We start from the raw sequence: 230,686 nt of genomic DNA, 5'->3' as shown, positions 1-230,686 counted from the left end.
TATTTTTTTTCGAAACTCCAAATTCAGACAAATCCACCATAAAATCACTGTCCTGCGCGGCGCTGGCAAAAGTAATTTCGAATCCGTTTGCTGCGAAAATCGAAATCAATTGCATCATTCTACCGCCTGCTGCAGAAGACTTTGGCTCTGGCCAGACAAAGCCAATAATTAAAAGTTTTTTGGACTGTTCCATTTTAATTGGTTTCATTTTACAAAATAATACATTTTTGAACGTTTTTGCACCATTTTTCCTGACTTTCGGTTGTAAAAAAACACTAATTTTGCAAAACTAAATTCTTAGAAATTATGTTGGGATTAAAATTAGCTACAGACCCTCGCTGGGTAAATATCGTCGAGTCGAATATCGAGGAAATTTTAACTGATCACGCATGGTGCGAACAAAAAGCAGCTTCAAACGCCATTAGCATCGTGACGTATAATTCTGAAATAGAGGAATTAGTAACTGAAATGCTGGAAATTGCCAGAGAAGAACTGGAACATTTTCAGATGGTTCACAACATAATCAAACAGCGCGGACTTACTCTAGGACGCGAAAGAAAAGATCATTATGTAAATGAACTTTTTAAATTCATGAAAAAAGACGGAAGCCGCAGAGACGCGCTTTGCGATAGATTATTGTTTTCTGCCATGATCGAAGCTCGAAGCTGTGAGCGTTTTAAAGTGCTTTCTGAAAATATTAAAGATGAAGAATTAGCCAAATTCTATCGTGATTTAATGATTTCTGAAGCCGGTCATTATACCACTTTTTTAGGATTTGCCAGAAAATACCAAGACAACATTGACATCGACAAACGCTGGAAGGAATGGATCGAATATGAAGGTTCTATTATTACCAATTATGGTAAAAATGAAACTGTTCATGGATAATTTGAGCTCTTTTTTTGACTTTATTTTACATTTAAATACCACAATTCGCTATGCAGAAGAGTAAATCCAGATCAATCGTTTTTAAAATTGCGAAGTATTTCGGAATAACTTTCGCGGTTATTTTAGGATTATTATTTTTAACGCCTATCGTTTTTGAGGATCAGATTAAAGACCAAATAAAGAAAACAGCCAACGAAAGATTAAGCGCAGAATTGAACTACTCTGATGTTTCGGTTTCGTTTTTCCGCCATTTTCCTTCTCTGACTTTAACTTTAGATGACTTAAGTCTCAATGGATCGGCTCCATACACAAACGAAAAATTCATTACTGCAAAAGAGGTTTCTTTTGGGATAAATGTGGCGAGTCTTATTTTTAGCAAGTCGGTAAAAATCGATCAGATTTATTTATCAGATTCTTTTATAAATGTAAAAGTGAATCCGAATGGCGAAGCCAATTATAACATCTATAAATCTCAGGAACAAGCTTCTAAAGCTAAAGACAGTTCTGACACTGCTCTAAAACTGGAGCGAATTGAGATTTTGAATAGTAAAATTATTTACGATGACAAATCTACAAAAGTTCATTTTGACGCGTACGGATTTAATTATTTAGGAAAAGGAGATTTAAACAAAGCTGTTTTTGACTTGTATTCTAAAGCCAAAATAGAAAAATTAAATATCGTTTATGAAGACGAACCTTATTTAATGAACAAAAAGATTGATGCCGATTTAATTACAAAAGTCAACATCAACTCGCTTTCTTTCTTTTTCCAGCAAAACAACCTAAAAATCAATCAGCTTTTAGTAGATTTCAAAGGAAAATTTGACATTTTAAAAGATGGCTACAATATGGATTTTGTTATTAAATCTGACAACAGCAAACTTTACGATGTATTTACCGCTTTTCCTCCAAAATATATTACTTGGCTTTCTAAAACAGAATTGCAGGGAAATACTAGCCTTCTGCTGACTTTAAAAGGAAAATATATTACTTCAGAAAACATTGCTCCAGATTTGGATCTGGATGTTAAAATAAATGATGGGTTTGTCAATTATAACAAAAGCGCATTTCCTGTTTCTAACTTAAATTTAGACATAAAAACTACAGTTCCGTCTTTAAACCCGGATTTAGTTATTGTTAATGCTAAAAATCTGTCTTTAAACATTAATCAGGATTATTTAAAATCTAAGTTTTTGGTTAAAGGAATCAATACACCCGATATCAATGCGGATTTTAAAGCCAAAATCGATCTTGAAAAACTAACTAAAGCGCTCGGAATTCCTGATATTGAATTGAAAGGAAATCTAGTTGGTAATGTAAAAGCAAACGGAGTATTTGATCAAAAGAGCAAACGTTTTCCTGTGACAAATGGAACTATTAATTTGGATAACGGTTATTTAAAAACACCTTATTACCCAAATCCAATTACAAACATTACGATTAAATCGAAAATTGAGAACCAAAAAGGAACTTTCGAAGATTTGAAAGTAAACTTACATCCGACGCAATTTACTTTTGAAGGAAAACCGGTATTTGTTCAAGCCGATTTAAGCAATTTTGACGATTTGAATTATGATGTAAAAGCCAAAGGTGAATTGGATGTGAGCAGAATTTATAAAGTCTTCTCTCAAAAAGGTCTTGATTTGGACGGTTTTGTAAAAGCCGATTTATCTTTGAAAGGACAACAAAGCGATGCTGAAAAAGGAAATTACAGCAAATTAAACAATAAAGGAACGCTTGAACTAAGAAACATCGGAATTGCTTCTGAATATCTTCCAAAGAAATTCATTATCAAAGAAGGAATATTCAAAATCAACCAAGATAAAATGTCATTCAATAACTTCTTGGCAGCTTACGGTCAGTCAGATTTTAAAATGAATGGTTATTTACAGAATGTTTTTAATTATGTGAGCACCAATACAGGCGTTTTGAAAGGTTCTTTTAAAGTGACTTCGCGTTATATCAATGTTGACGAATTCATGTCAAAGGTTGACCCAAATGCATCTGTAAAAAAGACTTCTGCTACAGAAACAAAACAATCTGAAAATGCACAAACTGGAGTAATTATTATTCCAAGCAATCTAAATTTACAATTAATTGCAAATGCTCAAAAAGTAAATTTTGATAAATTAAACCTTCAAAATGCAACTGGGCATTTAACAATGAAAAATGGTAAATTAACGATGCAGAATACGGGTTTCAATTTAATTGGATGTCAAGTGTCTATGAATGCCAATTATCAAGCCGTAACGCCACAAAAAGCCAACTTTGATTACGCTATAAAAGCCACCGATTTTGATATCAAAAAAGCGTATAATGAAATCGAAGTTTTCAGAAAAATGGCTAGTGCAGCAGAAAAAGCCCAAGGAATCGTTTCTTTAGACTATCAATTAAAAGGCCGTTTAAATAAAAATATGGATCCTGTTTATCCTTCACTTGCGGGTGGCGGAACACTTTCTGTAAAAGATGTAAAAGTTCGTGGTTTAAAAATGTTTAATGCGGTAAGCAAACAGACGAATTCGGAGTCGATGAAAAATCCGGATCTTTCAAAAGTAGACATTAAAACCACCGTTAAAAACAATATCGTAACGGTAGAACGCTTTAAATTTAAGTTTGCAGGCTTCAGACCAAGAATCGAGGGAACATCAAGTCTAGATGGAAAATTAAACTTAAAAATGCGTCTCGGATTACCTCCTTTCGGTATTTTCGGAATTCCATTAACTGTTACAGGAACTCAGGATAATCCTAAAGTTAAAGTGGGAAGAAAAACGGAAGATTTGGAAGAAACAAAAGATACGGAGGAATAGAATTTGGAAAATTTCAAATTTCAAATTCCAAATTCCAAAATCTAAATTCTAAATAACAACAATATCTCACCTTTGTCAAAGTTTTAAACTTTGACAAAGGTTTTTTTTTAAGACCATTATATTCACACTCTTTGTCATTGCCAGGAACGAAGCAACCACACTAACAATAATCACTAATTAAATTTAGCACGTGAGATTGCTTCGTTCCTCGCAATGACCAAAAACAAAAAACCCGTTCATTTCTGAACGGGTTTTTTATAAAAAGTAATCTATGAATTATTATGCCTCGAATGGGATAATAGATACATAAGATTTGTTATCTCTTTTCTTTTGGAACTTAACAACTCCAGCTACTCTTGCGTGTAGTGTGTGATCTTTACTGATGTAAACGTTTTCACCTGGATTGTGTTTTGAACCTCTTTGTCTAACGATGATGTTCCCAGCAATAGCAGCTTGACCACCATAAATCTTAACGCCTAGACGTTTTGATTCTGATTCTCTACCATTCTTCGAACTACCGACACCTTTCTTGTGAGCCATGACGTATGAGTTTAAATATTGTTATTATTCTTTAGTAGTCTCTTTTTTTGCTTTTGGAGCTGCTGCTTTTTTAGCTTTTGGAGCTTCTTCAGTAGCTGGAGCTTCTTCTGCTACAACTGCTTTTTTAGCTGCTGCTTTTTTAGTTCCTCCTGCTGCAGTAATACCTTCAATTACAATTTGTGTAAGATATTGTCTGTGACCATTTCTCTTTTTGTATCCTTTTCTTCTTTTCTTTTTGAAAACGATAACTTTATCACCTTTTAAGTGTTGTAACACTTTAGCTTCTACTGAAGCACCTTCTATAGCTGGGGCGCCTAAAGTTACATTTCCGTTGTCATCTAATAAAAGAACTTTGTCAAAAGAAACTTTTGAACCTTCTTCGTTAGCCAAACGGTGAACATAAACCTTTAAGTCTTTGCTTACTTTAAATTGTTGCCCTGCTATCTCTACGATTGCATACATACCAAATTGATTTATTGATTTTTAAGGTTGCAAATATACAACTAAAAATTTACTGTGCAATCTATAAAAGCAAAAATATTTTGACATTTAAAAACCTTGTTTTTCAAGCAGTTTCGCACGATAAACGAAACTATTTTAAAGTAAAAGACTGTTAAAATTTCATTTATTTAAAAACAAATCTGCAATTCATAATTAAAAAAACTATTTTTGATGTAACCAAAATCAACTCTTGTCGACCTACTCTTGTTGATATTTTAAAATTATTAATCTTTATGAAAAAATCAATAATGATGTTAAGTGCTGCATTAATGCTTGGCGGAGTGGCTCATGCCCAAAAAGTAGCTTTTGAAGAATACGATTTAGACAATGGATTGCATGTCATTTTACACAATGATCCTTCTGCTCCAGTTGTGATTACTTCGGTAATGTATCATGTTGGATCAAAAGACGAACGTCCAGACCGAACTGGATTTGCACACTTCTTTGAACATTTATTATTTGAAGGAACTCAAAATATAAAGCGTGGTGAATGGATGAAAATCGTTACCGCAAACGGAGGGGTAAACAACGCCAATACTTCTGACGACCGGACTTATTATTATGAAGTTTTTCCTTCTAACAGTTTAGAACTGGGTTTATGGATGGAATCTGAAAGATTGATGCATCCTATTATTAATAAAATTGGAGTTGACACTCAGAACGAAGTCGTAAAAGAAGAAAAAAGAATGCGTTACGACAATCAGCCATACGGAAATATTCTTCCAGAGGTTAAAAAGAATATGTTCAAAAATCATCCTTACAGATGGACCACAATTGGTTCTATGAAAGATCTGGATGCTGCAACACTAGAAGAATTTCAAGCTTTTAATAAAAAATTCTATACTCCAAATAACGCTGTTTTAGTTGTTGCTGGAGATTTTGAAAAAACAAAAACGAAAGAATGGATTCAGAAATATTTTGGGCCAATTCCGAGAGGCGAAGAAGTTAAAAAACAGACTTATATAGAAGCCCCAATCACTCAGACGATTAAAGCGACTTACGAAGATCCGAACATTCAGATTCCGATGATTGTCGCTTCGTACAGAACACCTTCGATGAAAACTAGAGACGCAAGAGTTTTAGATTTAATTTCGTCTTATTTAAGTGACGGAAAAAGCTCTAAACTTTACAAAAAAATAGTTGACGACAAAAAAATGGCGTTACAAATTGGCGCGGTAGGATTTAGCCAAGAAGATTACGGAATGTATATTCTTTATGGACTTCCAATGGCCCCGAACACTACTGCCGATATTTTAAAAGAAATGGATGAGGAAATTGTAAAAATACAAACCGACCTTATTTCTGAAAAAGATTACCAGAAATTACAAAACAAATTCGATAACAATTATGTAAATGCCAATTCGAGCGTAGAAGGAATTGCAGAAAATCTTGCATCGTATTATTTATTGTACGGCGATATTAATTTGATTAATACCGAAATCGACATCTACCATTCTATAACAAGAGAAGAAATTAGAGAAGTTGCCAAGAAATATTTAAATCCAAATCAGCGATTGATTTTAGATTATATTCCTACTCCTAAATCTCAAAACTAAGAATATCGAATCATGAAAAAAATATATCCTTTTTTAATCCTTTTTTTCCTAACTGGAATTATGCAAGCACAAGATCGTCCACAACCCAAACCAGGAAATGCCCCAGTAGTCAACATCAAAAAACCGCAGACGTTTGTTTTATCAAACGGAATGAAGGTTTTAGTTGTTGAAAACCATAAATTGCCTAGAGTTAGTTTTACGCTTACACTAGACAATGCTCCATTTACTGAAGGCAATAAAAAAGGAGTTGACGAATTGACGAGCAGTTTAATTGGAAACGGAACTAAAAAAACAACAAAAGAAGCTTTTAATGAAGAAATTGACTTTTATGGAGCCAATATCAATTTTACTTCTCAAGGCGCTTATGCAAGTTCATTATCTAAATATTCAGGACGCGTTTTAGAACTTTTGGCAGAAGGTGCTTTACAGCCAAATTTTACTCAAACCGAATTTGACAAAGAAAAAGCAAAACTTTTAGAAGGTCTTAAAGCGGACGAAAAAAGCGTTCCAGCAATTTCTAACCGAGTGGTAGATGTTTTAGCTTTTGGGAAAAACCATCCGAATGGCGAATATCTTTCTGAAGAAACTGTAAAAAATGTTACTCTAGCAGACGTTCAAAACAATTATAATACTTATTTCGTTCCAGAAAATGCTTATTTAGTTGTTATTGGCGATATTAAATTTAAAGAAATAAAAACGGCTGTTGAGAAATTATTTGGCGGATGGAAAAAACAAGCGGCGCCTAAAAACACTTATCCAAGTCCAGTAAATGTTTCTAATTTGCAAATAGATTTTGTTGATGTTCCAAACGCAGTTCAATCTGAAATTTCATTGGTAAATACTGTAAATTTAAGAATGAGCGATCCTGATTTTTTCCCTGCAGTTATTGCAAATCAAATTTTGGGAGGCGATTTCAACAGTTATTTAAACATGAATTTACGCGAACAGCACGCTTGGACGTATGGCGCGAATTCTAGCATCGGAAGCGGAAAATATGTTACTAAATTCAAAGCTTCATCGGCAGTTAGAAATACCGTAACAGACAGTGCTGTTGTTCAATTTGTAAAAGAAATCAAAAGAATTAGAACTGAAAGAGTTGATCCAGAAGTTTTAAGAAACGTAAAAGCAGGCTACATTGGAAGATTTGTAATGCAGGTTGAAAAACCGCAAGCTGTTGCACGTTACGCCTTGAACATAGAAACAGAAAAACTTCCTGCTGACTTCTACGAAAAATATATTCAGACTATTAATAATGTTACAGCAGACGACATTTACCGTGTTGCCAACAAATATTTCTTATTAGACAACATGCGTATTGTAATCGTTGGAAAAGGTTCTGATGTAATTTCTGGTTTAGAAAAATTACAAATTCCGATCAATTATTTTGACAAATACGGAAATCCAGTTGAAAAACCGGCAGCTAAAAAAGAGGCTCCAAAAGATATTTCAGCAAAAACAGTTTTCGAAAACTACATTAATGCTATTGGTGGCGAAAAAGCCGTTACTGCAGTAAAAACATTATACATGAATGGTTCGACAACTGTTCCGCAAGCTCCTACTCCATTGACTTTTATATCAAAATTAGATTCAAAAGGAAAAATGATGGTATCGCTTTCTATGGGAACCATGAATATCATGAAACAGGTGGTAAATGAAAAAGGCGCATACGTTGAACAGCAAGGACAGCGTAAAAATCTTGAAGGTGAAGATTTAGCCGAAATGAAAGCAAATGCCGCTCCTTTTGAAGAATTACAGCTTGTAAAAAGAACTGATTTAAAAGTGGAAGGAATTGAACCTATTAACGGAAACGATGCTTACGTAATTAAAGACGGCAAGACAAAGTATTATTATGATGTGAAATCGGGTTTAAAAACTGCTGAATCTAAAGTTCGCGAACAAGGCGGAAAATCAGTAGAACAAATCACAAATTTCAACGATTATAAAGAAGTAAAAGGCGTAAAAGTTCCTTTTAATTTAGTTCAGAATGTTGGTTTCGAATTGGATATTAAAATGTCTGATATCAAGATTAACGAAGGAGTTTCTGAGAAGGATTTTTTATAATACAAGGTACATAGCCACAAAGGCTCAAAGGCACAAAGTTTTTTATCAGCTTTGTCAAGGTTTTAAACTTTGACAAAGCTTTTCTTTTACGCTAAGTTTTGTCAGGCTGAGCGTCCCGAAGCCTCGGGAGAAACCCCGTTCCAGTTGGAGTGCCCTTCGACTTCGCTCAGGGTGACACTGCAATAAACAATTAACCATACCTATTGTCAGGCTGAGCGGAGTCGAAGCCCAAGTCTTACTTCTTCGCCGATAAATAAACTCCGATTAAAATAACAAAAGCACCAACTGACTGAATTGGCGTAAGCACTTCATTATCAAACAATCCCCAGAAGAACGCCACAATCGGAATTAGATACGTTACTGAAGTTGCGAAAACTGGCGACGATATCTGAATCAGTTTAAAGAAAAGGATATTGGCTATTCCGGTTCCTAAAACCCCTAGAATCATTACAAAAAGTATAGAATGCTGCGTTTCTGCAAAATGTATTTTCTGGCCGATATCTGTTGTACTCAGAATAATTAAGGCTGGCAAAAACAAAACTGCAAAATTTCCTGTTGTAATGCTAACCGAATTTAAGTCGTGAAGATATTTCTTAATCAGATTTACGTTGATTGCATAACTAAGCGTCGCAATTACAACCAATACAACATAAAGATAATTTTGCGTTCCGCTTGAAGAATCTCCGCTTAAAACCAAAAGCAGACAGCCTACAAGCCCAACAAAAACGCCTAAAACTTGTCGCCTTTGAAACTGAATTCCAAATGCTATAATTCCTAAAACCAAAGTATTTAAAGGCGTTAATGAATTTAAAATCGCTACAATAGAACTGCTGACCTGAGTTTCTGCAATCGCAAAAAGATAAGCTGGCATAAAAGTTCCGAATAGAGAAGTTATAGCAACATACTTCCACTGGCGGCGAGAGATTTTTTTCAAACTATTAAAACCAAAAATCAACAAAAACAGCGCGGCAAAAATAATTCGGAACGAACCAACTTGAATGGCAGTCAGTCCGATTAGTCCCTTTTTTATTAAAATAAAAGAACTTCCCCAGATAAGAGAAAGAATCGCTAAGTAAATCCACTTTAACTGTTTTGTGTCCATAAATTGTTATTTACTGCAAATTTGTAATTATTTTACGAACTGAGCATTCTCTTTTTATTAATTTTGCAAACAACCTAATTCGCAATTTAAAATTTATATATAATGAAAATTTCAAAAATCTTAATCGCTGCAACAATCGCTGGTTTAGTATTTGTTGGCTGTAAAAAAGAAGAAGATAAAAGTCTTCAAGTTGTAAATGCAGAAAAAACTGCTCCAAAAGAACACAAACCAATTGCTGCAGAAAATTTACAGACTGCAAGCTTTACAATTGACGGAATGACTTGTGCGGTAGGATGCGCAAAAACAATTGAAGAAGAATTGGCAAATCTTGACGGAGTTGACAAAGCAACTGTTGATTTTGACAAAAAAACAGCGACGGTAAGTTTTGATAAAACTATTCAAAACCCAGAATCTTTAACGAAAGTGGTTCAAGATACTGGCGATGGAAAAACATATAAGGTTTCGAATTTTAAGTCTTAAATTCGAAAATTCAATTATAAAAAATGCGCTCAAATTTGAGCGCATTTTTTATATACAAGATCCAAAAAATTTATATTTGCTAAAAACGAAAAAGTTTAATTCATCTAAATCTAATTACAAATGCCCAACTATGTTTACATGCTTTTTTTCTTATCATTAAACATATACATCTACATGCATTTGAATAAACTGCTGAAATTAGAATCTCTAGCACGATTTTTTATCACATCACTATTTCTCCTTATAATTATATTGCATGAATTAAATTTTACTCCTTGCTTATTAGCAAGACCAATATTTAACCGCTTATTCTTCTTTAGCTATATCTTAATCTTTTTTTATTTTTTAAATAAGTTCATGATTCATGAGATAGCCAAGAAATCTTTCAATACTTTTAATGATGCTATTGTAAAGATGATTGATAAGAAAATTTTATTGACACTTATTTTTCTAATTAGTTTTATAATGCAATTAAAAATGATTTATGAATTGAAATAATTTTGCAAATTTTCATTTTGGCACGAGTGAAACACCAGCACCAGCAGAGTGATTTTTTTAAAATGATTAATCCAATTAAATTTTATTGATAATGTCCATAAACTTAATATTAACCATACTATACGGATTACTAAATTATTTTATCTTAAAAAGAATAATATTAAATGATTGCTTTAGCTACAAACAATTTTTCTATGTAAGTGTTTACTTTTTTCTGTTCTTATTTTTAATAAAGTTTTTTTACTTTGACCAGTATGTAAAACAGCCCAATGCAAAAAAAATGAAAATAATTGTTCTAACCTTAATTAGCTATGGAATCATATTTTTCAATGCTATAAAATTTTTATTTGATGAAGCATTTATAAATTATATACAAAACTTTAATATCGAAAAACTTAGCCAAACAAAAGAAAAAAATATAGAAGAGCACAGTCTATTATTGCTTTTTCTAGCATAAGCGCTTTACAGTTTTTGCTTATTTGGAGTTCAAAATTATAATACAATCCTTAAATAATATTGCTATTAAAAAAATGCACAAGAGATACACCCACGCCAGCATAGAGAAAAACTATTTTTCAATTAAAAATTAAAAAATGTATTATTTCGTTTTAAGCACATTAGTTTGTGTAACAAATTATTCTTTTTATAAAATTCTGAAAAAACAATCCAATTTAGTGAGATTACTTATCTATTGCGTAATATTTTTTTTTGCTATAGTTTTAATAGCTAAGATTTATGATTTTATTCGAAGCGAAAGTATGCCAGAAGGAGGTAGTGTGTTTATTTTTTTGAGTTTTAGCTGGATGATTTCAGTGCTATATTTTTTTAAAAAAATCAATAATATGAGAGTAAATGTCGCAGAAAACCTTAATTTAGAACAATACTTTGGAAATATTACATTCCTTGAAATTTCTACTTTTTTTGTAACTATTTTCCAACTTTACTTAATTTTTTCTCGTATAATTTACAAACTACATTAAGCTATATAAATATTATCTACATACCTCTTGCAATAACAGAAAAGGATTCAAATCGAATCCTTTTTTATTTTTATTTCCACTTCAACGTCTCCATCAACCTCTGCATATCATTTTTAACATAACTCGCGGCAGGCATAATCGAGTCAAAGTTTGGTTTTGCATAAAAATACATCGAACCTATTAAGAAATGTTTTGTACTGTCGGTAACGTAAAACTGAGAATTTGTCGCTGCGTTTCCGTCTACTTGATAAAACATTCCGTAAACCTTTTTCTGTGGATTTAAATACGGCTGTTCTAAAATATCATCGGCTTTAATAACGTGCTCGTAAGTCAGTTTTTGAGCGTCGCGTAGTAATTTATCAATATTGCCATTTACGGGCTTGTAGGTCAAATAAATGGTCGCTTTCATCTTCGGGTACGTAATTGCAAAACCGCATTCTTTCTCTCCTTTAATAATCGCATCTTCATTCATTTGAAAAGCAAACGGACAATTGTTTTCAAAGTTCACATATTTTGCTTCTGGATAATCCAATCGCAGGTAGCTCGCTGGTTTTGGCAAAACATCATTTTTACAGCTTATAACCGTTAGAGCAAGCAAAATTGCTGTTATTGAAAGTATTCTATTAAACATTTTGATTTATTGTTACTTTTATTTGTTTTACACGCTTTTTATCTACTGTTTCTACAGTGAAAATACAGTTTTCAAAAGGTACTTTTTGATCTTTTTTCGGAAAATTTCCTAAAATCTCGAGAATAAATCCCGCCAAAGTTTCTGCTTCTCCTTTGTGAGACTCAAAAACATCTTCGTCAACATCTACAATTCTGTAGAAATCTTTGAGGTTTATTTTTCCTTCAAAAAGAAAATTGTTTTCATCAATCTGTGAGAAGTTTAGATTTTCATCGTCAAACTCGTCGCTAATATCTCCCACTATTTCTTCGATAACATCTTCTAACGAAACTAATCCCGATGTTCCGCCATATTCATCGACTACAATCGCCAAATGGCTTTTCAAACTCTGAAAATCCTTTAAAAGATTATCCAATTTTTTATTCTCAGGAACAAAAAAGGCTTCTCTAATTAAAGAAGTCCAATCAAATTCCTCTTTATCAATATGCGGAAGCAAATCTTTCACGAAAAGCACGCCTTCAATTTGGTCGATATTATCACGATAAACGGGAATTCTTGAAAAACCTGTTTCTATTATTTTAGGATAAATCTCTGCAAATGTTTCGGATATTTCCAATGCAAAAATATCAATTCTCGGACTCATTACCTGCTTTGTATCCGTATTTCCAAAAGAAACAATTCCTTCCAGAATCTTTTGTTCTTCTGTTGAAGTTCCTTCAGAATCGGTTAATTCTAAAGCCTGAGAAAGCTGATTGATGGAAAAATTATTTTTTTGTTTGCCCAATTTATGCTGCAAATATAAGGTAACAGCGCGCATTGGCAAGCTTATAGGAGAAAGCACTTTATCTAGAAAAGCCAGCGGATAAGCAACTCGCTTAGCAAAACGAATACTGTTTCTGCTTGCATAAACTTTTGGAAGCACTTCGCTAAATAATAAAATTAGAAAAGTAACTACGATTACTTCTAGTGTGAATTTAAATGCAGGCGAACTTACATTGACAAAAATATTTTGTCCCATATAAGCAAATAGGATTACTACGCCAATATTAAAAAAATTGTTTGCAACCAGTAACGTTGCCAAAAGCTTTTTGGGCTTGTCCAGTAAATTTGAAATAATTTTACCTTTTGCAGGATTATCGTTTAAAGAATCATCAATATCTTGCTGTGATAAAGAAAAAAGGGCTACTTCAGCACCAGAAACAATGGCCGAAAGAAATAACAAAATAAAAATTCCGACGAAACCAATAATTAAATTAGCGTCAAAATTTGTAGAAAAAAGTAAACTGGGCTCTGGGTCCAAACTGTATAAAATTAGTTAAACGTCACTTAGAAGGGCAGATCATTTATCGGAAGTCCTTCAGGAGCATCAAAGTTAGCATTTTTTGCCGACTCTGTATCCTGGTTTTGTTTCGTATAAGCAGTTTCTTTTTTTGTTGTCAGGAAAGTAAACTCCGTAACCTGAATTTCTGTTGTATATTTTGTCGTTCCGTCTTCTGTCTGCCACTGACGAGATTTTATTCTACCTTCCACATAAATTTTATCTCCTTTAGAAAGATATTTTTCGCAAATCTCTGCCGCTTTATTACGCACAACCAAATTATGCCATTCTGTAGAAGTTATCTTTTCATTGGTCGTTTTATTGATATACACTTCATTTGTAGCCAGCTGAAAACGTCCGATGCAGTTTCCTCCATCAAAATAATGCATCTTTACATCATCGCCTAAATGGCCAATAAGCATCACTTTATTTAATGTTCCGTTCATAGTTTTGGTGGTATTTCTCCCAAAGATACATTTTTTTAGCAATTTATTTCTTGCTTTTCTATAAAATTATATATGACAATTGGAAAAGGAAAAGTTTTTAATTTTTGAGAATCCACTCCGTTTTCAATTTCTTCTTTTATCTTAATTTTCCAAAATTGTATATGCAAATGCTGATGCGAAAGTTTATGTATAAGAGTCGATTCGCTATAATCTTCTATACTTATAATAGTATACTCTGGAAAAATTTCATTCTTGATCGTTTTGGAAGCAATATCAAAATCAATTATTGACGGAGTTTCCAAAAGCGGAAACTCATATAGATTATGCCAGATTCCTTTTTGAGTTCTTTTTTGGATTAATGTGTTTCCTAAAGCATCTTCTAAAATGAGATAATTAAAGAAGCGATTGGTGACTTTTACTTTTTTCGACTTAACAGGAAGCGCATTAACTTTTCCTTTTTGCAATGCAGCACAGCTTTCGTTAAAAACACAAACCGAACAGTTTGGACTTTTAGGCACACACTGAAGCGCACCAAACTCCATTATGGCCTGATTAAAAATAGCCGGACTATCTGTAGGCATTAACTCGTTTGCCAAAGCCGCAAACTCTTTTTTGGTTGCTGGAAGTGCAATATCCGATTCAATATCAAAATAACGAGCCAGAACCCGAAACACGTTTCCGTCTACAACAGGAACCAATTCATTATAAGAAAAAGAAGCAATTGCAGCGGCTGTATATTCTCCTACTCCTTTTAGTTTTAAAAGTTCTTTATAAGAATCAGGAAAAATACCATTTAAGTCATTACTTATATATTGAGCTGTTTTATGAAGATTTCTAGCTCGAGAATAATATCCTAAACCTTGCCAAAGTTTCAAAACTTTCTCTTCTGAGGCATCTGCCAAATCTTTTACAGTAGGAAATTCCTTCGTAAATGAAAAAAAATAAGGCATTCCTTGAGCAACTCGCGTTTGCTGAAGCATAATTTCTGAGAGCCAAATTTGGTACGGATCGACCGTTTTTCGCCACGGTAAATCACGCTTGTTTTGTAAATACCATTTTATCAATATGTTAGAAAAATCCATTCGAAAATACTTAGATTGCAAAAGTAAATGTTTATGTAATTAAAATTTAACGATTTAGCTTGATTAATTATTTTTTTAATTCCTATATTTGCAAACTCAAAAAAATAGTACACCATTTATAAAATAAAATAGGAAAGAAAATGACGAAAGCAGATATCGTAGCGAAGATTTCAGAGAAGCTAGGTCTTGAAAAAGGAGACGTTCAAGCAACAGTAGAAACTTTTATGGAAGAAGTTAAAACTTCTTTAGAGACTGGAGACAATGTATACCTAAGAGGTTTCGGTAGTTTTATCGTTAAAACTAGAGCTGAAAAAACTGGAAGAAACATTTCTAAAAACACTACTATTAAAATTCCAGCACACAACATTCCTGCGTTTAAACCTGCAAAAGTTTTTGTAGAAGGAGTTAAAACTAACAACGAAGCAAAATAATATTAATTAACATAAAATCTGACACGATATGCCAAGTGGTAAAAAAAGAAAGAGACATAAGGTAGCGACTCACAAACGTAAAAAAAGAGCGAGAGCTAACCGCCACAAAAAGAAAAAGTAGTTTTAAACTACTTTTTTCTTTTTAAAAGTTCATTGAAATTGAAAATTAGTATTCAGTCATCAGTATTTAGTGTTCAGTCCACTGATTACTTACCACTGCAAACTGCCAGCTAGTTTTCGCCGGGTATAATACCTGTTTAAAATATTGTTTAATCCATCTGTAGATAAGATTTTAGATTTTAGATTTCAGATTTTAGATTTTTTCTAAGTCTATATTCTTTTCTCTTTAGTTCTATTTTCTGAAAAAACAGATAAAAATTTACAGTGTGAATAAAGAATTAATCATTAGATCTAGTTCTGAAGCCGTAGATTTTGCCTTATTAAAAGATGGAAAACTAATTGAATTACACAAAGAAGAAGAGAAAAGCAACTTTCAGGTTGGTGATATTTTTATTGCCAAAATCAGAAAACCAGTTGCCGGACTTAATGCTGCTTTTGTAAATGTGGGTTTCGAAAAAGATGCCTTTTTACATTATCACGATTTGGGTCCAAACTTAGCTTCCCAACTGAAATTCATAAAACTTGTAAGCGCAGGTAAATTAAAAGATTTCTCCCTAAAAACCTTTCAGTTTGAAAAAGAGATTGACAAAGATGGCATCATTACTGATATTTTAAGTGCCAATCAATCTGTTTTAGTTCAAGTAGTTAAAGAACCTATATCAACCAAAGGACCAAGAATAAGTGCTGAGCTTTCTCTTGCCGGAAGATTTATTGTTCTAGTTCCTTTTTCTGATCGCGTTTCTATTTCTCAAAAAATAGAAGACAAAAAAGAAAAGGATCGTCTAAAAAAACTTGTTCTATCGATCAAACCTAAAGGATTTGGTGTTATTGTTCGTACAGTAGCAGAAGGCAAAAACGTAGCCGAATTAGAAAAAGATTTGCAGAACCTGCTTAGCAGATGGTCTGCAATGTGTAAAAAATTACCAACTGCTCATCATCCGTCAAAAGTATTAGGAGAGCTTAACAGAGCTTCTTCAATATTAAGAGATGTATTCAATGATACCTTTAGCGGTATCCAAATAGATGATGAAGAGTTGTACCATCAAACGAAGGAATATCTGCAAGAAATTGCCCCTTCAAAACAATCGATTGTTAAGTTTTATCAATCAAATGACACTCCGATTTTTGAGAAATACAATATAGAGAGACAAATCAAAACTTCATTTGGCCGAACTGTTTCCATGAGTAAAGGTGCTTATCTTATTATAGAACACACCGAAGCTCTTCACGTTATAGACGTAAACAGCGGAAACCGTTCTAACAAAGCGACCAACCAAGAAGATACTGCCATGGAAGTAAATATGATTGCCGCTGCTGAAATCGCAAGACAACTACGTCTGCGTGATATGGGCGGAATAATCGTAGTTGATTTTATCGATATGTCTAATCCTGAAAATAGGAAAGTTTTGTTCGACTTCTTGCGAGAAGAAATGAGCGACGATAAAGCAAAACATAAAATATTACCGCCGAGTAAATTTGGACTTGTCCAGATTACCAGACAGCGAGTAAGACCAGAAGTTAACATTAAAACTAGAGAAGAAGATCCAAATAAAGTAAATGGTGAAATTGAAGCACCAATACTAATAATTGACAAGATCACCTCTGATTTAGAAAGACTTTTAAAAACCCACAATAAAGTTGTGCTTAACACACATCCGTTTGTGGCTGCATACCTCAGCAAAGGTTTTCCATCATTACGTTCAAAATGGTTTTTTGAACATAAGAAATGGGTGAAAATCATACCTCGTGACGCTTACACGTACTTAGAATATCATTTCTACGATAATAAAGGAAATGTTATTTCAGAATAAAATCAAAACCGCTTTTCGAAAGATTAGCGGTTTTTTTATGTGTCATTGCGAAGAATGAAGCTATCTCATTTGGATTTTCAATTTGATTTTAGAAATTTTTAGGAGCAATTTCCAGCTATCCGTTCCAATCTTTTGCTTTTTAAAGAAAAAAGCAAAAGGATTTCCACTTCTATCTGGGCTAGGGTTCCGTTTTCCCAGAAGAAATTTATCGATAAAAAGGATGCATTTGTCACCCTGAGCGAAGTCGAAGGGCGCTCCAATTGGCACGTGAGCTTCGACTCCGCTCAGCCAGACGAAGTCAACTACAAAAAAGTTTTTTTTTAAAATTTGGAATTTTAAAGCATTGGAATTTCTTTCAATTTTATTCTCTCACAATCTCAATTCTTCTTCTAATTTCATTTCCAGAAGCATCTACAACCGTAATATAATGCGTCCCCGTTGTTGGTGTAATTGGCAATTCATGAAACGTTTTAGTTGTTGCTTTATACACATTATCAACATACCAGAATAGTTCTTTATCTCTTTCAGAATAAGCGACTTTCAAAATTACAGGCTGCACGTTACTGCTGAAGTCTTTCGTTAAATAGATTTTGCTATTTGCTTTAGGATAAATAAAATCCATTGTTGTGGTTTGCGTTCCTTCACAGCCTTCTTTAAATGGCGGCAACGGCAAATATTCTATATGCTGGCTTTTGTAATACCAAGCCATAACTGGCGGTAGTACAAACCAGTTTTTAGTCACTATATTATCAATGTTTTCGCAGCTGCTATTGACCTGAAATTGTTCTGTTTTATCTAAATGAATCGTTTTATGATACGGACAAACCTTGGTAGATTTTCCTTTTTTAGTAACCCATTGTTTGATTTTCGGACAATTATCTTTCGCTAGATAACCGCTTAATCGGCAAACCTCAACTTCTGCCAAATCTTTGTACGGAGTATCAAACCATCTTTGTCTTGGCAATAAATTAAAAACATCAAACAAAATAGGCGCTGCGCTCGTAACTCCTGTTAATGTTGGACGACCTTCTCCGGTTGCATTTCCAACCCAAATTCCGACTACATATCTTGAATTTGTTCCAATTGCCCACGCATCTCTATTCCCGAAACTGGTTCCTGTTTTCCAGGCAATTTTAAGCGAACTGTCATAAAACTTCCAAGCTTCGTCTCCTTCTGGCCTGTTGACTTCTTCCATTGCGTTGTAAGTCAGCCAAATTGAACCTGCTCCCAAAATATTCTTCTGATTCGTTTGTGAACCAAAATCGGGTTTAAAATCATTTTTATAATTGAGTTCGGTAAATTCGTTAGTTCGGTATTGTCCTTTATTTTTATTGAAATAATTGACTGTAGAAGAAAGATTCGCATACGTACGGCATAAATCCCATAAATTACTTTCAGCACCTCCTAAAATGAGCGATAAACCATAATGATCTGGTGTTTTATTAATGTTCTTTAAGTTGAATTTCTGCAATTCTTCATAAAATTTATTCACGCCAAAATCCTGTAACATCAAAACTGCCGGAATGTTCAAGGAACGTGACAATGCACGATGCGCTGGAACGGCTCCGTCAAAAGTCAGATTGAAATTCTGAGGCGTATAACCCGAAATTTGTGTTGGAATATCGGCAATTAAAGTATTCGGCAATAACTCTCCATCATCAAGCATAGCACCGTACAGAAGTGGTTTTAAGATACTTCCCGTACTTCTTGGCGCATCAATAATATCCACGTCTTTTTGATGATCGGCGTCTGCTGGAGCATTTCCAACATAACTCATTACATTTCGGCTTTGAACATCGATAACTAAAATCGCCAGATTATGAACTTCATTCTGTTTGTATTGATTGTAATAATATCTCGCAATTTGATTGACTCTATTCTGTAAAGCATAATCAATTGTGGTTTTTACTCTTGTTCCTTCTTCGCTTTTTGCTACTCTTTGAAGCAAATGCGGTGCGATTTGAGGCAAATCATACGGTTTTTGAGGTAATGGCTCTTCTATCGAAAGTTCGTACGTCTGTTTATCGATAATTCCTTCCTGATGCAGTTTTAACAGAAGTCGGTTTCGTTTGTTTAATAGCTTTATTTGATTTTTTCCCGGATAAATCAAACTTGGAGCATTAGGTAAAACCGCTAAAACTGCATTTTCTGCCCAAGACAATTGATTCGATTGAACACCAAAATAACGCCAAGAAGCCATTTCGAGTCCGACAACGTTTCCTCCAAACGGAGCGTGTGCGGCGTACATTTCGAGGATTTCATTTTTAGAATAACCTAATTCTAATCTTGTCGCTAAAATAATTTCGATGAATTTTTCAAAATAGGTTCTGTTTTTTCCTTTTCGCGAAAGCCTAATAACCTGCTGCGTAAGTGTACTTCCTCCCCTAACGACCTTTCCTGCTTTTCTATTTTGTTTGAAAGCATTTATCATCGCTCCTGGATTAAAGCCGGGATGTTTATAGAAATATTCATCTTCGAAATAAACAATGCATTTTTTAAATTTATCGGGAACACTGTCCTGTGCAGGAAAACGCCATTGACCGTCACGGGCAATTTTAGCGCCTAACAATTCTCCTTCTTTGCTTTCTATAACGGTCGAATAAGGTTCTTTGAATAATGTTCGAGGTATCGAAAAATAGTAAATCAGCAAGAGCAGAAATGCAATTGCTGATTTTATTTTATTCTTTTTTATCCAATTGATAATGCGCTGAAAGAACGCTTTTATTTTATTTTTCAACACTTACTTTTTTTAACCGCAATCCCGATAGCTATCGGGACGCAAAGTTTTTTCTCTCGCAGATTTCACAGATTTTACAGATTTATTCTATCTGCTTAATCTGCAAAATCTGCGGGAGACTTTTTTCACATTTTTTTTGCCACGAATTCACGAATTTAAATTATAATAATTCGTGAATTCGTGGCGAAAAAAAAATTTTACTTCACAACCTCGACCCAGAATCCTTTTGTTCTGGCCAAGAATGTATTATCATACATCGCTTCGCATTGCAATCCTGGCAGATAATAATTTCCTAAATACGATGCGTTTAACAGGATTCTGAAAACTTTGGTTTCTCTGGCTTTCATTCCGAAATAGAAATTTGTTCTATCATCTCGAATATCAATATAATCAGCAATGTTATTTACAGCGTCTCCATAATCTGTGAAACGGGTATTTACAATTTCGAATCCTGAAGGAAGAATTTGCGATAATGCTACATTTTGAACACTTTCTCCCCTTTGGTTTTTAATAGTTACCTCAGCAATAAATTCAGTTCCCTGACTGATTTTCGAAACATTGATTACACTTCCTTTTCTGTTTTTGAAAACAATAGAAGCTGTAACATCACTTTGAACTGCATTTTCTTGTCCGATTGGTAAAATTCCGGTATTTAATACGCGAACATAAACCGTATTCGCTTTATTGTTTTTCAGCGTAATACTGTTTGTTCCAGAAGCAACAGATAGACTGCGATCTGCAACCGATTTTCCTGTGTTTATCGTTTCTCCTTTTCCGTTTTTACTAAACTGAATATTGATTCCTTTTGGACCGTTACTCACCGCAAATTTCGACATCGCATACAAACAGTAAGCCGTTGTCTGTGTACTCATCCATTGATTAGCCGACATTTCTTTGGCTAATTTTGTTGCTGTAACAAACGCTTTTTGTTTTTGATCTAAAAGTAGCATGGTTTCTAGAGCCATTGCTCTGTTTCTTTCGCTAGAACCATAATAGTAATAGCTGTAGCCGTCTGAACTTCCGTCGATACTCGTTTTCAAGAACAGACTTTGTCCAGCCGATTTTTGACCTGCTAAAACATAAGCCGCCGCCAAACGAAGCATACTTTCGTTCGAAATGCCTTTTGTTTCTCTCAATCTGTTCATTGCTGATAAATCGGCATTTCCGGCTAAAGCTAAAGTGTACAAACGATATGCTTGCGCTAAATCATTTCCATATTTCGGTTCAAAACGCCATTGTTTCGCTTCTTTCTGCTGATACGATAGCCATTTTGATTTGAAATTAATTGGCAATACATATCCTTTTTTCTCTGCTTCAATTAAGAAATGTCCAGCATAAGAAGTACCCCAATCGTCTGCAATTGCATTACCTTGCCAGTAAGGCATTCCGCCATTTGATAACTGGAAATTACCTAATCTTGCAATTCCTGCTGCGATATTTTTCTGAATCAAATCTTTGCGTTTTGCATCAATATCAGCTACATCGGCTAAATATAATTGCGGAAAAACAGATGAAGTCGTTTGTTCTACACAGCCGTGCGGATACTGAATCAAGAATTGTAATCTTCCATTCAAATTCATAGAAGGCATTGACGAAACTTCCAATCTAGCTTTGTTGCTTCCTGCGATTCCAAATGTTTTCCATGAAATGGTTTTGGTGCTATTTGGCGTTAATACAACATCGGTAAAAGTACTCGTAACCGGATTTGGATTTGTCATATCGATCTCCACATCGTAAACTGATTTCTCGCTTCCTGACGTTGCGATTACCTGAACTTTTGCAATTCCTGTAGCCGAACCGACAACTAAATTAAAATACGCCATTTTTTCGTCTGGCTGAGCAAAATTCAGTCTCTGAACTGCGCTTCCCATAACTTTCAATCCGTTGCTGGTTTTTACCTGAATCGAAACATTTTTGATTTTATTTTCTGTAGCAAAAACAGTTACTGGAAGTGTCACTTTTTCTGATGGTGAAATTTTTCTTGGCAACGAAGCCAAAACCATCAATGGACTCTTCACTTGTGTTGCTTTTTCAACACTTCCGTACGCGCTTGTATTTGCGTCTCCCGCCACAACCATTGTTCGAACAGAACCAATGTATTTTGGCAATTTTAACTGATGTGATTTTGTTTCTCCTTTTCCTAATTTGAATGGACCGTAATACAGTACCACAGGCTTAAAACGGTTTGCTTTTTTGGCTTTTCCTCCACCCAAATCCTGATCTCCACCAATACTGAAAATCTGATTTATTTTTCCGCCGTAAGCTCCTATTACATCATCGTAAACGTCCCAGGTTTTTACTCCTAAAGCTTCACGAACATAGAAACTGTCCCAAGCATTTGGCGTTTTAAAACGAGTTAAATCCAAAAGTCCTTCGTCTACAACTGCAATAGTATAAGTCATTTCTTTACCTGATTTCTCACCCACTTTTACGGTAAAGTTTTGTTCTGGTCGTAAAACATCAGGCATCGAAATTGTCGGTGCCAAAATCGTATTTTTATCTACCACTTCAATCGGCACAATTCCGTACATACGAATCGGAGAATCATTTTTGGTTGAGGCGTGAGGCTGTAATAATGTGATATTGAAATACACATTTGGCGCCATCGCTCCCGTGATCGGAACTTCTACTTTTGTTTCTCCTTTTTTGGTTTCTGCCCAAATAGTTTGCACTACTTTCGATCCGTTTTCTACTGAAATCAACGCACGTCCGCCTTCACTTGAAGGGAAAGAAATTTGTGCTTTTTCTCCAACAGCATAATTTTTCTTATCGGTAGAAAACACTAACATATTTGCTGTAGAAGCATCTCTATTACGTGTTTTTCCAGACCAGATTGGCCAGTCGATATTTACTGTTAAAGAGGTTGCGTGACCATCCTGCTGATCTTCAACACGAATTAAATAACGTCCCCATTCTTCATCTGTTAAGGCAAATTGGAAACTTCCTTTTCCGCTAGAATCTGTATTGATCACAAAGGTTTTATAAGAAGTCGTTGAGTTTGACGAGTTATAATTTGACAAATTATCGCTCGAAGAATCCCACCACCATCTCCAGTCTACTTTGTAAACTCGTACTTCAAGATTGCGGACTGATTTTGGCCTGCCGTTTTCATCAACTGTTACCACCTCAAAACGATTGTTTGTTCTCGTTTCAAGCATGCTGTACTTGTTGAGTTCTGGCGTTTTAAGTCCGACGTAGGTTTTGTATGGCGAATAAGTCGTCGACATTACATCTGTACTAAAATCACCGCCTTCTTCATAAACTTTTGTAATGAATGAAGCACGTAACATTCCTGGCGCCTGACCTTGCAATCTTGGCTGAATATTTACAGAAGCTTTTCCGCTTTCGTTTAATTTTCCTGAGAAAACATTGATTTCTTCTGTACTAAACTGTCGTACAATATCATCAAAAGTATATTTTTCAAAACCTTTAAAAGTCGTGGTTTGCTGAGAGAATTTAGCCTGCATTTCTACATTCAAATTCTTTGCAATTGCTCCATGAAGCCAAGTTACTTCCAGATTATCTGTGTTAGGATACGATGCTGAAAGTGTTTTTCTGCTAAAGGTATTTTTGATTTTTAAACGATTTGGTTTAATTGTTTCAATCTTGATGCTCTTATAGAATTTCGCACCTCCAACGCTTACCATTGCTTCCCAATTTCCTGTTGGCGCATCTTGATTTGTTGGAACTGTAAAAGCATAATGATTTAGCTCATTTGTTTTTTGAATGGTCTGATAAACCGTTTTTCCGTTCGGATCATTTAATCTGAACTTAATTGGATGTGATTTCGGAAGTTTATTCGCAGCGTCATTCAAAATAAAAGACAAATACAAATTATCTCCAGGACGCCAAACGCCTCTTTCTCCGTAAATAAATCCTTTTAAGCCTTTCTGTAAAGTCTCTCCCGCAACATCAAAATTACTTACCGATAAAGAAAGTCCGTCATCCAACTTCACATAAGTCGACTGATCGCCTAAAGTTACGATCGCGAAATAAGCGAATTTGTCTAATTGGAAAGATGCAATACCTTCGCTGCTTGTGGCTTCTGTCGCTATTTTCTGCTGTTGGAAATTATATAAATCTACTCTCGCATTTGAAACTGGCTCCGTTGTAACAATATTGTTTACAGCAAACAAATACGATTTATTTTCTCCTCTTTTGGCAATAACTCCCAAATCTGAAGCTAAAATATTGGTTGCGATTCGAGCATTGTAAAAATAAGAACCCGTACAAGGATCTTGACTTTCCCTCCAATCGTAATCGTCATAATAATAGTAATCATCGTAAGAGTTACCGCTGTAGTTTACGTCGTTTTCATCAACTTCTTCTTCCTCGGTTTCGTCATCATTTCCTTCAGAAGTTTCACATTTATACAGCGAATATTTCTTTTTATAAACAAATTCAACTCTGTAAATTGCTCCTGGTTCTGGTTTAATAATTTTAGATAAATCTAAAGCATAGGTATTCCATTTTGTGAGATTTACGAGCGTGCTTTCTCTTAAATTTAAAGTGGTTTTGGCAATTGGCTGCGCGACTTTTTTGAGATTTTGCCCGCCATTTAATTCATTATACTGAAGAAATTGCAAAATATTATTTTTATAAATCTTATACACTTTTACATCAACAGCGCTCAGATTTACAGCTTCAAAATTCAATTTTAAATTATTCGAACTTGGCAGAATCGTTCCGTTTTTAACAAAGCGAATGTTTGGTTTAATCTGATCAAAAGAGATTTTTTCGCTGTAATTATTTTCCAGTTTTTTACCGTATTGGCTTTCAATTCCCTGAAAAACTTCTAATAATAATTCGCCTGTCACCACTTGCTCTGGCTCTTCATCTGGCACATATTCAACCGCTTCTTCTACAACTGCAGCAGCCGAATCTTCTGCAACCGCGGCTGAGTCAACTACTACTGCAGCTGAATCTACTGCGACTGCAGCTGGTTCTTCTACAGCAACAGCTACCGGCTCTTCTTTTTTAGGCGCATTTTGGTTTGTAAAATATACTTTCAGTAAATTTCCTTGTGTTGAAAATTTCAGATTATTAGTATTTTGAATCGAAACCAATCCAGCAAAATCCTGTCCTTTTTCTAGAGGTTCAGAAAAATTAATTAAAACCTGCTGATTGTTTCCGTCTGGAACTTCAACTTTTATGACTTTAAATTCGTTGATGCTTGTAATTGGAAAATCAATTTGTCCTTTCTGATCGATATCAAAATCATTTCCGTCATAGATAATTTCTAAATTTGAAGCTTCTGACTGACGTTGAATACTGTCAATTATAAAATGAAATTCTTTTCCAGAAGACACATTTTTATCAAACTTAATATTAAGATCATTCCCATTATGTTTGGCCTTAACCAGCTTAATTGCCGTTTCCAAATCAATATTATCTGCTACTTTTAAGGTACAGTTTAAATACTGATATTCTTTAGTATACGATTGAATATCACCCGTATTTATGGTGAAATCTTGTTTAACCGTTTTTACTGTAAAATTGAATTTAGACAATTCTTTTTCCTTCTCTTTCGGAATCGCAGTCAGCTTATCTAAGTTTAAAGTAACTTGATATTCTGTACCCATTTTGAGTTTTTTCTCTGGAATAAAAGCTATAGTATTGGTAGAAAGCGCTACAACTTTCCCGCTTACACTTGGCGAAATATCAAACAAATCGTCATCTAATTCCTGATTCGGTTTCCAATCATTTTTATCGAATGCCAAAACCACACGGATATCAGAATCTGCCGAAACGATACCACCCGTAAAACTGGTAATGTAATCTTTAAATAACGAAAAATCGGAATTGAAATCTGCAGCTGATTTACGCCCGCAGGATTGAAAAATAAAAAACACAAAAAATGCGAGAAATAGTCCTTTTGCTTTCACTTCTATCTACAGTTAATCGGTTAATAAACTAGTAATTTAATGTGGCATGCTGTCAAAGATTAACAGCAGAACCCAAAATTAAATTATGATAAAAGTAAATTATTTTCTGAATTTCTTAAGAAGAAAATTCTCTAATAATGATTATTTAACTTTTGTTGAAGTTTCTCAAATACCTAAAACTCATTACAGTGTACCAGAAAGGTATTTATTGGAATTTATTTACGTCTTTCCAGAAAAAAACGTTTCATTAAATCGGCTGCTTCATTTGCCATTACACCTGAAACCACTGTGGTTTTAGGATGCAGTTTTGTTCCCATATTCAAGAATCCGCGCTGTTCGTCGCGAGCACCGAAAACAATTTTAGAAATCTGGCTCCAATACAAAGCTCCTGCGCACATTTGGCATGGTTCTAAAGTAACATAAAGCGTACAGTCTTTTAAATATTTTCCGCCAAGAAAATTAGCAGCAGCAGTAATAGACTGCATTTCAGCGTGAGCCGTAACATCATTTAGCAATTCGGTCAGATTATGGCTTCTTGCGATAACTTTATCGGCTACAACAATAACAGCTCCTACAGGAATTTCGCCTTTTAAGTAGGCTTCTTCAGCTTCCTGCAAAGCTTTCTTCATAAAATATTCGTCTGTAAAAGGATTTTCCATAATTGCAAAAATAGAATTTTGAAATAGTATTCTCTGATTTCAAAAGAGAAACTTAAAAACTTTTAAATTACTTCTCCATCTTGCAAATTCAAATCATAAGACCGGTTTCGACCTTCTCCTTTTGGTTTTAAAATCTTCTTTTCTGTTAAATCTTGTAAGTCCCTAGTTGCTGTTGCCCTTGAAGTTCTGGTTATTGAAACGTATTTTATTGCCGTCATACCCCCTTGAAAACTAGAACCATTGCTGCCAAACATTTTCAAAACCGCTTTTGTCTGCCTATCATTCATTTCATTTTTAAAACGATCCATAAATTTGCTTTTATGAAGTGTGAGTAGAACAATTTGTTTTGCATTTATTTGAGATTCGAGAATTACAGACGAAAAATAAAAGATCCAGTCTGTAATTTCATTTGTGCGCTGTGCTAATTTTAAGCTCTGATAATATTGTTTTTTATTTTCTTCAATAGTACTCGAAATACTCATTAGAATAGGACGATTCAAAGACTCAGAAAGACATTTTTCTGCAAGGGTTCTACCAATTCTGCCATTTCCATCTTCAAAAGGATGAATACTTTCAAAATACAAATGCGAAATCGAAGTTTTGATTAATGCTTTTTTAACATCATTTGCCTTTACTTCAAAATTATAATACCACTTAATAAATTTTTCCATTTCTATCGGAACGAAATTTGAAGGTGGCGCTTCAAAATGAATTACTTCTCTGCCATACGCCCCCGAAACAATCTGCATTGGCTCTTCACCTATTCGGTATTTGCCAGGATTAACACCTTTTGAATGCTCCATTAAAATATTATGCCATTCTTTTATTAGCGGTTCATCGAGTTTTTTAGAATAAGAATTACGAACTGTCACCATTAATTTTCCTATTCCTTGAGCATTTTTGTCTTTTACCTGATCAAAAGCATCTGCAATTCCTAAGTTCTTCTTAATAGAAGACATAATATCCTGTCTGCTAAAAAATTCCCCTTCAATTTCAGAAGTCTTAACTGCTTCCGAAATCATAAATTGCAGAATAGTTTCTTGTTGAATTTGGGTTGGAAGCGATTCTATAAGACCTTTTATCTCTCCCGCTTCAAACGCAAAATCAACACATAATGAGTCTATGACCGAGTCATCATATTTAAAATTTCCCCAGTCTGGTAACTGCCAATTGTATTTCATGAGGCAATAAATAAAATTAATCAACTCAAATATAATGATTTTTTGAGGCAATTAATTTTATTTATTGCCTCAAATAAAATTTCGCAAACCGCTACTTGCTTTTTTGCAACATATTTTTTTCTACATTTATTCTCTGAAATTCATTTATGGAAACAAATTATAAAATCACAATTCCGGAACCGTGCCAAGAAAACTGGGACAAAATGACGCCAAAAGATAATGGCCGCTTCTGCATGAGCTGTTCTAAAACGGTCATTGATTTTACATCTATGTTTCCTGAAGAAATTCAACATTATTTTATTCAAAATCAAAACGAAAAAATTTGTGGCAGATTTAAACAATCGCAGTTAGATAGCATTACTATTCAAATTCCTAATCGCGTTTTATATTCTCAAACTAATTATTCTAAAATGTTTCTATTGGCTTTATTTGTAGCAATGGGAACTACTTTGTTTAGTTGTGCAGATAAAAATGGAAATAAAAATAAAATTGATAAAATCGAAATTGTAGAGGATGAAAAACAGGATGGAAATAGTAAACAAATTCCGCCGCCGCCAGCTCCACCATTGAAACAAAATAGTGATCACAATAAAAAAACCATTAAGAGAACAACTGGAGAAATAGTTTTGGAGAATCAGACAAAATCTAATCATACTACTCAAAAAGATTGCACAGAAATCACTTATGAGGAAAATCAGTCTTTAGCTGAAAAAAAAATTGCAAACGACTCTATTCTAAAAAATAATGAAATCGTCTACATGGGAGCTGCAATTGTAAAAAATGCAGACTACCCAAATGGAATTAACGCTTTCTATGAGTTTTTTGCCGAAGAATTTAAAATACCCGAAGAAGTTGAAAACACAACAGATCGCATTATTGTTTCATTCGTGATAGGAAAAGACGGTTCATTAACAGCGTTTCAATTTCCAAAAGATATTGATCCTCAATTAGAGTCAGAAATAACACGCGTTTTAAATCTATGCCCTAAATGGATTCCTGGTGAACAAAATGGAAAAAGAACAAGAGAAAAATTTAGTTTCCCAATAGTCCTTGAAAAATGAAAATAAAACATAAAATAACTGCTAAAATTAATTGCAAATTGTTTTTGCCATCACTGTATGCAGTTATAAGTGTGGCTTTTTTCAGTTGTCAAAACAAAGAAGACAAGCAACAAGAAGTTAAAAATATTAAAGTTGTTAAAGATACTTCAACAACAAAATCAGTAGCTATTGATACAACTACAATAAGCAAGAAAAAGACAGAGCAAACTCCACGAGATTTAACGAAAGCAGAGCAAACTGAATTAAAACAAACAACATCAATCGCATCTAAAGAAATTGAGGCAAACAAAACTTCAAAAACTGATAAAGCAAAAAAAGAAGATTCTTCACCAACTATAAAACCTCTTTCGAATACCAATGCAGAATTCCCTGGCGGCATTGAACAGTTTCATACTTTTTTTATGAAAGAATATAAAAAGCCACAAGATGTTAATTACTGGAAACTCAATTTCACTCTAGCCTTTGCGGTAGAAAAAAATGGTTCTGTATCTTTTCTTGAATGTTCTCCAGCGGTTGAAGAACCCTTGCAAAAAGAAATTATCAGGGTTTTAAGTTTATGCCCGAAATGGCAGCCTGGCGAATCGAACGGAAAAAAAACCAGAATGCAATATTCTGTGCCTATTTTATTGAAATAAGACGCTGTAAAAGAAATTAAATTTAAAACCGTAAATTTGCTTTTTACCTTTACAATGAAAAGCGATTTACTTTCCAACATATATAATCCTGCTGATTTACGTCTTTTAAAAGAAGAACAGCTTACGCAAGTTGCTCAGGAACTTCGTCAGTTTATTATTGACATCGTTTCTGTAAAAGAAGGCCATTTAGGAGCGAGTCTCGGCGTTGTAGAACTTACAATTGCACTGCATTATGTTTTTAATACTCCAGATGATTTATTGGTTTGGGATGTGGGACATCAGGCTTACGGACACAAAATCCTGACAGAAAGAAAAGAAATTTTCCACACCAACAGGCAAATTGATGGAGTTTCTGGTTTCCCGAAAAGAAGTGAAAGCGTTTATGACACTTTTGGCGTTGGCCACTCTTCTACTTCAATTTCTGCAGCGCTCGGAATGGCGATTGCTTCTAAACTAAAAGGCGATTTTGAAAAAGAGCATATTGCGATTATTGGCGATGCGTCTATCGCAAGCGGAATGGCGTTTGAAGGCTTGAACCACGCAGGTGTTACCGATGCCAATATCCTGGTAATTTTAAACGATAATGCCATCGGAATTGACCCAAGTGTGGGTGCTTTAAAAAAATACCTTACTTCGGTTAAAAACGGAAAAAACCCGAGGCAGAATAACATTATAAAATCGCTGAATTTTGATTATTCTGGCCCTATTGACGGTCATGATCTTCCGAAATTGATTAAAGAATTAAATCGTTTAAAAAAGATAAAAGGTCCAAAATTCCTTCATATAGTAACAACAAAAGGAAAAGGATTGCAGCAGGCAGAAGAAAATCAGGTCAAATATCACGCGCCTGGAAAATTTGACGCTTCAACGGGAGAAATTCATTTAAAATCGGAAGAAAATCTTCCTCCAAAATATCAGGACGTCTTTGGCTTGACCATTTTAGATTTAGCCAAAAAGAATGAAAAAATAATCGGAATCACTCCGGCAATGCCATCAGGAAGTTCTTTAAAATTTATGATGGACGAATTGCCAGATCGCGCTTTTGATGTGGGAATTGCCGAACAGCATGCCGTTACTTTGGCAGCAGGAATGGCTACTCAGGGAATGGTTGTGTATTGCAATATTTATTCGACTTTTTTACAGCGTGCCTACGATCAGGTCATTCATGATGTGGCACTGCAAAATCTTCCTGTCATTTTTTGCCTCGACCGTGCAGGTTTGGTAGGCGAAGACGGCGCAACGCATCATGGTGTTTTTGACATTGCGTATCTGCGTTCGATTCCGAATATGGTTATCTATGCTCCGTTAAACGAAATTGAATTGCAAAACATTTTGTATACAGTTCAGTTGGGAATAGATCATCCTATTGCCATTCGATATCCAAGAGGCCGCGGAGTCATCCCAAATTGGGAAGTAGAAAATTTCGGACATTACGAAAAAATAAATTGGAACCAAGCAAAATGCCTTAAAGATGGTACGAAAGTTGCTGTGCTATCGACCGGAACAATTGGAAATAATGTTATAGAGGCTCTAAAAGAATCAACCAATTCGGAGGAGATTGCACACTATAACTTTAGCTTCATTAAACCACTAGACATCAATACATTAAACACCATTTTTAAAACTTTCCAAAGCATAATTACAATCGAAGATGGAGTTAAAAATGGTGGTTTTGGAAGTGCTATTTTAGAGTTTGCAGCATCAAATAATTTTAAAAATTCTATTGAAATTTTGGGTGTTCCAGACGAGTTTATAGAGCACGGAACAGTAAATCAACTGCAACAATTGTGTAAAATTGACGTTAAAAGTTTAATAAATCTTTTTTCTAACGGTTCAAAATAATTATTTTGCGACACCAAAAAAAAATTACCAAAATGAATTTATTGCGTTCTACCCTTTTGCTGTTATTGCTTTTGTGTACTTCTAATAACTTTGCCCAGATTATACAAACCACTTTAAGCCCAAATCAAGCACCTAAACCGCCTTCTAACTGGACACCTAAAAACCAACTTGGCTTTGACCTTTCACAAATTGCTTTTGTCAACTGGAGTGCTGGGGGAACGAGTTCTATCTCAGGTTTATTTAAAGGTGAATTTTCTAGAACATATCTGAAAGGAAATCATAAATGGTTTAACGAACTTATTATGAAATATGGTCTAAATAAGCAGGATGATATTGAAATGAGAAAAACGGATGATGCGGTTCAATTCAACTCTACTTATGGTTTTAGAAAAGATACCGCTTCCAATTGGTATTATTCAGCTAAGTTTAATTTCAACACGCAATTTACAAACGGTTATAATTATCCTAACCGAGATGTGCCAATCTCTAGACCTTTTGCGCCAGCGTATGTCTTTCTAGGAGCCGGAGCTGAGAATTCGAATAAAGAGAAAAATAGAACTTTTTATTTCTCACCTATTACGTTAAAAACCACTTTAGTATTAGATCAAAATTTGGCGAATCAAGGTTCTTTTGGTGTTAAAAAAGCTGTTTATGCACCAGATCCTTTAGACCCGACACAGCAAATTTTAATTGAAGAGGGTCAAAAGGTAAAAGCCGAATTCGGTATACTTTTAACTGGATACATGAAAAGCGAAATTTATAAAAATGTTTTTTATGAAAACAGGCTCACTTTATATACCGACTATTTAAACCGCTTTGGAAATGTGGATGTTGATTATGATACACGGTTGGACTTGGTTGTAAATGCCTATGTTAAAGCTAATATCGGCGTTCATATTATTTATGATGATGACATTAAAAATAAAAAAGACGTTATTGATCCAACTACAGGAACAAAAAGCCAGGTTACCGAAGGACCAAAAATGCAATTAAGACAAGTTTTGGGTGTTGGTCTGGTTTATGCTTTCAAATAAAAGAGAAAAATACAGCTATAAAAAAAGCTTCTTTTAGAATATTTCTGAAAGAAGCTTTTTCTTTTTAACGCTTTTTTTGTCCCTGAATCATTTCATACAGTTCAAGCGCATTTCCGTCTGTTAAGAGCGAAACGTAATGACAAATATGCAATAGACGTTCGTACAAATTGGTTTTGTCTAAATGATGCTTTTCTGGCAGCATTTTCAAAATCAATTTATCATAGTTTGAAGCAGTTCCGTCGTATTTATTATTGTATGCTGTTATAAATTTATCCAGCAGCGTTTGGATAATCTGGTAACCCACAATTTCTTTTTCGATTACTTCTCGGCTCTGATAGATTTTTTCAACACTTAGTTTGATAATATCATTCATCTGCGCTTTGTATTTGCTTTTATCTGTTAAAGCATACGGAAAGTTTCCTGCCAAAATTGCTTCTTCATTTTCAACAAAAACATTTACAGCATCATTAATTAAAGTTCCGATTGCCAAAGCTCTTAAATAAGAAATACGATCTTCTTTGGTAGTTAACGATTTGTATTTTGAAACTCCGATATTGTCTTTGACCAAATTAATCAAATATTCTAAAGCAAAATCTTCAGAAACTAAACCTAGATTTATTCCGTCTTCAAAATCAATAATCGTGTAGCAAATATCATCTGCAGCTTCAACCAAATATGCCAAAGGATGTCTTTCAAAACCAATATCATCTCCAGATTTATTGGCAATCATTCCCATATCTTTAGCGACTTCTTCAAAGAATAATTTATCTGTTTGAAAGAAACCGTATTTTTTATCTGCGATATTATTGGTTGGCTTTTTCGGAAGACTTTCTTTCGGATATTTCATAAAAGCGCCTAAAGTTGCATACGAAATACGAAGTCCGCCTTCAATTCCTGGACGGCTTGCCGTTAGAACTGAAAATCCGTTAGCATTTCCTTCAAAATCAATTAAATCCTGCCATTGCTTATCTGTCAGCTGATTTCTATATTTCTGGCCATTTCCGATAGAAAAATATTCTCCAATTGCTTTTTCACCAGAATGTCCAAAAGGCGGATTTCCGATGTCGTGCGCTAATGAAGCCGCCGCCACAATAGCTCCGAAATCATTCATGTGATAACCGTGAACTTCTTTCAAGTACGGATATTTCTCGATAATCTTTTTTCCTACCAAACGTCCAAGCGAACGTCCGACAACAGAAACTTCCAAACTATGCGTTAAACGCGTGTGCACGAAGTCTGTTTTAGAAAGCGGAATAACTTGTGTCTTATCTTGTAAACTTCTAAAAGCAGCAGAAAATATAATTCGGTCATAATCGACTTCAAATCCTAAACGAGTATCATCTTGTTCTATACGTAATCTTTTGCCTGTATCGCCTTGCTTCTTTAGAGATAAAAGTTGTTCCCAGTTCATTTTAAAATTTTAGATTTCTGATTTTAGATTTTAGATTGAGGATCTAAAGGTCAAAAATACGTTTTATTCGCCACGAATTCACGAATTTTTATAAATCATTGCGTATAAAATTATTCGTGAATTCGTGGCAAAAAATCTAAACGTGAGTTATGGAAAAATCATTATAAGATTGTGGTATCTGAGATAATTTTTGTTTTTCATGCCAACAAATGAGACTGAATTTAGTTATGATTCGTTTCGGTTTCACTTTAGTTGGCATTATTTTTAAAGTTTGCAAAGAATAAAAGAAACTATAAATCCTAAAACAAACCATATTACTCTGGTAATTAGAGCCTCTCTGTTTATTTCTTCTTTTTCAATATTTCTAACTTTCATGGCTTTTTGATTTAATATTTTTGATACGCAAAATTATAGCGAACAGAAAAAGAAAATAGACTTTAAAAAGTAATAAAATAACTCAATAAAATAATTTTCCTTATACATAAAAAAAGCGCTCCAATTGGAACGCTTTCTGATATATAAAAATCTGAAATTAGAAGTTTTTAGAAACTCCGATGTTTATCGTTTTTCCAAAGTTGAAGTAAAATTGACTAGAATCAACATCATTTCCATCGTTATCATAGCTCAAAGTTTCATATCCTAAACCACCAATACTAAAGTTTAAACCAAAACCTTTTTTCATATTAATAAAAAGAGCGGGAGTTAAACCGGTATAAAAACCATTGCCTTTATTTTCATATTGAAGTAATCCATCATCATAACCTTTGTCTTTTTGACTTTTGAATCCAGCGCCTAGATCGGCAAAAACTGAAAAAGTTTCACTTAACGGATATGTATATCGCACAAATGCACCAATTTTATATTCGTTAGATTTTCCTTCCCCCTCTCCAAGTGTACTTTTTGAAGATATCAAAGCAAACTCAACTCCAGAGGTCCAATTTTCATGAAATTGATAACCAACTTTTGGAGAAAAAGCGAAAGCATCTGTTTTTGCTGGCGCATCTTCACGATCGATTTTATTAGAGTTATAGCTAATGTTTCCGCCAACTAAAACTGTTCCCTTTTGGGCATTTGCAAAGCCAAAAACTGACAATGCAAGAATAAGTAGCATTTTTTTCATAATGGTTTATAATTTAAAATTTGTAAGATATTAACCAACAACGATGCCACCACACAGCCAATAATAATCAGAAATACAAATCTTTACAATTGATTAATGGCTTCAAAACAAACTCCTAACAAATAATCTTTTTATTACAAATCAGCAAACTTTAAATTTACATAAAGCACAAAAAAAGCGCTCCCTTTGGAGCGCTTTCTGAAATTGAATATAAAACTTAAGATTAGAAGTTTTTAGAAATTCCAATGTTAAATGTTTGTCCAAAGTTGAAGTTAAATCTGTTAACATCTGGACCATTGTTATCATAGCTTAATGTATCGTAAGACAATCCACCGATACTGAAGTTAAGACCAAAACCTTTTTGCATGTTGATGAAAAGAGCAGGAACAACACCAATGTACATTCCGTCAGCTTTAGCTTTAGAATAGTTGTTTCCAACGTAGTCTTTTTCAGTTCTGTTTTGGAAACCAGCTCCTAAATCTGCAAAAACAGAGAAAGTTTGGCTTAATGGCATTGTATAACGTACAAATGCACCAAATTTAGAAGTATTTGTTTTGTATTCATTTACTCCTTGATCATCTTTTGAAGACGCAACTGTAAATTCACCTCCAACAGTCCAGTTTTCGTGGAATTGGTAACCTACTTTTGGAGAAAAACTAAATTCGTTTGTTTTTCTTTCACCAACATTGAAGTCAGTAGTTTCAGAAGTGTATCCGATGTTTCCACCTACTAATACTGTTCCTTTTTGTGCGTTTGCAAAACTGCAGATAGCTAAAGCAGCTATCACTAACATTTTTTTCATTTGGGCTTTTATTTAAAATTTATGTTTCCTTTAACAACAACAGTGCCGTGAATTGGGAACTTTATATTTTTTTTAAGAAATACTTTAAAAGCCAAAATGTAGCAATCGAAAGGATTTCTCGTTACTTTTGTAGCAAATAAAAAGTCCATGTCGATAGAAGTAAACAACATATCAAAAAGTTACGGAACACAAAAAGCATTAAATTCAATTTCATTTTCGATTAAGAAAGGAGAAATTGTTGGATTTTTAGGTCCAAATGGAGCAGGAAAATCTACTTTAATGAAAATTTTGACTACCTATTTATTGGCAGACGAAGGCTCAGCCCTTGTAAATAGTCACGATGTCATGACAAATCAAAAAGAGGTTCAGCGCTCTATCGGTTACTTGCCAGAGCACAATCCGTTATATTTGGATTTGTATGTTCGTGAGTATTTGGCATTTAATGCTGATGTTTATAACGTGCCAAAATCAAGAATTGAAGAGGTAATTCAACTGACAGGACTGACACCAGAGAGCCATAAAAAAATTGGCCAACTCTCTAAAGGATACCGCCAGCGTGCGGGACTAGCGAATGCTTTGCTTCATGATCCAGAAGTTTTAATTTTGGACGAACCAACTACGGGACTGGATCCTAACCAGTTAATGGAAATTCGTAATGTGATTAAAAATGCTGGAAAAAATAAAACAGTTTTTTTATCGACACACATCATGCAAGAAGTCGAAGCGATTTGCGATCGTGTCATAATTATTGACAAAGGACAAATTGTTGCCGACAATAAATTAGACCATTTGGTTACTGCCGATAAAGAGCAAGTTATTGAAGTTGAGTTCGATTACAAAGTCGAAGAACAGCTTTTAGCTAAACTAGAAAACATTTCTTCGTACGTAAATACTCATGACATGACATGGGAGCTAACTTTTATTACCGAAAAAGATATGCGACCAGCTATTTTTGACTTTGCCAACGCAAATGGATTAAAAACACTACAATTGAATCAGAAAAATAAAAATCTGGAAGCTGTATTTAGAGAAATTACAAAATAAGGTTCTAAGTTGCTAAGCTTCTAAGCTACTTAGATTTAAGTTTTTTATGAAAAAGCGGTTTGTTTTGAGTTCAAAACAAACTGCTTTTTTATTTTCCTTCTCATTCTTTTATCTATAAATCAGTCAATTATCATTTTTCTTTAAAAAATATTATTATTTTTATTTAGACTTGTTATAAATAGTGTTATATTTGGCAAATCAAATTTTAAATGCCACGGTATGTTACGTACACTCCTTATCCTAAAAAAACTTATTTCAACTGTTTCAAATCAAGCGATAAATCTTCAAAAAAGGTTTTCAGACAAATTAGAACAAATTGTACTGCAATAAATTCTGATTTAAAAATTACAAGATTATGTTCTAGCCTCGGTTAGAATCGCCAAATTTAAAACAGCATGAAAAATATTATAACCTCCATTATGCTTGCTTTTTCGGTATATGGATATTCTCAAACAGAAAAAGAAACTGACAGTATTGTTGAAACAACTATAAATGCTTTAGATGAAATTGTGATTAGTAAGAAGAAAGTACTTTACACTCAAAAATCAGATCGTCTTGTTTTTAATGTAGAAAACAGCATCGTTTCTGAAGGCGGAACAGCTCTTGATGTTTTATCGCGTGCGCCTGGCGTTGTGGTATCTCAAGATGGCGATTTATCTATTCGCGGTCAGCAAGGTGTTGCGGTAATGATCAATGGTAAATTGACACAGCTTTCTCAGAAAGAATTAGCCAATTATTTAAAAGCTACAACCTCATCAAATATTAAACAAATAGAAGTCATTACTAATCCTTCTTCTAAATATGATGCGGCAGGAAAAGCTGGTATCATTAATATTATTCTAAAAAAACCAAATGCTGAAGGCTTAAAAGGAACCGCATTTGCCAGTTACGGAAGAGGCCGAAAAAACAGAACGAATTCTGGCTTTAATTTAAATTATAATAAAGATAAATGGGGCGTTTTCGGAAATTACAGTTATACTTTTCGTGGCGAAGAAGAGCGTAAAAAATTCAATCAGACCCAATATACAGATCTTACGCATCAGCAAATTTTGTCTACAAATCATCAGACCTCTATTACAGATGAGCCTCTTACTTCTAATAATTTCAAAATTGGAACGCAATATGAAGTTTCTCCTAAAACCAATTTAGAGTTTTATGTAGATGCTAAAATTGGACGCTATGAAAATATGGCCGATGGAACTAATACAGTTCTTAATACTTCAAATCAGCCTATTTTTGATGCTTTGACTTACAATGACAGCAAAGAAAAATGGAATGATTATACTTATGCTTTTTCTGGTACTCATAAATTTAATGACGAAGGAAAAAACATGAATTTTGATTTTGAATACGAAACGTCAAAGTTTAGATCTAACCAGTTTCAAAGTGCAGAAAATACCGCAAATGCAACTGTTGTAAACGATCGTCGCGGTTATATTCCATCTCAGTTAAAAGTTTTTACTGGAAAAATTGATTTTATAAATCCGTTTAAGGAAAAGCAATCTATTGAGTGGGGTTTTAAAGCCAGCGTTAAAAACAATGACAATCCATCAGTTTACGAATATTACGAAAACAACGAATGGCTAATCGATTTTAATTCGACCAATCATTTTGAATATAACGAACAGATTTATGCTGCTTACGCCAACTATAAATATCAGTTAGAAAAATTAAACATTCAGGCTGGTTTAAGAAGTGAGTATACTGCTATCAACATTGATCAGAAAACTTTAAACGAAGAGCATAAAGATGATTATTTAAAATGGTTTCCGAGTCTTTCTTTAAAATATGAATTCACCAGCAACCATTCTGCACACGCTTCTTACAGTAAAAGAATCAATAGACCAAGCCAGTTTGATTTGAATCCGTTCCGTTTTTACGATGATTCATTCAACTATTCGCAGGGAAATCCAAACTTGATTCCTGAGATTACACATGCCATGGAAATTGGCTACGCTTGGAAAAGTAATTTTATGGCTTCTGTTTATTTTAATAGCACTAAAGATGTTTTTACAGAAGTGTATAACTATAATCCAGACACCAATACGACTGTTACAACTCAAATAAACGTTAACAAATCATACAATTACGGAGTTAATATTACCAATACAGCCGAGTTAAACAAATGGTGGTCTGTAAACACTTTATTCAATGTTTTTGAGAATAAATTTATGGCAGACATTTTAAACAGCAATACGATTGATCCTATAACAACCTTAAACGTAAGCGTTCAAAATTCTTTTACTATAACTGAAACGCTGAAAGCAGAAGGAAATGCTCAATATCAGTCAAAATCGAATCTTGGAATTTACCAGAGAGACGCTTTCTTTGATTTCAGCATCGGAATTTCTAAACAGGTTTTAGCTAAAAAAGGAAGTATCAAACTCAATTTTACTGATGTTTTCAACACCAATAATTTCTACATTAAATCTGCAGTTGCGCAAACGACTATTGATAAAAGATATGATCTGGACAATCGTATAGCGACAATTGCATTTACATACCGCATATAAAGTTTCGTTCTTTAAATACCTTGTTTTTTGTTTTTTTTTGTGTTAGTTAAGAGCCTGTTCCTTCAAACAGGCTCTTCTACATTTAAATAGTTTATATTCTCGAAAGCACTTCTCGCATTTCCTGAATTACAAGTTTAATATCATTTTCTGTTGTACGCCAGTTTACAAATGAAGCTCTAATTCCTTTTTTGTTTAGATAAACTGTCGGCGTCATAAATACTTTTCCGGTATCGTTCAAATCAGACAAAAATCGGCTTACTTTTTCCTGATTGTGCTCTCCTTTTAGTGTGAAGCAAACATTATTTAAACGAATTGGTGCTAAAAGCTCAAAATCATTTTCTATTAAAGCATTTCCAAAATGCAATGCCAACGCTGTACTGCACTCAATTATATCTCTAAAACCTTCTTTTCCATACGCTTTAAGCGAAAACCACGCTGGCAGCGCACGCAGACGGCGAGAGTTTTCAGGAAGTACATTTAGATAATTAAAATTCTCCAAAGCATTTCCTAAATAAGGTGCATTTGAATTCTGAAATGTTTCAATCTGCAGGTTGATATGTTCTTTTTTATTTAAAAAGAAAGCGCTTTCATAAGGCACATTCAGCCATTTGTGACAGTCAATCGTAATACTGTCTGCTCCTTCCCAGCCTTTAACCAAATGTTTATATTTATCCGATACCGCTGCAAATCCGCCAAAAGCGCCATCAATATGCCACCAGAAATTGTATTTTTCTTTTAAAGCTGCAATCGCTTCAAAATCATCAAAATCGGCCGTATTTACTGTTCCTGCGCTTGAAATAAGTATAAAAGGTTTTCCGTTTAATTGCTTGATATTTTCTTCTAAATCGGCAATATCCAAAGCTTCACGATTGCCTTCAATTGTTTTTACAGTCGTATAATTTTGGCTTCCAATTCCTAAAAGTGACAAACATTTTACAGAAGAAGAATGTGGAGTTGCTGTGAGAATATTGATAGTTTCTGAAATTCCGTTTTTAGCAAAATCTTTTCCAAACTGTGCTCCAAACCATTGCCTTGCAACGCCTAGAGACGTAAAGTTTGACATCGTCGCGCCTGTAACAAATCCGCCTAAAAAGTCATCTGGAAGATTTAACAGCTGTAATAATAAATGAATCGTTTCAAATTCTATAAAAGCCGACGCCCCACCTTGTGCTTTTACTGCCTGCGTATTCTGATCGTAAACAGCCGCCAGCCAGTCACCTACGATCGATGCCGGAGTAGAACCGCCTGTAACAAATCCCCAATATCTTGGCCCCGAAGAAGAAACCATCAATGGCGCTAGTCTTTCATTAAACTCTTTTAAGGCTTCGATCGAGCCTAGACCCAATTCGTTTAAAACGCTTTTTGGATCAATTGTGTACGTATTAGAAGTGGGAATATTTTCGATAGCATTTAGAAAATCAATTCCCTGCTGTTTTGTTTTTTCTAAAATGGTATCAAAATCATTGAGATCTTGCTGTAGTATTGAATTCATATTATATAGTATTAAATCTCTTTGTCAGACTGAACAAAGTCGAAGCCTTAACATAAGAGGAAAATATTTTAAATTAATTATTTGAGGTATTTTTAAAGTGAAGCTACCACTTCGTTTTTTCTGAGAATCTGGACACCAGCATCGATGAAATTACATCGCCGTTTGCATTTAATAACGTTGCAATTGGATCAACCAAAGTTCCTAAAATCATCGCTACTGGCAGAGCTTGTTCCATCGGAAAACCATAAACCGTAATAGCCAAAACTTCTCCTATGTAACCGCCATTCGGAATTCCGCCTTCGACAATAGAAACAATTATGGTAATTCCTAATGCCAAGAGAATGGTTGAAGGCTCGGTGAAATCTTTTCCAAACATGGCAAAAAGAAAAGTAATTTTTAGGATAGATGACATACTCGAGCCATCTTTGTGCAAAGGTGCTCCCAACGGAATCACCAAATTTCGAACATGCGCTGGAATTCCCATTTTTTGTGCAGCATCCAAATTCGCCGGAATTGTCGCAATACTGCTGCAAGTTCCGATTGCGGTTAAAGACGGCGTAATATTATTGCTCCAAAAAACTTTGAAAGCTTTTTTTCCGCCTGCAACAAGGGCATATAAACTAAAGAATGTAAAGAAATAAAAGATACAAGCCGCATAATAAACCGCCATAGGTTTTGCATAAACACCAAACAGCTGCGGTCCGAAAATACCAACCTGATACGCAAAATAAGCTCCCAAACCGATTGGTGCAAATTTCATGATGATATTTAAAAGCTGTTTCATGACTTCGTTTCCTGAATCCAGAAAACTTTTAAATACGTTTCCTCTTTCTCCAGATTGTAAAGTCGCAAAACCAATTAAAAATGAAAATATAATGAGCGCCAGCATGCTTTTTCTCGACAATAATTCGAAGAAATCGTTTGTAGTAACCAGCTTTGCAATCTGATCGCCTACCGAACCTGTTTGAACATTTTCAAACGGAATTTTCGCTATAGCAATATCTTCATGAATTGGAAAAAGATAAACGGCAAAAATCATTACAATTGCCGAAATCAAAAGTGTCGAAAGGAAAACCAAAATCATTATTAAGAATAATTTTCCGAGCTTTTCTTTCTGTTCTAAATTGGCAATCGAAGAACCGATCGTAAAAAAAATCAATGGAATAATCGCTGTAAAAAGTAAGTTCAGAAAAATATCTCCAATTGGTTTTATTACCAATACTTTTTCTCCGAACACCAATCCGAAAATACTGCCGATAATGATACCGCCAAGAAGTAAAAGAATACTGCTGTAACTTTGTAGAAAATTGATTTTTTTTACTTCCATAATTTAAAAGTATTACAATTTAGAAACCAAAATGGAACAATGAAAGTACTTAAAAGCAACTAAATTTAATGCCGCAGATTAAAATGATTTAAAAGACTTTTCTAAGACAATAGTGGTAAAAGCCCTGTCAACCAGTTCGCCTGTTTTGTTTTTTATTTTTTCGGTCTGAGTTTCTTTGTAAACAATTTTAAAATCTGATTTTGCAATTAAATCCTGCGCTTTTTGAGTGCTATAAAGTTCGAACTCAAATTGTGTAAACGGAAGTTTTTTCATGAAATCTTCTTCAGCAAAAGTCAGACAGAAATTACCATTCGGTTTTAAAACTCTGTAAATTTCTGAAAGTAAATCTTCTGGTTTCTGCCAAAAATAAATCGTATTTACTGTGAATACTTTATCGAAAGTTTCATCTTCAAAAGGAATTTTATTTCCGTCATAAAGTGAAAAGAAAGCTTGTTTTTGAGAAACAAAATTTCTGTTGATTTTACGCGCTTCCTGAAACATCAAGTCCGACATTTCGAGTCCGTAATATTTTAAGTCTTTGGCTTGTTCGAAAAGAAATTCGACATGGCCAGCGTTTCCGTGACCTAATTCAAGAATTTTATTTTCCTTTAAAATATTTAAATTTTGGATGGAATGTTTGGTCATAGTGATGTTCGTTTCGTTCATCATATTGCCCATTTCAATTCCTTTTTCTCCAGAAGGATGTTTCAATTGAGAAGCTATGGCTTGTAATTCTTCGTCTTTCATGATATGAAAATTTTAAACTTCTAAATTAAACAATTCCACGTTATGTTTGTCATTGCGAGGAACGAAGCAACCACATTTACAAAATCAGCAAAGAAAATACCTAGTGAGATTGCTTCGTTCCTCGCAATGACGTTAAAAAACCTGACTAGCAATCTGTCTAATATTTTCCGATTTACCCATTGAATAATAGTGTAAAAACGGAACTCCAGCTGCTTTTAATTCTAATGACTGCTGAACCGCCCACTCGATTCCAACTTGTTTGATTTCAGCGTTATTTTTGCATTTGTCTACTGCATCGATTAAATCTTCTGGCAAATCGATTCTAAAAATTTGTGGCAAAACTTGTAAATGTCTTTGAACTGCAATTGGCTTAATTCCAGGAATAATCGGAATTGTGATACCCATTTCTCTTGCTTTTTCTACGAAAGCAAAATATTTAGCATTATCAAAAAACATCTGCGTTACCACATAATCAGCACCTGCATCAACCTTTTCTTTTAATCTTTTTAAATCCGATTGTAAAGAAGGAGACTCTAAATGTTTTTCTGGATAACCCGCAACTCCAATACAGAAATCGGCTCTATTATCGGTATCGATTACTTCGTGCAAATATTGTCCGCAGTTTAAATTTTTAATTTGTTTCACCAAATCAATTGCATAATGATTTCCTCCCGCTTTTGGCACAAAAGACTGTTCATCTTTCATAGCATCACCACGAAGCGCCATTACGTTATTGATTCCTAAATAATGACAATCAACCAGTACATATTCGGTTTCTTCTTTTGTAAAACCTCCGCAAAGCAAATGCGGAACTGTATCGACATTATATTTATGTTTTATAGAAGCGCAAATTCCAAGCGTTCCCGGACGCATACGAGTCAGTTTTTTGTCTAAAAGTCCGTTTCCTTTATCAATGTAAATGTATTCTTCGCGAGAAGTCGTTACATCAATAAACGGCGGATTAAACTCCATCAACGGATCGATATTATCGTATAATTCCTGAATGCTTTTCCCCTTTTGAGGCGGAATAATTTCAAATGAGAATAATGTTTTTCCTTTGGCGTTTTCTATATGTTCTGTTACTTTCATTATTTATTTTTGGTTTTAAAGTTTCAGGTTTCAGGTTTCAAGTTCTCTACAGTAACTTGAAACTTTAAACATGAAACTAAAATAACTTTGTTAGTCTGCTATATTAGGGTTTAACCATTTTTGAGCGTATTCTAGTGGCACATTTCGGCGTTTAGCGTAATCTGTAACCTGATCTTCTTTTATTTTTCCGAGACCGAAATATCGACTTTTTGGATTTCCGAAATAATATCCAGAAACTGAAGAAGCTGGCCACATCGCCATACTTTCTGTCAACTTCACTCCCGTTTGTTTTTCAACATCCAAAAGCTTCCAAATCGTTGGTTTCTCCAAGTGATCTGGACAAGCTGGATAACCTGGCGCAGGACGGATTCCTTTATACGATTCTTTAATTAATTCTTCGTTAGTTAAAGACTCTTCTGAGTCGTAACCCCAGAAATCTTTACGCACTCTCTCGTGAAGATATTCGGCGAAAGCCTCAGCGAAACGATCGGCAAGCGCTTTAACCATAATCGAATTATAATCGTCAAGATTTTTCTCGTATTCAGCCGCCCATTCGTCTACTCCAAAACCGGTTGTTACACAGAAAGCTCCCATATAATCATCGATACCGCTTTCTTTTGGCAGAATAAAATCGGCTAAAGCTGGATTTGGTGCGCCTTTTGTTTTTTGAGATTGTACTCTTAAAGTCAAAAACTTCTCTAAAACTTTTCCGTTTTCATCACGCAATTCGATATCGTCGTCATCAACTTGATTACAAGGAAAAATTCCATAAATACCTTTTGCCTGCAGTTTTTTCTCTTCCAAAATAACTTTCAGCATTGCTTGAGCATCGTTGAAAACAGAAGTTGCTTGTTCACCCACAACCTCATCGGTTAAAATCGCAGGATATTTTCCGTACAATTCCCAAGTCTGGAAAAATGGCGTCCAGTCGATATAGGGAACCAAAACATCTAATTCTACTTCAATAACTTGTGCACCAATTTTCTTCGGTTTCGTCGGAGTATATTCACTCCAGTCTAATTGCAATTTGTTTTTACGGGCATCTTCAATTGTCAAGAAATTTTTATCTCTCGAACGATTTAAAAATGTTTCTCTGAAATTGTCATATTCTGCACGAATATCAGCTGCATATATTTTTCGGTTATGATCTAACAGGTTTCCGGCAACGGTAACGGCTCTCGAAGCATCGTTTACGTGAATTACCGTTTCTCTGTATTGAGGCGCAATTTTCACGGCTGTATGTGCACGCGAAGTCGTCGCCCCACCAATCATAATCGGGATTTTAATTCCTTGTTTATCTAATTCTTTGGCCAAATAAACCATTTCGTCAAGCGAAGGTGTGATTAGTCCGCTTAGACCGATAATGTCTACTTCATGTTCAATCGCCGCTGCAATGATTTTCTCCGGAGGAACCATTACACCTAAGTCTACAATTTCGTAATTATTACAAGCCAAAACTACCGAAACGATGTTTTTTCCAATATCGTGAACGTCACCTTTTACAGTCGCCATCAGGATTTTTCCATTTCCTTGTTTATCTCCAGCTTGTTTGCTTTCTTCAATAAAAGGCAATAAATAAGCAACCGCTTTTTTCATTACACGAGCCGATTTTACAACCTGAGGTAAGAACATTTTTCCGCTTCCGAATAAATCTCCTACCACATTCATTCCAGCCATCAAATTGATTTCAATAACTTCGATTGGTTTTGTGGCTGCCAAACGTGCTTCTTCAACATCTTCTTCGATAAAAGCATCAATTCCTTTTACCAAAGAATGCGTAATACGATCCTGAACCGATCCTAAACGCCATTCCTGAACGGCTTTTTCGTCGCTTTTTACTTCTCCTTTTACATTCTCTGCAAAATCCAGAAGTCTTTCAGTCGCATCGTCGCGTCTATCTAAAATTACATCTTCAACGTGTTCTAATAAATCTTTTGGAATATCATCGTAAATCGTCAGCATTTCTGGGTTAACGATTCCCATCGTCATTCCATTTTTGATCGCGTGGTATAAGAAAACCGAGTGCATCGCTTCACGAACCACATCGTTTCCTCTAAATGAAAACGAAACGTTACTCACTCCACCACTAATATGCGCGTGTGGAAGGTTTTCACGAACCCATTTTGTCCCTCTAAAGAAGTCCAACGCATTCAAACGGTGTTCTTCCATTCCAGTTGCAACAGGGAAAATATTCAAATCGAAAATGATATCCTGAGGCGGAAAATCAACTTTGTTTACTAAAATATCATATGAACGCTGGCAAATCTCGACTCTACGGTCATAATTATCTGCCTGACCAACTTCGTCAAAAGCCATCACAATCGCTGCCGCACCGTAACGTTTGATCAATTTGGCATGATGAATAAAAGCTTCTTCTCCTTCTTTTAATGAGATTGAGTTTACGACACTTTTTCCCTGAACTACTTTTAATCCAGCCTCAATAATTTCCCATTTCGAACTGTCGATCATAATCGGCACTCTCGAAATATCTGGTTCTGCCGCAATTAAGTTTAGGAATTTAGTCATAGCTGTTACACCATCCAACATTCCTTCGTCCATGTTGATATCGATAATCTGCGCTCCTCCTTCTACCTGCTGTCTTGCGATATCAAGTGCCTCATCATACTTCTCTTCCTTGATTAATCGAAGGAATTTTCGCGAACCGGTAACGTTTGTACGCTCTCCAACGTTTACAAAAACACTTTCGGGCGTAATAATCAACGGTTCTAATCCTGATAATACAAGGTCTCTTCTTTTTTCAGTCATTTTCTTTAAGGTACTAAGTTCCTAAGGTTCTTAGGTTCTGAGTTTTTATTCTTATTCTTTATTTCTTTTCCTGCAAGGTTTTTGAAACCTTGTAGGTATTTACGTTTTCTATAATCTTATTTTGGGCGTGTCCCGCTTGAAAAAAGCGGGTCGGGCTATTCGTTACAAGTCCTCGCTCTTCCTTCGTCAGGCTGTGGGCTTTCCACTTCTATCCCTCACGCAAACTCGGTTTCATAATAAATTATATTTCTCCGAAACTTTAATATTTTTCTTTTGCTGGCGCGAGCGTCACGCTCGTGCACTTTCAATGCTATTTTTATTTTAAATCTTACTTTGTAGGCACGAGCTGGAAGCTCTCGCCAGCGGATGAATATTATATGCACCGTTCCGATGAAACTCATTTCTTCGATCGTCTCTTCAACGGAATAAATTCCGTTGCTACAAAATCGGTCGTTCCTACGGAACTTTTTTGCTTTTGGCTAACCTGCAAGGTTTTCAAAACCTTGTAGGTTTGTACTCTTTATACATCAACAAATCATACCTACAAGGTTTTGAAAACTTTGCAGAAAACGAAACGTTACTCTAAAACCGGCGCCACTCTAGGCTTATAATCCTTCGCAACTTCAGCCATTAATCGGATATGATCTGGCGTTGTTCCGCAACATCCTCCGATGATATTGATTAAATTATCATCTAAATATTCTTTGATGAAAGCCTGAGTTTGTTCTGGCGTTTCATCGTATTGTCCGAATGCGTTTGGTAATCCTGCATTTGGATGCGCTGAAACATTAAAACTTGTATGCTGTGCTAATGTTTTTAAATATGGTTTCAACAAATCGGCTCCTAAAGCGCAATTGAAACCAACGCTCAATAACGGAATATGCGAAACTGAAATCAAGAAAGCTTCAACTGTCTGTCCAGAAAGTGTTCTTCCTGAAGCGTCTGTAATCGTTCCTGAAACCATAATTGGCACATCGATATTACGTTCCTCTTTTACTTCTTCGATGGCAAAAAGTGCTGCTTTTGCATTTAATGTATCGAAAATCGTTTCTACTAAAAGCAAATCGCAACCTCCGTCTAATAGAGCTTCCACTTGTTGTTTGTAAGCAATTCTTAAATCGTCAAAAGTCACGGCTCTGTAACCTGGATCGTTTACGTCTGGTGACATACTTGCCGTACGGTTTGTCGGTCCAATAGAACCGGCTACGAAACGTGGTTTTGCTGGATTTTTGGCTGTGAATTCGTCGGCTACTTCATGGGCGATTCTTGCCGATTCGTAGTTTAATTCGTAAACCAAATCTTCCATGAAATAATCGGCCATACCGATTGTAGTTCCAGAGAAAGTGTTGGTTTCTACGATATCTGCTCCTGCTTCGTAATACGCGGCGTGTACAGCACGTATTGCATGTGGCTGTGTAAGTGATAATAAATCGTTATTTCCTTTTAATGGATGCGGAAAGTCTTTGAAACGTTCGCCACGGAAATCTTCTTCTGAGAAGTTGTAACGTTGTAACATGGTTCCCATTGCTCCGTCTAGAATCAGGATTCTTTCTTTTATTGCTTGTTGTATTGACATAATTTTAAGTCGCAAAGGCACAAAGTCACAAAGGTGCAAAGTGCTGAGCTTTTTTAATTCGAAACAAAACCTAAAGGTTTCGTTTCTAGTATTTTTATTATTTTAATTCCAAAAGTTCACAATTGATGGCTTTTTAGCCCCGATGGGAGCAAATATCCTTTTATTCTGGGGTTCAGAATAAAAGATATTGCGGACAGCGGGAACTCATGACGGCAAAAATGCGCCAATGATTCGCTCCTTTCACTAAAAATTATTTCAGTGAAATTATGTTGTAATGTTGTCAGGAAAAGTTTTGAGAAATACTGCTTGTATTTGTGTTATCTATCTTAGTTACTGTGTTTACAGTATAAAGTAGAATTTAGCACCTTCTTTATGGTAAAGGGTTGCTAAGGTTTCATTGGGTCTATCCCTCCGCCTTTCGTGATAACTTTCAATAAAATTATGAACGCTGCAAAGTAACGACATAAAGGCGGTAATTGCAAGTTTTTTTTAAGATTCTAAGCTGCTAAGGTTCGGAGGTTCTAAGTTTTTTTGTAAAGCGACTAAGTTGCTAAGCTACAAAGGTTAAAAGGTTAAAAACGAAAAGCTCAAACTTATAAATAAAGTTTGAGCTTTTGTCTATTTTTTTGCTGTCGACTCAATAAATTTGAGTGTGTTGTTCTTTTATCAGAAAGCTTTTTAAAAACTTCTGTCCCAATTAAGAAATGTGTCCATGACTTCTTGATGATCTGTAAATTCATTATCTGTCATTTTCATTTCGTTGTCATTTTTGGACTTTTCTTCGAGTAGTGTTTCTTCATCCCATTTGCTCATAGTAGATAATTTTTAATACATTCTTAAAGTTAGCACTTTATATTGATTCTTCAAAATATTATTTTACAATGCAAAGCTAGCATCTCATTATGTCGGGTCAAAGGAAATAAGATTAAGTTAATGTGATGTTTTTTTAAGCTTCTGAGGCGCTAAGGTTCTAAGGGACTAAGGTGAAAAATCTATATTTTGATTTATTTAGTTTTGCAAACACAAAGATTTTAGAACATTGCCCACGGTTTCAACCGTGGGAAACGTGTTTAATTTACGTAGCGTGATTTGCATTGCGTACCCACTATTGAAACCGTGGGCAATGTTTGAATTTGATTGTTTAATATATGCTCTTGAAGAGAATAATATTTATAGAAAATATTTTAACCATCCGATAAAAGCTCCAGCGGAGCGACACATTATTTAGATAATATCGCTCCGCTGGAGCTATCTAATGGGTATCCATTTCTGTTCTATAAATATGTCATCCCTCTGGGATTCTACAAAATGATAAATAAAAAAAGCCCCAACTTTTAAAAAGTTTGGGCTTAACTATATTTTCTTACTTTTAGTGTTTAGGTTTCTGCTTTGTTCCTCTAAAATTAATAATCTCTACGGTTTCACTTTCTTGAATCACTCTGTAAACCAAATAATTATTTTTATCTATAATTGCTTTGTGTAATGATTTTTTCTTGAGAGATTTTGGAAATTGTTCGGGATTAATTTTAATCTGATTAACAACTTGTTGAATATTATTTTCAAGATTCAAAATTTCTCTAGCTGTCCATTTTGCTTCTAAGTAATCAACAACTTTGTCAAAACCTTTTATGGCTTGAGCTGTCCATAAAATTTTTAATGCCATTTTGAGAATCTTTTCATCACGTCTTCGTGGCTAGTTAATTCTCCTTTATCAGCTTGTTCTATTCCTAATTGGATTTCGTCTTGTTCTGATTTGGATAAATCATCAAACCAATCGTTTTGATTTGCTTTCAATACCAATTCCAATTTTTCTAATACACTTTCATCTTCTACCTTAACCAACTCTTGGATAAATTGATATTTTCTTGCTTCTAAATTCATGATAATCAAAATTTATATAAACACAAAGATAAGCTTTTTTAAGCTACTAAGGTTCTAAGTTGCTAAGCTCCTTAGTTAAAATTTAGCTTAATAAAAAAGCCCAAACTTTTAAAAAGTTTGAGCTTTACTATATAAAAAAACCTTAGCGCCTTAGTATCTTAGAACCTCAGCACCTTAGAAGCTTAGACTATCGCCTTCACAACCGCTTTTGGTGCTTCTTTACGAGTTCCATCGAAACCGTCTACTCCAGAAACTGTTGTATATTTCAATACGTATTTTTTACCTGGATTGATGATTCCATACGCCGCTTGACACATTAATGTTGCTTCGTGGAATCCGCAAAGGATTAATTTTAATTTTCCTGGATACGTGTTGATATCTCCAATTGCGAAGATTCCTGGAATATTAGTTTGATAATCTAAAGCGTTGTTTACTTTGATTGCATTTTTCTCGATTTCTAATCCCCAGTCTCCAATTGGACCTAATTTTGGTGTTAATCCGAAAAGTGGGATAAAATAGTCGCATTCGATTTTGCGGTGTGCTCCGTTTTCTTCGATATCCAAAGATTCTACGTGCTCAGCACCGTTGATTCCGATTACTTCTGCTGGCGTAATTAATTTGATTTTTCCAGCTGATTTTAATTCCTGTACTTTTTCTACAGAGTCTAAAGCTCCTCTAAATTCATTTCTTCTGTGAATTAAAGTTACTTCTGAGGCTACATTTGCTAAGAAAATTGACCAATCTAATGCTGAATCTCCTCCTCCTGCAATAACAACTCTTTTATCTCTAAATTTCTCAGGATTTTTGATGAAGTATTTTACTCCTTTATCTTCATAAAACTCGATATCTTCAATAAGTGGCTTACGAGGCTCAAAACTTCCTAAACCTCCAGCGATTGCAATAACTGGCGCGTGGAATTTAGTTCCTTTATTAGACGTTACGATAAAAGTTCCGTCTTCTTGTTTTTCGATTGTTTCTGCACGCTCTCCTAAAGTAAAACCTGGCTCAAATTGTTTAATCTGCTCCATTAGTCCATCGATTAGGTCTCCAGCTAAAACTTCTGGGAATCCAGGAATATCATAAATTGGCTTCTTAGGATATAATTCTGAAAGCTGTCCTCCTGCTTGCGGTAAAGCATCAAGAATGTGACATTTTAATTTTAATAATCCTGCCTCGAATACGGCAAATAAACCTGTTGGTCCTGCTCCAATTATAAGTATATCTGTTTTAATCATTATGGTGTTGTTTATAATCATTCTTAATAACGCAAAGAAACGAATAAATCCTTGTACTTTCAATGATTTTTATCATTTATTTCTTTCCGAAACCTTTTTACTCTCTATTTTTTAATGAAGAAGTGATCTCATTCATTCGTTTAACCTTCTCTTCAAAATTGCCTTTGAGCGTTTTTCGGTATTCATTCAGATTCTCAACCATTTGATTGATGTCTTCCGGAATTACTTCTTCAAAAAACTCTCTAAGCCTTTTGGCTGTTGTCGGCGATTTTCCATTGGTCGAAATGGCAATTTTGACATTTCCTTTCGTAACGATTCCGCCCAAATAATAATCACATAAATCTGGCGTGTCGGCAATATTGCAAATCAAATAACGCTTTCTGGCCAAGTCGTACACTCTTTTATTGACTTCAAGATTGTCTGTACAAGCAATTACCATGTGGCGCTTTTTGAGCATTTTCTTTTTAAACTTCGATTTTGTCAATTTTATCGAAGGATGCTGCTCTGCGAGAACTTTTATTTCTAAATGAAATTCTTTTGCTACTACCTCAACATTTGCATTCGGACTTGACTTAAGCAAGAAAGAAAGCTTTTCCAGACCTACATTTCCTCCGCCTACAATTAATACATTTAAATTGTGAAGCTTTAGAAATATTGGATATAATTCGTTTTGTTCCATTTTAATTTATTTTCATCCAATCAAAATTAGATGATTTTATTCAATCAATCATTTTTTACCAACGAATTGGTTCTGACGGAACATTTTATCTAACTCTTTTTTTTGACAAAATTCTTCGTAAAATCCTTTTAATTTAGTGCTTTCGCGAACAACCTCGCCTAAAACGATAATTGCTGGAGAACTTAATTCTTTTTCTTTTACGATCTCCAAAATCGAATCGACTGTTCCTACGCCAACTTTTTCTTCTGCTGTTGTTCCGTTTTGGATAATGGCAACTGGCAGATTTCCTTTGTTTTCTTTTTGAAACAAATCGACGATCTGAGGCAGTTTATGCATTCCCATTAAGATTAAAACGGTTGCTGAAGATTGCGCGGCCAAAGCTACATCTGAAGATAATTTTCTGTCAGACGTTGTGCCTGTAATGGCCCAAAAACTTTCTGAAACGCCTCTTTTTGTAATGGATATTCCCTGACTCGCTGGAACTGCAACTACGGATGAAATTCCTGGAATAACAATCGTTTCAATTCCGAAACTTTCTGCAAATTCTATTTCTTCGCTTCCTCTTCCAAAAATAAACGGATCTCCGCCTTTTAATCGAACTACATTTCCATACGTCAATGCATTATCTACAATCAATTGATTGATTTGATCTTGCGTGTAAGCATGGTTTCCAATTCGTTTTCCAACAAAAATCTTGATAGCGTTTTTAGGCGCATAATCCAGAATTTCTTCGTTGGCCAGAGCGTCGTACAAAACCACATTAGCTTCAGCCAGTGCTTTTACAGCTTTTAGCGTCAATAATTCGGGATCGCCCGGACCTGCACCGACTAAAGTTATTTTTGGTTTTATATTATGCATTTGCTAATTCTTGTGCTCTGAAAGTTTCGATTTTGTCAAAGAAAACTACTGCCTGAGCAATGTAATCTTTAGCGAAAGCTTCAGATGGTTCGTTTTTATTGATTTGGTAAACCAAGTCTTTAAAAGTTGAATTCAACTCTATTTTATTAGTGTCAATAAAAACAGTGTCAAATAAATCTACGATTCCTGCGTGATGATTTGTTTTTTGGTTTTCTGCCAATAACAAAGCTTTTGCTCCGTTTACAAATCCTGCGTAAGCATGATAAATGGCATCTGACCATTTTTGGTTATCGAAAGCTTCTTGTGCAAAAGTGATTTTTTCTTTGGCTTCTAATAATAAAGTCGCCACTAAATCGATCACTACACCTGCACATTCTCCAACTCCAACTGCTTTTACATAATTATCTGCGTTACCCCAATCTACAAAATCAGCTTCTGTTAGGTTGGTTACATCAGATAAAGGCTTTAAGATTTCGTAGAAATATTTCTCTCCCTTTGCATCGTAATAGTTTAGGAATTTTTCTCCATTCGCGTTAGCGTCAAAATCATTTAAGATCGTACGCAAAGCTTCTGGTCCTCTACGGCTTGGAATTTTGATTACTTTATCAGCAAAACGTCCTTCTCCGTTTCCTAATCTTCCGCCACCCAATAAAACTTGCAATGCCGGAGCTACCAGTTTTCCTGAGTTGATAGACATTCCTTGGAATCCGATTGCAGACATATTGTGTTGTCCGCACGCATTCATACAGCCTGAAATTTTAATTTCAATTTCGCGGTTGTTTAAATATTGAGGATATTCTGCACTTAAAACTCGTTCTAATTCTTCGGCAATACCTGTACTGCTCGCAATCCCCAAGTTGCAAGTATCTGTACCAGGACATGCCGTAATATCTCCAACTGAATTATATCCTAAATGAACAAAGTCTAATTTGGCTAATTCTTGATAAAAGAATGGTAAATTCTCTTCTTTTACGTGACGTATTACAATATTTTGACGCAATGAAAAACGTAATTCGTTTGCTGCGTAATTTTTAATTAAATCTGCTAATAATCTCGCTTTATCAGTATAAAAATCCCCTAATAAAACTTTAATTCCGATAGCATAATAGCCTTCTTGTTTTTGTGCAATTACATTTGATTTTTTCCAAGCTTCATAAGCTGCTGTATCTTCGATTGTAACTTGTGGCACTTCTAAAACAGGTTCTGGAATTGGTCCGTCAAAAGCAGTTGTGTCGATTTCGTATGTTTCAAAAGCGATTGCTTTTTTCTCTTTTTCAACCAAATCAAGAAAAGCATCTTTCCCCATTTCTTTGATTAAGAATTTCATACGCGCTTTCATTCTTTTGGCGCGCTCACCATATCTATCAAAAATACGGATGATTCCTTCTGCTGTCGGGATGATTTCGTTAACCGGAATAAATTCCGAAAGTAATTCTGCATGTGCTGGCTGAGATCCTAAACCTCCACCAAAAACTACTTTAAATCCTTTTTGTCCGTCTTTAATTTTTGGAATAAATCCTAAATCGTGCAAATAGCTCAACGCTGTATCTTCGTCTGAAGAAGAGAACGAAATTTTAAATTTACGCCCCATTTCCTGACAAATTGGATTTCTTAAAAGGTATTGAAACAAACCGTGTGCATAAGGCGAAACATCAAATGGTTCGTTTACGTCTACACCAGCTAATTCGCTTCCTGTAATATTTCTAACGGTATTACCACAAGCTTCACGCAATGTAATATCATCTTTAGCCAATTCTGACCAAAGTTCAGGTGTTCTGTCCAAGCTCACATAGTGAATCTGGATATCCTGACGTGTTGTAATGTGCAGACGTCCTGTCGAATATTTATCTGAAACTTCAGTAATTCTTCTCAACTGCTCGCTGGTCACTTTACCATAAGGCAATTTGATACGAATCATCTGAACGCCTTCTTGACGCTGACCGTAGATACCACGCGCTAAACGAAGACTACGAAAACGCTCATCATCAATTTTTCCTCCGCGGAATAAGTGAATCTTTTTTTCTAATTCGATAATCTCCTTCTGAACTACCGGATTTTCTATTTCTGTTCTAAAACTTTCCATTTCTTTCTTGTTTTTGGTTTATTGTTGGTCGTTTATTAGTGGTTTCTAAAAAACCATAAACCATCAACTATTTAATAAATCCAACTCCTGCTGTGGTATTGGTAGCGGTATCAATTAAGATAAAAGCGCCGTTTGATTTATTTTCGTTATAAGAATCAAAATACAATGGTTTGCTCAATTTGATTGTTACTTCTCCAATCTCGTTTATCGCTAATTGTGAAGCTTCTGTTGTTCCAGAATAATCTGTTGCAATTGTATTTTTAATGCTTTCTACTTTTGCTAAAACTCTATTGGTGTTATGCTGAACTAAATATTTTGTTCCTGCAACCAGTTTTTTACTGTCCATCCAACAGATCGTTGTTGTAATATCTTTTTCAATTTTTGGAAGTTCAGATGATTTTACAATCATATCACCTCTCGTAACATTGATATCATTTTCTAATTCGATTGTAACTGAAGAACCTGCTGTAGCTTCGTCAAATGATTTATCGAAAAAGTGAATTTTAGAAACTTTAGATTCTGTTAATGAAGGAAGAACTGTTACAGCATCTCCAACTTTAATAGAATTTCCGTATAGTTTTCCTGCGTATCCTCTAAAATCGTGGTATTCATCAGTTTTTGGACGAATAACAGTCTGAACTGGGAAACGTGCTTTTCCTGCTTCGTAAACATCATGAGAATGTAATCCTTCTAAATGCTCTAAAACAGTTTGTCCATCGTACCAAGGCATGTTTTCAGATTTGTCAACTACATTTCCTCCGTTGATTGCACTTAACGGAATATAGCTTACGTTTTGTTCTTTGAAAGTACTTTTTGCATTTAATGCCTCAAAATCAGTTTTGATTTTATTGAAAACTTCTTCTGAATAATCAACTAAATCCATTTTATTGATGGCAACGATTACTTCTTTTACTCTCAATAAATTATTGATAAAAAAGTGACGGTAAGTTTGCTCAATAACGCCTTTTCTCGCATCGATCAAAATGATAGAAACCTGAGAAGTTGAAGCTCCTGTAACCATGTTTCTTGTATATTCTACGTGACCTGGAGTATCTGCAATAATGTAACTTTTCTTTGCTGTAGAAAAATAAATGTGTGCAACGTCAATCGTAATTCCTTGCTCTCTTTCTGCTACCAATCCGTCTGTTGCAAGCGAAAAGTCAAGGTAATCGTATCCTTTTTGTTTACTGCTTTTCTCGATTGCTTCGATTTTATCTGTTGTCAACGATTTTGTATCGTACAATAATCTTCCGATCAAAGTACTTTTTCCATCATCTACACTTCCTGCTGTTGCTATTTTTAAAACGTCCATTCTGTAATATTTTGTTTCAGGTTTAAAAATTTTGTTTCAAGTTTAATGTTTCAAGTTATTGGAACGCTTACACAAAATTTTAAATCTTAGTTTTTTTTGAAATTTTTAATTTTTAATTCTAATTTTTAATTGAATTAAAAGTACCCTTGTTGTTTTCTTTTCTCCATTGCAGCTTCAGAACGTTTGTCGTCGATTCTGGCTCCTCTTTCAGAAATGGTTGAACTTCTTATTTCACCCACAACTTCTTCGATTGTTGCTGCGTAAGATTCAACAGCTGCTGTACAGCTCATATCTCCAACGGTTCTGAAGCGAACAATTCTTTCTTCGATTTGTTCGTCTTCTTCTTGGTACACAAAAGGAGAATGCGACCAGATTAAACCGTCTCTCAAAAAAACTTTTCTTTTATGTGAAAAATAGATTGAAGGAATCTCGATTTTTTCTTTTTCGATATAACTCCAAACATCTAATTCTGTCCAGTTTGAAATTGGGAAAACACGAACGTTTTGTCCGTTTTCGATTTTTCCATTCAAAATATCAAACAACTCAGGTCTCTGATTTTTTTCGTCCCATTGTCCGAAATCGTCACGAACAGAGAAAATACGTTCTTTAGCTCTTGCTTTTTCTTCATCACGACGCGCTCCACCAATACAAGCATCAAACTTAAATTCTTCAATGGCATCTAAAAGTGTTGTAGTCTGCAAGCTGTTTCTACTAGAATATTTTCCAGTTTCTTCAACTACTTTTCCTTCATCAATAGCATCCTGAACATTACGAACGATCAACTCTAAACCTAATTCTTCTACCAATTTATCTCTGAAAGCAATTGTCTCAGGAAAATTGTGTCCTGTATCAACGTGCAATAGAGGAAACGGAATCTTAGCAGGGAAAAATGCTTTTTGCGCCAAACGCACCAATGTAATAGAATCTTTTCCTCCTGAGAAAAGTAAAACCGGTTTGTCAAACTGTGAAATTACTTCTCTGAAAATGTATATCGCTTCACTCTCTAAAGCGTTTGTTTTTAATACTGAACTCATTATTGTTGTTATTTTTTTTGTTTCAAGTTTAAGGTTTCAAGTTTCAAGTTGTTAAAATCTTAAACTTTTGCTATTCTATTCTTATTCATTATTCAACGGATTAAAATCCGTTTTTGCGATTTCTTTGACGTCTCCCCGGATTAAAATCCGGCGCTACAATATGGATCGTTCCTCCGGAACTTTAAATAGAGTAGGTTTTCTTAATACTTAATTCTATTTTCTATTCTCTCTGCAGTTACTCTTTTTTTGCACCATGTAAACCGCACTCTTTATGGCTTGACTCCCACCACCATCTTCCGGCTCTGATATCTTCTCCTGGAAAAATGGCTCTTGTACAAGGCGCACAGCCGATACTTACGAAACCTTGTTTGTGTAAAGCATTTTGCGGAACATTATTTTCTGAAAGATACGTTTCAACTTCTTCTAAAGTCCATTTTAGCAATGGATTGAATTTGATGATTTCGAAACCTCCGTCGTATTCAAATAAATGCAAATCGCTTCTGTTTTCTGATTGTTCGGCTCTTAAACCTGTAATCCAAACTGAATTCCCTGCCAAAGCTTTTCTTAACGGAACCACTTTTCGAATGAAACAGCATTCTTTTCTATTTTCAACCGAATCGTAAAAACTGTTCGGCCCTTTTGTCTGAAGCAGATTTTCTACTGAAGCTGCTTCTGGGAAAAAGACTTCGATTGGTCTTTTGTATTTTTTTAATGTTTTATGAAAAACATCATACGTTTCCTGAAATAATCTTCCGGTATCTAAAGTAAACACGGTAATATCAGTGTTACTTTTTGCAATGAAATCGGTAATTACCTGATCTTCCTGACCAAAAGAAGTCGAAAAAATTACTTTTCCCGGAAACTCATTTGCTAAAAAAACTAAGGTTTCGTCAAGCGAAAGAGCTGCAGTTTTTTCTAATAATTCTTGTACAATATTCGCACTCATAATCTCTCCTTTCTAAAATTATTCTTTAAAATAATTTAGATAATGTTTTTAAACTCAATAATATAATTAGAATCCCAACCGCAACCATCATTGGTTTTCTTTTAATTTTATTTACTAAAAATGCTGCAATCGGTGCTGCAATTACGCCTCCTAAAATCAGCCCGATAATTACCTGCCATCCGTGGATTCCTCCAAAAAGCATGAAAGTGATTCCACTTGCAAACGAAATCGCAAACTCAGCTGCATTAACCGAACCAATAGTATATTTCGGATTTCTTCCTCTCCCTAATAAAGTTGAAGTTACAATAGGTCCCCAGCCTCCGCCGCCAACTGAATCCATAAAACCTCCAAAAACAGCTAAAACGCCTAGCTTTTTGGTTTTCTTTTTTTCAACATTTTTCTTCAACGCTTTTTTGATAATAATTACAGCCAAAACAATCATATAAACTGCTATGAAAGGCTTGATAATATCGCCATCAATCACATCTGACAATAAATAAGCTCCAGTAATCGAACCTAAAACTCCTGGAATCAATAAATGTTTTACCAGTTTTTTGTTGATGTTTCCAAAACGGTGATGCGAAAGTGCCGACGCTCCAGTGGTAAACATTTCTGAAACGTGAACCGCCGTACTGCTCACAACTGGCGGAACTCCATAAGCCAAAAGAAATGATGTTGCAGTTGCTCCATATCCCATTCCTAAAGCTCCGTCTACCAATTGAGCAAAAACACCAATTAAAAAGAACGCTAAAAGACTTTCATCAAATCCCTGAACAAAACCATCCCATGAAAATTCAGCGTGATGATTATAAATTAATGTAGCTACCAAACCTAACAACAAAATTACGGGAATCGCAATCCATAATTTTTCTTTTGATAAAGCATATGACTTTACCGTTGTGTTGTCTAACTTAAGTTCATTTTCCATATTTTAAGAATTTGTTTTGTTCTTAAAAATCCATTACCCTATCGGCTTAGTAGATTACTTTGCAAATGTACTACATATTTCGAAATATCAAAATAATATATTTACTTTTTTGCATTAGCTATCACCTTATAAACCAAGATAACAGACATTTAAAAAGGAATTAGTAATTAATTTAACAAATATTGTACTGCTTCGTCTTATTTTAACAGCACACCCTATTTTTGTGATTTACAAAAATACACATTTAATCTCTACCAAATCTATAGGATAATTATAAAAATGTTATTATTTTAGCGGCAAATATTTTTTCATGGATTTTCAGATTGGTCTTGTCATTGCAGGTTTAGTGGTTGGTTTTATTGTAGGGTTAACAGGCGTTGGAGGTGGCTCTTTAATGACTCCTATTTTATTATACTTTAACATACCTCCCACAACAGCAGTAGGAACCGATTTACTTTACGCTGCTTTTACTAAAGCCGGAGGAATTTTTGTTCATAACAAAAAAGGCAATATCAACTGGAAAATTACAGGCTGGCTTACTTTAGGAAGCGTTCCCGCTGCTTTGCTCACATTATGGATATTGCATAGCATCAAAACAGATATTGAAACCATCAATCGTGTTATCAAACAAAGTTTAGGCTGGGCATTATTATTTACTTCTGTTGCGATTATTTTCAAGCAAAAATTAATGAAGTTTTCGCAGAAGCACGCTGGAGATAAATTTCATACAGAAAGCACAACTCAAAATATGCTAACTATTGGAATTGGAGTTTTATTAGGAGCAACCGTAACCCTGACTTCAATTGGCGCAGGAGCTTTAGGAACTGTAACTTTATTTTTTCTTTATCCTTTACTGCCAACTCCAAAACTGGTAGGGACAGAAATCGCACACGCCGTTCCGTTAACTTTAGTTGCAGGAATCGGCCATGCTTCTATGGGAAATCTTGATTTGGGATTATTAGGTCAATTATTAATGGGATCACTTCCAGGAATCTATATGGGAAGTATGCTTAGCGGAAAAGTGCCAGATCAGTTTCTTAGAAACGCTATTGCCGTAATGCTTTTCCTTGCAGGCTACAAACTGATATTTTAAGTTTTTTTAACCATATAAGTTATATAAGTTCAATTTAGCTTCGGCGCGCTCCTGCAAGGTTTCCAAAACCTTGTAGGTGTAATTTTTAGGAAAATATGATTGAATACCTACAAGGTTTTGGAAACCTTGCAGGACAAATCGAATAAGCTTATATAACTTATATGGTTAAAAAAAATTAAAAAGCGATATCTGCCAAAGAATTGCTTTCTAATATTTTAAGAGTATTGTCACGCACTTCCGTCATTAATCGACGCGCCGCGCAAGTTGTTTCGTCGTCGCAATCGTCGCATCTTTCGTAGAAATTATGGCTGGCACAAGGTAAAAGTGCAATTGGACCTTCCAAAATACGGTAGACTTTTGCCATGCTGATATCTTTCGGGTCTTTTATTAAGTAGTAACCGCCACCTTTTCCTTTTTTTGCTCCAAGAAATCCAGAATTTCTTAGAAGAAGCAAAATACTTTCTAAAAATTTAATCGAAATATGTTCGCTTTTTGCAATTTCTGCAATTTGTACCGGTTCGTTATTCTCACGTCTCGCTAAATAAGTTAAAGCTTTAATTCCGTATTTTGTTTTCTTTGAAAGCACGTACTAGATTTTAGATTTTAGAATGTAGATTTTAGATTTCACTATTATCATAACTCTAAATTTTATTAGAAAACAAAAGTATGATATTTAAATGACTTATACTCTACTTAATCTATCTTATTTAAAAAACGACTTTATTTGCAAAAGAAAAAACGATTTTCAATAGTAGCTATTGCTATCAAAAATCGTTTTTTTATATAAGTTAAGTCATTCCATCCCGATAGCTATCGGGACTGAACTCTAAAATCTAAAATTATTCCAACGCCTGCTTTAAATCTGCAATTACATCTTCTACAGTTTCTAAACCAACAGAAACACGAACTAAACCTTGTGTGATTCCAACTGCTAATTGATCTTCTTCAGATAATTTGCTGTGTGTTGTAGAAGCTGGATGTGTTACAATTGTTTTTACATCGCCAATATTTGCAGAAAGAGAACATAATTTAATTTTGTTCAAAAATTTTCTTCCTGCTTCTAATCCGCCTTTAATTTCAATCGCAATAATGTTACCGCCTGAACGCATTTGCTTTTTGGCAATTTCATATTTTGGATGCGATTTTAAAAAAGGATATTTTACACTGTTTACATTTGGATGACTCTCTAAAAACTCAGCTACTTTCAAAGCATTTTCGCAATGTCTGTCCACACGAACAGCCAAAGTTTCTAAACTTTTTGACAACACCCATGCATTAAATGGCGACATTGCCGGCCCTGTATTTCTTGAAAACAAATAGATTTGACGAATCAGCTCTGCGTCTCCAACTGCAACTCCTCCTAAAACACGACCTTGACCGTCCATTAATTTTGTTGCAGAATGCACTACGATATGCGCACCGTATTTAATAGGCTGCTGAATGTAAGGCGTTGCAAAACAGTTGTCAATTATTAAAATCAAATTGTGCTTTTTTGCAATTTGCCCCAAAAGTTCCAAATCAATTACATCTACACCTGGATTTGTAGGCGTTTCAGCATATAAGATTTTAGTATTTGGCTTAATAAAACTCTCAATTGTTTCTGGTTTATTGATATCAAAATACGAAGTTTCGATTTTCCATTTTGGAAAATAGGTCATAAACAAAGCGTGAGTCGAACCAAAAACACTTCCAGCAGAAACAATATGATCTCCTGATTCTAATAAAGCTGCAAAAGTCGAATAGATTGCAGCCATTCCGGTTGCAAAAGCGTAACCCGCTTCGGCACCTTCCATCGCACAAACTTTATCAACAAATTCTGTTGTGTTTGGATTGCTAAAACGAGAGTAAATATTGCGGACTTTTTCTTCTGTAAAAGAAGCTCTCATATCCTCTGCATCTTCAAATATAAAGCTTGATGATAAGTACAAAGGAGTTGAATGTTCCTGAAATTGTGTTTTTTCTAAATGTGTTCTGATGGCTTGTGTTTCAAAACCAAGATCTTCTATATTCATTGTGTTGTTATTTTATTTTTAACACGAATTGCACAGATTTGCACGAATTCGTTTTCTTGTAAATTTCACAAAGATTCACAAAGCGAAACACGAAGGTTCACAAAGGCTGAATGTGAATTTTTAATAAGTCCTAAAAGAATTATCTAATTGACCAATTGGCTAATTATCTAATTTTACAAAGCCTCGTTATTCAGGACAACTTTGTACTTTATTGTTGCTGTTGGCTCAACTGTTTTAGCTACTGAACAGTATTTCTCGAAAGAAAGCTGTGCCGCTTTTTTTGCTTTTTCCGGATTGATTTCTCCTTCTAAATAGAAAACCACATCGATTTCTTTAAAAGGTTTTGCCTCTTCAATTTGTACACGTGTACCTTCAACCTCAGCGTTAAAAGAAGTAATTTCCTGACGCTGTTTTTTCAAGATTGAAATCATATCGATAGCGCTGCAGCCTGCAACTCCCATTAATACTAATTCCATTGGACTTGCGCCTAAATCGCTTCCGCCAAATTCAGCTCTGCTGTCAACGTCAACTATATGTCCGCGTTCATTTTTTACTTTAAAATGAAATGCGTCGTTTACTCTGTTTAAGGTTACTTTCATTGTGTTGTTATTTTTTTGTTTTGTCGTTTATTTTTATGTTTTGTCATTGCGAGGAACGAAGCAGCCTCACTAACAATTGCACAAAGCTTGATTTTGCAAATGTGATTGCTTCGTTCCTCGCAATGACAAACTAGACTTTTTATCCTTTATCAGACAATCTCAAAATATCTCCGAAAACTCCTCTTGCGGTTACCGCAGAACCCGCACCGGCTCCTTGAATAACGATCGGACGATCTCCGTACGATTCTGTGTAAATTTCGAAGAAAGAATCAGAACCTTTTAAACCGCCTAAAGCTGTATCTGAAGGAACTGAAACTAATTTTACTTCTAGATTTCCTTTGTCATTCTGCAAATCTCCAGACAATTCACCAATATATCTTAAAACATGATTTGGCTGCTGTTCTGCTTTTATTTTAGCATAAATTGGATCGAATTCTTTCAGTTTCGTTAAGAAATCGGCTGCGCTTCCTTCACGTAAGTGTTCCGGAATTAGGTTCTGAATTGAAATTTCTTCAAACTCATTTTGCAAATCCAATTCTCTAGCCAAAATCAATAATTTTCTACCCACGTCGTTTCCGCATAAATCTTCACGCGGATCTGGTTCTGTATATCCGTTATCGATTGCTTCTTGCAAGATTTCGCTGAAAGGAGCATCTTTTGCAGAGAAATTATTGAATAAATAACTTAATGTTCCTGAGAAAACCCCTTTAATTTTAGTGATATTTTCTCCCGAAAGATGCAGTAATTTTATTGTATCAATTAATGGCAATCCTGCACCAACATTGGTTTCGTATAAATAATTCTTCTGGTTTTCAGCCAAAGCTTTTCTCAATTCTTTATAAAAACCATAACTTAATGTATTAGCTACTTTATTAGAAGAAATCAAATCGAAACTGCTTTCTACAAGCGGAATATAATTTTCTACAAAAGCTGCACTTGCCGTGTTATCAATTGCAATTAAGTTTTCTAAATGATGCTCATTCGCGTAGGCGATAATATCATTTATGGTATAAGCTTCGCCTTTTGTATCAATGTCGTTTTTCCAATTGTTGGTAACGCCATACTTATTTAATAGCAACTTTCTAGAATTCGCTATAGCGAAAACATTCAACTTAATATCTTTACGTTTTTCAATTGCAGAAGCCGATTCTAAAATCTGATTAATCAAAGTTCCTCCAACTAATCCGTGACCGAAAATCGCGATGTTGATCTTTTTAGAAACACCAAAAATCTCTCCGTGAATTACGTTTAAGGCTTTGTTTAATTCTTCTTTTTTAACAACCAAACTCACGTTTTTACCCGTAACCGTATTGTTGAATAAAATCGGAACAATTTTGTTTTTGATTAAAGCCGTATACGGTTTATGGAAAGTACTCAAATCCTGACCAATAATCGAAATTACCGATACATTGTCTGTAACCGTAATCTGATTTACGTCTTTCGAATAAAAATCATTTTCGAATTCTTTTTCTAACTCTACAACCGCAGTTGTTGCTTTATCAGTTGCAACCACCAATCCGATTCCTCTTTCTGAAGAACCTTGTGAAATGATGCTTACACTGATATTGTGATCGCCCATTACTTTAAAAATACGAGCATCAACCCCAGCTTTTCCAAGTAATCCACGACCTTCAAGATTTACAAGAGAAACATTTTCTAAAACAGAAAGCGTTTTAATTCCTTCTTTAGAAGAATCTGAAGTGATTAAAGTTCCTCTATTTTCGTGATTGAATGTATTTAAAATTCGTAACGGAATATTCTTTTCTAACAAAGGAATAATCGTTTTAGCATGAAGGATCGTAGCGCCGAAATTGGCCAGCTCATTTGCTTCATTAAACGATAAATATTCAATTTTCTTGGCATCTGCAACCAAATCAGGATTTGCAGTATATATTCCGTCTACGTGCGTGAAGTTTTGTAATTCTTCTGCATTTAAATAATTGGCGATTAACGAAGCGGTATAGTTACTGCCATTTCTACCTAAAGTAGTTGTGTCGTTGTTGTTGTTAGATCCAATGAAACCTGTAACTATATTAACCGTTTCTCCGTTATGTTCTTTAAAATAATTGATTACGTTTTTCTTTGAAAGCTGTTCTAAGGGCTGTGCATCGCCAAATTTAGAATCTGTTTTCAGTAAATCTCTTGTATCTACGAAATTGGCAGGAATTCCTTTTTCCAATAAAATAGCTGTCAATAATTTAGCCGAAAGCAATTCTCCTTTTGACAAAATCTGATCTTTAATTTTTTTGCTATAATCGCCAATTAAGCTTACCCCTTCAAAAAGTTTATCTAAAATATTGAACTCTTCAGATAAATCAACTTGCGGATAATCTGATATTTGATATTTTTTAAAATTTTCTAATAATTCTTTGTAGCTGCCATTTTTAGCCGCAATGCTTAAGATAAATTCTAGCTCGTCTGTCGCATTTCCGCGCGCCGAAACTACAACGGCAATTTTTTCACCTTGACTTACTTTATCAGAAATGATAGAAACAACTTTGTTAAGTCCTTCTCCGTTTGCTAACGATTTACCTCCAAATTTTAATACTTTCATTTTATTTCTTTATTGTTTCTGCCTTAAAAATGTCGGCAAGTAAATGATCTAATTGTTTGTACTCGATTAAAAAAGCGTCATGTCCGTGAACAGAGACAATTTCGCTGTAGAAAACATTGTCTTTAAACTTCTTCAATTCTTCGTAGGTTTCTACGTTTTCTTTTGCTGTAAAAAACAGATCAGAATTGATTCCGATGATATGAATTGAAGCCGTTGTTTTAGCCAATAAGTTTTCAAAACTTTCACTATTTCTAGTAATATCAATTGTTTTAAGCAACTGATTCATTAATTTATAAGAAGAAAGCTGAAATCTTTTTTGCAGTTTTTTTCCGTGGTGCGCCAACCAGCTTTCGATATTAAAAATCAAAAGATCCTGATTGATGGTTCTCTGGAATTTTTCTTTGAATGATTCTGGCGAACGGTAACACAACATGGCATGAATTCTCGCATCTTCTATTGGTTTTGAAGAATTATTCAGTATCTGCTCCTGAAGGAAACAGTTTGCAATAAGCCAGTCTGTCGATTTCCAGTCACTCGCAATCGGAATAAGGTTTTCTGTAATGTTTGGCGCCAGAGCTAAGATTTCCCAAGCAATTCCGCCACCGACAGAACCTCCGATAACAGCAAAAAGCTTTTCAATATTTAAGGCTTTTACACCTTCAATAAAGATTCTAGCAATATCTCTAGCTGTAAAATCAAGGTAATTTTCGATTAAAAAAGAATTTGTTCCGTTTCCAGGAATATCAAAGGCTAAAATGGTATAAACAGCAGTATCGATAGTTTTACCTTCGCCAATTAAGTCATTCCACCAGCCATTTTCGCCAGTAACTTGTGAGTTTCCTGTCAAGGCGTGATTAACCAAAACAATAGGTGCACTGTGCAGCGGCTGGCCAGACAGTGTAAAACTTAACGGTATAGAATGATAATTTGCACCACTTTCTGTGATGAAATTTTGAATTATAATGGGATTTGGTCTATTTTCCAATTTCAAATCTGTTGTATTATGATTTGTATATGGAAATATTAGAAAGAAAAAACTAGTCTAAACTAGAAAAATTCTGATTGTTATCTTTCCACGTTGGGCGTGGTAGAATGCAGCACCTTCTTCGAATTAACGAAGGGTTGCTAAGGATTCATCGGGTCTAATCCCTCGTCCTTTCTTTATAACATTTCAATACTTTTATGAACTTATCGAGTGCAAATTAACTACTAATTTCTTTAACAAACAAATTTAATCTAAAAGTGTTTGTTAAATTTCTGCGACTTACATGAGCAAAAACTATTATACGCAAAAATTTACCGAACAAAAATGCCCAGTAAAATTAAGCAGGTTTTCACCTAGTTTATGATGCTTTTCCGTTTAGATAAAAAGCGTTTCATTTTCTTTTGAATACATCAAAAACAATAAAGAGTTTGGTACTTTTTTGGCAGTACTTTTATCTTCTTCTGTGATTCCGAATCTTGGGTGAGCCAATTCGTTTGTTGGCGGCGGATTGCTATTTTTTGTCCTTCTGTTTTTCAATTTAGAAATTTTTTCTGCGAAGTAGTTCAATTTGCTCATGATATTAAGTTTTAGTTCAGTTGTGTTTTATAATCTTTATTTCTCTTTTATGTTTCTGTTAAATCGCTTTTTGGAATAAAAAAACCCTTTTGGATTTTTAGATACCAAAAGGGTTTAAGTTTTTACACTCATGTATGCTTTTAGTATCAACAGACGTATGCGCAAATAAGCGCGACAGTAAACATCTTGTTCATCTGTAAGGATTTATTCATCTGTGATTTATATTGTATTTTAAAATTCTGCATTTCTGTTAAATTAAAAAGCCTCCTAAAAATTTCTTAGGAGGCTCTTACTATATTATTATTGTATTCTTACAATTTTTTTAAGCAATAGACACCCCAGCCTCGGTCTTAACCGAAATGGCACAAAACATTTTGTTGACTTTTAAGTTCATTTGATTTCTAGTAGTTTTTGGGTATAACAAATATGCAAATATTTTTTTTATTACACAAATTAAATTCAAGAATTTAATTACAAAAATCGTTAAAAATCAGTTTTTTAACGATGAAAAACATCTTACAAAAACGAAAACGAAATAATAAAGGTAAAAAACTTACAAAACAAGCTTTTTTTTCTTCATGACTCCAATTGACAAATCAAATTATCAAAGAACGTTTTTCTTTTTTTTATTAAAAATTTACAGCCAGACTGCCTCTTTACTCCTAATTCGCTCTGCAATTTTTAGAATATCGGTTATAATTCCTCTTGAAATTGCCTGCTTGCACGGAGGCGCGCTCTGAATTACAATTGGAATTTCACCGTAAGATTTTGTGTAAATTTCAAAAATCGTGTCAGAACCTTTTAATTGTCCAATTGGTGAATTGACTGATTCGGAAATCAATTTGGTTTCTAAAGTTCCTTTTTCCAAATCAAATTCGCCCACATATCGAAGCACATGATCTTCTGCCTGAGTAATTTTGGCAATCTTAAAAGATTTATCGACCGCATCTTTATTGAGCACACCGTTTTTCTCCAAATGCTCTTCGGTTATAAATGGTTTGATTTTAATATCTGAAAGTTCAAAATCTTTTCCGATTTCTCTGGCCAATATCAAAAGCTTTCTTGCCGTATCATTTCCAGACAAATCTTCTTTAAAATTGGATTTCATTAAACCTAAAAGACTCGCATCTTTTAAAATGGAAGAAAATGAAACATCTTCTGTTGAAAATCGATTAAAAACATAACTCAGATTATCTGAAAAAACACCTCGAATCTTTGTGATTTTTTCTCCAGAATAATACAAATCTCTTAAAGTCCGTAAAACTGGAATTCCAGTCTCAACAGAGGTTTCGTAAAGAAATTCTTTGTCGTACTTTTTCAGATTCGATCGAAGTTCTTTATAAAGATCTAACGGAAGTGTATTGGCTTTTTTATTTACCGCTACAATATTAAATCCGTTTTTGATTAGTGTATTGTAGTGTTTTACCAATTCGTCGCTGGCCGTCGCGTCTACAGCAATTAGGTTTTCGAATTCATTTTCTTGTGCAAACTCGACAATATCTTCTACTTTAAAAGGAACTGCCAATTGTCTGAAATTGGTTTCCCATGAATAACCCACACCTTCTTTTTCAAAGAAAGCGACTGTTGAATTGGTTATAATTGGAAAATGAAAATCGACATTTTTACTTTCAAGAAAAAACTCCTGACTTTCGATAATCTGATTAATCAAAGTGCTTCCGATATTACCAATTCCAAAAAGGACAATATTTATTTTAAGCTTTGACATGATTTTTTAATTTTTTTTAACCATGTAAGTCATATAAGTTCATTTAATATATTTTGTGTATAATTTTGGACATATAACTGTGTGTTTCCAAAATTAGACGCACTGCAGTGCGTCTCTACAAAAAATGAACTTATATAACTTATATGGTTTATTTAATATATTCCACGTATATAATTTAGACGCACTGCGGTGCGTCTCTACATATATGGTTTAATTTTATAATGATGCTTTTCATAAAAAATTACCTTTAGCAAAACCACTCGCTAAAGGCAATCTTTCAAACAAAAAACAAAAAAACCTAATTTTTATTGATGCTGTATTGTGAAAGCTTAACGCTCTCAAAAACAGCTTGCAGATCTGCAATTAAATCTTCGATATCTTCAATACCAACAGAAAGTCGAATCAAGTCTTTAGAAACCCCTGTTTCAATTTGCTCCGCTTCTGTCAATTGCTGGTGCGTTGTGCTTGCCGGATGAATAATCAGTGATTTTGTATCTCCGATATTAGCCAAAAGAGAGAACAATTTTGTTTCGTCGACTACTTTTTTCGCTGCATCAAAACCTCCTTTTAAGCCGAAAGTGATAATTCCGCTTTTTCCTTCTGGGAGATATTGATTTGCCAAATCGTGATATTTACTAGATTTTAGTCCTGGATAATTTACCCAAACCACCTCATCTTGTTTTTCTAGCCATTCAGCCAGAGCCAAAGCATTTTCGCTGTGTTTCTTAATTCGGATTGGCAGCGTTTCTAATCCTTGAATAATCTGAAAAGCATTAAACGGACTCAAAGCAGAACCAAAATCACGCAGACCTTCAATTCGGGCTTTTGCAATAAAAGCCGCATTTCCTAAAGCTTCGTGATATACTAATCCGTGGTATCCTGCAGATGGTTCGGTAAACTCAGGGAATTTTCCGTTTGCCCAGTCAAAGTTTCCAGCATCAATGATAACGCCTCCTAATGAAGTTCCGTTTCCAGCAATATATTTTGTTAAGGAGTGAATTACAATATCGGCACCATATTTAATTGGGTTTAATAAATAAGGTGTCGCAACTGTATTGTCTACTATAAATGGCACTTTAAATGCTTTGGCTTCTGCCGAAATTCCTTTAAGGTCTAAAACGTCTAGTTTTGGGTTTCCAAGAGATTCTACAAAAAAAGCTCGTGTATTTTCTTTGGCTGCTTTAGTAAAGTTTTCTGGTTTTGAAGGATCTACAAATGTTGTCGTAATTCCTAATCTTGGCAGAGTAACCTTTAATAGATTATAAGTTCCGCCATACAAACTGTTTGATGCTACAATATGATCTCCCGCTTTTAGCAATGTTAAAAAAGTTGTAGAAATTGCCGATGCTCCAGAGGCGGTAACCACAGCTCCGATTCCGCCTTCAAGTGCTGCCAGCCTTTGTTCCAGAATGTCATTTGTTGGGTTATTCAATCTCGTATAAATAAATCCAGCTTCGGCAAGACCAAATAAATTGGCCGCATGATCGGCGTTATTAAATACGTATGATGATGTCTGATAAATAGGCACTGCCCTTGTTCCTGAATTTTTAGTAACATCGTGTCCTGCGTGAAGTGCGTTTGTTGCAAATTTTTGTGTGCTCATGATTTCTTAGTTTTTTAGGTATTGTTAATACTATTATATATTGTAATTAATTGTTGAATTGCGCCTGAACATATAAATCTTCTTCTTCCAGATTGTATAATTGAAGGAGTAAAGAATTCTGACTTTCTAAATATTGATCCTGATTAAATTCTATTGTCTGATCTTCTAAAAAATTATTCTGTTCCTCAGAATTTGTTCTTAATAAGTATTCGTATGCGATTGTATTGATATCTAGTGTTTTCATGATTTTAAATTTTAAGTGTTGAAATAAAAAAAGCCCTTTCGGATGGCTTACCAAAAGGGCTTTATAGTTGAAACTATAACAAAGATTCGATCTTTCACTTTTGGCAACAGCAAGGCGGGATACACATTGGCATCTTACAACACATCATCATTTTATTTGCTGCTGAATTTTTCATATTGTTTTTATTTGTTTTAACCATATAAGTTATATAAGGAAATTAAGTTTCTGTTTAATCAATTCTTATTAATAAACTTATATGACTTATATGGTTTAAAAAATTTGTATAAAAAAACCTCTGCTGTTGGGCAGAGGTTTTATTGTTATTTATAGATTTAAATACTAAACAATAGCGCGCTCTGCGGATAATTCCGACATCATACAGCACATATTTTTAATACCTAAATTCATTTCTTTCTTGTTTTGTTTGGCAAAGTTGAGAACTTTTTTTCAAACAGCCAAACAAAAAGTGAATTATTTTCTATTACCCTATCAAATTACTATACTTGTGTTAAATTTTAATGGATTAAAATAAAAAAAGTTGAACTTTAATTTGCAAATCAAAATGGTTTCATACCTTTGCACGCGAATACAGAGGAAAAATTTGAACTGATTGCAACCTCTTCATAATGAAATGGTTCATTATGATTGCCGGAAGATAAATTTCGGCATTAAAAAATGCTAAAGCAGCAACTCTCCTTTAGCCCTTTTTTGCAATTATTTTTTCCTCGCTAAATTTTAATTTATACAAATTTAATACATTATTATGGCTTATTTATTTACGTCAGAATCTGTTAGTGAAGGGCATCCAGACAAAGTTGCAGATCAAATTTCGGACGCATTAATTGACAACTTTTTGGCATTTGACGCTGACTCAAAAGTAGCTTGTGAAACATTGGTTACAACTGGTCAGGTTATTTTAGCAGGTGAAGTAAAATCGAATACTTATCTTGATGTACAAAACATTGCACGTGAGGTAATCCGTAAAATTGGATATACTAAAAGTGAATATATGTTTGAAGCAAACTCTTGCGGAATTCTTTCTGCAATTCACGAGCAGTCTGCAGACATTAACCAAGGTGTTGACAGAGCTAAGCCAGAAGAGCAAGGTGCAGGTGACCAAGGAATGATGTTTGGTTACGCTACAAACGAAACTGAAAACTACATGCCTCTTGCATTAGATTTATCTCATAAATTATTACAAGAGTTAGCTATTTTAAGACGTGAAAACAAAGAGATCACTTATTTACGTCCAGATGCTAAATCTCAGGTAACTTTAGAATACAGCGACGATAACAAACCAACTCGTATTGATGCGATTGTTATCTCAACTCAACATGATGATTTTGACGAAGAGGCTGCAATGCTTTCTAAAATCAAAAAAGATATTATCGAAATCTTGATTCCAAGAATTATCGCTAAAAACCCAGAACACGCTCATTTATTTAACGATAAAATCAACTACCACATTAACCCAACAGGAAAATTCGTTATTGGAGGACCTCACGGAGATACTGGTTTAACAGGAAGAAAAATTATCGTGGATACTTACGGTGGAAAAGGTGCTCACGGTGGTGGTGCATTCTCTGGAAAAGATCCAAGTAAAGTGGATAGAAGTGCTGCTTATGCTACACGTCATATCGCTAAAAACTTAGTTGCTGCTGGTGTTGCTGACGAAATCTTAGTGCAAGTTTCTTACGCAATTGGTGTTGCTGAGCCAATGGGAATTTTCATTGAAACTTACGGAACTTCTAAAGTAAACTTAACAAACGGTGAAATCGCTAAAAAAGTAGAAGCTATCTTCGATATGCGTCCTTACTTTATCGAACAACGTTTAAAATTAAGAAACCCAATTTATAGCGAAACTGCTGCTTACGGACACATGGGACGTAAACCAGAAACAGTTACTAAAACTTTCTCTGCTCCAGGCGGAAACGAAAAAACAGTTACTGTAGAATTGTTTACATGGGAAAAACTTGATTTTGTTGACCAAGTAAAAGCTGCATTTGGATTGTAATTCAATCTGAATCTTACATATTAAAAAGGCTGTCTAAAGATTTTTAGACAGCCTTTTTTTAATTATCCTTTATAAAACAAAACCCAACAGGTTTCCCAAACCTGTCGGGTTTCTTTATTTAATAAGTTCCATTCTGCATTTTATTTAGCACTTCTTTCATTTCGTTGGCGCTTTCTCCGTCAACACCCTCGTTTAAATATTTTACTGCTAAAGTCTGTGTTTCAATCGCTTTTTGCTTTTGTCCGTCTTTATAATATAGTTGAGCCAAAGTATCTAAATAATAAGGACTATTTTTAGTTATCACCAAACTATATTCTGACCATTTAATCGCATCTTTTAAAAAGTTAGCATTCAGCGGGTTTGTAACTACAGCCCACGCCGCAGTGTTTGCTGTACTAGAATGATATTCTTTAAACATATTCCATCCGTCATACGAATAACTTGAACTGGAATCTAATGTTGAAAAAATTGCATCTAATTTTTCAATCGGACTTGTTCCTGCTAAAGTAGAATCGAAATACGTATTAAACTCTTTTAAATAAGTGGTACTAGAACCGTCTTTGTCTGTAATTTGGCTTAAATAATAGAAGTAGTTTCTGTAAGCATCAAAATTTCCTTTTCCTGAAGCAATGATTTTTTTATAAATAGCATTGACTTTTTCCCTGTTTATTTCGCCAGAAACTCCATCTTGAGAAGCGTAAAGATTTTGCTGTAAAGCATCTGAAATTTCAGAAATCGGGTTTCCAACACTATGAATTTCTCCTATTTTAGTATTAAAACCAGAACGAATATTTTCAATTTCATCTGAATGTTTTAAGACATAATCGATTGCTAAGAAATCGGTATCATTCAAAACTCTATCTGTACTAAAAAGCTGTTTGGTAAATCCCTGATTTTTGATTTCTTTCAAAATCGTTTCGACCAAATACATATTTACATTTTTATCTTTTTGATGCGCTTCAATCAGTTTTTTCCAAGATTGCGCCACTTCTTTTTGGTCTAAAGCTGTTTTAGTTATTACAAACTCAGTCGAATTTGGATCGCTTACTGTATATGCTCCTTCATAATCGTAAGATGATTCCAGTAAAGCGGCCTTATTAAAAGCATTTATTAAATCGGCATCTGATGCTTTTTTATTCTTTAAAATAGTATTTATAGAAAGAAAAGCATTTGCTCTCTGAAGCCTTCTGTAGAAATCGCCATAATAACTAAACTGATATTGTTGTGTTGCCAAATCAGATTTTGCAATAGCCAGCTGATTTCCTTCTCCGTTTAAAATAATGATGCTTGGATCGCTGGTGATTTTATTGTTTTTAAGCCATTTTTTATCATCGGCTCCAGCCAAATAATAATTGTAAATATCATAAAGCGCATTGTACGAATCGTACATATTATATCCTGTTTGCGTTTCCTGTTCTTTTACAAAATTGTCAAAACTCTCTTTAGCCGATTTGTTTTTGCTGTCTACTACAACAACCAAAAATTTATTGCTGGCTGATTTTGTAGACTCTATTGCTTTTTTAAGATTGCTTTCGATTTTTAATTTGAAATCATATTTGTTGTATGCCGGCGGCGGAATTGTTGCTTCAACAATAGCTGTGGTGTCTACTGCAACCCCAAAATCATCATTTAACAAAGTATTATCTTTTCCTGGATAAGTCCAATTTGAAACAGTGTGAGTTTCAAGAGGAGCAACTTTTGGCATTTTCTTAACCGGCTGTGGATCTTTTTCATTCACAAATACCAAAGGATTTAATCCTGATTTCTCTGAAATTCTAAGTTCGTTGGTTTGTTTATCAAAGTATCCTGCAATTTGTAAATCGCCCAAAACTGCCAATTCATAATTGATTGTTATTTCTGAAACATCTTTTGGGAGCGCATATTTGCAAAAACTGCTTTTAGCTCCATATTCTTCATAAACTAGATATAAGAAATCCGTTTTTTCAATTTCAAAATCCAAATCGATTTTTGCATATTCTGGATCGACTTTAGATTTAATATCCGAAATTCTCTGGTATTGCACTTCTTCTTTGCCTTTTTGAGTTCCGATATAAAAAGAATAATAGGAAGGATCCGTAAACTTTATTTTTATGTTTTTAGCATTTTTATCTACTTTGAAAGAAAGATCAAAATTGGTCTGTGCTGATGGATTTTTAGCAAATAGTAAAGAATCGCCTTTTACCTCGTAACCGCCAGAATAAAAAACCAGTTCGTATTTATTATCGTCTAATAAATTTAATTTGATTTTCTGACCTTTATTAATCGATAAATAAGTTCCTTTTTCAATGCCATTTGTTTGAGAAAACGAAACAAATGTTCCAATAAACAAGAGTACTACACTCCAAATAAAGTTGCGCATAATTAAAATTTTGGTTGATAATGTATGAATCACAAAGATATTTGATTCTTCATTAAACAAATCACAAAACGCACTATATTAGCAACAAAAATACTACAAATTGTATTTCATAGAAAAGATTATATATCTAGGCTGCACCGTGTATTGAGAAACTCGCGTTGAGAACTGCGAAAAACTGTCATCATTAAGATAAGTGGTATTTAACAGATTGGTTGCCGAAACTTTATATTCCCATTTGCTGTTCTTTTTCTGGTAAATTAAACTCGCACTTAAGAAATCATATTCGTTATCGACAGTTTTATCTCCATTATAATAATGGTAAAATTCATATTCTGAAACAAAAGAAAAACTATCTAAAAAGTAGTAATCTAATCTTGCAAATGGCTTATCGGTATAAAAAGTTGAACCGCTGTATTTGTTAACCAAAAGATTATATCCAAACTCAATATTCGGAAGTTTTTTATAATTTGTTGAAGCTCTTATCGTATAACTTTGTACAAAACTTTCAGTAGTTCTTAACTCATCATTTTGTATGTTATTGAATTTAGACCAATTAAGACTCGCATTAACTGAAGCTTTATAGTTTTTTAAAAACGAACGTCCGTAAGCTCCCATTCCCGATAAAGTTTCATCTGCCAGATTCGAATTGTAAGGAACCGAAGATTGGTTAATTCCATCAAAATTTGCCTGTGTTTTAATCGCATCTACTTTTCTTGTGTAAGTCGCATTGGCAAAAATGTTCTCAAAATTGAACATATTATATTTAAAGTAACGAAGCGAATGCACTTGCGAAGTGGCATTTTCTAAGAAACGATTTCCGCGAAATAAACTGCTGTAATCTGACAAAACATAACCCGCCGCCAACTGATTGATATCGGTAAAATCATTCGTTAAAGTAAAATTATACGTCAGCGTTTCTGATTTTTTGATTTGATATAAAGCAAAGAAATCTGGCAACACTTTTACAAAATTTTGCGAATAATCGGTTCCTAATTGTCCGTTTGTCATTTGGTACGTATGCACGCTTACTCCAGGTGTAAAAGTGAATTTTCCGGTTAGGATTTTATAATGAAAACCTAAAAACGCATCATTAAAACGGTAATCAACATCGTTATTATTTTCAGAATTATTTAAATCATTTCGATCTCCATTATCCAACATTTGAAAGATGTGAGAATTGAAATTCTGGTAAGAATACGTATTTCCCAAAGTAATATTGATGTTACTTTTTGGCGTTACCATATAATAGTAATCCAATTTGGCATCCAATTTATTGGTTTTTACAAAACGATCTTGATTTAAATCGTTTCTGTTCTGACCCGAAATATATCCCGACAAATCAAAAGGCTGTGATCTCAAATTGGCATTATAAAATGGATTTTCATCTTGATACAAATGCTGCATTTCAAAAGCAAAAATGTTTTTAGCACTTTGCGTATAATACAAACTCAAATTCTGATTTATAGAAGTCGGATCTTGTTTCTTTCCTGTTAAAATGGTTTCGACTGCCGAAACATCGCTTACAATTGATTCACGAAGTAAATCGGTATCTTCATTTTGCTTGGTCAGTTTAGTCAAAATATCATAATCAAACTGAAATTTATCGCTCGGCTTATAAGTCGAACTCAGTTTAAAAAGTCCCAAATTATTTTTCTGATGTGTTATTTCATCACGTTTTTGCTGGTCTCCAGAATCTAAAATCGTAGTTTGAGATTTGGTTTCTAAATCTGTTTTTGAAGTCGAAAGAATTCCAAAACCACTTAGATTCCAAGCTTTATTAACAGAATAAGCAAAATTTGTTGCTCCGAATTTGGTTTCAATTTCTTTAGCGCGATTATTTCTCAATAACGAAATTCCTAAATCATTTGAAGAAACATTAAAACTGCTTCCTCCCTTTTTCATCATATTTTTAAATCCGCCTGTGAACTTAAAATAGTCTTGCGCGGTAAGTGGCAATTCTCCAATATTATTAAAATTGGTTATTAAATTAATGCTGTATTTCGGACTGTAATAAAATAATTTCGGATTAATAATATATCGGCTGTCCAATTCTGCAACTCCAATTCCAGCGGTTACATCACCAAACCAAAAGTTCTTTTTTCCTTCTTTCAGTTTGATGTTCATTGCCACATTATCCTGATCGTTTTCAAGTCCTTTCAATTGGCTAATTTCATTGTAATTTCTTAAAACCTGCACTTTATCAATCGCATCGGCAGGAATATTTTTAACGCCCAATTTCGTATCTCCATCAAAAAAATCTTTTCCTTCCACCATTAATTTTGAGACTTTTTTTCCTTCCACTTCAATTTCACCATCTGCATTTACCTCAACACCAGGAAGCTTTTTCAAAACATCTTCCAGCTTTTTTTCTGTTCCCGTTTTAAAAGAATCTGCATTATACACAATCGTGTCTCCTTTTATAGAAACAGGCATTTCGCGCACAATTTCAACGCCTTCCAATTCGATTCCTGCGCCATCCAAAACAATATTCTGAGTCATATTTTCAGCTTTTGTTGAAACCGCGATTTCTTTCGATTTCATTCCCAAATAACTTACTTTAATTGTGTAAGCCGTATTTGGTTTTAAAGTTAGCTGAAATTTTCCTTTGTCGTTGGTAATTCCGTACGAATCCATTGCTTTTGTACCATTATTAATAGCCATAATATTGGCCATCTCCAACGGATTTTTCTGTTCGTCCTGTATAAAACCATCAAAGCGAATACTTTGAGAAAAACATATAGAAGTAAAAAGTAGAGCAAAGATGAAAAGTGTTTTATTCATTATCAGAATATTGGAATTTTGAAATTCGAACTTTGGAATTTGAGATTTGGGATTTGAAATTTTATAAAAATTTATCTTCCCATTGGCGGAGCCATACCTCCACGCCCACGGTTTGTCTCTCTAAATTCTTCCATTTTCTTAATTACCGTTTCGTCATATTCTTTCTGCGAAACTACTTTTCCTTTTTTAGACGGTTTGATCTCTACTTTATCCTTCGCATTCAAAACAATTTTAGAACACAAAATCGTAGTTGTTCCATCATTGATTTCTAGAATTAATCCAGGAAGTCCCCAATAATTTTCTGGACCTTGGTTTACCGGAATTTCTGGCGTATACCAAGCTGTTACGACAATTTCTTTAGGTATTTCGAAGTTATCAGCAAAATTCGTTTTTGTCTCTCCAGAAGTCTTTTTTGCTTCGTCTTTTTTATCTTCTTCTCTTTTAGGTCTGAAATTTCTAAAATCGGTTTTACTGGCTTGTTTTACTGCTGTAGCTTTGAAGCAATTGTAACCGCCGATTTGCTTGGTTTCTTGTTCCAGTTTCCAGTTTAATTTTGGCAGAGAGTCCACAACAAGAAATTCTTTTCCCATAAATTCTTTATCTACCGTATACGATTTTGTTTTTACATCTTTATAAAATGTACCTCCACCTCCAGTAAGAGATCCAAACATAACACGAAAACCTCCTTGCTGCTGGCCTGGCGCTTCTAGTTTTTCTTCCTCTTTATAAATGGAAGCTGATTTATCGAAGTTTAAAATGAATGTTTTTTCGAGCATTTTTTTCATACGCTCTTCCATATTTTTCTGCATTTCTGGTGTAATGTCTCTATTACCGCGCATTCCTTCAAACTTGGGCGCTTGTGTTTTTGACTCGTAAACAGCCATTCCCTGAAAGTCTTTTTGTGCTTGAATTTGCGTAGAAACAAGCAACAACGTCATATAAAAAAATATTTTCTTCATTTCATTTTCTTTAAAAGTGAGTAAATCCGATAAAACTTACATTCAAATGTATTATTTATTTTAAAATCTTAAAAACTAAATATATTAACGGCATCAAGGTATAGACAGAACCGCTTATTTTTTAGACTATTAGATTAAAAAAAGGTTTAAGCTCTAAATTCGATTTTTTAAAGAGAGTTTTTCGTAATTTGGTACTCTTGTAAATTAATTTTCTAATGTCTGAAACTGTGCAAAAATTTTTATTTTCTATATTTCTTTTCTGCACTTTTCATGCACTTCCAGCTCAGGATTTGAATGTAAATTCTACTTTAATTTCGCAGTATAAAAATACTTCTGATATATTTTTAGGATATGATGCTTTTGGATATTCGTATCAGATTACCAACAATGTTTTTAGTAAAATTAAAGGCAAAGAAATTTTCGAATACAAGAATGTTTCTTTAGGAAAAATTACAAAAGTCGATCTTCAGAATCCGTTAAAAATTGTATTGTTTTATGAAGACTTCAATAGCGTTGTTTTATTGGACAATCAATTAAACAAAATGACCGAAATTAATTTTTCTCAGAATGCAACTCCAATAGTCGTTAGCGCAATCGGAATGTCAACCCAAAATCAATTATGGATTTACAACACTTTAAATCAGCAGATTGGTCTTTTTGATTATTTAAAAAATGAATACAAAACCGTTTCGATTCCGTTAACAGAACCCATTCAGTACTATCAAACTGATTTTAATACTTTCTATTGGATTGATAAAAAAAACTACTGGTATTCTTGTGATATTTTTGGAAAAATTACTTCGCTTGGAAAAGTCGGAGAATTTGATAAAATTCAAATCATTAGCAGTTCAAAATATATTTTTAGTAAAGCTAATCTGTTGTTTCTTACAGAGATTGATAAATCGGGTACTGAGAAGGTTTCTGAAATTAAAGTTTTAGAAAAAACCTTTAACAATTTTGATTACAAAGACCAAATTTTATCTATTTTTACAGCTAGAGATATATTAAATTATAAAATCGTAACACCGTAATGCACATAGCAATAGCAGGAAATATAGGCGCAGGAAAAACCACTCTGACCAAATTATTAGCCAAACATTTCAAATGGGAACCCCATTATGAAGATGTAGTTGATAATCCGTATTTGGATGATTTTTACCATCAGATGGAGCGCTGGTCGTTCAATCTTCAGATCTATTTCCTGAACAGTCGTTTTCGCCAGGTGCAGCAAATTCGCGAAAGCGGAAAAAAAATCATTCAAGATAGAACGATTTACGAAGATGCGCATATTTTTGCTCCTAACTTGTATGCAATGGGTTTAATGACAAGTCGTGATTTTGAAAATTATACGTCTTTGTTTGAATTAATGGAATCATTGGTAAAAGCTCCTGATTTATTGATTTATTTAAGAAGTTCAATCCCAAATTTAGTGGGGCAAATTCATAAACGCGGACGCGAATACGAAAACTCTATTTCGATCGATTATTTAAGCCGTTTGAACGAAAGATATGAAGCTTGGATTCAGACTTATACAAAAGGAAAATTATTGATTATTGATGTTGATAACATTAATTTTGTTGATAATCCCGAAGATTTAGGAGACATTATTAATAGAATTGATGCTGAATTGAACGGGTTGTTTTAGAACACTAATTTCACAGATTTACACTAATATATAAAAGCCTCTAAAAAATAATTTTAGAGGCTTTTTTGTTTTTATTATATAATTTTTTTTAATATTTTTCTTACTTTTGTTTTTGAGGTAATATTTCCCGTATTGGGAAAAATTAATTATATTTGTAATGAGAATTATCGCAAAAAGAACTTTGCAAAATTTTTGGGAACGTTTTCCTTCTGCTAAACAGCAATTATTATCATGGTATCAGATTTTTGATAAAAACAACTTTCAAAATTCAAATGAAATTCGATTAATATTTGGTTCAGCTGATTTTGTTGGGAACAATAAAGTAGTTTTTAATATCTGTGGAAATCATTTCAGATTAATTGTAAAAATAAATTATGAGACTCAGATTGTATATATTTTATTTGTTGGAACACATAGCGAATATGACGATTTAAAAGGCATAAAAAATTTATAGAAATGGAAATAAAACCTATAAAAACTGAAAAAGATTACGACTGGGCTTTAGAAAGAGTAAATGCTTTATTTGATGCTAAACCCAATACGGATGAAGGAGATGAATTGGATATTTTGGTCACTCTTATCGAAAAATATGAAAAGATTCATTATCCAATACCTGAACCTGACCCTATTGAAGCAATTAAATTTGTAATGGAGCAAAGAGGTCTTACTGATGCCGATTTGGGGAATTTATTAAATAGCCGTTCAAGAGTATCTGAAATATTCAAAAGAAAAAGAGCGTTGACTATAAAACAGATTAGAGTTTTGACTAAAGAGCTTCAAATTCCTGCTTCGATTTTAATTAAAGAATATGCATTAGTGCAATAAACAAAAGCCTCTAAAAATTTTAGAGGCTTTTTCTATTGAATTCTAAACCTGACAGGTTTTAAAAACCTGTCAGGTTTCTGTTCGATGTAATTATTTCGCAGCTTCGACTTTTGCTAAAACTTCTTCTTCAGTTCCTTCAAAAACTTCGGTTGTTGTTTTACCGTTTTCAGTTTTGGTAACCGTTCCAGTCGTTTTTCCGTTGATGTTTTTAACCTCAACTTTTACTGATGACTTATTTTGGTATTTTGAAGTGTCAAAACAATCTGTTTTTTGATATTTTCCAGTTGCATCAAAATGAGCCAGACATTTTGCTGTTTCTTCTTCAGAACAGCCTTTTTCTTTACACATTTTAATACATTCTTCTTTTGTCATTCCAGACATATCTCCGCATTTAGAGAAACCATCTTTGTGCATTTCTGTTTTAGCACAACAAGAAGCTTTTGCAGCAATATCAGAAGGTGCATGACCTTCTCCCAAAATTGGCGCAATTACCAAGCCAATCAAACAAGTCAATTTAATTAAAATATTCATTGAAGGCCCAGAAGTATCTTTAAACGGATCTCCAACTGTATCTCCAGTTACAGCTGCTTTATGTGCATCAGAACCTTTGTATGTCATTTCTCCGTTGATCATAACTCCAGCTTCAAAAGATTTTTTAGCATTATCCCAAGCACCTCCAGCATTGTTCTGGAAAACTGCCCAAAGCACTCCAGAAACGGTAACTCCAGCCATATAGCCTCCTAACATTTCAGCAATTAACTGATTGTTGTGCGTGTAAACTAACTTTCCTAAAAGAACAATTAAAATCGGGAAACCAATTGTCAGCACTCCTGGAAGCATCATTTCGCGTAAAGCGGCTTTTGTAGAAATCTCCACACATTTTCCGTATTCTGGTTTTGCAGTTCCCTCCATAATTCCAGAAATTTCTTTAAACTGACGGCGAACTTCGTATACCATATCCATTGCGGCTTTTCCAACAGAATTCATTGCCAAAGCAGAGAAAACCACTGGAATCATTCCGCCGACAAATAACATGGCTAAAACTGGCGCTTTAAAAATATTGATTCCGTCAATTCCTGTAAAGGTTACATAGGCTGCAAATAATGCTAATGAAGTTAAAGCTGCAGAAGCAATTGCAAATCCTTTTCCAGTTGCAGCAGTTGTATTTCCTACTGAGTCTAAAATATCGGTTCTTGTACGAACTTCTTTTGGCAATTCGCTCATTTCTGCGATTCCTCCAGCGTTGTCAGAGATTGGTCCAAAAGCATCGATTGCCAATTGCATAGCGGTTGTAGCCATCATTGCAGAAGCGGCTAATGCTACTCCGTAAAATCCTGCTAAAGCATAAGAAATCCAAATCGCCACTGCAAATAGTAAAACGGTTGGAAACGTAGAAATCATTCCTGTCGCCAAACCTGCAATTACGTTTGTTCCCGCACCTGTAGATGATTTTTGAACGATTGCCAAAACTGGTTTTGTTCCCAATCCTGTATAATATTCTGTTACTGATGAAATGGCTCCACCCACTACTAATCCGACTAAAGTAGCATAGAAAACACGCATTGATGAAATGGCTTTAGATCCTTCTCCAAAGAAAGTCATCTGCATGGTTTCTGGCAGCATATACTGAACTAAGAAAAAACAAGCCACAGCTGTTAAAACAATAGAAACCCAGTTTCCTATATTTAATGCTTTTTGTACTTGTGCTTCTTTTGCATTATCATCTGTAATTTTTACTAATGTTGTTCCGATAATTGAAAATAGAATTCCGAAACCTGCAATTGCCATTGGAAGTAAAATTGGCCCAATTCCGCCGAAAGCATCATTGATACTTCCGCCCATATCTTTTATCACATAGTTTCCAAGAACCATAGCGGCTAAAACAGTTGCCACATAAGACCCGAATAAATCGGCTCCCATACCTGCCACGTCCCCCACGTTATCTCCTACGTTATCTGCAATAGTTGCTGGATTACGAGGATCATCTTCTGGAATTCCTGCTTCTACTTTACCTACTAAATCGGCACCAACGTCTGCAGCTTTGGTGTAAATTCCGCCTCCTACACGTGCAAACAAAGCAATAGATTCTGCTCCTAGAGAAAATCCGGCTAGAGTTTCTAAAACTACCGTCATTGTATCGGTATCTTTCCAAACTCCGCCAGAAAAAAGATGAAAGAATATGATAAAGAAAGAAGTTAATCCTAAAACGGCTAAACCTGCAACTCCAAGTCCCATTACGGTCCCACCGCCAAAAGAAACTTTTAATGCCTGAGGAAGGCTTGTACGTGCGGCTTGAGTAGTTCTAACGTTTGTTTTGGTTGCTATTTTCATTCCGATATTTCCAGCATAGGCCGAAAATAACGCCCCAAAAATAAAGGCAATTACGATTAATAAATGTGTTTTTACTCCTGGAATAAATGTAATTCCTGCCAAAGCTAAACTGGCTATAATTACGAAGATGGTTAATAACTTATATTCGGCTTTTAGAAAGGCTAAGGCTCCTTCGTAAATGTAATCTGAAATCTCTTTCATCTTACCGTCTCCGGCATCTTGTTTTAAAACCCAACTCCTTTTTATTCCCATGAAAAGTAATCCCAAAACTGCCATTACAATTGGCAGGTAAATCATAAATGCATTCATAATATATTAATGGTTTTGGTTAATAGTCAACAATCTAACTAAAACGAATTTAAACAAAAAAGCAATACTCCTGACGGCAGTATTGCTTTTTTTATATTAGAATGCGGTTAAAATTATTTAATACTAAATAATCCTTCCGGTTTATTTTCAATGTCATCAAAACGTTTTGTACACTCAGCGATAATATCGTAAGCTTCTTTTACGTCTCCCCATCCTTCAACATCTACTTTTTTGTTTTCAAGATCTTTGTACACTTGGAAGAAATGCTCGATTTCTTTTACTAAGTGTGGGTTCATGTCAGAAAGATCGTTTAATGAATTCCAGATTGGATCTGAAACTGGTACACAAATAATTTTTTCGTCTGGCCCTTTATCATCTGCCATGTGGAATACACCGATTGGCTTAACTTCCATAACACATCCAGGGAAAGTTGGCTCGTTTACTAAAACTAATACGTCAAGAGGATCACCGTCTAAAGCTAAAGTTTCTGGAATAAATCCGTAATCTGCTGGGTACATCATTGAAGAGAATAACATTCTGTCGAAACGCATTCTTTTAATTTCAAAATCGTACTCGTATTTATTTCTGCTTCCTCTTGGTATTTCGATCAATACATCGAAAGTCGTTAATTTGTCTGCGGTCATTTTTGTTTTTTAATGTTTCTATAATTTCGGTTGCAAAAATAACTAAAGAATCTAGTTTTACAATAAAAAACAAGGTTAAATTATCTTCATTATCGTTTAAAAAACAAGCATTTAATAGGTGATTTTTCTATTTCTTTTCTTTAAGTAATAATGCCACAGCAAATAGGTTGCGTAAGAACGGTAAGGACTCCATTGTTCAGCATGAATTTCCATTTCCTGTTTGTCGTGAATATTCAATAATTCTTTGATGGTATTGATTACGGCAATGTCTCCTAGCGGAATCAAATCGGGCTCTTCCAGACAGAACATCAAATAAATATCAATCGTCCAGTTTCCTATGCCTTTTAATTTAATTAGTTCTTCGCGAACTTGCTTTGCCGATTTTGAAGCTAAACTTTCAATATCTAATTCTTTGTTTAAAACCGCTTCCGCTAAAATTTTAATATATTTCGTTTTCTGACGGCTTACTCCTAAACTTCTGAATTCTTCATCAGATAAAGCTGCCATGTTTTCTTGCGTACAATCTTTATAAGCCTTAATTTTTAAAAATGTGGCTTTCGCCGAATCTATAGAGACTTGCTGTTCTAGTATCAGCAAAACCAAAGTTTCAAAACCAGGCGGGCGTCTTGGAACTGGAGGCAATCCATATTTTTCTATGATTTCTAGAAATATTGGATTTTTAGAGGATAGAAAATCAATGGCTTCCTGCATGATTGTGTTTTAAGTTTATTCCAAAATTAGATAAAAAAAGAATCTCGCAAAGACGCTAAGTCGCAAAGTTTTTTTGTTTCACGCAGATCTAGCAGATGAAGCAGATTTATTTTTTTATATTCTAAAAATAAGATCTGCACGAATCAGCTTAAATCCTTATAAATCTGCGTGAAACAAATCACAAAAAAAGTCGCAAAGAAAAACCTTTGCGACTTTGTAACTTTGTCTCTTTGCAACTTAAAAGTAAAACCCAAAAGATCCTTTTATTGCAAATTTATGTGCGTCTGGCATATCTAAATAATTTCCTCTCCATGAGAAATCTAGACGGAATACTTTGAAGATATTCCCAATTCCTGCATTGTATTCCCAATATACTTTTTCTGGCGCATTGTATGGCAATCCAGAAGCATTGATAGCGCGATTAGCATCAGAAATAGTTCCGTGTACTGCTCTTACCCCAATAAATTCTCTCCAGTTTAGTTTTCTCATAAATGGAATTCTCGCGAATAGCCTTCCTCCAAAATCATGATTCCATTGTAGAGTTGTATATTGATCTGTAACGAATTCGTAGAAATTCAAGTTACTGAATGTATTCTCAATCGTAAAATAAGTCTGGTTACCCGGAATTACACTCATTAAACCTAACGGAATTGTTCCAAAAGTTTTTCCTGTTTCAACTGTAATATTACTTCTTCCTAAAGGTCCAATGATAATTGGCTGTCTGTAGAAAACCTGAATTTTTTCGTACGCAAAATCGCTGTCAAAAACTCCTTTTAATCCGTAACTAAAATTCACAAAGAAATGACTAAATGGGCTGTCAACTAAATCTCTCTCAACACCATAACCAATTGTTTTGCGGTTTGGCATAAACTCAAACTGAATATTGGCTTCTGCCTGTCTCACCATACTTTGTACCGTTCCTGCAGGATTTGCAGCGGTTGGTAAAGTAGTATAATAATCTAAACTAAACGTTTTTGATGCCGATTCTAAAGTTCGATAGGAGAATCCTGCCTGAACAATAAAATTCTTCTTTGCTTCCATTTCGATAGAAACATTGCTCAAATTAATATTCGTCAGCTTTCCGTTACTTCCTGTGGTAAATAAAGCTGATGAAGCAAAACTTCGTCCTAAAACGTCATTTGTTGTGGTTAAACTCGCACCGATCTGCTCAATATCGCGCCTATTTCCTCCAGAAATAATAAGTCGGTTTTTCTTATCAACCATCCATTTTCCAGAAACTCCATATTTGAACTTATTGTCATCAAAACCGTAAGCCGTATAAGCCTGAATACGCCACGGATCATTTGGTCCAAAATAGGTTCTTCCTCCAACTCTTAAACGCAAGCCTTCTACTTCATTGTACCCAAAAGTAGAGAAGATTGGGCCATAATCGAAATTTTTAAACTCAATATAACCGCTTCCCAAAATAGAGACGAGATTGTACAGCTGCTTAAATCGCTTGACAGTCTGCAAAGTATCGAGCATTTTATAAATACCCGCTTCGTCTTTATTTAATTTTTCAAAACGATTTTCTTCCCAAAATTCCGGCGGTCGTTCATAAACGGCGTTATCAATAAAATTGACTTCTTCCTTATAAAACTTCTCTGGTTTCTGAATATTGAATTTATGTCCACGATACAAAGTCGTTCGTTTTCCGTAAACTCCTTTTGATTTTTCTTTTTTATTTAAAGCAAAATCAGACATCATGTAATCACGTGTCAAAAGGAAAACAGAATCGTTTTCAACTTCAAATTCTTGTTCGATATAAATATCTTTTACCCAGTTAATATTGGCACTTTTGGTAACGCCCATATTAATTTTCTTGATCGCAAAAGTGGTATCATTAACCCAAAAATCTCCTTTAAAAGTTAATTCATTTTTACGTCTTGGATAGAAAACAATATTATAACACCATTTTTTGTCAATAAAAGCACTGTCTTTTAATACATAATTGTAGACATCAATTCCCGTTTTAGACAGCGGACTTGTAAAACTTTTATCAAAAAATTTAAGGTGGTTATCGTAAATGTTGTAGTCAGAATAAAGATCTTTAACGAAAGATAAAATCTGCTGATTTCCGTTAAAACCAGACATTTTATTCCCTGTTAAATTTTCTTTTACTTTCTTCAATCTATTGTCTCCATAAACATCATAAACGGATTCGTTAATGAAAATTGGAAGATAGGTTTTTCCCGTAACATCAGAAGTATCAACATGATTAAAGACAAACTCCATTCCTTTAAAAAGTTTGTTTTTCATAAAAGCACTATCAATCGTGTTCATATCAAACTCGACTTTTTCGTACTTCTGCATTTGATATTGATTGAACTGGTACAGTCCGTTTTTACGTTTTCTTGCCCAGATTTTCCTCAAGATATCCAATGCGGGATTGTTCTTCTTCGAAGTTTTACCTGTATAAATTACGACTTCATTTAAAGCTTCGGCTTCGCCTAAAACTATTTTAAAATCGTAGTTAACTGCTTTTTCCAAAGTGACTTCTTTATCTGAAAATCCTGCAGAACTTACAATCAAAGTTTTATAAGTATTGGGAGACTCTAGATAAAAACGGCCATCTTCATTAGATACAATTCCAATGTTTGTACCTTTAAATACCACATTAGCAAAAGGTATCGGCTGATTTGTTTTGTCCAAAACAACTCCACTCACTTTAGTTTGTGCAGTAACAACATTCGCAAATGCAAATACAATATATAAGAGAAGTAGAGTTAATTTGTTCATTATAAAGTAAAAAAAAACTTCACCAATCCATGTTTGTCTGATGAAGTTTTATGAGTATTATGTATTTGTATTATTTGTATAATACTTTTTTAACTGCTTTTACTACATCACCTGCATTTGGCAACCATTCTTTAAGCAAAACTGGCGAATAAGGTGCAGGAGTATCTGCAGTTGTAATACGTTGAATTGGCGCATCTAAGAAATCGAAAGCCTGTTCTTGAACAAGGTAAGTGATTTCAGAAGAAAGACTGGCAACTGGCCAAGCTTCTTCAAGAATTACTAAACGATTTGTTTTCTTAACAGAAGTTAAAATCGCATCTTTATCCATTGGACGAACTGTTCTTAAATCGATAATCTCACAAGAAATTCCTTCTTTAGCTAATTCATCAGCAGCGATAAAAGCTTCTTTGATGATTTTTCCGAAAGAAACGATAGTTACATCTGTTCCTTCACGTTTAATATCAGCAACACCTAGAGGAATTGTGTATTCTCCGTCTGGCACTTCACCTTTATCACCATACATTTGCTCAGACTCCATGAAAATAACTGGGTCATTATCGCGAATAGCCGATTTCAAAAGTCCTTTTGCATCGTAAGGAGTTGAAGGAACAACAACTTTAAGACCTGGAGTATTAGCAAACCAGTTTTCTAAAGCTTGTGAGTGAGTAGCTCCTAATTGTCCAGCAGAAGCTGTTGGTCCGCGGAAAACGATAGGCACATTAAACTGTCCTCCTGTCATCTGACGCATTTTAGCAGCGTTGTTTATAATTTGATCAATACCAACTAAACAGAAGTTGAATGTCATATATTCTACAATCGGGCGGTTTCCATTCATTGCAGAACCTACTGCAATTCCTGAAAAACCAAGCTCAGCAATCGGAGTATCAATTACTCTTTTTTCACCAAACTCAGCAAGCATTCCTTTTGAAGCCTTGTAAGCTCCATTGTATTCTGCAACCTCTTCGCCCATTAAATATATGGATTCATCGCGACGCATTTCTTCGCTCATCGCTTCGCAAATGGCCTCTCTAAATTGTATTGTTCTCATATTTTATATTGTATGTTGAATTTTCTGAAGAGCAAAAATAAATATTTTAAATAACTTAAAAGCATAAATTGAATTTAAAATCGCATGAACTTCTATCTGTTCTCTGGTTTTAACTTTTTAAAGTTTATTGTGATATTTACGAAATCGATATAATACGTATGTTTTACACTTAACTTTTCTTAAAACTATTTTTCAGACAAACTTGTATTCATTTGTTTAATTCTTGTTTCCTCAGAATTCATTCATCAGAACGGAAAAATTCGAAAATTAGTATTTATCATACAAAATTAATTTACCGCTAAATCGTCAATCATTGCAAAATTCCTAACAATCAGACAAAATAGCTGTTTTTTCATTTTTAAATTCCAATGAAATTCATTTCAAACTGCATAATCAGCGAAATCGTAATAGTTTTAAAAAATATTATGCACGCATAGTATAATTATTCCAAATAATATTCTAAATTTGTAAAAGCATATTATAAATTCAAAATATATACTTATGAAAATACTAGTTTGCATCAGCCATGTGCCTGATACTACTTCAAAAATTAACTTCACCAATGGTGACTCAGAATTTGACACTAATGGCGTACAATATGTAATTAATCCTAACGACGAATTTGGTCTTACACGTGCTATCTGGTTCCAAGAACAACAAGGGGCAAATGTAACGGTTGTAAACGTTGGAGGTCCTGATACTGAACCAACATTGCGTAAAGCTTTGGCAATTGGTGCAAACGAAGCAATTCGTGTTAATGCAAATCCTACTGACGGATTTTTTGTTGCAAAACAATTAGCAGAAGTAATTAAAAACGGCGGTTACGATTTAGTAATTGCTGGTAAAGAATCTTTAGATTATAACGGAGGAATGGTTCCTGGAATGATTGCTGGAATTTTAGGTTCTAACTTCTTAAACTCTTGTACAGCTATAACAATTGACGGAAACAATGTAAAAGCAGTTCGTGAAATTGATGGTGGAAAAGAAACTGTAAGCACTACCCTTCCTTTAATCATTGGAGGCCAAAAAGGTCTTGTTGAAGAAAAAGACTTACGTATCCCGAACATGAGAGGAATTATGACAGCAAGAACTAAAGCGCTTACTATTCTTGAGCCAGTTGATGCTGCTGTAAATACAAAAGCGGTGAAATTTGAAAAACCAGCTCCAAAATCGGCAGTAAAATTAGTTTCTGCAGATAATTTAGATGAGTTAATCAATTTATTACACAACGAGGCTAAAGTGATTTAAGATTGTAGATTTTAGATTGCTCATCGCAATGCTAAATCTAAATCCACATTTGATTCACTTCAAAATCTAAAATCAATAATCATTTTAGGTTTCAATTTTAAAAAATCTGAAATCTAAAATCTAAAATCTAAAATTATTATGTCAATATTAATATATGCAGAATCTGCAGAAGGAAAATTTAAAAAAGTAGCTTTCGAATTAGCTTCTTATGCTAAAAAAGTAGCAGAATCATTAGGAACTACTGTTACAGCTTTGACTGTAAACATTAGCGACGTAAGCGAATTAGGCAAATACGGAGTTGATAAAGTTTTAAAAGTAAGCAACGACAAATTAGCTGGTTTTAATGCAAAAGCTTACGCTGATGTTATTAAACAAGCTGCTGAAAAAGAAGGAACAAAAGTAGTTTTACTTTCTTCTACTACAGACAGTATTTATCTTTCGCCACTTGTTGCGGTAGCTTTACAAGCTGGTTTCGCTTCAAACGTGGTTGGATTGCCAGTTAGCACTTCTCCATTTCAAGTAAAAAGAAATGCTTTCTCAAACAAAGCTTTCAACATTACAGAAATCAGTACAGATGTAAAAGTTCTTGGTTTAGCTAAAAACTCTTATGGTCTTTTTGAAAGCGCTGGAGCTGCTGCTGCAGAAGACTTTAACCCAACAATTGGCGACAACGATTTTGGAGTAAAAGTAGAATCTGTAGAAAAAGTTTCTGGAAAAGTTTCTATCGCTGATGCTGATATCGTAGTTTCTGGCGGACGCGGATTAAAAGGACCTGAAAACTGGGGATTAATTGAAGATTTAGCTGCAGTTCTTGGTGCTGCGACTGCTTGTTCTAAACCAGTTTCAGATTTAGGATGGAGACCTCACAGCGAACACGTTGGACAAACTGGAAAACCGGTTGCAACTAACTTATACATTGCTGTAGGTATTTCTGGAGCAATCCAGCATATTGCAGGTATTAACTCTTCTAAAGTGAAAGTAGTAATCAATAACGACCCAGAAGCTCCTTTCTTTAAAGTTGCTGATTATGGTGTTGTCGGAGATGCTTTCGAAATTGTACCTCAATTAACAGAGAAATTAAAAGCTTTCAAAGCTCAGCATTCTTAATTCAAAGAATTCTCATTAAAAATATTGCTGCCTAAAAACAAGATGTTGTATCTTTGTTTATAGGCAGCTTTTTTGTTCCATATTTTTTGATTAAAATTGCAGCTTTATTTTCTAATCAAAAACAGTATTAAAATAAGGCGCTAAGTGCCTTTTTTACAAACATATATGAGTCTAGTAAAATTATCCATAAAAGGAATTTCATACAGTCAAACTCAAAATGGCGCTTATGCCTTAATTTTGAATGAAGTGGATGGCGAAAGAAAACTACCTATAGTTATTGGCGCTTTTGAAGCCCAGTCAATCGCTATTGCTTTAGAAAAAGAAATAAAACCGCCACGTCCTTTAACTCACGATTTATTCAAAAATTTTGCTGAAAGATTTGATATCGTGGTGAAACAAGTTATCATTCACAAATTAGTCGACGGCGTTTTTTATTCAAGCTTAATCTGCGAAAGAGATAAAATCGAAGAAATTATCGATGCAAGAACTTCAGATGCTATTGCTTTGGCATTACGTTTTAACGCTCCTATTTTCACTTATAAAAACATCTTAGATAAAGCAGGTATTTATCTAAAATCAAATACTGCCGAAACAGATTCTGGAGCTCAGGAAATTGATGATGTTCTTTCGAATCCTGAAACTTTCGGACACGAAGAAGAAAGCAATCAGTCTGGAGATGTATACGCAAAACATTCTTTGCAAGAATTAAACGAACTTTTGGATCAAGCTGTTTCTCAGGAAGACTACGAAAAAGCAGCCAAAATTAGAGACGAAATCTCTAGAAGATAAATTCAAATGTTTAATCGTTGACCGTTTATTCGTTAAATCGATTAAACAATTAAACGAATAACCGAATAAACAAACAAATGAAACAATACTTAGATTTAGTAAAACACGTTTTAGAAAACGGCAATCAAAAAGGAGACCGAACAGGAACTGGAACAAAAAGTGTTTTTGGCTACCAAATGCGTTTTGATTTAAGTGAAGGTTTCCCAATGGTTACAACTAAAAAACTTCATTTAAAATCCATCATTTACGAATTGCTTTGGTTTTTAAAAGGAGATACCAATATTAAATATCTTCAAGAAAACGGAGTAAAAATATGGGATGAATGGGCAGATTCTAATGGAGATTTAGGCCCCGTTTACGGACATCAATGGCGTAACTGGAACAGCGAAGAAATCGATCAGATTTCTGAATTAATTACAGAATTGAAAACGAATCCGAATAGCAGAAGAATGCTGGTTTCGGCTTGGAATCCTTCCGTTCTGCCAGATACCAAAAAGTCTTTTGAGGAAAATGTTGCCAATAACAAAGCCGCATTGCCTCCTTGCCATGCCTTTTTTCAGTTTTATGTAGCAAGTCCAGATCCTGAAAAAGGAGAAACAAAAGGAAAACTTTCTTGCCAATTGTATCAGCGAAGTGCCGATATCTTTTTGGGAGTTCCTTTTAACATTGCTTCTTATGCATTGCTAACGATGATGATTGCACAAGTATGCGATTTAGAGCCAGGCGAATTTATTCACACTTTTGGCGACGCACATATCTACAACAATCATTTTGAGCAATTAGAGCTGCAACTTACGAGAGAACCAAAACCATTACCAAAAATGATTTTGAATCCAGAGATTAAAAACATTTTTGATTTTGATTATGGTGATTTCACACTTGTTGACTACGATCCGCATCCTGCTATAAAAGGAAGTGTCGCTGTATAAAAACAAAAAATCCGCTTTAAATTAAAGCGGATTTTTTTATACAATTAAAACACTGTTTTCACTTCCAGCAAAATCATTCCATTTATAAGAATCGGCTTCTGGGTCATTTACATAATTCCCGTCAACCAGATACTTAAATTCGTATATAGCATCTTTAACCAAGTCATAAGTTGCTTTAAACGTTCCATTTTTCAATTTACTCAAAGCGCCTTCTTCGGCATTCCAATTATTGAAATCTCCAACAACAGCAGCCGAATCTGCATCTTTAACATCTATTGAAAACGTAACTTTACATACTGGCTTCGTTTTCACAAATTGTTTCTTTAAAGACATAACTATTTCGTTTTTAGATTTATACATCTAAAATTAATTAAATTCAGCGAAACACCAGTTACTACCTGAACCGATTTATGATAATTCCAAAAACAGCATATCATTTTCGCTTTATCTATAATTTAAAGCTGTTAAAATTTTGTTTTTCAAATTCTTATAACATTTAAAAGGAAATATTCCACATCCAAAATAGTGACTTTCGAAAATAAATTTTAACTTTATGATCTGATTTTTATCTTATGGAAAAAGAAGCACACGAACAGTACGAATACGCTAGACGCCGCTTAAGACAAAAAAAGGTCTTATATTTTCACTTTGTTCTTTTCCTGTTAGGAAGTTTATTTTTATTTGTTGCCAATAGATTTTTTGGTTTCGGAGAAGGCACAACTCAAAATTGGTGCATCTGGGGTATTACAATCTGGCTTTTCCTTTTTATTCTGCACTTTATAAAAGTGTACATAACCGACCGTTTTATGAATAAAAAATGGGAAAGAGAACAAATTGACAGACTTGTTGCTTTACAGCAAAAAAGAATTAGTCAGCTTGAATCTTCTATTAACGAAGAGAATGAAAATAAAATTTAGTTAGCATACCATGATTATAATGATAGCGGCTGCAGCCGAAAATAATGCGCTTGGAAAAAACAACGAATTAGTATGGCATTTGCCAAATGATTTTAAAAGATTTAAATCGCTTACTACTGGCCATCATATTATTATGGGAAGAAAAACTTTTGAAAGTTTCCCTAAACCATTACCAGATCGTGTTCACGTTGTTATTTCGCGACAAGAAAATTACAAACCAGAAGGGTGCATTGTAGTAGACAGTATTGAAAAAGCAATTGCAATTTGTCCTGAAAACGATGACAGCTACATTATAGGCGGCGGAGAAATTTACAATCTTGGCCTTCCATTTACCGATATTATCGAATTGACAAAAGTGCATCATTCTTTTGATGCTGATGCTTTTTTTCCTAAAATCAATAAAAGCGAATGGGTTTTAGTGGAATCTGAAGAAAATTTTAAAGACGAAAAGCATCTTTACGATTACACTTATGAAACTTACATTAGAAAATAAATAAAAAACATCCTCTTTTTAGGGAGGATGTTTTTAAAACAACTGAACTGAAGCCTAACTCGCTCAAGAAAAAATTTTTGTTAAAAATCACAAATGTTAAGAACATCTGTAAAAACTGAATAACATTTAATGTTATTTGAGACCTAAATCTCAAAAACGCCTTTAATAACAAATACCACTAAGATATTAAAGGCAGAAAATTAAAATTTCCAAAAACAAATTTAATCCTAAGAACGTACTTTGCACTTAAATATAGTATTTCCCCCCAAGAACAATACTTTACAAAATTTCTTCAAGAACAAATGATTTACCAGCGCAAAAAAAGTAATCATTTGTTTAAGTCACAGCGACATCAATTATTAAAACTTTAATCATTTTTACTTTAGCAAAGTTGCTCATAATACAATCATTAGACAATACCAAGATTTAGGGATTTTGGCAAAATACCTAGATTTAGGGATGGCCGAAATACCTTTATATTGTGTTTTAAAACAAACACTGCAAAACATTTATTTGACAAATTAAAAAACTCAATTACAGTTAATCTAGATTGTTTATATTTGCCTAAATAAAAAAAATGTCTAAAAAAGTAACTCCGTATAAAGACTCTTCACTAGGTAAAAAAGAGCAAGTAACCCAAATGTTTGACACCATTTCTGGGAATTACGATAATTTGAATCGCGTAATTTCTTTTGGTATTGACGTTAAATGGCGTAAAAAAGTATTAAAGATAGTATCAGACAAAAAACCAAAAGTTATTTTGGATATTGCAACAGGAACTGGCGACTTAGCAATTTTGATGGCACAAACTAATGCTGAAAAAATTATTGGTTTGGATATTTCTGCTGGAATGCTAGAAGTGGGAAAAAAGAAAGTAGAAGAAAAAAAACTTTCTAATGTTATCGAGCTTGTTTTAGGCGATTCTGAAAACATGCCATTTGAAGACAATCATTTTGATGCGATTACAGTAGGTTTTGGGGTAAGAAATTTTGAAAACCTAGAAAAAGGTTTTGCAGAAATCTTAAGAGTTCTAAAACCAAATGGAGTGTTTGTTATACTAGAAACTTCTGTTCCTGATAAATTTCCTTATAAACAAGGTTACAATTTTTACAGCAAAAACATTCTTCCGTTAATCGGAAAATTATTTTCTAAAGATAATGATGCCTATGGTTATTTATCTGAATCGGCTGCTGCTTTTCCTTATGGTGAAGCCTTAAACAATATTTTGCGAAAAACTGGGTTTATAGATGTTGTGGCAATGCCCCAAACTTTTGGTGTCGCAACAATTTATTCTGCATCTAAAAAATAGTATGAAAAAAGTTGTAATCTTATTTTTACTGGTCTTAACGACAAAAGGACATTCTCAATTTGCTAAAAACATGTTTAGCAAAGACCCAATTATTAACCTAGAAAACTGGCAGAAACAGCGCGTTTACTTTGGTTATTATTTAGGATTTAATAGTTTTGACTTTAAATTTGATTACAAAAATCCTGTACAGGAAGATATTCAGGTTAAAAAAACTACTGGTTTTAATGTGGGTGTCGTAGCCGACTTAAGACTTCAGGAATATATTAACCTTCGTTTTGAGCCAGGTTTGTATTATACTAAACGAGATTTGTATTTTCCGGGCGTTGGAACTTCAGAAAGCGACTATTTAAGAGAAGTAAACAGTACTTATATTCATTTCCCTTTATTGGTAAAATTTTCAGCTTTAAGAACCGGAAACGTTCGTCCTTATTTAGTTGGAGGAATGTCTACCACTTTAAACTTGTCTAGTAATTCTAAATCTTCAGATGACAACTTTGAAGGAAAATTTAGAGTAAAACAATGGACAGCTGCCTATGAAGTAGGTTTTGGAATTGACTTCTTTACAGAATATTTCATCTTCTCTCCTTCTGTAAGAGGAATGTTTGGAATTACAGATGAATTAATTCGCGATAAGCCAATAAACGGGCCAAGTCCGTGGACAGATAATATCGATTCGATGAAATCTAGAGCGATTTTAATAAATTTCACTTTCCACTAAAACAAAATATCAACTATTTCGTTTAAATTCACTAAGAATAATTGCTGTTGCAGTAGCTACATTTAAACTTTCGGTTTTTTGCAGCTCACCAAATCTAGGAATTGTTAGACGATCGGTTACTATTTTTTCAATTTCTTCTGAAATACCGTTGGCTTCATTACCCATAATAATGATTCCTTCCTGCGGTAATTGAGATTGATAAATATTTTTTCCATCCATAAAAGTTCCAAAAACAGGCAGTTTAGTTTGAGCAAGATAGATTTTTAAATCAACATAACTTACATTTACTCTGGTGATAGAACCCATTGTAGCTTGTACCACTTTCGGATTATAAATATCTACTGTTTCTTTAGAACAGACAATCTGCTTAATACCAAACCAATCGCAAAGACGCAAAATGGTTCCTAAATTTCCAGGATCTCTAATGTCGTCTAAAGCTAAAATTAAACCCGAATCGATTATTTTCTTTTCGGCTGGAATTTTAAAAACCGCCAGACAAGAATTTGGAGTAGACAAAGCACTTATTTTTTTCAGTTCTTGATCATTAATAAGCGTTCGTTTTGAAGCATCAACTGCTTCAAAATCATTTAATGTTGTGTATAAATGTTCTAATTCAAAATTGGATTGCAGCAATTCTTGAATTACTTTTACTCCTTCAGCAAAAAATAATTGATTAGCAAAACGCTGCTTTTTTTGATGTAAACCTGAGATAAGCTTTATTTGGTTTTTACTAACCATAAAATAATGTACTTTTGAATTAAATATTAAAAAACACTTGAAAAATAATTCCACAAAAATAATAGCATTTCTTCTAATTGCAATATTAATTTGCGCTTGTAATGCCGTAAAAAGAGTTCCCGATGGAAAAAACCTTCTTGTAAAAAATAATATTTTGGTTAACGGAAAATCAACAAACGATGAAACGGCTTCTAACCAAATGTACCAAAAACCAAATGGTAAATTATTGGGTTACAAACTTCGATTAAATTTATACAATTTAGCCAATTTAAATCCAGATTCTACTTATCAGGCAAAATTTAAAAACAATCCTGAAAAGTATGAGCGTATGTCTAAAATATTCTCAGCAAAGCAAGTAGATCGTTTGGGACAATCTTTTTATTATAAAGGGATTCATGAGTTTCTAAAAAATACTGGTGAACCGCCTGTAATAATTGACACTTCAAAAACTAAAAAATCATTATTACGCTTAAAATACTATTATTTCAATAATGGCTTTTTTAATGTTCAAACCGATTATACTATTGATACGGTGGGAAAAAAGAGAGCCGCAATTAATTATAATATTACTACTGGACCGGCTTATAAACTGGATACCATCAGAACCAAAATAATGACTCCGGCATTAGACTCATTATATCAAACTAATAATGATCCTTCTTTATTAAAGTCTGGAAATCAATATAAAACTTCAGATTTTGAAGAAGAAAAAAACCGTATTACAACCTATTTCAGAAATCATGGGGCTTACTATTTTCAGCCTACGTATGTAACTTTTGACATTGACACTATCGGTAAAAAAGCCAAAGCAGATGTTACTTTAATTATTAATAATAATAGTATTCAAGAAAGAGATTCTAGCCGTACAGAACCTTTTAAATTGTATAAGATTAGCGATGTAAATATCTACACTGATTATTCTGCTGCGAATGCTAAGAAAAAACCAACAGACAGTGTAACGTACAACAACTTTAATTTATATAGCTACAAGACCTTAAAATATAGACCACGCGCTATTACAGATGCTATTTTCATTACAAAAGGAAGCACTTTTGCGGACTTTAGAACTACTCTATCTTCTCGATATTTAAATAATTTAAGAATTTTCAATTATCCTTCTATTCAATATGAAGTTGACAAAAGAGATTCTACAGCCCAATCTCTTATTGCGAATGTTTATCTAACGCCAAGAAAAAAATACAGCTTTGGGGCCACTCTTGACGTAACGCATTCTAACATTCAAGATTTCGGAATTGGAGCCAGTGTTTCTGAGACTATTCGAAATGTGTTTAACCGTGCAGAAACTTTAGAAATTTCGGCTCGTTTAAACGTGGGTTCATCCAGAGATATGGCCAATCCGAACGATAATTTCTTTAACGTTTCTGAATATGGTTTAGATTTAAAACTGAATTTCCCGAGAATTTTACTGCCGTTTGGAACAGAAAAAATCATTCCCAAGAGTATGATTCCGTACACTTCTGTGTCGTCTGGTTTTTCCAAACAGCGAAATATTGGTCTAGACAAAGAAAACTTTACAGGAGGTATTTCATACAACTGGACTCCAAAACGTCATAACACGGCAAAACTGGAATTGTTAAATGCGCAATTTGTTCGCAACTTAAATCCAGATAATTATTTTAGAGTTTATACTTCTTCTTATGATGATTTGAATGGTATTGGAAAAGATTACAATACTAACCTTTCTAACTGGGGAACTACCCCAGAAGAACAAGAGAGAAAAGATTTAACTATACCTACAGGAACAACGGGATTTACGAGAGACGTATTGACTGGACAAACAGCCTTAACTCCTGCAGACTCTCAGTACCAAGAGGTTGAAAGTATCGAAGAAAGAAGAGTTCGTCTGACTGAAAATGATTTCATTCTAGCGACAAGCTATTCTTTTACGAAAACAACAAAAAAGGATTTGGCTGATAATAATTTCTATCAATTTAGAACAAAAATTGAGTCGGCAGGAACCTTGCTTTCTGCAGTTTCTGAGATTGGAAATCTTCCAAAGAATGCAAGAGGAAACTATGAGATCTTCAATTTAGAATATTCAGAATATATTAAAACTGAATTTGATTACATCAAACACTGGGATTTTGGAAAAGAAAAAGTATTAGCCGTAAGAAGCTTCTTCGGAATTGCGATTCCGTTTGGAAATTCAAACTACATTCCGTTTTCACGAAGTTATTATGGCGGGGGTTCCAATGACAACCGTGCTTGGCAACCTTATGCTTTGGGACCGGGAAGTACGAATGCCGTAAATGACTTTAATGAGGCCAATATGAAAATTGCCGCTAGTATCGAATATCGATTTAAAATTTTTGGCGATGTTAAAGGTGCGCTCTTTGCAGATGCCGGAAATATCTGGAATGTGCTCGATAATGTCATAGATCCGAAGGCAAGATTTGACAACTTAAACGATTTAGAAGAAATTGCTGTAGGTACCGGATTCGGTTTAAGATACGATTTGAGCTTTTTTGTGATTCGTTTAGATTTAGGCTTTAAGACTTATAATCCGGCGCATGAGAAGGGAGACCGATGGTTTAAAGAATACAATTTTGGGCACTCGGTTTTAAATTTTGGTATAAATTATCCGTTCTAATGCTAATTAATTCTTATTTTTGCAACCTAAAAACTAAAAACAACTATAAAAAAAAGTACAATGGCACACAACATTAAACCAGGAGTAGCTACAGGAGATCAAGTACAAGAGATCTTTAATTATGCGAAAGAGAAGGGTTTTGCTCTTCCAGCAGTAAACGTTACTGGATCTAGCACAATTAACGGAGTTCTTGAAACTGCAGCAAAACTAAACGCGCCAGTTATCATTCAATTTTCTAACGGTGGAGCACAATTCAACGCTGGAAAAGGGTTATCAAATGCAGGTGAAAAAGCAGCTATCGCAGGAGGAATCGCGGGAGCAAAACATATTCATACTTTGGCAGAAGCTTACGGTGCAACTGTAATCTTACATACTGACCACTGTGCAAAAAAACTTTTACCTTGGATTGATGGTTTATTAGATGCTTCTGAAAAACACTTCGCAGAAACAGGAAAACCATTATTCAGTTCTCACATGATCGATTTGTCTGAGGAGCCAATCGAAGAAAACATCGAGATCTGTAAAGAATATTTAGCTAGAATGAGCAAAATGGGCATGACATTGGAAATCGAACTTGGTATTACAGGTGGTGAGGAAGATGGTGTTGACAACTCTGATGTTGACAGCTCAAAATTATATACTCAGCCAGAAGAAGTAGCTTACGCTTACGAAGAATTATCTAAAGTAAGCCCTAAATTTACAATTGCTGCTGCTTTCGGAAACGTTCACGGTGTTTACAAACCAGGAAACGTAAAATTAACTCCAAAAATCTTAAAGAACTCTCAAGATTTCGTACAAAACAAATTCAACACAGGACACAATCCAGTTGATTTCGTTTTCCACGGAGGTTCAGGTTCTACTCTTGAAGAAATCAGAGAAGGAATTAGCTACGGAGTTATCAAAATGAACATTGATACAGATTTACAATTTGCATACACTGAAGGAATTCGTGATTATATGGTTAAAAATCTTGACTATTTAAAATCACAAATCGGTAACCCAGAAGGTGCTGATGTTCCTAACAAAAAATACTACGACCCAAGAAGATGGGTACGTGAAAGCGAAGTAACTTTCAACGCAAGATTGGAGCAAGCTTTTGCTGACTTAAATAACGTTAACACGTTATAATAAAAGTATTCAGTTTACAGTTTTAAGCGTTCTGTTTTGAATGCTTAAAACTGAATACCACTGAACACTGAAATTTTTATTACTGAACACTGAATACTAAAAGAAATGGCTTGGTTTAAAAGACAAGAAAAAGGGATTACGACCGCTACAGAAGATAAGATGGACGTTCCGAAAGGATTGTGGTACAAATCTCCTACTGGAAAAATTATTGATGCTGACGAATTAGCAAGAAATTTATTCGTAAGCCCTGAAGATGATTTTCACGTTCGAATTGGAAGCGCAACCTATTTTGAAATTTTATTCGACAACAACGAATTTGTTGAGTTAGACAAAAACATGACTTCTAAAGACCCTCTGCATTTTGTGGACACAAAAAAATATGCAGATCGTTTGAAAGACGTAATGGAAAAAACTCATCTTAAAGACGCTGTACGTACGGGAGTAGGAAAATCTAAAGGAAGAGAACTTGTAATCTGCTGTATGGATTTTGCTTTTATCGGTGGATCTATGGGAGCAGTAGTAGGAGAAAAAATCGCAAGAGGTATTGATCACGCGATCAAAAACAAATTGCCTTTTGTAATGATTTCTAAATCTGGCGGAGCTCGTATGATGGAAGCTGCTTATTCTTTAATGCAATTGGCAAAAACCTCTGTAAAACTAGCTCAATTAGCTGAAGCTAAATTGCCTTACATCTCTCTTTGTACAGATCCAACAACTGGAGGAACAACTGCATCTTACGCTATGTTAGGAGACATCAACATATCTGAGCCAGGCGCATTGATTGGCTTTGCTGGTCCTCGTGTTGTACGTGACACTACAGGAAAAGATTTACCAGAAGGTTTCCAAACTGCTGAGTTTCTTTTAGAGCACGGTTTCTTAGACTTTATCACGCCTAGAAAAGAATTGAAAGATAAGATCAACTTATATATCGATTTGATTCAAAATAATGATATTCGATAGTTTTAAAAACTATTCAAAATAGAAAATCCCAAGAAAAATTGTTTCTTGGGATTTTTTTGTTTTTAACCATATAAGTAATGTAAGGTTATTTAAGTTTCCGTTGAATATTTTGAAAACCTTTTAGGAATAGTATAGAGTAAATATGAATGAATATTTTTGAGATGAATTCATAAATACCTACAAGGTTTTTAAAACCTTGCAGGAAATAAAAGTCCATTCTTTATCACCCCGCTTTCTTCAAATCTCTTTTCAATTCTTTTTCAGCAATTTTATAAGCTAATTTTTCGCGCCAAACAGCATAACGTTTTCTAAAAACCACTTTTATACCGCTATCTACTGCGCCATGCATAAATAAGCTCCAGACACTCGCTATTTTTCGAGATACCGACTGATCCCACGCGCGTAGTGTCAATGAAAAAGAGCCGTCAATATAACGCATCCAATGCCACATTCCTGTTGGCATAAATAATGTGTCTCCGTGTTCTAAGAAAACTTCGTACCCTTCTACTCCTTTTAAAGCAGGAAATTTTTCAAAATCAGGATTAGCTACATCGTAATCTTCTAAAGCGTAGGTTGTATTTGGAAGACAATACAATCTTTTTTTCCATTTATTATCAAATAAGATAATATGCTTTCTTCCTCCAAAATGGGTATGAAACAAATGCGGCAGATCAATATCGTAATGCAGAAACGTAATAGCCTTAGAACCTCCAAAAAACATTGCAGGCATGCTTTCTATAAAACCTCCCATTAATTCTTTTGGAACTTTTACATCATTAATAAGTTCTGGCCTGTGTTTAAAAAGATTGAAGAAAAAAATACGCAGTTGTGTTGGCTCTCTTTTTATAAGATCTAAGTATTCGCCAAATTTCATACTGGCAATTGAAGCATTAATTACTTTTGAGGGATCAGCTTTAGAATTATCAACCAATTTCACCTCAATTTCTCCAGCAATTTCCTTAAAATATTCTGTCGACCATTTCTCCCTTGCAGGCCAGTCATTGGTAAGTCCTTTTATAATTAAGGGCTTCTTTTTGTCTAAATAATTTCTTTTGAAATCTTCTCTAGAAATAGACTCAACAGTATCGACAGATCTAAGGTTAAAGCTCATTTGTTTAATGGTTTAAATTCTTAACCTATCAAAATTATCTAATTATTCCGACCCAACAAAATTTACAGTAAAATAACACAAAAGCAATATTACATTCCTGTTCGAATTGCTTCTACCGGATCTAAATTTGCGGCAGAAATTGCCGGTAGAATTCCCGAAATTAAACCGATAAGCGCTGCTAAGCCAGTTCCTAAAATGATATTCCCTAAACTAAGAACAAATTCGAAGTCAAGCAATTTAGTTAAGGCAAAAGCAATTCCCCAAACCATTAAAAGACCTATTATTCCTCCAATTACAGAAAGAATTACAGCTTCAAACAAAAATTGGAATAAGATAAATTTATTTTTTGCTCCCAATGATTTTTGAATTCCGATAAGATTGGTTCTTTCTTTCACCGAAACAAACATAATATTGGCAATTCCGAAACCGCCAACCAAAAGAGAAAATCCACTGATTACCCAACCTACAAAATTCATCTGTCCTAAAATTCCATCGATAAAATCGGTAAATCCAGAAAGTACATTTATAAAGAAATTATCCATTTCTCCTGCTTTCATTCCGCGGATTGCTCGAAGTTTCTGGGCAATTTGCGCTTTGTACGCATCCATATCAACTCCTTTTTCGGGTTTCAAAACAATTACAGGCGTCATTGCATCGCTGTCTCCGTACATTCTTCTTAAAAAATTAGCTGGAATATAAACCGAAGTATCGTTACTGTCTCCAAAAAATCCTGCTCCTTGTTTTGCCATTACACCAATAACTGTAAATCGCTGTCCGTAGAGACGGATGTTCTTACCAATCGGGTCACTTGTTCCGAAAAGTCCATCGGCAATATCGTAACCCAGAACAATAACAGCTGTTCCAGAGTTCGATTCTGATTCGTTGTAAAATCTGCCTTTATCAAAACTCACACCGTCAATATCGACCATTTCGCTTGACGCAGGAATAATATTGACATCGCTGACTGTTTTAGAATCATACTTTAAACTTTCTCTATTTACAAAAAGCTGATACCCCACTTGATCGGTGTCGTTCATCGAATTTTTAAGCCCGACATATTCATCATATTTCACGTTTGGAAACTGCTCTCGCTTCCATTGTGGAATTTCAGACGGCCCAAAGCTGAATTTCATTAAATAAATTGTATTTTTATCTAAACTGCTCAAATCTTTAGTAATTTTTTTATCTAAAGAGTCAACCGCAGCCAAAACAGCGATAATTGAAAAAATACCGATAGTTACGCCTAAAAGCGACAATAAGGTGCGCAATTTATTATTCCGTAAAGCATTGATGGCGAAGCTCAGGCTTTCTTTTAATAATCTTAGATAAACGATCATATTTTTGTATTTTTCAATAAAGTAAAATTCAATAATTTAAATTCAAAAACCTAATAAAAGTTAACTTACTCATCAGTAGATTTTTTTAGCATATTGTTACACTAATTACTTTAAAATAATATATAAAAAAACTACTTTTGCAGTCTGAAAATCATAACTACACAATGAGCACAACTAAAAAAATACAATCGGCATTAATTTCTGTTTTTTCTAAAGATGGATTAGAACCAATTGTTAGAAAATTACACGAACAAAATGTAACACTTTATTCAACTGGAGGAACTGAAGATTTCATCAAAAACCTTGGTATTCCGGTAGTTCCTGTTGAAGATATCACTTCTTTTCCTGAAATTTTAGGCGGAAGAGTAAAAACTTTACATCCAAAAATCTTTGGTGGTATTTTAAATCGTCAAGATAATGAAAGTGATGTTCAGCAAATGAAGGAATTTGATATTCCTCAAATCGATTTAGTAATTGTTGATTTATATCCTTTTGAAAAAACAGTTGCTTCTGGAGCAAGCGAACAAGATATTATTGAAAAAATTGATATCGGTGGTATTTCATTAATTCGTGCTGGTGCAAAAAATTTCAAAGACACTGTAATTGTAGCTTCTGTTAACGAGTACAGCTTACTTTTAGATTTGATTACAGAGCAAGACGGAGCAACAACTTTAGAAAACAGAAGATTGTTTGCTACTAAAGCTTTCCACGTTTCATCTCACTATGATGGAGCTATTTTTAATTACTTCAATACAGATGAGACTATTTACAAAGAAAGTATTGCAAACGGTCAAGTTTTAAGATATGGTGAAAACCCTCACCAAAAAGGATTCTTCTTTGGAGATTTTGATGCTATGTTCCAAAAACTTCACGGAAAAGAATTATCATACAACAATTTACTAGATGTTGACGCTGCAGTTAATTTAATTGCTGAATTTAAAACTGACGGACCAACGTTCGCCATTTTGAAACACAACAATGCTTGCGGATTGGCTTCTAGAAAAACGATCAGCGAAGCTTATTTAGCAGCTTTAGCTTGCGATCCTACTTCTGCTTTTGGAGGTGTTTTAATTTCAAATGTTAAAATTGATTTAGAGACAGCGCAAGAAATCAACAAATTATTCTGCGAGGTTGTAATCGCTCCAGCTTATGATGATGAAGCAGTTACAGTTTTACAAGAGAAGAAAAATCGTATTATTCTAGTTCAGAATGAAGTAGAATTACCTGCTCGCCAAGTAAGAACTTGTCTTAATGGTTTGTTAATTCAGGACAGAAATAATATTACGGATAATAAAGAGCATTTAAAAACCGTTACAATTACAGAACCTACTGCTCAAGAGATCGAAGATTTGATCTTTGCTTCTAAAATCTGCAAGAATACAAAATCAAACACTATTGTATTTGCTAAAAACGGAACATTGATTTCATCAGGTACAGGTCAGACTTCAAGAGTTGACGCTTTAATTCAAGCTGTTGACAAAGCAAAAGCTTTTGGATTTGATTTAAATGGAGCTTCGATGGCAAGTGATGCATTTTTCCCATTTCCGGATTGTGTAGAATTGGCTAAAAAAGCAGGAATAACTGCTGTAATTCAGCCTGGAGGTTCGATTAAAGACGAATTAAGTATAAATTATTGCAATGAAAATAATCTTGCAATGGTATTTACAGGAACTCGTCATTTTAAACATTAATTTGTTTAACTTTGTTCGATAAATAATTTATAACATTTTAAACCCCTAAAAAACTTATGGGATTTTTTGATTTCATGACCGAGGATATTGCGATAGACCTTGGAACCGCAAACACTTTAATCATTCATAATGATAAAGTTGTCATTGATAGTCCATCTATCGTTGCACGTGATAGAGTATCAGGCAAAATCATTGCTGTTGGTAAAGAAGCCAACATGATGCAAGGTAAAACACATGAAAACATCAAAACTATAAGGCCTTTGAAAGATGGTGTAATCGCTGATTTTGATGCTTCGGAAAAAATGATCAATATGTTCATTAAAAGTATTCCTGCATTGAAAAAAAGAATGTTTACTCCAGCTTTACGTATGGTTGTTTGTATTCCTTCTGGTATTACTGAAGTGGAGATGAGAGCGGTGAAGGAATCTTGTGAGAGAGTAAACGGAAAAGAAGTTTACTTGATTCATGAGCCAATGGCAGCGGCAATTGGTATTGGTATTGACATTATGCAGCCAAAAGGTAACATGATTGTAGATATCGGAGGTGGTACAACAGAAATCGCGGTTATCGCTTTGGGCGGAATTGTATGTGACAAATCTGTAAAAATTGCAGGTGACGTTTTCACAAATGATATCGTTTACTACATGCGTACACAGCACAACCTTTTTGTTGGAGAAAGTACTGCTGAGAAAATTAAAATTCAAATTGGAGCGGCTATCGAAGATTTAGATGGTCCGCCAGAAGATATGTCAGTTCAAGGTAGAGACTTGCTTACAGGGAAACCAAAACAAGTAGATGTTTCTTACCGTGAAATCGCAAAAGCTTTAGATAAATCAATTCAGCGTATTGAAGATGCGGTAATGGAAACATTATCTCAGACTCCTCCAGAGTTAGCAGCAGATATCTACAACACTGGTATTTATTTAGCTGGTGGTGGATCAATGTTAAGAGGTCTTGACAAACGTATTTCTCAAAAAACAGATTTACCAGTTTATATTGCTGAAGATCCGTTAAGAGCAGTTGTTAGAGGAACAGGAATGGCCCTTAAAAACATTGCAAAATTTAAGAGCATCTTAATCAAATAAGATTTAAAAATAACAATCAATTTACTTTTATAAGGGTCAAATTTTCAATATTTGACCCTTGTAAAAACTGAAACCTTTAAGCATATCCTGAAACAAAATAACCAGACAAGAAATGCAGCAAATATTTAATTTCATTATAAGAAACAGTAATCGATTGCTGTTTTTGCTGCTTTTAGGTATATCGTTAGGACTCACAATTCAATCACATTCCTTTCACAGAAGCAGAGTAATCAGTTCGGCAAATTTTTTAAGCGGAGGTGTTTACGAAAGAATCAATCGTGTTAACGAATACTTGAATTTAAGAGCAGAAAACGACGAACTTGTACTTGAGAACGCAAGATTAAAAAGTCTTTTATTCAACAAAGAAGACACTACAAAACCGCCTACTCCTGACAGTATTAAAGGTGTAAAACCTTCGGATATTATTGTATCTAAAGTTATTCATAATTCATACAGCACACACGAGAACTATATCACTTTGAACTCTGGAAGCAAAGACGGAGTAAAACAAGACATGGGAGTTATCAATAGTTTAGGAATTGTTGGTGTTATCGACAATACTTCGCCAAACTACTCCACTGTGGTTAGTATTTTGAATATGAAATCGCACATAAATGCGAAAATCAAAAAATCAAATCATTTCGGTTCATTAACGTGGAACGGAAAAAGCACAGGATATGTACAACTGGAAGATGTTCCTAGATTGGCTTCTATCAGAAAAGGCGATACGATTGTTACTGGTGGACAATCTGTAATTTTCCCTGAAGGAATTAATATCGGAACGGTTGATATTGTGTACAAAAAAGAAGGTACAAGTTTTTATGTTATAAAAGTGAAATTGTTTAACGACATGACCAATTTGGGACACGTTTATATCATTAAAAGCAAAGGAAGAGAAGAGCTTATTAATTTAGAAAACAAAAGCAAAGAGAAAGATGAATAGCGCTTTGTTGGTAAATATTTTTCGATTTATTATGTTACTGGCAATTCAGGTTGTTATTTTCAACAACATGAATTTCTTAGGATACATAAGTCCTTTTCCGTATATCTTGTATATCATTTTATACCCTGTAAACAGTAATAAAGCAGGATTAATAATTTCTAGCTTCTTCTTAGGATTAATAATGGATATGTTTTGTAATTCTGGCGGTATACATGCTACTGCCTGTGTTATTTTAGCTTATTACCGACCTTATATTTTCAAATTTTCTTTTGGTTTGAGTTATGAATATCAAACTATTAAACTAAACGAATCTTTAACCCCAGAGCGATTTTCATTTATACTGGTCTCGGTCTTAATGCATCATATTGTATTATTTGTCTTAGAAGCATTTCAATTCAAATTTATCTGGGACATTTTGCTCCGAACCTTATTTAGCTCTATCTTTACGATAATCACCTCTATAATAATAATATATCTTATTAAGCCCAATAAACGATGAGAAAAGTCTTGCTGCCCACTATAATTATTATTGCAGCATCTTTGCTAGTGATCAGAATCTTTTACCTGCAGATTATTGATGATTCTTTTAAATTAAAATCTGAAAATAATGCGATAAAAAAGGTCTATGACTACCCAGAAAGAGGCTACATCTATGATCGTAACGGAAAACTTCTTGTTGCGAATCAGGCTTCTTATGACATCATGGTTATTCCGAGAGAAGTAAAAAAAGACCTTAATATTACTGAATTTTGTTCACTTTTAAATATTACTCCAGAAGATTACCACAAACGTATCGAAAAAGCAAAAGTTTATAGTCCTAGACTTCCTTCTGTATTTTTGTCTCAATTGAACAAGAATGAATTTGCTGCTTTTCAAGAGAAAATCAGAAAATATGATGGATTCTATTTCCAAAAAAGATCTCTTCGTGATTACGAAGTAGATTATGGCGCCAATATTTTTGGTTCTATTACACAAGTAAATGAAAGCCAAATTGCAAAAAATCCATACTATAATAGTGGAGATTTAATTGGAAGACAAGGTGTAGAAGAAAGTTATGAAGAAATTCTACGCGGTATTAAAGGCGTAAAATACATTCAAAAAGACAAGTACAACCGAGAAATAGGCTCATACAAAAGCGGAAAGTATGACACGATCGCTGTTGCTGGAGAAGACATTAACTTAACTATCGATGCCGAACTTCAGAAATATGGCGAAGAATTAATGATTAACAAGCGAGGCGGAATCGTTGCTATTGAACCTAAAACAGGTGAAATTCTTTCATTAATTACCGCTCCTTCTTATGATCCTGGAATTTTAGTAGGACGCCAAAGATCTAAAAATTATACGCTTTTATACAACGATTCTATTGCAAAACCATTGTATGACAGAGGACTTTTAGCAGAGTATCCTCCTGGTTCTCCATTTAAAATTTTAACCGGTTTGGTTGCACTTCAAGAAGGTGTAATAGACGAAGAAAAATTTAGTGTTTCCTGCCATCATGGTTTTAGCTACGCGCGTGGCCGTTTTATGAGATGTCACTGTAGCGGTGGACAATTGCAATTGCATAGAGGAATTTATCAATCTTGTAATACTTATTTTGCAACCGCTTATATGAGAACGATAAACAAATACACTAAGCCAGGCGCTGCTGTAGATATTTGGAGCAATCACGTAAAAAGTTTTGGGTTAGGTCAGTTTATGGGTTACGATTTGCCAACTGGTAAACGAGGCAATATTCCGACTTCTAAAACCTATAAAAGAATTTACCCTAACGGCGGCTGGAGAAGTACTGCAATTGTATCTAATGCCATTGGACAGGGAGAAGTTTTGATGACGCCAATTCAACTTGCTAATATGATGGCAACAATAGCTAATCAAGGTTATTATTATACACCTCATATTATTAAAAAAATTGAAGGCGAAAAGATTGATCCTAAGTTTACAACAAAACATGTTACAACAATTGACCAAAAATATTTTACTCCTATCATAAGCGGTCTTTTTGATGTTTATAATCGAGGTACTGCTTACTCGCTTAGAGTAGAAGGGATTGATATTTGCGGTAAAACGGGAACAGCAGAGAACTTTGCCAAAATTAACGGCAAAAGAACACAGCTTAAAGACCACTCTATATTTGTGGCATTTGCTCCAAAAGATAACCCGAAAATCGCCATTGCTGTGATGATCGAAAATGGAGGTTTTGGTGCAACTGTAGCTGGACCGATAGCAAGTTTGATGATTGAAAAATATTTGAGAAAAAAAATCACAAGAACCGATTTAGAAATTAGAGTTTTAAATAAAAGTTTGGCAGCAGAATACGCAAAAGTGGCGCCACCAAACCCGGCAAGTATTATAGAATCTGTTCCAAAAGATTCTGTTTTGAGAGCCAAAATCATTGTTCCGAAACCAGTTGTTCCGAAACCAGTTGTTCCGAAACCAGAAGCCAAAAAAACAGCAGTAGACACAACTAAGAAAAACTAAGAAAGAAGATTACTTCAAATGAAAAATCAAAGTGTAAAAAATAATATTGATTGGATAAGTGTCTTTATCTACATTGCGCTGGTAACTTTAGGTTGGCTGAATATCTATTCGTCTTCTTTATTGTCAACAGACGGTACTTATCAGAAACAGCTTATCTTTATTTGCTGTACAATTCCTTTGATCTTTGTTGTACTTTTTGTTGATGGTAAATTTTACGAAAAATATGCCAGCATTATATTTGGAGTCTCTTTATTGTCTCTAGCAGGATTATTTCTCTTCGGAAAAACAATTGCTGGACAACGATGCTGGTATGCTATAGGAAGTTTTACATTGCAGCCTTCTGAATTTGCAAAAGCGGCTACTTCTTTGGCTTTAGCCAAATATTTAAGTGATACGCAAATTAACCTAAAAGAAACCAACAGGCAGATTCAGGCTTTAGCCATTATGCTCTTGCCAGTATTATTGATTTTACCACAACCAGACCCTGGAAGTGCGTTAATTTATAGTGCTTTTATTCTTGTTCTGTACAGAGAAGGTTTGCCTTCTTGGTATGTTTGGACCGCCTTTATAACTATTGTTCTCTTTGTCCTTACTTTGGTTTTAGAACCTTATGCTGTTATTATAATGGCTTTTGTGGTTTTGGCAATCATACATTTTAAAGGCAGAGCAGTCGATCGAAATATTATTTTAAGTGGTATCTTATTAGTTTTAATCTCAGGATTTGTTTTTTCTGTAGATTATGTATTTGATAACGTTTTTAAACAGCACCACAGAGACCGTTTCAATATTTTACTAGGTAAAACTGTAGACATGAAAGGTATTGGATACAATACGAATCAATCTGAAATTGCAATTGGATCTGGTGGATGGATCGGAAAAGGTTTCCTAGAAGGAACACAAACAAAAGGAGGATTCGTACCTGAACAGCACACCGATTATATCTTTACAACCGTTGGTGAAGAATGGGGATTTGCTGGTTCTTTTGTGGTTATTTTACTTTTCGTGAGCTTATTACTTAGAGTAATTTATTTAGCAGAAAGACAGAAGACAAAGTTTAGTCGGGTTTATGGCTACTGTGTCGCCGCAATTCTCTTTATACACTTCTTTGTAAACATTGCGATGGTAATAGGAATTTTTCCAACAATCGGGGTTCCTCTACCCTTCTTTTCATACGGAGGTTCTGGACTTTGGGGATTCACTATTTTGCTGTTTATTTTCCTTAAAATGGATGCTAATAAAGTGAATGAATGGTAGATTTCTGAGCTACTAAGCTGCTGAGGGACTAAGATGCTAAGGTTCTGAGGTTATTCCTAGAGCTTCTTTCGTAAAGCTTTGAAGCTGTAGAAGTCAAAAGATATTTACTTAGACAACTCCACATTTATATTTTAATAATCGATATTATACATAAAAAAATCCGAAGCTTGCACTTCGGATTTTTGTTTTTATATGAATTTGAATTCTCTTTTAAATATTCTCGCTTGGTCTCTTTTTTAATAATTTCATTAAAACTGGGAAAGTAGAGATGATAATGATAATGATAATAATGTATTCGATATGTTTCTTTAAATCTATTCCCTGTTTTAAGAACACGCCGTATAAATAATGTCCTGCAAAAATCAATATGAATGACCAAAGGAAAGAACTTAAGACATTATAAAACATAAACTTCTTTTTGTCCATCGAAACGATTCCGGCAACAATTGGAGCAAACGTTCTGAAAATTGGCAAGAAGCGCGCGTAAATAATTGCTTTTCCACCGTACTTTTCAAAAAAGTCTTTTGATTGAAGCAGATATTTTTTCTTAAACCAGAATGAATCTTCTTTTTTAAATAAATAATAACCACTTTTTGCACCAAACCAATAACCTGTCATATTTCCTAAAACTCCCATAATAGCAACTGCTGTAGCAAGCAGAAATACATTTAAAAAATCATTTGGGATATAGGCAACATTCTCAATTAAATCACGGCTGTAGATACCTGCTAAGAAAAGCAAACTATCTCCAGGCAGAAAAAAACCTGCAAAAAGTCCTGTTTCAGCAAAAACTATAAACAGAACAATAAACAACCCAATCTGAAAACCTCCGACACTTAAAGTAATATAAAATTCAGGGTTTAATAACTGGGTCCATTCAAAATTATTCATAAAACGAGATTGGTTATCTTTATAGTTTGTGAAAGTAACAATAATTTACTTTAACCACAATAAAATGCGGTATTTTAAACATAAATTAACTATTAAAAAAAGCCCAAACTATTTGTCTGGGCTTCACTTTACACTATTCTCTTACATACTTGCAACAGCTATGCAAGTTGTCATAATCTTCTGTTGTTGCTTTAACTTCCTTAGTATCATGACCAGCCTTAGCAATTGCTTTGTTTAAATCTGACGGAGAACATTTCTCTTCGTTTAAAATAACCGAAAGCTGATGCGAACTCACATCCCAGCTTGCCGTTTTTACTCCCGGCACACCATAAGCTGCTTTTTCAATTCTTTTCTTACACTGTTCGCAGTTTCCGTTTACTTCGGTTGCATATTTTAAATTCTTATTTTTTTTGGTTTGAGCCTGAGCTGAAAAACCTAAAAACATCATCATGGCGATTAAAACTATTTTATTCATTTTGTCTATTATTTATCGTTATTGAAATTATTCTTTATTTGATTTTAAATCGTAATCCTGCATAATACATTTGCCCAAAAATTGGAGCGTATGCTATTGATGCATCAAAATTAGGTCCAAAAGGATCATTTGCTCCTAAAATTGCTTTTTCTTGTTTGTAATTTCCAATATTTTCTCCTCCTATATACACTTCAAAAACAGAAGAAAAAACACGTGTTACTTGCGCATTCATTACCGCATAAGCTGGAGAAAAATTAGGAAATTGATCTTCTGCTGGGTTCGATGCCGTATAAGGCAACTGCTGTTTTCCTGACCAATTATAGGTAAAATCAAACTTCCATTGCTTATCGTCATTCATAGTTGTTTCGTATTCTAAATTCCCTAAGAAACGATGTTTTGCTTGAAGCGGACGCTGGTATGTTCCTCTTAAATAATCGGTTTGAATGTCATAGTATTTATAAGCCGTTCTCAAATTCAAGTTATGAATTAATTCGTAGTTAAATTCCACTTGAAGACTGTTAGCAAAAGAACTTCCTTTCAAATCATAAAATAAAACTTGCTGTGGACTTTGCATTACGTCTACAACTGCCTGATTTTGGAAATCGGTTCTGTAGAAGTCAAAACCTGCATCTGCATTTTTGCCAAATATTTTGAATTTCTGCGAAAAACTCACTCCATAATTCCAAGCAATTTCTGGGTTTAAACCGTATACTTTTCCATTAGAATCTAAAATTGAAAAAGTTCTTGAACTGGCGAAAAGCTGTTGGTTTTCTGCAAAAATGTTAGCTGAACGTTTTCCTCTTCCTGCAGAAAAACGAAGCACTCCATTTTTCCAAGGATTATATCTCATGTGCAATCTTGGCGTTACAAAAAACCCCAATCGGTTGTGATTGTCAATCCTTCCTCCCAAAATCAAACTGAAATTATCTGTATTGTCATAAGTATATTCGAAGAAAGCACCAACCGAATTATCAATTCTGCTTACGTCTGTCAAGTTTACAAACTCCTGATATTGATCGTAAGAAAAATTCAAACCAGTTGTAAACTTATTCATCGTATTGTTTATAATCGAATTGAAGATCAAATTAGAATAAAAGCTGTTTTGCTTGATATCATATTGATTTAAACCAAAATAAGAATCTTGCTTATGACTATTAAAAGCATTTTGAAACCCGATACTTTGGTACGGCATATCCTTAAATACATAACCGATTTTTGTTGAAACATCAAAACGTTCTGTATTAATTTCAGATCCCCAATAATTGGTTGTTCCGCGATCACGATCTTTATCAAAATCTACTTCTCCAGTTTGTTTTTTATCATTCATATATCTGAAATTGATAAAACTAACTAAACCGCTTTCTGGATTATAATATTGATAACGATTTAAAACATTGATTTGTTTTCCTAATGGATTATCTAGAAAACCATCATTGTTCATGTCGTTTTTTGCTACACGTGTATTTCCGTGAACAAATAAACTTGTTGCCCATTTATCTGAAAGTTTTTTATTAAAATGCGTATTCAATTCAAAACGAGAATCGGTCGAACCGTAAGCATTTAAAAAGAAAGGAATATCGCTTAATGGTTTTAAAAGTTCTGTGTTAATTTGACCTGATATACTTTCGTAACCGTTTATAACACTTCCCGCTCCTTTAGTAATCTGAACACTTTCGATCCAAGTTCCAGGAGTAAATGACAATCCGTAGGCTTGAGAAGCACCTCGAACGGAAGGAATATTTTCTTCTGTAATCATTAAATACGGACTAGTAAGCCCAAGCATTTTGATTTGTTTGGTTCCTGTTAAAGCATCAGAAAAATTAACATCGATTGACGGATTGGTTTCAAAACTTTCAGCAAGATTACAACATGCTGCCTTAAGCAGTTCTTTACTAGTAATCACAGAAGTATTGGCTGTTAACGTATAGGATTTTTTAATTCCTTTTTGCTTTTTTGTAATTTTTACTTCGTCTAGATCTTCTTGTGAAAATACCGATACAGAAAGCATAAATGCTACAAAAAGCATTATATTTTTTTGCATAAAAAATGATTTTAATGTTGAAATAGAATTACATTCTTGCATTCTGCGCAAAGCAAAAAGCAATAAAATGTAAACGCAAAGCCTTAATCAAGACTTGCAGCGCATCTTAACATTAAAATCAGGAATAGAAAATATACTGATGGTATAATTTAAATAAGGGGGGTGCATTCGCATCAGCATAATACGAAAGAACTTCTTTCTTTTTGAAACTTGGAAGTTCTAAAAAGACAAGAGGTTTGTAATCTTGTGTAACTGCTGGAAAAGCAAATTGAAAAAAGAAGAATTTGATTGTTGCATCATCTGATTTTTTTTCGAAATGAACAACTTTGTCTTTGCAGCAAGAATTCTTTTTCTCTTTAGAACCGCAACATTTCTTTTCAACTACGGGTTCTGCTGTAGTTTTTAAAGAAACCGAAGCAATGTGTCCTCCGCAATAATGTACATCAAAAGCAAACCCAATATTGGAAACCAATAAAAGGAACGCTAAAAATAGGCCTGTACACTTTTTCAAATTCATACTGCAAAGCTATTCAAAAACTGTCGATAAAAACTAAAACAAATGTTATTTTTTAGCTTTTTGTAGCTGATAATAAAACCCAGGAATAAATAATAACACCAAAATAGGCTGAATTATAAATCTCCTTACATAAAAAAGAAGCCAGCCAGCATCTGGAAAAAATTGGAGTATTATAAAAAATGAAGTTAAAAGAACAACCAAAAAGAAAGCATATACAAACAAGCTGAATTTAAAAATATCGCGATTTTGAAACAAAGCATAAATCAGTAAAAGAGACAATACCGAGTTTAAAAAATAACGCAGAAAAAGTCCCCAGAAAAGTTTTAAAGTATCTACTTCAGGATAAGGAATTGAATGAAAATCGGCCTTAAAATATACCAGAAAAGGATCGTAAAACAATTTATTTTCAAATGTTCTAATTAAAGCAAGACCTATTACCACAACAATTGCGGTAAAGATTTGAAATTTATTCTCTTTTAATTTATTTAGCATATTTTGAAAATCTATTAATCCAGAAAATCCATAAAACAAAAACATATCCGTAAATCATTAAAGGAAAGAAAGTTCCGTGCAAAAATCGGGTATATTGCGGAAAGTTATACACAAGAACAATCAGAAGAGAAATTCTTATGACATTCAAAACATAAATAGATATAAGTCCTAAGAATATAAACAATAAGGTCTTTTTTAAATTTCCCGAAAAAGCGGCTACAAATGACACAAAGAGTATCATTACGCTTACAGCATTACATCCTTCAGTAATGCGGGCAATATATCTTCCATTTAAAATAATATCCTGCCATGGATTCTGAGAGTTTTTCTGAATTATGACATCGTAATTAAACAGTTTTAGCAATTGCTCTGAATTTCTGCCAGAAAGCATCGTTACTCCGTCAAGATCTTCGACTTGATAACTGTTTAAATAAAACTTATAAAGCAGTGTAAGCACAATATAAGTGAGGAAAAAGATGCTTACAAAAATCAAGAATGGCTTAAACTGGATTAAATATTTTTTCAAGAGATTTTTTTTTCAAATTTATGTATTTTTTAAGTTTAGCTTTAAATACTTTTGTATAAATTTTTACATTATGACATTTCAAGAATTACAACCAAAAATAAGCGCAATTATCGCTGGTAATGAAGCAAATAGAGACGAAAAATTATTGGCAGTATGCCAGCTTTTAAACGAAAACGTAGAGTATTACAACTGGGTTGGTTTTTATTTTGCCAATCACGACACTAAAACTTTACATTTAGGGCCTTACGTTGGCGCAGAAACCGATCATACTGTTATTCCGTTTGGGAAAGGAATTTGCGGTCAGGTGGCAGAAAGCAATGCCAATTTTGTCGTGCCAGACGTTAAAGCACAAGACAATTATATTGCTTGCAGTTTAACTGTGAAATCAGAAATTGTTGTGCCTCTTTTTGTAAATGGAGTAAACATCGGACAAATAGATATTGACAGCCACGTTATTGATCCGTTTACAGAAGCTGACGAAAGATTTTTAGAATTTGTGAATCAAGAAGTTGCTAAATTATTCTAGATAAACTATTTTTAATAGAAAATAGAACTGAATGAAAAGGAACATCTTCATATTTTTGCTTCTGCTAATTTCAGTTAGTCTGTCTGCGCAAATTAACATGGTTTCAAAAAAGATCTTTCTAGACTCTTTAAATCGTGAATGCAAGCCAGAAAATCATGCTTATACCAGAGTAATTACAAACTATTCGCAAGTAAGCGCACGCTATGTTGTGACTGACTTTTACAAGAACGGAAGAAAGAAAATGACAGGTTGCACTTTGGATCGCGATATTTTGAAAAAAGACGGCGAGTTTATTTACTTTTTTAAAAACGGATCAAAAGAAGCTGTTATCAATTTCAAAGATGATCATAAAGAAGGAAAAGAAATCAATTGGTATGAGAACCAAATTAAAAAGTCTGAAAAACAGAATATTTGGAATCCGAAAACCAAAACATCTCAAACATTGCTTTTAAATTTTTGGAATGAAAATAAAGAGCAGATTGTTACCGATGGAAATGGAGAATATGAAGGAACCGAAGGATTTACAACACAAAAAGGAACTATCAAAGATGGGCTGAAACAAGGCATCTGGCAAGGAACGGATACTTTGAACAAAGTTACTTTTATTGAAAAATACGAAAAGGGTGTTCTAATTTCTGGAACAAAAACAGATGAAAACAATATAAGTTATTCTTACCCTTCAAAAGGAAAAGAAGTTGCTAAAAAATCGGCTTCAAATCATTAAAAAAGAATTTCTTAACTCCTTATTTTTAGATTCTTTTATTTTTTTTTGATTTTTCTGTTTTTTTAATCTAATTTTGCACCCGTCTTACAAAAGTTGTATGACATACATAAAAATCATTAAATAATATTGGAATGTATTTAAGCAAAGAAAAGAAAGAAGAGATTTTCGCACAACACGGTGGTGCAACAAACACTGGAAGCGCAGAAGGTCAAATTGCATTGTTCACTTACAGAATTTCTCACTTAACTGAACACTTGAAAAAAAATCGTCACGATTACAACACTGAGCGTTCTCTTGTACTATTAGTTGGTAAAAGAAGAGCTTTGTTGGACTACTTGAAAAAGAAAGATATCAACAGATATCGTGAGATTATCAAAGTATTGAATATCAGAAAATAATCAATATAGAAAAGAGGTGCGAGAGTGCCTCTTTTTGTTTTTACATTACAGCTGTTTATTACAAGCATATTACAAGAAAAAAAGTTTGGTTTTTCATTGGGTTTTAGATAACAACAACTACACACAACAACAACTACAACACAACTAAAACCCATTGTATAATCAATAAGGAAAAAATTTATGATTCCACAATTATTTGTAGAAAAAATCGATTTAGGTGATGGCAGAAGCATCACAATCGAGACAGGGCGTTTAGCTAAACAAGCAGATGGTTCTGTAGTAGTAAGAATGGGCGACACGATGATACTTGCAACAGCAGTTTCAGCTCGCACATCAAACCCAGGCGTTGACTTTTTACCATTAACGGTAGATTATCGCGAAAAATTTGCAGCAGCTGGTCGTTTCCCAGGAGGTTTCTTTAAGAGAGAAGCTCGCCCTAGCGACAGCGAGGTATTAACAATGAGATTAGTAGACCGTGTTTTACGTCCACTTTTCCCAGATGACTATCATGCAGAAACACAAGTTATGATTCAGTTAATGTCTCATGACGAAGAAGTTATGCCAGATGCATTAGCTGGTTTAGCAGCATCTGCAGCATTAGCAGTTTCAGATATTCCATTTTACAACTTAATTTCTGAAGTACGTGTTGCACGTATCGACGGAAAATTAGTAATCAACCCAAGCAGAGAAGAATTAGAAAAATCTGATATCGATATGATGATTGGAGCTTCTATGGATTCTGTAGCAATGGTTGAAGGTGAGATGAAAGAAATTTCAGAAGCTGAAATGATTGAAGCAATTAAATTTGCTCACGAAGCGATCAAAGTTCAAATTGAAGCACAATACCGCTTACAAGCTGCTTTTGGTAAAAAAGAAATTCGTACTTACGAAGGTGAGAAAGAAAACGAAGAAATTTACAAAAAAGTAAAAGAAGCGGCTTACGATAAAATTTATGCTATTGCAAAAGTTGGATCTGCTAAACACGAAAGAGGCGCTGCATTTGCTGAAGTAAAAGAAGAAGTAAAAGCTTTATTTACAGAAGAAGAATTGGCAGCCGATGGTGATTTAGTTTCTAAATATTTCTACAAAACAAACAAAGAAGCTGTTCGTAATGTAGTTTTAGAATTGGGCGTGCGTCTTGATGGTAGAAAAACTACAGAAATCAGACCTATCTGGTGTGAAACTGATTATTTACCAAGAGTACACGGATCTTCTTTATTTACACGTGGAGAAACTCAAGCTTTGGCTACTGTAACTTTAGGAACTTCTAAAGAAGCAAACCAAATCGATTCTCCATCTGAGCAAGGTGAAGAGAAATTCTACTTACACTATAACTTCCCTCCTTTCTCTACTGGTGAAGCAAAACCATTAAGAGGAACTTCAAGAAGAGAAGTTGGTCACGGTAACCTGGCTCAAAGAGCATTAAAAAATATGATTCCTGCAGATTGTCCTTACACAATCCGTGTTGTTTCTGAGGTATTAGAATCTAACGGTTCTTCTTCTATGGCAACAGTTTGTGCTGGAACTATGGCTCTTATGGATGCTGGAGTTCAAATGACAAAACCAGTTTCTGGTATTGCTATGGGATTAATTACTGACGGTGAGAAATTTGCTGTTTTGTCAGACATCTTAGGAGACGAAGATCACTTAGGAGATATGGACTTTAAAGTAACTGGAACTGCTGATGGTATTACAGCTTGCCAAATGGATATCAAAATCGAAGGATTGCGTTATGACATTATGGAACAAGCTTTAGCCCAAGCTCGTGACGGACGTTTGCATATTTTAGGTAAATTAACTGAAACTATTGCAACTCCTAGAGCAGACGTTAAAGCTCATGCACCTAAAATCATTACTAGAACTATTCCTGGAAACTTTATTGGAGCATTAATCGGACCTGGAGGAAAAGTAATTCAAGAATTACAAAAAGCTACTGGAACTACTATTGTAATCAACGAAGTTGACGAGCAAGGTGTTATCGAAATTTTAGGTACAGATCCTGCTGGAATTGAAGCGGTATTAGCAAAAATTGCTTCTATTACTTTCAAACCACAAATGGGAGAAGCTTACGAAGTGAAAGTTATTAAAATGCTTGATTTTGGAGCTGTTGTAGAATATACTGCTGCACCAGGAAACGAAGTATTGCTTCACGTATCTGAATTGGCTTGGGAACGTACAGAAAATGTTGCTGACGTAGTTAAAATGGGAGATGTTTTCCAAGTGAAATACCTAGGAGTTGACCCTAAAACTAAAAAAGAAAAAGTGTCTAAAAAAGCACTTGTTCCAAGACCTCCACGTGAGGATAAAAAAGAGTAATCAGATCTTAGTTTACTAAAGGTTTATTCATAGAAAACCCCAATTCTTAACCGAATTGGGGTTTTTCAGTTTAAATCTTTTTTTAATAATGGAGCCAGTTTTCATTTTCGAGTAAAAACCTTCATACTATTAACTTAATTAAATAAAATTTTTATTACATTTTAACAATATTGCGTGATTTTTATAACATTTTTTTAATACTTTTGGAGCCAATCAATCCAAAAACAAAAATCACATTTCCTTTGAAAAATTACCAAAAAAAATTCATTTATCTTTCGATATTTGGAGTCTTCTTAAGCATATCACAGATACACTCACAATCTGTTGAAAAATTATCACTCTATGATTATTTCGATCAAGCGGTCGGAAAAGACAATTTGAATATCAATAACGGAATTGTACATAGTGAGCCTTTTCGAGCTATTGCAGGCAAAAACAGATATTACATTGAAGAATTTAATGTTGGAGACATTAGTTTTGAAGGTCAGATTTATTCTAATGTCAATCTTAAATACGACATTTTAGTTGACCAAGTTATATACAAACAAGGTGGATCTTCAGAAAACCTTCCAATTAATTTAATTAGCGAAAAAGTTGATTACTTCTTTATAAAAAACAAGAAATTTGTCAACTTAAAAGCCGAATCTACGAAATTCCCAAGTGTTATTAATGGCATTTACGAAGAAAATTACATTGATAATGTTTCTCTTTACATTAAACATTATAAGGAAAAAGTAAAAGTTTTTCAAAGTGACGGTGTTTACTACAATTTCATTTATAAAATAAACTACATCTTAAAATACAACAATTATTTTTATAAAGTAGATTCTCAAAAAGACATCAAAAAAATATTCCCAGATCTTAAAAAAGAAATCAACAGCTTTTACAGCACTAACAGAAAGTTAGAACGTTCCGACAAAACTCAGTTTATGGAAAATCTAGCAAAACAAATCAATGGTTTTTTAAGAAAAAGTTCTAATTAAATGAAAAAAATTACTCTTATACTCTTTTTAATCGCCTTTCAACAAATAATCAATTCTCAGGTAATTAGTGACAAAGTAACGGTTGAATTTAAAAATGCTTCCATAAAAACTGCCATTCAGGATATTGAGAAAGTCTCTTATTTTAAATTTTATTTTGATGAAAAATGGTTTGAAAATGACAGCACTCTATTAAACAAACAATATAAAGAAGTTCGAATTGGCGAAGTTCTGGATGACGTGTTTCAAAATACAAGTTTTAATTACTTTGTCTCTCAAAACAAAGTAATTGTAACAAACAATAGTATTATTTACAGCCAGCTTCCAGATGATTATTTTGGCGGTTTTATGGAAAGAGATGAAAACGGACAAGTTACACCTGTCTTTTATCAGCAATATGATTCTGTAAAAAAGACAAACTCAAGAAATCCTAATAAAAACATTAGAGACCTTGTTTTGATCGGAAAAGAAGTTAAAGGACAGAAAAAGAAAACGTACACTTTATCAGGTTTTGTACGAGGCGGAAAAAATAATTCAGGCCTTGCAAATGTTCTAGTAAAAATTCCTAATTCAGAATTTACCGCTTCAACAGACAAGAGAGGATATTATAGTTTACAGGTTCCCACCGGTTTAAATGTTTTAGAAACCGAAACATTTTCATACAATAAAGTCACTAAAAACATAATGGTTTATAATGACGGATCTTTGAATATTGCTTTAACGGAAAATATCAATCAGCTTGATGAAGTTTTAATTAACACAACTAAAAGTAAAAGTGCAAAATCTGCAATTACTGGTGTAACTACAATTGATGCTGAAGGAATTAAAAACGTTCCTTTGGTACTTGGCGAACGTGACATTCTTAAAGTCGCATTAACAATGCCGGGAATAAAAACTGCAGGAGAAGGATCTTCTGGATACAATGTAAGAGGTGGTAAAGAAGATCAGAATTTATTTTTACTTGATCATGCTACACTATACAATCCTTCGCATTTCTTTGGTTTTTTCACGGCTTTGAATCCATATACAACTAAAAAAGTGGATATTTATAAAGGAAGTATTCCTGCTGAATTTGGCGGAAGATTATCTTCTGTTTTTGACATTACTTCTAAAGTTGGAAACGTAAACGAATTTCAAGGAGAAGGCGGTATTGGTCCTGTTACTAGTAATTTAATGCTTTCTACTCCTGTCGTAAAAGGCAAATCAAGCTTGGTTTTTGGTGGTAGAGCAACTTATTCTGACTGGATTTTGAAAAGTTTAGACGAAGAAAATTTAAAAAATAGTCAAGCCTCTTTTTATGATTTTATTCTAAAATACAATCATAAAATAAATGCTAATAATGATATTGAATCAACATTGTATTATAGCCATGACAAATTCAGTGTTTCTTCAGATTCATTATATAAATACAGCAACAGACTGGCAACTTTAAAATGGAATCATACTTTTAATGAAAAAAATAAAGGGTCGCTTATTGTTACAAACAGCGAATACAAATTCAACATTGACTACCAATCTGAAGGCTTGAATAATTTTGATTTTGGATATAAAATCAACGAAACTCAGGCAATGTTAAAAATGAATTATCTGTATAGCGATAAGCATAAATTCAGTTATGGAATTTCGTCAAAACTATACTCTGTTGATCCTGGATATCTGAGCCCAAAAAATTCTGAATCTATTTTAGTTCCAATTGATGTAGAAACCGAGAAAGGACTGGAATCTGCGGCATACATTGGTGATAATTTTAAGATAAGCGACAAATTTCTACTAGATTTTGGTTTACGCTATTCTACTTTTGCCGCTTTGGGAAAATCTACTCAAAGAATTTACGAAGAAAATGTACCTATTAATGATGCTACGGTAATTGATACAAAAACGTACGGCAATAATGAAGTCATTAAAAGATATGGCGGATTGGAACCAAGAATTGCAGCGAGATACTTTCTTACCGATGATTTTTCTGTAAGAGCTAGCTATGACAAGACTTACCAATATATTCATTTATTATCAAATAACACAACACAATCTCCTACCGATATTTGGAAACTTTCAGATTTGAATGTTAAGCCAGAAAGCGCACAACAAGTCTCTTTAGGTTTATATAAAAACTTAAAAGGCGGCGATATTGAGCTTAGTTTAGAAGGATATTACAAAAAATCGAAAAATATTTTAGACTATAAAGTTGGTGCCGAGTTATTATTAAACGAAAACATCGAAACCGAACTTTTACAAGGAGAAGGAAAAGCGTATGGTATAGAATTTTTACTTAAAAAGCAGGTTGGAAAACTTAATGGCTGGGTTGGATATAGCTATTCTAGATCTTTAATAAAACTTGACAGCCAGTTTCAGCAGGAAAAAGTAAATAACGGAAAGTATTTCGCTTCCAATTTTGACAAACCACACGACTTTAGCGCTGTTTTAAATTATAAGATTACACAGCGTTACAGTTTTTCGAGTAACTTTATCTATCAGACCGGAAGACCCATTACTTATCCGATTGGAAGATATGATTACGGTAACGAGCAATACACAGTATACAGCGATCGTAACAAGTTTAGAATCCCAGACTACTTCAGACTTGATCTAGGTTTGAATATTGAAGGAAATCATAAAATTAAAAAATTAGCACATAGTTTTTGGAACATCTCAGTTTATAATGTTTTAGGAAGAAACAACCCTTACTCCGTATTTTTTATTACAGACAAAGGACAAATCAAAGCTTATAAAACATCTATTTTCGCTTATCCGATTCCAAGTATTACTTATAATTTTAAGTTTTAAAGACATGAAAAAACACCTATATAAAATCTCATTATTATTCATTCTGACATTTGCAATTAGTAGCTGTACAGAGCAATATGTTTTTCAGAATACTGATTTTGAAAGCGCCCTTGTTGTAGAGGGAACTATTACCAACGAACTTAAAAATCAAACTATCAGACTTTCTCAGGTTTATCAGCTTGAAGAAACTGGGCCAAGGCTCGAAAAAGGTGCGAATGTATTTGTTTTAGACGATCAAGGCAACGAATATCAATTTGAAGAAAAAGATACTATATACGCTTCTATTACACCTTTCAAAGCCGAACCTGGAAGAAAATACCAATTAAAAATTAGAACAAGTGCGGGTAAAAATTACAGTTCAGACGAACAGATTTTAACCACAGAAACCAAAATAGATAATGTAACTGCGACCGTAGAAAATGTAAATGGAGAAAGAGGCGTTCAAATAAACGTAAACAGCTTTGACCCAACTAATACTTCAAAATATTATCGCTATGAATATACTGAAACGTATAAAATTATAGCACCACTTTGGAGTAGCCTAGAAGCTATCATTGAATTTTATCCTGCAATCCCTCCAGATCCTGATCAAGATTTACCTGGATCACCTGCTGCAGAAGGAATTGTGGTAAGACAAAGAAACCGCGAAACAAGAACATGTTTTTCTACTAAAAAATCTGATGACATAATTCTAAACAACACCAACAGTCTTAGCGAAGATCGCGTACATTTTCCTGTCCGTTTTATAAGCAATCAAAACTATATAATATCACATCGCTATACAATTTTTGTAAAACAATATGTTCAGAATCTAGCGGCATATACTTATTACAAAACTTTAAAGGATTTGTCTTCATCTGGAGGTATCTTATCTCCAAAACAGCCTGGATTTTTCTATGGAAATATAAAATCTGTAGAAAATCCATCCGAAAAAGTTATCGGTTTTTTTGAAGTTTCTTCTGTTTCTTCAGAAAGGATTTTCTTCAATTATGCAGATTTATTTCCAAGAGAACCTTTACCTCCTTACTATGAAACAGATTGCAGAATACAAGATTTTATCAATTGTGATGGACTTCCTCCTTGCAGCGGACCACAACTGCGTGCCGCAATAAGAAGTAAAGAACTAGTTCTCCAATCAACCGATTTTAATTCATTATTTGGAATGGTAAAACCGCCATGTGGTGACTGCACGACGTTTTCATCTAATATTGTTCCTCCTTTTTGGATAGATTAATTTTTTTTGCAATTCATGAGAAATCTTTATACATACTATAATCAAGCGAATACCATCAGAAGAATTAAGCATATTATTCTTTTGGTAATTCTGTTAATGCAGAACAAATTTGTTTTTGCGCAGAACCTTCAAAATAAAAACATACCTACACTTGCATCTCAGGAAACTATTTTTCTGCATTCAAATACTACAACTTTTTTGACTGGAGAAACATTGTTTTTCAAGCTGTATTGTTTAAATCCTTTAAATAATAAAACAAGCCAAATCAGTAAAATTGCTTATGTTGAATTAATTGACAGCGAAAAAAAATCTGTTCAGAAAAACAAAATATACCTTGATAACGGAATTGGAACGGGAGATTACTTTATTCCGACAACTCTAAAAACTGGAAATTACAAAGTTGTTGCCTACACAAAATGGATGCTAAATAATCCGAATTCGCAAAAACACCAACTAGATATTTTCATCATAAATCCGTTTCAAACTCAAGAGTCAACAGATAATATAACATTTAATCTTGCTGATACGCAAAATACTGCGACAGCAACTCAAATTATAAATTCAAATACAGAAAATAATAGAAGAATTGATTTTGAATTTGACAAAGAGAGTTACTATACTAGAGAAAAAGTCAATTTAAAATTGAAATCGCTGACTGAAACTATCGAAAAAGGAAATTATTCTGTTTCGATCAGAAAAACAGATCAAATCCCAACTTTAAAACAGCTTACCTCAGCAGAATTCACCAAGAAATCTGCAGAAAATTATGCTGCTTTTAATACAAGTTCATTTACCTATATTCCAGAGGTAAGATCAGAACTTATTACCGGCTATCTTACATCAAGCAATAATCAGGATTTAAGCAACAAGTCGATTGCTTTATCACTGCCTGGAAAGGAATACGTATTGAAAATTGTAAAAACAAATGCTCAAGGAAAATTTGCATTTTTACTAGATCAATTTCCTAATTTTCCAAATGCTATTTTGCAAGTAACAGACGAAAACCGAAATGACTACACTATTCACTTAGATGGTTTTCCAAAGTATGATAGTTCTTCATTACAATTTACATCAAAGTTGAATTTATCTCCCAACTTAAAACAAGAAATTGAAGAAAGATCAACGGCTAGCCAAATTCAAAATGCTTATTATCAAATTAAAAAAGACAGTTTGGTTACAGAAGCCGTTATGAATCCTTTTTTCAGCACAATTGAAAAAGCTTATGTTTTAGATGACTACACAAGATTCCCTACATTAAAAGAAAACATTGTAGAGGTTATTGTAGAGCTTTATTACAGAAGAAATAACGGCAAATATGTGCTTCATATTAGAAACAACCAAAAAGATCTAGAAATTTATGGCCCACCATTGGTATTGGTAGATGGATTATTAATTCAGGATCCAAGTGATCTTTTTGATTACAACATGGCCAATGTAAACAAAGTAAGTTTAATTACAGAGCCTTATGTTTATGGACCAAATTTATATGGCGGTTTAATAAGTTTTGAAACTAAAAACAATGAATTTTCAGAAAATTACGCAAAAAAATATCTGAAAACAATGGAAATTCAGCGTCCTAATCCTCAAAAAGTATACAACAATCCAGATTATGCATCGGGAAATAAACTGCAGAGGATTCCAGACTACAGATATCAATTATTATGGAAACCTGATGTGAAATTAGAAACTAAAGAAGACCAATTGTCTTTTTACACTTCAGACATCAAAGGAAATTTTGAAGTTGTTTTAGAAGGCTTTACAGAAAACGGACAGCCTGTTTACGTTTCAAAAAACATTACTGTAAAATAATAACTCCTTATTTATAATACATTTAGCCTTGACCAATAATTTGATCAAGGCTAAATTATACCTCAATTAACACGTTAAATTATCGATTCAATCTGGTGTTGCATAAAAATTTAAAAAAAATAAAAATAATTGTAACTTTTTCGATACTCCTTACGTATAACCATTTGTACACTTTAAAAAATAGGGAGACAACAACATGAGACAACTTAAAATCACCAAGCAGGTAACTAATCGTGAAACTGCATCGTTAGATAAATATCTACAAGAAATTGGAAAAGTTGACCTAATTACCGCTGATGAAGAGGTAGAATTAGCACAAAGAATAAAGGCTGGTGATCAAAGAGCTTTAGAAAAACTAACAAAAGCCAACCTACGTTTCGTAGTATCTGTGGCTAAACAATATCAAAATCAAGGATTAACTCTTCCTGACTTAATTAATGAAGGAAACTTAGGTTTAATTAAAGCGGCTCAACGTTTTGATGAAACTCGTGGTTTCAAATTCATTTCTTACGCTGTATGGTGGATTCGTCAATCGATTCTTCAAGCTTTGGCTGAGCAATCACGTATTGTACGTTTACCATTAAATAAAATTGGTTCTATCAATAAAATCAACAAAATGTACGCGTTATTAGAGCAATCTAACGAGCGTCCGCCTTCTGCTGAGGAAATTGCAAAAGAACTTGACATGACTGTAAATGACGTAAAAGAGTCTATGAAAAACTCTGGACGTCACCTATCTATGGATGCTCCACTTGTTGAAGGAGAAGATTCTAACCTTTATGACGTATTACGTTCTGGTGAATCTCCAAATCCAGATAGAGAATTAATTCACGAATCTCTTCGTACTGAAATCGAACGTTCTTTAGAAACATTAACTCCAAGAGAGGCAGATGTTGTGCGTTTGTATTTTGGTCTTGGCGACCAACACCCAATGACTCTAGAGGAAATTGGAGAAACTTTCGACCTAACTCGTGAGCGTGTTCGTCAGATTAAAGAAAAAGCAATCCGTCGATTGAAACACACTTCTAGAAGTAAAATCCTTAAAACTTATTTAGGATAACAATATTAAATTTCAATATCTAAAGTTCCAAATTCCAACACAAATTGGGATTTGGGTTTTATAATTTGGAATTTTACCGCAAACAACAGTTTGATTGACTGTTCGTTTTTTGATTGATGATTGAAACTCCGGCTGATTACCGGAGTTTTTTATTTGTCAATCTTTTGTTACGCAAAGAACGCAAAGGATTTTCGCAGAGCACGCTAAGATTATAAAAAGGTTCTTATTAAAGATAAAGTCCGCAAAGCTTTGTGAACTTTGCCTTCTTATTTATTAAAAAAAACTTTGCGCACTCTGCGAAAATCCTTTGCGAGCTTTGCGGTAAAATTTCACATTCTAAGTATCTTTGTAAAAAACAACACACAACTATACAATGAAAAATACATTTATTGCTCCTTCAGTTCTTGCTGCAGATTTTGCCAATTTACAGCGTGATGTCGAAATGATTAACAACAGTCAAGCCGATTGGTTTCATATCGATATTATGGATGGAGTTTTTGTACCGAATATTTCTTTCGGAATGCCAGTTTTAGAAGCCATTTCAAAACATGCCAAAAAATATATTGATGTACATTTAATGATTATCGATCCAGATCGATACATTAAAACTTTTGCCGATTTAGGAGCAAACGGACTAACCGTACATTACGAAGCTTGCACACATTTACATAGAACATTGCAAGCGATTAAAGCAGAAGGAATGAAAGCTGGTGTTGCAATGAATCCGCATACTAATGTTGACTTATTAGAAGACGTTATTAATGATATTGATGTGGTTTGCATTATGAGCGTAAATCCAGGATTTGGAGGTCAGTCATTCATTGAAAACACTTATGACAAAGTAAAGAAACTAAAAGCGCTAATAACACGCAAAAATGCTTCAACACTAATCGAAATCGATGGTGGCGTGACAAGCAAAAATGCCAAGCAATTAGTAGAAGCTGGAGCTGATGTTTTAGTTGCTGGAAGCTTTGTTTTCAAAGCTGAAAATCCAACAGAAACTATTGCAGATTTAAAAGTCCTTACTACTTTTTAAATTTTTAAGATTCGGGAAGAAATCAATTCCAGTCATTTTTTCTAAAGTTTCAATCGGAACAACAAAATCATAAATCGATTTGTCGCTCTTTTCGTTTGGAACCAAGAAAGCAATTGCTTTATGTTCTTTACCATTTTTAGCTAAAACAATTTTATAAAAATATTTAGGGACAGCAACATTTTCTGTCCCTATTTTTTTATCCGAATCTTTTAGAATTCCGCCAGTCACTACATAAATATCATTGTATTTCCCAGCCCAGTAACGCGTCTTCTGCTCTATTCTATTCCAAATTCCAGCATTAAATTCTTTTTTCTGCGGAGAAATATTCGAAGTATAAAAAGTATCATTGTAAGCCTCTTTACTAAATTCCATATCTCCAGCAGGGCAAAGATGTCCTTTATCATAACCCGATTTTTTATAATTTCTCCAATCTGCAGAGCCAGTTGTCACTTTTGGATCTTCTATAAAATAAGGTCTTTTAAAATCATTATTTTTCAAATATTCTTTTTTCAATTCGTAAGCCACCCATTCAGCTTGCTCAAATTTTTCATTATACGACAATGTATAATATTGGTGTTTTACAATCTGTTTTGTAGTTGAAGTTGGCAAATAAGCAATACTATAGACAGAATCTGTACTTGTAGAATTTCCTTTAAAAGAAACAGCTTCTTCATTACTTCCTTTTTCAGTAATTTCTACATTTTCCTTTTTACAAGAAAACAAAGCGAAACTTATTAAAACCAAACTCAAACAAACTTTCATATTTCTATTTTTTAAAAGTTAAACTTACAAAAAAACGCTCCATAAATTCAAAAATTTATAGAGCGTTTTTAAACAAATTAAATTCTTTTCGAACTTAAGACTTCACTAGTTTATCCTTTTTCATTTTAGGATTAACCGCATTTTTTACCAAACCTTTTGTCTGTAAATCATCCAAAACATTCAAAGCTTCTTCTACATAAACATCTTTAGATAAAGCTTGGTGCCAAGCATCTCTTTTCTCTTTTAAAGAAGCATCTGCTTTCATTTCATCTTCTTCATAAGGAAGCGATTTAAAAATCAAATCGTTTTTGTAATCAGAAATTGGTTTGTATTTTTTTCCTTCGTTTTCTACTTGTTCTTGAGTTGCTTTAAAACTCTTAATATTCAAGCTGTATACGTTCTCTTTGTTTTTAACATCGATCCATTTCGCGTTATCATCAATCAATTTGAATTGAGCATTTTGAGCAATTCTGTTTTTACTGTTCATAATTGCTTTATTGAAATTCTCAGTAGAAGTCCAAGTGCTATAATCGGCTGGATCAATTTTGTCCCAAGGCATTGCGTTATCAATATCTCTTTCACCCATTTTTAAGTAAGCATAACGATCTGGCATTACCACATCACTATGAACACCTTCTAACTGAGTAGAACCTCCATTAATTCTGTAAAATTTCTGTCCTGTAATTTTCAATGCGCCAAGATCTCCGTAGTTTGCATTACGCACAAACTGATTTAAATCTAATACGTTTTGAACAGTACCTTTACCGTAAGTTTGTTTACTTCCGATAATAACTCCACGTTTGTAATCTTGAATAGCAGCCGCTAAAATTTCAGATGCCGAAGCAGAGAAACTGTTCACCATAATTACTAGCGGTCCATCCCATTCGATTTTTTTATCTTTATCGTATAAAACTTCTTTCTTTTTACCAGCAGATTTTACCTGAACAATTGGCCCTTCTTCGATAAATAAACCTGCAATATCAACCACTGTAGAAAGAGATCCACCACCATCGTCACGAACATCTAACACGATACCGTTAATATTTTGCTGTTTCAATCTTTCAACCTCACGAGCAATATCTTTTCCTGCATCACGTCCGTCTTTGTTTTCAAAATCGATATAAAACTTAGGAAGATAAATCACTCCATATTTCAATCCATTTTTTTCAACAATACTAGATTTAGCGTAGGTTTCTTCAATTTCAACAACATCTCTAATAATTGAAATCACTTTAATAGAACCGTCTACTTTTTTAACTGTCAGTTTTACTTCAGTTCCTTTGTGACCTTTAATTTTTTTCACAACATCGTCCAAACGCATTCCGACAACATCTACCGGTTCCTCATTTCCTTGAGCAACTTTCAAAATTAAATCTCCCGCTTCTAGCTGTTTTCCTTTCCAAGCCGGACCTCCAGAAATCAATTCGTCAATTTGAGTAAAATCATTTTTCTTAGTCAAACGAGCTCCGATTCCTTCCAATTTACCACTGATATTAACATCAAAACGGTCTTTTTCTTCTGGTGCAAAATAACTTGTATGTGGGTCAAAACGAGCCATGATAGAATTCAAATACACAGAAAACCAGTATTCTCTATTCAAATCTTTAATTACGCTAAAATTATCATCTAGAGATTTTAGAGAACTTTCGCGAGTTTCTTTTTCTAAAGTTTCAAAAGACTTTTCTTTGTAAGCTGGATCTTTTTTCTTCTTTTCTTCTTCAATTTTTTGTTTAGTAACTAAAGAAGAAAGTGTAGATAATTTTATTTGTTTTCTCCATCTTTCATTAATCTCAGCTAAGTTTTTTGCATACGGGATTTTTTCATAATCCGCATCAAAAGTTTCATCAACATTATAGTTAAATGGCTGCGCTAAAATCGTTTTGTAACGTTTTTTGCTTTCTTCCATACGCTTCATTAACCTTGTATAAGTCAGGTTGAAGAATGTAATATCTTTATTCAAAAACTGATCATCCAACATTAATTCATATTGTTTAAACTCATCAATATCAGACTGAAGGAAAAATCTTTTTGAAGGATCTAGAGCCTCAATATAATCTTTAAAAATACCTTTTGAGAATTCATCATTTATTTCTGCCGGACTATAATGCCCTTTTTCAATAACAAATGCTAGCAATTCTAAAAGTGTCTTGTCTCTATTAGGATCTGGGTCGATTGTCCTATCGGCATTCATTTTAAATGCAAATAAGGTAAGCGATAAGCACAATACGGCTATGAGTATCTTATAATTTCTTTTCATAAACTTTATAATAGCATTCATCAAAATTTTTTATCTAAATTACGTTAAAAACTATGCCACGAGAGCTAACGTCACGATAATTTTTTGTTAAAGATATAAAAATGTTTAATTCGCAAAAAAGTTCTTTACCTTAGTTGACAAATTTTGCATTATTTGTGACTTTCCTCGAATAATTTGCGATTAAATTTAGATTTAAAATCTTACAATTGTTAAAACTACACATAATTTTTATTAAATGAAAGCTGAGAAACCACTAATTTTAGTAACTAACGATGATGGTATTCTGGCTCCCGGAATTAGAGCCCTTATTAGCGTTATGGAAACCATAGGCGACGTAATTGTCGTTGCGCCAGACAAACCGCAAAGCGCAATGGGTCACGCCATAACAGTAAACAATACATTATTTATAGATAAAATTTCGAAAGAAAATGACACAATTGCAGAATACAGCTGTTCTGGAACCCCTGTTGATTGTGTAAAACTTGCTGTCAACGAAATCTTAAAACGCAAACCAGATTTGTGCGTTTCGGGAATAAACCACGGATCCAATTCTTCTATCAATGTTATTTATTCTGGAACAATGAGTGCCGCTGTGGAAGCTGGAATTGAAGGCATTCAAGCAATTGGTTTTTCTCTTTTGGATTTTGATTGGAATGCCGATTTTGAACCAATAAAATCTTTTGTCAAAAAAATAGCTTTAGAAACCCTTGCCAATAAACTCCCTCCAGGAGTTGTTTTAAACGTCAATTTTCCAAAACTTAAAGAATCAGAAATAAAAGGAATTAAAGTTTGCCGTCAAGCGAAAGCCTACTACGCACAGAAATTTGAAAAAAGACAAACTCCTTTCGGAAAAGATTATTACTGGCTTGCCGGAAAATTTGTAAATGAAGATCAAGGAGAAGATACCGACGAATGGGCTCTAGCAAACGGATATATTTCTGTAGTTCCTGTACAATTCGACTTGACTGCCCACCACTCTATTCAGCAACTTAACACTTGGAAATTAAATGACTAAAGAAATGCTAATCGGTTTTTTAATCGGAATTTTTACGGCTCTTTTAGGAAGCTATCTATTCATCACTTTTTTCACAACATTTGACATTTCTTCAGGATTTCAAATGATTAGAAAGCAAGGATATTTGGGAAAAATAATTACTTTAGGAACACTTTTAAATCTTGCCGTATTTGCTATTCTTTTAAAAAGAAATAAAGAATTTATGGCTCGAGGTGTAATTTTAGCCGTGATTGTACTGGCAATTTCTACATTAGTTATTTAAATATTATCTTTGCTAAGTCACCGCTATTGCGGAGTCACACTTAAGCACCTTTACAAAAAACTAACATGAAGTATTACATCATTGCAGGAGAAGCCTCTGGAGATTTACACGGTTCCAATTTAATGAAGGCATTATATGTTGAAGATCCAGAAGCAGAAATTAGATTTTGGGGCGGCGACTTAATGCAAAAAGCAGGCGGAACTCTCGTAAAACACTATCGCGACCTTGCTTTTATGGGCTTTATCGAAGTGGTTTTCAATTTAAAAACTATTTTAAATAATATTAAGATCTGCAAAAAAGACATCACGGAGTTTCAGCCAGATGTTATTATTTTTATTGATTATCCTGGTTTTAATATGCGAATTGCAAAATGGGCTAAAGAATTAGGTTATAAAACGCATTATTATATTTCTCCTCAGATCTGGGCTTGGAAAGAAAACAGAATCAAAGCCATTAAACAAGACGTCGATAAGATGTATGTTATTTTGCCTTTCGAAAAAAGTTTTTACGAAGACAAACATCATTTTCCAGTAGATTTTGTCGGGCATCCGCTTATTGATGCCATCCAAAATCAGCCAGCTTTTGACGAAGAATTATTTAGAAAAGAGAATAATCTGGGCGAAAAACCAATTATTGCTGTTCTGCCTGGAAGCCGCAAACAGGAAATCACCAAAATGCTGAGTGTAATGCTAAGTGTTGTCGATGATTTTCGGGATTATGAATTTGTAATTGCTGGCGCTCCAAGTCAGGAATATGAATTTTATCAGCAGTTTCTAAAAAACAAAAACATCGCCTTTGTTTCTAATAAAACTTACGATCTGCTGCGTTCTTCAACGGCTGCGTTAGTAACTTCTGGAACTGCGACTTTAGAAACAGCTCTTTTTAAAGTTCCTGAAGTGGTTTGCTATAAAGGAAGCGAAGTTTCTTATCAGATTGCAAAACGCATTATTACCTTAAAATACATTTCTCTGGTTAATTTAATTATGGATCAGGAAGTGGTAACTGAGCTGATTCAAGGAGATTGCAACAAAAAACGAATTAAAGAAGAGCTTCAAAAATTATTAGAGCCTAGCCATCGCAATAAAGTGCTACAAAATTACGATATACTAGAACAAAAATTAGGCGGAGTTGGCGCAAGTAAAAACACAGCAAAACTCATCGTTGCCGATTTAAAACAAAATAATTAACTGATTTTGAAAAGATTAATCCATTTTCTGCTTTTAGCAATCGCTTTTACTTCTTGTAAATCGACTTCAACAGCGGTATCAAAAAACAGCAATACAAAAAGCGAATCAAAAAAAGAAAACAGGTATTTGGTTAATAATTTAATCGAAAAAGCAACTGATAATATTGGAGTTCGATATAAAGCTGGCGGAACCACCAAAAGCGGATTTGATTGCTCAGGACTTGTTTACACCACTTTTGAAAGTGAGAATATCAAACTTCCGAGACCCTCTTACGAACAAGCAAAAGTTGGAAAGGTAATTCCGCTAAATGATGCTCAAAAGGGAGATTTGATTTTCTTTAAAACCAATAAAAGCAGAACTATAAATCACGTCGGATTAATTACAGAAGTCAATTCTGATGAAGTAAAATTTGTCCATTCTTCTACATCAAAAGGTGTAATTATTTCTTCTACTAAAGAACCTTATTATAAAAACTCTTTTGAACAAGTTAACAGAGTTATTCCTTAAATAAAAAATTCATTATTTTTCTTACAAATATTTAATACTTTTACACCATGAAAGTATTAGATTTTCCGTTAGTAAAAATTACAACTGCCTTTATACTTGGCGTAATTGCTTCGTATTATCTGCATTTTTCGATTTCAATAGTCATTATTTTGCTTGCGTTGAGTTTTGTCAATTTTTGCGGAGCTTTCTTTTGGGCTTTAAACCGAAATAAGAAATCTTTTTTATTCGGATTTTCAAGTTATATTTTTTCTTTCTTCATTGGCGCTTTTACACTTTTAAGCCATACCGAAAACCTTCAGAAAAACAATTATACTCATTGTAAATCTGCTTTCAAAAATTCTCAATCTATAACTTTAATTATAAGAGAAAAATTAAAAAGTAACGATTATAGCGATCGATATGTTGGCCTTATAAAAACGATCTCAGGAAAACCGTATTCGGGAAAAATAATTGTAAACGTTCAGAAGGACAGTAGCAAAAACCATTTGATTATTGGCAACAGCATTAAAATTGAAACGGTTTTACAGGAAAACAAATCAAGCAAAAATCCGAATCAATTTGACTACGGTCGTTACTTGGCAGACAAACAAATCTATGCACAGATTTATTGCCAGAAAAATCAAATTCTAATTAGCAAAACTATTCAAAAAGACATTTGGTACTATTGCGCTAGATTGCATTCGAGAATAATTTCCAATCTTGAAAAATCAAAATTCCATAAAAAGGAAATGAATGTAGCTTTGGCATTAATTTTAGGCCAACAGCAAGAGATTTCACCCGACATTATTCAAGATTATCAATATTCTGGAGCAACGCATGTTTTATCGGTTTCTGGGCTTCACGTGGGTTTTATAATGCTTTTTATCGCTTTTATTCTAAAGCCGATTCCAAACACCAAAAAAGGTTCATTTATTAAATTAGCTTCGATTCTCGTTTCTTTAGCTGGCTTTGCGGTAATTTCAGGTTTATCTCCTTCCGTTCTCAGATCTGTAGTGATGTTTTCATTTCTTGCCATTGGCAATCATCTTCGCAGAAACGGCAATATCTACCATACTTTATTGGTTTCGATTTTATTGATTTTACTTTTTGAACCTTATTTCCTATTTGATGTTGGTTTTCAATTAAGTTATTTGGCGTTATTTTTCATTCTTTGGCTACAGCCCATTTTAAAAAACATCTACAAACCAAAGAATAAGTTATCGGTTTACATTTGGGAAGCGCTAACTGTTTCGTTTGCTGCACAGATTGGTACTTTGCCTTTATGCCTTTATTATTTTCATCAATTTCCGGGTTTGTTTTTTGTCACAAATATCATCATACTTCCGCTTTTATCATTCATCATGATTGCCGGAATCGTCGTTATGATTATTGCCATTTTTAGCAGTCCCCCAATATTTATTACAATGATTTTTGAGAAAAGCATTTATCTGTTAAACCTTATGATTCATGCCGTCGCCTCTGTGGATTCATTTGTCATTCGAGATATCAGTTTTAACATCTATCATTTATGGGCATTTTCAATCTTTATAATAAGTACCATAATCTGGATCAAAAAACCGAGTTTTCAGAAATTGCTATTGGCATCTGCTTCTATTATACTGATTCAGCTTGCTTTTATTTTTACCAAAATAGAAACTGAAAAACAAGAAGAATTAATTGTTTACAACGAAAAGAATAATACGCTTATTTCTGAGCGTTTAGGAAAAAACATTATGATCTTTAGCAGAGACACTACAATTCATAAAAACAAAAATATTAATTCGTACCTCGTCGGAAATTCAATTGATTTGTCTGGAATTAAAAAGATTCAAAATCTGCTTTACTTTAAAAACACTAAAATTCTGATTATAGATAGCAGTAGAATTTTTTCAGAAAAAATAAATCCCGATATTTTAATTCTTACTCAAAGTTCTAGAATTAATCTAGATCGATTACTGCAAAATATGAAGCCTAAAATTGTAATTTCAGACGGCTCAAACTCCAATTCCATTCAGAAATATTGGAAAACTAGCTGCCGTAAAAAAAATATCCCTTTTCATTCAACAAAAGAAAAGGGATACTATAGATTGTAATTTTTATTCTGGATTTAAAATCGAATTGGATTCAGAAATCCAAGCTTTCGCACTAGAAGAAGTATATCCAATAAGTCCGAGTTTGTTAAAATTTGTTTTGTCTTTTCTAACAGTCACTTCAGAAAAACAAACTTGCGGAATCTCTTCGATACCAAAAGCATTCTTTAAGCGTAAGTTTTGCTCTTTAGCGGCATCAGTAATAGTAGGATCTGAAAGATCTAGTTTGACCAAAATAACATTTTTACGAGCCCACTCTTCAAAATCTCGAGTAGAAAAAATTTCATTTTGCAGCTGCTGGTTTACACCCTGCCCAGTAAAAAAAATCAGTAAGGGCTTTCTCTTTTCGGCACTTGTAGCCACAGCGTCATTAATGTCTGTTTTCCATATTATATTTTGAGAATTCATACAAAATGGACTTAAAAACAATAGTAGGATAAGTAGTTTTTTCGGCATATAATTTTGGTTTTGGTTATGTTAATAAAACTAAAGTAGTATAAAAATATAATCTAATAAAAACTTTTAAGCGATTAAAAACCAACTTCTAAACATTAAAATCAAATTGCTAATAAATAGTCTATTTTTTAATAAATGTAAAATAAACACTAATTAAAATAATCAAATTCTTAGTAAGCCTTTTATAAAAAAATCCCCTTCTGTAAAACAGAAAGGGACTAAAAAAAATTAAAATAAAAGTCGAATGAAATCGTTTACTATTCTGCTGGATGTAAAATTGCATTTGATTCTGCAATCCAAGCCTTAGCTCCTCCAGGTTTATACGCTATTTTTCCTAAAGCGCTAAAAGTAGTTTTGTTTTTTCTTACTGATGCCATTGCAAAGCATACTTCTGGAAGATCTTGAACTCCAAATGCATTTTTCAATTTCACATTTTGTTCGCGATCGCTATCTGAAGCGTTCATATCAGACAAATCCAGTTTTACTAAGACCACGTTATCTCGTGACCAAACAGCAAAATCGGGCGTTTTAAAGATTTCATTTTGAAGATTTTCTGGTACACCTGAGGCAGTGAATAAAATCAACATTGGTTTTTTCTGGTCATTACTTATGGCAATAGCATCTGTCATGTTTGTTCTCCATGCTAGATTATTTTGTGCTTGCATCATAAATGACCCTAAAAAAAACAGTAGGATAAGTAATTTTTTAGTCATATAAATTGGTTTTGGTTAGATTAGCAAGACGAAATTAACATTATATTTTAGTTATCCAAATTTTATTGGCACAAAAAATACATTATGTGTTTTTTTATATATAATAAAATATAAAATACACAATCTAAAAGCTTTTTGTAAAGAATTTTTCCTACTAAACACAAAAAAAAAGCCCCTTACTAAGTAAGAGGCTGTTTGATTATTTTAAATCGAAATTTACAATTTCTTTGGATGCACTATTCCTTCTGCAACTGTTAACCATGCTGATGGTCCACCAGCAACATAGCCTGTTTTACCAAGACCTTTAAAGTTGACTTTTCCTTCTTTTGTTTCTGCACTTGTAAAGAAAACAGTTGGAAAACCCTGAATACCAAAAGCTTGTTGTAATTCGTTATTTTGACTTTTAAGTTCTGGAGTCTGCGGAACAGATCTAGGATAATCTAATTCCACTAAAACTACATTATCTGTCGCCCATTTTTTAAATTCAGCAGTCTTTAAAACTTCATTTTGTAAACGAATACACCAGCCACACCAATCACTACCAGTAAAAAACATAAGCATAGGCTTTTGTTCTTTATTACTAACAGTAATCGCTTCTCTAACATCTGTATACCATTTTAATTCTTGTGCCTTAAGATTTGCAGCACCAATTAAAAACAAAGCAATAAGTACTATTTTTTTCATAATGAGAAATTTTCCACAAATTTATACAAAAAGTGATTACAATATAATTATTTAACTTCTTGCATTAATTTTTTGATTAAAGGCGAAATCGCAATTAAAACGACCCCCGCTATGAGAGCATAAATAGCCAATTGCAAATAACCATTTGCATAAACATTTAATTTTTCCAAATTAGACGAATGTTCTGATGCTTCTGCAATATTAGCACCTAGTAATCCAGCAAAATACTGACCATACGCACTCGCCAAAAACCACATGCCCATGATAACGGCTTGAGTTTTTAAAGGAGAAAGTTTCGTCATTGCAGACATACCAATTGGAGAAAGACAAAGCTCCCCAAAAGTAATAATGAACCATCCAAAAGTAAACAAACCTAAAGATGTTCTTCCACTTTCATCTGCAAAAAATTTAGTGTAGTAAAATATCCAAAATCCGCCAGCAAGAAATAAAAAAGCGAGTCCAAATTTTATAACTGTATTAGGTTCTATTTTTCTTTTAGCCATCCATAGCCAAACCAATCCTACAATAGCAGCAAAAACAATCACAAATAGAGAATTTGCCGAATTATTGACCCCATTTGGATCTAGCTCAACACCTGCAATAGTATTTTTTAAATTATTTAATGCAAACAAACTCAAAGACCCGCCACTTTGTTCAAAGAAAGCCCAAAAGAAAATTGAGAACACAATAAAAACAAGAGCAGCATAAAGCTTTTTAATTTCAGAAATTTTTAAATTTTCATTATCATTCCTACCTTTTTTAAAAAAGAAATAAAAATTTATAAAAGGAATCAAAACAGCCAATCTACTTATCTCTAAATCATTACATCTTTTAACCCCCAAAGAAATCAACAACCAACAAAGTGGCAATGTCAAAATAACAAATCCTATATTTCCTGTAAAATAATGTCTTAGAAAAAATAATGGTAAAGCAATACAGCTAAAGCACAAAAAATAATACCATCTAGAGATTTTCCCATTAAATGAAAACATATTTGAATCATCATTATTGCTTAAAGATGACATCTCATAAAACAAATACATTAACGCAAAAGGACCAATAATAAACATAAAAACATCTGTGTACTCTGTATTAGAAACCATCATCATAATGACAGGGATTATAACTAATGAACTAACATAAGTTACGATTTCCATAGTGCGCCTTTTAGAACTTTCTAAGTGTTTCAAAGGCGAAGTGCCTATTTGACCAAGACTTTTTTGTGTCTGTGTAAATGTAAGCAAACTTATAATCATTACAACTGAGGCAAAACCAAAAGCATAATTCCAACGATAAGAAGCTGGAACAAACGATTCCCATAAAGTTCCGTTAGCAACTGCAATACAAATATAACCACCTATTAAAGCACCTAAATTTACCCCTGCGTAAAACAGTGAAAATCCAGCATCAACTCTATGATCACCATCTTTATACAACTGACCAACCATTGTAGAAATATTTGGTTTAAAAAAACCTGTACCAATAATCGTAAAACTAATGCCAAAAAAGAAAAAATTCTTTGGATCAATGGCTAAAATCACACTACCAGTGATCATTAATAAACCACCCCAAAAAAGTGACTTACGGTAACCTAAAATTTTATCAGCAAACATTCCCCCAACAAAAGTAAATGCGTACACAAAAGCTTGCGTAGCACCATATTGCAAGTTTGCAATTATTTCATTCATGTGTAACTGGTTAACCATGAAAACAACTAGCATCCCCCTCATTCCGTAGAAACAGAAACGCTCCCACATTTCACTAAAAAACAAATACCATAATTGTCTTGGATATTTTCCTTTAAAATTCTGTATCTGCTCTAAGTTTAAATTTTGCTCCATTATAAGCTTCCTTAAGTAGTAATAAAAAAAGCATCATCTTTAGATTGTATCTAGAGACGATGCTTCTATATAATATATTTATTTCATTAAATTATCTAACACCATGCATCATTTTCTTCAACAATGGAGTCAAGGCAAAAAGCACAACTGCAGCAATCCCTGTAAGAACCACAAACACCATAAAGAACTCATACAAATTATGAATTGTAAATCCAGCAAATTTTGGATATGAAACAGTTATAACTTGTTTATCTTTAATAAGGTTAAATTCCTGAACAGTAAAAGTTGTATCTTTTGCTACAAACTTATTTACAAACTCAGTTTTATTTCTTTTAGAAAATTCTTTCTGATTTTTTATTTCAGCAATATTCTCAATTTTCTTTTCTATATCTAAATTTAATTCTTTTGCCTTATCCTTATCGATTTTTGCAATTTGAAGTTTTGCCAGTATAAATAGCTGCTCTCCATTTGCAACAGTTTTATTATCCAATAAAGACTGCAAGTCTATATTCGCTTTTTCTGAAGCAATATATTTATCTCCCGTTGGAGGTAAAATCGATCCAAGTGTACCTCCTAATGCATAACCAGATGCATTAGACAAGAAGAAAACACCAAAAAGTAATGATGCAAAACGTTTTGGAGACAGTTTACCCACCAATGATAATCCAATTGGAGATAAACAAAGCTCGGCACATGTATTTAAAAAATATAGTAAAATAAGCCATTTTACTAATAATAATCCTGAAGTTCCTAGTCCAGCAACCTGATTTGCAATCATGAAAAAACTTACAGTAATAACAACAAGTCCAACCGCTAATTTCACAGGAGAAATAGGCTCTTTATCTCTAGCTCTTAAGTAATCCCATAACATACTGAAAGGAACCGCAAGTGCCACAACAAATAAACCATTAAAAATCTGAACCATAGAAGGAGGCATTAGCCATCCAAAGAAATGACGATCAGTTTGATTATCTGCGATAAAAGTTAATGAAGATCCAGCTTGTTCAAATGCTGCCCAGAAAAAAATAATAAAGAACGAAACAATGTAAATTACAAAAATTCTATCGCGCTCTATTTTTGTCAAAGATTTATCAGAAATAATTAAGCCTGCTAAAGCCAAACCACTTGAGTAAATTAAAGTATAGATCAAATTCTGACCAACTACATAATGAAAAAAGAAACCTAAAGCAATAAATGCAATACCTGCAATCACTAAAGACTTAGTAGAAAAATTAGCTTTTTGTGCTTCGCCTTCTTCAAAATCCTCTGCAACATTTTTAGAGGGCAAACCACCTAGCGGCCTTCCTTCTGGAGAAACAACATACTTATTTTTTAATACGTAAAATAAAATTGTGCCTAAAAGCATTGCTATCGCTGCAGCTAAAAATCCCCATCTGAAAGCATGAACATCCCTAAACCCTCCAGCATCTTTTACATCGCCTAATAATGGACAAATAGACTGCCCTAAGAAAGCCCCAATATTAATACCCATGTAGAAAATTGTAAAAGCTGTGTCCAATTTTGTTTTCTCTTGTTTTGGATACAAACTTCCAACCATACTAGAAATGTTTGGCTTGAAGAATCCGTTACCAAAAACAATAGCTCCTAGCCCACAATACATAATTGTTTTTGCAAATGGTACATTTCCTTCAAAAACACTTCCGCTAGCAAATAAGAGCAATTGTCCAATCGCCATTAACAATCCTCCTAAAAGAATACAGTTTCTATTTCCGAAATAACGATCGGCAATAAAACCGCCTAACATTGGTGTTAAGTAACAAAGTCCAAGAAATCCTCCATAAATTAGAGAAGCTTCCTCTTCTTTCATTAATAGTGAATTTACAAGAAATAAAGTCAATAAAGCTCGCATTCCATAAAAATTGAATCGCTCCCACATCTCCGTTCCAAACAATACCCAAAGTCCTTTTGGATGCGCAGTTTTTACTTGAGTTTCTCCCATATTATATTCTGTTTAATTAGGTTTAGTATATTTTAGATTATAAATTTTCTTTGATAAAATTGGTCATTTTATTGTAAAGCTGAATTCTCGTGTTTCCGCCATAAATACCATGATCTTTATCTGGATAAATTTGAGAATCAAATTGCTTATTTGCCTGGATTAAAGCTTCCATCATCTGCATTGAATTCTGAACGTGAACGTTGTCGTCTCCAGAACCGTGAATCAATAAGAACTTCCCTTTTAATTTGCTAACATGATTTATAGGAGAGTTTTGATCGTATCCGCTTGCATTTTCCTGTGGAGTCTGCATGTATCTTTCTGTATAAACGCTGTCGTAAAAGCGCCAGTTTGTAACAGGAGCAACTGCAATTGCCATTTTGAAGACGTCGTTTCCTTGGAAAATACAGTTAGAAGCCATAAATCCACCATAGCTCCATCCGAAAATTCCAATTCTAGAAGCGTCAACATAAGAGTAAGCACCAATTACTTTTGCCGCATCAATCTGATCTTCTACTTCGTATTTTCCTAATTCTTTTTGAGTCACTTTTTTGAAATCTGCTCCTTTGTAGCCTGTACCTCTTCCGTCAACACAAGCCACAATATAACCTTGCTGTGTCAATGAAATAAACCAGTAATCATTAGAATTATTCCATTGATTTGCTACCTGCTGTGATCCTGGACCAGAATATTGGAACATGAAAACAGGGTATTTTTTTGAAGGATCAAAATCTTTTGGTTTTAAAATCCAAGCATTCAATTCGTTTCCTTTTGCTGTTTTTAAAACAATAAATTCTTTTAAAGGAAGATCATATCCTTTTAATTTATCAGCAAGTGCTTGGTTGTTTTCGATAACCTGAATTTCTTTTCCAGATTTTGCTTCATTCAAAGTATAAGTTGTTGGCTGAGAAGCACTAGAATACGTATTGATAAAGTATTGGAAATTTGGACTAAAAGTCGCCGCGTTTGTTCCAACTTTAGCCGTTAAAGCTGTTTTATTTTTTCCGTCTAATGAAATACGGTAAACTGCTCTGTTTATAGAACCATTTTCTGTAGACTGGTAGAAAATAGTTTTGTTTTTTTCGTCGAAACCGTAGTAATTAGTCACTTCCCAGTTTCCTTTTGTAACCTGATTTTTAAGCTTTCCGTTTTTATCATACACATAAATATGATTAAAACCGTCTTTTTCGCTTGTCCAAATAAAACTGTTGTCTTTTAAGAAAGTCAGATTGTCTGTAATATCTACATAAGCTTTGTCTTTTTCATTTAAAACTACTTTTGCAGCAGCTGTATTTCCATCAACAAACAATAGATTTAAATTATCCTGATGACGGTTTAAAACCTGCGCAGAAAGCACATTTGCATCATTTGTCCATTGCATTCTTGCAATGTAAAAATCATTATAGTTTCCTAAATCTACTTTTTTAGAAGTATTTCCAGCAGCATCATAAATATGCAATGAAACTACTGAATTTTTTTCTCCTGCTTTAGGATATTTGAACGTTTCAATTTTTGGATATAAATCTTTATGGAAGATTGACATCGAAAATTCTGGAACTTGGCTTTCATCAAAACGAATGTAAGCTAGTTTCTTACTGTCTTTACTCCAGTCAAACGCACGTACAAAAGCGAATTCTTCTTCGTAAACCCAGTCCGTAATTCCATTTATAACAGCATTTTTCTTTCCATCTGTTGTAACTGCCGTTGATTTTTTTGAAGCAACATCATAGATATATAAGTTATTTTCTTTAGCGTAAGCAATTTTAGTTCCGTCTGGTGAAAATGTTGGCTCTTGAATTTGAAAATCAACAAGTTTAGTTAGAGATTTTGCTGCGATATCATAAAGGAAATAATCAGCAGTAAAAGAGTGACGGAAGATTTTATTAGAATTACAAGCAATTAAGATCTTTTTTTCAGAAGCATCAAAAGTATAGCTGTCAATTCCGTCGGCAAGTTCTTTATGGTTTTTGGTATCAATAAGATTCGATACTTTTTTTAGCGTTGCAAAATCGTATAAGTCAATCTGCATACTTCTGCTCGCCATATCAACATTTAAAACAGTATATTGATTTGTATTTTTTAGCGATTGCAGCTCATCCATTCCTTTAGCCCGGAAAGTACCGCCAAAAACATTTTCGACAGTGATCTTTTGCTGTCCAAAAACGACTGCAGTTAAAAATAAAAGTACTGCAGTAAATTTACTTGTATTCATTAGAATTATTTTAAATATAAAAAGAGCCCAATTTTAGTGAAAAATTTAAACATAATACACATTTTAAGTGTTAAATGTTAAAAAAAATAACGATTGCGTATTTCGATCTTCAAAATAGATTGCAAACAAAACTCTTAAAATAGTATCTTTGCCGCAACATTATTATTTAATATATTGAGAATGAACAACGCTGTTGCTGGATTTTCTAAATTATCCAAAAAAGAAAAAATTAACTGGATTGCAAATGAATATTTTTCGAATCCTGAGGAGGCGCAAAATATTATAAGAAATTACTGGAATTCAGACGAAAAGCTTCAGCAGCTTCATGACGAATTTATAGAAAACACGATTACAAACCTTTATATCCCTCTTGGAGTTGCTCCTAACTTTTTAATCAACGGAAAATACAAAACCATTCCGATGGCTATTGAAGAAAGTTCTGTTGTTGCAGCAGCTTCAAAAGCAGCAAAATATTGGTCAACAAGAGGCGGCTTTAAAGCCACCATAATCGATACCGAAAAAATTGGCCAAGTGCATTTTACTTATAGCGGTGATGCCGAAAAACTAACTCAGTTTTTTGACCAAATCAAACCAAAATTCTTTTCAGAAACGCAGAGCATTACCAAAAATATGCAGCAGCGTGGCGGAGGTATCTTAGATATTAAGCTAAAAGACAAAAGAAGTCTACTCGAAAATTACTATCAGCTTCATGCTACTTTTGAGACAAAAGACAGCATGGGAGCTAATTTTATAAACTCTTGTTTAGAGCAATTTGCTTCTACCTTAAAAGAAGAAGCTCAAAATTCTGATTTATGCCAAAATGATGAAAAATTAGAAGTCATAATGAGCATTCTCTCTAACTATGTGCCGCATTGCCTTGTTAGAGCGGAAGTTTCTTGCCCAATTGAAGAATTAGCAGAAAAACATATTACGAATCCACAAGAATTTGCAGAGCGATTTGTTCAGGCCGTGCAAATTGCAGAAATAGAGCCTTTTAGAGCCGTTACACACAATAAAGGCATTATGAATGGTGTCGATGCTGTGATTCTGGCAACTGGAAATGATTTTAGAGCTGTAGAAGCGGGTGTACATGCGTATGCCTCTAGAAATGGCCAATATGCAAGCTTGTCTCACGCGAAAATCGAAGACGGAATTTTTACTTTTTGGCTTGAAATTCCGCTTGCAGTTGGTACCGTTGGAGGTTTAACTTCTTTGCATCCTTTGGTGAAATTATGTCTGGATATTTTAGAAAAACCTTCTGCCCCAGAATTAATGGAAATTGTAGCTGTTGCAGGTTTAGCGCAAAATTTTGCAGCATTACGTTCTTTAACTACCACCGGAATTCAGGAAGGCCACATGAAAATGCACTTGAACAACATTATCAATCAATTTGAAGCTACAGATGAAGAGCGTCATTTAATCAAAACGCATTTCAAAAAAACAGCCGTTTCTCATAGTGCTGTTGTAGAATTTATTGAAAACCTTAGAAAATAACGAAAGTTAAATTCCAAACATTTCAATTTTTAAATAAATTCCAAATTCCAAAAAGTAACAGAATTTGGAATTTGGAATTTGAGTTTTGGAATTTGGAATTTAAAATATTGGAATTTATACAACAATGAAGAAAACATTTTATAGTAACGGAAAACTTTTTATAGCTGGAGAATATCTTGTTTTAGACGGAGCAGATGCTTTTGCGTTACCTACAAAATTTGGTCAGGATTTAGTAATTGAAAGTTCTGAAGACAAACAAATTGAATGGAAAAGTTACGACCACGACCAGCATTTATGGTTTGAAGAAACTATTTCTTTTGATGAAGTTATAAAAGGTTCAGATCCGCAAATTGATACCGTAAAATCTACTTTAGTAAATATTCTGCACGAGGCTTATGTCTTAAATCCAAAATTTATTGATAGTGCTAATGGATACAAAGTAAGCACACATTTGAGTTTTCCAAAAAACTGGGGATTAGGAACTTCTTCTACGCTTATAAACAATATTGCGCAATGGACAGAGACTAATGCTTTTACTTTGCTTAATAATAGCTTTGGCGGCAGCGGTTATGATATTGCTTGCGCACAAAACAACACTCCAGTTTTATACCGAATTAAAGATAATTTCGTAAAGCAAGTTGAATTTAATCCTGACTTTAAGGAACACCTTTATTTTGTTTATTTGAATAAAAAGCAAAATAGTAAATCAGCCATACACTCTTACAACAATCACAAAAACAATCATTTAGCGGCAAGCGTTGCAGGAAATAATCGAATTACAGATGCAATTCTTCATGCTCAGACTTTAAAAGAGTTTGCTGCGGCAATTCAGAAACACGAAATCCATTTGAGTAATATCTTAGAAATGCAGACTATAAAAGAGGCTGTTTTCCCTGATTTTAATGGTGTGATCAAAAGTCTTGGAGCTTGGGGCGGCGATTTTATATTGGTAGTTTCTAAAGAAAATCCGAAGGAATATTTCTTTACTAAAGGATATGAGACAATTTTGACTTACGAAGAAATGATTTTATAAAATCAATTTCAGAAACAATTAATTAGCTCTTTTATTGCCTCTAATGTGCTTTGTCTCTAAACGACGAACAGCTTTGCTTTCTTGCTCATTAGACTCTATAAGCCTATTATGCAAGCGTTCTGCCATTTTTTCGATACTATTTGTAATAGAATCATAAACCACTTCCATTCGGCGGTGTTTTTCTTCTTTTACTGCTCTTAAAACGTCTTCCACAAAAATTTTATCGTACTTTTCGGCAACAGAATCATGTGTATTAGTTAATCTAATCACATTATCGTTGCTTAAGATTGTAACTTTAAAATGCTGCTCCTCGTTACTCAAATAATACTTTCCACCCAATTCATCAACATTGATGTCGGTGCTAGCCACTTTTAAAAGCTCAATAATAATACCATAAATATGACTTTCTATTTTGGTATATACCCTTGGCTTCTTTCTAAAAAACTTAAAAGTAAAAAACATTAAATAATGATTATTAAAGCTTTTGTTTATGGATTCTTATTTTCTTTTTAGCAAAAGCCAAAAATATGTTAAATTAAAAAATCGAGCAAATTAACTGTAATATTTTGAAAGTCACAAGTTTTTTAAATTAAATTTCGATTATCTCTATATACATTAAGAAAATTACCTCAAAAAAAATATAAACTTTAATTATAGATATCTTAGGAAAAGAAAAAAACCCGAAACACATAAGCGTTTCGGGTTTTTATAAGAGAGGAGTTACTTTTTAATTAGTAATTAAATTGTAATCTGTTATCTTCAATTTTAGCATTGTTTTTCAAAGCTGGCAATACTCTGCTTGCATCATTAGCGCTTTGAGCTTTTACTTTTTCTACATAAGCAGCGTGGTTAGCAATTGCAGGAGCTTTTACAGTTTTAATGTTTTTCACTACATAAACACCTGTATTTCCTTCAATTGGAGCTGAAATTTTGTTTGCAGTTAAAGCAAATGCATTACCTACAACTCTTGGCTCTTGTCCAACTCCACCTGGTAAAACTGGGTTATCAAGAGTTACGTCTGCAGCTTGCTGAACAGCAACTCCTGCAGCTTTAGCAATAGCTTCAATACTTGAACCTTGCATTTTAGCTTTTAATAATTCTGCTTTTTTCTTGTTTTTCAAGATTGGCTCTACGTAAGGTCTTGCCATATCAACAGAAACTAAACCTGATTTGTTTTCACCTTTATATTGTGCAATAACGTGTCCGATGTTTGCGATCTCAAAACGTTTTACATCTCCTTTGCTTGTTTCTTTATCAAATGCCCATCTTACAATGTTACGTTGGTTTCCTAGAGGCCCAAACGCTTCATCCATAGCTTTTGCATTAACTGGCTGAGCAACTTTTAAACCTAATTCTTTAGCTGCAGCATTAAAATCTTTATCAGCAGCGTCCATTTCAAATTTAGTTGCTAATGTAAATACTTTATCAGAAGTAGCTTCAGATGGCTCGATTTTTTGAGCAATTGTAGCTAAACGAATTCCGTCTTGTTTGTCTGTAATTTTGATAATGTGGAAACCGAAAACAGTTTCTACTAAACCAACTTTACCAATTCCGTTGCTGAATACAAAATCATTGAAAGGTTTTACCATTTGGTTTGGCCCAAAATATCCTAAATCACCACCTTGCTGTGCAGATGAATCATCAGAACTTGTAAAAGCTAACATCATAAAACTATCTGGATTAGCTTGAACTTGTGCTAAAATTTCTTCAGCTTTAGCTTTAGCTTCTTCTTTAGTTCTTTTTTCTTTTGTGTTTGGAGTTTGAGATCCTTCGTAACCAATTAAGATATGACTTGCTTTTGCATTAACACCAGCTTTAAATCCTTGAGATTTAGAGATTGCGTAGTATCTTCCGTAAACGTATGGTCCGTAAATTGCTCCAGCTGGCAAGCTGAATAATTTATCAGCATCAACTGCTGGCAATGCATTTTTAGGAACGTAAGTAGAATCGTAAGGAACATCAGAATTTGCATTTACAAATTCAGCAATGTTTGTTGCGTTTCTAAATCCTGGCAATGAATCGTTTTTACCCGTTTTTGCGTTGTAAACAACACTTCCAGATAATAATGCAGTTAATTTAGCTTTAATTTCAGCCTCATCTTCTTTAGAAGCTTTATCTTCAACTAAAACGTATTGAATTTCGCGAGTTGCATCTGCTTTGAATTTTTTCTCGTTTTTCTTCATGTAAGCTACAATCTCATCATCAGAGATTTTTACTTCACTATCTTTAATAGAAGAATATGGAGCAGCTGCAAAAGCAAAACTTACTTTATTAGTTTCCATTTCATACTTTAATTTTCCTTCACTAGCAGTTGTGTAAAGTCCTGATTTAATTAAAGTATTATAGATTTGAAACTTTGCATTCAATTCTGCATCTTTCTCTTTTTGAGAGATGTATTGCGCCGCTTCTGGATTTGATTTAAAATAATCTTTAAACTTAACAACATCAAAAATTCCTGCTGCGTTTAAGAACATTGGGTTTTTACCAATATTTGGATCTGATTTCAAAACCTCTAAAATGTGTTTTTCACCAACTCTCAATCCTAATTTATCAAATTGCGTTGACAATAAAGCGATTGAAACTTCTTGATCCCAAACTCTGTTTGCAGCTTCAGTGGAAGTTATACCTTGCCCACTTTTTTCAACATTACTAACTTTAACTCTAAAGTCTTCAAATGAAATATCTTTTCCATCGATGCTTCCTACATCTTTTGAACTTTGACCAAATGTTCCTCTTGTAAATAGATCTTGTATTATAAATGCAAATAATGCAAGTGCAATAACTCCTATCAATAAAGCGGAACGCTGTCTAATTTTTGCTAAAACTGCCATTTTATTATCGTTAATTTTATATTCAGTTTGCGAAAATACAATTATCTAGTTAATAACAATACAACTAGCGTTTTATTTTCAACTTTTTTTTTCATTAATTTAAAAAATCACTCTTTAATCCTTAATTTGACTAGTTCGATTTTCTTATTTGAAGCCTCTTCAATAGAAAAATGAAACCTGTCTATTACGATTTTATCGCCTTTTTGCGGAATTTCTTTGGTATGATTGACAATAAAACCTCCTAATGTGCCATAAGAATCTTCTTCTGGAATCATCAATTTGTAAGTCTCATTGAGGTATTCAACATCTAATCGGGTCGAAAACAAATACTTGCCTTCTCCTAATTCTTCTTCAACCAATTCTTCGTCTAAATCGTGTTCGTCTTCAATTTCGCCGAAAAGTTCTTCTACAATGTCTTCAATTGTAATAATTCCTGAAGTTCCACCATATTCGTCTAAAACTACTGCTACATTTTTTCGTTTTTTGATCAGCAAATTCAAGACATCTTTAATCAAGATTGTTTCTGGAACAAATTCAACCGTCATTAAAACCGATTTTATAGTTGACGGCTTTTTAAACAAATCGAATGAATGAACATAACCCACAATATCATCTAATGAATTCTGGCTTATTATAATTTTAGAATAGCCTGTTTCGATAAACATCGCTTTAAGATCATCGACTGTATCAAACAAATCTATGTCTACAATTTCTGTTCGAGGCGTCATAATATCGCGAGCTTTCACACCTGAGAATTCTAATGCATTCTGGAAAATCTGAATTTCAGAATCTACTTCATCTTCTTCTTCAACCGTACTCATTTGTTCCGTTATATAATTGCCAAGTTCTATACGGCTAAACAAATGGATTTGGCTTCCTTCTGTTTTAAAAAACTTACTCAAAACAAAATCTGCAATCCAGATAAAAAAAGTAGAGATGTAATAAAATAATCGGTAAAACAAATATGCCGGAAGCGCTAGAATTTTAATTAACGAATTGGCATAAATTTGAAAAAATACTTTCGGAAAAAATTCTGAGGTTAGCAAAACCACAAATGTTGCGAGAAGTGTCTGAATTAGCACATTCCACCAATCAGAAAAAACAAAACCAAAATAGGCCATCCACTCTAATATAAGATCGCCCATAAAAAAACCGTAAATTACCAGAGTTACATTATTGCCAATAAGCATGGCCGCAATAAACTTTGACGGATTTTCGGTTAATTTGGTTAAGATTCGAGACAAGAAATCGTCTTGTTTCTTTTCTATTTCGAGATAAATTTTGTTGGCGGACGTAAAAGCGATTTCCATCCCAGAAAAAAAGGCGGCTAGTATTAAACAGATTATTATAATACTAATTTCCATTTTTTATTGGTTTTTGTTACGGTCGTTATGCCTGTTAAGAAATCTTCTCCTAAAGAAGAACATGAAAATTGCCATTCCTGCAATTACAAAATAGAAAGGATAACTCTCATCTCCTTCATTTAGCTTTACGAAACCATCGTAAGTAAAGAAAACTGCAAAAAGGATGTAAACGTATTGTGTATATTTTAAATAACCCATAATATTATAATTCTTCGTTAGATTCAATTTCACCAGTTATTCGCTGCGAATTGATCACTTTAAAATCTTTGCTAAAATCGATTCCCTGACCATGGGAAACTCCTTTTTTATCAGTCAATTTAAATTTTCGTTCTGTGTAAAACCATTCGTTTTTCTGATCGAAATATAATTGTTCTGTTTCTAAAATCTGACCAGCTTCAGAAGTAATTTTCACTTTTCCTATCAAATCGATAATTCCAGTATTTTTATACGAAACGGCATAATTGCCTTTTATAAAGGTACGCTTTTGCTTTTTATCGTATAAAGTAACGTCGATTCCTTTAGGAAATTCTGTAAATGGAAATTCAAGATTGGAATAATCTAGCATTTTCGGACTTATCAAAACTCCTGTAATGCGTCCAGAATCTGTGTATTTTATATTTACAGTATCGGCATCACTGGCAGGAACGAATTCTGAGAAGTTAATTTTCTGAACTTCTTTAAAATTACTTTCGCATCCAAAAAATAGTGTCACAGCAATAACTGTGACAACTGTCAGACTATATCTTTTTGGTAAATTCATTTGCCAAATGTAGTAAATTGTAATGAGCTTCTAAAAGATAAAATATATTGTTTATTGGTATTTGCTCTTCACAAACCATTTGTCGTTGAAAGAGAAACTCACACTAAAATTAACATAATTTTCTTGTACTAGCTCTGCTGAAGTCGTACCGCGTTTACCAAATTCAATTCCAAAATTTACATTTGAAAAAGATCCGGGAATTGGAATTCCTGCTCCTAATGACATTCCGATATCTTTAATTGATTCGTTATTCACAATCAGACCAATTTTTTCGTATTTCAAACCAGCTCTATATGTAATTCTGCTCATGTAACTAGTAAAAGAAGCATAATTTGGAAGGTAATATCCTCCAACAGCATATTTAGAATAGCTCTCGTATCTCACATTAGGCATGGTATTATAATAGTTGGCTAACTGACCGTCTCCTTGAAAAGTCATATTTGCTCCTACAAGCCATTTTCTAGCTTCACCCATACCTAAACCAATACTTAATTTGTTCGGAAGTTTTAGTTTAGTTGATTCTGTTGGAACTGCATAAGCGCTAGGATCTCCTTGAACCGAAATAACTCTCGTATTATCTGAATTCAAATCACTTGCAAAAGAATAGCTTAAACTAGAAAACAAACTAACCTTTTTGTATATTTTTTTCTGATACATAGTCCCGAAACTAAATGCTGTCCCTGAAATTTCAGAGGTGTTTACTTCTGCGGTTCCGTTTGCAACTCCCGTAATAGCTTCTACGCTGGTTGTTGTAATTTTTCCAAAATTATATTGTGCGTCAACTCCAATATTCCAGCCAGGAATTATTTTGTATGCTAAACCAAAATACACTTTATTGACACCACCTTTTCCGTCAAGCTGAGAACTTGTTGCTCCTTCTATAGCAGAATTGTCGTTACGAATTTTGTACCCTACTGAACTTACAGGTATTAAACCAAATGAAGCACCAAATTTTCCCATTGGAATTCCTAATGCTAAATAATCAAAAGTAGAACGCTGTGCTTTTTCTGACTGAGAACTCGTTTTTAAATTAGAAGTGGCAAATGTTCCTCCAACTGTAAAAGTGGTCTGAATTAAGCTGGCATAACTCGCCGGATTTTCTATATTTAAGTGAATCGTGTCCTGCTCTACTGCAACTCCTGCCATAGATCTGTTTTCAAGTGTTCCCTTGAATCTCACATCTCCTATTCCGAAAAAAGAATAAGGTGAAGCAGTACCTTGTTGAGCGAATGAAACGAACGATATAAGCAAACAAGCGCTTAGTATTACTTTTTTAATCATTGTCGATTTTATATTGATATGTTTGGCTCAAACTCTCCAGAAGGAAATTTGAATTGGCAAATATGGTATTTTTTAATCGTTTAGCCAAAAAATCTGCATCGCCTCCCGTTAAAATTATGATAAAATTTAAAAACTCTTTGCGATATTCATCGATAAAACCGTCAATCTCATAGACGAAACCGTTTACAACCCCAGAATGTATGGCTTGTGCCGTGGAGTTTCCTACATAAGAATCGGGTTCTTCTAAGGTTAGTAACGGCAGTCTGGCGGTAAAATTATGTAGTGATTCATATCGTAATCGAAGGCCTGGAGAGATCGCTCCTCCTAAATAATTGTCATTTTCGTCGATAAAATCGTAGGTAATGCATGTTCCTGCATCAATAACCAAACGGTTTTGTTTTGGAAATTGCAATGTTGCTCCTGCCGCTAAAATCATTCGGTCTATTCCTAAAGTTTTTGGCGTTGCATATTTATTATGGAAAGGAAAAATGTCTTCGTGAGTAAAAAAATGAACTTTGAGTCTGTTTTCGAAAGCTAAAAACGATTGTTTTTCGATACTTCCGACTGAAGCAACAGCCAAATCGGAGCATTTTGGATATTTTTCTAAAATATTTTTAATTTTTTTTTCGATTTCATTTTTATCAAAAACAAAATTTTCCAGAGAAGTATTATCCTCAAATACAGATGCTTTAATTCTGGTATTACCAACATCAACCGTTAAAATCATATTTCTATTTTTGCTTTTGCGAAGATACGAATTGATTTTTTCTAAAAAATGTTTTGCACAAACCAAAAATGATTATATATTTGCACCCGCAACAAGCACGGTACCTTAGCTCAGATGGTAGAGCAATGGACTGAAAATCCATGTGTCCCTGGTTCGATCCCTGGAGGTACCACGAAACCCACTCAAACGAGTGGGTTTTTTGTTTTTTTATACTCTTTTTAAAGAAATTCGAAATTTTAAAATTCCAAATTCCAAAACTTTGTGAAGCTTTGCGTTTAGTTTAACCACAAAGGGCGTTAAGAATTTACGCAAAGGGCGCTAAGATTCTTTTTAAAGTAAGACTTATAAAAGTTCGCAAAGCTTGAAATAAAACTTTGCGAACCTTTGCGTTTTTTCTTTGCGCTCTTTGCGGTTAAATATTAATGTCAACAAATAAATAGTTTTTGTTAAAAAAGTATTAAGTGGATAAAAAAATATCTTATATATTCGTAAAACTGTATTTTTAGATTTCAATTATTAACAAGATCTCAAAGTTGTTTTATGAGCAAAACTTCTACTAAGGGCATTTGGAAAGTGATTTCTGCCTCTTCTATGGGCACCATGATTGAGTGGTACGATTTTTATATCTTCGGCAGTCTGGCTGTTGTAATTTCTACTAAATTTTTTCCTAGTGACAATCCTACCGCAGCATTCTTGTCTACGTTAGCCACTTTTGCCGCGGGATTTGTTGTTCGTCCTTTTGGCGCTTTATTTTTTGGAAGGCTTGGCGATATCATTGGTCGTAAATATACTTTTATGGCCACCTTATTATTAATGGGTGGTTCTACTTTTTTAATTGGCTGTATTCCGAGTTATGAAACGATTGGTTTTCTGGCTCCTTTACTGGTTTTGATTTTGCGCCTTTTGCAGGGACTTGCTCTAGGAGGTGAATATGGCGGAGCCGCAACGTATGTCGCCGAGCACGCGCCAGCAGGAGAAAAAGGATATTGGACTTCTTGGATTCAGACTACAGCTACTGTTGGTTTGTTTATTTCGCTAATGGTTATTCTAGCAACCAAAAGCGTACTTTCTGCAGAAGCTTTTGATTTATGGGGATGGCGTGTTCCGTTTTGGGTTTCGATCGCTATGGTTGGCGTTTCGTATTTGATTAGAAAAAACATGGACGAATCTCCCGTCTTCGCGAAAGCAAAAAAAGAAGGAACAACAAGCACGAATCCGCTAAAGGAAAGTTTTGGGAATAGATATAATTTAAAATTTGTTCTCTTGGCTTTGTTTGGAGCTACAATGGGTCAAGGTGTGGTTTGGTATACAGGACAATTCTACGCTATGAGTTTCATGAAAACGGTAATCAATATTGACTCTTCTCAAGTAGATGAGCTGTTAGGGATTGCTCTTTTAATTGGAACTCCATTTTTTATTGTTTTTGGATGGCTAAGCGACAAAATTGGACGCAAATATATTATGATGTTCGGAATGCTACTGGCAATTCTATTATATAGGCCTATTTATAAAACGATGTACCAAACTACAGACGTTAACCTGAAAACAGAAATAGCAGAAAACCTTGAAGAAAGTACTGAAAATAAACCCGACGGAAGCTCTGTTACAACCATTCAAAAAAAATATACTGACGGTACAACCGTAACAGAGAAAAAAACGTACATGGAGAAAAAAGATGTGCAAACAAGTGTCTCAATTCTAATTAATACAAACGATAAATGGGCTTTAATTTTTCTGGTTTTTATTCAAGTGTTATTTGTAACAATGGTTTACGGCCCAATTGCAGCATTTTTAGTTGAAATGTTTCCGACCAAAATTAGATATACTTCTATGTCATTGCCTTATCATGTCGGGAATGGAATTTTTGGAGGTTTGCTTCCTGCTATCTCTACCTACTTTGTATCACACGCCAAAACAGCAGGCAAAGCCGATTTTTATCTGGACGGATTATGGTATCCGATAATAATCGCTGGAATCTGCTTTGTCATTGGAATGATTTATATTGACAACAAGAACAAAATTACTCACCTTTAAAATTTACAAAAAAAATGAATGCGATTAAACAAGTTTTAGGGGCGTTATGGATTGCTTTGGCTGCAGCTGCTGCTTACTTTTGCGTTTTTGAATTTGGTTTGCCTAAACTTCTTTCAGACCAACAGGACGATTTGGTATTTGGTGCAATTATTCTATTTATACTAACCCCGCTTATCGTTATGGGATTAGGAACATTTGGATATTATTCTTTAATCGGAGAATATAACGATCCTAAAAGAAAAAAATAAACAAAACAATTATAGAATACCTACTTATTCAACCGTCCCAAAAGGCATTAAAACATTAAAATAAAACATCTTATAATTACAAAACTACTTAAACAAAAAAGGCTGTCCATTTCTAGACAGCCCTTTTTTCATTACTAACCAAACCTAATTTTTAATAAACTTCACCACGCGAACTTTATTATTTTCGTCAAACGTTTTTACGAGATACAATCCAGAAGTTAAATTATGTACTGAGAATTGATAATCTGTATTTCCGTTTGTATTAAATGTTTTTACTAATTGTCCTGTCATAGAATAGATATCTACTTTTGAAGTTTTAAAACCTAAAGTAAAATAATCCGTAACAGGATTTGGATACAAACTAACTTGATTTCCTTTTTCAAAATCTTCTATTGCCAGATTTGCTTGTTTATTGCCATAAATTCTATATTCTCCTGGAGCTAAACTTATTGGTGCATTTACATCCGTAATGTTAATTGTCGAATTGTCCATTAAATTATACCATGCTCCAGTATATTGAAATCCTGGAATCATATTTTGTGCGGCTGTATCAAAATTGGCCAAAATTACTACGTCTTTCAACTGAGCCGAAGTCAGATTGCTGTTTGTAATTTTAATATTTACCATCAGAGTAGTTGTATTGGCCATTGTCGCCGTTCCTAAAAAGACTGGTTCTGTTTTTTTAAGCGTAATCATTTTTGCCCAATCGTTGTAAATTTTATTTCGATTGGAATCGCCAAGCCAATTCTCTGTCCATTGCGGCTGTGGTTTTGTATCTAATTTACAATCGCCAGGAGGAGTTGTTCCCTCATCGTTTACAGTTCCGTTATTACAGCTAAAAATAGAATCATCCATTCCTAGTTCTCCAAAATGCCAAATCATTTTTGGTCCTGGAATCAATAAAGAAACTGCTCCAATTGCAGACATTCTAGACAATGCCGTATTTAATGTTTTTACATTATAACTTCCGTTTGAAGCACCGTACTGTACATTTTTATACATCAATCGTTCTTCGTCATGGCTTTCTGCATAACCCACCAAACGATTTGCTGCAAATCCGCGGTTGGCGCTATTCATTCTAAAAATATTACTCTCAGAAGCATATCCCATCGACAATTGATTGTACTCTTTTGTCATTTTCCCCCACATCATCACCCCTTTGCTTGGTGTTTCTGTTACTTTATAATTAGCCCATTCTTTTTCTTCGGCATCACTTCCTAAATGTTCGAAAATTGTATAATGCGTAGGATCTATTGCCCAAGAAAAATCAGCATATTTTTTCAAAATATCGACGCGATCTTGTTTGAATGAATCAGTACAAGAATTATCTCCAGCTGTACATAATTGCGTAAATCCTTTGGTTAAATCCCAACGGAAACCATCAATTTTATATTCTTCAATCCATTGTTTAATCACTCGATTTACATAATACTGCGTTTTTAATGATTCATGATTAAAGTCTTCACCCACACTATAACTGTGTTTTGCCACTGTATTAAAATACGGATTTTCTGCTGTCGGCGATCCAAAACCGTCCCCGTCAGGATCATTCATCCACATTCTCACCATTGCATTTCTTCCAAAAGCATGATTTAAGGCGACATCGAGAATAACTGCAATTCCGTTTTGGTGGCACAAATCAATAAACTCTTTTAATTTGTCTGAAGTTCCGTAAAACTTATCTAAAGCCATGTGGAATGAGGTATTATATCCCCAGCTTTCATTACCTTCAAATTCCATTACTGGCATTAATTCGATTGCATTTATTTTTAGATTTTTAAAATAATCTATCTTATCAATCAAGCTTTGGTAACTTCTTGCTGCATCAAAATCACGAACTAAAACTTCATACACCACTAATTTTTCCTTTTGAGGTTTTTCAAAATTAGTCACCTGCCAATTATAAGGGGTCTGTCCCGTTTTTAAAACAGTAACCTCAAAATTTTGTCCAGCTGGATAAGTTGGCATATTCGGATATGAAGCCACTGGAATATACTGATCATCATAAGGAGATAAAACCAATGTCGAATAAGGATCGGCTGTTTTTACCATTGAAGGCGAATTTGTCAAAGGAGTCGCATCGACAACCCAATATTGATACGTATTATTTTCGCCTGCAACCAATCCCGTTATTTCTAACCAAAATTTCCCTGTAGACGGATCTTTTTTCATGGCATAAGCTGTTGTTGGCTGCCAATTATTAAAACTTCCGGCCACATAAACAAAATCTTTTAAAGGCGCGTCTAGCACCAAAGTTGCTTTTGTAAAATCTGACGAATTATAATTAATACCGTCAACCAAACCTGCAGGCATGGCTTCAGAAACAGTATTCGGATTTATAACTACAGTAAACTTCTTCGAAATCGTAGTTGCGCCTTGAGTCGCAATCAATTCATAATTTTGATTTCCAGTAATGTTAGCATGCGTATAAGAATAACTTGAAGTGCTGGCATTTGTATTTATGGTTGCTCCATTAGCTTTTAAGGTATAACTCGCCGCCCCATTTGTATTTGTAGCAGAGATACTAAAATTAGCTCCAGAAGCAATAATTGTAGTGCTATTTTCTACCGGAGAAGTTAGCGAAACTTGGAAAGAGCCAACTTCAACAACAATATCTTGTGATTTTTTATCCCCACTGCCATCTTTAGTTTTTACTAAAAAACCAATTCTTCCGATTCCGTTTCTAGAAAAATATACCGATGGTGTTATGGTTTTGGTATAAGTATCGGTTCCTGCATTATAAGTAAATTTACTGTCTTCGTTTGATGTGGTCCAAGAGCCGTTAGACGGACTATCTGCTTGATTGGTATCATTTACATCATAACACCAAGACCATAAATATAAAGCATGCGTTGTGGTTATTCCCCAAGATGTTTCATTAACGCTACTACCATTAATTGTAATTGTAATAGGCGTAGTATCTTCGAATGTTGCTGGATTTATTGAGTAAGTAACGGTTTGGATCTGAGCAAAAACAGTTACTCCCATCAACAAAAATATTGATAGTAAAGTTTTTTTCATAATTTATAGTGGTTAGCTAAATAGTTAGTTGGATTAAAAAAGGGCTATCTGGAGATAGCCCTTTTTCAGTTATTAACTGAAGTTTTATTGATTAGGAATCATCACGTAACTTCCGTCTAAATCGTTAAAATAAATAAGATATTTAGATTTTGCAACTGGAATATTTTCACCGTTTCCTCCTCCAGAAAAAGCAGTAGTTCCACCCCATGAAACATCCCATGCATTATTAGCTCTAAATTTCATTCCTCCATCATTTAAAGCTGTTATGCCTAATGTCCAGATGTGTGCGTTGAAAGTCGATTTCACCATAGGAGTAGAAGCATCCCATCCTTTAGCGGTAGCATCTCCAATAATACCAACAGTATCGAATGTTGGTGCAGTTGCACCCGCAGCATAGGCTTCTAGAGTATACGTCAATTTCTGAACATCCATTTTAAATTTGTAGTATCCATCAGCAGGAATTTCAATGCTTGGAGGGTCTTGATCTCCATCTGTTGCTCTGTAAACTAGTGAGCCGTCTTTACCTCCATACATTGGCGCCCAGCTTCCTAAGTTTTTAATCGCTTTAAAATATCCTTTCTTAAAGTATCCTGTAAAAGTGTATTCATTAGCATTTGTTCCGCTTCTGAATAAAATTTGGTTTCCTTTATTATTGTCCCAGCCAGAAACAGTAGCATCTCCAACTAAATACCAGTCATTGAATTCATAATCAACTTTACCCACATAAGGAGTGACAGTAATAGATATCAATCCCTTTGAAACCTGGGTGAATCCGCCTGACACATTAGAAGTAATTTTTACATCATATTCTGCTGCTACTTCCGGTACTCCTCCAAGATCGATTGCCACCTGATTTAAATCTCTGGTTAGTACAGAAACTTCTGTAACATTATTTGTAGTTGCCTCAAGGACTTTAGCTGCCGTAAAATCTCCTCCTTTTTTATCTATCAATAAATTATATCTGATAGATACTGTGTTAGAATATTCTGCTGCTGACCACGTAAACTTAGCTACTTCTTCTGCAGCTTTTTCAACATCAAGAACATAATTTTGTCCTGTTGCTGGCGCTGTAATTTCCGGCGCTGTAATTGCATCAAGAATTGGTCTTTCATCTACAGCATCAGCATTACATGACACCGCCAATACACCAATAAATGCGATTAATACTTTGTATATATTTTTCATTTTTCAGTTCTATTAGATATTAGTATCCTGGATTTTGTTTCAAAGTTGGATTTGCCTGAATTGTCTTAGCAGGAATTGGCATCAAATCTCTAAATGATTCTGTAGATGCTCCATTCATTACGCCACCTTTCCATTGCCAGATTTTAGATCCTCCTGAGAATTTTCCAAAACGAATCAAATCTGTTCTTCTATGACATTCCCAGAATAACTCTCTTCCTCTTTCTGCTAAAAGAAAATCAAGAGTTAATTGTGCGCTTGAAATATTGGTTGCTCCTGCTCTTGTTCTAATTTGATTTACGTAACCAACTGCTGTATTAATATTACCTGTACTCGCACCTCTTACTGTAGCTTCTGCATACATTAAGTAAGCATCGGAAATTCTAAACATTGGAAAATCAGTATCAGGAATATCTGTTCTTTGAGCTGGCGAACCATCTGCTTTTTTGTTAATATACTTGGTCACAGCATAACCATCTGTAAAAGTTGACACATTCGTAATATCTAACGCTTGTCCATCAGTATAGAATGTTCCTCTTTTATCTCCAGTAGCAGTTGCATCAGGGAAAAGTGCTACAAACTCTTTACGAGTTCTGGTTCCCTGCCATCCGCCATCCATTCCTCTTGAAGCGGCATCCATACTTCCTCCAATAGAAGCGTGAAGAATAAAACTCATTCCTCCTCCTGTTGCTCTAATTGCAACACCATCACTTATAATTGGAAAGATAAATTCGGTTTGAGCTCCATTTTTATCATTATCCGCAGAGAATAAATAAGCATAAGGAACATCTGCAAAAGTATATCCTGAATTAATAATTTCACTACATAAAGTCGCTGTTTCATTATTTCTTTCTGTACCTGTGTATACTTTAGAGTTAAGATAAATTTGAGCTAATAAAAATTTAGCGGCAACTTTGTCAATTCTACCATATTCATTTGTTCTTGCATTTGGAAGACTGTTATCTAAATCCTTTAATTCAGACTCTACAAAAGCGAAAACTTCTGCTCTTGATTTTTGAACTGGATAAAAGAATCCTACTGGATCAGCTTCTGTTGTAATAGGCACATTACCAAATAAGTCCATTAAATTCACATAAGAGAAAGCTCTTAAGAAACGTGCTTCTGCTCTAAAAGTTGCTATTTCTGCTTTTAGATTCGAATCAACACCTCTTGCTTCTAATTTCTCGTCTGTAGTTTGTCTTAAAAACTCATTTGCCAAACTAATGTGGTAAGATGCTCTGGAATATGTTCCGTAAAGAAACTCATTAACTGGTGACCAGGTTTGAGTATTTAATGTTGGTAAAGTTCCATCTGCCCACGCAATAATCGCCTCATCTGTTGGCAATTCCTGAGTAACAAAAAGCAAGCGCAAATAACTGCTGAAATCTCCACCCAAACCAGAAATATCTGGAGAACCATCACCATCATTACCTCCTACGTACAAACCAGCATATAACTTTGCTAAAACTTGTTTATAAGATGTTGGGTCTTTAAAAAAGGTCTCCGATAAAAATTCATCATCATCCTGTGGTGTCACGTTTAAATCGTCAGTACACGAAGTAAGCGTCATACTTATTCCTAAAATAAATAGGAAGAAATAAGATATATATTTAAATGATATTTTCATTTTGTATGTTTTAAAATTTGTTTTTCAATGTACTTTTAGAAACTTGCATTTACACCAAACAAGTAAGTTCTTGCTCTTGGGTAAACGTTACCATCAATTCCGTTGAATTTCTCCGGATCTAACCCTTCATATTTTGTAAGTACAAAAACGTTCTGAACACCAGCAGAGAATCTTAAAGAAACATCTTTTAATAAAGACTTATCTAAAGTATACCCAAGAGTTACGTTATCTAATTTAATAAAAGAAGCATCTTTTATATAATAGTTTGATAAATAACGTTGTGTGCCATTATCTTCAAATTTGAAACCAGTATTTAAGTAATCAGTACTAAGATTAGACAAATCATTATCTCTTCTTAAAGCCTGATCAGAATATCCTAAGTTAGAGTTTACATTATCAAAAATGTAATTTCCTAAACTTGCTCTCCAGTTCATTGTAAAATCAAACTTTTTATAGTTTAAAGTTGAGAATAAACCAAATGTGTAATCTGCTGTTGGTTTTTTGTATCTGTAACGATCAGATGCGTCAATTTTGCCATCTCCGTTTCTGTCTACATACGCACCTGCAATTGGTTTTTTATTCGCATCATATAATTGTTCGTAAACGAAAAATGAATTTGGAGCATAACCAACTGTGTTAATCAGTACTTTATTTCCATTTCCTCCTTGAATGTTATCTCCGACTTCATAACCTTGGAAACCTTCAACAGTCTGACCTAAATTCTCGATTTTTTGATCTATATAAGTAGCATTAACAGCAACATTCCAGTTGAAATTGTCTTTTTTAATGATATCAGACTGAAGGCTAAATTCAAGACCTTTTGTTCTTAAATTACCAATATTGTTAAACCCTTGATTTCTTAAGTTGGCTCCATCCGGAACCAATACGTCGGCTAATAAATCTGTTGATTTTTTATCGAAATAGTTAACAGATCCTGAAATTCTATCATTTAAGAATCCGAAATCAATCCCAATATTCATCTCACCTAATTCTTCCCATTTGATATTCTGATTATATCCTTCTGGTCTCGCTGTTCTGTAAACAACACCATTAAAAACATACTGAGTACTAATTGTACCTAATGTAACTCTTCTTAAATAGTCATACTGAGGTGCAATATCTTGTTGTCCAGTAGTACCATAACCTGCTCTTAGTTTTAAACTAGAAAGTGTTTCATTATCTTTTAGGAAAGATTCTTCAGCAATGTTCCATGCAAATGCACCTCCCATAAAATTACCCCATCTGTTTTCTTCAGAAAAACGAGATGTTCCGTCTCTTCTGTAGTTTAGAGTCAATAAATATTTACTATCCCAACCAAGGTTCAAACGACCAAAGAAAGATTGCAAATTAACATCTGGATCAGTAATTACGTCTTCATTTCTAGTTTCAACTGGCTGTGTAAGAGCTCCAGACTGATATTTTTCTTTTTGAAACAACTGATAGTTATATCCAGCTGTAGCATCTAATTTTAGTTTTCCTAAATTTTTAGTGTAAACAAAATATGCGTTTAAATTTTTATTTTGAAGATCGTCAGTGTAAGTATCATAGTTTCCTAAGTTTACATAACCCGGAGCTGTAAAAGCAACTGGCTGGAATCCTAAAATACTTTCTGTGCTTTGTCTATTATAACCACTGCTGTCGAATCTGTCAATACCAGCTTCAGCTACGAATCTTAAATCTTCAAAGAAGTGAAATTTATAGTCAAGGCTGATGTTACCCCATTTTCTGGTAGACTTAGATCTTTTATCTTCTTGATTTAATCTTGCTACTGGATTTTTAGCAGGCAATAATGCTATATTTCCGTTTGGCTCCAACCATTCAAAATATCCTCCATAACGAGAACCTGCCTGATAAGGTGACTGAGTTGGGTCAAAACTAATTGCTGAACCGATAACAGCATTTTCGTCCTGAAATTGATTTTTGCTAAAAGAAAGGTTTCCGCTAATATCAATTTTTAAATGATTGTCAAATAAAACAGGGTTTAACGATATCGATGTCGTGGTTCTTTCAAAAGATGTATTTCGTAAGATTCCAGGATTATTAACATTTCCAACAGATAAACGTACTGGTAATTTATTGAACAAAGCACCGCTTACAGAGATATTATTATTTGTTGTTAGCGCCGTGTTAAAAATTTCATTTTGCCAATTTGTACTTGCTGTACCCATTGTAGCTTTTTGAGCATCGTTCCCTAAAGTATTAACTAAATTACGGAATTGATCTGCACTTAAAACATCAACAGTGTTAGCAACTGTATTAATACCAACCTGAGAGCTGAAATTTACTTTAACACCGCCTTTAGTACCTTTTTTAGTTGTAATTACGATTACACCACTTGCTGCACGAGAACCGTAAATAGCTGCCGCAGAAGCATCTTTAAGAACTGTAAAAGACTCTATATCATTTGGATCAATTGTAGACAAGATACTTGTGGCACCACTTGGAACAGCATTGCTTAAGGGAAGTCCATCTAAAATAATTAATGGGTCGTTAGATGCGCTTAATGAAGCTCCTCCACGAATTCTAATATCAGCTTTTGCTCCAGGAGCTCCACCTCCAACAACATTCACACCAGCAATACGTCCACCGATTAATGATTCTGGAGTAACGTTGATACCTTTATTAAATTCTTTGGCAGAAATTTGAGAAACAGATCCTGTTGCGTCTTTTTTCTTAACAGTTCCATAACCTACTTGTACTACAACTTCTTGAAGTTGATTCGTATCTTCTTCCAAAGAAACATTTAATGGGTTCTGTCCGGTAAAATCAATCGTTTGCGTTTTGTATCCAATAAAAGAAACAACGATTTTACTTCCATTTTTAACATTTGATAGTTGGTAATTACCATCAAATCCAGTTGATGCACCGTTTGGAGCACCTTGTACATTTACATTTACTCCAGGTATTGGCTGACCTGTTGCCTTGTCAACAACAGTCCCTTTTAAAGTGTTCTGAGCCAACACTGTAAAAGGCAACAATAGGAATAAAAATAACAACTTTTTGTAAATTGTTTTCATACTTTTTGTTTAAATTAGTTTTGAGTTTTTGAACGTTAGTTAAGTTTTTAATTTTACTTCGAATTCCAAAATTATCAATTTATTAACATGAACAACCAGACACTTTTTTTATTGCGTTACGAAAACGTGGTAGTGTTGAAAACTTTCTACATTTTGTAATCTTTTCAGTCAAAAATTATCAATTCTAAAAATATTAGATACCTTTATTAATAATTAGATTTTTTTCAAATAAAACCATGAAACGCAAAATAACCTTAAAACAGATTGCAAAGGAGCTTGACGTGTCTATCTCAACTGTCTCAAAATCACTTAGAAACAGTCTTGAAATTGGCGAAGAAACACGACTAAAAGTGCAGGCTTTTGCGAAGTTTTACAACTACAAACCAAACAACATTGCTCTTAGTTTAAAAAACCGAAAAACGAAGAGTATCGGGATCATTATTCCCGAAATTGTACACTACTTTTTCTCTACTGTTATCAACGGTGTCGAGCAAGTCGCAAATGAATACGGATACAGCGTAGTAATCTGTGTATCAGACGATTCTTTTGACAAAGAAGTTCTAAATATGGAAATGCTGGCCAACGGAAGTATCGATGGTTTTATCATGTCTCTTTCTAAAGAAACGCAATACAAAGGCGACTTTCATCATATTACCGAAGTGATCAATCAGGGAATGCCTGTAGTAATGTTTGACCGTGTTACCAACGATATATTATGCGATAAAGTAATTATTGATGATAAATCTGCTGCTTATGAAGCCGTTCAAAGTTTAATTGACAATGGCAGAAAGAAGATTGCTCTAGTAACTACAGTCGATTATGTAAGTGTTGGAAAACTGAGGACAGACGGCTACGAAAAAGCATTATTAGACAATGGACTGCCTTTTAATGAAGATCTTATTATCAAAATTGAAGATGTAGAAACTTGTGAAATTACTATTAGTCAGCTTTTACATGAAAGAGCTTTTGATGCTGTTTTTGCTGTAAACGAGCTTTTTGCTGTAACGATTATCAAAACAGCAAACAAAATGGGATTGAAAGTTCCTGAAGATTTAGCTGTAATTGCATTTACTGATGGAATTATTTCAAAATACTCCACTCCAACCATTACTACTGTTAGTCAAAGTGGCGAAAAAATGGGTAATAAAGCAGCTAAAATGCTTATTGAAAGACTCGAAGCCGAAGAAGATGACGACGAAGAACATACTGAAAATTACACTACAGAGGTTATAGAAACACACCTCATAAAAAGAGAATCTACTGACTAATTTTCTTAAAATCAACCTATTCCAAAGCCATAAAAAATATTTATGGCTTTTTTATTAGCATAAATAAAAAAATAATTTATACTTTTACGCCCATCAAGGCTTTTACTTTTACTTCGAAAAAACAGTAAGTTTTGATAAGCAAAGCGCTTATCGTATAATTTTTCACAAATTACGATAATGGAAAAGCGTAAATTAAGTTTCTGGGAAATTTGGAACATGAGTTTCGGCTTCTTAGGAATACAAATGGGGTTTGCACTTCAGAATGCAAATGCCAGCAGAATTCTTCAAATTTTTGGTGCCGACGTACATGAACTTTCGTGGTTCTGGATTATTGCTCCTCTTATGGGATTGATAGTACAGCCTATTATTGGTCATTATAGCGACAAAACTTGGGGAAAATTCGGCAGACGAAAACCTTTCTTTTTAGTGGGAGCCGTTTTAGCTTCGGTGGGATTAGTTTTAATGCCACAGGCCAACATTTTCATTTCTGTACTTCCCGCTCTGTGGGTTGGAGCTGGAATGCTAATGATTATGGATGCTTCTTTCAACATCGCCATGGAACCTTTTCGTGCTCTTGTTGGAGACAATTTAAGAACAGATCAGCGTACTGCGGGATTTAGTATCCAAACTTCATTAATTGGTTTTGGAGCCGTAATTGGTTCAGCATTACCATACGTTTTAACGAAATATTTTGGCGTGCCAAACAGTACCGTTCCAGGAAGTGTTCCGTTAAATCTGACTTTGTCCTTTATCATTGGTGCGGCAGTTCTAATTGGTTCTATCTTAGTAACCTTATTCACAACCAAAGAATATTCGCCTGAAGAACTGGCAAGATTCGAAGATCCGCAAAATGAAGTGATTTCTGATTCTGAAGAAAAATCAAAAATCACAGACATCTTTACCGATTTTGCAAAAATGCCATTAACCATGCGTCAGCTTAGCTGGGTGCAGTTCTTTTCTTGGTTTGGTTTGTTCGGAATGTGGGTTTTTACAACTCCAGCCATCGCGCACCATATCTACGGATTACCATTAAATGACACTTCTAGCCAGCAATATCAAGATGCTGGTGACTGGGTCGGAATTTTATTTGGTGTTTACAACTTAGTTTCTGCTATCGTAGCTTTATTTTTCTTACCATACATCGCTAAAAAAATCGGTCGAAAAGCAACACATTCACTTTCATTGATTATTGGAGGAATTGGTTTAATTTCCATTTATTTTATGCCAAACGAAGACTGGGTTGTGCTTCCAATGATTTTAATTGGAGTTGCTTGGGCAAGTATTCTGGCAATGCCATACGCTATTTTAGCTGGATCTATTACTCCTAAAAAAATGGGTGTTTATATGGGAATCTTCAACTTCTTTGTTGTTATTCCACAAATTGTAAATGCGTTAATTGGAGGCCCAATCGTAAAATATCTTTACAACGGAGATGCCATTTATGCATTAGTTACAAGTGGCGTAAGCTTTTTAGTTGCTGCTGCTTTAGTTTCTAAAGTAAAAGACGTAGACGACTTTTCTAAAAAATCATAATTAAAGAATAATTTCCCCTAAAATGAAAAAGGCATTCATATTCGATCTTGACGGAGTGATCGTAGACACCGCCAAATACCACTTTTTGGCTTGGCAGAAGATCGCTCAGTCATTAAATATAAATTTTACCCACGAAGACAACGAATTACTTAAAGGTGTGAGTCGTGTTCGTTCGCTAGATATAATTCTCGGATTAGGCAATGTTCAAGCTTCTCAAGAAGACAAAGACAAATGGCTAATTCAGAAAAACGAAGATTATTTATCTTATTTAGTTGACATGGATGAAAGTGAGGTTCTTCCAGGGGTTTTAAAAATTCTAAAACTATTAAAAGATAAAAACCAAGGAATTGCATTAGGTTCTGCCAGCAAAAATGCAAGACCAATTCTAGAAAAAACAGGGGTTCTATCTTACTTCGATGTTATTGTTGACGGAAACGATGTCAGCAATGCAAAACCAGATCCTGAAGTTTTCTTAAAAGCGGCTCAGTTATTAAACATTGATCCAAAAAATTCAATTGTATTTGAAGATTCTGTTGCCGGAATTCAGGCAGCAAATATCGCAGAAATGGTAAGTGTGGGAATTGGTGAGGAAACAATTTTACATGAAGCTGATCATATTTTTAAAGATTTTACCCAAATCGAAACAAGCTTTATTGAGGAACTAATTAGATAATGAGAAAATTTGATAATTAGATAATTTCTCCACAAACGAATTATCTAATTATCTAATTGACGAATTGTCTCAATTAAAAAAAATGTAAAACAACAGCAATTCAATAGAATAAAAGTCAAAAAAAATAATTATCCAATTATCCCAATTGACAAATTATCTAATTGACACATTGCCCAATTATCTAATTAAACAAATGAATCAAGATTATATAAAACCAGACAATTGGTCCGTAATAGAAGAAGAATTTGATGCTGAAAGAGTAAAATCGTCTGAAAGTCTTTTCAGTATCGGAAACGGCGCTATGGGACAGCGTGCGAATTTTGAAGAGACATATTCTGGAGAAACTTTTCAAGGAAGTTATATTGCAGGAATTTACTATCCAGATAAAACAAAAGTGGGCTGGTGGAAAAACGGATATCCAAAGTATTTTGCTAAAGTTTTAAATGCTCCAAACTGGATTGGAATTGATGTAGAAATCAACGAAGAAAACCTTGATTTACACAATTGTACAGAAGTTAGAAATTTCCGCAGAGAATTGAATATGAAAGAAGGATGGTACAATCGTTCTTTTGAAGCTGTTCTGAAAAACGGAACAGAAATCGCTGTAAACATTCGCCGTTTTCTTTCAATGGATTTAGACGAAGCGGGAGTTATCAAATACGATATTACGCCTTTAAACAAAGATGCAAAGATCGTTTACAAACCGTATATCGACGCTGGAGTAACCAATGAAGATGCGAACTGGGAAGAAAAATTCTGGGAACCACTTGAAGTTAAAAAAGGCACAAACGAAGCTTTTGTAACAGCTCAAACTTTCAAAACGCATTTTAAAGTAACCACTTTCATGCACAATACGATTTTGGCAAATGGCGAAAACATTAATGTTTCTCCGTCAACAATCGACTCGACAACAGATAAGGTTCAATATACTTACGGAACTATTATTGCAAAAGGACAAACCTCAACGATTCAGAAAATTGGAGGTTATACGGTCTCTTTAAACCACGAAAATACTTTGGCTGGAGCCGAAAAAGTAATTAAATCGGCAGTTGCTTTAGGTTACGAAACCTTGCTTCAAAACCAAATTGATGCTTGGGCAAAAATCTGGGAAATGTCAGATATTACCATTGATGGCGATGTAAAAGCACAACAGGGAATTCGTTTCAATATTTTTCAATTGAACCAAACTTATTCAGGAAAAGATTCTCGTTTAAATATTGGACCAAAAGGATTTACAGGAGAAAAATACGGCGGATCTACTTATTGGGACACTGAAGCATATTGCATTCCGTTTTACATGGCGACTAAAGATCAGCAAGTTGCAAGAAACTTATTGACGTATCGTTACAATCAATTAGACAAAGCGATTGAAAATGCGAAAGACAATCTAGGTTTCAAAAACGGCGCTGCTCTTTATCCGATGGTTACCATGAATGGTGAAGAATGCCACAACGAATGGGAAATCACGCATGAAGAAATCCACAGAAATGGAGCGATTGCTTTTGCGATTTACAACTACAACCGTTACACAGGAGATTACTCTTATATTCCAGAAAAAGGATTAGAAGTTCTAATTGGAATTGCACGTTTCTGGCATCAGAGAGCTTCTTTTTCTAAAGATAAAAATCAGTATGTGATTCTGGGAGTAACAGGTCCAAATGAATACGAAAACAACATCAACAATAATTTCTACACCAATTATATTGCAAAATGGTGTATCGATTTTGCTTCAGAACAAATAGAAAAAGTAGCCAAAGAATATCCTTCAGATCATAAAAGAATTTTAGATAAAGTAAATCTTTCATCTGAAGAAATTAAAGAATGGAAAAAAGTGGCAGACGACATGTACTTCCCTATTTCTGAAGAACTTGGAATCTATTTACAGCAAGACGGTTTCTTAGACAAAGATTTAGTTCCTGTTAAAGATTTAGACAAATCACAACGTCCTATTAATCAAAAATGGTCTTGGGATCGCGTTTTACGTTCGCCATATATTAAGCAAGCCGATGTGTTGCAAGGTTTTTATTTTTTCGAAGATCATTTTTCTAAAGAAGAATTAAAACGTAATTTTGAATTTTACGAATCCTTTACGGTTCACGAGAGCTCACTTTCCCCTTGTGTGCACTCAATTCAAGCTGCTGTTTTAGATAAAATGGACATGGCATATACTTTCTATTTAAGAACTTCTCGTCTGGACTTAGATGATTACAATAAAGAAGTAGAAGAAGGCTGTCACATTACCTCAATGGCTGGAACTTGGATGAGCATTGTAGAAGGTTTTGGCGGAATGCGTGTTAAAAATGATCAGCTTCATTTCTCTCCAAAAATCCCTAAAGAATGGAAAGGCTATTCATTTAAAATCAATTTCAGAAACCAGATTTTAAAGGTTTCTGTAAATCATGACGAAACTAATTTTACCGTAGACGGCGATCAGGATTTAACGATTATCGTAAACGGGAAACCGATAACAGCAGAAAAACCTGCTTCAATTAATTAATATTTCTAAAATCAAAAAAACATGAAAAACTTATTTTTCGCAAGTTTAATCTTGTTTGCGGCTAGCACAATTGCTAGAGCGCAACAATTAAAATCTCCCGAAGGAAAGTTCGTAATGGAATTTTCGCTTCAAAGCGACGGAACTCCAACTTACAATTTAAAATACAAAAACAAAGAAGTTGTAAAAACCAGTAAACTAGGTCTTGAACTGAAAGATGATAAAAAATCTTTATTGAATGACTTTACAATTGCTGATACTAAAACTTCAACTTTTGATGAAACTTGGAAACCGGTTTGGGGCGAAGTAGATCATATTAGAAATCATTATAATGAATTGGCAGTTACTTTAAACCAAAAAAGTACAGACAGACAAATCGTAATCCGTTTTCGTTTGTTTGATGACGGTTTAGGTTTCCGTTACGAATTCCCAGCACAAAAGAATCTTACTTACTTTGTAATTAAGGAAGAAAGATCTCAATTTGCTATGGCTGGAGATCATACTGCTTTCTGGATTCCTGGAGACTATGATACTCAGGAATATGATTATACAAAATCAAAATTATCAGAAATTAGAGGTTTATCTCAAAAAGCATACACAGCAAACGTTTCTCAAAAGTCATTTTCACCAACAGGGGTTCAGACTTCTTTGATGATGAAATCTGCTGACGGAATCTACATCAACCTGCACGAAGCAGCTTTGATTGACTATTCTTGTATGCACTTGAATTTAGATGATAAAAACTTAGTTTTCGAATCTTGGTTAACACCAGATGCAAAAGGAGATAAAGGACACATGCAAGCGCCAAATCACTCTCCTTGGAGAACAATTATCGTAAGCGATGATGCTAGAGAAATCTTAGCTTCAAAAATGACGTACAACTTAAATGATCCTTCAAAAATCGAAAACACTTCTTGGATCAAACCAGTAAAATACATCGGAGTTTGGTGGGAAATGATTACAGGAAAAAGCTCTTGGTCGTACACTAACGATTATCCAACAGTCCAATTGGGAGTTACAGATTTCGCGAAAGCAAAACCAAACGGAACACACGGAGCTAACAATGCTAACGTAAAAAAATACATTGATTTTGCTGCTGCAAATGGTTTTGATGCTGTTTTGGTTGAAGGATGGAACGAAGGCTGGGAAGATTGGTTCGGACATTCTAAAGATTATGTTTTTGATTTCGTAACGCCTTACCCAGATTTTGATGTGAAAGGACTACACGAATATGCAAAATCTAAAGGTGTAAAAATCATTATGCACCACGAAACTTCAGGATCTGTTCGTAACTACGAGCGCCACATGGATGCTGCTTACAAATTCATGAACGATAACGGATATGATGCTGTAAAAAGTGGTTACGTAGGTGATATTTTGCCAAGAGGTGAAAATCACTACAGCCAATGGATTGTAAACCACTACCAGTACGCTATCGAAAAAGCAGCTGATTACAAAATTATGGTGAACGCTCACGAAGCGGTTCGTCCAACAGGAATTGCAAGAACGTATCCGAACTTAATCGGAAACGAAGCAGCAAGAGGAACAGAATACCAAGCTTTTGGAGGTTCTAAACCAAATCACGTTACGGTTATCCCATTTACAAGATTAATTGGTGGACCAATGGATTACACGCCTGGAATCTTCGAAATGGATATCAGTAAAATGAATCCAGATAACAAATCGCATGTAAACAGTACAATCTGTAATCAATTGGCATTATACGTAACAATGTACAGCCCACTGCAAATGGCAGCTGATACTCCAGAAAATTACAACCGTTTTCCAGATGCATTCCAATTCATTAAAGATGTGGCCGTTGACTGGTCAGAAAGTAAATATATTGAGGCTGAGCCTGGAGATTTTATCACGGTTGCCCGTAAAGCAAAAGGAACTAACAACTGGTTTGTTGGAAACGTAAACGGAGAAACGGCTCGTACATCAAACATCGATTTCAGTTTCCTTGAAAAAGGTAAAAAATACACAGCAACGATTTATGCTGATGCAAAAGATGCGCATTACAAAACAAATCCGCAGGCTTATAACATCAAGAAAATTGCTGTTACAAGTAAATCAAAATTATCACAGCTTTCTGCTCCTGGAGGAGGATATGCGATAAGCATTATTGAAAATAAATAATTTTAATTAACCATATAAGAAATGTAAGTTCATTTAAATAGAAATCTCCCCAGTTTTGTCTTAAATGTTCTTACATTTCTTATATGGTTTAAATTCATTTTTACTATGAATGACCTAAAAATAAACCATCATATTTATAAATTCCTCTTAATCGTTTTGTTGTTTTCCGCTTCCGCGAAAGCGCAAATCCAAAAAGTAGAACCGCCTTTCTGGTATGCCGGAATGAAAAATCCGGAATTGCAGATTATGTTCTACGGAAAAAACATTGCACAATATGAAGCTTCTGTTTCGAACAACGTTGCTATTAAAAATGTAGAAAAAACAGAAAACCCTAACTACGTTTTCATCACCATCGACACGCAAAATCTTAAAGCATCAGAACTTACTTTTTCATTCAAATTGAAAAACAAAGTTGCTTTTACACAAAAATATGCTCTTAAAGAAAGAAGAGCCAATTCTGCCGACAGAAAAAGTTACGACGCATCAGACGTAATGTACTTAATTATGCCAGATCGTTTTGCTAACGGAAATCCGAAAAACGACAGTGACGCTAACTTAACTGAAAAAGGAAACCGCGCAGAACCAGGCGGACGTCACGGCGGAGATATTGAAGGAATCATCAAAAACTTAGATTATATTTCGTCTCTTGGTGCGACTACAATTTGGAGCACGCCATTGTGCGAAGACAACGACAAACAGCATTCTTATCACACTTACGGACAATCTGATGTTTACAAAATCGATCCGCGTTATGGAACGAACGACGATTACGCTCGTTTATCTGCAGAAATGCACAAAAAGAACATGAAATTGGTTATGGATTACGTAACCAATCACTGGGGAATCACGCATTGGATGATGAAAGATATGCCAACTAAAACATGGTTCAACCAATTTGAAACTTTCACACAAACACATCACAGACGTGAAGTAATTACAGATATTCACGCTTCAAAAATAGATCAGGAAGTTTGCGTTGATGGTTGGTTTGTACCTTCGATGCCAGATTTAAATTTAAGAAATCCTCTAGTTTCAAAATACTTAACGCAAAACGCGATTTGGTGGATTGAATTTGCCAATTTGGATGGTTTCCGTGTGGACACTTATAATTATTCAGATAAAACAGCCATGGCCAATTGGGCAAAAGCGATTACTACTGAATATCCGAACTTTAATATTGTAGGCGAAATTTGGATGCACAATCAGGCGAATTTAGCATTTTGGCAAAAAGACAGTAAAATTGGAGCGATCGAAAACTACAATTCAAACCTTCCATCTGTAATGGATTTTACGCTTCAAAGTCAAGTAACTTCAACTTTCAATGAAGATGAACCAAGCTGGGACAACGGATTGATTAAATTCTACAACAATTTTGCAATGGATTTTTTATATCCAGACACGAATAACATTCTAGTTTTTGCTGAAAATCACGATACAGATCGTATGAACGATAAGTTCAAATACGATCTTCCGAAATACAAATTGGCAATGACTTTATTGGCAACTGTTCGCGGAATTCCACAGATTTATTACGGTTCAGAAATCGGAATGGGTGGAGACAAAAGCAAAGGCGATGCCGATATTCGTCAGGATTTTCCAGGCGGCTGGGCTGGTGACAAAAACAATGCTTTCACAGCGACAGGCAGAACAGCTCAGCAAGCAGCTTACTTTGATTTTACCTCAAAATTATTCAATTGGAGAAAAACAAATGAAGCAGTTCACTTCGGAAAAATGACTCATTATATTCCTGAAAATAACACCTATGTATATTTCAGATATACAGATAGTAAAACGGTTATGGTAGTTTTCAATAATAATGCAAAACCGCAAACTGTAAAAACAAACCGTTTTAAAGAAAACATCAAAAACTACAAATCAGGAAAAGATGTTATCTCAGGAAAAACATTTGATTTAAGTTCTGAAATTACTTTAGAACCAAAATCGGCTTTGGTTTTAGAATTGGAGTAATTTCTTAACACATAGAAACATAGTTTATAGAAACGTAATAAGTCGTTTCACTCAGCATCAATACACATAGCTATGTGTTAAATGACGAGTCATTTTTCGATCTTCTCATTTAGAAAGGAAAAAATCTATGTCTCTATGTGTTTAAAATTTTTAGCCACAGATTAAAAAATCATTCTAATCTTTTTAATCTGTGGCTATTCTTTTTATTAATACTTCGTTAAATCAAATATTTATGAAAAAATACACTTTCCTTTTTCTATCTTTAGTATTCATAATTACGGGTTGTTCTGGCTCAAAATCAGTTTCAATGAATACAGATACTTCAAAGACACCTTTCGTTTGGGAAGGTGCAAATGTTTATTTTTTACTTACAGACCGTTTTTACAATGGCGATAAATCCAACGACATTAATTTTAACCGAACCAAAACGCCAGGAAAACTTCGCGGATTTGAAGGCGGTGACATTATCGGAATTACCAAAAAAATCGAATCGGGTTATTTTGATAAACTCGGAATCAATGCCATTTGGCTTACGCCGATTGTCGAGCAGATTCACGACGGAGTCGACGAAGGAACAGGTTTAAGTTATGGTTTTCACGGCTATTGGGCAAAAGATTGGACAGCATTAGATCCCAACTTTGGAACAAAAGAAGATTTAGCCAATTTGGTTAAAAAAGCCCACGAACACGGCATCAGAATCGTTTTAGACGGCGTTATCAATCACACTGGTCCCGTAACTCCCGAAGATCCTGTTTGGCCTTCAGACTGGGTTCGCACGGGCGTTGTTTGCGATTACAAATCTTTTGAGAATACCACTATGTGTACACTGGTTGATAATCTTCCGGATGTAAGAACCGAAAGTTCTCAAAATGTAGAATTGCCACCACTTTTAATTGAAAAATGGAAAAAAGAAGGCCGTTACGAAAAAGAGATCGCTTCGCTTGACGAATTCTTTAAAAGAACAGGTTATCCCAGAAGTCCGAAATATTACATTATAAAATGGCTTACCGATTATATTACTGAGTTCGGAATTGACGGTTACCGCGCCGACACTGTAAAACATACAGAAGAAGGTGTTTGGGCCGATTTTAAAAAAGAATGTGATTTTGCTTTCGCGAATTGGAAACAGAATCATCCGCTTCAGGTTTTAGACCAAAATCCGTTTTATACCATTGCCGAAGTTTATGGTTACGGAATCAGCGGCGGACAAGATTATGATTTTGGAGACCGAAAAGTAAATTATTTCCAGAACGGTTTCAACAGCATGATCAATTTTGAATTTAAATGGAATGCCGGTCAAAGTGATTATGAGACTTTATTTTCGAAATATTCGAATGCTTTAAACAACGAATTAAAAGGTTATTCTGTTCTTAATTATACGTCTTCTCACGACGACGGCCAGCCTTTTGATGCCAATCGTGTAAAAGGTTTTGAAGCAGGAACTAAGCTTTTACTTTCTCCTGGAATGTCACAAGTATATTACGGAGACGAATCGAATCGTTCTTTGGTTATAGAAGGAACTCAAGGCGACGCGACTTTACGTTCGAACATGAATTGGGATGATATTCAAAATAATCCTGATACAAAGAGAATGCTTTGGCATTGGCAGAAATTAGGTCAGTTCAGAAGAAATCATCCTGCAGTTGGCGCCGGAATTCATTCGAAAATTGAAAGCGAACATTACTTGTTTTCAAGAACTTATACTAACGGTAATTTTACAGATAAAGTAATCATCGGTTTAGATTTACCCGAAGGCAAAAAAGAACTTCCTGTAAACTCCATTTTCGAAAACGGAACCAAATTAAAAGACTCCTTTTCTGATAAAGAAGCTGAAGTCATTGATGGAAAAGTAACTATTGATAGCGAATATGGAATTGTTTTATTAGAAAAAATATAAGTTTAACCGCCAAGTTTTTTTCGCCACGAATTCACGAATTTTTATTCTCAAAGATTGTAAAAATTAATTCGTGAATTCGTGGCTATTATTTTTTAAAATTCCTTGCGACCTTTGCGTAAATCTTTGCGACCTTTGCGGTTAGAAAAAAACACTCGCAAATGCTAAAAATAGCTCACAGAGGTGCAAAAGCATACGAACCCGAAAACACTCTTCAAGCTTTTCAAAAAGCATTAGACTTACATGCAGACGGAATCGAACTCGACGTTCATCTAAGCGCCGACGGACATATCATCGTAATGCACGATGAAACGATCGACAAAATGACCAACGGAAAAGGTGAAATAAACACCTACACTTTAGCCGAATTAAAGTCGTTTCGAATCGCTGATACGTTTCAAATTCCAACCCTAAACGAAGTTTTTGATTTAGTCGATAAAAAATGCTTCATCAATGTCGAGCTAAAAAATGGCGACACTTCAAAACAAGTTGTTTCTTTAATTGAAAAATATATCAACGAAAAAAGTTGGAAATACGAACGTTTTATCATTTCTAGTTTTGACTGGAATGCCTTAGAAGAAGTTCAAAATTTAAATCCAAAAATTTTAATTGGTGTTTTAACAGAAGAAGATATTCAATCTGCTTTGGCTTTCGCCGAAAGTATAAAAGCATACGCCATTCATCCTGATTTTCAGTTATTAAACAAAGAAAACGTAAAGCAGATTCAGGATAAAGATTTCAAAGTTTTCCCTTGGACAGTAAACTCCGAAGAAGACATTCAAAAAGTAAAAAGTTACAACGTAAACGGAATTATCTCTGATAATCCAGACAAAATATAAAGTTTAAGAATAGCCACGAATTCACGAATTTTTATTCTCAAAGATTGGCAAAAATAATTCGTGAATTCGTGGCGATCAAAAAAATTATGATTAAAAATTTCGATATAATAATCGTTGGCGGAGGTGCTGCAGGCTTTTTTACAGCAATTAATATTGCAGAGAAAAATCCAAAACTCAAAATCGCTATTTTAGAAAGAGGAAAAGAAGTTCTTTCTAAAGTTCGTGTTTCTGGAGGCGGGCGATGCAACGTTACCCATGCATGTTTCGAACCCAACGAACTGGTAAAATTTTATCCGCGCGGCGAAAAAGAACTTCGTGGACCGTTTCATCAATTTTGCTCAGGCGATACAATCGAATGGTTTGAAAAACATGGCGTCGAATTAAAAATCGAAGAAGACGGCAGAATGTTTCCAGTTTCAAATTCTTCGCAAACTATAATCGATTGTTTCTTAAAAGCAACTGAAAAATTAGGTATAAAAGTATTGACAGGTCAAAGTGTTCAGTCGATTTTCAAAAAAGAAAATCATTGGAAAATTGATACACAAAGCGATAATTTTGCTTGCGAAAAATTAGTAATGGCGACCGGAAGCAACCCAAAAATCTGGGAAATGCTTCAGGAACATGGCCACGCTGTTGTAAGCCCCGTTCCTTCCCTATTTACTTTTAATATCAAAGATCCGAGAATTAAAGAATTGCCAGGCGTTGCAGCGCAGGTTACGGTAAATGTAAAAGATACAAAACTAGAATCGACTGGGCCTTTGTTAATTACACATTGGGGAATGAGCGGGCCAGCAATCCTGAAACTTTCGGCTTGGGGCGCACGTATTCTGCACGATAAAAATTATCAGTTCACCATTTTTGTAAATTGGCTAAACGATTTAGATCCCGAAGATGCCGAGAAAATCCTGAAAGATTTAAAACAAGAACACGCAAAAAAAGCCGTTTCTAAAAAATCTCCATTTGATTTTCCGAATCGTTTGTGGGAAAGTTTGGTTTTGGCTTCGGGAATTGATACGGAAACTAAATGGGCAGATTTATCAAAAAACCAATTGCAGAATCTGGCTTTACAATTGACAAAAGCCAAATTTCAAGTCAACGGAAAAAGTACTTTTAAAGAAGAATTTGTAACAGCGGGCGGAATCGATTTAAAGGAAATTAACTTCAAAACTATGGAAAGCAAAATTCACGAAAACCTTTATTTTGCTGGAGAAATTGTCAATATCGATGCCATTACAGGCGGTTTTAATTTTCAGAATGCCTGGACAAGCGGGTTTATTGTGGCTCAAAATATTTAATTAGAATGAAATTTAAAGGAATTATTTTCGATTTAGACGGAACGTTAGTCAATTCACTACACGATATTTCAGACGCGATGAATATTGTTTTAACAGGTCTAAATCACCCCACTCATAGTTACGAAACCTATCAATATTTTATCGGTAGCGGTTTGCGAAATTTGGTCAGCAAAGCTTTACCTTCAACGCATAATTCTGACGAACAAATCGAAATTTGTTTTGATTGTATGATAAACGAATATCGTAAAATCTGTACTTTAAAGACAAAACCTTACGATGGCATTTTAGATCTATTGAAAAATCCAGCTTTAGAAAATATTAAAATGGCTGTTTTTTCGAATAAAGCAGATGAGTTGACAAAAAAAATAGTTTCAGAAATTTTTCCAGAACAATTTGATTCGGCTGTTGGTTTGAGTACGGAAGCTCTGAAAAAACCAAATCCGTTTGAGGCTTTAGAAATTAGTAAAAAATGGAATTTAAGTCCCGAAGAAATTCTTTTTGTGGGCGACTCTGATATTGATATGTTAACGGCAACAAATGCGAATATGTTTCCGGTTGGTGTGACTTGGGGTTACAGAACTGAAGAAGAATTGAAAAACAGCGGAGCCAAAAAAGTGATTCATAAAGCATCTGAATTAATTGATATCCTATAAAATGCATTCTTCATTACAAAAACAAATCACAGCAATTGCTTCTTTTTCTGAAAATGAAATTAAGGCAATTTCTTCTTGTTTTGAATATGAAAAATACAACACCAAAGAATATCTCTCTGAAATGGGAAAAATCAGCAACAAGATTTTTTTCATTCTAAACGGATTAGCACGGGTTTATTATTTAAAAGACGGAAAAGAAATTACTACGTATTTAAGCTGTGATGACGGTTTTATCGCTTCATATTCCAGCTTTATCAATCAGGCAAAATCCTTCGAAAATATTCAATGTATTGAAGATTGTCAAGTGCTTTCGATTACATTCGAAAAAATGCAGTTTCTGTATGACAAGATCCCAAATTGGGAGCGCGTCGGAAGAATTTTAGCCGAACAAAATTACCTTTGTATGGCTGACCGTGTTTTAAAACTTCAAATGATTCCTGCCAAAGAAAAATATTTGACTTTTCTGGAATCGGCTCCAGCCAAAATAATCCAGCGCACACCTTTAATCTACATTGCCTCATTTCTCGGAATTACCCCAGAATCGCTGAGCAGAATTCGTCAAGATATTTCTTAACATTTATCAAGTAAATTGACAGGCGCAATTCAAATCTTTGCGAAAATAAAATTTCAAAAAGATGAAAAATTTAGCTCAAGATGTTTATCAGATTCCACTATTTCCTCGAAACGCTATAAATTGCTATTTAATTGAAGATGTTTTAATTGATGCCGGAATTAGAACTTCTTCCGCAACGATATTAAAAGCAATTAAAGACCAATCTGTTACCAAACACGTACTCACGCACGCCCACGCCGATCATCAAGGAAGCAGTAAAATAATCTGCGAAAAACTCAACATTCCGCTTTTGTGCAGCGAAACCGAAAAAGAATTTGCTGAAAATGGAAATGTCATTAATGAATATCCAAATCCGAATCATTTTATTTCTAAGTTTCAGAAAAATTTCTGGGCAGGAAAAGGACATCCCGTTTCTCAAACTTTAAAAGAAGGTGACCAAATCGGCGGTTTTACAGTGATTGAAACTCCAGGACATTCTCGTGGTCATTTATCTTTTTTTAGAGAAAAAGACGGCGTTCTCATTGTGGGCGATATTATGACCAATATGAATCTCTTAACAACTAAAGTTGGTCTGCACGAACCTCCCAATTTATTTACTAAAGATGCGGAAACGAATAGAAAATCTATTTTAAAACTAGCTTCTTTAAAACCTAAAATATTATGCTTTGGACATGGCCCCGTTTTATTTAATAAAGGAGAATTGGAAAAGTTTTCAAAATCATTAATTAACAAGAATTTACAGAATCTGTAAGTTTTCATTAAGAGTATTCTAATAATTTTACTCTCAGCAAATTAATCGTGTATGAGAGTAAAATTACTTACCACAATTTCTTTTTTCACTTACCAAATTAGCATTTCCCAGACAGAAAAACTGCTCAGTGGAAAAGTAATCGATCAAAATTTTACTCTCAAAGGCGTAGAAGTAATTAATAAAACTGCCCAAACCAGTACACGAACTAACGAATTAGGAGAATTTTCGATTTTGGTAAATCCGAAAGACAGTTTGCTTTTCTTTCATAAAGATTATTTTTTCAGCCGTTTAAAAGTTACTTCAGAAAATATTCAAAACAACAATCTCGTTGTAAAAATGATTTTAAAACCCGAAGAACTAGAAGAAGTTGTATTGACTACAATTAAATTTCCTAAAATAAAATATGATGCAGAGGCCATCAGTAAAATTAAAATGGAGAAAGCCAATAACGATCTAACACGCTTTATTCCCGGCTTCAATAATACACTTTCTAACGGATTGAATATTGGAGTGATTGGCAGCGGGCTTTTCGGCTTATTCAAAAGAGAAAGAGAAGAGCCGAAAAAGGAAATTCCTAAAATCGATTTTAGAAAATTAATTGCTACAACTTGCTCTGAGGATTTTTTTAGTAAAGATTTAAAATTAAAATCAGAAGAGAAAGAACTTTTCCTTCAATTCTGCGACGCCGACCCCAACTCCAAAACACTTCTTGAACATCCAAATATTCTGGCTACAATGGATTTTTTACATGCTAAAAATAAAGAATTTAAAAGTTTAAAGTAGAATTCCAAAAAAACTCGAAATAAAATAAACCTGAAACTTGAAACTATTATTTATTCAGCCACCAAATACTACCATTCAAAACTGTTGCAAAACCAACCCAAACTAAATAAGGAATTAATAAATAAGCTGAAAGTTTATTGATTTTGATGAATTTCAGATATGTTTCGTAAATCATCAGCCATAGCAGCACAATTTCTATTAAAGCTAACATCGGGTTTTTTAATCCGAAGAATAAATACGACCAAATTGAATTTAAAATCAATTGGATAATGAAAAAAAGTAATGCTTTTTTTACTTCTTCTGTATTTTCTTTTATTCTATCCCAAACTAAAGCTGCTGCTATAGCCATAAAAATATAAAGTACAGTCCAAACTGGCATAAAAATCCAGTTCGGCGGATTAAAAATCGGTTTTTCAATTGTTGGATACCAGGATTCTACACTCGGTCTGGTTACCAAACTTGCAGAATATCCAACTGCTAAACAAACAATTAAAGCTATAATGATTTTTACCGTTTTATTCATTGTATCAAATTTTGAGTTCAAAAATAATCAAAAGAAAAATGAAACCATATAAGTAATATAAGTTCATTTAGTAAAGGCTTTATATTTTCTTATATAACTTATATGGTGAAAAAATTTAAAAACTATCTTTGCCAAAATTTTATAATTCATGTTAACAGCAGCCGATTTTATTCCAGCTCAATATACTTCAATAATAGAAAACGGAAACTTTGAATGGAGTGCTCCAAGCAACATTGCCTTAGTTAAATATTGGGGCAAAAAAGACAATCAGATTCCGGCAAATCCTTCAGTAAGTTTTACTTTGAATAACTGTAAAACCATTACAAAATTGGCTTTTGAAAGAAAAGACGCTTCGACTCCGCTCAGCGGGACAAAAGCTTTTTCTTTTGATTTACTTTTTGAAGGAAAACCAAAAGAAGACTTTAAGCCAAAGATTCAGAAGTTTTTAGAAAGAGTTGAAGTTTATCTGCCGTTTTTGAAGGATTATCATTTTACAATTGATACACAGAATACTTTTCCGCACAGTTCAGGAATTGCTTCTTCGGCTTCTGGAATGGCGGCTTTAGCAATGAATTTTATGAGTTTAGAAAGAAAACTAAACCCAGAAATGACAGATGAATATTTCTATCAAAAAGCATCTTTTTTAGCTCGTTTAGGTTCTGGAAGTGCCTGTCGAAGCGTAAAAGGAAGTGTAGTCGTTTGGGGAAATCAGGCGAATATTGAAGGAAGCGCCGATTTATTTGGAATTGAATTTCCTTATGCTATTCACGAAAATTTCAAGAATTATCAAGATACGATTTTATTGGTTGATAAAGGCGAAAAACAAGTTTCGAGTACTGTCGGACATGATTTAATGCACAATCATCCGTATGCAGAAAGACGTTTTGCTCAAGCACATGAAAATCTAGACAAATTAATCACCATTTTCGAAAATGGAAATATCGAAGAATTTATCAAAGTGGTAGAAAGTGAAGCTTTGACTTTGCATGCTATGATGATGACTTCTATGCCGTATTATATTTTGATGAAGCCAAATACATTGCAAATCATCAATGCTATCTGGAAATTTAGAGCTGAAACTCAGATTCCAGTTTGCTTTACACTAGATGCTGGCGCCAATGTGCATGTGCTTTATCCTGAAAATGTTGCAACAAAAGTATTGCAATTTATTCAAACCGATTTAGTTGTTTTCTGTCAGAATAGTCAGTACATTTGCGACGAAATTGGAAACGGTGCAATTGCATTGTAATTTTGCGTATCTTTAGGTAAATTTTTAGGTTATGGACATTATTCAATTAGATAGAGAAGAAGCAATGAAAATGCTACAGGAAACGGATGACCATTCATTGATAGTGAAAATTAAAAAAATGCTTGCGAAAAAGAAAAAGGATTGGTGGGATGATTTGACTGAAGAGCAGAAAAAAGAACTTGAACTTGGTTTCAAGGAATTTGAAAGAGGGGAAGTTGTGAGTTACGAATCTATTTTACAAAGACACGGTTTGCGTTGAGAAAAATTGAATTTACTCTAAAAGCCGAAAAGTCTTTTGAAAATATTTTAAGTCACTTAGAGGGAAAATGGTCATTAAAAAGAAAAATTGATTTTTTGAAAAAATTTAATAAATCAATTTTGGCAATTCAATTGTATCCAGAAAGTTTTCCTATTAGTGAAAAATTTAAAACTGTTAGAAAATGTGTTTTAACAAAACAAACGACTTTCTATTATGTTTTTAATTCAAAAGTAATAACTATCATCTCCGTTTTCGACACCAGACAAGACCCAAATAAAATAAAAAAAGACATTAAATAAATCATGAAAGGACCATTATTTTACTCAAAAATATTACTCTTTGGAGAATACGGAATTATCCGCGACTCTAAAGGACTTTCTATTCCTTATAATTTTTATAACGGCGCTTTGAAAAAAAGCGAAGAACCTTCGGCAGAAGCTATTGCATCAAACAAAAGCTTGAGAAGTTTTGCTTCTTACCTGGAAGTTTTACATACGCAACAGCCGGAGTTGGTTACTTTCGATTTAGAAACTTTAAAAAATGATGTCGAGAGCGGCATGTATTTCGATTCTAGTATTCCGCAGGGTTACGGTGTTGGAAGCAGCGGTGCTCTTGTTGCGGCTATTTACGACAAATACGCTACAAACAAAATCACAGTTTTGGAGAATCTTACTCGTGAAAAACTATTGCAATTAAAAAATATATTTTCACAAATGGAGAGTTTTTTCCACGGAAAAAGTTCTGGTTTAGATCCTTTAAACAGTTATTTAAGCATTCCGATTCTTATTAATTCTAAAGATAACATTGAAGCAACTGGAATTCCGACTCAAAGCTTTGACGGAAAAGGTGCTGTCTTTTTATTAGATTCTGGAATTGTTGGCGAAACCGCACCAATGGTTAACATTTTTATGGAAAACCTAAAAGACAAAGGTTTCCGTGCGATGCTTAAAAACCATTTTGTAAAATATACCGATGCCTGCGTAGAAAACTTCTTGCAAGGCGACATGAAATCTTTGTTTACCAATACCAAGAAACTTTCTAAAGTGGTTTTGAATCATTTTAAACCAATGATTCCAGAACAGTTTCATGGAATCTGGCAGCACGGAATTGATACCAACGATTATTATCTAAAACTTTGCGGCTCTGGTGGTGGCGGTTACATTCTAGGTTTTACCGAAGATTTGGAACGCGCTAAAGCTTCGCTGAAAGACTACAAACTGGAAGTCGTTTATCAATTTTAAGCTTTAGGTTTATAGACATAGCTGGTAAATACTCTTCTTTAAATTAATCTTTAAAAGATATATAATTATGAAAAGTATTTTAAAAATTATCAAAGCAACATTTTTGGGAGGCATTCTATTTCTGGCTCCCTTAATTTTATTGCTTGTACTTTTAGAAAAAGGCTTCTCTATAACACAAAAAGTTACTAATCCGATTGTAAATAATCTCCCTAGAGTCAAAATTTTGGGATTGGCTTTACAAGAAATTGTAGCCATAGCGATTATCGTAATTATCTGTTTGGTAGCTGGGCTTATTTCAAGAACTATTTTTGCTAAAAAGCTTATTCTGAAACTTGAAGAAAGCGTTTTAAGTTTTGTTCCTGGTTATTCATTTATGAAAAACATGAATGAAAGTATTATGGGAATCGAATCTAATGAAAATCTAAAAGTTATTCTAGTTCCGACAGACGCTGGATTACAATTCGCCTTTTTGATTGAAGAAATTAACGAAAATAAATTTGCCGTTTTTATTCCAGACGCACCAAATCCGTGGAGTGGTTCTGTGGTTTTTGTAGAAAAGAAAGACATTACAGAAGTTGATATTTCGCAAAAAGAAGCATTGGCCTGTATTAGAAAATTAGGATTTGGTTCTAAAAATTTATTAAAAAATAAGCTTTAATCATTCTAAAAAAAATATTTGCCTTAAATTACCACTCTAAAAACTATAACCCATAAGAAATGCTGAGCAGACAAAATAAACTTTTAATAATGAAAATTGTTAGTCTGTTCTCTGTAGTTCGTGGTTACAACATTCCGATTATTGTTCTGGCGCAATATTTATCGGCTATTTTTATTCTTGCACCAGAAATTAGAGCGCTCGATATTTTACTTGATTTTCACTTATTCTTAATTGTTTTTGCATCTGCAATTACAATTGCTTCGGGCTATATAATCAATAATTTTTACGATAGTCAGAAAGATTTAATCAATCGTCCGAATAAATCTATGTTGGATCGATTGGTGAGCCAGAAAACTAAACTATCTGTTTATTTTTCTCTAAATTTTCTTGCTGTTTTAATGGCTTTTATTGTTTCTTGGAGAGCTTTTTTATTTTTTTCAGCGTACATTTTCTTGATCTGGTTTTATTCTCATAAAATCAAAAAATATCCAATTATCGGAAATTTAATGTCGGCATTGCTGGCAGTAACGCCTTTTTTTGCAATTCTACTTTATTTTTACAATAAGGTTTCTTTTGAAGAAATTGAGAATCACATGAGTCATTTTGTAGTGATTTCGGCGCATGCTATGTTCTTGTTTTTACTTTTACTGATTCGAGAAATGATTAAAGATTTGGAAAACCTAAAAGGCGATTTGGTAAATGATTATCGCACTATTCCTGTGCTTTATGGCGAAAAAGTTTCGAAACAGGTTATTACGGCGTTAACTATTTTGACTATTCTTCCCGTTTATATTTTGGTAAATATTTATGATGTCGGTTATATGGACATTTATTTTTATGTCTGTTTTGGCGTTTTACTTTTTTTCCTGATTTATTTGTGGAAATCCGATTCTAAAGAACAGTATTTACGACTTCATAATGTACTCAAGTTTTTGATTGTAGCTGGAGTTTGCTGTATCGTTCTGATTAATCCGAGCGTTTTATGGCACGGAAGGGAATTGATTTCTAATTACTGATTGTTTATTCCACAAAGATTCGCCAAGATTTTTTAAAAGCTTTTCTTTAAATGAACTTCTTCTGTCTTTTATCCTTTTACAATAATTTTAATTTCTTTGCGCATCTCGGCGAAATTCTTCGTGATCTCTGCGGCACAACACCACTCAATACCTAAAAGAAGCCTATTGTTTTAATTTAGCCCCGATTGAAGTGTAAATCCTTTTATTTTTTGCTACCAAAAAATAAAAGATTGAAGCGGAAAGCGGGAATCCATGTTAAAAAAAAGCCTATTGTGATGCTTCTAAACCATTTAAAAATCAGCGCTATTAATCTAAGAACAATGAACTTAAGATTTATTAGCAGGAAAAAACTATCTTTGCACAAATTAATGATTGTATGAACAACAAGGAAGGCAATAATAAAAGAGGCGGATCGAGACCAAACAGCTCTAGACCAAGCTCTAACAAGCCAAAACCTCCTATGGCAAAACGCGCGCAGGGACCTAAAAAAGTAAAACCTGAAGTTAAAGCAGCGCAGGAAGCAGCAGCCGAAAAAGTGAGAAAACAAAATCAGCCTGCAAAGAGACAAAAAGCTTCAGATGAAATTCGTCTGAACAAATACATCTCTAATTCTGGTGTTTGCTCGCGTCGTGATGCGGACATTTATATCCAGTCTGGAAACGTAAAAGTTAACGGTAATGTAGTTACTGAGATGGGATATTTGGTAAAATTAAATGATGTTGTAAACTTTGACGGCGTTACTCTGACTCCTGAAAAGAAAGAATATATTTTATTGAATAAACCTAAAAACTTTACGACTGCTTTTGATGAAGGCCAGGAATACCGTAACGTTCTAGAACTTGTTCGTGGTGCTACAAATGCAAAAATTGCAGCTGTAGGAAGAATGGACAAGAATACAACTGGTTTGCTTTTGTTTACAAACGACACAGATATGATTCGTAAATTCACGCTTCCGAATCAGAAATCGCCTAAAATTTATCAGGTTTCTTTAGACAAAAACTTAAAGTTTGAAGATTTAGAAAAAATCAGCAAAGGTTTAGTTCTTGACGGACACCGTATCTCTGTTGAAGAAGTAAGCTACATAGATAACGAACCAAAAAGTGAAGTTGGCCTTAAATTGCGTACATCTAACGTAAAAGTGGTGCGTGCTATTTTTGAATCTTTCGAATACAATGTATTGCGTATTGACCGTGTTTCTTTTGCTGGATTAACCAAAAAGAATCTTCCTCGAGGAAACTGGCGCTTTTTGACCGATCAAGAAATTATCAATTTGAAAAACATGTAATTGTTTTCAAATTAAGATTATAAATGAATCCTGTTTTCTTCTGAAAATGGGATTTTTTATTTTTAGAAACTAAAGAAATTATGTCCGAAAAGGGTAAAAATAGATCTTCCGATAGATTGGTTTTTATCTTCTACTGTTTCGTAAGATGAAAAGCCTAGGATGATTTTGATTCCGGGAGGAATACTGTTTAAAATTTCTCTTTTTTGGTCGTCTAAAAGAAGTTTTAAACTTTCTATTAATTGAAGATTGTATCTTAAGTAAGACATTACAAGTAATGCTGAAAAGTTAAGTATTTCACGAGCTGTTTCGCTTTTTATACCAACTTCATTGGAAACCATTTCTGAAATTCTGCCTTTTTTATTAGCAAATAATTCTTTCAGCAATATATTTCCTTCTAATCGGTAACAGTCGTCGACTGATAATATTCTGCCTGCATTAAAATCTACTTCTTGGTAAAAAGTGGAATCTTCTTGGATTAGTGAAACGATTTCAGAATAAAAATCAGATTCTTCGGCTTTGTTGTAGAGTCCCATTAAAATCGTGCCGATCGAGACGTCTATTCCCTTTATTAGCAGTGCATCATTCTCAAAATAAAACTTGTTTAACTTGGAGACAACATTAGAAGAAATAAAGCGTCTAAGTTCAATTTGTAGGTTTGGGGTCATACTCATAACTTAAAAAATGATTATTTATATTCGTTTAAAATAATCGATAAAATGAGGCTTTTTATCGTTTATCGTGATAAAAATATAAAATATTTTAACATTTCCAAAAATTAAGTTAAAAATTTACCTTCCTAATAACCAGTTCTTAACAATAAAAACTCCTTAACACTAGTAAATACAACCTTTTCGCCTTCAATTACAAAATAAAAACATGTAAGAAAAACCTTTTGTTTGTTTTTATTTCTAAAGCTAAAGACCTGAAAATGTTATAGAATTAAAATAAAATGTTTCGATATTCCCACATAATGCTTAAAAATATACCCAAATAAACTACTGCAAACAGAAAGTTAACAAAACTCGAAGCGAGGAATCCTAATAGCGATCCAGTAGCTGCTTTTAAGGCCCTTTGATGATTCTGAGAGTCATACATTAATTCGCCGATAAAAGCACCCACAAATGGTCCGATTATAATTCCAAACGGAATTGGCGCTAAAATTCCGACTATCAAACCAATGTTGGTTCCCCAGACCCCTTAGGAGCTCCCACCGAACTTTTTTGTTCCTTTTGAAGGAATTACATAATCTAATATTGTAATAATGACCATTACAACAAAAGTGATTCCTAATACCCAGTAATTATTTTCGACTGCCTTTGTGAGATACAGCAAAAGCAGTCCGACCCACGAAGAAGATAAGCCAGGAAGAACAGGTATAAAGCTCCCGAAAACTCCAACAATCATACATATAAAACCTAATAATACTAAGATTAAATCCATAACTTTTTGTAATTTTGCACCTACAAATTACATTAAATTTTGTGAGATGCGTTATATAATTCAAATATTACTATATACATTTCTAATTTTTGCGATTAGTCAGAATAGCAATGCGCAGACAAAAAAACTTCCTTTACAAGATCAAATATTGCAAGACAGCTTATATCGAATCAACAAGAAAAAGATTTTAAATTTTTCTATGAAGGAATTTGATGCGCTTTTCTTTGAGTTTTTTACCAAGAAAAACAATCCAGATATTTTGCTGACTAAGACCGAATATTACGACTATACGGTTCAAATTGCCACTTTTTCTGATCGTCTTGCTCGTTTGTATCCTGATCAAAAAGAAGTTGCCGCTCAAAACAAAGAAAAATGGCTGTCGGAAAGCTATGAAGATTATTTAGAATACAAAGCATCTCAAAAAAAATAATCGTATTTTTATACCACAATTTTTTTCTATTCAATTCAACTTTAAAATCTTGAAGCAGTTTTTCCTATTTTTCATTTGTCTCCTTTTTAATTCTTGTCAATACTTTGAGAAGCAGGTTCCGTCTGAAAAAGAGTTACTTCAAAAGGAATTAAAATCAATCAATTGGAAAGAAGTTGATGAATATCCTTCTTTACCAGATTGCGATAAAATTGCAGATAAAAAACTTCGCCAGCAATGCTTTTTTGAAGTAATGTCGAGTCTCATTCAGGAAAAATTAAACATCGATACGTTGTCTATTTTATATCCTGAATTGGATACAATTGAAGTTAAAGTAACTGTCTTTCCTAACTCTACGATGAAGTTTGAGCCTCAGTTTCCTAAAGATTCTGTGGCTTACGACACCATAAAAATCGACAGCATACTGCATGCGCGTCTAGTCGATTTCCCAAAAGTAAATCCAGCCATAAAACGTGGGATTCCAGTAAAAACGCAATTTATTTTGCCGGTTATTATAAAAGCAAAAGAAGATAAATAAATTTAACCATGTAAGGCATATAAGCTTATTATAAGTTACTTTTTGAATTTTCTGTCTTTCCACTCGTAAGAACCAAATAGACTATACAAAGCGACAGTTGAACTAAAAAACGGATAAAGCAAACTGCTTAATAAAAGGCTTTTAATTCTCGTTGTAGTCAAAAATTGATTCGTTATTGAAAGCAAAACAAAATCAATTGCAACTTTAGCAAAAGCAAAAATTACAAAAATTGGATAAGGCCAGATTCCGAAAATCAGAAGAAAAAATCCAACAACAAAACTTAGATTTCCAAAGAAAACAATTAGCCCCAAAAATTTACCAAAAGTACTTTTGTAAGAACTTGTTTTGGCGGCCCAACGCACTCTTTGATAAAATAAAGATTTCCAATTTTCGGTTGGCTTTGTTGTGACAATTGCCTCTTCTGCCTTTAAGTAATGGACTTCTTTCGGGAATTTTTCAATTGCTTTTTGCAGTAAAAAAACGTCATCGCCACTTGCAATTTTATTGTTGCCCTCAAAACCATTCAAATCTTCAAATAATGATTTTTTGTACGCAAAATTGGCTCCGTTGCACATAAAGCCATTTTTCAAACCAAAACTTCCAATTGTTGCGCCTTGCAGGCTTGTTAAATCTAATTGCTGAAAATGATCTAAAAAAGAGTTATCACATTCATAAGTCACAGCTCCAGCTAGCATTGAAACTTTATTTTCTTGAATGTAATTATCAAAAGTCAAAAGCCAGTTTTCAGGAACAATACAATCGGCATCGGTGGTAATAACCCAATCGGTTTTCACGTGTTGCATTGCGGTTGTAATGGCATCTTTTTTGGGAGAATTAGAAGTCCTGAAATTATCAACAATAAAAACTTGGAATTTGGAATTTAAAATTTGGAATTTCTCGATAGAGCTGTCATCTACCAAAATAACTTTGAATAGATTTTTTGGATAATTCACATTAGAAAAACTTTCTAAAAGTATTGGAAGATTTTCTTTTTCATTCCGAAAAGGAACTATAATCGTAAAACTAGTTTTCGGATCTAGATTCTTTTTTTGGTATGTTTTTATTTTAAAAAAACCATAAATAAGCAAAGCAATGCTTATGATGTAAATGGCTAATATGGAAAAAAATCCAAAAATCATTCTGTCGTTTTGGTTTTAAAATTCAATACAAAATAACTTCCTAAAACAACTGGCAGAACTACATTTAGAAACCACATCAAAGTAGAGATGAAAATGACAATCCATTCGTTTACGCCCAGAATTCCAAAGAAATAAATGGCAACACTTCCTTTTACGGCAAAATCTAAAAACTGAAAAGTCGGTAATGACGAAGCCAAAAAATAAACCGATGTAATCGCTGCCATTAATGTCAAATACGGCAAATCGACATCAAAACCCAAAAACAAAAAGTAATATTGATGCGAAAAAACCACATAACGGCAGATTCCTAAAAAGATATTTTTCTGATGAACTGATTTTGGAATTTCATTGATTTTATGAATTAGTTTTTCAATAGAATAGCCTTTAATTTTTATTTTTTTGATGGAAAAAAGTAGAATTAAAAGCAATAGAAATCCTCCGAAAAGAATCAGCACTGTTTTGGTTGTAATAACATTGAACTGCGCATTGAAATATAGCAGTCCGAAAACTCCAAAAATGATCGTTAAAATCATCTGAATTCCGTTGCAGATTAAGTTTAGAAATACGACTCTTTTGGCCTCCGATTTTGGATAATATAACGCTTTTCCTGCGTACTCCCCTACTCCATTTGGCGTAAAAATCCCAGCTGTTAAAGCGGCTAAAACCTGTTTTGTAGCTTCGTAAAGCGATATCTTATGAATAACCTGCGCGAGATTCTGCCATTTCAAAATCTCAAAATAGCGGTTCAAAACACTCAAAAGCAAAATAAACGAAATCCCTAAAACCGATTGATTTTTTTGGAACAATACAATAAACTTCTGCCAGTCTAATTTGTCGTTATTCGCCAGCTGGTTGTATATAAAATAAAATGCACCGCCAACGATTAAAAGTTTGGCCAGAAGAACTAGGAATTGCTTAGCTTTGTGAGGAATTGAAATCATGCCGCAAAAGTAAAGCTATTTCGCAAAGATTCACGAAGAAATCACAAAGATGCACGGAGAAAATAAAAACTTTGTGAATCTCTGTGGCAGCTTAGCGAAACTTTGTGTAACCAACTAAGAATGACACAAGAACGCATCATATTAGGTATTGACCCCGGAACCACAATCATGGGTTTTGGACTGATAAAAGTAACCAATAAAAAAATGGAATTTCTGCAATTGAACGAACTGCAGCTTTCCAAATACGATAATCATTACCAAAAATTAAGAATCATTTTCGAAAGAACGATCGAATTAATTGAAACGCATTGCCCAGACGAAATTGCGATTGAAGCACCTTTCTTTGGCAAAAACGTTCAGTCTATGCTTAAGCTTGGCCGTGCGCAAGGGGTTGCAATGGCTGCGGGACTTTCAAGAGGAATTCCGATTACAGAATACGAACCTAAAAAGATAAAAATGGCCATTACTGGAAACGGAAATGCCAGCAAAGAGCAGGTTGCTAAAATGCTGCAACAGCTCTTAGGATTAAAAGAATTACCAAAAAATCTTGATTCTACAGATGGTTTGGCGGCTGCGGTTTGTCATCACTTTAATTCTGGAAAAGTGGTCGCTGGAAAAAGTTATTCAGGTTGGGACGCATTTTTTAAACAAAACGAGGATAGAGTTAAGAAATGAGTCAATGTGCCAATTTGATAATTAGATAATTCTATAGACACTGAAATAAATTATCTAGTTAAATTTGTCAATTGAGATAATTTGAAAATTAGATAATTCTGTACACAACTAAATAAATTATCTAATTGACACATTCTCTAATTATCTAATTAAAAATGTCAGGCATCTACATTCACATACCATTTTGCAAGCAGGCTTGTCATTACTGCGATTTTCACTTTTCGACTTCGATGAAGAAGAAAGATGAGATGGTTTTGGCTTTGGCTAAAGAAATTGCGATGCGTAAACCCTTCGGCTCCGCTCAGGATGACAATATCATTGAAACCATTTATTTTGGCGGTGGTACTCCTTCGGTTTTAACTTCTTTTGAAATCAATTTTCTGATTGAGGAAGTTTATAAAAACTATAAAGTTGCCGAAAATCCAGAAATTACGCTCGAAGCCAATCCAGATGATTTGTCTGCTGAACGAATTTTAGAATTATCAAAAAGTCCGATAAATCGTTTAAGCATCGGAATTCAGTCTTTTTATGAAGACGATTTGAAAATGATGAACCGTGCTCATAATTCGGCGGAAGCCAAAAAATGTTTGGAAGAAGCGACCAAATATTTTGATAATATTTCGTTGGATTTAATTTATGGAATTCCAGGAATGAGTGACGAAATGTGGAGACAAAATATTCAAATTGCTTTGGATTTTGGCATTCCGCATATTTCGAGTTATGCTTTGACGGTCGAACCAAAAACAGCTTTGAGCAAATTAATTCAGACTGGGAAAATTGCTGAACCGCAGGATGAAGCGGCTTCTAATCATTTCTCGATTTTGGTTGACATGCTTCAGAAAAACTGTTTTATTCATTACGAATTATCGAATTTTGGAAAAGAAAATTATTTCTCCAAAAATAATTCGGCGTATTGGCTAGGCAAAAAATATATCGGAATCGGTCCGTCGGCACATAGTTATGATGGAGAAAAACGAGGTTGGAATATTGCTAATAATTCGCTTTATCTAAAAGCAATTCAAAACAACGAACTTCCGATCGAAACGGAAACTTTAACCATTTCTGACCGTTATAATGAATACATTATGACGGGTTTACGAACGATTTGGGGCGTTTCTCTGGAAAGAATTGAAAACGAATTTGGAATCGAATATTTGAATTATCTTAAAAAGCAATCTCAAAAATTCTTAAACGATGATTTGCTTTCAATCGAAAACAATATCTTGAAACCAACTTTAAAAGGAAAATTTCTAACGGATGGAATTGCTAGCGATTTGTTTTATTTGGATGTTGAAGTTTAACCGCAAGGTTCGCTAAGAATTACGCAAAGAACGCTATTTTTATTTTTTTTGTAAGAATTAAGCTATTTTTTTGATTTCAAAATTCTATATTTGAGTTTAATTTTATTTAAACACTATGTTAGAAAATGATTTATCAAGAATTGTATTCAATTCCGCTTTGAAAGTTCACCAAACTTTGGGTCCAGGTCTTTTGGAAAGCGCTTATGAAGAATGTCTATTCTATGAACTAAAGAAATTAGGCATTTATGTCGAAAAACAAAAAGCATTACCACTAATTTATGAAGAAGTAAAATTGGATGTTGGTTATCGCTTAGATATTTTAGTTGAAAATAAACTAATTTTGGAAATAAAAGCGGTTGATTGTTTAAATGAAGTACATTTTGCTCAACTATTGACCTATTTAAAACTAACAAATTGTAAACTAGGATTATTAATAAACTTTAATGTTTCCTTATTAAAAAATGGAATTAAAAGAGTCGCGAACAATCTTTAAAAAACATTAGCGACCTTTGCGTAATTCTTTGCGTGCCCTGCGGTTAAACCAAAAATATGAAAGCAACAATCAACAACTTCCAAATAGACTTGTCAAAACCTATTGATATCTCAATTCCATTAACGAATACAGATGAAAATCCGATTGCTTGGTATATTGAAAAACCAAGTATAGAACCTGTAGTTTTTGGCGATTGGATCGGAAAAGTTTCGGAAGGGAAATCATCGACGAATTTTAATAATATTTTCTTTAATCCGCATGGGCATGGAACGCATACGGAATGTTTGGGGCATATTACCAATGATTTTTACAGCATTAATCAGTCTTTAAAACAGTTTTTCTTTTTTGCGAGATTGATTACGGTTGAACCTGAAAAACAAGGTGAAGATTTTGTGATTACGAAGGAAAGCATTTCGACTCCGCTCAATGTGACAAAAGATGCTTCGACTCCGCTCAGCAAGACAATTGAGGCTTTGATTATTCGAACAATTCCAAATGAACAGGACAAAAAATCAAGAAAATATTCGAATACCAATCCGCCGTATCTTTCAGAAGAAGCAGCGATTTTCATCCGCGAAAGCGAAATTCAACATTTATTGATCGATTTGCCAAGTGTTGACAAAGAGCATGACGAAGGAAAATTATTGGCGCATAAAGCATTTTGGAATGTAAAAGACACGCACAATTTAAATTCAGATGCGAGATTAAATGCAACAATTACAGAAATGATTTATGTTTCTGATAAAGTTGAAGACGGAGATTATATCCTAAACTTGCAGATCGCTTCTTTTGAAAACGACGCAAGTCCTAGTAAGCCTGTATTATACAAGATTTAAAAGTTAGCCACGAATTGCACGAATTTGCACGAATTTTATTTTAATTATTTTCTGCCACAGATTAAAGGATTAAAATAATTAAAAAATCTGTGAAAATCTTTTAATCTGTGGCTAAATAAAAAAAGAAATTAGAGTAATTAGTGAAATTGCTTCGCCTGTTCGCTATCGCTCGGGTTGTGGCAAAAAAACTCAACGAAATGATAGAAGTATCGACAGATAAAACAAAACTCGACGTTCCGTTTATACAAAATTTTTTAAAGGACATTTATTGGGCGGCGGGGCGAACGATGGACGAAGTGCAACGTACAATTGATGCTTCATTTTGTTTTGGAATTTATTTAGATGATAAACAAATTGGTTTTGCACGCGTAATAACTGATTATGTCGTTTTTGCTTATTTAATGGATGTTTTTATTGATGAACAATATCGTGGAAAAGGCTATTCTTCAATCCTAATCGATGCTATGATGAAAGAACCGCAATTGCAAGAAGTCAAAATCTGGCGTTTGGCAACAACCGATGCGCACTTTTTATACGAGAAATTCGGATTTACAAAACTAGCGCATCCTGAAAAAATGATGGAAAAAGTAATCAAATGAAAACAGTTTTAAAACTCGAAGAAGCCTCTCTATTTATTCTTGGAATCTTTCTTTTCAATCGCTTAAATTATGAATGGTGGTGGTTTCTGGCTTTAATTTTAGCTCCTGATTTATCTATGTTAGGTTATCTTTTCGGAAATAAAATTGGAGCTTTTTTCTACAATGCCTTTCATCATAAAGGGATTGCTCTTTTAATTTATGCAGCAGGATGTTATTTGAATATCGAAATTATGCAGTTAGCCGGAATTATTTTATTTTCACATTCGGCAATGGATCGAATTTTTGGTTACGGTCTTAAATATGAAAAAGGTTTTAAATACACGCATCTAGGCGAAATCGGTAAATAAACAAATTATGAATTTAGAAACTTTTTACGAATATTGTCTCTCAAAGAAAGGTGTCAGCGAACACTTTCCTTTTGATGAAGATACTTTGGTGTTTAAAGTGGGAGGAAAAATGTTTGCTTTGTCTTCACTTTCACAATGGGAAAAAAACGAGCAATCGGTCAATTTAAAATGTGATCCTGACCGCGCGCAGGAACTCAGAGCTGAATATGACGAAATAAAACCAGGTTTTCATATGAGTAAAGTGCATTGGAATACGGTAGCTCTAAACGGAAATCTGCCTGATAAATTTGTAAAAGAATTAATCGACCATTCTTACGAATTAGTTTTCAAAAGCTTAACGAAGAAAATTCAAAATGAAATTATCGAATTAAAAAATTAGGCATTACATTTGTAGCGTCAGTAAAAAAAACTTAGCCGCTCAGCAGCTTAGAAACTTAGAACCTTATAAGAAATGAAAGAACAATTTAAAAAGTTTTTAAACGAAGAACAAGATCCAAAAGCGATTGAAAAAATCACTTCGAAACTTACCGATTTATTAATGAAAGGCGAAGAAGTTGGATATATAGCAGTGCAAAAAAAGCCTGCAATTACTGTTTTTCCAGATAGTATTGTATTAACAAACAAGCGTATCATTATCTGCAAGCCTAAAAATTTAGGTCTTTCTATGGATTTTACAGATTATACTTGGGATGATATTGCAAGTACTTTTGTGAAGGAAAATATTTTAGGTTCTGAATTTTCTTTTGGAACTAAAACTGATTTAGCGGTTTCTATTGATTATATCCCGAAAATTCAGGCTAGAAAAATTTATACTTATGCTAAAGAGCAATTGGATTTATTGAAAAATCCTGTTCAGACTGCAGTTCCAGTTCAAGAAATTGTGGAAGAAGCAGAACCAGAAATTGAAGAAGTTGAAGAAGTAGAAACAGAAGAAGTAACAAGTTTTGCTGAAATTCTGCCTGCAGCCCCGGTTTATGAAACTTACGAACAAATTACACCTCAGGCACCTGCTCCGACAGGAGATCGTAAATTAAGCGAATTATCTAAAGAAGAGCTTTTTGATAAATTGCAGAATTATAAAAAGCTTCTTGATAATGGTTTGATTATGCAAGGAGAATATGATGCTTATAAGAAAGAGATTTTAAGCTACATGTAACAGTCTAACCGCAAAGGTCGCTAAGACTTACGCAAGGTTCGCAAAAATAAATAGCCACAGATTAATAGATTTAAAGGATTTTTATAATCCTAATAATCATTTAATCTGTGGCTAAAATTTTTAAATTATAGCGCACTTTGCGTAAATCCTTGCGAACTTTGCGGTTAAGCCTTTAAAGCGTTGCTTTCTGCTTCTCTACAAACTTATGCGACTGCAATTCCAGCAATTCCTTTGCGTTTTTTCGCTGTAAATCGTACAGACTTTTATCTTCTGCAATATCAGCATAAACTCTATCGTGCATTTCAGCACTAGTTTTAACCAATAAATCTCTTTGATATTTGTTTTGCGCTAAAGTTGCTTTCATCGCGGTTTCGGCTTCTTCTTGTTTAAAATCGAATTCTCCTTTTGGCGCTAATAATTTGGCTATAATCGGCGAAGTTTCAATTGCCAGAAACAACAGCATAATGAAGAAAGACGGAAGCCAAGGCAGTTTATTCAACGCATTGATACGCGCCATTAATCCGTCGAAACCTTCTATGATGGGCTGTGTCTGCGAAACTTTCTTGTCTAAGTCAGCTTGCAATTGTTTTCCCGCTTTTTCTTTTTCAGCGATTTTGGCTTCGTTAGTTGTTTTTAATGTTTCGTATTCTTTAAGCGCTGCATCGTGTTTTTCGCGTTTTTCTTTATAAACTGGGCCTTTTCCTAGTTTCTTAGTTCCCGCAGTTCCTTCAGCTTCTGTAATATAAGTAGAATACAAAGCGTTTACTTCTTTTTCCTTCTTAACTATATCCGCTTTTAGCGCCGCAATTTCAGCTTTGTTTTTATCTAAATCTGTTTTGAAATAAGTTCCGATTTGCTTCTTATTTGCCAATTCCATTTCATTTTTTTCCTTCAATAAAACGGTATTGATTTCTTTTTCGAAAATTTTAATTTCTAAAGGTTTTGAAATTACAATCGCAATAATAATAGCCAAAGCAATACGTGGAGTCGCCTGCAGGAATTCATCCATAAAACGATCTCTTTTTTTAATAGTCGAAACGATAAAACGGTCTAGATTAAAAATCAATAAACTCCATACAAATCCAAAAATCAAAGCGGGATAAATAGAATCGAAAACGGTAAAAAGCGCATAAGCACAGGCTAAAAAAGCCATAACTGCTGTAAAGAAAACCGTGGCGCCAATACCAACATATTTGGTTTGCTCGCCTTCTGAGCAGTCTTTCAGGATGTCTCGGTCGACTCCTGAACATAGGATAAAAAATTGTTTTAACATGATTGATGATTTTTGATTAATGATGATACGGCAAATTTAACGCCAAATTTTCAATTACAATCAAAATATCATTTTCTTTTTACTTGTGAATCAATTATTTGATGGGTCGTATGTTATTTAAAGATTACTAAAATCTAAAATTATGTGGCTAATCATAACACTATGTTAATTTTTTTTGAAGGCTTTATTAATACATGAGGTTTAGCTTCGCAACCGAAATCAAACTAAACACACACAATGAAAAAATTCTATTTACTAACCTTATTCTTTTTATTCGCCTTTACAGGATTTGCTCAGAAGGCCATTATATCTGGAAAGATATTAGATGCCGACGACAAACTGCCTCTTCCTGGAGCTATGGTTCAAATTGTAGGCGAGAAAAAATATACCGTTTCTGACTACAACGGTCGTTTTGAATTATTAAATATTAATGAAGGAACTTACAAAGTTGAAGTAAAATATATTGGTTATACTTCTTTAACTCAAGAAATAAAAGTAGAAGCAGGAAAAAACAACGTAATTGACTTTTCTCTTAAGGCTTCTGAAAATGAGCTGAAAGAAGTTGTTGTTGGAGATATCGTAAAAGGTCAGGCAAAAGCACTGAACCAGCAAAAAAACAATAAAAACATTGGAAACGTTATTTCATCAGATCAGATGGGACGTTTTCCAGATGCTAACGTGGGAGACGCTTTAAAACGTGTGCCTGGTATCACGATGCAGAATGACCAAGGTGAAGCTAGAAATATCATTATTAGAGGTTTGGCTCCGTCTTTAAACTCTGTAACTTTAAATGGTGATAGAATTCCTTCTGCGGAAGGAGATAATAGAAACGTTCAAATGGACTTGATTCCATCTGATATGATTTCGACAATCGAAGTAAACAAAACCCTTACCTCTGATATGGATGCAGATGCAATTGGAGGTTCTGTAAACTTAATTACTAGAGCAACTCCAAACGGAGAAAGAATTTCTGCAACTCTTGCGGGAGGTTATTTACCAATTCGCGACCATGCTTCTTACACTGCAGGTTTAGTATACGGTAACCGATTTGCTAATGATAAATTAGGAGTTGTTTTCAGCGGATCTTACAACAATGTAGATTACGGTTCTGATAATATCGAAAACGAATGGGTAAAAGATGAATTCGGAAATGATTATCTGCAAGCTTCTGAAATTAGAAAATATGATGTACAGCGTATTCGTAGAAGTGCTTCTTTGGCTTTTGATTATAAATTCAACGAAAACAATACGATTTTTGCTAATGCTATTTACAACTGGAGAGACGATAGAGAAAACCGCTTCAGAACCACTTATGATGATATTGAACCAATTTACAATGGCGAAGAAATTACAGGTTTTGAAGGCCGTGTAAAACGTCAGACTAAAGGTGGTGTTGACAACAATAGAAACAAAAACAGAAGATTAGAAGACCAAAGAGTTCAAAATTACTCTATTCGTGGAGAGCACTTAATCAACTCAACTTTAGATTTAGACTGGTCTGCAAACTACGCAAAAGCAAGAGAGTATCGTCCGCAAGAGCGTTATATCGAATACCGTCAGAAAGGTTTAGAAATGTTTCAAGATTTATCTGATATCAGATTTCCTTTGATTACAACTGTAGGAGAATCTGTTGACGAATTTGAATTTGACTCTGTTACTGAAAATACAGACGAAACAAGCGAAAGCGAATTCGGTGCAAAAGTTAATATCCGTTTCCCTTTCTCTGTTATTGCTGGAGAAAAAGGAAGATTGAGAACGGGTCTTAGACTTCGTTTGAAAGAAAAAGAAAGAAACAATATGTTCTATTCTTACACTCCAATTAATGACGATATGGAATTATTATCGCAAGTTCCGACAAGTTATTATGACGGAAGAGATTTTAATCCGGGAAGTAAATATGTGCCAGGAACGTTTGCATCTGCTAATTTCTTAGGAAGTTTAGATTTAAACAATGCTTCTTTATTCGAAAAAGAAACAGATCCAGCAGAATATTTAGCAGTAAACTACAATGCAAAAGAAAGAATCTCTGCTGCTTATGTAAGATGGGATCAGGATTTTAACGATAAACTTTCTATGGTTTTAGGTTTCCGTGTTGAGAATACGCATATCGATTATACAGGAAACCGTGTACTTGACGAAGAAGAATTAGAGAGCAAAATCAACAACACGAACTCGTACACTAATTTATTGCCAAGTATCTCATTACAATACAATGCAACAAAAGATTTAATTTTAAGAGCTGCTGCTACAACGGCTTTAGCAAGACCAAATTATTATGCTTTAGCACCTTACGTAAACAATATTGCTGCAGATAAAGAAATTACAGCTGGAAATCCAGATCTTAAAGCTACGTATTCATACAATTATGATTTCATGGCAGAGAACTATTTCAAATCTGTTGGTTTAATTTCTGGAGGAGTTTTCTACAAAAGATTAAATGATTTCATTTACAACTACAGCGACAATCAATATACTGATGCAAAATTTGCTGCTGATTTCCCAAATCAAGTAAACCCAATTCCAGCGGGAGAAAACTGGTCATTCTTACAATCAAGAAATGGAGAAAATGTTGATGTTTACGGATTTGAAGTTGCTTTCCAACGTCAGTTAGATTTCTTGCCTGGTAAATTCTTAAAAGGTTTTGGTATCTATTTGAACTATACATACACGCAATCTAAAGCAAAAGGAATTGCCGATGAAGACGGAAATGAAAGAAATGACATTAGTCTTCCAGGTACAACTCCGCACATGTTTAATGGATCTCTTTCTTGGGAAAACAAACGTTTCTCTGCTAGAATCTCGACTAACTTTACCTCTGATTACTTAGACGAATTAGGTTCTGAGTCTTACAAAGACAGCTATTATGACAAACAATTTTTCTTAGATGCAAATGCTTCTTATAAAATCACAAAACAATTACGTGTTTTTGCTGAAGCTAACAACTTAACAAACCAGCCGTTACGTTACTATCAAGGTGTAGCTGACCATACAAAACAGGCTGAATATTACCAAGCTCGTTTTAATCTTGGATTGAAATTAGACTTATAAAATATAATTTTTTTAAAATTCTTACATTAGACAGAGTTTTTAAGGCTCTGTCTAATTGCATTAAAATATATTATTAAAATGAAAAATAAATCTATACTGTCATTTTTACTTTTAAGCGTTTTATTTATCGCTTGTAAAGACGACAAACTAGCTGCAGTTCAGCCAAACGCTTTGAAACCTACAGCAGTTACAGAAGCTTTGCCACACGATACAGACGATCCTTCGATCTGGATTCACCCGACAGATCCTTCAAAAAGCATTATTGTTGGAACAGATAAAGATTCAGACGGCGGTTTGTATGCTTTTGATTTGAATGGAAAAATCCTTAAAAAATCAATTCCTTTAAAACGTCCAAACAATGTTGATATCGCTTACGGATTGATTATTGATGGAAAAAAAGTAGACGTAGCGGTTACAACTGAAAGAGAAGAAAATAAAATCAGAATTTTTAGTTTGCCTGATTTACAACCAATTGATAACGGCGGAATTCCAGTTTTTGAAGGAGAAGCACAGCGCGATCCAATGGGAGTTTCTTTGTACACTCGTCCAAGCGACGGAAAGATTTTTGCTATTGTAGGAAGAAAAACTGGACCTTCTGGAAGTTATTTATGGCAGTATGAACTTTCTGGAAACGGAAAATTCGCTTCAGCAAAAGTAGTTCGCAAATTTGGAACTTACAGCGGTAAAAAAGAAATCGAAGCGATTGCGGTTGACAACGAATTAGGTTTTGTGTACTATTGCGATGAGCAGGTTGGAATTAGAAAATACAAAGCAGATCCTGCTTTAAACGATAATAAAGAATTAGCATTCTTCGGACAAAAAGATTTTAAAGCAGATCACGAAGGAATTGCGATTTACAAAAAAACAGATTCAACTGGATACATTTTAGTATCGAATCAGCAGGCAAATTCTTTTATGGTATACCCGAGAGAAGGTGTAAAAGGCAATCCAAACAATCACCCGTTGTTGGCTGAAGTTCCAACTTCTACAATCGAGTGTGACGGTGCAGATGTAACAAGTGTTAATCTTGGCGGAGCTTACAAAAACGGACTTTTCGTGGCTATGAGCAACGGTATGACTTTCCACTATTACGCTTGGGATTTAATTCAAAAACGCATAGACGAAGCAAAGAAATAAAGATTCAGTGTTGATTTGAAATTGCAGGTTTTCAGTCCTTTCCTTTAAACTGTGACTGAAAACTGCGTTTCAATGATGCTATTTACCGCAAAGAGCGCTAAGATTTACGCAAAGGTTCGCAAAGTTTATTAAACAAAACTTTGCGAACCTTTGCGTTTTTTTCTTTACGTTTCTTTGCGGTAAAATTTTTAATACTGACAGACGAATAGTATTGTCTGACTGAGAGAAGCATGTCAGGCTGAGCGGAGTCGAAGCCCCGTTCCAATTGGAGCGCCCTTCGACTTCGCTCAGGGTGACAGTTCGAGACTGAACACTAAAAGACTGAACACTGACCACTAAAAAAGCCATTCTTTAGAATGGCTTTTTTATTTGAATCAATAATTCCTTTTTTTATTCTGTAATCGGTGCGCCAGCTAAAATTTCAGCATTGGCAAACTCTTCAAATTTGGCGAAATTAGCTTTGAATTTATGTGCTAATTCCAACGCTTTTTTATCGTATAAATCTTTGTCTTCCCAAGTATTTCTAGGATTTAGAATTTCTTCTGGAACATTTGGACAAGAGTGTGGTTGTGCAATTCCAAATACTTTGTGATCTACAAATTCTACATTATCCAATTCTCCTTTTAATGCAGCAGTAATCATAGCACGTGTAAATTTCAATTTCATACGGCTTCCTGTTCCGTAAGCTCCGCCAGTCCATCCTGTGTTGATTAACCACACTTTTACGCCAGCATCTTTCATTTTTTTGCTTAACATTTCAGCATATCTTGTTGGGTGCAAAGGCATGAATGGCGCTCCAAAACATGCAGAGAAATTAGGCTGAGGCTCTGTTACACCAGCTTCTGTACCCGCAACTTTTGCCGTATATCCAGAAATAAAGTGGTAAGCCGCCTGACCTGGAGTTAGTTTTGAGATTGGAGGCAAAATTCCGAAAGAATCTGCCGTTAAGAAAAATATATTTTTAGGATTGTGTCCAACCAAACCTGGCTGTACATTATCAATATGCGTTATTGGATAACTTACACGAGTATTTTGAGTGATCGAAACATCATCATAATCTACTTCGTTTGTTCCTGCTTTAAAAACCACATTTTCTAAAAGCGCTCCTTTTTTGATAGCTCTAAAAATGTCTGGTTCATTTTCTTCAGTTAAATTAATAACTTTTGCATAACAGCCGCCTTCAAAGTTGAAAACCGTATTTTCATTTGTCCATCCGTGCTCATCATCTCCGATTAATTTACGCTCTGGATCTGCAGATAAAGTTGTTTTTCCTGTTCCAGATAATCCGAAGAAAATTGCTGTATCTCCTGCTTCACCAACATTGGCGCTGCAGTGCATTGGAAGTGTATTTTTGAAAACTGGAAGAATAAAGTTCAAGGCAGAAAAAATTCCTTTTTTCATTTCTCCTGTATAACCTGTTCCTCCTATTAAAGCGATTTTTCTAGTAAAATCTAAAATAGCAAAGTTAGATTGTCTTGTTCCGTCTACAGCAGGATCTGCCATAAAACTTGGAGCACAAACTACTGTCCATTCTGGAGTAAAATTAGCCAATTCTGACTCTTCTGGACGTAAGAACATATTGTAGCAAAACAAATTTGACCAAGCTGTTTCTGTTACAACACGAACATTCAATCTGTAATTTGGATCAGAGCACACATAAGAATCACGAACAAAAACTTCTTTGTCTGATAAAAATGCTGTTACCTTATTATAAAGCTTTTCAAAAGCTTCTGGTTCAAACGGGATATTTACATTTCCCCACCAAACTTGATCTTTAGTAATATCGTCTTTTACGATAAAACGATCTTGTGGAGAACGACCTGTAAATTCACCTGTATTAATTGCTAAAGCTCCAGTAGAATTCTCAACACCTTGTCCTGACTGCAAAGTAATCGCATGTAATTCATCTGCAGATAGTTGATAACGAACTTTTGCATTTTCAATTCCTAACTCTTTTAACGAAATCGATTGCGCGAAAACTGTATTAGTGTCCATAAATTTTTAAGTTGTGTGTGATTTTTTGTTTAAAGCAAAATTACAGATTAATTCTTATTCCTTTTAAAATACTTAAATTTCACTTTAATTAATGTCAAAAAAGAGAAATTTCACTTTAAAAATTACAAAAAGAAAAAAATAACCGCTCCTAATTTGTTTATTTACAACCTAATGCGTGATTTTGTTATATTATTTTTGTTTAACAACAGAAAATACAAAAAAGTCACACAAATAAAGTTATATGTTATTTATGTGACAAAATTAAAGATTAATTCTTAGACAGAATTTTTTTTTCGGGATTTTATGATTTTCGCTTCAAAATCGTAAAGAATAATAGCGTCCAAGCAATAATTAATAGAAAACCACCCACTGGAGTTGCGAATACTATAATTTTAGAATAGAATAATGTGTAGTCTTTTGTTGCGACCAAATAGATAGATCCGCTAAAAAGAACAACACCCGCAACTACGAAATTATAGATTGCTTTTAAGGTCTTTTCTGCAATTTCTTTTTGTGTCGATAAAAAAAGAAGAAATAGAGCATGATACATTTGGTAACGAACACCAACTTCAAAAGTATTTAACTGATCTACCGAAAGATATTTTTTCAATAAATGAGCGCCAAAAGCACCCAAAATAATAGCTAACATACCAATAAAAGCTCCAGTCAGAACGATTCTTCTTTTCATAATATATCTCTTTTGAAATTTGAAGCAAAAATACTTCAAACGAACTGAAAAACCGCCTAACTTATTCGATTATTTAGAACAAAATCAGATTATTTTCTGTTATAATTCAAAAAATAAATTCAATTAAATTCAAATTCAATTGTTATATTTATAACATTTAAATATATTTGTGTTAAATATTTGAAACATGAGAAACGTTTTAATAATTGGAGCAGGAAGATCTGCATCGTCTTTGATTCGATATTTGCTATCAAAATCTAGCGAAGAAAACCTGCATATCACTGTAGCCGATCTTTCTTTGCCTTTAGCGGAAGCTAAAACAAAAAATCATCCAAATGCCACTCCACTTGCTTTAAATATTTTTGATACTGACGAAAGAAAGGCCGCTATTGCGAATGCTTCAATAGTAATCTCCATGCTTCCTGCACATTTGCATATTGAAATTGCCAAAGATTGTATCGAATTCAAAAAACATCTGGTAACGGCTTCTTATATAAGTGATGCAATGCAAGCGCTTGATACAGATGCCAAACAGAACAATCTGATTTTTATGAACGAAATTGGCCTTGATCCTGGAATCGATCATATGAGCGCCATGAAAGTTATTGACGAAATCAGATCGAAAGGCGGAAAAATGCTTTTGTTCGAATCTTTCTGCGGCGGACTTGTAGCACCAGAATCTGATACTAATTTATGGAATTATAAATTTACTTGGGCACCAAGAAATGTAGTTTTGGCGGGGCAAGGCGGTGCAGCCAAATTCATTCAGGAAGGCACTTATAAATACATTCCGTATAGCGCTTTGTTTAGAAGAACTGAATTTCTAGAGGTCGAAGGCTACGGAAAATTTGAAGCATACTCGAATCGAGATTCTCTCAAATACCGTTCGGTTTATGGTTTAGACGATATTCTCACTTTATATAGAGGTACAATTAGAAGAGTTGGTTTTTCTAGAGCATGGAACATGTTTGTACAGCTCGGAATGACTGATGATAGTTATATTTTAGAGGGGTCAGAAAATATGAGTTATCGTCAGTTTATCAACTCTTTTCTTCCGTACCATCCAACGGATTCTGTCGAAATTAAAACTCGATTGATCTTAAAAATAGATCAAGACGATATTATGTGGGATAAACTCTTGGAACTGGATTTATTTAACCCAAACAAAAAAGTAAATCTGCCAAATGCCACTCCTGCCCAAATTTTAGAAAAAATCTTAAGCGAAGGTTGGGCACTAGAACCAGATGATAAAGATATGATTGTCATGTATCATAAGTTTGGTTATGAACTGAATGGCGAAAAGAAACAAATCGACTCTAAAATGGTTTGCATTGGCGACGATCAAACCTATACCGCAATGGCAAAAACGGTCGGACTTCCCGTTGCGATTGCTACATTATTGATTTTAAACGGAAAAATCACAACTCCCGGCGTACAGCTTCCGATTAAAAAAGAAGTTTACGAACCCATTTTGAACGAATTAGAAGAATATGGCGTCATTTTTAACGAACAGAAAGTGCCTTATTTTGGATACAATCCAGACTTATTTTAGTCTGGACTGCATGTTTATTTTAGAATTTTTTTTAATTAGTTTTTAATTTTGATCCGCTTCATCCATCAGAAGCGGATTTTTTTTTGGAATATTTCAAGGATTTTCACACAATAGAAATCTTCTTTATTTTAACATTAAAAAAATAAATATAAGTTTTTTATTATGTTTTTTATTTGTACAATATAATTTTGTAGCTAATTTATTATATTTATGCAAATTAATTATATATGAAGATTTTAGCGTGTCCGAAGTGCCAGAGCAGCACAATTATTAAGAGCGGTGTGATCAAAAGCAAGCAGAGGTATTTATGTAAAGGATGTAATTACTATTTTACAGTTAATAAAATTGGGAAAAAGATTGACAGCTATTATGTTACAAAAGCCTTGCAATTGTATTTGGAAGGCTTGAGCTATAGAGAAATAGAACGTGTTCTAGATATTTCTCATGTAACAATCAGTAATTGGATAAAGGCATTTCATATCCAAAAGCCTTTTCAGACTGATTACCACCCTACCTACAAGATTTTCAGCCATATAGAATTAATTGAATTCTTGTCAAAAAAGGAACTTTTATCTGGCGCAGGAGTTATAATAACAGAACTTGGAGATAAATTTATGGTTATAAAATGGGAACGCTACAAAGCGTAACTATACCTCTTTACACAAATATATACCAGTATTTTTTTTACTGATAAATAATTTCAATTTGGCGGTCTTGAAAAACTAACCAACCGCTATAATGAAAAAAAAATTGCTGTTCTTTTTACTTGGAATACTTTCTCTGCAGGGACTTGCGCAAAATTCAAAAGTCGAAAACACTTCAGTTATACCAACCTTAACTGCAAAAGAATGGAATTTTAATTTTTACGGTTTTATAAGAACCGATTATATTTTTGACACTAGAAAATCGGCGCAGGTGCGTGAGGACAATTTGAATCTTTATCCGTTAGACAAAAACTTGGATATAAACGGACAAGATTTAAACAGCACCGGAGCTTCTAACATTTTATCTATAGTTTCAAGAGTTGGCCTAAAAGTAAAAGGACCAGATGTTTGGGGAGCAAAAATGACTGGAACTCTCGAAGGAGATTTCTTTGGAAATACAGAAGCTTCAATAGGATTAGTAAGATTGCGACATGCTTACATCAATATGGACTGGTCAAAAATATCGCTTTTAGTTGGCCAAACATGGTATCCGGCATTTATTCCCGAAGTTTTTCCCGGTGTAGCCAATTTTAATACCGGAATTCTATTTAATCCTTTTGGCTGGGCATCGCAGATTAGAGTGAAACAAAATTTCACTAAAGAATTATCACTAGCGGCAACAATCTATAAAGAACGTGAATTTACAACAGCAACTGCAGCTGGAGGGACACAAAATTCGGCTTCCATAAATTCTGCTTTACCCACTTTTCACGCGCAATTTCAATTTAAAAACACCAATTGGTTTGCAGGTATCGGAGCAGAATACAAATCACTCCAGCCTCTAACAGAATATAACCCGACACCATCTACAACAGCAAAAACTTCTGAAAAAGTAAACAGCTCATCCTTCTTAGGATTTTTAAAATATACAAACAATACATTTTCTATAAAAGCGTATGGAATTACAGGAGGCAATCTAAACAATTTTGTAATGTTGGGCGGTTTTGCTGGATATACAAATTCCATCCAACCTGAGAAATATAAACCTACTAAAACCTCATCTTTTTGGATGGATTTAGCAAGCAATAACAAAAAAATAGCTCCTGGACTGTTTTTTGGCTATACCAAAAATGAAGGAAATGGAAAAAATGGTCTGGCAGCCGATGAAACTGTAATGTATTATATGCGAGGTGTATCGAACTCTAGAGTCGTAGATAATGTCTGGCGCGTTTCTGGCCGTGTTGAGTTTAAACGCAACAATTTTAAAGTTATACCAGAATTAGAATATACCGCAGCCACATGGGGAGATTTTGACACAAATGCAAACGGAAAAGCCGGTTTAAACAAAACAGATGTCGCCAATTTACGGGCATTATTTTCTTGCGCTTACTCTTTTTAATTAACTAACAACCACACATTATGAAACAAAATTCAACAAAAAAGATCTGGAAAGTAATTTCCGCTTCTTCTATGGGAACTATGATTGAATGGTATGATTTCTATATTTTTGGAAGTTTGGCAGTCGTGATTTCAACAAAATTCTTTCCTGCAGATAATCCAGCAGCGGCATTTTTAGCAACATTGGCAACCTTTGCTGTGGGCTTTGTCGTTCGTCCATTTGGAGCCTTATTTTTCGGGAGATTGGGCGATATTATAGGACGAAAATATACTTTTATGGTTACCTTATTATTAATGGGTGGCGCAACTTTCCTGATAGGCTGTATTCCGAGTTTTGAAACCATTGGATTTATGGCTCCCGTTCTCGTATTGATCTTAAGAATGCTTCAAGGTCTTGCGCTCGGCGGCGAATATGGTGGTGCGGCAACGTATGTAGCAGAACATGCCCCTGTGGGCGAACGAGGTTATTGGACGTCTTGGATTCAAACTACGGCAACCGTCGGGTTATTCATTTCCCTAATGGTCATTTTAGCCACCAGAAATTTGCTAACACCTGAACAGTTTAACCTTTGGGGATGGAGAGTTCCGTTTTGGATTTCTATTCTTATGGTAGGAGTTTCGTACTTGATTCGTAAAAACATGCATGAATCTCCTGTTTTTACCAAAGCAAAAGAAGAAGGCAAAACCAGTAAAAATCCTTTGGCAGAAAGTTTCGGAAAAAGGTATAATCTCAAATTTGTATTATTGGCCTTGTTTGGCGCAGCAATGGGACAAGGTGTTATTTGGTATACCGGACAATTCTACGCCATGAGTTTCATGAAAACCGTGATGTCTATCGAATCTTCTCAGGTAGATACGCTATTAGGAATAGCGCTTTTGTTTGGCACTCCATTCTTTATTTTTTTTGGATGGCTAAGTGACAAAGTTGGGCGCAAATATATTATGCTGGGAGGAATGCTAATCGCAATTATATCCTACAGGCCAATTTATCAAAAAATGTATGAGACAACCAATGTAAAAAATAAAACAGAAATTGTAGGTAAAACCAAGATTACAGCAGCGCTCAAAGAAGGCAAAGAACGTGTAATGGATTCAGTTTATACCACTACTAAATCGTATACAGACGGAACCACTTTTCTGGAAGTTAAAACAGTACATCTAGAAAACGGAAAGGCAATAGTTGCAGATGGAAAAACAAAATCAGAAATCAAAACCACGATAAATATTAACAGCACCGATAAGTGGTCACTTGTTTTTTTAATCTTCGTTCAGGTTTTATTTGTTACGATGGTTTATGGCCCTATTGCGGCTTTCTTGGTCGAAATGTTTCCTGCAAAAATCAGATATACCTCAATGTCTCTGCCCTATCACGTAGGAAATGGAATTTTCGGAGGATTGCTTCCTGCAGTTTCTACTTATTTAGTTATAAATGCTAAAGAAAAAGGCGATGCCAGTTTCTATCTGGAAGGACTTTGGTATCCGATTATTATTGCTGCAGCCTCATTTATAATCGGAATGATTTATATTAAAAACAAAGACAACAAAAACACTCATATTTAAACACTTAGCTATGAATCAGATAAAAAGAGCTTTCGGATTGATTTGGATAGCGTTAGCAATCGCATCCTCCTACTTTTGCATATTTATTTTCGGTCTGCCAAAATTAGTATCTGGCAAACAAGAAGATTTAGTTTTCGGAATTATCATTCTTTTGGTACTTACCCCATTAATAACCGCTGGACTAGGTATTTTTGGCTATTACGCATTAATGGGAGATTATGATGACTAATATTTTTTCTTTAAGTGACAAAGGGGCAAAGTAACAAAGGGCCAAAGGTTTTCTACTTTGCGTAAAAAAACTCCAGCTAAAGCTGGAGGATATTGAAAAGTCTTTTGCAATTTCTTTGTCACTTTGTCTCTTTGTCACTTTGAAACTTTGCAACTTTGCAACTTTGAAACTTTGTCTCTTAGTTACTTAGACTCAGCCTGAATCGTAATTGGCAAACTATAAAGCACTCGAACAGGTTTTCCGTGTTCGCTTCCTGGAATCCATTTTGGAGAAAGTTTTAAAACTCGAATTGCTTCTTCTCCTAAACCATATCCAGCATCTTTTACAATTTTGAATTCAGACAGACTTCCATCTTTTTCGACCATAAACTGCATCGATATTTTGGTTTCGATATTATTTTTTGAAGCTTCTGCTGGAACTCTAAAACGCTGCCCCACAAACTTATAAAATTCTATAATTCCGCCTGGAAATTCGGGCTGTTTAATCTTTAAATCTCCTGATTTATAGATCTTATTGGTAACTGGATCAACATTTTGAGCTGTCGCTTCTGAACTAAAAGTAAACAGAAGTAAACTGCAAACTACGCCAACAACAAAAACCTTAAAAACTATTTTTAAAGCCGATTCTTTTTTGGTCATCATAAGCAAACGCTTTTTAGTTATTTGATAATTAATAGTGCTTGCTAGCGGAACTGTTTGTTTGTTTGAAGCAAAATCAAGCAAGAGATTCTGATAATTTTTCACTTCTCCAAACTGTTTATTTACAGCTTCATCGGCCAAAAATTCGTGATTTAGCTTAATAGCTTTTATAAAATAAGAAATGAACGGATTTACCCAAAACACTATTCTCAAAACCTCAGCAAAAAGAATATCCAGCGTATGTTTCTGCTCCAAATGCGCTTTTTCGTGCGCGATTAATTCTGATGGAATTTTTCCTGTCTCAAAATCTGTTTTATTTATAAAAATGGCATTCCAAAAAGAGTGAGGCAAAACAGTTTCTTCCGTTAAAACTACTTTTACACCATTGACCAAGCGGATTTCTTTTGTTTTTAGTTTTATAAAAAATGAAATCAGGTTTAAAACCAAACGAAAAGCTAGCACTATTGAAACCATAATATAAACACCGCTCAAAATAGCGAACAGGTTTTGCATAATATAATTTTCATCTAAAGGAGTACGATTAGTTTGGATTATTATTTCGTCCAGTTGAATGGTGTTAATTCCTGTTTCAAACATCGCCTTCACTGAAAACAAGTGCAGCGGAATCACAAAACTAAAAACCAAACTCCCAATAAGATACGCGCGATTAAAACGAAACATTTTTTCGTTTTCCAACAATACTTTATATAACGCAAAAAATACGGCAAGCAGTATTCCAGACTTTAAAAGATAAGTTATCATTTTTTCTTTTTTTGAATTTCTGAATCAATTATTTTTTTAAGATCTTCCAATTCTGAAGCCGACAAATTGGTTTCGGTCGTAAAAAACGAAGCAAACTGCGACGCCGAATTATTAAAGAAATTGCTAATCAACCCTTTTACATGTTTGGAGAAATAATCTGTCTTCTTCACCAAAGGATAATATTCTCGAGAATTCCCAAATTCGTTATACGCCACAAATTTCTTGTCGATCATTCGTTTTAAAAGCGTTGCCACCGTTGTCGTTGCAGGTTTTGGTTCTGGATAAGCTTCGAGCAAATCTTTCATAAAAGCTTTTTCAAGCTTCCATAAATGCTCCATTAATTGTTCTTCTGCGTTTGATAATTGCATTTTTTTAAGGTTCTAAGGTTCTGAGCTGCTAAGCTTCTGAGATTTTAAGTTCTATCTTAATTCTTAATTCTTAATTCTTAATTCTTAATTCTTAATTCTTAATTCTTAATTCTTAATTCTTAATTCTTAATTCTCAATTCTTAATTCTTTTCAAGTTTTTCTGCTTCTGCTTCGGCTAATTCCTTTTTATAGGCTTCCAAATTCCATTCAATATTCAATTTTACTGCATATTCAGCCATAGTGCCAAGTCCGACTTCCGCACGCCTTTTATCTACATTATCTGGATCTATCATTGGTGCTATGCGAATCTTATTGGTCTTTTTATTCATCGAACTCTGACTTCCATAAATTTGTTTTTTACCTTCTCTCAAAGCAACTCGATCTTCTAAGTAGGCCAAATTTCCTGGATCTGCATTACCAATTTTAGCTGCCTCTCTCATCATCGGCAAATACTTTTGCTGATATTCTAAATCTGCGTGCTGAATAACCAGAAACAAAGTCTTATTTCCCTGCTCGCCAACCACATTTTTCCCTAGCCAGCCCCTTTCATCAAGTATTTTCATCACTTTAATGAGATTAATACTGTCTTTGGTTCCCATAATTTTACCAATGCTATCTATTTTCTTCTTATCAGCATTTGGCTTTCTATAAACATTCATAAATTCTCCACGAATTTCTTGATCTTCGATATAAATTTCTGCGAGTTGTTTTTCTAGCACCTTATCGTAATTGGCTCCAATAATATCCAATTTCTTCTGCAGTTTTTCGATTGTCTTTTCCCATTCTTTTTCTGAATGAAGGCGTTTTAAATCGTTATCAATTCGGATATGCGCCATGTTTTCATACCCTTTATCAATAGACAGATTCAGCCATTTAAAAGCCTTTTTATTTTCTTCTGCCATAGACGCAGAACAGCCTGCATTGTAGAAATCTTTATACGATTTCTGCTCCAGTTTAAAAGCTTTACTATAATAATCAACAGATAACTTATAATTTTCTGCCTCATAACAAGAATCGGCTTTGCGAACCCAATCTTTATAAGTCTGAGCTTTTAAGAAACTGCTGCTCAGTATCAGCAAAACAAAAACAATCGATTTTTTCATAGGTTTATAGTTAGTTGTTTAATGTATTTTGTTGTGAGATTAATTCTCCTTTATCGTAATTTTTGATGTTTTTCAATTTCCCGTTATCCGAATAAAATTTCCATTCGCCAAAATAAAACCAGTGCGACTCAACTGAATTAGTTTCGAATTTCGTCTTCCCTTTCGATTCTAATTTTCCGTTTTCGTAATAACTTTTTACAACACAAATTCCATTTTTGTATTTCTCAACCTTGTAGATTTTTCCGCCAATATAAGTTTTCCATTTTTTGACAGGCTGATCGTTTTTATAATGCTCTATAGATTTATATTGAATATTATCCTGAACATAAACATCAACCCATTTCCCTTCCTTCTTTTTATCTATTTTCTGATTGACAACAGAAGTTTTACAACTTAGAAAGCTAAAGAGCATCAAAATAAAAGTCATTTTCTTAACCATTGGCTCTACAATTATAGATTCTATTCTACAAATGTAGAATTAAATTTCAAACAGACAAGTTTTTTCTTATGTTTTTATCTCTTAGATTATTTTTTTAACCGCAAAGAACGCAAGGATTTTTATCAAAGGTTACGTTTATAAACGCAAAGTTCGCAAAGCTTTGTACATAAAGCTTTGCGAACTTTTTAAAATCTTACTTAAAAAATCTCAGCGAACTTTGCGTAAATTCTTCGCGTCCTTGTGGTAAAAAAATTCGCTCATTTCTGAACGGATTTGTATCTAAATCAACTTTGTCAAAGTTTAAAACTTTGACAAAGTGAAAAACTTAAAAAACTTTGCGTCTTTGCGACTTTGCGAGCAAAAAAAAGCGCACTTTGTGTAAAAAATTTAACCGCAAAGAGTTCGCAAGGATTTTTACCATAGGTTACGCACATAAACGCAAAGTTCGCAAAGCTATATGTACGTACATAGCTTTGCGAACTTTTATAAATCTTGCTAAAAAAAATCTTAGCGAACTTTGCGTAAATTCTCCGCCTCCTTGCGGTAAAAAACCTTGCGTCTTTGCGACTTTGCGAGCAAAAAACAACGCGCTTAAAAAAACTTAGCGTCTTAGCGACTTCGTGGCAAAACCTTACTTACTTAACTCCACAAAATACTTGTAAAACAACGGAATCGTCTCAATACCTTTCAAATAATTAAAGATTCCGAAATGCTCATTTGGCGAGTGAATCGCATCACTATCCAAACCGAATCCCATTAAGATCGTTTTACTTTTTAGTTCTTTCTCAAACAAAGCCACAATCGGAATACTTCCTCCAGAACGAACCGGAATTGCTGGAACTCCAAAAGTTTCTGTATACGCTTTATTTGCCGCCTGATAACCGATGCTGTCAATTGGCGTTACATAACCTTGTCCACCGTGGTGAGGCGTTACTTTTACTGTAACTCCAGCAGGCGCAATGCTCGTGAAATGTTTGGTGAACAATTCTGTAATCTCTTCCCAATCCTGATTTGGAACCAAACGCATTGAGATTTTAGCAAAAGCTTTACTCGCAATAACCGTTTTAGCACCTTCGCCAGTGTAACCACCCCAGATTCCGTTAACGTCTAATGTTGGACGAATTGAGTTTCTTTCGTTCGTTACATAACCTTTTTCGCCATAAACATCTTCAATATTTAAAGCGTTTTTATATTTTTCTAAGCTAAAAGGCGCTTTTGCCATTTCCGCTCTTTCTTCTGCAGATAATTCCTGAACTTTATCGTAGAATCCTGGAATCGTAATATGGTTATTTTCGTCGTGAAGCGAAGCAATCATTTTTGCCAAAATATTAATCGGGTTCGCCACAGCTCCACCGTATAAACCTGAATGCAAATCGCGGTTCGGACCTGTAACTTCTACCTCAACATAACTCAAACCTCTTAAACCTGTCGTGATAGACGGCTGTTGGTTGGAGATCATTCCTGTATCTGAAATCAAGATGACGTCGTTTTTCAGTTTTTCCTGATTGCGCTCTACGAACCAAGCCAAACTTGCAGAACCTACTTCTTCTTCTCCTTCGATCATGAATTTTACGTTGCACGGAAGTTCGTTGTTCTGAACCATATATTCCAATGCTTTTACGTGCATGTACATCTGACCTTTGTCGTCACACGCTCCACGCGCGAAAATGGCACCTTCTGGGTGAATATCTGTAGTTTTAATAACCGGTTCAAATGGTGGCGAAGTCCATAATTCTAAAGGATCTGGCGGCTGTACGTCGTAGTGACCGTAAACTAAAACCGTTGGGAGATTTGGATCTATAATTTTTTCGCCGTAGATAATTGGGTAACCTGGAGTGTCGCAAGTTTCGACATAATCGCAGCCTGCTTTTGTTAAACTTTCCTTAACAGCTTCTGCTGTGTCAATAACATCTTGAGAGTATGCAGTGTCGGCACTAACCGACGGAATTTTTAATAATTCGATCAACTCATTGATAAAGCGATCTTTATGTTGTTGAACGTAGGACTTAATATTTTCCATTTAAATAATTTTTATAGAAACCCAAAAGTACGAGAAAAAGAATTAAAAAAAATTTTCAAAAAATGCTTTGATAATTCAAAAGTATGCCTATCTTTGCACCCACAATTCCGCGGATATGGTGAAATTGGTAGACATGCCAGACTTAGGATCTGGTGCCGCAAGGCGTGTAGGTTCGAGTCCTATTATCCGCACCAAAAAAAGCTTCTGAATAATTTTTCAGAAGCTTTTTTGTTTTACTTCACTTTTGTTTTTGTTATTAAAATTGTTGATAAGCAATTTACTACAATATCTTTTTATTGATTTCTATTCATAATTTTAAAAGGAAAACATTAATAGAAAAAAATGGATATAATCGAAAAACTAGCTAAAAGATCTTACCAAGACAATATACAATACAATAATGCAAATGAAAGAGACTCAGTTAACGAAGTCAAATATCACCTTTATGATTTTAACAGTGAATTAGATAAAATTAAATTTTTAAATATTCACATCGATTTAGTAAACGAGGAATATCAAAAACACTTAAAAACTTGTAAAAATCCCGAAAATTGTGGTGAAAACGAAAGAGCAGAGGCCTTGATTTTTTATCTACAGCAAGAATTAGTGAATTTAGGAATACAAATCAATAATGATACATTTACTTATGATGAAAAAGTAGAAAAAGATTCCCAGCTTGAGGATATTTTAAAGCAATTTAACGAATTAAAAGCGGGACAACAGGTAATTTACGATGACATTCTAAAAGAAATTCAAGAACTAAAAGAATTATATTTTTTAGGAAAAAAGAAATGGCATCAGCTTTTAGCTGGTAAAATTGTAGAAATGACTGCTGGTGGCATTATTAGTGAAACCGTTTCAAAAGATTTACTTTCTATTGTAAAACCCAATTTTAGTTTATTAATTGGACAATAGCTTTATCTTAAAAAGTGATTTAATAAAAAAATATAAAAATGGAAAACTTTAAAGCTTTATTTGATTTAACAAAACTACCTGCTAAATTTTTCTTTTTATTCGCAGTTTTATCTGGATTTATTTTATTTGCAGACCAAACTTTATTAAAGAAAATTCATTTAGAAAAAATCAATGAGTCATATGGATGGATTATAGGATTAACTTTTATCTCAACATCTGGTTTAATGACTGTTAATCTTGTTATCTGGCTATTTAATAAAATTAGTTTTGAAGTAAAGTTTTTAAAAATAAAGAAAGATTTTATTTATAGTCTAAAAAATTTAGATTATCATGAAAAGGCTGTATTAAGAGAATTTATTATAAACCAAAAAACATCTCTTGAAGTTCCAATAGACGACCCAACAATTTCAGGGCTAATCCGAAAAAAAATAATATTCATAAACAAACAATTTGGAAATGGATTTATAATGAACGGTATGAATACTTCTGTTTCTCTTAGCAAATTTGTAGATAAGCATTTAGCACTGGAAGATATCAATCTTTCAGAAAACCCTACACAAGAAGAAATTAATTTTGTACAATCAAATAGACCTTCTTGGACTGAAAGAAGAACTTGGCATTATTAAAAAACATATAACTTCAAGTTATCACCTCGACGAAAGAAGCTCCCCAACATCACCAACAAGTTTGTACACTATAAAAAAATTGCGGAAATCACTCTGGAATTTTTGTCGGTTTTGCTGTTTTTGGTTTCTCCTTTCGTCGAGATGAATTGTTTTTAAAACAAACTTGAAAAACTATTTTTTGATAGCAATTAATTTAACTGGAACTCTATTCGAGTAGACAACTCCGTCAAATAAAATATATCCATTTTCTTTAATTTCTCTTTTTTGATTTTCGCTAATTACTTTCTTTGTGAAAAGCGAATCATTTCTTAAAGAAAACGAACCTGAATTGGGTTTCTTTTTTTCAATATTAGAAATCCATTTTTGATCATTTCTGTATGGTAAATTCACAATGGAGGTAAAATATCTTGTTTCTCCGGGTTGGAGAAAATAACCTTGCAAAGATTCTTCTTTTTGATCTATATATTCGAGTTTATATTTTTTATCAATTCTATTTTTCAACATAAATTTATTTACAATCGCATCCAATTCTTTTACTTTCATAATTTCAAATTCATTTCCGCACATATTTTCTACAGCTGTTGAACTGCGATCTAAAACAGAATCATTTTTATATAAACTAAAGCCAATATAGTTTAAATCATATTTTTTCTTTCCCAAAGATTCTTTATACAAATCTCGTTCTTCTGTCCCTAAGCTATTCTCGTTAAACATTATGAAATACTTTTTATCCGAAATATTCTTAATTCTATAATGAAGAATATTTTTTGACAAACTATCGTATTTTGGATTAGGATTATAAAACGCTTCTAAAAAATCATCTTTTTTAACGTTTTCAATACAAACTATCTCATTGGTCAATAATTCAATTTTAAGGTCTTTTTTGTTATCATCTTTATTACATGAAAAAAGAATTATAGACAATATCATTAAACAAGTTATCTTTTTATAAAGTGATATTTTTTCCTGGTTTCCAGCCTTCATATTTTTCATATTGTTTTTCATCGCCTCTAGCTTTTAAATAAAATGCTTTATCATTTGTATCTCCAACATTTTCCTGTATGTTTTCGAGTATTTTCTTTTTAAAACCAATTGATACAAAACCCCAATTTCTATCAATAAGCACTTGATATCGGTACGCTCTATCTTCTGCATAACCATCATAAATTTTCTTCTTTAACTTAAGCAATTCCATCAAGTGAAAATGTTCATGTCCGCAAACACTCATAATATCATAACCAGTATCAAAATTAAGTCCAATATGACCGTATACAATTCTTATATCCGCTTCATTTTCTTTTAAATATTCTGAATTTGGACTTACTCCTCCCAATTTTGTTACAGCATATCCCGTATTAGAAGGATCATTAGTGGCATCAGTAATAGTTTTACATTTCAATTTACTTAAATCATAACCCGCCTCAGTATAATAATGATTGTAAATTTTTTCAGCAACATTTACCCTTGTTTGAAGAGATAAATCTGTTATGACATTACCATATTTTGCAGCAGCTCTCAAATTTACAACATTGCCTTTTCCATTAAAAGAAACTTGTTTGTCATAAAAATTTTCTGGAAGATTAATACTCGAATAAGAATTCTGCAAAGAATCTCTACCCAATATAAAAATCATTTTTTTACTTTCTTTAGTCGACCCCAGATAATTACCTTTCATATCAAAATAATCTCCTTCGACACTTGGCGTAATTTGTAAGGTTACATGTTGAAAACCTACATCTCCATCGACTTCTTTTATGCGGTAAGTTATATTCATATTTTCCTGCTATTAAAGTTTAATATTTACTTCTTCTTTTAGTTCTGCAATTCCATCAGCGTTTACCTTACCACTAAATATTATTTCTTTAATATCTTTTTGAAGATCTTTTCCAGTTGCTTCATCTACCGTTATCCGTATAACTTCACCTTCTTTATAATTTATAGTTTTGACCAGAATACTAACTGTTTCGCCAATACTCGCTGTATGTATTACGTCTTTCATTTCAGAACACATCCATTTTATATCGGTGATTCTTTTTTGAGGTTCCTCCTGCACTATTTTTTTTGGAGGCATAATTGCTTCTTTCAAATTCTCTTTTCGAGGCTCAGATATTTGTATAATTTGGCGCATTGGTAAATTTCCATCAGCTTCAAAAATCTCTTTATGCGAAATGCAATATGATTTTTCAAACTTAATTTCTTTAAACTTGCTCATTCCATCATGTTTGTAAAATGTAATAATGCCGTCTTTTGGCGCATTACTTAATGTCCACTCCAGCAATGTAGTATCACTATCAGATTCTATCATTAAATCAATTATCCAACCCGAAGGTCTTGCTGACGGTTTTCCTAAAGCATCTAATAACTGGACACATTTATAATTAAACTCTAATATTAAAAACTCCTTATTTTCTAATTTTAATATTCCTAAAGCAGCCATTACAATTTATATTAGTTAATTTTCAAATATATAATATATTTCCTATAAAACATTATTCTATTCAACCTCCAAATAAGGATCTAAAACTTCTGCCAATTCATTGAGCCAATAATAGAAGTTTTCGAGATTTATTTTCCCTAAAGAATCTCTTTCTCTTATCACACTTAAAGTCAGCATATAATTTGCTTGACGAATTGCCTTTGCCATATCTTTTGGATCTATAACATTTGTAAAGAAGTTATTTAACCGATTTTCAACTTCCGAAACACATTCTGTAGCCATTGTCTTATTTTTTGTTTGAGGCAAATATAATAATTTGTAGGCATGTATGCTATCAAAAAGGAAATAAATCTTTCCACTTTTGAAATATGAACATTTCAGAAGAAACTTATATCATAAATCTTGGGATTCACATTAGACAATTACGTGAAAAAAAAGACTTATCACAGCAAGATTTAGCTGATGATTCTGGTATGACCAAATCTCAAATAGCAAGAATAGAAACTGCTAAGATCAATACTTCCGTAAAAACTCTAGTGAAAATTGCTAAAGGTTTGGATATTGAGCCAAAAGAGTTGTTGGATTTTCCTTTGAAATAATTTCGGTTAAAGCCATTTTAAAAAACCTCCAGCTAAAGCAGGAGGCAATTGATTAAACTTATATTTCCTTTATTAAATCAAACCTACAAGGTTTTGTCCCGAAGCCTCGGGATTGCAGAAAAACTAAAATAAACTTATATTTCTTATATGGTTTAAAAATCATACACCGCAACAATAATTCAGAAATTTCTTTAATTATTTTATGTTTTAGTCTATAAATATTCTTATTTTTAAAATACCAAAAACCTAATTCTCCTTATTTTATTCATTTTTAAAACTCTAAAATCCTTTAGAACACATGAAAAAATACAGATTATTAGTTATCCTTTTAGGAGTTATTGTGCTTTTTTACCTTGCGAGAACGGTTCGAAACTTTACCGTTAAGCAGGAAATTCAAACCATAAAAACAGAACATTTTGTGGTTTCCTACAGCGGAATTTACAAAAGTGAAGCAGAAAAAGTCAGCAAACATCTGGAAGAAAATTATGCTCCAATAAGAGAAAATCTAAAAGACGTAAAACACGATGTAATAAAGGTCTTTATTTACGGTTATTCACACAAGTTTAAAGCGGCTACTGGCTTAAAAGAAAACACAAAAGGCACAAGCCGCGGCCCAAACGAATTTTATTTTGTCTGGACGAGTTGGTTTAATTCTCTTTTTCCGGACGATCCGCTCAAAACGGCACTGCACGAATTTACGCATTGTGTTCAGTTAAATATTTTGATCGATAAAGCCAAAGAGAGCATTATTACGCAGGACAGAGCAACTTTTGAAAAGGAATTCGATAAAAAATTCAAAACCGAATATCCACGCTGGCTATGGGAATCGATCAGTATTTTTGAAGCGAAAGAAGTAAATAAATTAAGCGTAAAATATGCCAAAAGCAAAAACCTGACTTTAGAAGAATTAAATAAAAGCAATCAGATTTATAATATTGGCTATACGATTATTGAATATGTCACTTCTAAATGGGGAAAAGAGAGCGTCGCTCAATTAATTTCGTCATTTGGCAATATTGAAAAAACATTGAAAGTAACGCCCGAAGAGTTTGAAAAAGGCTGGATTGCTTTTTTGGAGGAGAAATATTGACGAAACTCAATTTAATCCGTCTTGTTTTGTCATTTCGACTGAAAGGAGAAATCACACTCGGGATTCTACAAAGATTGGCAACATACTTTGTGGAGTTTCTAGTGTGATTCCTCGTTCCTCGGAATGACAAACTTTGGGGAAATTTGGGATTTTAAGAATTGGTATTTAATATCTCAACTATTTTCTCCACATTCACTTCGCTGTAATCATTAATATAAAAATCGCACGGAGGCAATTGTTCTTTGGTATGCGTACTCAAAACACCTACTACTTTCATTCCTGCATTTAATCCTGCTGTAACGCCCGAAAAAGAATCTTCGAAAACCACACAATCCGACGGAGAAGCGCCAACACGCTCAGCCGATTTTAGATATACTTCTGGGTTTGGTTTATGAAACGTAACGTCTTCGCTTGACATCATCGAATCCATTTTTTGGTCGAGTTTCAGGAAATTGGCAATTAAGTCCAGATTCGCACGCGGCGCAGAAGTGGCAACAGCCGTTTTGAATCCGCGGGATTTTAGTTCTTCCAGAAACGTCATATAATGCGGAATGGTTTCGACTTTGTCTTTATAAATCTCACGAAACATTCCTTCTTTTTCGTCTTCCAATTTGGTCAGTTCTTCTCCCGCAATCGGACGTTTGAAGAAATGCGACATGATATAACTATTGTGTTTTCCGTACATGTGCTCCTCAAATTCTTCATTGGTGTACGGAATTTTATATTTATTGAAAAACTCTTCGAAAGCAACCACATGATGCGGATTGGTGTGGCAGATTACGCCGTCCATATCGAAGATTACACATTTTTGGCTCATAATTGTTTTTGTTGTTTTTTAGAGGTTGCAAGGTAAGGGTTTTTACGCAGAGATGCGCGGAGGTTTTTCGCAGAGATACGCAAAGAGTTTTTTTTGAATCGCGCAAAGTCGCAAAGTTTTTTTCCACAGATTTAATGGATTAAAATAATTTTTGTTTCACGCAGATTCTGCAGATTAGAGCAGATTTAATTGGATTTTTTGTTTCTCTCGCAGATTCGGCAGATTGCGCAGATTTTAATTTAAAGTATAATCTGTGCGATCTGCTTAAATCTATTAAATCTGCGTGAAATAAAACTTTGCGCCCTCGCGACTTTGCGAGATTAAATTCATCCCATACTTGGAATTTGGGATTTAATCCCGATAGCTATCGGGAGGAATTTGCATTTTAGCCGATCCAAATTTTACTTTTAACCAAAGTCATCGTCTGTCTCAAATGTTGATTACACGCAATTAGAATAATCAAAACTACTAAACCATAACCCACAATCGTATAAATCTCCATATCGGCCAATAAAGTCGATTGTTTGCTGATGGTTCCGAAGATCTTTTTCATGGCAAGAACATTGGCATTGTCTACTGAATATCCTTTGGCGATAAAACTCTGCGTTGTAGCAGCGATATTTTGCTGTGCTTCGGGATTTTCGCCTGTTACAAATTGGCTTAGCTTTAAAAAGTGCTTTTTATTCAGGAAAACCATTGCATTCTGCATGACGCAAAAACCAATCGTACTTCCCCAAAAACGTCCTGAAACACCGACAATTCCAGAAGAAACCGCCATATTTGCCGGAACCGATGATGTGGTAAATAAGATGAGCGGAACAAATAAAAACCCAACACCGATTCCTTGCAAAATATAGGGCGCAATAATATCTGATAAAGCCACATCGGGCACAAAAAGAAACGTAAACCAAAAATGAAATATCGCAATAAGCGTAAAACCAATCAGAAAAATGATTTTGGTCGAAACGGATTTCATCAGAAAAAAAGCGGCTAAAATGAGTCCGATTACATTTCCTAATCCGTTAATGTATTGCACGCCCGCCACACGCGACGGATCCCAATTCCAAATGGAATACATCGCCCCGTGACACAAACTCAATGTGGCACGGCTGATGTAAAAAAGAAAAAACAATAGAAACCCAATTCGAAGATTGGCGTATTTTATAACTTCAAAATCAAAACTTGGTCTTTTTACCAAACGTTCTTTAAAAATGAACAATCCGCCTGTAACAAGCGAAATCATTAGCATAAGAACCATTTCTGAAGATTGAAGCCAATATTTTTTTTCGGCGTAAACAAAAAAGTAGGCACCGCAAAGAATAGAAATTAAAACCAAAAAATAACTCATCCAATCGATTTGATACAACGGAATCTTCTTTGTAATTCGGTGCCCTCTAAAAGTAACTAAGATTAAAAAGACGTTTAGAACCTGTAGTCCGCCCGAAACATACAACATGTATTTCCAGTCGTAATGATCGAGGAACCAAACCGCAATATTCATAATAAAAGGCGTAGACAACAGCAATGCTCCGTAATAGAATGAAAAACCAATAATTATCGCATTTTTAGTATTGAATTGCTCAATAAGCAATTGTCTGATGGTAATTACAGGAAGCGCCATCAAAATTCCTTCAGCAACTCTCATCAATAAAAAAACCGAAAAATTGGTAATATAAGCCGAAGAAACAATCGTAATTCCGATAAGGGAATACACCGCCATTAGGTAGTTTTTGGCAGGAAAAAAACTCGAAAATCGGCCTTCGATCAAAATGGTTGCGAGTAAAGTTCCGTAAGTAACGCACATGGCAAACTGCAAATCTTCGGGCTCAATGTCCAGAAAACTCGCTGCGTAGGTTACGTTTGAAGTGTAAACTCCCAATAAAATCATGGAATGCAGCAGACAGACGAACAATATAATAATGATCGCCCATCGCGGAACCCAGGATTTAAATATACTTTTATCTTCCATTTTATTTGTGTGCAGCAACAACCGTAATGTTCATTCCTGCTCTTAAAAAATCAGTTTGTTTGTCGTTGTCTTTTAACTGAATTCTAACTGGAATTCGCTGTTCTATTTTTACGAAGTTTCCTGTCGCATTATCTGGAGGAAGCAAAGAAAATCTCGCACCACTTGCAGGCGATAACGAAGCAATTGTTCCCATAAATGTTTTATCATTTACAGCGTCAGCCTTAATTTCTACTTCCTGACCAACGGTTAAATATTGCAATTGCGTTTCTTTAAAATTGGCTGTAATCCATTTTTCTTTACTAACAATCGAAAGCAAAGACTGCCCTTCTTTTACCATTTGTCCTGGCTGTAAAGTTCGTTTTCCAACCCATCCATCATAAGGCGCTGTGATAATCGTGTACGAAAGAAATAAAGCCGCATTGTCAACGACAGCTTGTTTTGAAGCAATATTCGTCTGTGTTGTCGGAACATTCGCCTCGGCAACAGAAGTGCTTAACGCCGAAGAATGAATTCTGTTTTTCATTTCCTGAAAATGCGCCTGAGCCGTTTCATAATCGGCTTTTACTTTTTCTAATTGCTGCGAAGTTGCCGCTTCCTCTTTGACCAAAGCTTTGTAACGTTCGTATTCTAATTTCGTTTTCCAAAGATTTGATTTTGCTGCTTCCAATTGTGATTCGTTTATTGCGGTTGCACTTGCTGTATTGACAGCATTTTTCTCTGCAACCACGCTATTTTGTTTCGCGTTTTGAACATCGGCCAAAGCCACATTCAATTTCGACTGATATTCTCTGTTATCAATCACCACCAGCGTATCTCCTTTATGCACAAACTGATTTTCGTTAAAACGAACTTCCTGTACATAACCCGTAATTCGCGACATAATTGGCGTTACGTATTGTTCGACCTGAGCGTCATTGGTTTCTTCGTGATTTCGGTTAAAAACATAAAACCAAATCCCTAAAATAACCCCGCTTATAACCAGCGTACACGCAATAATTGTTATTATGATATGAAACGTTCTATTTCTACTAGTTTCATTTTTTATCTTAACCATAAACTTTATATCTTTTAATTTCCCCGGATTAAAATCCGGCGCTACAATATGAATCGTTCCTTCGGAACTAAAAATCTATATTCTTTATTCTATTATCTATTTTCTTATTTCAAGTCTTGTTTCTAGCTTCTTTCCTCTCAAAATCAGCTCTGCGAAAGCATTCCCGCCGTATGCAATAATTCGTAATGTTTCAAAATCGCATCCAATCGCGTAGAAATTTTGTTGTATTTCGCCTGAAGCAAAGCATTATCGGCATCAACCATTTCGGTTAGCAAGACCAATTGATTTAAGTATTTCAGCTTTACAATTCGGTAGTTTTCTTCGGCTAAATCTAAGGCTTTGTCAACCACTACAAACTTTTCTAGAATTTCTTGATATTGGGTGTGATCTTTAAAAAGCTTATCCTGAATTTCGTCTTTTACAATTTCCGTTTGCATTTTCTGCCACTCGATTTTGGTATTCGCCTGCGCAACTTTGGTTTTGTTTTTATACAAAGCCGAAAGATCAAAACGCGCCTCGATTCCCACCTGTCCTAAAGTATACAAATACGGATTTGGCGGAAAGAATTTATAGTTTGGATAATAAAAACCATAATTTCCAAAGAAATTGACGCTCGGCAAATAATTTCCTTTTACCAATTGCAATTCGGTTTTACTGATTTTCAATTCCTGACTTGCAATTCGCATTTCTTCGTTCTGCATCGCTTTGTTCAGATAAAAATCATACGGATCTAAACCGTTCATTTCGTCTAAACTGGAAGTGGTGTCGATTGCAATTTCTTCGTTCTCCGGAAGCTGAATCAACGTCTTCAGATCGTGAAGTGCGATTTTAATGTTTTTGGAGTTAGTTAACGCATTCAATTCACGATCTGAGAGTTGCAATTCGGCACGAATAACTTCATTTTTGGTCACCGTACCATGTTTCTGCATCGACTGAACTTCCTTCAATCGGCTTTTTTCTTCTTTAATGTTTTCTTCAAAAATCTTCTGAAGTTCCATCATTTTATAAATCGACAGATAGTTGGCTACGACCTGCAATTCGATATCATTTTCTGTTTTTTCCGATTTTATTTTGGCAATTTCGCTTTCATCATTCGCAATTTTAATCGCGTTGTTGATTTTGTTTCCAACGTAAATTGGCATTTTAAAAGTCGAATTTACCTCGTAGATTTCCGGAATTGCTTTGGTTACTTCTTTTCCGTTAAGAAAACCGTTTCCTTTAAATTCGGTAATGTTGGTAATTCTGGAATACATTCCGTTTAATTCGACATCTGGAAGTCGGAGTTCTTTTCTTTCTTTGATGTTTTGCTCTGAGAGCGTAATGTCCAATTGAGATCTTAGGACTTTTTTGTTGTTTTCTTTTGCCAGTTTCATCGCTTCTTGTAAAGAAACAGAATGAACCTCCTGAGCTTGTAAACTATTGAATGCGAATGCAATTAAAAACATCAATAAGCTTTTGAGAAAACAATCTTCTTTAGAATTTGTTGTTTTAAGGAACATGAATATTTAACTATTTGATGCTGCAAAGTTCCTTCATTTTTTCGTTGACTGATAATTATTAAAAGCCAAGAACATATTCATTTCAGCCAAACGTTAAAATTTCTATTTCCGAAAACGTTGTATTAAAATATTGAGGTCCAAAAGCTTACATCTTTTTATTTTATACAGATTTTCAATGGTTTAGAAAAAAAAAGTTTCACGCAGATTCAAAAAGATTTAAGCTGATGTTAGCTGATTTATTTTTTTTATGCTCCCGCAGATTTGGCAGATTGAGCAGATATTTTTTTAAACCTTGAGAAAAAAATTTCACGCAGATTTAAAATGATTTGAGCAGATTATGCAGATTCATTTTCTAAATCTGCATGATCTAAAAATAAAATCTGTCTGAATCTGCTTTAATCTGCCTAAATCTGCGTGAAACAAAAAAATCTGTGCAAAACAATTTATTTGCTTTTCTCTAAAATTTCCTCCCCATTTAAGTAATCAGAAGGTCTTTGGCCGAGAATCTTAAAAAAGGTATTACTGAATGTCGGAACACTGTTGTAACCCACTTCTTCGGCTACTTCTTTTACCGAAAGTTTTCTTTCCAATAAAAGCTCAATCGCTTTTAAAATTCTTCGAATAGTATAATATTGAATGAATGACATTTTAAGATCTTTCTGAAATAATCTTGATAACGACCTTTCGCTATATCCAAACTCATGCGCCACATTCGAAAAGAGAATCGTTTCTCCCAAATTATTCTCCACATGACGCAAAATTTTACCCAAGCGTTTGTCTTTCGGTTGCGGTAATTCTAACGGAAGATTCGTCGGACAGATTTGCGGTAAAATGGCTTTTATAGCTTTAGCAATGCTAAAATTCGGAGTTCCTTCTTCTAGATCACCGTTCCAGCGATTGGTAAAAAGCATCATTTGAAGCAACAGATTATTTACGGGATAAATACCTTCGTTTTTATAAAACTCATCTTCATTTTCTTCAACAGGAAAATACAAATTTCGCATCATCACATGTTCTGACTTGGGTTCGATGCTATGTTCTAATCCGGCAGGAATCCAGATAAAATGCCTTGCAGGTAAAAAATACGATTTCGTTTCGGTTGTTACAAAAACTACGTCTCCTTCTGCATAAAGCATTTGAGCTTTTTCGTGCTTATGTGTTGGAACCAGCAATTCACCCATTATATCATGATGACAGTAAATGCTTTTTGGGTCGGCATCTACTCTCTTGATGTAATATTTGTCTACTTTAAAGGGTGATTGTTCCATAGTTTTTAACCGCTAAGGTTTACGCAAAGTTCGCTAAAATTCTTTATTAGGCGTTGAAATATGCTCGCAAAGTCGCGAAGACGCCAAGTTTTGTTTTGTTTTTGCCACAGATTATATGGATTAAAAGGATTTTTTTATTTCACGCTCCCGATAGCTATCGGGATTAAAAGATTTAAGCTGATGTCGCAGATTATTTTATAAAAAATCAAATATGCTCACAAGTCACGATCCCTAAGCTTCGAAAGCAAAAGTTTATTTTTATTTTTGTCATCCTGAGGAACGAAGGATCTCACAAGTAGCTCGACGTAGTATGTCGCCAATCTTTGTAGACTTTCTCGCGAAGATTTCTCTCTTCGTTCGAAATGACAAGATTCTCCGAATTCCTTCCAGAGAAAAACCATAGCCAAAGGTCTCAACCTTGGGAAACGTATTGTGATTGCGTAATGTGATATTGATTGCGTACCCAAGGTTGAAACCTTGGGCTATGTT

General features: G+C 34.0%; 196 protein-coding genes, 2 tRNA genes, 1 pseudogene and 2 riboswitches (1 of these 201 cut by a window edge). Of the genes and pseudogenes, 99 read left to right on the top strand and 100 right to left on the bottom strand.

The annotated features are described in order from the left end of the window. Window positions 1–193, bottom strand: the beginning of a protein-coding gene (locus Q9Q97_RS07025; RefSeq protein WP_306155934.1) for a glycosyltransferase. The gene continues 1,052 nt to the left of window position 1, outside the view; only the first 193 of its 1,245 coding nucleotides appear in the window; its start codon is at window positions 191–193; its stop codon lies beyond the left edge, outside the window. 113 nt (window positions 194–306) lie between these two features. Between Q9Q97_RS07025 and Q9Q97_RS07020 the strand changes: the two genes are divergently transcribed. Further along, complete coding sequence (locus Q9Q97_RS07020) at window positions 307–888, top strand: tRNA-(ms[2]io[6]A)-hydroxylase (protein WP_132990767.1); 582 nt, start codon at window positions 307–309, stop codon at window positions 886–888. 50 nt (window positions 889–938) lie between these two features. Next, complete coding sequence (locus tag Q9Q97_RS07015) at window positions 939–3,695, top strand: AsmA-like C-terminal region-containing protein (RefSeq protein WP_306155850.1); 2,757 nt, start codon at window positions 939–941, stop codon at window positions 3,693–3,695. Between the two features lie 279 nt (window positions 3,696–3,974). On the opposite strand, the gene rpmA is transcribed toward Q9Q97_RS07015, so the two are convergent. Both rpmA and rplU read right to left on the bottom strand, forming a co-directional pair. Beyond that, entirely contained in the window at window positions 3,975–4,235 is a 261-nt protein-coding gene (gene rpmA / locus Q9Q97_RS07010; RefSeq protein ID WP_012023622.1) for a 50S ribosomal protein L27, read from the bottom strand. Between the two features lie 24 nt (window positions 4,236–4,259). Then, entirely contained in the window at window positions 4,260–4,697 is a 438-nt protein-coding gene (gene rplU / locus Q9Q97_RS07005) for a 50S ribosomal protein L21 (protein ID WP_306155849.1), read from the bottom strand. A gap of 272 nt (window positions 4,698–4,969) precedes the next feature. Here rplU and Q9Q97_RS07000 point away from each other — a divergent pair, with 272 nt between their 5' ends. Together Q9Q97_RS07000 and Q9Q97_RS06995 are read left to right on the top strand one after the other, a co-directional pair. Next, window positions 4,970–6,292, top strand: a complete 1,323-nt coding sequence (locus Q9Q97_RS07000) for a pitrilysin family protein (RefSeq protein ID WP_306155848.1) — start codon at window positions 4,970–4,972, stop codon at window positions 6,290–6,292. Between the two features lie 12 nt (window positions 6,293–6,304). Beyond that, on the top strand, window positions 6,305–8,353 hold the full coding sequence (locus Q9Q97_RS06995; protein ID WP_306155847.1) for a pitrilysin family protein: 2,049 nt from the start codon (window positions 6,305–6,307) through the stop codon (window positions 8,351–8,353). Window positions 8,354–8,588: 235 nt separating this feature from the next. Here the strand turns inward: Q9Q97_RS06995 and Q9Q97_RS06990 are convergent, their stop codons facing one another. Continuing rightward, on the bottom strand, window positions 8,589–9,455 hold the full coding sequence (locus Q9Q97_RS06990) for a DMT family transporter (RefSeq protein WP_306155846.1): 867 nt from the start codon (window positions 9,453–9,455) through the stop codon (window positions 8,589–8,591). Window positions 9,456–9,557: 102 nt separating this feature from the next. Between Q9Q97_RS06990 and Q9Q97_RS06985 the strand changes: the two genes are divergently transcribed. After that, on the top strand, window positions 9,558–9,935 hold the full coding sequence (locus Q9Q97_RS06985) for a heavy-metal-associated domain-containing protein (RefSeq protein ID WP_125722176.1): 378 nt from the start codon (window positions 9,558–9,560) through the stop codon (window positions 9,933–9,935). A 778-nt stretch (window positions 9,936–10,713) separates the two neighbouring features. Continuing rightward, entirely contained in the window at window positions 10,714–10,890 is a 177-nt protein-coding gene (locus tag Q9Q97_RS06980) for a hypothetical protein (RefSeq protein ID WP_306155845.1), read from the top strand. A 593-nt stretch (window positions 10,891–11,483) separates the two neighbouring features. Here the strand turns inward: Q9Q97_RS06980 and gldD are convergent. The 4 genes from gldD to mutY are packed head-to-tail and all read right to left on the bottom strand — an operon-like array spanning window position 11,484 to window position 14,887. Next, window positions 11,484–12,044, bottom strand: coding sequence for a gliding motility lipoprotein GldD (gldD, locus tag Q9Q97_RS06975; protein WP_306155844.1), 561 nt, complete (start codon window positions 12,042–12,044; stop codon window positions 11,484–11,486). Then, window positions 12,037–13,341: a gliding motility-associated protein GldE gene (locus Q9Q97_RS06970; RefSeq protein ID WP_306155843.1), complete on the bottom strand. Its 1,305-nt coding sequence runs from the start codon at window positions 13,339–13,341 to the stop codon at window positions 12,037–12,039. The genes gldD and Q9Q97_RS06970 overlap by 8 nt, the downstream gene beginning before the upstream one ends. 26 nt (window positions 13,342–13,367) lie before the next feature. After that, window positions 13,368–13,805 carry a single-stranded DNA-binding protein gene (locus tag Q9Q97_RS06965; protein WP_306155842.1) on the bottom strand — a complete coding sequence of 146 codons (438 nt, stop codon included), beginning with the start codon at window positions 13,803–13,805 and terminating at the stop codon, window positions 13,368–13,370. A 35-nt stretch (window positions 13,806–13,840) separates the two neighbouring features. Next, window positions 13,841–14,887 carry an A/G-specific adenine glycosylase gene (gene mutY, locus Q9Q97_RS06960; RefSeq protein WP_306155841.1) on the bottom strand — a complete coding sequence of 349 codons (1,047 nt, stop codon included), beginning with the start codon at window positions 14,885–14,887 and terminating at the stop codon, window positions 13,841–13,843. A 140-nt stretch (window positions 14,888–15,027) separates the two neighbouring features. Between mutY and Q9Q97_RS06955 the strand changes: the two genes are divergently transcribed. Together Q9Q97_RS06955 and Q9Q97_RS06950 are read left to right on the top strand one after the other, a co-directional pair. After that, the gene (locus Q9Q97_RS06955; protein WP_007805026.1) at window positions 15,028–15,318 is read left to right on the top strand and encodes an HU family DNA-binding protein; all 291 of its coding nucleotides are present in this window, start codon (window positions 15,028–15,030) and stop codon (window positions 15,316–15,318) included. A gap of 386 nt (window positions 15,319–15,704) precedes the next feature. Further along, a complete protein-coding gene (locus tag Q9Q97_RS06950; protein WP_306155840.1) occupies window positions 15,705–17,249 on the top strand; it encodes a ribonuclease E/G in 1,545 nt (514 codons plus the stop codon). Between the two features lie 361 nt (window positions 17,250–17,610). Here the strand turns inward: Q9Q97_RS06950 and pbpC are convergent, their stop codons facing one another. From pbpC to Q9Q97_RS06930, 4 genes are all read right to left on the bottom strand, one after another. Then, window positions 17,611–19,986, bottom strand: coding sequence for a penicillin-binding protein 1C (gene pbpC / locus Q9Q97_RS06945; RefSeq protein WP_306155839.1), 2,376 nt, complete (start codon window positions 19,984–19,986; stop codon window positions 17,611–17,613). 197 nt (window positions 19,987–20,183) lie between these two features. Further along, entirely contained in the window at window positions 20,184–25,871 is a 5,688-nt protein-coding gene (locus Q9Q97_RS06940; RefSeq protein ID WP_306155838.1) for an alpha-2-macroglobulin, read from the bottom strand. 215 nt (window positions 25,872–26,086) lie between these two features. Further along, entirely contained in the window at window positions 26,087–26,530 is a 444-nt protein-coding gene (locus Q9Q97_RS06935; RefSeq protein ID WP_125722166.1) for a nucleoside deaminase, read from the bottom strand. Window positions 26,531–26,592: 62 nt separating this feature from the next. Beyond that, window positions 26,593–27,711, bottom strand: a complete 1,119-nt coding sequence (locus tag Q9Q97_RS06930; protein ID WP_306155837.1) for a Fic family protein — start codon at window positions 27,709–27,711, stop codon at window positions 26,593–26,595. A 146-nt stretch (window positions 27,712–27,857) separates the two neighbouring features. On the opposite strand from Q9Q97_RS06930, the gene Q9Q97_RS06925 reads away from it, so the two are divergent. From Q9Q97_RS06925 to Q9Q97_RS06910, 4 genes are read left to right on the top strand one after another with little or no spacing between them, the layout of a single operon-like run. Continuing rightward, window positions 27,858–28,772, top strand: a complete 915-nt coding sequence (locus Q9Q97_RS06925) for a hypothetical protein (protein ID WP_306155836.1) — start codon at window positions 27,858–27,860, stop codon at window positions 28,770–28,772. Beyond that, a complete protein-coding gene (locus tag Q9Q97_RS06920) occupies window positions 28,769–29,407 on the top strand; it encodes a hypothetical protein (RefSeq protein ID WP_306155835.1) in 639 nt (212 codons plus the stop codon). Before Q9Q97_RS06925 ends, Q9Q97_RS06920 begins: the two co-directional genes overlap by 4 nt. A gap of 54 nt (window positions 29,408–29,461) precedes the next feature. After that, complete coding sequence (locus tag Q9Q97_RS06915; RefSeq protein WP_306155834.1) at window positions 29,462–31,249, top strand: 1-deoxy-D-xylulose-5-phosphate synthase; 1,788 nt, start codon at window positions 29,462–29,464, stop codon at window positions 31,247–31,249. A 32-nt stretch (window positions 31,250–31,281) separates the two neighbouring features. Then, window positions 31,282–32,283, top strand: a complete 1,002-nt coding sequence (locus Q9Q97_RS06910; RefSeq protein ID WP_306155833.1) for a DUF3078 domain-containing protein — start codon at window positions 31,282–31,284, stop codon at window positions 32,281–32,283. 64 nt (window positions 32,284–32,347) lie between these two features. Here Q9Q97_RS06910 and Q9Q97_RS06905 read toward each other — a convergent pair whose 3' ends face one another. The 3 genes from Q9Q97_RS06905 to Q9Q97_RS06895 all read right to left on the bottom strand — a co-directional run bounded on the left by Q9Q97_RS06905 (window position 32,348) and on the right by Q9Q97_RS06895 (window position 35,616). Further along, a complete protein-coding gene (locus tag Q9Q97_RS06905; RefSeq protein ID WP_306155832.1) occupies window positions 32,348–33,694 on the bottom strand; it encodes a deoxyguanosinetriphosphate triphosphohydrolase in 1,347 nt (448 codons plus the stop codon). Between the two features lie 532 nt (window positions 33,695–34,226). Beyond that, complete coding sequence (locus Q9Q97_RS06900) at window positions 34,227–34,814, bottom strand: outer membrane beta-barrel protein (protein WP_306155831.1); 588 nt, start codon at window positions 34,812–34,814, stop codon at window positions 34,227–34,229. A 223-nt stretch (window positions 34,815–35,037) separates the two neighbouring features. Continuing rightward, window positions 35,038–35,616, bottom strand: a complete 579-nt coding sequence (locus tag Q9Q97_RS06895) for an outer membrane beta-barrel protein (protein ID WP_306155830.1) — start codon at window positions 35,614–35,616, stop codon at window positions 35,038–35,040. Between the two features lie 147 nt (window positions 35,617–35,763). Here Q9Q97_RS06895 and gldA point away from each other — a divergent pair, with 147 nt between their 5' ends. Then, window positions 35,764–36,660 (top strand): gliding motility-associated ABC transporter ATP-binding subunit GldA, encoded by an 897-nt coding sequence (gene gldA / locus Q9Q97_RS06890; protein WP_306155829.1) that lies wholly within the window; start codon window positions 35,764–35,766, stop codon window positions 36,658–36,660. Window positions 36,661–37,055: 395 nt separating this feature from the next. Then, entirely contained in the window at window positions 37,056–39,173 is a 2,118-nt protein-coding gene (locus Q9Q97_RS06885) for a TonB-dependent receptor domain-containing protein (protein WP_306155828.1), read from the top strand. A 91-nt stretch (window positions 39,174–39,264) separates the two neighbouring features. Here Q9Q97_RS06885 and Q9Q97_RS06880 read toward each other — a convergent pair whose 3' ends face one another. The 17 genes from Q9Q97_RS06880 to Q9Q97_RS06800 form a co-directional block, all read right to left on the bottom strand. Continuing rightward, on the bottom strand, window positions 39,265–40,665 hold the full coding sequence (locus tag Q9Q97_RS06880; RefSeq protein ID WP_306155827.1) for a pyridoxal-dependent decarboxylase: 1,401 nt from the start codon (window positions 40,663–40,665) through the stop codon (window positions 39,265–39,267). 103 nt (window positions 40,666–40,768) lie between these two features. After that, window positions 40,769–41,992 carry a dicarboxylate/amino acid:cation symporter gene (locus Q9Q97_RS06875; RefSeq protein WP_306155826.1) on the bottom strand — a complete coding sequence of 408 codons (1,224 nt, stop codon included), beginning with the start codon at window positions 41,990–41,992 and terminating at the stop codon, window positions 40,769–40,771. 78 nt (window positions 41,993–42,070) lie between these two features. After that, window positions 42,071–42,739: a class I SAM-dependent methyltransferase gene (locus Q9Q97_RS06870; protein WP_306155825.1), complete on the bottom strand. Its 669-nt coding sequence runs from the start codon at window positions 42,737–42,739 to the stop codon at window positions 42,071–42,073. A 132-nt stretch (window positions 42,740–42,871) separates the two neighbouring features. Further along, complete coding sequence (metF, locus tag Q9Q97_RS06865; protein ID WP_306155824.1) at window positions 42,872–43,828, bottom strand: methylenetetrahydrofolate reductase [NAD(P)H]; 957 nt, start codon at window positions 43,826–43,828, stop codon at window positions 42,872–42,874. Between the two features lie 90 nt (window positions 43,829–43,918). Continuing rightward, complete coding sequence (gene metH, locus Q9Q97_RS06860; RefSeq protein WP_306155823.1) at window positions 43,919–46,594, bottom strand: methionine synthase; 2,676 nt, start codon at window positions 46,592–46,594, stop codon at window positions 43,919–43,921. 577 nt (window positions 46,595–47,171) lie between these two features. Beyond that, complete coding sequence (locus tag Q9Q97_RS06855; RefSeq protein WP_306155822.1) at window positions 47,172–48,170, bottom strand: homocysteine S-methyltransferase family protein; 999 nt, start codon at window positions 48,168–48,170, stop codon at window positions 47,172–47,174. A gap of 314 nt (window positions 48,171–48,484) precedes the next feature. Further along, a riboswitch (SAM riboswitch) is annotated at window positions 48,485–48,600 on the bottom strand. 248 nt (window positions 48,601–48,848) lie between these two features. Further along, on the bottom strand, window positions 48,849–48,983 hold the full coding sequence (locus Q9Q97_RS06850) for a hypothetical protein (protein WP_262700154.1): 135 nt from the start codon (window positions 48,981–48,983) through the stop codon (window positions 48,849–48,851). Window positions 48,984–49,539: 556 nt separating this feature from the next. After that, window positions 49,540–49,833 carry a type II toxin-antitoxin system RelE/ParE family toxin gene (locus Q9Q97_RS06845; protein WP_306155821.1) on the bottom strand — a complete coding sequence of 98 codons (294 nt, stop codon included), beginning with the start codon at window positions 49,831–49,833 and terminating at the stop codon, window positions 49,540–49,542. Continuing rightward, window positions 49,824–50,051, bottom strand: a complete 228-nt coding sequence (locus Q9Q97_RS06840) for a hypothetical protein (RefSeq protein WP_306155820.1) — start codon at window positions 50,049–50,051, stop codon at window positions 49,824–49,826. Before Q9Q97_RS06840 ends, Q9Q97_RS06845 begins: the two co-directional genes overlap by 10 nt. Window positions 50,052–50,233: 182 nt before the next feature. After that, entirely contained in the window at window positions 50,234–51,286 is a 1,053-nt protein-coding gene (locus Q9Q97_RS06835; protein WP_306155819.1) for an NAD(P)/FAD-dependent oxidoreductase, read from the bottom strand. Between the two features lie 97 nt (window positions 51,287–51,383). Continuing rightward, on the bottom strand, window positions 51,384–51,965 hold the full coding sequence (locus Q9Q97_RS06830; protein WP_306155818.1) for a bifunctional precorrin-2 dehydrogenase/sirohydrochlorin ferrochelatase: 582 nt from the start codon (window positions 51,963–51,965) through the stop codon (window positions 51,384–51,386). A gap of 48 nt (window positions 51,966–52,013) precedes the next feature. Continuing rightward, window positions 52,014–52,823, bottom strand: a complete 810-nt coding sequence (gene cobA / locus Q9Q97_RS06825) for a uroporphyrinogen-III C-methyltransferase (protein WP_306155817.1) — start codon at window positions 52,821–52,823, stop codon at window positions 52,014–52,016. Continuing rightward, the gene (locus tag Q9Q97_RS06820) at window positions 52,816–54,906 is read right to left on the bottom strand and encodes a nitrite reductase (RefSeq protein ID WP_306155816.1); all 2,091 of its coding nucleotides are present in this window, start codon (window positions 54,904–54,906) and stop codon (window positions 52,816–52,818) included. The genes cobA and Q9Q97_RS06820 overlap by 8 nt, the downstream gene beginning before the upstream one ends. A 67-nt stretch (window positions 54,907–54,973) precedes the next feature. Further along, window positions 54,974–56,218 (bottom strand): sulfate adenylyltransferase subunit 1, encoded by a 1,245-nt coding sequence (locus Q9Q97_RS06815; protein WP_306155815.1) that lies wholly within the window; start codon window positions 56,216–56,218, stop codon window positions 54,974–54,976. Window positions 56,219–56,352: 134 nt separating this feature from the next. Next, entirely contained in the window at window positions 56,353–57,252 is a 900-nt protein-coding gene (gene cysD, locus Q9Q97_RS06810) for a sulfate adenylyltransferase subunit CysD (RefSeq protein ID WP_008466601.1), read from the bottom strand. Between the two features lie 235 nt (window positions 57,253–57,487). Then, window positions 57,488–58,198, bottom strand: a complete 711-nt coding sequence (locus Q9Q97_RS06805; RefSeq protein WP_306155814.1) for a phosphoadenylyl-sulfate reductase — start codon at window positions 58,196–58,198, stop codon at window positions 57,488–57,490. A 25-nt stretch (window positions 58,199–58,223) separates the two neighbouring features. Beyond that, complete coding sequence (locus Q9Q97_RS06800) at window positions 58,224–59,126, bottom strand: TSUP family transporter (RefSeq protein WP_306155813.1); 903 nt, start codon at window positions 59,124–59,126, stop codon at window positions 58,224–58,226. A gap of 310 nt (window positions 59,127–59,436) precedes the next feature. Between Q9Q97_RS06800 and Q9Q97_RS06795 the strand changes: the two genes are divergently transcribed. Beyond that, entirely contained in the window at window positions 59,437–60,219 is a 783-nt protein-coding gene (locus Q9Q97_RS06795; RefSeq protein ID WP_306155812.1) for a sulfite exporter TauE/SafE family protein, read from the top strand. 175 nt (window positions 60,220–60,394) lie between these two features. Here Q9Q97_RS06795 and Q9Q97_RS06790 read toward each other — a convergent pair whose 3' ends face one another. The 9 genes from Q9Q97_RS06790 to Q9Q97_RS06750 form a co-directional block, all read right to left on the bottom strand. After that, entirely contained in the window at window positions 60,395–60,805 is a 411-nt protein-coding gene (locus Q9Q97_RS06790; protein WP_125722103.1) for an Rrf2 family transcriptional regulator, read from the bottom strand. A 253-nt stretch (window positions 60,806–61,058) separates the two neighbouring features. Next, entirely contained in the window at window positions 61,059–62,231 is a 1,173-nt protein-coding gene (locus Q9Q97_RS06785; protein WP_306155811.1) for a PLP-dependent aspartate aminotransferase family protein, read from the bottom strand. A gap of 173 nt (window positions 62,232–62,404) precedes the next feature. Next, window positions 62,405–62,830, bottom strand: a complete 426-nt coding sequence (locus Q9Q97_RS06780) for an OsmC family protein (protein ID WP_073408333.1) — start codon at window positions 62,828–62,830, stop codon at window positions 62,405–62,407. A 139-nt stretch (window positions 62,831–62,969) separates the two neighbouring features. Beyond that, the gene (thrA, locus tag Q9Q97_RS06775) at window positions 62,970–65,384 is read right to left on the bottom strand and encodes a bifunctional aspartate kinase/homoserine dehydrogenase I (RefSeq protein WP_306155810.1); all 2,415 of its coding nucleotides are present in this window, start codon (window positions 65,382–65,384) and stop codon (window positions 62,970–62,972) included. A 1-nt stretch (window position 65,385) separates the two neighbouring features. Then, the gene (locus Q9Q97_RS06770; protein ID WP_306155809.1) at window positions 65,386–66,369 is read right to left on the bottom strand and encodes an alpha/beta fold hydrolase; all 984 of its coding nucleotides are present in this window, start codon (window positions 66,367–66,369) and stop codon (window positions 65,386–65,388) included. Window positions 66,370–66,446: 77 nt separating this feature from the next. Beyond that, window positions 66,447–66,554, bottom strand: a riboswitch (SAM riboswitch). Between the two features lie 190 nt (window positions 66,555–66,744). Further along, entirely contained in the window at window positions 66,745–66,945 is a 201-nt protein-coding gene (locus tag Q9Q97_RS06765) for a hypothetical protein (protein ID WP_306155808.1), read from the bottom strand. A 637-nt stretch (window positions 66,946–67,582) separates the two neighbouring features. Continuing rightward, window positions 67,583–68,671, bottom strand: coding sequence for an aspartate kinase (locus Q9Q97_RS06760; protein WP_306155807.1), 1,089 nt, complete (start codon window positions 68,669–68,671; stop codon window positions 67,583–67,585). Between the two features lie 298 nt (window positions 68,672–68,969). Then, on the bottom strand, window positions 68,970–70,274 hold the full coding sequence (locus Q9Q97_RS06755; RefSeq protein WP_306155806.1) for an O-acetylhomoserine aminocarboxypropyltransferase/cysteine synthase family protein: 1,305 nt from the start codon (window positions 70,272–70,274) through the stop codon (window positions 68,970–68,972). Between the two features lie 46 nt (window positions 70,275–70,320). Further along, complete coding sequence (locus tag Q9Q97_RS06750) at window positions 70,321–70,518, bottom strand: hypothetical protein (protein WP_125722087.1); 198 nt, start codon at window positions 70,516–70,518, stop codon at window positions 70,321–70,323. Between the two features lie 763 nt (window positions 70,519–71,281). Here Q9Q97_RS06750 and metK point away from each other — a divergent pair. Further along, on the top strand, window positions 71,282–72,532 hold the full coding sequence (gene metK / locus Q9Q97_RS06745; RefSeq protein ID WP_306155805.1) for a methionine adenosyltransferase: 1,251 nt from the start codon (window positions 71,282–71,284) through the stop codon (window positions 72,530–72,532). 118 nt (window positions 72,533–72,650) lie between these two features. On the opposite strand, the gene Q9Q97_RS06740 is transcribed toward metK, so the two are convergent. From Q9Q97_RS06740 to Q9Q97_RS06730, 3 genes are all read right to left on the bottom strand, one after another. Next, window positions 72,651–74,891: a hypothetical protein gene (locus Q9Q97_RS06740; RefSeq protein WP_306155804.1), complete on the bottom strand. Its 2,241-nt coding sequence runs from the start codon at window positions 74,889–74,891 to the stop codon at window positions 72,651–72,653. Window positions 74,892–74,984: 93 nt separating this feature from the next. Further along, window positions 74,985–77,672, bottom strand: coding sequence for a carboxypeptidase-like regulatory domain-containing protein (locus tag Q9Q97_RS06735; RefSeq protein WP_306155803.1), 2,688 nt, complete (start codon window positions 77,670–77,672; stop codon window positions 74,985–74,987). Window positions 77,673–77,743: 71 nt separating this feature from the next. Further along, window positions 77,744–78,631: a GLPGLI family protein gene (locus Q9Q97_RS06730; RefSeq protein WP_306155802.1), complete on the bottom strand. Its 888-nt coding sequence runs from the start codon at window positions 78,629–78,631 to the stop codon at window positions 77,744–77,746. Between the two features lie 215 nt (window positions 78,632–78,846). Between Q9Q97_RS06730 and Q9Q97_RS06725 the strand changes: the two genes are divergently transcribed. The 4 genes from Q9Q97_RS06725 (at window position 78,847) to Q9Q97_RS06710 (ending at window position 81,101) form a co-directional block, all read left to right on the top strand. Further along, on the top strand, window positions 78,847–79,662 hold the full coding sequence (locus Q9Q97_RS06725) for a hypothetical protein (RefSeq protein ID WP_306155801.1): 816 nt from the start codon (window positions 78,847–78,849) through the stop codon (window positions 79,660–79,662). Further along, on the top strand, window positions 79,662–80,276 hold the full coding sequence (locus tag Q9Q97_RS06720) for a deoxynucleoside kinase (protein WP_129746158.1): 615 nt from the start codon (window positions 79,662–79,664) through the stop codon (window positions 80,274–80,276). The genes Q9Q97_RS06725 and Q9Q97_RS06720 overlap by 1 nt, the downstream gene beginning before the upstream one ends. 157 nt (window positions 80,277–80,433) lie before the next feature. After that, complete coding sequence (locus Q9Q97_RS06715) at window positions 80,434–80,730, top strand: type II toxin-antitoxin system HigB family toxin (RefSeq protein ID WP_306155800.1); 297 nt, start codon at window positions 80,434–80,436, stop codon at window positions 80,728–80,730. Between the two features lie 2 nt (window positions 80,731–80,732). Continuing rightward, window positions 80,733–81,101: a type II toxin-antitoxin system HigA family antitoxin gene (locus Q9Q97_RS06710; RefSeq protein ID WP_306155799.1), complete on the top strand. Its 369-nt coding sequence runs from the start codon at window positions 80,733–80,735 to the stop codon at window positions 81,099–81,101. A 90-nt stretch (window positions 81,102–81,191) separates the two neighbouring features. Here Q9Q97_RS06710 and Q9Q97_RS06705 read toward each other — a convergent pair whose 3' ends face one another. The 5 genes from Q9Q97_RS06705 to Q9Q97_RS06685 all read right to left on the bottom strand — a co-directional run bounded on the left by Q9Q97_RS06705 (window position 81,192) and on the right by Q9Q97_RS06685 (window position 88,883). Further along, the gene (locus tag Q9Q97_RS06705; protein ID WP_306155798.1) at window positions 81,192–83,741 is read right to left on the bottom strand and encodes a sodium-translocating pyrophosphatase; all 2,550 of its coding nucleotides are present in this window, start codon (window positions 83,739–83,741) and stop codon (window positions 81,192–81,194) included. Between the two features lie 113 nt (window positions 83,742–83,854). Continuing rightward, entirely contained in the window at window positions 83,855–84,385 is a 531-nt protein-coding gene (locus Q9Q97_RS06700; protein ID WP_306155797.1) for an inorganic diphosphatase, read from the bottom strand. Window positions 84,386–84,496: 111 nt separating this feature from the next. Further along, entirely contained in the window at window positions 84,497–85,096 is a 600-nt protein-coding gene (locus tag Q9Q97_RS06695) for a DNA-3-methyladenine glycosylase (protein ID WP_306155796.1), read from the bottom strand. A gap of 237 nt (window positions 85,097–85,333) precedes the next feature. Further along, window positions 85,334–87,835 carry a DUF5686 and carboxypeptidase-like regulatory domain-containing protein gene (locus Q9Q97_RS06690; RefSeq protein ID WP_306155795.1) on the bottom strand — a complete coding sequence of 834 codons (2,502 nt, stop codon included), beginning with the start codon at window positions 87,833–87,835 and terminating at the stop codon, window positions 85,334–85,336. 70 nt (window positions 87,836–87,905) lie between these two features. Then, window positions 87,906–88,883 (bottom strand): pyruvate dehydrogenase complex E1 component subunit beta, encoded by a 978-nt coding sequence (locus tag Q9Q97_RS06685; RefSeq protein WP_306155794.1) that lies wholly within the window; start codon window positions 88,881–88,883, stop codon window positions 87,906–87,908. 501 nt (window positions 88,884–89,384) lie between these two features. Here Q9Q97_RS06685 and Q9Q97_RS06680 point away from each other — a divergent pair. The 4 genes from Q9Q97_RS06680 (at window position 89,385) to Q9Q97_RS06665 (ending at window position 92,956) form a co-directional block, all read left to right on the top strand. Next, complete coding sequence (locus tag Q9Q97_RS06680; RefSeq protein WP_306155793.1) at window positions 89,385–90,131, top strand: electron transfer flavoprotein subunit beta/FixA family protein; 747 nt, start codon at window positions 89,385–89,387, stop codon at window positions 90,129–90,131. Window positions 90,132–90,269: 138 nt separating this feature from the next. Then, the gene (locus tag Q9Q97_RS06675) at window positions 90,270–91,238 is read left to right on the top strand and encodes an electron transfer flavoprotein subunit alpha/FixB family protein (RefSeq protein WP_306155792.1); all 969 of its coding nucleotides are present in this window, start codon (window positions 90,270–90,272) and stop codon (window positions 91,236–91,238) included. Window positions 91,239–91,403: 165 nt separating this feature from the next. Further along, window positions 91,404–92,027, top strand: a complete 624-nt coding sequence (locus Q9Q97_RS06670) for a bifunctional nuclease family protein (RefSeq protein ID WP_008466556.1) — start codon at window positions 91,404–91,406, stop codon at window positions 92,025–92,027. Between the two features lie 77 nt (window positions 92,028–92,104). After that, complete coding sequence (locus Q9Q97_RS06665; RefSeq protein WP_306155791.1) at window positions 92,105–92,956, top strand: thymidylate synthase; 852 nt, start codon at window positions 92,105–92,107, stop codon at window positions 92,954–92,956. A 36-nt stretch (window positions 92,957–92,992) separates the two neighbouring features. On the opposite strand, the gene Q9Q97_RS06660 is transcribed toward Q9Q97_RS06665, so the two are convergent. Next, entirely contained in the window at window positions 92,993–93,289 is a 297-nt protein-coding gene (locus tag Q9Q97_RS06660) for an isoamylase early set domain-containing protein (protein ID WP_306155790.1), read from the bottom strand. Window positions 93,290–93,528: 239 nt separating this feature from the next. On the opposite strand from Q9Q97_RS06660, the gene Q9Q97_RS06655 reads away from it, so the two are divergent. The 4 genes from Q9Q97_RS06655 (at window position 93,529) to Q9Q97_RS06640 (ending at window position 96,393) form a co-directional block, all read left to right on the top strand. Next, a complete protein-coding gene (locus Q9Q97_RS06655; RefSeq protein WP_306155789.1) occupies window positions 93,529–93,873 on the top strand; it encodes a 2TM domain-containing protein in 345 nt (114 codons plus the stop codon). Window positions 93,874–93,883: 10 nt separating this feature from the next. Next, window positions 93,884–94,366, top strand: a complete 483-nt coding sequence (locus Q9Q97_RS06650; RefSeq protein WP_306155788.1) for a dihydrofolate reductase — start codon at window positions 93,884–93,886, stop codon at window positions 94,364–94,366. Window positions 94,367–94,943: 577 nt separating this feature from the next. Further along, complete coding sequence (gene ubiE / locus Q9Q97_RS06645; RefSeq protein WP_306155787.1) at window positions 94,944–95,675, top strand: bifunctional demethylmenaquinone methyltransferase/2-methoxy-6-polyprenyl-1,4-benzoquinol methylase UbiE; 732 nt, start codon at window positions 94,944–94,946, stop codon at window positions 95,673–95,675. 1 nt (window position 95,676) lies between these two features. Further along, window positions 95,677–96,393, top strand: coding sequence for a porin family protein (locus tag Q9Q97_RS06640; RefSeq protein WP_306155786.1), 717 nt, complete (start codon window positions 95,677–95,679; stop codon window positions 96,391–96,393). 9 nt (window positions 96,394–96,402) lie between these two features. Here the strand turns inward: Q9Q97_RS06640 and Q9Q97_RS06635 are convergent, their stop codons facing one another. Then, window positions 96,403–97,131 carry an RNA methyltransferase gene (locus tag Q9Q97_RS06635; RefSeq protein ID WP_306155785.1) on the bottom strand — a complete coding sequence of 243 codons (729 nt, stop codon included), beginning with the start codon at window positions 97,129–97,131 and terminating at the stop codon, window positions 96,403–96,405. 37 nt (window positions 97,132–97,168) lie between these two features. Between Q9Q97_RS06635 and Q9Q97_RS06630 the strand changes: the two genes are divergently transcribed. The 3 genes from Q9Q97_RS06630 to accD all read left to right on the top strand — a co-directional run bounded on the left by Q9Q97_RS06630 (window position 97,169) and on the right by accD (window position 101,830). Further along, window positions 97,169–99,742: a BamA/TamA family outer membrane protein gene (locus tag Q9Q97_RS06630; protein WP_306155784.1), complete on the top strand. Its 2,574-nt coding sequence runs from the start codon at window positions 97,169–97,171 to the stop codon at window positions 99,740–99,742. A 60-nt stretch (window positions 99,743–99,802) separates the two neighbouring features. After that, complete coding sequence (gene fbaA / locus Q9Q97_RS06625; protein ID WP_229354528.1) at window positions 99,803–100,870, top strand: class II fructose-bisphosphate aldolase; 1,068 nt, start codon at window positions 99,803–99,805, stop codon at window positions 100,868–100,870. Window positions 100,871–100,975: 105 nt separating this feature from the next. Further along, window positions 100,976–101,830, top strand: a complete 855-nt coding sequence (gene accD, locus Q9Q97_RS06620; protein WP_111367748.1) for an acetyl-CoA carboxylase, carboxyltransferase subunit beta — start codon at window positions 100,976–100,978, stop codon at window positions 101,828–101,830. Window positions 101,831–102,053: 223 nt separating this feature from the next. Here accD and Q9Q97_RS06615 read toward each other — a convergent pair whose 3' ends face one another. Together Q9Q97_RS06615 and Q9Q97_RS06610 are read right to left on the bottom strand one after the other, a co-directional pair. After that, complete coding sequence (locus tag Q9Q97_RS06615; RefSeq protein ID WP_306155783.1) at window positions 102,054–102,941, bottom strand: cupin-like domain-containing protein; 888 nt, start codon at window positions 102,939–102,941, stop codon at window positions 102,054–102,056. An 89-nt stretch (window positions 102,942–103,030) separates the two neighbouring features. Then, on the bottom strand, window positions 103,031–104,278 hold the full coding sequence (locus Q9Q97_RS06610; RefSeq protein WP_306155782.1) for an ABC transporter permease: 1,248 nt from the start codon (window positions 104,276–104,278) through the stop codon (window positions 103,031–103,033). 164 nt (window positions 104,279–104,442) lie between these two features. On the opposite strand from Q9Q97_RS06610, the gene purH reads away from it, so the two are divergent. From purH to rodA, 6 genes are all read left to right on the top strand, one after another. Further along, complete coding sequence (purH, locus tag Q9Q97_RS06605; protein WP_306155781.1) at window positions 104,443–105,969, top strand: bifunctional phosphoribosylaminoimidazolecarboxamide formyltransferase/IMP cyclohydrolase; 1,527 nt, start codon at window positions 104,443–104,445, stop codon at window positions 105,967–105,969. 56 nt (window positions 105,970–106,025) lie between these two features. Further along, window positions 106,026–107,054, top strand: a complete 1,029-nt coding sequence (locus Q9Q97_RS06600) for a rod shape-determining protein (RefSeq protein WP_008466528.1) — start codon at window positions 106,026–106,028, stop codon at window positions 107,052–107,054. 112 nt (window positions 107,055–107,166) lie between these two features. After that, window positions 107,167–107,997 (top strand): rod shape-determining protein MreC, encoded by an 831-nt coding sequence (gene mreC / locus Q9Q97_RS06595; protein WP_125723314.1) that lies wholly within the window; start codon window positions 107,167–107,169, stop codon window positions 107,995–107,997. Then, window positions 107,990–108,496: a rod shape-determining protein MreD gene (locus tag Q9Q97_RS06590; RefSeq protein ID WP_125723313.1), complete on the top strand. Its 507-nt coding sequence runs from the start codon at window positions 107,990–107,992 to the stop codon at window positions 108,494–108,496. The genes mreC and Q9Q97_RS06590 overlap by 8 nt, the downstream gene beginning before the upstream one ends. Then, the gene (gene mrdA, locus Q9Q97_RS06585; RefSeq protein ID WP_306155780.1) at window positions 108,493–110,478 is read left to right on the top strand and encodes a penicillin-binding protein 2; all 1,986 of its coding nucleotides are present in this window, start codon (window positions 108,493–108,495) and stop codon (window positions 110,476–110,478) included. The genes Q9Q97_RS06590 and mrdA overlap by 4 nt, the downstream gene beginning before the upstream one ends. Window positions 110,479–110,496: 18 nt before the next feature. Beyond that, on the top strand, window positions 110,497–111,732 hold the full coding sequence (gene rodA, locus Q9Q97_RS06580) for a rod shape-determining protein RodA (RefSeq protein WP_306155779.1): 1,236 nt from the start codon (window positions 110,497–110,499) through the stop codon (window positions 111,730–111,732). A gap of 210 nt (window positions 111,733–111,942) precedes the next feature. Here the strand turns inward: rodA and Q9Q97_RS06575 are convergent, their stop codons facing one another. From Q9Q97_RS06575 to xrtF, 6 genes are all read right to left on the bottom strand, one after another. Further along, entirely contained in the window at window positions 111,943–112,623 is a 681-nt protein-coding gene (locus Q9Q97_RS06575; protein ID WP_306155778.1) for a DedA family protein, read from the bottom strand. A gap of 133 nt (window positions 112,624–112,756) precedes the next feature. Then, window positions 112,757–113,098 (bottom strand): heavy-metal-associated domain-containing protein, encoded by a 342-nt coding sequence (locus Q9Q97_RS06570; RefSeq protein WP_306155777.1) that lies wholly within the window; start codon window positions 113,096–113,098, stop codon window positions 112,757–112,759. Between the two features lie 34 nt (window positions 113,099–113,132). Then, a complete protein-coding gene (locus Q9Q97_RS06565) occupies window positions 113,133–115,139 on the bottom strand; it encodes a TonB-dependent siderophore receptor (protein ID WP_306155776.1) in 2,007 nt (668 codons plus the stop codon). Between the two features lie 118 nt (window positions 115,140–115,257). Then, window positions 115,258–115,656: a hypothetical protein gene (locus Q9Q97_RS06560; protein WP_306155775.1), complete on the bottom strand. Its 399-nt coding sequence runs from the start codon at window positions 115,654–115,656 to the stop codon at window positions 115,258–115,260. Between the two features lie 45 nt (window positions 115,657–115,701). Beyond that, window positions 115,702–116,148 carry an exosortase F system-associated protein gene (locus tag Q9Q97_RS06555; protein ID WP_306155774.1) on the bottom strand — a complete coding sequence of 149 codons (447 nt, stop codon included), beginning with the start codon at window positions 116,146–116,148 and terminating at the stop codon, window positions 115,702–115,704. Continuing rightward, window positions 116,138–116,674, bottom strand: coding sequence for an exosortase family protein XrtF (gene xrtF / locus Q9Q97_RS06550; protein WP_306155773.1), 537 nt, complete (start codon window positions 116,672–116,674; stop codon window positions 116,138–116,140). Before xrtF ends, Q9Q97_RS06555 begins: the two co-directional genes overlap by 11 nt. 70 nt (window positions 116,675–116,744) lie before the next feature. Here xrtF and Q9Q97_RS06545 point away from each other — a divergent pair, with 70 nt between their 5' ends. The 10 genes from Q9Q97_RS06545 to rpe all read left to right on the top strand — a co-directional run bounded on the left by Q9Q97_RS06545 (window position 116,745) and on the right by rpe (window position 129,541). Next, window positions 116,745–117,200 carry a GAF domain-containing protein gene (locus Q9Q97_RS06545; protein WP_306155772.1) on the top strand — a complete coding sequence of 152 codons (456 nt, stop codon included), beginning with the start codon at window positions 116,745–116,747 and terminating at the stop codon, window positions 117,198–117,200. Window positions 117,201–117,297: 97 nt separating this feature from the next. Next, complete coding sequence (locus tag Q9Q97_RS06540; protein WP_306155771.1) at window positions 117,298–117,924, top strand: hypothetical protein; 627 nt, start codon at window positions 117,298–117,300, stop codon at window positions 117,922–117,924. 131 nt (window positions 117,925–118,055) lie between these two features. Then, window positions 118,056–118,322, top strand: coding sequence for a 30S ribosomal protein S15 (gene rpsO, locus Q9Q97_RS06535; protein WP_111288334.1), 267 nt, complete (start codon window positions 118,056–118,058; stop codon window positions 118,320–118,322). Between the two features lie 180 nt (window positions 118,323–118,502). Next, window positions 118,503–120,638, top strand: a complete 2,136-nt coding sequence (locus tag Q9Q97_RS06530; RefSeq protein ID WP_306155770.1) for a polyribonucleotide nucleotidyltransferase — start codon at window positions 118,503–118,505, stop codon at window positions 120,636–120,638. A gap of 242 nt (window positions 120,639–120,880) precedes the next feature. Continuing rightward, complete coding sequence (locus Q9Q97_RS06525; RefSeq protein WP_306155769.1) at window positions 120,881–121,621, top strand: hypothetical protein; 741 nt, start codon at window positions 120,881–120,883, stop codon at window positions 121,619–121,621. Further along, complete coding sequence (locus Q9Q97_RS06520) at window positions 121,622–124,402, top strand: TonB-dependent receptor domain-containing protein (protein ID WP_306155768.1); 2,781 nt, start codon at window positions 121,622–121,624, stop codon at window positions 124,400–124,402. It abuts the gene before it with no gap. A 4-nt stretch (window positions 124,403–124,406) separates the two neighbouring features. After that, window positions 124,407–125,636, top strand: a complete 1,230-nt coding sequence (locus tag Q9Q97_RS06515; protein WP_306155767.1) for a DUF4249 domain-containing protein — start codon at window positions 124,407–124,409, stop codon at window positions 125,634–125,636. 15 nt (window positions 125,637–125,651) lie between these two features. Then, complete coding sequence (locus Q9Q97_RS06510; RefSeq protein ID WP_306155766.1) at window positions 125,652–127,445, top strand: hypothetical protein; 1,794 nt, start codon at window positions 125,652–125,654, stop codon at window positions 127,443–127,445. A 196-nt stretch (window positions 127,446–127,641) separates the two neighbouring features. Then, window positions 127,642–128,505 (top strand): RNA polymerase sigma factor RpoD/SigA, encoded by an 864-nt coding sequence (locus Q9Q97_RS06505; RefSeq protein WP_007804760.1) that lies wholly within the window; start codon window positions 127,642–127,644, stop codon window positions 128,503–128,505. A gap of 373 nt (window positions 128,506–128,878) precedes the next feature. Then, window positions 128,879–129,541, top strand: coding sequence for a ribulose-phosphate 3-epimerase (rpe, locus tag Q9Q97_RS06500; protein ID WP_306155746.1), 663 nt, complete (start codon window positions 128,879–128,881; stop codon window positions 129,539–129,541). Here the strand turns inward: rpe and Q9Q97_RS06495 are convergent. Beyond that, the gene (locus Q9Q97_RS06495; RefSeq protein ID WP_306155744.1) at window positions 129,518–130,303 is read right to left on the bottom strand and encodes a DNA/RNA non-specific endonuclease; all 786 of its coding nucleotides are present in this window, start codon (window positions 130,301–130,303) and stop codon (window positions 129,518–129,520) included. The two genes, rpe and Q9Q97_RS06495, sit on opposite strands and share 24 nt — an antisense overlap. A 94-nt stretch (window positions 130,304–130,397) precedes the next feature. Continuing rightward, entirely contained in the window at window positions 130,398–132,581 is a 2,184-nt protein-coding gene (locus Q9Q97_RS06490; RefSeq protein WP_306155743.1) for a carboxy terminal-processing peptidase, read from the bottom strand. Window positions 132,582–132,795: 214 nt separating this feature from the next. Here Q9Q97_RS06490 and surE point away from each other — a divergent pair, with 214 nt between their 5' ends. The 5 genes from surE to Q9Q97_RS06465 all read left to right on the top strand — a co-directional run bounded on the left by surE (window position 132,796) and on the right by Q9Q97_RS06465 (window position 137,603). Next, entirely contained in the window at window positions 132,796–133,575 is a 780-nt protein-coding gene (gene surE, locus Q9Q97_RS06485; protein ID WP_306155742.1) for a 5'/3'-nucleotidase SurE, read from the top strand. Beyond that, window positions 133,568–133,837 (top strand): hypothetical protein, encoded by a 270-nt coding sequence (locus tag Q9Q97_RS06480; protein WP_306155741.1) that lies wholly within the window; start codon window positions 133,568–133,570, stop codon window positions 133,835–133,837. Before surE ends, Q9Q97_RS06480 begins: the two co-directional genes overlap by 8 nt. Before the next feature lie 65 nt (window positions 133,838–133,902). Then, window positions 133,903–135,024, top strand: coding sequence for a lipid-A-disaccharide synthase (lpxB, locus tag Q9Q97_RS06475; RefSeq protein ID WP_306155740.1), 1,122 nt, complete (start codon window positions 133,903–133,905; stop codon window positions 135,022–135,024). Between the two features lie 6 nt (window positions 135,025–135,030). Further along, on the top strand, window positions 135,031–135,531 hold the full coding sequence (locus Q9Q97_RS06470) for a C40 family peptidase (protein WP_306155739.1): 501 nt from the start codon (window positions 135,031–135,033) through the stop codon (window positions 135,529–135,531). Between the two features lie 47 nt (window positions 135,532–135,578). Then, window positions 135,579–137,603, top strand: coding sequence for a ComEC/Rec2 family competence protein (locus Q9Q97_RS06465; RefSeq protein WP_306155738.1), 2,025 nt, complete (start codon window positions 135,579–135,581; stop codon window positions 137,601–137,603). A gap of 3 nt (window positions 137,604–137,606) precedes the next feature. Here the strand turns inward: Q9Q97_RS06465 and Q9Q97_RS06460 are convergent, their stop codons facing one another. The 6 genes from Q9Q97_RS06460 to Q9Q97_RS06435 all read right to left on the bottom strand — a co-directional run bounded on the left by Q9Q97_RS06460 (window position 137,607) and on the right by Q9Q97_RS06435 (window position 145,463). Continuing rightward, on the bottom strand, window positions 137,607–138,056 hold the full coding sequence (locus tag Q9Q97_RS06460; RefSeq protein ID WP_306155736.1) for a thioredoxin family protein: 450 nt from the start codon (window positions 138,054–138,056) through the stop codon (window positions 137,607–137,609). Between the two features lie 257 nt (window positions 138,057–138,313). Next, complete coding sequence (locus tag Q9Q97_RS06455) at window positions 138,314–138,769, bottom strand: thioredoxin family protein (RefSeq protein WP_306155734.1); 456 nt, start codon at window positions 138,767–138,769, stop codon at window positions 138,314–138,316. Window positions 138,770–138,985: 216 nt separating this feature from the next. Beyond that, window positions 138,986–139,453 (bottom strand): thioredoxin family protein, encoded by a 468-nt coding sequence (locus tag Q9Q97_RS06450; protein WP_306155732.1) that lies wholly within the window; start codon window positions 139,451–139,453, stop codon window positions 138,986–138,988. 47 nt (window positions 139,454–139,500) lie between these two features. Further along, a complete protein-coding gene (locus tag Q9Q97_RS06445) occupies window positions 139,501–141,294 on the bottom strand; it encodes an oligopeptide:H+ symporter (RefSeq protein ID WP_306155730.1) in 1,794 nt (597 codons plus the stop codon). Window positions 141,295–141,385: 91 nt separating this feature from the next. Next, window positions 141,386–143,254, bottom strand: coding sequence for a peptide MFS transporter (locus Q9Q97_RS06440; RefSeq protein WP_306155727.1), 1,869 nt, complete (start codon window positions 143,252–143,254; stop codon window positions 141,386–141,388). A gap of 37 nt (window positions 143,255–143,291) precedes the next feature. Further along, window positions 143,292–145,463, bottom strand: coding sequence for a S9 family peptidase (locus tag Q9Q97_RS06435; RefSeq protein WP_306155725.1), 2,172 nt, complete (start codon window positions 145,461–145,463; stop codon window positions 143,292–143,294). A 180-nt stretch (window positions 145,464–145,643) separates the two neighbouring features. Here Q9Q97_RS06435 and Q9Q97_RS06430 point away from each other — a divergent pair, with 180 nt between their 5' ends. After that, complete coding sequence (locus Q9Q97_RS06430) at window positions 145,644–146,957, top strand: hydroxymethylglutaryl-CoA reductase, degradative (protein ID WP_306155723.1); 1,314 nt, start codon at window positions 145,644–145,646, stop codon at window positions 146,955–146,957. 124 nt (window positions 146,958–147,081) lie between these two features. Then, window positions 147,082–147,990, top strand: coding sequence for a GYDIA family GHMP kinase (locus Q9Q97_RS06425; protein ID WP_306155722.1), 909 nt, complete (start codon window positions 147,082–147,084; stop codon window positions 147,988–147,990). Window positions 147,991–148,008: 18 nt separating this feature from the next. Here the strand turns inward: Q9Q97_RS06425 and Q9Q97_RS06420 are convergent, their stop codons facing one another. The 7 genes from Q9Q97_RS06420 to Q9Q97_RS06390 all read right to left on the bottom strand — a co-directional run bounded on the left by Q9Q97_RS06420 (window position 148,009) and on the right by Q9Q97_RS06390 (window position 154,953). After that, window positions 148,009–148,359: a hypothetical protein gene (locus Q9Q97_RS06420; protein WP_306155721.1), complete on the bottom strand. Its 351-nt coding sequence runs from the start codon at window positions 148,357–148,359 to the stop codon at window positions 148,009–148,011. A gap of 362 nt (window positions 148,360–148,721) precedes the next feature. Next, window positions 148,722–150,821 carry a peptidylprolyl isomerase gene (locus Q9Q97_RS06415; protein ID WP_306155719.1) on the bottom strand — a complete coding sequence of 700 codons (2,100 nt, stop codon included), beginning with the start codon at window positions 150,819–150,821 and terminating at the stop codon, window positions 148,722–148,724. Window positions 150,822–150,928: 107 nt separating this feature from the next. Further along, the gene (locus Q9Q97_RS06410; RefSeq protein WP_306155718.1) at window positions 150,929–152,185 is read right to left on the bottom strand and encodes a hemolysin family protein; all 1,257 of its coding nucleotides are present in this window, start codon (window positions 152,183–152,185) and stop codon (window positions 150,929–150,931) included. Window positions 152,186–152,188: 3 nt separating this feature from the next. Continuing rightward, window positions 152,189–152,383 (bottom strand): hypothetical protein, encoded by a 195-nt coding sequence (locus Q9Q97_RS06405; RefSeq protein WP_306155716.1) that lies wholly within the window; start codon window positions 152,381–152,383, stop codon window positions 152,189–152,191. 4 nt (window positions 152,384–152,387) lie between these two features. Then, window positions 152,388–152,945, bottom strand: a complete 558-nt coding sequence (lptC, locus tag Q9Q97_RS06400) for an LPS export ABC transporter periplasmic protein LptC (protein WP_306155714.1) — start codon at window positions 152,943–152,945, stop codon at window positions 152,388–152,390. 51 nt (window positions 152,946–152,996) lie between these two features. Next, window positions 152,997–154,226, bottom strand: coding sequence for a hypothetical protein (locus tag Q9Q97_RS06395; RefSeq protein WP_306155712.1), 1,230 nt, complete (start codon window positions 154,224–154,226; stop codon window positions 152,997–152,999). Then, a complete protein-coding gene (locus tag Q9Q97_RS06390) occupies window positions 154,219–154,953 on the bottom strand; it encodes a type III pantothenate kinase (RefSeq protein ID WP_306155711.1) in 735 nt (244 codons plus the stop codon). The genes Q9Q97_RS06395 and Q9Q97_RS06390 overlap by 8 nt, the downstream gene beginning before the upstream one ends. Window positions 154,954–155,052: 99 nt before the next feature. On the opposite strand from Q9Q97_RS06390, the gene Q9Q97_RS06385 reads away from it, so the two are divergent. The 3 genes from Q9Q97_RS06385 (at window position 155,053) to Q9Q97_RS06375 (ending at window position 157,235) form a co-directional block, all read left to right on the top strand. Next, window positions 155,053–155,125, top strand: a tRNA-Phe gene (locus tag Q9Q97_RS06385). Between the two features lie 368 nt (window positions 155,126–155,493). Then, window positions 155,494–156,987 carry an MFS transporter gene (locus tag Q9Q97_RS06380; protein WP_306155709.1) on the top strand — a complete coding sequence of 498 codons (1,494 nt, stop codon included), beginning with the start codon at window positions 155,494–155,496 and terminating at the stop codon, window positions 156,985–156,987. A gap of 14 nt (window positions 156,988–157,001) precedes the next feature. Beyond that, a complete protein-coding gene (locus tag Q9Q97_RS06375) occupies window positions 157,002–157,235 on the top strand; it encodes a DUF6814 family protein (protein ID WP_306155707.1) in 234 nt (77 codons plus the stop codon). A 144-nt stretch (window positions 157,236–157,379) separates the two neighbouring features. Here the strand turns inward: Q9Q97_RS06375 and Q9Q97_RS06370 are convergent, their stop codons facing one another. From Q9Q97_RS06370 to Q9Q97_RS06355, 4 genes are all read right to left on the bottom strand, one after another. Beyond that, window positions 157,380–160,256: an alpha-amylase family glycosyl hydrolase gene (locus Q9Q97_RS06370; RefSeq protein ID WP_306155705.1), complete on the bottom strand. Its 2,877-nt coding sequence runs from the start codon at window positions 160,254–160,256 to the stop codon at window positions 157,380–157,382. A gap of 84 nt (window positions 160,257–160,340) precedes the next feature. Beyond that, on the bottom strand, window positions 160,341–161,441 hold the full coding sequence (locus Q9Q97_RS06365) for a SusE domain-containing protein (RefSeq protein WP_306155704.1): 1,101 nt from the start codon (window positions 161,439–161,441) through the stop codon (window positions 160,341–160,343). Window positions 161,442–161,460: 19 nt separating this feature from the next. Beyond that, a complete protein-coding gene (locus Q9Q97_RS06360; RefSeq protein WP_306155702.1) occupies window positions 161,461–163,065 on the bottom strand; it encodes a RagB/SusD family nutrient uptake outer membrane protein in 1,605 nt (534 codons plus the stop codon). A 35-nt stretch (window positions 163,066–163,100) separates the two neighbouring features. Next, window positions 163,101–166,082, bottom strand: a complete 2,982-nt coding sequence (locus Q9Q97_RS06355; protein WP_306155700.1) for a TonB-dependent receptor — start codon at window positions 166,080–166,082, stop codon at window positions 163,101–163,103. A 236-nt stretch (window positions 166,083–166,318) separates the two neighbouring features. Here Q9Q97_RS06355 and Q9Q97_RS06350 point away from each other — a divergent pair, with 236 nt between their 5' ends. The 13 genes from Q9Q97_RS06350 (at window position 166,319) to Q9Q97_RS06290 (ending at window position 182,946) form a co-directional block, all read left to right on the top strand. Continuing rightward, entirely contained in the window at window positions 166,319–167,350 is a 1,032-nt protein-coding gene (locus Q9Q97_RS06350) for a LacI family DNA-binding transcriptional regulator (protein WP_125723200.1), read from the top strand. A 177-nt stretch (window positions 167,351–167,527) separates the two neighbouring features. Then, window positions 167,528–168,883 (top strand): MFS transporter, encoded by a 1,356-nt coding sequence (locus tag Q9Q97_RS06345; protein ID WP_306155696.1) that lies wholly within the window; start codon window positions 167,528–167,530, stop codon window positions 168,881–168,883. 22 nt (window positions 168,884–168,905) lie between these two features. Beyond that, the gene (gene pgmB, locus Q9Q97_RS06340) at window positions 168,906–169,556 is read left to right on the top strand and encodes a beta-phosphoglucomutase (RefSeq protein WP_306155694.1); all 651 of its coding nucleotides are present in this window, start codon (window positions 168,906–168,908) and stop codon (window positions 169,554–169,556) included. Between the two features lie 193 nt (window positions 169,557–169,749). Beyond that, window positions 169,750–172,053, top strand: coding sequence for a glycoside hydrolase family 65 protein (locus Q9Q97_RS06335; RefSeq protein WP_306155692.1), 2,304 nt, complete (start codon window positions 169,750–169,752; stop codon window positions 172,051–172,053). 21 nt (window positions 172,054–172,074) lie between these two features. After that, window positions 172,075–174,189, top strand: coding sequence for a glycoside hydrolase family 97 protein (locus Q9Q97_RS06330; RefSeq protein ID WP_306155691.1), 2,115 nt, complete (start codon window positions 172,075–172,077; stop codon window positions 174,187–174,189). Window positions 174,190–174,294: 105 nt separating this feature from the next. Next, on the top strand, window positions 174,295–176,157 hold the full coding sequence (locus Q9Q97_RS06325) for a glycoside hydrolase family 13 protein (RefSeq protein ID WP_306155689.1): 1,863 nt from the start codon (window positions 174,295–174,297) through the stop codon (window positions 176,155–176,157). 232 nt (window positions 176,158–176,389) lie between these two features. After that, window positions 176,390–178,054 (top strand): alpha-amylase family glycosyl hydrolase, encoded by a 1,665-nt coding sequence (locus tag Q9Q97_RS06320; RefSeq protein ID WP_306155687.1) that lies wholly within the window; start codon window positions 176,390–176,392, stop codon window positions 178,052–178,054. A 158-nt stretch (window positions 178,055–178,212) separates the two neighbouring features. After that, window positions 178,213–178,890 carry a glycerophosphodiester phosphodiesterase family protein gene (locus Q9Q97_RS06315; RefSeq protein WP_306155685.1) on the top strand — a complete coding sequence of 226 codons (678 nt, stop codon included), beginning with the start codon at window positions 178,213–178,215 and terminating at the stop codon, window positions 178,888–178,890. A gap of 86 nt (window positions 178,891–178,976) precedes the next feature. After that, entirely contained in the window at window positions 178,977–180,185 is a 1,209-nt protein-coding gene (locus tag Q9Q97_RS06310) for an NAD(P)/FAD-dependent oxidoreductase (RefSeq protein WP_306155682.1), read from the top strand. A gap of 5 nt (window positions 180,186–180,190) precedes the next feature. Next, the gene (locus Q9Q97_RS06305) at window positions 180,191–180,838 is read left to right on the top strand and encodes an HAD family hydrolase (RefSeq protein ID WP_306155680.1); all 648 of its coding nucleotides are present in this window, start codon (window positions 180,191–180,193) and stop codon (window positions 180,836–180,838) included. Between the two features lies 1 nt (window position 180,839). Beyond that, window positions 180,840–181,412, top strand: coding sequence for a Crp/Fnr family transcriptional regulator (locus Q9Q97_RS06300; RefSeq protein ID WP_306155678.1), 573 nt, complete (start codon window positions 180,840–180,842; stop codon window positions 181,410–181,412). 61 nt (window positions 181,413–181,473) lie between these two features. Further along, the gene (locus tag Q9Q97_RS06295; RefSeq protein WP_306155676.1) at window positions 181,474–182,163 is read left to right on the top strand and encodes an MBL fold metallo-hydrolase; all 690 of its coding nucleotides are present in this window, start codon (window positions 181,474–181,476) and stop codon (window positions 182,161–182,163) included. 51 nt (window positions 182,164–182,214) lie between these two features. Further along, window positions 182,215–182,946 carry a hypothetical protein gene (locus Q9Q97_RS06290; protein WP_306155675.1) on the top strand — a complete coding sequence of 244 codons (732 nt, stop codon included), beginning with the start codon at window positions 182,215–182,217 and terminating at the stop codon, window positions 182,944–182,946. 46 nt (window positions 182,947–182,992) lie between these two features. Here Q9Q97_RS06290 and Q9Q97_RS06285 read toward each other — a convergent pair whose 3' ends face one another. Next, complete coding sequence (locus Q9Q97_RS06285) at window positions 182,993–183,469, bottom strand: TspO/MBR family protein (protein WP_306155673.1); 477 nt, start codon at window positions 183,467–183,469, stop codon at window positions 182,993–182,995. 148 nt (window positions 183,470–183,617) lie between these two features. Between Q9Q97_RS06285 and Q9Q97_RS06280 the strand changes: the two genes are divergently transcribed. The 7 genes from Q9Q97_RS06280 (at window position 183,618) to Q9Q97_RS06250 (ending at window position 189,177) form a co-directional block, all read left to right on the top strand. After that, window positions 183,618–184,718, top strand: a complete 1,101-nt coding sequence (locus Q9Q97_RS06280) for a diphosphomevalonate/mevalonate 3,5-bisphosphate decarboxylase family protein (RefSeq protein WP_306155670.1) — start codon at window positions 183,618–183,620, stop codon at window positions 184,716–184,718. A gap of 31 nt (window positions 184,719–184,749) precedes the next feature. Further along, window positions 184,750–184,977 (top strand): hypothetical protein, encoded by a 228-nt coding sequence (locus tag Q9Q97_RS06275; protein WP_306155669.1) that lies wholly within the window; start codon window positions 184,750–184,752, stop codon window positions 184,975–184,977. Continuing rightward, window positions 184,974–185,276 (top strand): type II toxin-antitoxin system RelE/ParE family toxin, encoded by a 303-nt coding sequence (locus Q9Q97_RS06270; protein WP_125723185.1) that lies wholly within the window; start codon window positions 184,974–184,976, stop codon window positions 185,274–185,276. Before Q9Q97_RS06275 ends, Q9Q97_RS06270 begins: the two co-directional genes overlap by 4 nt. A 3-nt stretch (window positions 185,277–185,279) precedes the next feature. Then, window positions 185,280–186,218 (top strand): mevalonate kinase, encoded by a 939-nt coding sequence (locus tag Q9Q97_RS06265; protein WP_125723184.1) that lies wholly within the window; start codon window positions 185,280–185,282, stop codon window positions 186,216–186,218. Between the two features lie 67 nt (window positions 186,219–186,285). Next, entirely contained in the window at window positions 186,286–186,876 is a 591-nt protein-coding gene (locus tag Q9Q97_RS06260; protein WP_306155666.1) for a DUF502 domain-containing protein, read from the top strand. Window positions 186,877–186,935: 59 nt separating this feature from the next. Next, a complete protein-coding gene (locus Q9Q97_RS06255; protein ID WP_306155664.1) occupies window positions 186,936–187,892 on the top strand; it encodes a geranylgeranylglycerol-phosphate geranylgeranyltransferase in 957 nt (318 codons plus the stop codon). A 376-nt stretch (window positions 187,893–188,268) separates the two neighbouring features. Continuing rightward, window positions 188,269–189,177 carry a pseudouridine synthase gene (locus Q9Q97_RS06250; protein ID WP_306155662.1) on the top strand — a complete coding sequence of 303 codons (909 nt, stop codon included), beginning with the start codon at window positions 188,269–188,271 and terminating at the stop codon, window positions 189,175–189,177. A gap of 62 nt (window positions 189,178–189,239) precedes the next feature. Here the strand turns inward: Q9Q97_RS06250 and Q9Q97_RS06245 are convergent, their stop codons facing one another. Together Q9Q97_RS06245 and Q9Q97_RS06240 are read right to left on the bottom strand one after the other, a co-directional pair. After that, a complete protein-coding gene (locus tag Q9Q97_RS06245) occupies window positions 189,240–189,842 on the bottom strand; it encodes a DUF937 domain-containing protein (RefSeq protein WP_306155659.1) in 603 nt (200 codons plus the stop codon). Between the two features lie 274 nt (window positions 189,843–190,116). Further along, a pseudogene (locus Q9Q97_RS06240) lies at window positions 190,117–190,617 on the bottom strand (DUF456 domain-containing protein). A 199-nt stretch (window positions 190,618–190,816) separates the two neighbouring features. Here Q9Q97_RS06240 and Q9Q97_RS06235 point away from each other — a divergent pair. Together Q9Q97_RS06235 and Q9Q97_RS06230 are read left to right on the top strand one after the other, a co-directional pair. Beyond that, on the top strand, window positions 190,817–191,047 hold the full coding sequence (locus Q9Q97_RS06235) for a hypothetical protein (protein WP_306155656.1): 231 nt from the start codon (window positions 190,817–190,819) through the stop codon (window positions 191,045–191,047). A gap of 49 nt (window positions 191,048–191,096) precedes the next feature. Next, entirely contained in the window at window positions 191,097–191,582 is a 486-nt protein-coding gene (locus tag Q9Q97_RS06230; protein WP_306155654.1) for a hypothetical protein, read from the top strand. A gap of 35 nt (window positions 191,583–191,617) precedes the next feature. On the opposite strand, the gene Q9Q97_RS06225 is transcribed toward Q9Q97_RS06230, so the two are convergent. After that, window positions 191,618–192,721 (bottom strand): glycosyltransferase, encoded by a 1,104-nt coding sequence (locus Q9Q97_RS06225; protein ID WP_306155652.1) that lies wholly within the window; start codon window positions 192,719–192,721, stop codon window positions 191,618–191,620. Beyond that, window positions 192,718–193,662: a hypothetical protein gene (locus tag Q9Q97_RS06220; RefSeq protein ID WP_306155649.1), complete on the bottom strand. Its 945-nt coding sequence runs from the start codon at window positions 193,660–193,662 to the stop codon at window positions 192,718–192,720. The genes Q9Q97_RS06225 and Q9Q97_RS06220 overlap by 4 nt, the downstream gene beginning before the upstream one ends. Window positions 193,663–193,782: 120 nt before the next feature. Between Q9Q97_RS06220 and ruvC the strand changes: the two genes are divergently transcribed. The 8 genes from ruvC (at window position 193,783) to Q9Q97_RS06180 (ending at window position 199,069) form a co-directional block, all read left to right on the top strand. Next, window positions 193,783–194,337: a crossover junction endodeoxyribonuclease RuvC gene (ruvC, locus tag Q9Q97_RS06215; RefSeq protein ID WP_306155647.1), complete on the top strand. Its 555-nt coding sequence runs from the start codon at window positions 193,783–193,785 to the stop codon at window positions 194,335–194,337. A 155-nt stretch (window positions 194,338–194,492) separates the two neighbouring features. After that, the gene (hemW, locus tag Q9Q97_RS06210; protein WP_306155645.1) at window positions 194,493–195,638 is read left to right on the top strand and encodes a radical SAM family heme chaperone HemW; all 1,146 of its coding nucleotides are present in this window, start codon (window positions 194,493–194,495) and stop codon (window positions 195,636–195,638) included. Between the two features lie 115 nt (window positions 195,639–195,753). After that, window positions 195,754–196,131, top strand: coding sequence for a GxxExxY protein (locus tag Q9Q97_RS06205; RefSeq protein WP_306155643.1), 378 nt, complete (start codon window positions 195,754–195,756; stop codon window positions 196,129–196,131). 56 nt (window positions 196,132–196,187) lie between these two features. After that, window positions 196,188–196,967 (top strand): cyclase family protein, encoded by a 780-nt coding sequence (locus Q9Q97_RS06200; RefSeq protein ID WP_306155640.1) that lies wholly within the window; start codon window positions 196,188–196,190, stop codon window positions 196,965–196,967. 197 nt (window positions 196,968–197,164) lie between these two features. Next, window positions 197,165–197,566 carry a GNAT family N-acetyltransferase gene (locus Q9Q97_RS06195; protein ID WP_306155638.1) on the top strand — a complete coding sequence of 134 codons (402 nt, stop codon included), beginning with the start codon at window positions 197,165–197,167 and terminating at the stop codon, window positions 197,564–197,566. After that, window positions 197,563–197,913 carry a DUF4260 domain-containing protein gene (locus Q9Q97_RS06190; protein ID WP_306155636.1) on the top strand — a complete coding sequence of 117 codons (351 nt, stop codon included), beginning with the start codon at window positions 197,563–197,565 and terminating at the stop codon, window positions 197,911–197,913. Before Q9Q97_RS06195 ends, Q9Q97_RS06190 begins: the two co-directional genes overlap by 4 nt. 7 nt (window positions 197,914–197,920) lie before the next feature. Then, window positions 197,921–198,292, top strand: a complete 372-nt coding sequence (locus Q9Q97_RS06185; protein WP_306155634.1) for an MmcQ/YjbR family DNA-binding protein — start codon at window positions 197,921–197,923, stop codon at window positions 198,290–198,292. Between the two features lie 72 nt (window positions 198,293–198,364). Further along, on the top strand, window positions 198,365–199,069 hold the full coding sequence (locus tag Q9Q97_RS06180) for a PH domain-containing protein (RefSeq protein WP_306155632.1): 705 nt from the start codon (window positions 198,365–198,367) through the stop codon (window positions 199,067–199,069). Between the two features lie 172 nt (window positions 199,070–199,241). Here Q9Q97_RS06180 and Q9Q97_RS06175 read toward each other — a convergent pair whose 3' ends face one another. Then, window positions 199,242–200,342 (bottom strand): DUF4407 domain-containing protein, encoded by a 1,101-nt coding sequence (locus Q9Q97_RS06175; RefSeq protein WP_306155630.1) that lies wholly within the window; start codon window positions 200,340–200,342, stop codon window positions 199,242–199,244. 237 nt (window positions 200,343–200,579) lie between these two features. On the opposite strand from Q9Q97_RS06175, the gene Q9Q97_RS06170 reads away from it, so the two are divergent. Together Q9Q97_RS06170 and Q9Q97_RS06165 are read left to right on the top strand one after the other, a co-directional pair. Further along, entirely contained in the window at window positions 200,580–203,390 is a 2,811-nt protein-coding gene (locus Q9Q97_RS06170; RefSeq protein WP_306155628.1) for a TonB-dependent receptor, read from the top strand. A gap of 78 nt (window positions 203,391–203,468) precedes the next feature. Next, window positions 203,469–204,527, top strand: a complete 1,059-nt coding sequence (locus tag Q9Q97_RS06165) for a phytase (protein WP_306155626.1) — start codon at window positions 203,469–203,471, stop codon at window positions 204,525–204,527. Between the two features lie 390 nt (window positions 204,528–204,917). Here the strand turns inward: Q9Q97_RS06165 and pckA are convergent, their stop codons facing one another. Both pckA and Q9Q97_RS06155 read right to left on the bottom strand, forming a co-directional pair. Beyond that, window positions 204,918–206,522: a phosphoenolpyruvate carboxykinase (ATP) gene (gene pckA, locus Q9Q97_RS06160; protein WP_306155623.1), complete on the bottom strand. Its 1,605-nt coding sequence runs from the start codon at window positions 206,520–206,522 to the stop codon at window positions 204,918–204,920. Between the two features lie 301 nt (window positions 206,523–206,823). Next, complete coding sequence (locus Q9Q97_RS06155; protein WP_306155620.1) at window positions 206,824–207,210, bottom strand: DUF423 domain-containing protein; 387 nt, start codon at window positions 207,208–207,210, stop codon at window positions 206,824–206,826. Between the two features lie 187 nt (window positions 207,211–207,397). On the opposite strand from Q9Q97_RS06155, the gene Q9Q97_RS06150 reads away from it, so the two are divergent. From Q9Q97_RS06150 to Q9Q97_RS06130, 5 genes are all read left to right on the top strand, one after another. After that, window positions 207,398–208,762, top strand: a complete 1,365-nt coding sequence (locus Q9Q97_RS06150; protein WP_306155619.1) for a saccharopine dehydrogenase family protein — start codon at window positions 207,398–207,400, stop codon at window positions 208,760–208,762. Window positions 208,763–208,989: 227 nt separating this feature from the next. Beyond that, window positions 208,990–209,409 carry a helix-turn-helix domain-containing protein gene (locus Q9Q97_RS06145; protein ID WP_306155617.1) on the top strand — a complete coding sequence of 140 codons (420 nt, stop codon included), beginning with the start codon at window positions 208,990–208,992 and terminating at the stop codon, window positions 209,407–209,409. Window positions 209,410–209,500: 91 nt separating this feature from the next. Continuing rightward, window positions 209,501–210,805, top strand: a complete 1,305-nt coding sequence (locus Q9Q97_RS06140; protein WP_306155615.1) for a DcaP family trimeric outer membrane transporter — start codon at window positions 209,501–209,503, stop codon at window positions 210,803–210,805. Between the two features lie 20 nt (window positions 210,806–210,825). Then, window positions 210,826–212,364, top strand: coding sequence for an MFS transporter (locus Q9Q97_RS06135; RefSeq protein WP_306155614.1), 1,539 nt, complete (start codon window positions 210,826–210,828; stop codon window positions 212,362–212,364). 10 nt (window positions 212,365–212,374) lie between these two features. Beyond that, complete coding sequence (locus Q9Q97_RS06130; RefSeq protein WP_306155613.1) at window positions 212,375–212,593, top strand: DUF6814 family protein; 219 nt, start codon at window positions 212,375–212,377, stop codon at window positions 212,591–212,593. 182 nt (window positions 212,594–212,775) lie between these two features. Here the strand turns inward: Q9Q97_RS06130 and Q9Q97_RS06125 are convergent, their stop codons facing one another. The 5 genes from Q9Q97_RS06125 to Q9Q97_RS06105 form a co-directional block, all read right to left on the bottom strand. Continuing rightward, window positions 212,776–213,993: a M56 family metallopeptidase gene (locus Q9Q97_RS06125; protein ID WP_306155612.1), complete on the bottom strand. Its 1,218-nt coding sequence runs from the start codon at window positions 213,991–213,993 to the stop codon at window positions 212,776–212,778. Further along, window positions 213,990–214,361, bottom strand: coding sequence for a BlaI/MecI/CopY family transcriptional regulator (locus tag Q9Q97_RS06120; protein ID WP_026726910.1), 372 nt, complete (start codon window positions 214,359–214,361; stop codon window positions 213,990–213,992). Before Q9Q97_RS06120 ends, Q9Q97_RS06125 begins: the two co-directional genes overlap by 4 nt. A 140-nt stretch (window positions 214,362–214,501) precedes the next feature. Further along, on the bottom strand, window positions 214,502–215,464 hold the full coding sequence (locus tag Q9Q97_RS06115) for a DUF6624 domain-containing protein (protein ID WP_306155611.1): 963 nt from the start codon (window positions 215,462–215,464) through the stop codon (window positions 214,502–214,504). Window positions 215,465–215,474: 10 nt separating this feature from the next. Then, window positions 215,475–215,903: a hypothetical protein gene (locus Q9Q97_RS06110; protein WP_306155609.1), complete on the bottom strand. Its 429-nt coding sequence runs from the start codon at window positions 215,901–215,903 to the stop codon at window positions 215,475–215,477. 631 nt (window positions 215,904–216,534) lie between these two features. Beyond that, window positions 216,535–217,923, bottom strand: a complete 1,389-nt coding sequence (locus Q9Q97_RS06105) for a dipeptidase (protein ID WP_125723159.1) — start codon at window positions 217,921–217,923, stop codon at window positions 216,535–216,537. Between the two features lie 109 nt (window positions 217,924–218,032). On the opposite strand from Q9Q97_RS06105, the gene Q9Q97_RS06100 reads away from it, so the two are divergent. From Q9Q97_RS06100 to Q9Q97_RS06090, 3 genes are all read left to right on the top strand, one after another. Continuing rightward, window positions 218,033–218,117 (top strand) — tRNA-Leu (locus Q9Q97_RS06100). A 148-nt stretch (window positions 218,118–218,265) separates the two neighbouring features. After that, window positions 218,266–218,838 carry a hypothetical protein gene (locus Q9Q97_RS06095; protein ID WP_306155605.1) on the top strand — a complete coding sequence of 191 codons (573 nt, stop codon included), beginning with the start codon at window positions 218,266–218,268 and terminating at the stop codon, window positions 218,836–218,838. A 38-nt stretch (window positions 218,839–218,876) separates the two neighbouring features. After that, window positions 218,877–219,464 (top strand): super-infection exclusion protein B, encoded by a 588-nt coding sequence (locus Q9Q97_RS06090; RefSeq protein WP_306155603.1) that lies wholly within the window; start codon window positions 218,877–218,879, stop codon window positions 219,462–219,464. 171 nt (window positions 219,465–219,635) lie between these two features. Here Q9Q97_RS06090 and Q9Q97_RS06085 read toward each other — a convergent pair whose 3' ends face one another. From Q9Q97_RS06085 to Q9Q97_RS06070, 4 genes are read right to left on the bottom strand one after another with little or no spacing between them, the layout of a single operon-like run. Beyond that, window positions 219,636–220,469 (bottom strand): hypothetical protein, encoded by an 834-nt coding sequence (locus Q9Q97_RS06085; protein WP_306155601.1) that lies wholly within the window; start codon window positions 220,467–220,469, stop codon window positions 219,636–219,638. Further along, on the bottom strand, window positions 220,411–221,238 hold the full coding sequence (locus Q9Q97_RS06080) for a hypothetical protein (protein ID WP_306155599.1): 828 nt from the start codon (window positions 221,236–221,238) through the stop codon (window positions 220,411–220,413). Before Q9Q97_RS06080 ends, Q9Q97_RS06085 begins: the two co-directional genes overlap by 59 nt. A gap of 12 nt (window positions 221,239–221,250) precedes the next feature. Continuing rightward, window positions 221,251–221,901 carry a type VI secretion system tube protein TssD gene (gene tssD / locus Q9Q97_RS06075; protein ID WP_306155597.1) on the bottom strand — a complete coding sequence of 217 codons (651 nt, stop codon included), beginning with the start codon at window positions 221,899–221,901 and terminating at the stop codon, window positions 221,251–221,253. A gap of 57 nt (window positions 221,902–221,958) precedes the next feature. Further along, complete coding sequence (locus Q9Q97_RS06070) at window positions 221,959–222,183, bottom strand: hypothetical protein (protein ID WP_306155595.1); 225 nt, start codon at window positions 222,181–222,183, stop codon at window positions 221,959–221,961. Between the two features lie 86 nt (window positions 222,184–222,269). On the opposite strand from Q9Q97_RS06070, the gene Q9Q97_RS06065 reads away from it, so the two are divergent. After that, complete coding sequence (locus Q9Q97_RS06065; protein WP_306155593.1) at window positions 222,270–222,500, top strand: helix-turn-helix domain-containing protein; 231 nt, start codon at window positions 222,270–222,272, stop codon at window positions 222,498–222,500. Window positions 222,501–222,798: 298 nt separating this feature from the next. Further along, window positions 222,799–223,590 carry a hypothetical protein gene (locus Q9Q97_RS06060; RefSeq protein WP_306155591.1) on the top strand — a complete coding sequence of 264 codons (792 nt, stop codon included), beginning with the start codon at window positions 222,799–222,801 and terminating at the stop codon, window positions 223,588–223,590. A 151-nt stretch (window positions 223,591–223,741) separates the two neighbouring features. Here Q9Q97_RS06060 and Q9Q97_RS06055 read toward each other — a convergent pair whose 3' ends face one another. From Q9Q97_RS06055 to Q9Q97_RS06035, 5 genes are all read right to left on the bottom strand, one after another. Then, on the bottom strand, window positions 223,742–224,407 hold the full coding sequence (locus Q9Q97_RS06055; protein ID WP_306155590.1) for an HAD family phosphatase: 666 nt from the start codon (window positions 224,405–224,407) through the stop codon (window positions 223,742–223,744). 385 nt (window positions 224,408–224,792) lie between these two features. Continuing rightward, window positions 224,793–226,376, bottom strand: a complete 1,584-nt coding sequence (locus tag Q9Q97_RS06050) for an MFS transporter (protein WP_306155589.1) — start codon at window positions 226,374–226,376, stop codon at window positions 224,793–224,795. Window position 226,377: 1 nt separating this feature from the next. Beyond that, window positions 226,378–227,430, bottom strand: a complete 1,053-nt coding sequence (locus tag Q9Q97_RS06045; protein ID WP_306155587.1) for an HlyD family secretion protein — start codon at window positions 227,428–227,430, stop codon at window positions 226,378–226,380. Between the two features lie 143 nt (window positions 227,431–227,573). Then, complete coding sequence (locus Q9Q97_RS06040; RefSeq protein WP_306155585.1) at window positions 227,574–228,875, bottom strand: TolC family protein; 1,302 nt, start codon at window positions 228,873–228,875, stop codon at window positions 227,574–227,576. A gap of 497 nt (window positions 228,876–229,372) precedes the next feature. Further along, window positions 229,373–230,197, bottom strand: coding sequence for an AraC family transcriptional regulator (locus Q9Q97_RS06035; protein ID WP_306155583.1), 825 nt, complete (start codon window positions 230,195–230,197; stop codon window positions 229,373–229,375). Between the last annotated feature and the right edge of the window lie 489 nt (window positions 230,198–230,686).

It is taken from the genome of Flavobacterium sp. DG2-3 (assembly GCF_030730925.1).
Taxonomy (GTDB): domain Bacteria; phylum Bacteroidota; class Bacteroidia; order Flavobacteriales; family Flavobacteriaceae; genus Flavobacterium.
This window is presented reverse-complemented; position numbering and strand designations above follow the sequence as displayed.

What these genes read in the sequence shown, in the direction of transcription:
- Q9Q97_RS06800 (WP_306155813.1), bottom strand. Translation starts at nt 59,126, where the DNA reads ATGGAAAATGAACTTAAGTTAGACAACACAACGGTAAAGTCATATGCT.
- ubiE (WP_306155787.1), top strand. Translation starts at nt 94,944, where the DNA reads ATGTCTAAAAAAGTAACTCCGTATAAAGACTCTTCACTAGGTAAAAAA.
- Q9Q97_RS06465 (WP_306155738.1), top strand. Translation starts at nt 135,579, where the DNA reads ATGAAAGTATTAGATTTTCCGTTAGTAAAAATTACAACTGCCTTTATA.
- Q9Q97_RS06345 (WP_306155696.1), top strand. Translation starts at nt 167,528, where the DNA reads ATGGAAAAGCGTAAATTAAGTTTCTGGGAAATTTGGAACATGAGTTTC.
- Q9Q97_RS06165 (WP_306155626.1), top strand. Translation starts at nt 203,469, where the DNA reads ATGAAAAATAAATCTATACTGTCATTTTTACTTTTAAGCGTTTTATTT.
- Q9Q97_RS06275 (WP_306155669.1), top strand. Translation starts at nt 184,750, where the DNA reads ATGGACATTATTCAATTAGATAGAGAAGAAGCAATGAAAATGCTACAG.
- Q9Q97_RS06840 (WP_306155820.1), bottom strand. Translation starts at nt 50,051, where the DNA reads ATGAATTTAGAAGCAAGAAAATATCAATTTATCCAAGAGTTGGTTAAG.
- rpmA (WP_012023622.1), bottom strand. Translation starts at nt 4,235, where the DNA reads ATGGCTCACAAGAAAGGTGTCGGTAGTTCGAAGAATGGTAGAGAATCA.
- Q9Q97_RS06140 (WP_306155615.1), top strand. Translation starts at nt 209,501, where the DNA reads ATGAAAAAAAAATTGCTGTTCTTTTTACTTGGAATACTTTCTCTGCAG.
- Q9Q97_RS06120 (WP_026726910.1), bottom strand. Translation starts at nt 214,361, where the DNA reads ATGCAATTATCAAACGCAGAAGAACAATTAATGGAGCATTTATGGAAG.
- Q9Q97_RS06985 (WP_125722176.1), top strand. Translation starts at nt 9,558, where the DNA reads ATGAAAATTTCAAAAATCTTAATCGCTGCAACAATCGCTGGTTTAGTA.
- Q9Q97_RS06310 (WP_306155682.1), top strand. Translation starts at nt 178,977, where the DNA reads ATGATTAAAAATTTCGATATAATAATCGTTGGCGGAGGTGCTGCAGGC.
- Q9Q97_RS06035 (WP_306155583.1), bottom strand. Translation starts at nt 230,197, where the DNA reads ATGGAACAATCACCCTTTAAAGTAGACAAATATTACATCAAGAGAGTA.
- Q9Q97_RS06380 (WP_306155709.1), top strand. Translation starts at nt 155,494, where the DNA reads ATGAGCAAAACTTCTACTAAGGGCATTTGGAAAGTGATTTCTGCCTCT.
- lptC (WP_306155714.1), bottom strand. Translation starts at nt 152,945, where the DNA reads ATGAATTTACCAAAAAGATATAGTCTGACAGTTGTCACAGTTATTGCT.
- Q9Q97_RS06610 (WP_306155782.1), bottom strand. Translation starts at nt 104,278, where the DNA reads ATGATCGTTTATCTAAGATTATTAAAAGAAAGCCTGAGCTTCGCCATC.
- Q9Q97_RS06765 (WP_306155808.1), bottom strand. Translation starts at nt 66,945, where the DNA reads ATGAGCAAATTGAACTACTTCGCAGAAAAAATTTCTAAATTGAAAAAC.
- Q9Q97_RS06455 (WP_306155734.1), bottom strand. Translation starts at nt 138,769, where the DNA reads ATGACTAAAAAATTACTTATCCTACTGTTTTTTTTAGGGTCATTTATG.
- Q9Q97_RS06850 (WP_262700154.1), bottom strand. Translation starts at nt 48,983, where the DNA reads ATGAGCAAATGGGATGAAGAAACACTACTCGAAGAAAAGTCCAAAAAT.
- Q9Q97_RS06495 (WP_306155744.1), bottom strand. Translation starts at nt 130,303, where the DNA reads ATGAAAGTTTGTTTGAGTTTGGTTTTAATAAGTTTCGCTTTGTTTTCT.
- Q9Q97_RS06305 (WP_306155680.1), top strand. Translation starts at nt 180,191, where the DNA reads ATGAAATTTAAAGGAATTATTTTCGATTTAGACGGAACGTTAGTCAAT.
- Q9Q97_RS06220 (WP_306155649.1), bottom strand. Translation starts at nt 193,662, where the DNA reads ATGATTTCAATTCCTCACAAAGCTAAGCAATTCCTAGTTCTTCTGGCC.
- Q9Q97_RS06180 (WP_306155632.1), top strand. Translation starts at nt 198,365, where the DNA reads ATGAAAGAACAATTTAAAAAGTTTTTAAACGAAGAACAAGATCCAAAA.
- Q9Q97_RS06935 (WP_125722166.1), bottom strand. Translation starts at nt 26,530, where the DNA reads ATGGAAAATCCTTTTACAGACGAATATTTTATGAAGAAAGCTTTGCAG.
- Q9Q97_RS06675 (WP_306155792.1), top strand. Translation starts at nt 90,270, where the DNA reads ATGTCAATATTAATATATGCAGAATCTGCAGAAGGAAAATTTAAAAAA.
- rodA (WP_306155779.1), top strand. Translation starts at nt 110,497, where the DNA reads ATGAAAAATCAAAGTGTAAAAAATAATATTGATTGGATAAGTGTCTTT.
- Q9Q97_RS06715 (WP_306155800.1), top strand. Translation starts at nt 80,434, where the DNA reads ATGAGAATTATCGCAAAAAGAACTTTGCAAAATTTTTGGGAACGTTTT.
- Q9Q97_RS06125 (WP_306155612.1), bottom strand. Translation starts at nt 213,993, where the DNA reads ATGATAACTTATCTTTTAAAGTCTGGAATACTGCTTGCCGTATTTTTT.
- Q9Q97_RS06375 (WP_306155707.1), top strand. Translation starts at nt 157,002, where the DNA reads ATGAATGCGATTAAACAAGTTTTAGGGGCGTTATGGATTGCTTTGGCT.
- Q9Q97_RS06650 (WP_306155788.1), top strand. Translation starts at nt 93,884, where the DNA reads ATGATTATAATGATAGCGGCTGCAGCCGAAAATAATGCGCTTGGAAAA.
- metH (WP_306155823.1), bottom strand. Translation starts at nt 46,594, where the DNA reads ATGACTGAAAAAAGAAGAGACCTTGTATTATCAGGATTAGAACCGTTG.
- Q9Q97_RS06910 (WP_306155833.1), top strand. Translation starts at nt 31,282, where the DNA reads ATGAATTTATTGCGTTCTACCCTTTTGCTGTTATTGCTTTTGTGTACT.
- Q9Q97_RS06710 (WP_306155799.1), top strand. Translation starts at nt 80,733, where the DNA reads ATGGAAATAAAACCTATAAAAACTGAAAAAGATTACGACTGGGCTTTA.
- Q9Q97_RS07015 (WP_306155850.1), top strand. Translation starts at nt 939, where the DNA reads ATGCAGAAGAGTAAATCCAGATCAATCGTTTTTAAAATTGCGAAGTAT.
- Q9Q97_RS06505 (WP_007804760.1), top strand. Translation starts at nt 127,642, where the DNA reads ATGAGACAACTTAAAATCACCAAGCAGGTAACTAATCGTGAAACTGCA.
- Q9Q97_RS06575 (WP_306155778.1), bottom strand. Translation starts at nt 112,623, where the DNA reads ATGAATAATTTTGAATGGACCCAGTTATTAAACCCTGAATTTTATATT.
- Q9Q97_RS06285 (WP_306155673.1), bottom strand. Translation starts at nt 183,469, where the DNA reads ATGAATAAAACGGTAAAAATCATTATAGCTTTAATTGTTTGTTTAGCA.
- Q9Q97_RS06155 (WP_306155620.1), bottom strand. Translation starts at nt 207,210, where the DNA reads ATGAAAAGAAGAATCGTTCTGACTGGAGCTTTTATTGGTATGTTAGCT.
- Q9Q97_RS06260 (WP_306155666.1), top strand. Translation starts at nt 186,286, where the DNA reads ATGAAAAGTATTTTAAAAATTATCAAAGCAACATTTTTGGGAGGCATT.
- Q9Q97_RS06050 (WP_306155589.1), bottom strand. Translation starts at nt 226,376, where the DNA reads ATGGAAGATAAAAGTATATTTAAATCCTGGGTTCCGCGATGGGCGATC.
- Q9Q97_RS06990 (WP_306155846.1), bottom strand. Translation starts at nt 9,455, where the DNA reads ATGGACACAAAACAGTTAAAGTGGATTTACTTAGCGATTCTTTCTCTT.
- Q9Q97_RS06370 (WP_306155705.1), bottom strand. Translation starts at nt 160,256, where the DNA reads ATGAAAAAAACTTTACTATCAATATTTTTGTTGATGGGAGTAACTGTT.
- Q9Q97_RS06480 (WP_306155741.1), top strand. Translation starts at nt 133,568, where the DNA reads ATGACTAAAGAAATGCTAATCGGTTTTTTAATCGGAATTTTTACGGCT.
- Q9Q97_RS06315 (WP_306155685.1), top strand. Translation starts at nt 178,213, where the DNA reads ATGCTAAAAATAGCTCACAGAGGTGCAAAAGCATACGAACCCGAAAAC.
- Q9Q97_RS06980 (WP_306155845.1), top strand. Translation starts at nt 10,714, where the DNA reads ATGAAAATAATTGTTCTAACCTTAATTAGCTATGGAATCATATTTTTC.
- Q9Q97_RS06690 (WP_306155795.1), bottom strand. Translation starts at nt 87,835, where the DNA reads ATGAACAAATTAACTCTACTTCTCTTATATATTGTATTTGCATTTGCG.
- Q9Q97_RS06445 (WP_306155730.1), bottom strand. Translation starts at nt 141,294, where the DNA reads ATGGAGCAAAATTTAAACTTAGAGCAGATACAGAATTTTAAAGGAAAA.
- Q9Q97_RS06555 (WP_306155774.1), bottom strand. Translation starts at nt 116,148, where the DNA reads ATGCTAAATAAATTAAAAGAGAATAAATTTCAAATCTTTACCGCAATT.
- Q9Q97_RS06835 (WP_306155819.1), bottom strand. Translation starts at nt 51,286, where the DNA reads ATGATTAAAACAGATATACTTATAATTGGAGCAGGACCAACAGGTTTA.
- Q9Q97_RS06235 (WP_306155656.1), top strand. Translation starts at nt 190,817, where the DNA reads ATGAAGGAATTTGATGCGCTTTTCTTTGAGTTTTTTACCAAGAAAAAC.
- Q9Q97_RS06685 (WP_306155794.1), bottom strand. Translation starts at nt 88,883, where the DNA reads ATGAGAACAATACAATTTAGAGAGGCCATTTGCGAAGCGATGAGCGAA.
- Q9Q97_RS06920 (WP_306155835.1), top strand. Translation starts at nt 28,769, where the DNA reads ATGAAAATAAAACATAAAATAACTGCTAAAATTAATTGCAAATTGTTT.
- Q9Q97_RS06700 (WP_306155797.1), bottom strand. Translation starts at nt 84,385, where the DNA reads ATGACCGCAGACAAATTAACGACTTTCGATGTATTGATCGAAATACCA.
- rplU (WP_306155849.1), bottom strand. Translation starts at nt 4,697, where the DNA reads ATGTATGCAATCGTAGAGATAGCAGGGCAACAATTTAAAGTAAGCAAA.
- Q9Q97_RS06150 (WP_306155619.1), top strand. Translation starts at nt 207,398, where the DNA reads ATGAGAAACGTTTTAATAATTGGAGCAGGAAGATCTGCATCGTCTTTG.
- Q9Q97_RS06660 (WP_306155790.1), bottom strand. Translation starts at nt 93,289, where the DNA reads ATGTCTTTAAAGAAACAATTTGTGAAAACGAAGCCAGTATGTAAAGTT.
- Q9Q97_RS06190 (WP_306155636.1), top strand. Translation starts at nt 197,563, where the DNA reads ATGAAAACAGTTTTAAAACTCGAAGAAGCCTCTCTATTTATTCTTGGA.
- Q9Q97_RS06290 (WP_306155675.1), top strand. Translation starts at nt 182,215, where the DNA reads ATGAGAGTAAAATTACTTACCACAATTTCTTTTTTCACTTACCAAATT.
- Q9Q97_RS06185 (WP_306155634.1), top strand. Translation starts at nt 197,921, where the DNA reads ATGAATTTAGAAACTTTTTACGAATATTGTCTCTCAAAGAAAGGTGTC.
- Q9Q97_RS06855 (WP_306155822.1), bottom strand. Translation starts at nt 48,170, where the DNA reads ATGTCAATACAACAAGCAATAAAAGAAAGAATCCTGATTCTAGACGGA.
- Q9Q97_RS06785 (WP_306155811.1), bottom strand. Translation starts at nt 62,231, where the DNA reads ATGAATATAGAAGATCTTGGTTTTGAAACACAAGCCATCAGAACACAT.
- Q9Q97_RS06720 (WP_129746158.1), top strand. Translation starts at nt 79,662, where the DNA reads ATGCACATAGCAATAGCAGGAAATATAGGCGCAGGAAAAACCACTCTG.
- Q9Q97_RS06110 (WP_306155609.1), bottom strand. Translation starts at nt 215,903, where the DNA reads ATGGTTAAGAAAATGACTTTTATTTTGATGCTCTTTAGCTTTCTAAGT.
- tssD (WP_306155597.1), bottom strand. Translation starts at nt 221,901, where the DNA reads ATGGCTGCTTTAGGAATATTAAAATTAGAAAATAAGGAGTTTTTAATA.
- Q9Q97_RS06320 (WP_306155687.1), top strand. Translation starts at nt 176,390, where the DNA reads ATGAAAAAATACACTTTCCTTTTTCTATCTTTAGTATTCATAATTACG.
- hemW (WP_306155645.1), top strand. Translation starts at nt 194,493, where the DNA reads ATGTCAGGCATCTACATTCACATACCATTTTGCAAGCAGGCTTGTCAT.
- Q9Q97_RS06540 (WP_306155771.1), top strand. Translation starts at nt 117,298, where the DNA reads ATGGTTTCAAAAAAGATCTTTCTAGACTCTTTAAATCGTGAATGCAAG.
- Q9Q97_RS06355 (WP_306155700.1), bottom strand. Translation starts at nt 166,082, where the DNA reads ATGAAAACAATTTACAAAAAGTTGTTATTTTTATTCCTATTGTTGCCT.
- Q9Q97_RS06995 (WP_306155847.1), top strand. Translation starts at nt 6,305, where the DNA reads ATGAAAAAAATATATCCTTTTTTAATCCTTTTTTTCCTAACTGGAATT.
- Q9Q97_RS06930 (WP_306155837.1), bottom strand. Translation starts at nt 27,711, where the DNA reads ATGAAATACAATTGGCAGTTACCAGACTGGGGAAATTTTAAATATGAT.
- mrdA (WP_306155780.1), top strand. Translation starts at nt 108,493, where the DNA reads ATGAGAAAAGTCTTGCTGCCCACTATAATTATTATTGCAGCATCTTTG.
- Q9Q97_RS06245 (WP_306155659.1), bottom strand. Translation starts at nt 189,842, where the DNA reads ATGACCCCAAACCTACAAATTGAACTTAGACGCTTTATTTCTTCTAAT.
- Q9Q97_RS06430 (WP_306155723.1), top strand. Translation starts at nt 145,644, where the DNA reads ATGAACAACGCTGTTGCTGGATTTTCTAAATTATCCAAAAAAGAAAAA.
- Q9Q97_RS06915 (WP_306155834.1), top strand. Translation starts at nt 29,462, where the DNA reads ATGAAAAGCGATTTACTTTCCAACATATATAATCCTGCTGATTTACGT.
- Q9Q97_RS06830 (WP_306155818.1), bottom strand. Translation starts at nt 51,965, where the DNA reads ATGGAACAAAACGAATTATATCCAATATTTCTAAAGCTTCACAATTTA.
- Q9Q97_RS06640 (WP_306155786.1), top strand. Translation starts at nt 95,677, where the DNA reads ATGAAAAAAGTTGTAATCTTATTTTTACTGGTCTTAACGACAAAAGGA.
- Q9Q97_RS06545 (WP_306155772.1), top strand. Translation starts at nt 116,745, where the DNA reads ATGACATTTCAAGAATTACAACCAAAAATAAGCGCAATTATCGCTGGT.
- Q9Q97_RS06760 (WP_306155807.1), bottom strand. Translation starts at nt 68,671, where the DNA reads ATGTCAAAGCTTAAAATAAATATTGTCCTTTTTGGAATTGGTAATATC.
- Q9Q97_RS06845 (WP_306155821.1), bottom strand. Translation starts at nt 49,833, where the DNA reads ATGGCATTAAAAATTTTATGGACAGCTCAAGCCATAAAAGGTTTTGAC.
- Q9Q97_RS06365 (WP_306155704.1), bottom strand. Translation starts at nt 161,441, where the DNA reads ATGAAAAATATATACAAAGTATTAATCGCATTTATTGGTGTATTGGCG.
- Q9Q97_RS06750 (WP_125722087.1), bottom strand. Translation starts at nt 70,518, where the DNA reads ATGAAAACACTAGATATCAATACAATCGCATACGAATACTTATTAAGA.
- purH (WP_306155781.1), top strand. Translation starts at nt 104,443, where the DNA reads ATGAGCACAACTAAAAAAATACAATCGGCATTAATTTCTGTTTTTTCT.
- Q9Q97_RS06695 (WP_306155796.1), bottom strand. Translation starts at nt 85,096, where the DNA reads ATGCAGGAAGCCATTGATTTTCTATCCTCTAAAAATCCAATATTTCTA.
- Q9Q97_RS06055 (WP_306155590.1), bottom strand. Translation starts at nt 224,407, where the DNA reads ATGAGCCAAAAATGTGTAATCTTCGATATGGACGGCGTAATCTGCCAC.
- Q9Q97_RS06255 (WP_306155664.1), top strand. Translation starts at nt 186,936, where the DNA reads ATGCTGAGCAGACAAAATAAACTTTTAATAATGAAAATTGTTAGTCTG.
- Q9Q97_RS06175 (WP_306155630.1), bottom strand. Translation starts at nt 200,342, where the DNA reads ATGTTAAAACAATTTTTTATCCTATGTTCAGGAGTCGACCGAGACATC.
- Q9Q97_RS06195 (WP_306155638.1), top strand. Translation starts at nt 197,165, where the DNA reads ATGATAGAAGTATCGACAGATAAAACAAAACTCGACGTTCCGTTTATA.
- Q9Q97_RS06740 (WP_306155804.1), bottom strand. Translation starts at nt 74,891, where the DNA reads ATGCGCAACTTTATTTGGAGTGTAGTACTCTTGTTTATTGGAACATTT.
- gldD (WP_306155844.1), bottom strand. Translation starts at nt 12,044, where the DNA reads ATGTTTAATAGAATACTTTCAATAACAGCAATTTTGCTTGCTCTAACG.
- Q9Q97_RS06895 (WP_306155830.1), bottom strand. Translation starts at nt 35,616, where the DNA reads ATGAAAAAAATGTTAGTGATAGCTGCTTTAGCTATCTGCAGTTTTGCA.
- gldA (WP_306155829.1), top strand. Translation starts at nt 35,764, where the DNA reads ATGTCGATAGAAGTAAACAACATATCAAAAAGTTACGGAACACAAAAA.
- Q9Q97_RS06145 (WP_306155617.1), top strand. Translation starts at nt 208,990, where the DNA reads ATGAAGATTTTAGCGTGTCCGAAGTGCCAGAGCAGCACAATTATTAAG.
- Q9Q97_RS06680 (WP_306155793.1), top strand. Translation starts at nt 89,385, where the DNA reads ATGAAAATACTAGTTTGCATCAGCCATGTGCCTGATACTACTTCAAAA.
- Q9Q97_RS06090 (WP_306155603.1), top strand. Translation starts at nt 218,877, where the DNA reads ATGGAAAACTTTAAAGCTTTATTTGATTTAACAAAACTACCTGCTAAA.
- Q9Q97_RS06435 (WP_306155725.1), bottom strand. Translation starts at nt 145,463, where the DNA reads ATGAATACAAGTAAATTTACTGCAGTACTTTTATTTTTAACTGCAGTC.
- thrA (WP_306155810.1), bottom strand. Translation starts at nt 65,384, where the DNA reads ATGAAAGTATTAAAATTTGGAGGTAAATCGTTAGCAAACGGAGAAGGA.
- accD (WP_111367748.1), top strand. Translation starts at nt 100,976, where the DNA reads ATGGCTTGGTTTAAAAGACAAGAAAAAGGGATTACGACCGCTACAGAA.
- Q9Q97_RS06040 (WP_306155585.1), bottom strand. Translation starts at nt 228,875, where the DNA reads ATGTTTTTAATTGCATTCGCATTCAATAGTTTACAAGCTCAGGAGGTT.
- Q9Q97_RS06925 (WP_306155836.1), top strand. Translation starts at nt 27,858, where the DNA reads ATGGAAACAAATTATAAAATCACAATTCCGGAACCGTGCCAAGAAAAC.
- Q9Q97_RS06410 (WP_306155718.1), bottom strand. Translation starts at nt 152,185, where the DNA reads ATGGAAATTAGTATTATAATAATCTGTTTAATACTAGCCGCCTTTTTT.
- Q9Q97_RS06755 (WP_306155806.1), bottom strand. Translation starts at nt 70,274, where the DNA reads ATGAGCACACAAAAATTTGCAACAAACGCACTTCACGCAGGACACGAT.
- Q9Q97_RS06065 (WP_306155593.1), top strand. Translation starts at nt 222,270, where the DNA reads ATGAACATTTCAGAAGAAACTTATATCATAAATCTTGGGATTCACATT.
- Q9Q97_RS06325 (WP_306155689.1), top strand. Translation starts at nt 174,295, where the DNA reads ATGAATGACCTAAAAATAAACCATCATATTTATAAATTCCTCTTAATC.
- Q9Q97_RS06405 (WP_306155716.1), bottom strand. Translation starts at nt 152,383, where the DNA reads ATGGGTTATTTAAAATATACACAATACGTTTACATCCTTTTTGCAGTT.
- cysD (WP_008466601.1), bottom strand. Translation starts at nt 57,252, where the DNA reads ATGAGTTCAGTATTAAAAACAAACGCTTTAGAGAGTGAAGCGATATAC.
- Q9Q97_RS06225 (WP_306155652.1), bottom strand. Translation starts at nt 192,721, where the DNA reads ATGATTTTTGGATTTTTTTCCATATTAGCCATTTACATCATAAGCATT.
- Q9Q97_RS06590 (WP_125723313.1), top strand. Translation starts at nt 107,990, where the DNA reads ATGAATAGCGCTTTGTTGGTAAATATTTTTCGATTTATTATGTTACTG.
- Q9Q97_RS06280 (WP_306155670.1), top strand. Translation starts at nt 183,618, where the DNA reads ATGTTAACAGCAGCCGATTTTATTCCAGCTCAATATACTTCAATAATA.
- Q9Q97_RS06735 (WP_306155803.1), bottom strand. Translation starts at nt 77,672, where the DNA reads ATGAATAAAACACTTTTCATCTTTGCTCTACTTTTTACTTCTATATGT.
- Q9Q97_RS06795 (WP_306155812.1), top strand. Translation starts at nt 59,437, where the DNA reads ATGGATTTTCAGATTGGTCTTGTCATTGCAGGTTTAGTGGTTGGTTTT.
- Q9Q97_RS06560 (WP_306155775.1), bottom strand. Translation starts at nt 115,656, where the DNA reads ATGAATTTGAAAAAGTGTACAGGCCTATTTTTAGCGTTCCTTTTATTG.
- Q9Q97_RS06955 (WP_007805026.1), top strand. Translation starts at nt 15,028, where the DNA reads ATGACGAAAGCAGATATCGTAGCGAAGATTTCAGAGAAGCTAGGTCTT.
- Q9Q97_RS06510 (WP_306155766.1), top strand. Translation starts at nt 125,652, where the DNA reads ATGAGAAATCTTTATACATACTATAATCAAGCGAATACCATCAGAAGA.
- Q9Q97_RS06530 (WP_306155770.1), top strand. Translation starts at nt 118,503, where the DNA reads ATGATTCCACAATTATTTGTAGAAAAAATCGATTTAGGTGATGGCAGA.
- Q9Q97_RS06730 (WP_306155802.1), bottom strand. Translation starts at nt 78,631, where the DNA reads ATGAAGAAAATATTTTTTTATATGACGTTGTTGCTTGTTTCTACGCAA.
- Q9Q97_RS06815 (WP_306155815.1), bottom strand. Translation starts at nt 56,218, where the DNA reads ATGGACGTTTTAAAAATAGCAACAGCAGGAAGTGTAGATGATGGAAAA.
- Q9Q97_RS06570 (WP_306155777.1), bottom strand. Translation starts at nt 113,098, where the DNA reads ATGAATAAAATAGTTTTAATCGCCATGATGATGTTTTTAGGTTTTTCA.
- rpe (WP_306155746.1), top strand. Translation starts at nt 128,879, where the DNA reads ATGAAAAATACATTTATTGCTCCTTCAGTTCTTGCTGCAGATTTTGCC.
- Q9Q97_RS06360 (WP_306155702.1), bottom strand. Translation starts at nt 163,065, where the DNA reads ATGAAAATATCATTTAAATATATATCTTATTTCTTCCTATTTATTTTA.
- Q9Q97_RS06965 (WP_306155842.1), bottom strand. Translation starts at nt 13,805, where the DNA reads ATGAACGGAACATTAAATAAAGTGATGCTTATTGGCCATTTAGGCGAT.
- Q9Q97_RS06820 (WP_306155816.1), bottom strand. Translation starts at nt 54,906, where the DNA reads ATGGAAAGTTTTAGAACAGAAATAGAAAATCCGGTAGTTCAGAAGGAG.
- Q9Q97_RS06490 (WP_306155743.1), bottom strand. Translation starts at nt 132,581, where the DNA reads ATGAATGCTATTATAAAGTTTATGAAAAGAAATTATAAGATACTCATA.
- Q9Q97_RS06085 (WP_306155601.1), bottom strand. Translation starts at nt 220,469, where the DNA reads ATGAAAAACAATATGAAAAATATGAAGGCTGGAAACCAGGAAAAAATA.
- Q9Q97_RS06045 (WP_306155587.1), bottom strand. Translation starts at nt 227,430, where the DNA reads ATGGTTAAGATAAAAAATGAAACTAGTAGAAATAGAACGTTTCATATC.
- Q9Q97_RS06130 (WP_306155613.1), top strand. Translation starts at nt 212,375, where the DNA reads ATGAATCAGATAAAAAGAGCTTTCGGATTGATTTGGATAGCGTTAGCA.
- Q9Q97_RS06450 (WP_306155732.1), bottom strand. Translation starts at nt 139,453, where the DNA reads ATGAAAAAAATAGTACTTATTGCTTTGTTTTTAATTGGTGCTGCAAAT.
- Q9Q97_RS07020 (WP_132990767.1), top strand. Translation starts at nt 307, where the DNA reads ATGTTGGGATTAAAATTAGCTACAGACCCTCGCTGGGTAAATATCGTC.
- Q9Q97_RS06900 (WP_306155831.1), bottom strand. Translation starts at nt 34,814, where the DNA reads ATGAAAAAAATGCTACTTATTCTTGCATTGTCAGTTTTTGGCTTTGCA.
- Q9Q97_RS06060 (WP_306155591.1), top strand. Translation starts at nt 222,799, where the DNA reads ATGAAAAAATACAGATTATTAGTTATCCTTTTAGGAGTTATTGTGCTT.
- Q9Q97_RS06070 (WP_306155595.1), bottom strand. Translation starts at nt 222,183, where the DNA reads ATGGCTACAGAATGTGTTTCGGAAGTTGAAAATCGGTTAAATAACTTC.
- Q9Q97_RS06565 (WP_306155776.1), bottom strand. Translation starts at nt 115,139, where the DNA reads ATGCAAAAAAATATAATGCTTTTTGTAGCATTTATGCTTTCTGTATCG.
- Q9Q97_RS06335 (WP_306155692.1), top strand. Translation starts at nt 169,750, where the DNA reads ATGAATCAAGATTATATAAAACCAGACAATTGGTCCGTAATAGAAGAA.
- Q9Q97_RS06670 (WP_008466556.1), top strand. Translation starts at nt 91,404, where the DNA reads ATGAGTCTAGTAAAATTATCCATAAAAGGAATTTCATACAGTCAAACT.
- lpxB (WP_306155740.1), top strand. Translation starts at nt 133,903, where the DNA reads ATGAAGTATTACATCATTGCAGGAGAAGCCTCTGGAGATTTACACGGT.
- Q9Q97_RS06880 (WP_306155827.1), bottom strand. Translation starts at nt 40,665, where the DNA reads ATGAATTCAATACTACAGCAAGATCTCAATGATTTTGATACCATTTTA.
- Q9Q97_RS06135 (WP_306155614.1), top strand. Translation starts at nt 210,826, where the DNA reads ATGAAACAAAATTCAACAAAAAAGATCTGGAAAGTAATTTCCGCTTCT.
- Q9Q97_RS06515 (WP_306155767.1), top strand. Translation starts at nt 124,407, where the DNA reads ATGAAAAAACACCTATATAAAATCTCATTATTATTCATTCTGACATTT.
- Q9Q97_RS06805 (WP_306155814.1), bottom strand. Translation starts at nt 58,198, where the DNA reads ATGAGTGCGAATATTGTACAAGAATTATTAGAAAAAACTGCAGCTCTT.
- Q9Q97_RS06330 (WP_306155691.1), top strand. Translation starts at nt 172,075, where the DNA reads ATGAAAAACTTATTTTTCGCAAGTTTAATCTTGTTTGCGGCTAGCACA.
- Q9Q97_RS06635 (WP_306155785.1), bottom strand. Translation starts at nt 97,131, where the DNA reads ATGGTTAGTAAAAACCAAATAAAGCTTATCTCAGGTTTACATCAAAAA.
- Q9Q97_RS06300 (WP_306155678.1), top strand. Translation starts at nt 180,840, where the DNA reads ATGCATTCTTCATTACAAAAACAAATCACAGCAATTGCTTCTTTTTCT.
- Q9Q97_RS06520 (WP_306155768.1), top strand. Translation starts at nt 121,622, where the DNA reads ATGAAAAAAATTACTCTTATACTCTTTTTAATCGCCTTTCAACAAATA.
- metK (WP_306155805.1), top strand. Translation starts at nt 71,282, where the DNA reads ATGGCTTATTTATTTACGTCAGAATCTGTTAGTGAAGGGCATCCAGAC.
- Q9Q97_RS07000 (WP_306155848.1), top strand. Translation starts at nt 4,970, where the DNA reads ATGAAAAAATCAATAATGATGTTAAGTGCTGCATTAATGCTTGGCGGA.
- Q9Q97_RS06205 (WP_306155643.1), top strand. Translation starts at nt 195,754, where the DNA reads ATGTTAGAAAATGATTTATCAAGAATTGTATTCAATTCCGCTTTGAAA.
- Q9Q97_RS06705 (WP_306155798.1), bottom strand. Translation starts at nt 83,741, where the DNA reads ATGAATGCATTTATGATTTACCTGCCAATTGTAATGGCAGTTTTGGGA.
- Q9Q97_RS06725 (WP_306155801.1), top strand. Translation starts at nt 78,847, where the DNA reads ATGTCTGAAACTGTGCAAAAATTTTTATTTTCTATATTTCTTTTCTGC.
- Q9Q97_RS06395 (WP_306155712.1), bottom strand. Translation starts at nt 154,226, where the DNA reads ATGATTAAAAAAGTAATACTAAGCGCTTGTTTGCTTATATCGTTCGTT.
- Q9Q97_RS06780 (WP_073408333.1), bottom strand. Translation starts at nt 62,830, where the DNA reads ATGAAAGTAACCTTAAACAGAGTAAACGACGCATTTCATTTTAAAGTA.
- pgmB (WP_306155694.1), top strand. Translation starts at nt 168,906, where the DNA reads ATGAAAAAGGCATTCATATTCGATCTTGACGGAGTGATCGTAGACACC.
- mutY (WP_306155841.1), bottom strand. Translation starts at nt 14,887, where the DNA reads ATGGATTTTTCTAACATATTGATAAAATGGTATTTACAAAACAAGCGT.
- Q9Q97_RS06905 (WP_306155832.1), bottom strand. Translation starts at nt 33,694, where the DNA reads ATGAACTGGGAACAACTTTTATCTCTAAAGAAGCAAGGCGATACAGGC.
- mreC (WP_125723314.1), top strand. Translation starts at nt 107,167, where the DNA reads ATGCAGCAAATATTTAATTTCATTATAAGAAACAGTAATCGATTGCTG.
- Q9Q97_RS06460 (WP_306155736.1), bottom strand. Translation starts at nt 138,056, where the DNA reads ATGCCGAAAAAACTACTTATCCTACTATTGTTTTTAAGTCCATTTTGT.
- cobA (WP_306155817.1), bottom strand. Translation starts at nt 52,823, where the DNA reads ATGCATAATATAAAACCAAAAATAACTTTAGTCGGTGCAGGTCCGGGC.
- Q9Q97_RS06885 (WP_306155828.1), top strand. Translation starts at nt 37,056, where the DNA reads ATGAAAAATATTATAACCTCCATTATGCTTGCTTTTTCGGTATATGGA.
- Q9Q97_RS06170 (WP_306155628.1), top strand. Translation starts at nt 200,580, where the DNA reads ATGAAAAAATTCTATTTACTAACCTTATTCTTTTTATTCGCCTTTACA.
- Q9Q97_RS06250 (WP_306155662.1), top strand. Translation starts at nt 188,269, where the DNA reads ATGAACAACAAGGAAGGCAATAATAAAAGAGGCGGATCGAGACCAAAC.
- Q9Q97_RS06875 (WP_306155826.1), bottom strand. Translation starts at nt 41,992, where the DNA reads ATGGAAGTAAAAAAAATCAATTTTCTACAAAGTTACAGCAGTATTCTT.
- pckA (WP_306155623.1), bottom strand. Translation starts at nt 206,522, where the DNA reads ATGGACACTAATACAGTTTTCGCGCAATCGATTTCGTTAAAAGAGTTA.
- Q9Q97_RS06105 (WP_125723159.1), bottom strand. Translation starts at nt 217,923, where the DNA reads ATGGAAAATATTAAGTCCTACGTTCAACAACATAAAGATCGCTTTATC.
- Q9Q97_RS06095 (WP_306155605.1), top strand. Translation starts at nt 218,266, where the DNA reads ATGGATATAATCGAAAAACTAGCTAAAAGATCTTACCAAGACAATATA.
- Q9Q97_RS06200 (WP_306155640.1), top strand. Translation starts at nt 196,188, where the DNA reads ATGAAAGCAACAATCAACAACTTCCAAATAGACTTGTCAAAACCTATT.
- Q9Q97_RS06415 (WP_306155719.1), bottom strand. Translation starts at nt 150,821, where the DNA reads ATGGCAGTTTTAGCAAAAATTAGACAGCGTTCCGCTTTATTGATAGGA.
- surE (WP_306155742.1), top strand. Translation starts at nt 132,796, where the DNA reads ATGAAAGCTGAGAAACCACTAATTTTAGTAACTAACGATGATGGTATT.
- fbaA (WP_229354528.1), top strand. Translation starts at nt 99,803, where the DNA reads ATGGCACACAACATTAAACCAGGAGTAGCTACAGGAGATCAAGTACAA.
- Q9Q97_RS06295 (WP_306155676.1), top strand. Translation starts at nt 181,474, where the DNA reads ATGAAAAATTTAGCTCAAGATGTTTATCAGATTCCACTATTTCCTCGA.
- Q9Q97_RS06870 (WP_306155825.1), bottom strand. Translation starts at nt 42,739, where the DNA reads ATGAAAGACGAAGAATTACAAGCCATAGCTTCTCAATTGAAACATCCT.
- Q9Q97_RS06600 (WP_008466528.1), top strand. Translation starts at nt 106,026, where the DNA reads ATGGGATTTTTTGATTTCATGACCGAGGATATTGCGATAGACCTTGGA.
- Q9Q97_RS06350 (WP_125723200.1), top strand. Translation starts at nt 166,319, where the DNA reads ATGAAACGCAAAATAACCTTAAAACAGATTGCAAAGGAGCTTGACGTG.
- Q9Q97_RS06615 (WP_306155783.1), bottom strand. Translation starts at nt 102,941, where the DNA reads ATGAGCTTTAACCTTAGATCTGTCGATACTGTTGAGTCTATTTCTAGA.
- Q9Q97_RS06265 (WP_125723184.1), top strand. Translation starts at nt 185,280, where the DNA reads ATGAAAGGACCATTATTTTACTCAAAAATATTACTCTTTGGAGAATAC.
- metF (WP_306155824.1), bottom strand. Translation starts at nt 43,828, where the DNA reads ATGAAAGTAACAGAACATATAGAAAACGCCAAAGGAAAAACATTATTC.
- Q9Q97_RS06655 (WP_306155789.1), top strand. Translation starts at nt 93,529, where the DNA reads ATGGAAAAAGAAGCACACGAACAGTACGAATACGCTAGACGCCGCTTA.
- Q9Q97_RS06440 (WP_306155727.1), bottom strand. Translation starts at nt 143,254, where the DNA reads ATGGGAGAAACTCAAGTAAAAACTGCGCATCCAAAAGGACTTTGGGTA.
- Q9Q97_RS06080 (WP_306155599.1), bottom strand. Translation starts at nt 221,238, where the DNA reads ATGAATATAACTTACCGCATAAAAGAAGTCGATGGAGATGTAGGTTTT.
- ruvC (WP_306155647.1), top strand. Translation starts at nt 193,783, where the DNA reads ATGACACAAGAACGCATCATATTAGGTATTGACCCCGGAACCACAATC.
- Q9Q97_RS06115 (WP_306155611.1), bottom strand. Translation starts at nt 215,464, where the DNA reads ATGAAAAAATCGATTGTTTTTGTTTTGCTGATACTGAGCAGCAGTTTC.
- Q9Q97_RS06665 (WP_306155791.1), top strand. Translation starts at nt 92,105, where the DNA reads ATGAAACAATACTTAGATTTAGTAAAACACGTTTTAGAAAACGGCAAT.
- Q9Q97_RS06425 (WP_306155722.1), top strand. Translation starts at nt 147,082, where the DNA reads ATGAAGAAAACATTTTATAGTAACGGAAAACTTTTTATAGCTGGAGAA.
- Q9Q97_RS06390 (WP_306155711.1), bottom strand. Translation starts at nt 154,953, where the DNA reads ATGATTTTAACGGTTGATGTTGGTAATACCAGAATTAAAGCATCTGTA.
- rpsO (WP_111288334.1), top strand. Translation starts at nt 118,056, where the DNA reads ATGTATTTAAGCAAAGAAAAGAAAGAAGAGATTTTCGCACAACACGGT.